209 protein-coding genes and 1 pseudogene (1 of these 210 only partly in view) are annotated in these 218,489 nt (G+C 62.5%); 94 read left to right on the top strand and 116 right to left on the bottom strand.

What is annotated here, in order from left to right; all coding sequences use genetic code 11:
• Positions 1 to 159: 159 nt before the first annotated feature.
• Positions 160 to 492, bottom strand: a complete 333-nt coding sequence (locus AA309_RS06700) for a hypothetical protein (protein ID WP_150117411.1) — start codon at positions 490 to 492, stop codon at positions 160 to 162.
• Between the two features lie 177 nt (positions 493 to 669).
• On the opposite strand from AA309_RS06700, the gene AA309_RS06695 reads away from it, so the two are divergent.
• A complete protein-coding gene (locus AA309_RS06695) occupies positions 670 to 957 on the top strand; it encodes a hypothetical protein (protein WP_047188168.1) in 288 nt (95 codons plus the stop codon).
• On the opposite strand, the gene AA309_RS06690 is transcribed toward AA309_RS06695, so the two are convergent.
• Complete coding sequence (locus tag AA309_RS06690; protein WP_084730905.1) at positions 954 to 1,910, bottom strand: DMT family transporter; 957 nt, start codon at positions 1,908 to 1,910, stop codon at positions 954 to 956. The genes AA309_RS06695 and AA309_RS06690 overlap by 4 nt on opposite strands.
• A 350-nt stretch (positions 1,911 to 2,260) precedes the next feature.
• Between AA309_RS06690 and AA309_RS06685 the strand changes: the two genes are divergently transcribed.
• From AA309_RS06685 to AA309_RS06675, 3 genes are all read left to right on the top strand, one after another.
• Complete coding sequence (locus AA309_RS06685; RefSeq protein ID WP_052954513.1) at positions 2,261 to 2,650, top strand: septal ring lytic transglycosylase RlpA family protein; 390 nt, start codon at positions 2,261 to 2,263, stop codon at positions 2,648 to 2,650.
• Positions 2,651 to 2,751: 101 nt separating this feature from the next.
• Positions 2,752 to 3,558, top strand: a complete 807-nt coding sequence (locus AA309_RS06680; protein ID WP_047188167.1) for a hypothetical protein — start codon at positions 2,752 to 2,754, stop codon at positions 3,556 to 3,558.
• Positions 3,551 to 4,741 (top strand): thermonuclease family protein, encoded by a 1,191-nt coding sequence (locus tag AA309_RS06675; protein ID WP_047188166.1) that lies wholly within the window; start codon positions 3,551 to 3,553, stop codon positions 4,739 to 4,741. Before AA309_RS06680 ends, AA309_RS06675 begins: the two co-directional genes overlap by 8 nt.
• Before the next feature lie 55 nt (positions 4,742 to 4,796).
• Here the strand turns inward: AA309_RS06675 and minE are convergent, their stop codons facing one another.
• From minE to minC, 3 genes are read right to left on the bottom strand one after another with little or no spacing between them, the layout of a single operon-like run.
• On the bottom strand, positions 4,797 to 5,063 hold the full coding sequence (gene minE, locus AA309_RS06670; protein WP_047188165.1) for a cell division topological specificity factor MinE: 267 nt from the start codon (positions 5,061 to 5,063) through the stop codon (positions 4,797 to 4,799).
• A complete protein-coding gene (gene minD / locus AA309_RS06665; RefSeq protein WP_047188164.1) occupies positions 5,060 to 5,875 on the bottom strand; it encodes a septum site-determining protein MinD in 816 nt (271 codons plus the stop codon). The genes minE and minD overlap by 4 nt, the downstream gene beginning before the upstream one ends.
• A 21-nt stretch (positions 5,876 to 5,896) precedes the next feature.
• Positions 5,897 to 6,571, bottom strand: coding sequence for a septum site-determining protein MinC (gene minC, locus AA309_RS06660; protein WP_150117414.1), 675 nt, complete (start codon positions 6,569 to 6,571; stop codon positions 5,897 to 5,899).
• Between the two features lie 435 nt (positions 6,572 to 7,006).
• Between minC and AA309_RS06655 the strand changes: the two genes are divergently transcribed.
• Both AA309_RS06655 and AA309_RS31735 read left to right on the top strand, forming a co-directional pair.
• Entirely contained in the window at positions 7,007 to 8,167 is a 1,161-nt protein-coding gene (locus AA309_RS06655; RefSeq protein ID WP_244470277.1) for a TAXI family TRAP transporter solute-binding subunit, read from the top strand.
• 84 nt (positions 8,168 to 8,251) lie between these two features.
• The gene (locus AA309_RS31735) at positions 8,252 to 9,790 is read left to right on the top strand and encodes a hypothetical protein (protein ID WP_052954512.1); all 1,539 of its coding nucleotides are present in this window, start codon (positions 8,252 to 8,254) and stop codon (positions 9,788 to 9,790) included.
• 55 nt (positions 9,791 to 9,845) lie between these two features.
• Here AA309_RS31735 and AA309_RS06645 read toward each other — a convergent pair whose 3' ends face one another.
• A complete protein-coding gene (locus AA309_RS06645; RefSeq protein WP_047188162.1) occupies positions 9,846 to 10,103 on the bottom strand; it encodes a hypothetical protein in 258 nt (85 codons plus the stop codon).
• 305 nt (positions 10,104 to 10,408) lie between these two features.
• Between AA309_RS06645 and AA309_RS06640 the strand changes: the two genes are divergently transcribed.
• Both AA309_RS06640 and AA309_RS06635 read left to right on the top strand, forming a co-directional pair.
• A complete protein-coding gene (locus tag AA309_RS06640) occupies positions 10,409 to 11,176 on the top strand; it encodes a sulfite exporter TauE/SafE family protein (RefSeq protein WP_047188161.1) in 768 nt (255 codons plus the stop codon).
• Between the two features lie 126 nt (positions 11,177 to 11,302).
• A complete protein-coding gene (locus AA309_RS06635) occupies positions 11,303 to 11,743 on the top strand; it encodes a hypothetical protein (RefSeq protein ID WP_047188160.1) in 441 nt (146 codons plus the stop codon).
• 68 nt (positions 11,744 to 11,811) lie between these two features.
• Here AA309_RS06635 and AA309_RS06630 read toward each other — a convergent pair whose 3' ends face one another.
• The gene (locus AA309_RS06630; protein WP_047188238.1) at positions 11,812 to 12,843 is read right to left on the bottom strand and encodes a cysteine synthase A; all 1,032 of its coding nucleotides are present in this window, start codon (positions 12,841 to 12,843) and stop codon (positions 11,812 to 11,814) included.
• A gap of 196 nt (positions 12,844 to 13,039) precedes the next feature.
• On the opposite strand from AA309_RS06630, the gene AA309_RS06625 reads away from it, so the two are divergent.
• Positions 13,040 to 14,275, top strand: a complete 1,236-nt coding sequence (locus AA309_RS06625; RefSeq protein ID WP_047188159.1) for a YeeE/YedE family protein — start codon at positions 13,040 to 13,042, stop codon at positions 14,273 to 14,275.
• Positions 14,276 to 14,340: 65 nt separating this feature from the next.
• Here the strand turns inward: AA309_RS06625 and AA309_RS06620 are convergent, their stop codons facing one another.
• Together AA309_RS06620 and AA309_RS06615 are read right to left on the bottom strand one after the other, a co-directional pair.
• On the bottom strand, positions 14,341 to 14,973 hold the full coding sequence (locus AA309_RS06620; RefSeq protein ID WP_047188158.1) for a DsbA family oxidoreductase: 633 nt from the start codon (positions 14,971 to 14,973) through the stop codon (positions 14,341 to 14,343).
• A gap of 37 nt (positions 14,974 to 15,010) precedes the next feature.
• On the bottom strand, positions 15,011 to 15,967 hold the full coding sequence (locus tag AA309_RS06615; protein ID WP_342027933.1) for a hydrogen peroxide-inducible genes activator: 957 nt from the start codon (positions 15,965 to 15,967) through the stop codon (positions 15,011 to 15,013).
• Positions 15,968 to 16,037: 70 nt separating this feature from the next.
• On the opposite strand from AA309_RS06615, the gene AA309_RS06610 reads away from it, so the two are divergent.
• Positions 16,038 to 17,504: a catalase gene (locus AA309_RS06610; protein ID WP_047188237.1), complete on the top strand. Its 1,467-nt coding sequence runs from the start codon at positions 16,038 to 16,040 to the stop codon at positions 17,502 to 17,504.
• 60 nt (positions 17,505 to 17,564) lie between these two features.
• On the opposite strand, the gene AA309_RS06605 is transcribed toward AA309_RS06610, so the two are convergent.
• A complete protein-coding gene (locus AA309_RS06605) occupies positions 17,565 to 18,215 on the bottom strand; it encodes an MBL fold metallo-hydrolase (protein ID WP_047188156.1) in 651 nt (216 codons plus the stop codon).
• A 141-nt stretch (positions 18,216 to 18,356) separates the two neighbouring features.
• Between AA309_RS06605 and AA309_RS06600 the strand changes: the two genes are divergently transcribed.
• A complete protein-coding gene (locus AA309_RS06600; RefSeq protein WP_047188155.1) occupies positions 18,357 to 19,469 on the top strand; it encodes an S-(hydroxymethyl)glutathione dehydrogenase/class III alcohol dehydrogenase in 1,113 nt (370 codons plus the stop codon).
• 12 nt (positions 19,470 to 19,481) lie between these two features.
• Positions 19,482 to 20,324, top strand: a complete 843-nt coding sequence (gene fghA / locus AA309_RS06595) for an S-formylglutathione hydrolase (RefSeq protein WP_047188154.1) — start codon at positions 19,482 to 19,484, stop codon at positions 20,322 to 20,324.
• On the opposite strand, the gene AA309_RS06590 is transcribed toward fghA, so the two are convergent.
• Complete coding sequence (locus AA309_RS06590) at positions 20,321 to 20,896, bottom strand: NUDIX domain-containing protein (protein ID WP_052954511.1); 576 nt, start codon at positions 20,894 to 20,896, stop codon at positions 20,321 to 20,323. The genes fghA and AA309_RS06590 overlap by 4 nt on opposite strands.
• Before the next feature lie 100 nt (positions 20,897 to 20,996).
• Here AA309_RS06590 and AA309_RS06585 point away from each other — a divergent pair, with 100 nt between their 5' ends.
• Entirely contained in the window at positions 20,997 to 21,854 is an 858-nt protein-coding gene (locus AA309_RS06585) for an SIR2 family NAD-dependent protein deacylase (RefSeq protein WP_047188152.1), read from the top strand.
• 67 nt (positions 21,855 to 21,921) lie between these two features.
• Positions 21,922 to 23,250 (top strand): AmpG family muropeptide MFS transporter, encoded by a 1,329-nt coding sequence (locus tag AA309_RS06580; RefSeq protein WP_047188151.1) that lies wholly within the window; start codon positions 21,922 to 21,924, stop codon positions 23,248 to 23,250.
• Between the two features lie 63 nt (positions 23,251 to 23,313).
• On the opposite strand, the gene AA309_RS06575 is transcribed toward AA309_RS06580, so the two are convergent.
• From AA309_RS06575 to xylF, 3 genes are all read right to left on the bottom strand, one after another.
• Complete coding sequence (locus AA309_RS06575; protein ID WP_047188150.1) at positions 23,314 to 24,093, bottom strand: ATP-binding cassette domain-containing protein; 780 nt, start codon at positions 24,091 to 24,093, stop codon at positions 23,314 to 23,316.
• Between the two features lie 14 nt (positions 24,094 to 24,107).
• Positions 24,108 to 25,406 (bottom strand): sugar ABC transporter permease, encoded by a 1,299-nt coding sequence (locus tag AA309_RS06570; RefSeq protein WP_047188149.1) that lies wholly within the window; start codon positions 25,404 to 25,406, stop codon positions 24,108 to 24,110.
• An 89-nt stretch (positions 25,407 to 25,495) separates the two neighbouring features.
• Positions 25,496 to 26,542, bottom strand: coding sequence for a D-xylose ABC transporter substrate-binding protein (gene xylF, locus AA309_RS06565; RefSeq protein ID WP_047188148.1), 1,047 nt, complete (start codon positions 26,540 to 26,542; stop codon positions 25,496 to 25,498).
• A gap of 226 nt (positions 26,543 to 26,768) precedes the next feature.
• Between xylF and AA309_RS06560 the strand changes: the two genes are divergently transcribed.
• From AA309_RS06560 to AA309_RS06540, 5 genes are all read left to right on the top strand, one after another.
• Positions 26,769 to 27,977: an ROK family protein gene (locus tag AA309_RS06560; RefSeq protein ID WP_047188147.1), complete on the top strand. Its 1,209-nt coding sequence runs from the start codon at positions 26,769 to 26,771 to the stop codon at positions 27,975 to 27,977.
• Between the two features lie 175 nt (positions 27,978 to 28,152).
• Positions 28,153 to 31,200 carry a DNA polymerase I gene (gene polA, locus AA309_RS06555; RefSeq protein ID WP_047188146.1) on the top strand — a complete coding sequence of 1,016 codons (3,048 nt, stop codon included), beginning with the start codon at positions 28,153 to 28,155 and terminating at the stop codon, positions 31,198 to 31,200.
• Positions 31,201 to 31,948: 748 nt separating this feature from the next.
• Positions 31,949 to 33,928 carry a calcium-binding protein gene (locus AA309_RS31730; protein WP_052954510.1) on the top strand — a complete coding sequence of 660 codons (1,980 nt, stop codon included), beginning with the start codon at positions 31,949 to 31,951 and terminating at the stop codon, positions 33,926 to 33,928.
• A gap of 354 nt (positions 33,929 to 34,282) precedes the next feature.
• Complete coding sequence (locus AA309_RS06545) at positions 34,283 to 34,993, top strand: glutathione S-transferase (RefSeq protein WP_047188145.1); 711 nt, start codon at positions 34,283 to 34,285, stop codon at positions 34,991 to 34,993.
• 196 nt (positions 34,994 to 35,189) lie between these two features.
• Positions 35,190 to 35,477, top strand: coding sequence for a hypothetical protein (locus AA309_RS06540; RefSeq protein WP_047188144.1), 288 nt, complete (start codon positions 35,190 to 35,192; stop codon positions 35,475 to 35,477).
• Between the two features lie 11 nt (positions 35,478 to 35,488).
• Here the strand turns inward: AA309_RS06540 and AA309_RS06535 are convergent, their stop codons facing one another.
• Positions 35,489 to 36,280, bottom strand: coding sequence for a class II glutamine amidotransferase (locus AA309_RS06535; RefSeq protein ID WP_047188143.1), 792 nt, complete (start codon positions 36,278 to 36,280; stop codon positions 35,489 to 35,491).
• 171 nt (positions 36,281 to 36,451) lie between these two features.
• Between AA309_RS06535 and AA309_RS06530 the strand changes: the two genes are divergently transcribed.
• Positions 36,452 to 37,858: a sodium:proton antiporter gene (locus tag AA309_RS06530; RefSeq protein WP_047188142.1), complete on the top strand. Its 1,407-nt coding sequence runs from the start codon at positions 36,452 to 36,454 to the stop codon at positions 37,856 to 37,858.
• Between the two features lie 218 nt (positions 37,859 to 38,076).
• Here AA309_RS06530 and AA309_RS06525 read toward each other — a convergent pair whose 3' ends face one another.
• On the bottom strand, positions 38,077 to 39,171 hold the full coding sequence (locus tag AA309_RS06525; protein WP_047188141.1) for an NAD(P)/FAD-dependent oxidoreductase: 1,095 nt from the start codon (positions 39,169 to 39,171) through the stop codon (positions 38,077 to 38,079).
• Between the two features lie 69 nt (positions 39,172 to 39,240).
• Positions 39,241 to 40,851, bottom strand: coding sequence for a phosphoenolpyruvate carboxykinase (locus AA309_RS06520; RefSeq protein ID WP_047188236.1), 1,611 nt, complete (start codon positions 40,849 to 40,851; stop codon positions 39,241 to 39,243).
• A 520-nt stretch (positions 40,852 to 41,371) separates the two neighbouring features.
• Here AA309_RS06520 and AA309_RS06515 point away from each other — a divergent pair.
• The 12 genes from AA309_RS06515 to trxA all read left to right on the top strand — a co-directional run bounded on the left by AA309_RS06515 (position 41,372) and on the right by trxA (position 59,385).
• A complete protein-coding gene (locus AA309_RS06515) occupies positions 41,372 to 42,070 on the top strand; it encodes a response regulator transcription factor (RefSeq protein WP_047188140.1) in 699 nt (232 codons plus the stop codon).
• A 93-nt stretch (positions 42,071 to 42,163) separates the two neighbouring features.
• Entirely contained in the window at positions 42,164 to 44,029 is a 1,866-nt protein-coding gene (locus AA309_RS06510; protein ID WP_047188139.1) for a sensor histidine kinase, read from the top strand.
• Positions 44,026 to 44,481, top strand: a complete 456-nt coding sequence (locus AA309_RS06505) for an HPr kinase/phosphorylase (protein WP_047188138.1) — start codon at positions 44,026 to 44,028, stop codon at positions 44,479 to 44,481. The genes AA309_RS06510 and AA309_RS06505 overlap by 4 nt, the downstream gene beginning before the upstream one ends.
• 88 nt (positions 44,482 to 44,569) lie before the next feature.
• Positions 44,570 to 44,971 carry a PTS sugar transporter subunit IIA gene (locus AA309_RS06500; protein ID WP_047188137.1) on the top strand — a complete coding sequence of 134 codons (402 nt, stop codon included), beginning with the start codon at positions 44,570 to 44,572 and terminating at the stop codon, positions 44,969 to 44,971.
• Between the two features lie 5 nt (positions 44,972 to 44,976).
• Positions 44,977 to 45,297, top strand: coding sequence for an HPr family phosphocarrier protein (locus AA309_RS06495; RefSeq protein ID WP_047188136.1), 321 nt, complete (start codon positions 44,977 to 44,979; stop codon positions 45,295 to 45,297).
• 332 nt (positions 45,298 to 45,629) lie between these two features.
• Positions 45,630 to 47,030: an adenosylhomocysteinase gene (gene ahcY, locus AA309_RS06490; RefSeq protein ID WP_047188135.1), complete on the top strand. Its 1,401-nt coding sequence runs from the start codon at positions 45,630 to 45,632 to the stop codon at positions 47,028 to 47,030.
• Between the two features lie 369 nt (positions 47,031 to 47,399).
• The gene (locus AA309_RS06485; protein ID WP_047188134.1) at positions 47,400 to 49,967 is read left to right on the top strand and encodes a sensor histidine kinase; all 2,568 of its coding nucleotides are present in this window, start codon (positions 47,400 to 47,402) and stop codon (positions 49,965 to 49,967) included.
• Between the two features lie 30 nt (positions 49,968 to 49,997).
• Entirely contained in the window at positions 49,998 to 51,557 is a 1,560-nt protein-coding gene (gene tsaE, locus AA309_RS06480) for a tRNA (adenosine(37)-N6)-threonylcarbamoyltransferase complex ATPase subunit type 1 TsaE (protein WP_052954509.1), read from the top strand.
• 9 nt (positions 51,558 to 51,566) lie between these two features.
• Positions 51,567 to 52,301 (top strand): nucleotidyltransferase family protein, encoded by a 735-nt coding sequence (locus tag AA309_RS06475; RefSeq protein WP_150117410.1) that lies wholly within the window; start codon positions 51,567 to 51,569, stop codon positions 52,299 to 52,301.
• A gap of 57 nt (positions 52,302 to 52,358) precedes the next feature.
• Complete coding sequence (gene addB / locus AA309_RS06470; protein WP_047188234.1) at positions 52,359 to 55,529, top strand: double-strand break repair protein AddB; 3,171 nt, start codon at positions 52,359 to 52,361, stop codon at positions 55,527 to 55,529.
• Positions 55,526 to 58,960, top strand: coding sequence for a double-strand break repair helicase AddA (gene addA, locus AA309_RS06465; RefSeq protein ID WP_047188132.1), 3,435 nt, complete (start codon positions 55,526 to 55,528; stop codon positions 58,958 to 58,960). The genes addB and addA overlap by 4 nt, the downstream gene beginning before the upstream one ends.
• A gap of 104 nt (positions 58,961 to 59,064) precedes the next feature.
• The gene (trxA, locus tag AA309_RS06460; protein WP_047188131.1) at positions 59,065 to 59,385 is read left to right on the top strand and encodes a thioredoxin; all 321 of its coding nucleotides are present in this window, start codon (positions 59,065 to 59,067) and stop codon (positions 59,383 to 59,385) included.
• 67 nt (positions 59,386 to 59,452) lie between these two features.
• Here trxA and AA309_RS06455 read toward each other — a convergent pair whose 3' ends face one another.
• The 12 genes from AA309_RS06455 to rpsA all read right to left on the bottom strand — a co-directional run bounded on the left by AA309_RS06455 (position 59,453) and on the right by rpsA (position 70,223).
• Positions 59,453 to 59,743 (bottom strand): DUF4242 domain-containing protein, encoded by a 291-nt coding sequence (locus AA309_RS06455; protein WP_244470276.1) that lies wholly within the window; start codon positions 59,741 to 59,743, stop codon positions 59,453 to 59,455.
• Between the two features lie 111 nt (positions 59,744 to 59,854).
• Positions 59,855 to 60,262, bottom strand: a complete 408-nt coding sequence (locus tag AA309_RS06450) for a VOC family protein (RefSeq protein ID WP_047188130.1) — start codon at positions 60,260 to 60,262, stop codon at positions 59,855 to 59,857.
• Positions 60,263 to 60,273: 11 nt separating this feature from the next.
• On the bottom strand, positions 60,274 to 61,599 hold the full coding sequence (locus AA309_RS06445; protein WP_047188129.1) for a bifunctional folylpolyglutamate synthase/dihydrofolate synthase: 1,326 nt from the start codon (positions 61,597 to 61,599) through the stop codon (positions 60,274 to 60,276).
• A 73-nt stretch (positions 61,600 to 61,672) separates the two neighbouring features.
• Positions 61,673 to 62,533 carry an acetyl-CoA carboxylase, carboxyltransferase subunit beta gene (gene accD / locus AA309_RS06440; protein WP_047188232.1) on the bottom strand — a complete coding sequence of 287 codons (861 nt, stop codon included), beginning with the start codon at positions 62,531 to 62,533 and terminating at the stop codon, positions 61,673 to 61,675.
• A gap of 109 nt (positions 62,534 to 62,642) precedes the next feature.
• Positions 62,643 to 63,482 (bottom strand): tryptophan synthase subunit alpha, encoded by an 840-nt coding sequence (trpA, locus tag AA309_RS06435; protein WP_047188231.1) that lies wholly within the window; start codon positions 63,480 to 63,482, stop codon positions 62,643 to 62,645.
• Positions 63,483 to 63,628: 146 nt separating this feature from the next.
• Positions 63,629 to 64,879, bottom strand: a complete 1,251-nt coding sequence (gene trpB / locus AA309_RS06430; protein ID WP_047188128.1) for a tryptophan synthase subunit beta — start codon at positions 64,877 to 64,879, stop codon at positions 63,629 to 63,631.
• Positions 64,880 to 64,901: 22 nt separating this feature from the next.
• Entirely contained in the window at positions 64,902 to 65,564 is a 663-nt protein-coding gene (locus AA309_RS06425) for a phosphoribosylanthranilate isomerase (protein WP_047188127.1), read from the bottom strand.
• Positions 65,565 to 65,573: 9 nt separating this feature from the next.
• Entirely contained in the window at positions 65,574 to 66,536 is a 963-nt protein-coding gene (gene lhpI, locus AA309_RS06420) for a bifunctional Delta(1)-pyrroline-2-carboxylate/Delta(1)-piperideine-2-carboxylate reductase (RefSeq protein ID WP_342027932.1), read from the bottom strand.
• 9 nt (positions 66,537 to 66,545) lie between these two features.
• Positions 66,546 to 66,896, bottom strand: a complete 351-nt coding sequence (locus tag AA309_RS06415) for a lipopolysaccharide assembly protein LapA domain-containing protein (protein ID WP_047188230.1) — start codon at positions 66,894 to 66,896, stop codon at positions 66,546 to 66,548.
• Positions 66,897 to 66,913: 17 nt separating this feature from the next.
• Complete coding sequence (gene ihfB / locus AA309_RS06410; protein ID WP_047188125.1) at positions 66,914 to 67,228, bottom strand: integration host factor subunit beta; 315 nt, start codon at positions 67,226 to 67,228, stop codon at positions 66,914 to 66,916.
• Positions 67,229 to 67,254: 26 nt separating this feature from the next.
• Positions 67,255 to 68,223, bottom strand: a complete 969-nt coding sequence (gene sppA, locus AA309_RS06405; protein ID WP_047188124.1) for a signal peptide peptidase SppA — start codon at positions 68,221 to 68,223, stop codon at positions 67,255 to 67,257.
• Between the two features lie 302 nt (positions 68,224 to 68,525).
• Complete coding sequence (gene rpsA, locus AA309_RS06400) at positions 68,526 to 70,223, bottom strand: 30S ribosomal protein S1 (RefSeq protein WP_047188123.1); 1,698 nt, start codon at positions 70,221 to 70,223, stop codon at positions 68,526 to 68,528.
• Positions 70,224 to 70,738: 515 nt separating this feature from the next.
• Here rpsA and AA309_RS06395 point away from each other — a divergent pair.
• The gene (locus AA309_RS06395) at positions 70,739 to 70,951 is read left to right on the top strand and encodes a DUF1127 domain-containing protein (protein WP_047188122.1); all 213 of its coding nucleotides are present in this window, start codon (positions 70,739 to 70,741) and stop codon (positions 70,949 to 70,951) included.
• 63 nt (positions 70,952 to 71,014) lie between these two features.
• Here the strand turns inward: AA309_RS06395 and AA309_RS06390 are convergent, their stop codons facing one another.
• Together AA309_RS06390 and AA309_RS06385 are read right to left on the bottom strand one after the other, a co-directional pair.
• Positions 71,015 to 72,310: an MFS transporter gene (locus AA309_RS06390; RefSeq protein WP_150117409.1), complete on the bottom strand. Its 1,296-nt coding sequence runs from the start codon at positions 72,308 to 72,310 to the stop codon at positions 71,015 to 71,017.
• A gap of 231 nt (positions 72,311 to 72,541) precedes the next feature.
• Entirely contained in the window at positions 72,542 to 73,171 is a 630-nt protein-coding gene (locus AA309_RS06385; protein ID WP_047188121.1) for a 2-hydroxychromene-2-carboxylate isomerase, read from the bottom strand.
• A 185-nt stretch (positions 73,172 to 73,356) separates the two neighbouring features.
• Between AA309_RS06385 and AA309_RS06380 the strand changes: the two genes are divergently transcribed.
• From AA309_RS06380 to typA, 4 genes are all read left to right on the top strand, one after another.
• On the top strand, positions 73,357 to 74,589 hold the full coding sequence (locus AA309_RS06380; protein ID WP_047188120.1) for an argininosuccinate synthase: 1,233 nt from the start codon (positions 73,357 to 73,359) through the stop codon (positions 74,587 to 74,589).
• A 4-nt stretch (positions 74,590 to 74,593) separates the two neighbouring features.
• On the top strand, positions 74,594 to 75,136 hold the full coding sequence (locus AA309_RS06375) for an MOSC domain-containing protein (RefSeq protein ID WP_047188119.1): 543 nt from the start codon (positions 74,594 to 74,596) through the stop codon (positions 75,134 to 75,136).
• Positions 75,137 to 76,041: 905 nt separating this feature from the next.
• Positions 76,042 to 77,163 carry a site-2 protease family protein gene (locus tag AA309_RS06370; RefSeq protein WP_047188118.1) on the top strand — a complete coding sequence of 374 codons (1,122 nt, stop codon included), beginning with the start codon at positions 76,042 to 76,044 and terminating at the stop codon, positions 77,161 to 77,163.
• A 234-nt stretch (positions 77,164 to 77,397) separates the two neighbouring features.
• Positions 77,398 to 79,227: a translational GTPase TypA gene (gene typA / locus AA309_RS06365; RefSeq protein WP_047188117.1), complete on the top strand. Its 1,830-nt coding sequence runs from the start codon at positions 77,398 to 77,400 to the stop codon at positions 79,225 to 79,227.
• A 177-nt stretch (positions 79,228 to 79,404) separates the two neighbouring features.
• Here the strand turns inward: typA and AA309_RS35760 are convergent, their stop codons facing one another.
• The 10 genes from AA309_RS35760 to ubiE all read right to left on the bottom strand — a co-directional run bounded on the left by AA309_RS35760 (position 79,405) and on the right by ubiE (position 86,183).
• Entirely contained in the window at positions 79,405 to 79,569 is a 165-nt protein-coding gene (locus AA309_RS35760; protein ID WP_200901952.1) for a hypothetical protein, read from the bottom strand.
• Between the two features lie 20 nt (positions 79,570 to 79,589).
• Entirely contained in the window at positions 79,590 to 79,910 is a 321-nt protein-coding gene (locus tag AA309_RS06360; RefSeq protein ID WP_047188116.1) for a hypothetical protein, read from the bottom strand.
• Positions 79,911 to 79,921: 11 nt separating this feature from the next.
• Positions 79,922 to 80,152: a hypothetical protein gene (locus AA309_RS06355; RefSeq protein WP_047188115.1), complete on the bottom strand. Its 231-nt coding sequence runs from the start codon at positions 80,150 to 80,152 to the stop codon at positions 79,922 to 79,924.
• 12 nt (positions 80,153 to 80,164) lie between these two features.
• Positions 80,165 to 80,521 (bottom strand): hypothetical protein, encoded by a 357-nt coding sequence (locus AA309_RS06350; protein ID WP_150117408.1) that lies wholly within the window; start codon positions 80,519 to 80,521, stop codon positions 80,165 to 80,167.
• A 158-nt stretch (positions 80,522 to 80,679) separates the two neighbouring features.
• The gene (cysK, locus tag AA309_RS06345; RefSeq protein ID WP_047188113.1) at positions 80,680 to 81,660 is read right to left on the bottom strand and encodes a cysteine synthase A; all 981 of its coding nucleotides are present in this window, start codon (positions 81,658 to 81,660) and stop codon (positions 80,680 to 80,682) included.
• 73 nt (positions 81,661 to 81,733) lie between these two features.
• On the bottom strand, positions 81,734 to 82,183 hold the full coding sequence (locus AA309_RS06340; RefSeq protein ID WP_047188112.1) for an RrF2 family transcriptional regulator: 450 nt from the start codon (positions 82,181 to 82,183) through the stop codon (positions 81,734 to 81,736).
• A gap of 10 nt (positions 82,184 to 82,193) precedes the next feature.
• Positions 82,194 to 82,649 carry a dUTP diphosphatase gene (gene dut, locus AA309_RS06335; RefSeq protein ID WP_047188111.1) on the bottom strand — a complete coding sequence of 152 codons (456 nt, stop codon included), beginning with the start codon at positions 82,647 to 82,649 and terminating at the stop codon, positions 82,194 to 82,196.
• Positions 82,646 to 83,860, bottom strand: a complete 1,215-nt coding sequence (gene coaBC, locus AA309_RS06330) for a bifunctional phosphopantothenoylcysteine decarboxylase/phosphopantothenate--cysteine ligase CoaBC (RefSeq protein ID WP_047188110.1) — start codon at positions 83,858 to 83,860, stop codon at positions 82,646 to 82,648. The genes dut and coaBC overlap by 4 nt, the downstream gene beginning before the upstream one ends.
• Entirely contained in the window at positions 83,857 to 85,431 is a 1,575-nt protein-coding gene (gene ubiB / locus AA309_RS06325) for a 2-polyprenylphenol 6-hydroxylase (RefSeq protein ID WP_047188109.1), read from the bottom strand. Before ubiB ends, coaBC begins: the two co-directional genes overlap by 4 nt.
• 2 nt (positions 85,432 to 85,433) lie before the next feature.
• The gene (gene ubiE, locus AA309_RS06320; protein WP_047188108.1) at positions 85,434 to 86,183 is read right to left on the bottom strand and encodes a bifunctional demethylmenaquinone methyltransferase/2-methoxy-6-polyprenyl-1,4-benzoquinol methylase UbiE; all 750 of its coding nucleotides are present in this window, start codon (positions 86,181 to 86,183) and stop codon (positions 85,434 to 85,436) included.
• A 96-nt stretch (positions 86,184 to 86,279) separates the two neighbouring features.
• Between ubiE and mutM the strand changes: the two genes are divergently transcribed.
• The 11 genes from mutM to gyrB all read left to right on the top strand — a co-directional run bounded on the left by mutM (position 86,280) and on the right by gyrB (position 99,670).
• Entirely contained in the window at positions 86,280 to 87,176 is an 897-nt protein-coding gene (mutM, locus tag AA309_RS06315; RefSeq protein ID WP_047188107.1) for a bifunctional DNA-formamidopyrimidine glycosylase/DNA-(apurinic or apyrimidinic site) lyase, read from the top strand.
• Between the two features lie 144 nt (positions 87,177 to 87,320).
• Complete coding sequence (locus tag AA309_RS06310; RefSeq protein ID WP_047188106.1) at positions 87,321 to 88,118, top strand: DUF2189 domain-containing protein; 798 nt, start codon at positions 87,321 to 87,323, stop codon at positions 88,116 to 88,118.
• A gap of 227 nt (positions 88,119 to 88,345) precedes the next feature.
• A complete protein-coding gene (locus AA309_RS06305) occupies positions 88,346 to 89,119 on the top strand; it encodes an enoyl-CoA hydratase (protein ID WP_047188105.1) in 774 nt (257 codons plus the stop codon).
• Positions 89,120 to 89,121: 2 nt separating this feature from the next.
• A complete protein-coding gene (locus tag AA309_RS06300; RefSeq protein WP_244470275.1) occupies positions 89,122 to 89,937 on the top strand; it encodes a TSUP family transporter in 816 nt (271 codons plus the stop codon).
• Between the two features lie 168 nt (positions 89,938 to 90,105).
• Positions 90,106 to 90,372 (top strand): 30S ribosomal protein S20, encoded by a 267-nt coding sequence (gene rpsT / locus AA309_RS06295; protein ID WP_047188104.1) that lies wholly within the window; start codon positions 90,106 to 90,108, stop codon positions 90,370 to 90,372.
• Between the two features lie 1,027 nt (positions 90,373 to 91,399).
• The gene (gene dnaA, locus AA309_RS06290; protein ID WP_047188227.1) at positions 91,400 to 92,851 is read left to right on the top strand and encodes a chromosomal replication initiator protein DnaA; all 1,452 of its coding nucleotides are present in this window, start codon (positions 91,400 to 91,402) and stop codon (positions 92,849 to 92,851) included.
• Positions 92,852 to 92,994: 143 nt separating this feature from the next.
• The gene (gene dnaN / locus AA309_RS06285) at positions 92,995 to 94,113 is read left to right on the top strand and encodes a DNA polymerase III subunit beta (RefSeq protein ID WP_047188103.1); all 1,119 of its coding nucleotides are present in this window, start codon (positions 92,995 to 92,997) and stop codon (positions 94,111 to 94,113) included.
• 261 nt (positions 94,114 to 94,374) lie between these two features.
• Positions 94,375 to 95,535, top strand: a complete 1,161-nt coding sequence (gene recF / locus AA309_RS06280; RefSeq protein ID WP_047188102.1) for a DNA replication/repair protein RecF — start codon at positions 94,375 to 94,377, stop codon at positions 95,533 to 95,535.
• On the top strand, positions 95,532 to 96,329 hold the full coding sequence (locus tag AA309_RS06275) for a CPBP family glutamic-type intramembrane protease (RefSeq protein ID WP_047188101.1): 798 nt from the start codon (positions 95,532 to 95,534) through the stop codon (positions 96,327 to 96,329). Before recF ends, AA309_RS06275 begins: the two co-directional genes overlap by 4 nt.
• 100 nt (positions 96,330 to 96,429) lie before the next feature.
• Positions 96,430 to 97,044, top strand: coding sequence for a LysE family translocator (locus tag AA309_RS06270; RefSeq protein WP_047188100.1), 615 nt, complete (start codon positions 96,430 to 96,432; stop codon positions 97,042 to 97,044).
• Between the two features lie 199 nt (positions 97,045 to 97,243).
• Positions 97,244 to 99,670, top strand: coding sequence for a DNA topoisomerase (ATP-hydrolyzing) subunit B (gene gyrB / locus AA309_RS06265; protein WP_047188099.1), 2,427 nt, complete (start codon positions 97,244 to 97,246; stop codon positions 99,668 to 99,670).
• Positions 99,671 to 99,895: 225 nt separating this feature from the next.
• On the opposite strand, the gene AA309_RS06260 is transcribed toward gyrB, so the two are convergent.
• Both AA309_RS06260 and AA309_RS06255 read right to left on the bottom strand, forming a co-directional pair.
• On the bottom strand, positions 99,896 to 101,272 hold the full coding sequence (locus AA309_RS06260; RefSeq protein ID WP_047188098.1) for a methyl-accepting chemotaxis protein: 1,377 nt from the start codon (positions 101,270 to 101,272) through the stop codon (positions 99,896 to 99,898).
• On the bottom strand, positions 101,247 to 101,771 hold the full coding sequence (locus AA309_RS06255; RefSeq protein WP_047188226.1) for a PAS domain-containing protein: 525 nt from the start codon (positions 101,769 to 101,771) through the stop codon (positions 101,247 to 101,249). The genes AA309_RS06260 and AA309_RS06255 overlap by 26 nt, the downstream gene beginning before the upstream one ends.
• A gap of 181 nt (positions 101,772 to 101,952) precedes the next feature.
• On the opposite strand from AA309_RS06255, the gene AA309_RS06250 reads away from it, so the two are divergent.
• Entirely contained in the window at positions 101,953 to 103,107 is a 1,155-nt protein-coding gene (locus tag AA309_RS06250; RefSeq protein ID WP_047188097.1) for a M24 family metallopeptidase, read from the top strand.
• A gap of 4 nt (positions 103,108 to 103,111) precedes the next feature.
• Here the strand turns inward: AA309_RS06250 and lhpI (AA309_RS06245) are convergent, their stop codons facing one another.
• The 10 genes from lhpI (AA309_RS06245) to AA309_RS06200 all read right to left on the bottom strand — a co-directional run bounded on the left by lhpI (AA309_RS06245) (position 103,112) and on the right by AA309_RS06200 (position 113,608).
• Positions 103,112 to 104,854: a cis-3-hydroxy-L-proline dehydratase gene (lhpI, locus tag AA309_RS06245; RefSeq protein WP_047188096.1), complete on the bottom strand. Its 1,743-nt coding sequence runs from the start codon at positions 104,852 to 104,854 to the stop codon at positions 103,112 to 103,114.
• 14 nt (positions 104,855 to 104,868) lie between these two features.
• Positions 104,869 to 105,885, bottom strand: coding sequence for an Ldh family oxidoreductase (locus AA309_RS06240; RefSeq protein ID WP_047188095.1), 1,017 nt, complete (start codon positions 105,883 to 105,885; stop codon positions 104,869 to 104,871).
• 54 nt (positions 105,886 to 105,939) lie between these two features.
• A complete protein-coding gene (locus tag AA309_RS06235) occupies positions 105,940 to 106,968 on the bottom strand; it encodes a trans-3-hydroxy-L-proline dehydratase (RefSeq protein WP_047188094.1) in 1,029 nt (342 codons plus the stop codon).
• Positions 106,969 to 107,032: 64 nt separating this feature from the next.
• A complete protein-coding gene (locus AA309_RS06230; RefSeq protein WP_047188093.1) occupies positions 107,033 to 107,755 on the bottom strand; it encodes an amino acid ABC transporter ATP-binding protein in 723 nt (240 codons plus the stop codon).
• On the bottom strand, positions 107,748 to 108,401 hold the full coding sequence (locus AA309_RS06225; RefSeq protein WP_047188092.1) for an amino acid ABC transporter permease: 654 nt from the start codon (positions 108,399 to 108,401) through the stop codon (positions 107,748 to 107,750). The genes AA309_RS06230 and AA309_RS06225 overlap by 8 nt, the downstream gene beginning before the upstream one ends.
• A gap of 10 nt (positions 108,402 to 108,411) precedes the next feature.
• A complete protein-coding gene (locus tag AA309_RS06220) occupies positions 108,412 to 109,077 on the bottom strand; it encodes an amino acid ABC transporter permease (RefSeq protein WP_047188091.1) in 666 nt (221 codons plus the stop codon).
• Positions 109,078 to 109,156: 79 nt separating this feature from the next.
• Positions 109,157 to 109,963 carry an ABC transporter substrate-binding protein gene (locus AA309_RS06215; protein WP_047188090.1) on the bottom strand — a complete coding sequence of 269 codons (807 nt, stop codon included), beginning with the start codon at positions 109,961 to 109,963 and terminating at the stop codon, positions 109,157 to 109,159.
• A 300-nt stretch (positions 109,964 to 110,263) separates the two neighbouring features.
• The gene (locus AA309_RS06210; RefSeq protein WP_047188089.1) at positions 110,264 to 111,502 is read right to left on the bottom strand and encodes an NAD(P)/FAD-dependent oxidoreductase; all 1,239 of its coding nucleotides are present in this window, start codon (positions 111,500 to 111,502) and stop codon (positions 110,264 to 110,266) included.
• 74 nt (positions 111,503 to 111,576) lie between these two features.
• Positions 111,577 to 112,599 (bottom strand): 4-hydroxyproline epimerase, encoded by a 1,023-nt coding sequence (locus AA309_RS06205; RefSeq protein ID WP_047188225.1) that lies wholly within the window; start codon positions 112,597 to 112,599, stop codon positions 111,577 to 111,579.
• Between the two features lie 79 nt (positions 112,600 to 112,678).
• The gene (locus AA309_RS06200; protein ID WP_047188088.1) at positions 112,679 to 113,608 is read right to left on the bottom strand and encodes a dihydrodipicolinate synthase family protein; all 930 of its coding nucleotides are present in this window, start codon (positions 113,606 to 113,608) and stop codon (positions 112,679 to 112,681) included.
• Between the two features lie 146 nt (positions 113,609 to 113,754).
• Here AA309_RS06200 and AA309_RS06195 point away from each other — a divergent pair, with 146 nt between their 5' ends.
• Positions 113,755 to 114,450, top strand: a complete 696-nt coding sequence (locus AA309_RS06195) for a GntR family transcriptional regulator (protein ID WP_047188087.1) — start codon at positions 113,755 to 113,757, stop codon at positions 114,448 to 114,450.
• A 68-nt stretch (positions 114,451 to 114,518) separates the two neighbouring features.
• On the opposite strand, the gene AA309_RS06190 is transcribed toward AA309_RS06195, so the two are convergent.
• The 4 genes from AA309_RS06190 to AA309_RS06175 are packed head-to-tail and all read right to left on the bottom strand — an operon-like array spanning position 114,519 to position 116,318.
• The gene (locus tag AA309_RS06190) at positions 114,519 to 115,004 is read right to left on the bottom strand and encodes a VOC family protein (RefSeq protein WP_047188086.1); all 486 of its coding nucleotides are present in this window, start codon (positions 115,002 to 115,004) and stop codon (positions 114,519 to 114,521) included.
• Complete coding sequence (locus AA309_RS06185) at positions 115,004 to 115,360, bottom strand: DUF1428 domain-containing protein (protein WP_047188224.1); 357 nt, start codon at positions 115,358 to 115,360, stop codon at positions 115,004 to 115,006. Before AA309_RS06185 ends, AA309_RS06190 begins: the two co-directional genes overlap by 1 nt.
• A 16-nt stretch (positions 115,361 to 115,376) precedes the next feature.
• The gene (locus AA309_RS06180) at positions 115,377 to 115,856 is read right to left on the bottom strand and encodes an SRPBCC family protein (protein ID WP_047188085.1); all 480 of its coding nucleotides are present in this window, start codon (positions 115,854 to 115,856) and stop codon (positions 115,377 to 115,379) included.
• Between the two features lie 30 nt (positions 115,857 to 115,886).
• Positions 115,887 to 116,318 (bottom strand): VOC family protein, encoded by a 432-nt coding sequence (locus tag AA309_RS06175; protein WP_047188084.1) that lies wholly within the window; start codon positions 116,316 to 116,318, stop codon positions 115,887 to 115,889.
• Positions 116,319 to 116,375: 57 nt separating this feature from the next.
• Here AA309_RS06175 and AA309_RS06170 point away from each other — a divergent pair, with 57 nt between their 5' ends.
• Positions 116,376 to 117,077, top strand: coding sequence for a winged helix-turn-helix transcriptional regulator (locus AA309_RS06170; RefSeq protein ID WP_047188083.1), 702 nt, complete (start codon positions 116,376 to 116,378; stop codon positions 117,075 to 117,077).
• Positions 117,078 to 117,142: 65 nt separating this feature from the next.
• Positions 117,143 to 118,228 carry a patatin-like phospholipase family protein gene (locus AA309_RS06165; protein WP_047188082.1) on the top strand — a complete coding sequence of 362 codons (1,086 nt, stop codon included), beginning with the start codon at positions 117,143 to 117,145 and terminating at the stop codon, positions 118,226 to 118,228.
• On the opposite strand, the gene AA309_RS06160 is transcribed toward AA309_RS06165, so the two are convergent.
• Both AA309_RS06160 and AA309_RS06155 read right to left on the bottom strand, forming a co-directional pair.
• The gene (locus AA309_RS06160; RefSeq protein WP_047188081.1) at positions 118,225 to 118,404 is read right to left on the bottom strand and encodes a hypothetical protein; all 180 of its coding nucleotides are present in this window, start codon (positions 118,402 to 118,404) and stop codon (positions 118,225 to 118,227) included. The genes AA309_RS06165 and AA309_RS06160 overlap by 4 nt on opposite strands.
• 68 nt (positions 118,405 to 118,472) lie before the next feature.
• Positions 118,473 to 118,745, bottom strand: a complete 273-nt coding sequence (locus tag AA309_RS06155) for an HNH endonuclease (RefSeq protein WP_047188080.1) — start codon at positions 118,743 to 118,745, stop codon at positions 118,473 to 118,475.
• A gap of 60 nt (positions 118,746 to 118,805) precedes the next feature.
• On the opposite strand from AA309_RS06155, the gene AA309_RS31725 reads away from it, so the two are divergent.
• A complete protein-coding gene (locus AA309_RS31725) occupies positions 118,806 to 119,357 on the top strand; it encodes a BON domain-containing protein (protein WP_052954508.1) in 552 nt (183 codons plus the stop codon).
• A 39-nt stretch (positions 119,358 to 119,396) separates the two neighbouring features.
• Here AA309_RS31725 and AA309_RS34075 read toward each other — a convergent pair whose 3' ends face one another.
• A complete protein-coding gene (locus tag AA309_RS34075; protein WP_200901951.1) occupies positions 119,397 to 119,549 on the bottom strand; it encodes a hypothetical protein in 153 nt (50 codons plus the stop codon).
• Here AA309_RS34075 and AA309_RS06145 point away from each other — a divergent pair.
• From AA309_RS06145 to AA309_RS06135, 3 genes are all read left to right on the top strand, one after another.
• Entirely contained in the window at positions 119,539 to 120,228 is a 690-nt protein-coding gene (locus tag AA309_RS06145; protein WP_244470274.1) for an alpha/beta hydrolase, read from the top strand. The two genes, AA309_RS34075 and AA309_RS06145, sit on opposite strands and share 11 nt — an antisense overlap.
• A 9-nt stretch (positions 120,229 to 120,237) precedes the next feature.
• A complete protein-coding gene (locus AA309_RS06140) occupies positions 120,238 to 121,107 on the top strand; it encodes a Clp1/GlmU family protein (protein ID WP_047188078.1) in 870 nt (289 codons plus the stop codon).
• Between the two features lie 175 nt (positions 121,108 to 121,282).
• Positions 121,283 to 122,134 carry a sulfite exporter TauE/SafE family protein gene (locus tag AA309_RS06135; protein WP_047188222.1) on the top strand — a complete coding sequence of 284 codons (852 nt, stop codon included), beginning with the start codon at positions 121,283 to 121,285 and terminating at the stop codon, positions 122,132 to 122,134.
• On the opposite strand, the gene AA309_RS06130 is transcribed toward AA309_RS06135, so the two are convergent.
• Together AA309_RS06130 and AA309_RS06125 are read right to left on the bottom strand one after the other, a co-directional pair.
• Positions 122,131 to 122,334 carry a hypothetical protein gene (locus AA309_RS06130; protein WP_047188077.1) on the bottom strand — a complete coding sequence of 68 codons (204 nt, stop codon included), beginning with the start codon at positions 122,332 to 122,334 and terminating at the stop codon, positions 122,131 to 122,133. The genes AA309_RS06135 and AA309_RS06130 overlap by 4 nt on opposite strands.
• 233 nt (positions 122,335 to 122,567) lie before the next feature.
• Entirely contained in the window at positions 122,568 to 123,011 is a 444-nt protein-coding gene (locus tag AA309_RS06125) for a host attachment protein (protein WP_244470273.1), read from the bottom strand.
• A gap of 140 nt (positions 123,012 to 123,151) precedes the next feature.
• Here AA309_RS06125 and AA309_RS06120 point away from each other — a divergent pair, with 140 nt between their 5' ends.
• Positions 123,152 to 123,973: a MipA/OmpV family protein gene (locus AA309_RS06120; RefSeq protein WP_047188075.1), complete on the top strand. Its 822-nt coding sequence runs from the start codon at positions 123,152 to 123,154 to the stop codon at positions 123,971 to 123,973.
• A 59-nt stretch (positions 123,974 to 124,032) separates the two neighbouring features.
• Here AA309_RS06120 and AA309_RS06115 read toward each other — a convergent pair whose 3' ends face one another.
• The 3 genes from AA309_RS06115 to AA309_RS06105 are packed head-to-tail and all read right to left on the bottom strand — an operon-like array spanning position 124,033 to position 127,442.
• Complete coding sequence (locus AA309_RS06115) at positions 124,033 to 124,422, bottom strand: 6-carboxytetrahydropterin synthase (protein ID WP_047188074.1); 390 nt, start codon at positions 124,420 to 124,422, stop codon at positions 124,033 to 124,035.
• Positions 124,423 to 124,474: 52 nt separating this feature from the next.
• Positions 124,475 to 126,898 carry a putative bifunctional diguanylate cyclase/phosphodiesterase gene (locus tag AA309_RS06110; RefSeq protein WP_047188073.1) on the bottom strand — a complete coding sequence of 808 codons (2,424 nt, stop codon included), beginning with the start codon at positions 126,896 to 126,898 and terminating at the stop codon, positions 124,475 to 124,477.
• 28 nt (positions 126,899 to 126,926) lie between these two features.
• Positions 126,927 to 127,442, bottom strand: a complete 516-nt coding sequence (locus AA309_RS06105) for a putative pterin-binding protein (RefSeq protein WP_425286853.1) — start codon at positions 127,440 to 127,442, stop codon at positions 126,927 to 126,929.
• A 403-nt stretch (positions 127,443 to 127,845) separates the two neighbouring features.
• Here AA309_RS06105 and AA309_RS06100 point away from each other — a divergent pair, with 403 nt between their 5' ends.
• Positions 127,846 to 128,643: a TylF/MycF/NovP-related O-methyltransferase gene (locus AA309_RS06100; RefSeq protein WP_052954507.1), complete on the top strand. Its 798-nt coding sequence runs from the start codon at positions 127,846 to 127,848 to the stop codon at positions 128,641 to 128,643.
• 66 nt (positions 128,644 to 128,709) lie between these two features.
• On the opposite strand, the gene AA309_RS06095 is transcribed toward AA309_RS06100, so the two are convergent.
• The 4 genes from AA309_RS06095 to AA309_RS06080 all read right to left on the bottom strand — a co-directional run bounded on the left by AA309_RS06095 (position 128,710) and on the right by AA309_RS06080 (position 133,602).
• A complete protein-coding gene (locus AA309_RS06095; protein WP_047188072.1) occupies positions 128,710 to 129,648 on the bottom strand; it encodes a ring-cleaving dioxygenase in 939 nt (312 codons plus the stop codon).
• 142 nt (positions 129,649 to 129,790) lie between these two features.
• Positions 129,791 to 131,227: a M20 family metallopeptidase gene (locus AA309_RS06090; RefSeq protein WP_047188071.1), complete on the bottom strand. Its 1,437-nt coding sequence runs from the start codon at positions 131,225 to 131,227 to the stop codon at positions 129,791 to 129,793.
• 253 nt (positions 131,228 to 131,480) lie between these two features.
• On the bottom strand, positions 131,481 to 131,903 hold the full coding sequence (locus AA309_RS06085; protein WP_047188070.1) for a GFA family protein: 423 nt from the start codon (positions 131,901 to 131,903) through the stop codon (positions 131,481 to 131,483).
• A 148-nt stretch (positions 131,904 to 132,051) separates the two neighbouring features.
• Complete coding sequence (locus tag AA309_RS06080) at positions 132,052 to 133,602, bottom strand: helicase HerA domain-containing protein (protein ID WP_047188069.1); 1,551 nt, start codon at positions 133,600 to 133,602, stop codon at positions 132,052 to 132,054.
• Between the two features lie 200 nt (positions 133,603 to 133,802).
• Between AA309_RS06080 and AA309_RS06075 the strand changes: the two genes are divergently transcribed.
• Complete coding sequence (locus AA309_RS06075) at positions 133,803 to 134,024, top strand: hypothetical protein (protein WP_047188068.1); 222 nt, start codon at positions 133,803 to 133,805, stop codon at positions 134,022 to 134,024.
• A 6-nt stretch (positions 134,025 to 134,030) separates the two neighbouring features.
• On the opposite strand, the gene AA309_RS06070 is transcribed toward AA309_RS06075, so the two are convergent.
• Entirely contained in the window at positions 134,031 to 135,533 is a 1,503-nt protein-coding gene (locus AA309_RS06070) for an MDR family MFS transporter (protein ID WP_047188067.1), read from the bottom strand.
• A gap of 195 nt (positions 135,534 to 135,728) precedes the next feature.
• Between AA309_RS06070 and AA309_RS06065 the strand changes: the two genes are divergently transcribed.
• Genes AA309_RS06065 through AA309_RS06050 form a run of 4 tightly spaced genes read left to right on the top strand, consistent with a single transcriptional unit; the run spans position 135,729 to position 138,792 of the window.
• On the top strand, positions 135,729 to 136,217 hold the full coding sequence (locus tag AA309_RS06065; protein ID WP_047188066.1) for a hypothetical protein: 489 nt from the start codon (positions 135,729 to 135,731) through the stop codon (positions 136,215 to 136,217).
• A gap of 33 nt (positions 136,218 to 136,250) precedes the next feature.
• On the top strand, positions 136,251 to 137,444 hold the full coding sequence (locus tag AA309_RS06060) for a winged helix-turn-helix domain-containing protein (protein WP_047188065.1): 1,194 nt from the start codon (positions 136,251 to 136,253) through the stop codon (positions 137,442 to 137,444).
• Positions 137,445 to 137,494: 50 nt separating this feature from the next.
• Positions 137,495 to 138,247 carry a phosphatase PAP2 family protein gene (locus AA309_RS06055; RefSeq protein WP_047188219.1) on the top strand — a complete coding sequence of 251 codons (753 nt, stop codon included), beginning with the start codon at positions 137,495 to 137,497 and terminating at the stop codon, positions 138,245 to 138,247.
• Positions 138,244 to 138,792, top strand: coding sequence for a regulatory protein RecX (locus AA309_RS06050; RefSeq protein WP_047188064.1), 549 nt, complete (start codon positions 138,244 to 138,246; stop codon positions 138,790 to 138,792). The genes AA309_RS06055 and AA309_RS06050 overlap by 4 nt, the downstream gene beginning before the upstream one ends.
• Positions 138,793 to 138,945: 153 nt before the next feature.
• Here AA309_RS06050 and AA309_RS06045 read toward each other — a convergent pair whose 3' ends face one another.
• Positions 138,946 to 139,494, bottom strand: a complete 549-nt coding sequence (locus AA309_RS06045; RefSeq protein ID WP_047188063.1) for a GNAT family N-acetyltransferase — start codon at positions 139,492 to 139,494, stop codon at positions 138,946 to 138,948.
• A gap of 162 nt (positions 139,495 to 139,656) precedes the next feature.
• A complete protein-coding gene (locus AA309_RS06040) occupies positions 139,657 to 140,295 on the bottom strand; it encodes a DUF1345 domain-containing protein (protein WP_244470272.1) in 639 nt (212 codons plus the stop codon).
• Between the two features lie 123 nt (positions 140,296 to 140,418).
• On the opposite strand from AA309_RS06040, the gene AA309_RS06035 reads away from it, so the two are divergent.
• Together AA309_RS06035 and AA309_RS06030 are read left to right on the top strand one after the other, a co-directional pair.
• Positions 140,419 to 140,841, top strand: a complete 423-nt coding sequence (locus tag AA309_RS06035; RefSeq protein ID WP_047188062.1) for an OsmC family protein — start codon at positions 140,419 to 140,421, stop codon at positions 140,839 to 140,841.
• 181 nt (positions 140,842 to 141,022) lie between these two features.
• A complete protein-coding gene (locus tag AA309_RS06030; protein ID WP_047188061.1) occupies positions 141,023 to 141,613 on the top strand; it encodes a PRC-barrel domain-containing protein in 591 nt (196 codons plus the stop codon).
• Positions 141,614 to 141,688: 75 nt separating this feature from the next.
• Here the strand turns inward: AA309_RS06030 and AA309_RS06025 are convergent, their stop codons facing one another.
• The 3 genes from AA309_RS06025 to AA309_RS06015 are packed head-to-tail and all read right to left on the bottom strand — an operon-like array spanning position 141,689 to position 144,564.
• A complete protein-coding gene (locus AA309_RS06025) occupies positions 141,689 to 142,672 on the bottom strand; it encodes a TRAP transporter substrate-binding protein (RefSeq protein ID WP_047188060.1) in 984 nt (327 codons plus the stop codon).
• Positions 142,673 to 142,704: 32 nt separating this feature from the next.
• Entirely contained in the window at positions 142,705 to 144,012 is a 1,308-nt protein-coding gene (locus tag AA309_RS06020; RefSeq protein WP_047188059.1) for a TRAP transporter large permease, read from the bottom strand.
• A 6-nt stretch (positions 144,013 to 144,018) separates the two neighbouring features.
• A complete protein-coding gene (locus AA309_RS06015) occupies positions 144,019 to 144,564 on the bottom strand; it encodes a TRAP transporter small permease (protein ID WP_047188217.1) in 546 nt (181 codons plus the stop codon).
• A gap of 227 nt (positions 144,565 to 144,791) precedes the next feature.
• On the opposite strand from AA309_RS06015, the gene AA309_RS06010 reads away from it, so the two are divergent.
• On the top strand, positions 144,792 to 146,006 hold the full coding sequence (locus AA309_RS06010; RefSeq protein ID WP_047188058.1) for a putative DNA modification/repair radical SAM protein: 1,215 nt from the start codon (positions 144,792 to 144,794) through the stop codon (positions 146,004 to 146,006).
• Complete coding sequence (locus AA309_RS06005; RefSeq protein WP_047188057.1) at positions 146,003 to 147,445, top strand: UdgX family uracil-DNA binding protein; 1,443 nt, start codon at positions 146,003 to 146,005, stop codon at positions 147,443 to 147,445. The genes AA309_RS06010 and AA309_RS06005 overlap by 4 nt, the downstream gene beginning before the upstream one ends.
• Before the next feature lie 3 nt (positions 147,446 to 147,448).
• On the opposite strand, the gene AA309_RS06000 is transcribed toward AA309_RS06005, so the two are convergent.
• Complete coding sequence (locus tag AA309_RS06000; RefSeq protein WP_047188056.1) at positions 147,449 to 148,690, bottom strand: cation:proton antiporter; 1,242 nt, start codon at positions 148,688 to 148,690, stop codon at positions 147,449 to 147,451.
• A gap of 139 nt (positions 148,691 to 148,829) precedes the next feature.
• On the opposite strand from AA309_RS06000, the gene AA309_RS05995 reads away from it, so the two are divergent.
• Together AA309_RS05995 and AA309_RS37185 are read left to right on the top strand one after the other, a co-directional pair.
• Positions 148,830 to 150,968 carry a transglycosylase domain-containing protein gene (locus tag AA309_RS05995; RefSeq protein WP_047188055.1) on the top strand — a complete coding sequence of 713 codons (2,139 nt, stop codon included), beginning with the start codon at positions 148,830 to 148,832 and terminating at the stop codon, positions 150,966 to 150,968.
• A gap of 269 nt (positions 150,969 to 151,237) precedes the next feature.
• Positions 151,238 to 155,251, top strand: coding sequence for a calcium-binding protein (locus AA309_RS37185; RefSeq protein ID WP_047188054.1), 4,014 nt, complete (start codon positions 151,238 to 151,240; stop codon positions 155,249 to 155,251).
• A gap of 141 nt (positions 155,252 to 155,392) precedes the next feature.
• On the opposite strand, the gene AA309_RS05985 is transcribed toward AA309_RS37185, so the two are convergent.
• From AA309_RS05985 to AA309_RS05975, 3 genes are all read right to left on the bottom strand, one after another.
• On the bottom strand, positions 155,393 to 156,589 hold the full coding sequence (locus AA309_RS05985; protein ID WP_047188053.1) for a multidrug effflux MFS transporter: 1,197 nt from the start codon (positions 156,587 to 156,589) through the stop codon (positions 155,393 to 155,395).
• A 490-nt stretch (positions 156,590 to 157,079) separates the two neighbouring features.
• Positions 157,080 to 157,823: a M48 family metallopeptidase gene (locus AA309_RS05980; RefSeq protein WP_047188216.1), complete on the bottom strand. Its 744-nt coding sequence runs from the start codon at positions 157,821 to 157,823 to the stop codon at positions 157,080 to 157,082.
• Between the two features lie 97 nt (positions 157,824 to 157,920).
• Entirely contained in the window at positions 157,921 to 159,162 is a 1,242-nt protein-coding gene (locus tag AA309_RS05975; RefSeq protein WP_047188052.1) for a polyhydroxyalkanoate depolymerase, read from the bottom strand.
• Positions 159,163 to 159,396: 234 nt separating this feature from the next.
• Here AA309_RS05975 and AA309_RS05970 point away from each other — a divergent pair, with 234 nt between their 5' ends.
• Both AA309_RS05970 and AA309_RS05965 read left to right on the top strand, forming a co-directional pair.
• Positions 159,397 to 160,752, top strand: a complete 1,356-nt coding sequence (locus AA309_RS05970) for an ActS/PrrB/RegB family redox-sensitive histidine kinase (protein ID WP_047188051.1) — start codon at positions 159,397 to 159,399, stop codon at positions 160,750 to 160,752.
• 81 nt (positions 160,753 to 160,833) lie between these two features.
• Positions 160,834 to 161,391: an ActR/PrrA/RegA family redox response regulator transcription factor gene (locus tag AA309_RS05965; protein ID WP_150117406.1), complete on the top strand. Its 558-nt coding sequence runs from the start codon at positions 160,834 to 160,836 to the stop codon at positions 161,389 to 161,391.
• Between the two features lie 3 nt (positions 161,392 to 161,394).
• On the opposite strand, the gene AA309_RS05960 is transcribed toward AA309_RS05965, so the two are convergent.
• Complete coding sequence (locus AA309_RS05960; RefSeq protein WP_150117405.1) at positions 161,395 to 161,892, bottom strand: MmcB family DNA repair protein; 498 nt, start codon at positions 161,890 to 161,892, stop codon at positions 161,395 to 161,397.
• 66 nt (positions 161,893 to 161,958) lie between these two features.
• Positions 161,959 to 162,513 (bottom strand): hypothetical protein, encoded by a 555-nt coding sequence (locus AA309_RS05955; RefSeq protein ID WP_052954504.1) that lies wholly within the window; start codon positions 162,511 to 162,513, stop codon positions 161,959 to 161,961.
• Positions 162,514 to 162,681: 168 nt separating this feature from the next.
• Here AA309_RS05955 and AA309_RS05950 point away from each other — a divergent pair, with 168 nt between their 5' ends.
• From AA309_RS05950 to AA309_RS05930, 5 genes are all read left to right on the top strand, one after another.
• A complete protein-coding gene (locus AA309_RS05950; RefSeq protein WP_047188048.1) occupies positions 162,682 to 165,201 on the top strand; it encodes an ABC transporter ATP-binding protein in 2,520 nt (839 codons plus the stop codon).
• 93 nt (positions 165,202 to 165,294) lie between these two features.
• Positions 165,295 to 166,197 (top strand): MBL fold metallo-hydrolase, encoded by a 903-nt coding sequence (locus AA309_RS05945; protein WP_047188047.1) that lies wholly within the window; start codon positions 165,295 to 165,297, stop codon positions 166,195 to 166,197.
• Between the two features lie 78 nt (positions 166,198 to 166,275).
• Positions 166,276 to 167,283, top strand: a complete 1,008-nt coding sequence (locus tag AA309_RS05940; protein ID WP_047188214.1) for an NAD-dependent epimerase/dehydratase family protein — start codon at positions 166,276 to 166,278, stop codon at positions 167,281 to 167,283.
• A complete protein-coding gene (locus tag AA309_RS05935; protein ID WP_150117404.1) occupies positions 167,273 to 168,370 on the top strand; it encodes an MraY family glycosyltransferase in 1,098 nt (365 codons plus the stop codon). Before AA309_RS05940 ends, AA309_RS05935 begins: the two co-directional genes overlap by 11 nt.
• Complete coding sequence (locus AA309_RS05930) at positions 168,367 to 169,308, top strand: NAD-dependent epimerase/dehydratase family protein (protein WP_047188045.1); 942 nt, start codon at positions 168,367 to 168,369, stop codon at positions 169,306 to 169,308. The genes AA309_RS05935 and AA309_RS05930 overlap by 4 nt, the downstream gene beginning before the upstream one ends.
• On the opposite strand, the gene AA309_RS05925 is transcribed toward AA309_RS05930, so the two are convergent.
• From AA309_RS05925 to AA309_RS05915, 3 genes are all read right to left on the bottom strand, one after another.
• The gene (locus tag AA309_RS05925) at positions 169,241 to 171,205 is read right to left on the bottom strand and encodes a nucleoside-diphosphate sugar epimerase/dehydratase (RefSeq protein WP_047188044.1); all 1,965 of its coding nucleotides are present in this window, start codon (positions 171,203 to 171,205) and stop codon (positions 169,241 to 169,243) included. The two genes, AA309_RS05930 and AA309_RS05925, sit on opposite strands and share 68 nt — an antisense overlap.
• Positions 171,206 to 171,286: 81 nt before the next feature.
• Positions 171,287 to 172,081, bottom strand: a complete 795-nt coding sequence (locus AA309_RS05920; protein ID WP_047188043.1) for an ABC transporter ATP-binding protein — start codon at positions 172,079 to 172,081, stop codon at positions 171,287 to 171,289.
• Entirely contained in the window at positions 172,078 to 173,082 is a 1,005-nt protein-coding gene (locus AA309_RS05915) for a FecCD family ABC transporter permease (RefSeq protein ID WP_047188042.1), read from the bottom strand. The genes AA309_RS05920 and AA309_RS05915 overlap by 4 nt, the downstream gene beginning before the upstream one ends.
• Positions 173,083 to 173,215: 133 nt before the next feature.
• Between AA309_RS05915 and AA309_RS05910 the strand changes: the two genes are divergently transcribed.
• The 3 genes from AA309_RS05910 (at position 173,216) to AA309_RS05900 (ending at position 176,552) form a co-directional block, all read left to right on the top strand.
• Positions 173,216 to 174,370 (top strand): aminotransferase, encoded by a 1,155-nt coding sequence (locus AA309_RS05910; RefSeq protein WP_047188041.1) that lies wholly within the window; start codon positions 173,216 to 173,218, stop codon positions 174,368 to 174,370.
• Between the two features lie 276 nt (positions 174,371 to 174,646).
• The gene (locus AA309_RS05905) at positions 174,647 to 175,732 is read left to right on the top strand and encodes a polyamine ABC transporter substrate-binding protein (RefSeq protein ID WP_047188040.1); all 1,086 of its coding nucleotides are present in this window, start codon (positions 174,647 to 174,649) and stop codon (positions 175,730 to 175,732) included.
• Positions 175,733 to 175,823: 91 nt separating this feature from the next.
• Complete coding sequence (locus AA309_RS05900; protein WP_047188039.1) at positions 175,824 to 176,552, top strand: SIMPL domain-containing protein; 729 nt, start codon at positions 175,824 to 175,826, stop codon at positions 176,550 to 176,552.
• 10 nt (positions 176,553 to 176,562) lie between these two features.
• On the opposite strand, the gene AA309_RS05895 is transcribed toward AA309_RS05900, so the two are convergent.
• From AA309_RS05895 to AA309_RS35755, 9 genes are all read right to left on the bottom strand, one after another.
• On the bottom strand, positions 176,563 to 178,488 hold the full coding sequence (locus AA309_RS05895; protein ID WP_047188038.1) for a methyl-accepting chemotaxis protein: 1,926 nt from the start codon (positions 178,486 to 178,488) through the stop codon (positions 176,563 to 176,565).
• Between the two features lie 154 nt (positions 178,489 to 178,642).
• Complete coding sequence (gene ptsN / locus AA309_RS05890) at positions 178,643 to 179,101, bottom strand: PTS IIA-like nitrogen regulatory protein PtsN (RefSeq protein WP_047188037.1); 459 nt, start codon at positions 179,099 to 179,101, stop codon at positions 178,643 to 178,645.
• An 80-nt stretch (positions 179,102 to 179,181) separates the two neighbouring features.
• The gene (hpf, locus tag AA309_RS05885; RefSeq protein ID WP_047188036.1) at positions 179,182 to 179,757 is read right to left on the bottom strand and encodes a ribosome hibernation-promoting factor, HPF/YfiA family; all 576 of its coding nucleotides are present in this window, start codon (positions 179,755 to 179,757) and stop codon (positions 179,182 to 179,184) included.
• A 93-nt stretch (positions 179,758 to 179,850) separates the two neighbouring features.
• Positions 179,851 to 181,278, bottom strand: a complete 1,428-nt coding sequence (gene rpoN, locus AA309_RS05880) for an RNA polymerase factor sigma-54 (protein WP_200901949.1) — start codon at positions 181,276 to 181,278, stop codon at positions 179,851 to 179,853.
• A gap of 194 nt (positions 181,279 to 181,472) precedes the next feature.
• Positions 181,473 to 182,327, bottom strand: coding sequence for an LPS export ABC transporter ATP-binding protein (gene lptB, locus AA309_RS05875; protein ID WP_047188034.1), 855 nt, complete (start codon positions 182,325 to 182,327; stop codon positions 181,473 to 181,475).
• Positions 182,328 to 182,366: 39 nt separating this feature from the next.
• A complete protein-coding gene (locus tag AA309_RS05870) occupies positions 182,367 to 182,975 on the bottom strand; it encodes an LptA/OstA family protein (RefSeq protein ID WP_244470270.1) in 609 nt (202 codons plus the stop codon).
• Positions 182,972 to 183,709, bottom strand: coding sequence for an LPS export ABC transporter periplasmic protein LptC (lptC, locus tag AA309_RS05865; protein WP_047188212.1), 738 nt, complete (start codon positions 183,707 to 183,709; stop codon positions 182,972 to 182,974). The genes AA309_RS05870 and lptC overlap by 4 nt, the downstream gene beginning before the upstream one ends.
• A gap of 105 nt (positions 183,710 to 183,814) precedes the next feature.
• A complete protein-coding gene (locus AA309_RS05860; protein ID WP_047188033.1) occupies positions 183,815 to 184,429 on the bottom strand; it encodes a ribonuclease D in 615 nt (204 codons plus the stop codon).
• A gap of 118 nt (positions 184,430 to 184,547) precedes the next feature.
• Positions 184,548 to 185,063 carry a hypothetical protein gene (locus AA309_RS35755; RefSeq protein WP_047188032.1) on the bottom strand — a complete coding sequence of 172 codons (516 nt, stop codon included), beginning with the start codon at positions 185,061 to 185,063 and terminating at the stop codon, positions 184,548 to 184,550.
• Positions 185,064 to 185,226: 163 nt separating this feature from the next.
• On the opposite strand from AA309_RS35755, the gene AA309_RS37180 reads away from it, so the two are divergent.
• The gene (locus tag AA309_RS37180) at positions 185,227 to 185,361 is read left to right on the top strand and encodes a hypothetical protein (protein ID WP_280136878.1); all 135 of its coding nucleotides are present in this window, start codon (positions 185,227 to 185,229) and stop codon (positions 185,359 to 185,361) included.
• Between the two features lie 29 nt (positions 185,362 to 185,390).
• Here the strand turns inward: AA309_RS37180 and AA309_RS05850 are convergent, their stop codons facing one another.
• A complete protein-coding gene (locus tag AA309_RS05850; RefSeq protein ID WP_280136879.1) occupies positions 185,391 to 185,789 on the bottom strand; it encodes a response regulator in 399 nt (132 codons plus the stop codon).
• A 408-nt stretch (positions 185,790 to 186,197) separates the two neighbouring features.
• On the opposite strand from AA309_RS05850, the gene AA309_RS05845 reads away from it, so the two are divergent.
• Positions 186,198 to 186,749: a sigma-70 family RNA polymerase sigma factor gene (locus tag AA309_RS05845; protein WP_084730891.1), complete on the top strand. Its 552-nt coding sequence runs from the start codon at positions 186,198 to 186,200 to the stop codon at positions 186,747 to 186,749.
• A 139-nt stretch (positions 186,750 to 186,888) separates the two neighbouring features.
• On the opposite strand, the gene AA309_RS31720 is transcribed toward AA309_RS05845, so the two are convergent.
• The 3 genes from AA309_RS31720 to AA309_RS05830 form a co-directional block, all read right to left on the bottom strand.
• Entirely contained in the window at positions 186,889 to 187,263 is a 375-nt protein-coding gene (locus tag AA309_RS31720; protein WP_150117403.1) for a hypothetical protein, read from the bottom strand.
• A gap of 74 nt (positions 187,264 to 187,337) precedes the next feature.
• Positions 187,338 to 187,883: an Hsp20/alpha crystallin family protein gene (locus AA309_RS05835; RefSeq protein WP_047188031.1), complete on the bottom strand. Its 546-nt coding sequence runs from the start codon at positions 187,881 to 187,883 to the stop codon at positions 187,338 to 187,340.
• A gap of 76 nt (positions 187,884 to 187,959) precedes the next feature.
• Positions 187,960 to 188,424: an Hsp20 family protein gene (locus AA309_RS05830; RefSeq protein WP_047188208.1), complete on the bottom strand. Its 465-nt coding sequence runs from the start codon at positions 188,422 to 188,424 to the stop codon at positions 187,960 to 187,962.
• Positions 188,425 to 188,766: 342 nt separating this feature from the next.
• Here AA309_RS05830 and AA309_RS35075 point away from each other — a divergent pair, with 342 nt between their 5' ends.
• A complete protein-coding gene (locus tag AA309_RS35075; RefSeq protein ID WP_160310409.1) occupies positions 188,767 to 188,931 on the top strand; it encodes a hypothetical protein in 165 nt (54 codons plus the stop codon).
• Here AA309_RS35075 and AA309_RS05825 read toward each other — a convergent pair whose 3' ends face one another.
• From AA309_RS05825 to AA309_RS05805, 5 genes and pseudogenes are all read right to left on the bottom strand, one after another.
• A complete protein-coding gene (locus tag AA309_RS05825; protein WP_084730917.1) occupies positions 188,932 to 189,837 on the bottom strand; it encodes a YihY/virulence factor BrkB family protein in 906 nt (301 codons plus the stop codon).
• 103 nt (positions 189,838 to 189,940) lie between these two features.
• Positions 189,941 to 190,696 carry a HugZ family pyridoxamine 5'-phosphate oxidase gene (locus AA309_RS05820; protein ID WP_047188030.1) on the bottom strand — a complete coding sequence of 252 codons (756 nt, stop codon included), beginning with the start codon at positions 190,694 to 190,696 and terminating at the stop codon, positions 189,941 to 189,943.
• Between the two features lie 204 nt (positions 190,697 to 190,900).
• Positions 190,901 to 191,983, bottom strand: a complete 1,083-nt coding sequence (locus AA309_RS37385; RefSeq protein ID WP_342027931.1) for a sensor histidine kinase — start codon at positions 191,981 to 191,983, stop codon at positions 190,901 to 190,903.
• 88 nt (positions 191,984 to 192,071) lie between these two features.
• Positions 192,072 to 192,758, bottom strand: a pseudogene (locus tag AA309_RS36275) (PAS domain-containing protein); the annotation flags it as partial.
• A 110-nt stretch (positions 192,759 to 192,868) separates the two neighbouring features.
• Positions 192,869 to 193,612, bottom strand: coding sequence for a Crp/Fnr family transcriptional regulator (locus tag AA309_RS05805; protein WP_047188028.1), 744 nt, complete (start codon positions 193,610 to 193,612; stop codon positions 192,869 to 192,871).
• A 137-nt stretch (positions 193,613 to 193,749) separates the two neighbouring features.
• On the opposite strand from AA309_RS05805, the gene AA309_RS05800 reads away from it, so the two are divergent.
• The 11 genes from AA309_RS05800 (at position 193,750) to AA309_RS05750 (ending at position 204,534) form a co-directional block, all read left to right on the top strand.
• Complete coding sequence (locus AA309_RS05800; protein WP_047188027.1) at positions 193,750 to 194,136, top strand: response regulator; 387 nt, start codon at positions 193,750 to 193,752, stop codon at positions 194,134 to 194,136.
• Positions 194,137 to 194,314: 178 nt separating this feature from the next.
• A complete protein-coding gene (locus AA309_RS05795) occupies positions 194,315 to 194,800 on the top strand; it encodes a Spy/CpxP family protein refolding chaperone (RefSeq protein ID WP_047188205.1) in 486 nt (161 codons plus the stop codon).
• Between the two features lie 424 nt (positions 194,801 to 195,224).
• Positions 195,225 to 198,098, top strand: a complete 2,874-nt coding sequence (gene cphA, locus AA309_RS05790; RefSeq protein ID WP_244470269.1) for a cyanophycin synthetase — start codon at positions 195,225 to 195,227, stop codon at positions 198,096 to 198,098.
• A gap of 115 nt (positions 198,099 to 198,213) precedes the next feature.
• On the top strand, positions 198,214 to 199,068 hold the full coding sequence (locus AA309_RS05785; protein WP_047188026.1) for a cyanophycinase: 855 nt from the start codon (positions 198,214 to 198,216) through the stop codon (positions 199,066 to 199,068).
• 148 nt (positions 199,069 to 199,216) lie between these two features.
• Positions 199,217 to 199,507: a hypothetical protein gene (locus AA309_RS05780; RefSeq protein ID WP_047188025.1), complete on the top strand. Its 291-nt coding sequence runs from the start codon at positions 199,217 to 199,219 to the stop codon at positions 199,505 to 199,507.
• A gap of 307 nt (positions 199,508 to 199,814) precedes the next feature.
• A complete protein-coding gene (locus AA309_RS05775; protein ID WP_047188024.1) occupies positions 199,815 to 200,621 on the top strand; it encodes a cytochrome c oxidase subunit II in 807 nt (268 codons plus the stop codon).
• A gap of 61 nt (positions 200,622 to 200,682) precedes the next feature.
• Positions 200,683 to 202,461: a cytochrome c oxidase subunit I gene (locus tag AA309_RS05770; protein WP_047188023.1), complete on the top strand. Its 1,779-nt coding sequence runs from the start codon at positions 200,683 to 200,685 to the stop codon at positions 202,459 to 202,461.
• A complete protein-coding gene (locus tag AA309_RS05765) occupies positions 202,454 to 203,158 on the top strand; it encodes a cytochrome c oxidase subunit 3 (protein ID WP_047188022.1) in 705 nt (234 codons plus the stop codon). The genes AA309_RS05770 and AA309_RS05765 overlap by 8 nt, the downstream gene beginning before the upstream one ends.
• A gap of 14 nt (positions 203,159 to 203,172) precedes the next feature.
• On the top strand, positions 203,173 to 203,895 hold the full coding sequence (locus AA309_RS05760; protein ID WP_047188021.1) for a heme-copper oxidase subunit III family protein: 723 nt from the start codon (positions 203,173 to 203,175) through the stop codon (positions 203,893 to 203,895).
• A gap of 10 nt (positions 203,896 to 203,905) precedes the next feature.
• Positions 203,906 to 204,256, top strand: a complete 351-nt coding sequence (locus AA309_RS05755) for a cytochrome C oxidase subunit IV family protein (RefSeq protein WP_047188020.1) — start codon at positions 203,906 to 203,908, stop codon at positions 204,254 to 204,256.
• 32 nt (positions 204,257 to 204,288) lie between these two features.
• Positions 204,289 to 204,534, top strand: a complete 246-nt coding sequence (locus AA309_RS05750) for a hypothetical protein (protein ID WP_047188019.1) — start codon at positions 204,289 to 204,291, stop codon at positions 204,532 to 204,534.
• A 64-nt stretch (positions 204,535 to 204,598) separates the two neighbouring features.
• On the opposite strand, the gene AA309_RS31715 is transcribed toward AA309_RS05750, so the two are convergent.
• The 13 genes from AA309_RS31715 to AA309_RS05685 all read right to left on the bottom strand — a co-directional run bounded on the left by AA309_RS31715 (position 204,599) and on the right by AA309_RS05685 (position 216,029).
• Complete coding sequence (locus tag AA309_RS31715) at positions 204,599 to 205,147, bottom strand: DUF4142 domain-containing protein (protein ID WP_052954497.1); 549 nt, start codon at positions 205,145 to 205,147, stop codon at positions 204,599 to 204,601.
• Positions 205,148 to 205,151: 4 nt separating this feature from the next.
• A complete protein-coding gene (locus tag AA309_RS05740; protein WP_084730889.1) occupies positions 205,152 to 205,769 on the bottom strand; it encodes a NapC/NirT family cytochrome c in 618 nt (205 codons plus the stop codon).
• Positions 205,769 to 206,242 carry a nitrate reductase cytochrome c-type subunit gene (locus AA309_RS05735; protein WP_047188018.1) on the bottom strand — a complete coding sequence of 158 codons (474 nt, stop codon included), beginning with the start codon at positions 206,240 to 206,242 and terminating at the stop codon, positions 205,769 to 205,771. Before AA309_RS05735 ends, AA309_RS05740 begins: the two co-directional genes overlap by 1 nt.
• Entirely contained in the window at positions 206,239 to 208,761 is a 2,523-nt protein-coding gene (gene napA / locus AA309_RS05730) for a periplasmic nitrate reductase subunit alpha (RefSeq protein ID WP_047188017.1), read from the bottom strand. The genes AA309_RS05735 and napA overlap by 4 nt, the downstream gene beginning before the upstream one ends.
• A gap of 4 nt (positions 208,762 to 208,765) precedes the next feature.
• Positions 208,766 to 209,020 carry a chaperone NapD gene (locus tag AA309_RS05725; RefSeq protein WP_047188016.1) on the bottom strand — a complete coding sequence of 85 codons (255 nt, stop codon included), beginning with the start codon at positions 209,018 to 209,020 and terminating at the stop codon, positions 208,766 to 208,768.
• Entirely contained in the window at positions 209,017 to 209,310 is a 294-nt protein-coding gene (locus AA309_RS05720) for a 4Fe-4S binding protein (RefSeq protein WP_047188015.1), read from the bottom strand. The genes AA309_RS05725 and AA309_RS05720 overlap by 4 nt, the downstream gene beginning before the upstream one ends.
• Before the next feature lie 12 nt (positions 209,311 to 209,322).
• Positions 209,323 to 209,487 (bottom strand): periplasmic nitrate reductase, NapE protein, encoded by a 165-nt coding sequence (locus AA309_RS05715; RefSeq protein ID WP_047188014.1) that lies wholly within the window; start codon positions 209,485 to 209,487, stop codon positions 209,323 to 209,325.
• Between the two features lie 285 nt (positions 209,488 to 209,772).
• Positions 209,773 to 210,756 carry a 2-hydroxyacid dehydrogenase gene (locus tag AA309_RS05710; RefSeq protein ID WP_052954496.1) on the bottom strand — a complete coding sequence of 328 codons (984 nt, stop codon included), beginning with the start codon at positions 210,754 to 210,756 and terminating at the stop codon, positions 209,773 to 209,775.
• 39 nt (positions 210,757 to 210,795) lie between these two features.
• Positions 210,796 to 211,512 (bottom strand): ribonuclease activity regulator RraA, encoded by a 717-nt coding sequence (locus tag AA309_RS05705; RefSeq protein ID WP_047188013.1) that lies wholly within the window; start codon positions 211,510 to 211,512, stop codon positions 210,796 to 210,798.
• A gap of 18 nt (positions 211,513 to 211,530) precedes the next feature.
• The gene (gene araD / locus AA309_RS05700; RefSeq protein WP_047188012.1) at positions 211,531 to 213,267 is read right to left on the bottom strand and encodes an L-arabinonate dehydratase; all 1,737 of its coding nucleotides are present in this window, start codon (positions 213,265 to 213,267) and stop codon (positions 211,531 to 211,533) included.
• A gap of 52 nt (positions 213,268 to 213,319) precedes the next feature.
• Positions 213,320 to 214,183: an ABC transporter permease gene (locus AA309_RS05695; RefSeq protein WP_047188200.1), complete on the bottom strand. Its 864-nt coding sequence runs from the start codon at positions 214,181 to 214,183 to the stop codon at positions 213,320 to 213,322.
• Between the two features lie 11 nt (positions 214,184 to 214,194).
• Positions 214,195 to 214,956 carry an ABC transporter ATP-binding protein gene (locus tag AA309_RS05690; protein WP_047188011.1) on the bottom strand — a complete coding sequence of 254 codons (762 nt, stop codon included), beginning with the start codon at positions 214,954 to 214,956 and terminating at the stop codon, positions 214,195 to 214,197.
• A 65-nt stretch (positions 214,957 to 215,021) separates the two neighbouring features.
• Complete coding sequence (locus AA309_RS05685) at positions 215,022 to 216,029, bottom strand: ABC transporter substrate-binding protein (RefSeq protein ID WP_047188199.1); 1,008 nt, start codon at positions 216,027 to 216,029, stop codon at positions 215,022 to 215,024.
• 154 nt (positions 216,030 to 216,183) lie between these two features.
• Here AA309_RS05685 and AA309_RS05680 point away from each other — a divergent pair, with 154 nt between their 5' ends.
• Positions 216,184 to 216,906, top strand: a complete 723-nt coding sequence (locus AA309_RS05680) for a GntR family transcriptional regulator (RefSeq protein WP_047188010.1) — start codon at positions 216,184 to 216,186, stop codon at positions 216,904 to 216,906.
• A gap of 79 nt (positions 216,907 to 216,985) precedes the next feature.
• Here AA309_RS05680 and AA309_RS05675 read toward each other — a convergent pair whose 3' ends face one another.
• Positions 216,986 to 218,489, bottom strand: partial view of a potassium transporter Kup gene (locus tag AA309_RS05675; protein WP_047188009.1) — the 3' portion only. 413 nt of this gene lie beyond the right edge of the window; only the last 1,504 of its 1,917 coding nucleotides appear in the window; its start codon lies off the right edge, out of view; the stop codon is at positions 216,986 to 216,988.

The raw sequence follows: 218,489 nt of genomic DNA, 5'->3' as shown, positions 1-218,489 counted from the left end.
CCCCAATCAGGCAAATACAAGGCACCCAAGAGAAGTAATTTATTTCGGCCTTCTTCCCTGATTCAGAAAAGCTTGGCCTTGCGGGGAATAACCTTCCGTGAATTCTCGAAAAAACTGAGCGCACAACAAACGTAGCGCCTTGCACAGTTCAGTCTGCAACTAACGACAGGCGATGACGGCGTTGGGGCAAGTGGCCATGTAGGCAGGTGTCGGGCAATAGGTCTGCCTGAAGGTCTCCGTGATGGTGCAGGTGACATGCACCCGGTAACCCCTCTGCGGCACACCGAGTGGTTCATGCAGGACCGAGTATCCGAGACCCTGATCCGCTAGGCGAGCGATTGCGCGCTCGGGGATAACGGGCATTACGCGGGTCACGCGGGTGGTTCGGGTCACGGTCCTATCCGTCATGTCCGCGGCGGACGCCTCCTGAGCCAGAAGGCAGGTCACGAGCACGACACCCATCATCTGTATCTTCACCTTGAGCTCCCTCATCGCTCGGCCGCCAACCGCAAAGCCTACGAAAGAATAAATGCCGTGAGGGGCTTTCGGATCCAGGCCGATCTTGTCCGTGCTATCCACAAGGGGGCCCGCCGTGGGGCACCTTTAAGCAAGCAGTAGGATGTTGTGGGCCATAACCCGGCTGAAATGTCGTGAAGTGAACGGGATCACATGCATCACATCCACCTTGCCGAGGGGTTGCGGCTTCGTTTTCCGGCGCGCAGCGCTGATTTCGACCAGGGCGTCGAGGTCGGAATGCTGGCCGCACTCATGAGCCAGGACGTCTCGGAGTTCAGCCGCCGCATCTCGAAGGCCAACCTCGGACAGGTGCGCGCCGTTGCGGAGCAGTTCGGCTATCGCCTGGTCGAAGGCGAGACGGTTGAAGATTGTGTCGTGCTCACCTTTTACAGCCGCGCCGCGCGCCCGCGCCTGCGCGTCGTGCACTCGGCGGGAGCCTAAGCCTCGGCGCTTGCTCTCCGCTGCAACATGCGCACGCGCTCGCGATAGGCGGTATAGAGGCCACTCGCCGCGATGATGCAGGCGCCCACGATGGTCCAGCCATCCGGCAGAGCGCCGAAGACCAGATAGCCAAGCGCTCCCGCCCAGATCAGCTGCACATAAGAAAAAGGGGCGATCACGGACGCGTTGCCGTGGCGATAGGCCAGCACGACGAACCATTGTCCGATGGCGAAGAACAACCCCATCAGAAGAGCAAAGCCGATCTCGTTTCCCGAGGGCGTCACCCAGCTGAAGGGAAGCGACAGACTCAAGATCAGGCAACCGACGACGGCTGAATAGGCGAGCGTCGTCAAGGGATGATCGCTGCCGCTCATCTTCCGTGTCACCACGGCACCGGCCGCCCAGCTCGTTGCTCCAAGCAGCGGCAGCAGCGCCGTGGTTTGAAAGGCATCAGTGCCCGGACGGATGACGACCAGCACGCCTGTCAGCCCGACAAGAGCCGCAGTCCAGCGTCGCCACCCCACCGACTCTCCGAGGAAGAGGATCGACAGTGCCATGATGAGAATCGGCGAGATGAAGTAGATCGCGGTCGATTCCGCCACCGGCAGATAACGCAGGCCTTGTGTGAAGAACAGGGTGGAACCGATCATGCCGAAGCTCCGCAGGACCTGAAGACCGGGACGCTTGGCACGAAACAACCCCTTGCCGCCCTTGAGCAGGATCACGGGAACGACGATGCAGGAGAAGGTGGCATATCGGATCCAGGCGATCTCGGCTGCTGGAAGCGTGGCCGCGAGATGTTTGGTGATGATATCGCAGACGGAAAAGACGACGGTCGAGGCCACCAGCATCAGAATGCCCCGCGCCGGCGACTGAGCCGCCTGCGCGTGAGAGACCTGCTCAGTGATTTTTGACGGCGCCTCGCTCTCGGCGGCCCTGGAAGCAATGGTCATGAGGGACTCAAAAAAGAGGCCCGCATGCGGGCGCTGCGAGCCTGGAGGCAATTGGTTTGCGCTACTAGAAGTTCATTTCGCGCCAATGAGAAGTGCAAACTCGGCACCCGAACCATGCTCTCGATGAATGGATCCTGTGCTCAGGGACCGGAGCCCCCTCTATCAAGCTTCAGTTTATCCAACCCTCTTCAGGCTATAAGCTACAAACCGTTACAATGTCCAGCGTCTAAGATGAACGCTCTTTCAGTAACGACACTGTTAACCTTGCTAGTTCAACAACAATGAAGGTCTTATTGTTGCCTTATTAGCCTTCATTTTGCACGTCTCTGATAACAACAAGGGAATGCATTGTGGATCAACGCAAGGTAACACTTCACGTCGCGATCTTTATTCTCTCGGCTGCTGCTTTTCTCCCTACCTCTTTTGCACAGGCCCAGCCGCAGGAAACCTCCGGAAGAGTCATTCAGAGCGGCCGCGCCTCCTGGTACGGCCCCGGCTTTCACGGACGCCGGACGGCAAGCGGTGAAACCTTCAACACCAATGAGCTGACTGCAGCCCACCGCACCCTGCCCTTCGGCACGAAGGTGCGTGTCGTGAACAAGCGCACCGGCAAGTCGGTGGTCGTTCGCATCAACGACCGTGGCCCCTATGCGCATGGCCGCGTGATCGACCTCTCGCGCGCCTCCGCCCAAGCTATCGGCATTTCGGGCGTCGGCTCCGTCACCGTCGCGGAGCTCTGAACGGAACCCTTCCGGCACGGTTCCCGATGGAACTCAGAACCCTCCAGCCTGCTTTTCCCCGGTCACCTCTTTCGTTGTGAGAAGGCTGTTCGGGACATCACATGCAGGCTGGTCGGTTACTGGCATCAACAATCTCCATTCTTGCCATTCTTGCGCTGCTCGGCGCAGGCGGTTCCATGGTTCTTGCGCAAAATGCGCAACCGTGGGTGGACCCGCCCGCAGAGAGCGGCGCCGCCTCTCAGGCAGCACCTCCAGCTCAACCGAAACCCGCACCTGCTGCACCTTCTGCGCAATCCCCTCAGCCTCCCAGGCTGCCCGTCATCTCGCCAACGCCGGAATCCCGCCAAGCCGCGCAGCCGACCCAAGCCGCGCAGCCGACCCAAGCCGCGCCACCACCCGTGCAATCGCCGCAACCCGAGCCGCGCACGAAAGCCGCCGAGCCGCAACAACAGCTTCAGAATGAGCGACGCGTGTCGCGGGCCGATACGGCCAAGAACTTTGCCGTCGACTATCTGGCATCATGGTCAGCGCGGAACGACATAGCGCTCGATGCGACGGCCGAGCTTTATGCCCCGCGTGTGCTTTTTCATGGGCGCACGGTCAGCCTGGAGCGGCTGTATAAGGAAAAGCAGCGCTTCATGCGCCGGTGGCCAGAGCGTGAATATCGTCCCCGCCCGGACGCTATTGGCACCGATTGCAATCCCTCCGGCACGGTCTGCAAGGTGCATGCGGTGTTCGATTACACGGCGATCAGTCCAAAGCGGCGGCGCATGTCGCAAGGCTCCGGCGCGCTTCAGCTCGTTTTGGAGTTCATCGGCGAGAAACCCGTGATCGTTGCGGAGCACAGCACACTGCTCACGCAGACGCGCAAGCGCACTCTTGCTTCGGAGGGAACGTCGAATGAGTGATGTCACGTCCGTTCGCGAAACTTCCCATCATCTCGGCAACACGCCCATCGGGCACGCGGTCCAGATGAGGGAGCGCATGCGTGCGCTCATCCATGCCGAGGTCGACAGGATCAATCCGACCGACGATGCGCGCCGGGCTCTCGAACTCATCATCGAGTCCTCCTTGCGTCCGTCCGAGGTCGATGGCGAGATGAAGCTCACCGTGATCGACGCAAACGGTCAAGCGCGCGTGATCGAGAGGAATGGAGAGAAGGTGCCGTTCACCTTGCAGGATCTTCTTGCCGAGCTGCGCACCCTTCACCCCGTTCTCTTCAAATCACCGCCCAAGCCGCAGTCATCTCCAGACGAATTGGCGTCGCCTCCAGCACATCACGAGATTTCACGACCGAAGCAGGAGCTGAAGCGGGACTGGCTGACCCTCGGCTCGAACGAACCGGCACCGGAGAGCGAGCCGGCGCCCTCTCCCGACCCGCACGCGCTGAACCATTGGCATAAGGGCAAGGCCCGCTTTCACGCCTGGTCCAAGAGGATGTCCGAAAGGTTGAAAGCCCCCCCTGCGATCAACAGCAGCGGCAAGATGGCGAATGTTCGAAAGGGATTGGCCAGCTCAATTGCCGATTCCCGGGAGCGCGCTGAAGCCTTCTTCGACAACCTTCAGGAGAAGCCCGTATCCCGCCGCCCCGGCTTCGCCTTGGGCGCTGTGGCGGCCGTTCTGTTGCTTCTGGGCCTCGGCGCCTTCCTTCTCCTTCGTCCCGACGACACCACGCAGGCCAGCACCGATGGTCCATCGGAAACAGGCTCCGTGGCCGGCGGCCACGTTGCCAATGCACCGGCTGCTGCGCCGCGTTCGTCAGGCGGTCGCGCCTTGCGTGGCGTACCGGATGTGATCGATACCGCGACCCTGTCTCTGGAAGGCGAAGTGGTTCGCCTCTTCGGCGTGGAATGGGCGCCCGGTGCCGGCAAGCCGGAGGATCTGACAGCATATCTGCAGGGCCGCGAAGTGACCTGCGAACCCGCAGGCGGCAACGATACCTATCGCTGCCGCGTCAGCGGGCAGGATCTGTCGCGGGTTATTCTCTACAATGGCGGCGGACAGCCTACTGCCGAGGCCACGCCGGAACTGAAGGCTGCCGCGGATAAGGCGCGCGAGGCGAAGATCGGCGTGTGGAGCAAGCAGCCGTAAAGCGAAACGGCCCTCTGCTATGCAGAGGGCCGCTTCACTATCTTAGGAAGGTTGATCAGCGAGCGCCGACCGGGACCGGAGCCGGGATCTCGACCTCGATCTCGAGGGTCGAGATATCCGCATCGCGGTTCATTTTCACTTGGACGTTGTCGTGTTCGACCATCACGTGGCGGCGGACGACGGCGAGGATTTCCTCGCGCAGCTTCGCCACCAGATCGGGTTGCCCGCCGACAATGCCACGCTCATGCGCCAGCAGGATCTGCAGGCGCTCGCGCGCAACAGGCGCCGAGGTGCGGCGGTTGAAGAAACTCATGAGGCTCATGCGGCCCTCCGTCCGAACAGTTTGCCGAACAGACCCTTCTTGTCGCTTGGGATCGTGATCTCGACGGTCTCGCCCTTAAGACGGCGTGCGGCATCGAAATACGCGCGGCCCGGCGCGCTCGACGGGTTGTTGAGGGTCACCGGCGAGCCCATGTTGGAGGCGCGCAGAACCTCTTCGCTCTCGGGGATGATGCCGATGAGCGGGATGGAGAGGATTTCCAGCACGTCATCCACTTTGAGCATCTCGCCACGCTCGGCGCGGGCAGGATCGTAGCGGGTGAGCAGCAGGTGCTTCTCGATGCGGTCGCCCTTCTCCGCCTTCTCGGTCTTGGAATCGAGGAGGCCGATGATGCGGTCGGAGTCTCGAACCGACGACACTTCCGGATTGGTGACGACGACGGCCACATCCGCATGACGCATGGCCATGGTGGCGCCGCGCTCGATGCCGGCCGGGCTGTCGCAGACGATCCAGTCGAACTTCTCGCGCAGCTCGTTGAGCACTTTGGCCACACCCTCTTCTGTCAGCGCGTCCTTGTCGCGGGTCTGCGAGGCGGGAAGCAGCGAGAGGTTCTCAAGGCGCTTATCGCGGATGAGAGCCTGAGAGAGCTTGGCATCGCCCTGCACCACGTTGATGAGATCGAACACCACGCGGCGCTCCGCGCCCATGACGAGATCGAGATTGCGCAGGCCGACGTCAAAGTCGATGACAACGACCTTGTCGCCGCCATGCGCGAGCGCCGCGCCCAGAGCTGCCGAGGACGTGGTCTTGCCAACGCCACCTTTGCCGGATGTTACGACCAAGACTTTGGCCATTGTCGTCTCTCTTTCTCTCTATCAATCCAGGGTTTGCAGGATGATCGAATCGCCATCCAGGTGAACCTGGATGGGTTGACCGTGGAATTTCGTGCCGAGGTCGTCGGCGGTCTTGTAGAGACCGTCGATCGCAATGAGCTCGGCCTCGAACTTTCTGCAGAAGATCCGCGCACGGCCATTGCCCGTGCAGCCCGCAATCGCGCGGCCGCGCAACGCGCCGTAAACATGGATGGAGCCGCCGGCCACGATCTCCGCGCCGGAGGCAACGGAGCCGAGAACCGTGACGTCGCCTTCGGGATGCAGGATCGACTGGCCCGAGCGCACGGAGCCTTCGATCATCAGCGACTTCTCGGCGGAGGGCTGGGGGCTGAATGCGGAGGCGGCAGCAACCGCCGCATCGGCGGTGCCAGCGGCATCCGTCACGTCGATCTCGCCCGCAGGCTTGCCACCGGTAATTTGCGGCGGCATGTCGGGCTCGACGTTCTCGGGAGCAGCACCCTCGAGGCCGATGATGCGGATGTTGCGCATCCTGAAAGCGGCCAAGAGAAACTTCAGCTCGGATTTGGAGGGCTTGAGATTGGAGACATCGGCAATGATCGGGCGACCGGAGAAAAATCCGGGCGAGCGCTCCGACACGGCGTCGAGGTCCTCGAGCCAGTCCCTCAACGGTACTTCAGGCGCGAGGACCAGGGCCATGAAGGACCTGCCACGGAAGCGAAGAGAGGGGCGGGGGCGAACAGCGATGGTCACGGGAGCTCAAATTCCTTTAATACTCCATGATTTCGAACGCTTATGGTTAATGGACCGTTAAAAGAGCCGCTCGGTGCTAAGAATTTTCTTAACGTCACGGATCGAAGCGGCTTCCTGTCTCGGCAAAGCTTGGCAGTCCGCCGATGAGAAATTGGGCTCCCACAAGGAATATAAAGATAAAATATATCTCTTTGTGAGTAGTCTCTATCACTTCTTGCGTAGTATTCAGGCGTCAAAGCTCAATTGACCATGCCCACGAGGAGCATAGGATCGTTCTTCCTTCGTTTTGTTCCTGAATTTCGAAGATCATTTTCTCAAAACAACGCACAGAAACAAAACGATCGACAAGCAGCCGAAAGGCAGGTCCAGGGAGGACGAGGAATGTCGGGTCGAGCTTATGGTTTTCTCGCAGCACGCAAATTTCTGAAACTCTTGTTGCATCAGGCTCCTGTCGTTGCAGCCATTCTCATGTCCGGTCTGGCCGGTGCATCGGCCCAGACTGCGCCGACTTTCAATGCCTCCCGCGTCAATGCTGGTACCGTAGGAGTCATCTCAGGCGGGGCTGACGGAACCTACATCCGTATTGCGGCCGATCTTGCCAATGTGCTCGACGGTGAGGACCTGCGCGTTCTGCCGATGATCGGACGCGGCTCGCTGCAGAACCTGCGGGACATCATGTTCCTGCGCGGCGTCGATATCGGCATCGTGCAGATGGATGCTCGGGAGCAGCTGAAAGCCGAGAACCTTCAGGACAATGCGGCTCGGCGCCTGCGCTTCATTACCCGCCTCTACAACGAGGAAGTCCATATCATCGCAAGCCGGGATATTACGGACATCCGGCAACTCGATGGCAGAAAGGTCAATATCGACAAGGCCGGCAGCGGAACGAACCTGACCTCGCGCCTCATTTTCGAGAAGCTCGGAATCAAGCCCGACGTCACGACCTTCGACCAAGCCTCATCTTACGCGAAGCTCAAGTCCGGAGAAATCCAGGCGGCCGTCTATGTCGCCGGGCGGCCGGTGCGCGCGATTGCGGAATTCCAGACCGATGGACGCTTCCATCTTATCTCCATTCCCTTTGAAGGAGAGATCGCGGAGAGCTACTTCCCAGCCCGCCTCACCAGCGAGGATTACCCGCAGCTCGTGGACAGGAATCAGCCGGCCGAGACCCTGGCCGTCGGCAGCCTGCTTGCCGTATTCAACTGGCCTGAAAACTCTGATCGGTATTCCCGGGTCAAGCGTTTCGTGAACGCGTTCTTCTCCCGCTTCGACGAGTTTCTCCAACCGGGCAGGCACCCGAAATGGAAGGAAGTCAATCTGGCTGCGGACGTGCCCGGCTGGGAACGCGTCAAAGCTGCTCAGGACTGGTTGGACCGCGCTACGGCAGGCAATCCGTCGGCCGAAGTTCAAAGTTTTGAAGGCTTTATGAACAGCAGAGGGATCAACGTCACGGCAGAGCAACGCGAAGCTCTCTTCCGAGATTTCCTCGCATGGCAGAACGACCGGCAGAAAGTGACCCGGCGGAGCACCCGGCAAGACTAATCCGGCAAGACTAATCAAGATCCAACTGGACCGAGGCCAAAGGCTGAGCATCAAGCCTTTGGCGACCAATGAAGGAGGTCCGACATGAATGGACGAGATGCATCGACATCGAAACGTTTAGCGATCGAGTTGCTGGCCGGCACATTGCTCGGCACTTCGCTCCTCAGCCCTGCATTCGCCGGAAGCCGCACGGCCGAGAGCCTTGGCACGGTGGCAGACACCAACGTCACTGACTATTCAGGAGTCTCGAACAACCTTCTGCACCTTCTGCAGGTTCTTTTGACATCCCAAAACAGGATACAGTTTGCTGAAAAGCTCGAAGCCTCCATCCGCAAGGGCGATCTGAGCGGCGCAGAGAACAGCCTCAACACGGCCATCGAGATTGGCACTCTCGCCATTCTCCTCACCGACCACCTGCGCGATCCCGACTTTCTCGCGGTTCTTGAGGCCGCCGGTATTCATGGAGCTTCCGCATCTTCGCCGAATCCGACCGAGGAAACGGCGCTGTCGGCGACCTGCAGCGCACCTGCTTCCTCTGCTGCGTCAAACATAGCCGATCTGCAGAGGGCGCTGGAGCAGGAGCAATCCTACAGCAGCATGATCTCCAAAACGCTGAACGACCTCATGCAGGAGAATAATGCCCTGAAGACACGGCTGGAGATGGAAACGGCCTCCCAGGACGCGAAAGCATCCGAGATGCGGCAAGCCTTGCGCAACGAGCAGGAGCGGGTCGAAGCCGTCATGCGTGAGCTCGCGAGCCTTCAGTCTGCCTACCAGGCTCTGAAGGAGACGAGAGAACAGGATAAACCTGCACCTCCAACAGACAAGGTCGAGCTGGAGGCGCGTCTGCGACAGGAGCGGGAGCAAAGAGACAACGCCGTCCACCAGCTTGCCAGCATGGAGCAGAAGCTGCGCGCATTGCAGCTTTTCAAGGACGAGGCGATCGCGTCCGAATCGGCCCGAGTGGCCGAGTTCAAGAATGCTCTCGCTCAGGAGCGGGATCGGAGAGACACACTCACCAAAGAACTCACCCATGCCCTCGAGCAGCTACGCACTCTCCGGGAGCCCTACCAGCCAAGCGCCATGCCTCTGGTGCTCAGGATTGCAGGCAAAGGGATGGATGCCCCGTTGCCTCAGGCTCAGGAGAACGTTCAGCCTCAGGAGATCTCGTCTCTGCCTCAGATCGAAGCGGCCCCGCAAGACATCACATCTGCCCAGCCCCAGAGGGAGTCTGCCCCCGTCCTGGTCGCATCCTTGCCGGACAGTATTCAACCGCTGCCTGTCGCACCAAAGCCCGTGGATCAGATGAAGGCTTCTCCGCAGACGGAGACCAAGAACAGCCCGCCGGATCCCATGAAGGCAGACGAACGCCTCGTCGCCCGAGCTGAGGAGCTTCTGAGCAAGGGGGACGTGAGCGGAGCCCGTCTCCTTCTCGAGCGCTCCCTGGCAAGCGGCAACGGGCGCGCCGCCTTCCTGATGGCCGAGACGTTCGATCCAAATGTCCTTTCCAAGTTGCGGGTCTTAGGCATCCGGGGTGATGCGGCCAAGGCGCAGGAGTTCTATGCACGGGCTCAGTCCCTCGGAATCGCCCAGGCGGGTGAAAGGATGGAGGCGCTGAAATAGAGGGCCTGTCTGGCGTGACCGGAAGCTGACGCCTTAAGCCCGCGTCACAGGGTTTCTAGAACGGCACCCACTCGCCGTTTTCGGTCAGCGACTCGACGGCCCGTTCCAGGGCGGTTCCGGCGTCCAGAAGATGCTGCGCCGTCTGCTGGATCTGGAGAGAGGGGCCGGACATGGCAGCCACATGCTCGGTCGCTTCCCTCACCCGCTCGATCAGATCGATCAGATCTGCCGCCAGCGCAGCGCGCTCCTCCGCCTCGGAGGCGGCGGATTTGGCCTGCTTCAGGCGCGGGGCGAGAGGGATGACGTTCGACATGTGTTCTAAATTCCGCCTTCGCGGGCTTCAGAGCAATGGACGCCCAAGCTGTGATCCACAGGAAAGCTTAGGATTTTAAGGATCAAGACGCGTTTTTCGCGCTTTCCGCTCCTCTAGAGCCTCGGACGAGAAAAGTGGAATGCGCTTTTGGGCTTGATCCGATGCTCCCTTCGTAGAGCAGCGTTCGAGGCGAACCGAAGGTCCGCACGATGCGCTAGACGTTCGCCCAATGGGCTCTGAAAGCATCGGCGTGCTATTTCCGGCCTTCCCTTCTCGCCTTTTCTCCTCATCAGACTGAACGGATCATGGAACTCACCACTGCGGCTCTTCTTGCGGCTTCGGGTCTTGCGGCAGGTCTCGTCAACGCCATTGCAGGCGGTGGCACCTTCTTCACCTTCTCGGCCCTTGTCGCGGCAGGCCTGCCCCCGGTGGTGGCCAATGCGACCAGCGCAGTCGCGGTGACGCCTGCGAACCTTTCAAGCGCCTGGGCCTACAGACGAGAGCTGGCCGCCAATGCCCGCCGCTTTGCGGCCCTCGGTGTGGTCAGCCTGATCGGTGGTCTGGGCGGTGCTTATATTCTCACCGTCACGAACAACGCGGCCTTCCGCCAGCTCGTGCCATGGCTCTTGCTGTTCGCAACCCTGCTCTTTGCCGCAAGCCCGCGCATCGTGGCGCTCGCCCGCCGCATCGGAAAGAGCGAGGGAAAACACCCGTCGACCCGCGCGTGGGCGGCAGGCCTCGCCTTCCAAACGCTCGTTGCCGTCTATGGCGGCTTCTTCGGCGCGGGCATGGGCATCGTGATGCTCGCGGCCCTCGCCATCACCGAGGGCGATGACTTCCACCTCATCAACTCGGCGAAGCACCTCTGCTCCACGCTCATTCAGCTCGTCGCCGTCATTCTGTTCATCGCAGCAGGGCTCGTGAGCTGGCCCGAGACGCTCATCGTCGGCGCGGCATCCGTGATCGGTGGTTATCTCGGCGTCGTCTTCGGACGTCGTTTGCCGGCGAGCGTGATCCGCTGGCTGGTGATCGCCGTGGGTGCGGTGCTGACACTGTATTTCTTTATTGGTTGAATTCGTTAACCGCGCGCGATCTTTTCGCGCGCGGCCTTCGCTTTCTCACGTGCCTGCCCGATTCACGCCACAACCATCCCTCTTTCTGTCGCGGTTTGATCCAGTTTTTCTCAGAAGGATGATCCCGTGGCTGAAAATCAGAAACTCGCAGAACTCAGCGGCACGCAATCCGTGAGCGCTCTCGGCCTGCGCTGGGCAGCCCTGCGCGGCATGCTGAATTCGCCGTTGATCACCGCCGAGGAGCAACGTGCTCTGCGCGATGAGCTTCTGGTCGAGCTCGCAACCCTCGAGCAGGATTTCAGCACGCTGCCGTCCCGCAACCCGATGGAAATTTCAGCGAAGGTCGACATCGCGAAGTCCGCGTTGCGAGACAAGGTCGATACGAGCGAGCTGTGGATGATCGACCTACTCGACAGCATTCAGGCGGATCTTCAGAACATCATCGCTCCTGCAAGAGCAGCACAGCCGGGACAGACCGCACGTCCGCCGGTCAATCTCTCCCGCACGCATCAGGCGCGCCCGGAGGAGAGCGAGACAACGGAGACGAGCACACCCTCCGCTGCCTAGCGAACTCCATCGCCGAAATCTGACGCTGCGTCCGATCCGCTCGGACGCAGCGTTTGCTTTTCGTGCTCCTACACGAGCCCCGGATCGATGTTGCTCTTGCGCTCCAGCCACTCAGGCACGGGAAGATTCTTCTCGTGCAGGAAGGCCGGGTTGAAAAGCTTGGATTGGTAGCGTGTGCCGTAATCGCAAAGCACCGTCACGATCGTATGACCCGGGCCGAGATGACGGGCAAGACGGATCGCACCTGCCCCGTTGATACCTGATGATCCGCCCAGGCACAGGCCTTCATCCTCCAACAGATCGAAGATGATCGGCAGCGCCTCCTCATCGGAGATCTGGAACGCCACATCGATCGGCGCATCCTCCAGGTTCTTCGTGATGCGTCCCTGACCGATTCCCTCAGTGATGGACGAGCCCGTCGCCTTCAGCTCACCCGTCGTATAGTAGCTGTAAAGCGCAGCGCCCATCGGATCGGCAAGGCCGATCGTGATCTTCGGGTTGCGCTTCTTCAGCGCCATGCCGACCCCAGCCAGCGTCCCGCCTGTGCCCACCGCACAGATGAAGCCGTCGATCTTGCCGCCCGTCTGCTCCCAGATCTCCGGACCCGTCGTTTCGATATGGGCCTGCCGGTTCGCGACGTTGTCGAACTGGTTCGCCCAGATCGCGCCATTCGGCTCGGATGCGGCGAGGCGTTCCGCGAGCCGCCCCGAGACCTTCACGTAGTTGTTGGGGTTAGCATAAGGCACGGCCGGCACTTCGATGAGTTCGGCGCCAGCCAAGCGCAGCATATCCTTCTTCTCCTGGCTCTGTGTCTCGGGGATCACGATCACCGTGCGAAAGCCTAGGGCATTGGCGACGAGGGCAAGGCCGATGCCTGTATTGCCCGCCGTTCCCTCCACGATCACACCGCCCGGCTTCAGCACCCCACGTTGCACCGCATCCTGAATGATGAAGAGGGCCGCCCGATCCTTCACGGACTGCCCGGGATTCATGAACTCGGCCTTGCCGAGGATCGTGCACCCGGTGAGTTCCGAAGCATGGCGAAGCTTGATGAGAGGTGTATTGCCGATGGCAGTGGGGACGTCGGGCTTGATGGACATAGGAGCGATCATTCCTTGAGGGGTGCGGTGGGGGACATCAGGCAGAAAGCCGGCAGGGGCAATCCGTGAGAATTTCACATTATAGGCATGCATATATTTCCTATAATACATCTATTGACGTTCTTTAAAAAGAACCACATGTTCGGACCGCGGGCCAAGAAGGCCTTTATCCCTCCACGCAGCAAGGAAGTTCTTAATGTCCAGCTCTGCAGTGGCTCCGCCGCTTTCCGCTGGAAACCGGGCGAGCTTGACCATCAATGCTCCGGCTTCGCTTGCAGCGGCTGCCGGCATCATCGGCGGCGCGGCCCTTCTCGGCGCCGTCATCAACCCGAAGCAAGCCGCGCTTTATGTGCTCGGCGCGGCGCTCGGTCTCGTGCTCTATCATGCCGCCTTCGGCTTCACCTCCGCTTGGCGCGTATTCATCGCGGATCGGCGCGGCGAGGGCCTGCGGGCACAGATGGTCATGCTGGCTGTCGCCTCGGTCCTGTTCTTCCCCGTCCTCGCCTCCGGCTCCCTCTTCGGCCAACCGGTCGCGGGGCTCGTCTCCCCGGCGGGTATCGGTGTCGTGTTCGGCGCCTTCCTCTTCGGCATCGGCATGCAGCTCGGCGGCGGCTGCGCCTCCGGCACCCTCTATACGGTGGGCGGCGGCTCCACGCGCATGCTGATCACGCTCGCAGGCTTCATCGCAGGTTCGGCCATCGGTGCTGCGCATCTGCATTGGTGGACGGCCCTGCCGAGCCTGCCCAAGATCTCCATTATCGAGCTCTGGGGTCCCTGGACTGCGCTTGCCGTGCAGCTCGCCGTCTTCGCGCTGATCGCTGCCGTCACGGTGGTGTTCGAGAAGCGCCGTCACGGCAAGCTGATCGAAGCCGCCCCCTCCCCGCGCCAAGGCCTTGCCCGCTTCCTCCGTGGTCCCTGGCCGCTGGTTGCGGGTGCGGTAGCACTCGCGCTGTTGAATTTCGTCACGCTCTACCTCGCAGGCCGTCCCTGGGGCGTAACCTCGGCCTTCGCCCTGTGGGGCTCGAAAATCGCGGCCGCCATCGGCTTCGATGTGGCGAGCTGGCCCTATTGGTCCGCACCCGCCCGCCAAGCCGAGCTCAACGGCAGCATCTTCAACGACATCACGACGGTGATGGATTTCGGCATCATCCTCGGCGCCCTATTTGCATCGTCCCTTGCAGGACGCTTCGCGCCGGTGTGGAAGATCCCGCTGCGCTCCGCTGTTGCGGCCATCGTCGGCGGCCTGCTTCTCGGCTACGGTGCGCGCCTCGCCTATGGCTGCAACATCGGCGCCTACTTTTCGGGTATCGCCTCGGGCAGCCTGCATGGCTGGGTGTGGCTCGTGGCGGCTTTTGCCGGCAACGTGGTCGGCACGCGCGTGCGCCCGCTCTTCGGCCTTGAAGTCGAGCGTGTGAAGCTCACGAGCTGCTGACATCTCCAACCGTGACGCTCAAAAAGGCTTCCCGGCTCAGCCCGGGAAGCCTTTTTCATGGGCGGTCAGGTTACAGCCTTCTTCTCACCGGTGGCGTAGGCAATCACGTCCTTCACCGTCTCATAGGGCTGAGCGCCGGAGACGAGATAGGTCTGGTGGCCTGCGCTGACGATCAGGGCGGGAACGCCGGAAATGCCGATTTGCCGTGCCAGGTGTTGATCATCGAGAACTCTCTGTACATAGCGCCCGCTGATAAGGGCCTCGCGCAAGTCGTCACGATCAAGGCCAACGGATTGTCCGATCTCAAGCAGCACATCGGTATCGGCAAGATCCCTCCCATCCTCGAAGAACGTTCTGAAAAGAGCCTTGTTCATGGCATCGAGGCGGCCTGCATCGCGCGCAAACTCGGCCGCCTCATGAGCCTTGCGGCTGCGCGGCTGAACCGGCGGCAGCTTCAAGGTCATGCCCCGCTCCTGAGCCATCGGATAGACGGACTGGCTCCAGACGCGATGGAGATATTCCGCGTTGGGATCGAGCGTCGGCTCCGGCTCCGGACGAAGCTCGAAAGAGCGCCAGTCGATCTGCACGTCATCGCCAAGCTCTTTCTGGATGCGCTCGAGAACAGGCCGCTCCAGATAGCAGAACGGGCAGACATAGTCGCTCCAGACCGCGATCTGGATGGGATTCTCTCTGATCATCGCGGCTCTCCTGATCCAACGCGGTGAAAAATTCATTTTACTGTTCCAACGCGCCAGAGGCTTTCTCTGTGCCTTGGCCGTTCTGTCTGATTATCTTGATGAGATCGCCGAGTGCGGAGAAATCCTTCTTCCGCCCCGATGTGCGTCGCCAGACGAGACCCAGCGTGCGCATGGGCGGATTGTCCGGAAACGGGATGAGCGCAACGCGCCTGCGGTCGACCTCCGTCGCAGCACACAGCTCAGGCAGAAGCGTGATGCCATGGCCTGCCGCAACCATCTGCATGATGGTGGTGAGCGAGGCGGCACCGAGCGCTTTGCGCGCCTGCATGTTGGCGATCTGGCAATAGTGAAGCGCCTGATCGCGCAGGCAGTGCCCTTCTTCCAGCAGAAGCAGGCGCTCCTGTCCGATCCACTCGAGCAAGTCCTTGGATACCCACTGATCGGCGGCTTGGGCCTGCACGGCGACGAGAAAGCGATCATCGAAGAGCGGCATCGATTCCAGCTGCGCATTCTGCACGGGCAGGGCGATCAGCACGGCATCGAGATCGCCGCGTGAGAGTTCGTCCACCAGCATATCGGTCTGCGTCTCGCGGATCTGCAGATCGAGTTGCGGATACTGCCGCTCAACCTCTGTGAGGATCGCAGGCAGGAGATAGGGTGCCACGGACGGAATGATTCCAAGCCGCATGGGGCCCGAGAGCACGCCCTGGTGCTGGCGCGCCAGCTCGGACAATTCGCGCACCTGACCAAGGATCGCTTCGGCCCGCTCGGCAATCTCCTGTCCTGCTCGCGTCAGAACAACGGAATTGCCGCGCCGCTCGACGAGTTCGAGGCCAAGCTCCCGCTCGAGCTCCTTGATCTGCATGGAGAGCGCAGGCTGCGTCACGGCGCATTGGTCGGCGGCCATGCCGAAATGCTGGGTACGCGCCAATGCCCCGAAATATCGTAACTGCCGGAAGGTGATCATGATGGCGATAAGAATATCTGATCGCACTTTGTAATCAATCCAATTGGACCTTATTGCCCATCATCGGCATCTTGCGTTCCACTCAATGGGGACGACCATGACAAAGACAACGACACTGACGACCACGGCCGGTGCGCCGATTGCCGACAACCAGAACAGCCTGTCCGCCGGCGAACGCGGCCCCCTGCTGCTGCAGGATTATCAGCTGATCGAGAAGCTAGCTCACCAGAATCGCGAGCGCGTTCCGGAGCGCGTGGTGCATGCCAAGGGCTCGGCGGCTTACGGCACACTCACCATCACCAACGACATCACCAAGTATTCCAAGGCGAAGGTGTTCTCCGAGATCGGCAAGAAGACGGAGGTCTTCCTGCGCTTCTCCACCGTCGCCGGTGAGCGCGGCGCGGCGGATGCCGAGCGCGACGTGCGCGGCTTCGCCCTGAAGGTCTACACGGAAGAGGGCAACTGGGACATCGTGGGCAATAATACCCCTGTGTTCTTCATCCGCGACCCGCTGAAGTTCCCCGACTTCATCCGCACGCAGAAGCGTCATCCGTCCACCAACCTGCGTTCGCCGAAAGCCATGTGGGATTTCTGGTCGCTGAGCCCCGAGAGCCTGCACCAGGTGACGATCCTGTTCTCGGATCGCGGCCTGCCGCAGGGCTACCGCTTCATGCACGGTTTCGGTTCGCACACCTATTCCTTTATCAACGAGGCGGGTGAGCGCTTCTGGGTGAAGTTCCACTTCAAGTCCATGCAGGGCATCAAGACCTGGACGAACCGCGAAGCGGAACAGGTGGTCGCCAAGGACCGCGAGAGCGCCCAGCGCGATCTTTACGAAGCCATCGAAGGCGGCGACTTCCCACGCTGGAAGTTCTGCGTGCAGATCATGCAGGAGACGGATGCGGAGAAGACCTCCTACAATCCGTTCGACGTCACGAAGGTGTGGCCGCATGCGGATTACCCGCTGATCGAGGTCGGCATTCTCGAACTCAACCGCAATGCCCAGCACTACTTCGCTGAAGTGGAGCAGTCCTCGTTCTCGCCGTCGAACATCGTGCCGGGGATCGGCTTCTCGCCCGACAAGATGCTGCAGGGCCGCATCTTCGCTTATGCGGATGCGCACCGCTATCGCGTCGGAACGCATTACGAGGCTCTGCCGGTGAACCGTCCGCGCTGCCCGGTCCATCACTATCATGCAGATGGCTCGATGCTCTTTGACATCCCGAACCGGGGCGATGCGTATTACGAGCCGAACTCCTTCAACGGCCCGGTCCAGACCACCCGCGCCGCCGAGCCGCCGCTCAAGATCTCAGGGAACGCGGATCGTTACGATCACCGCGCCGGCAACGACGACTACACGCAGCCCGGCAATCTCTTCCGCCTCATGACGCCGGAGGAGCAGAACAGGCTCATGGACAACATCGCGGAAGCCATGCAGGGCGTGCCGGAAGAGATCGTGAAGCGCCAGATCGTGCACTTCTATCTCGCCGACAAGGCCTACGGCCTCGGCGTTGCCGACCGCATGGGTCTGAAGGGCGCCGTGCTGATCCAGGCGGCAGAATAAAACAATAAGCCGTAGGGGCTTACACGAAGAAGCCCGGGATTGCTCCCGGGCTTTTTGTTTTCAGATGAGCCCCTCACCCTGCAGGAACGGATTGGTCTGCCGTTCATGACCGATGGTGCTCATGGGGCCATGGCCACAGATGAAAGCGATGTCGTCGCCGAGCGGCAGCAGCTTGTCCCTGATCGAGCGGATCAGCGCCTTGCCGTCACCACCGGGAAGATCCACGCGGCCGACGGAGCCCTGGAAGATCACATCGCCGACGATGGCGAAGCGTTCCGCCTTCGACACCAGCACGACGCTGCCCGGCGAATGGCCGGGGCAGTGCAGGACGTCGAGAGTGAGATCCCCAACCGTCACCGTATCGCCTTCATTGAGCCAGCGGTCCGGCGTGACCGGGCGCGCAGGGATCCCATAAGCCTGTCCCTGCTCCGCCAACCGCTGAAGCAGGAAGTCATCCGCCTCGTGGGGGCCTTCGATCTTAACCCCAAGCTCCTCGCGCAGCTCTGCCGCACCTGCCGCATGATCGATATGGCCATGGGTGAGAATGATCTTCTCGACGCTCACGCCGCTTTGGGCGATGGCATCCTGGATGCGCTCGATATCGCCGCCAGGATCAATGACGGCCGCCTTTTTGGTCTTCTCGCACCACAATAACGTGCAATTCTGCTGGAACGGCGTGACGGGAATGATGGCGGCGCGAACATTGGGCACAGGCTGATCCTCTCATTGTCCGAGGAACACATATGATCGGCAGGCTTTTCTGGAAAGCCTGGAATATGGAGCGGCCTTCCATTGACCTCGCGTGAAGCCCGTTCACATAGTCCCTCATCGATTCGCATTGGGAGAATGAGCATGGAAACCAGGGCCGCCGTCGCATGGGAGGCTGGCAAGCCGCTCACCATCGAGACCATCCGCATCGAGGGCCCCAAGGCGGGCGAGGTTCTGGTGGAAGTGATGGCGACGGGCGTCTGCCACACGGACGCCTATACGCTGTCGGGCCTCGATTCCGAGGGCAAGTTTCCGGCCATTCTCGGTCATGAGGGTGCGGGCATCGTGCGCGAGGTCGGCCCCGGCGTGACGACGCTGAAGCCTGGCGATCACGTGATCCCGCTCTACACGCCCGAATGCCGCAACTGCAAGTCCTGCCTGTCGCGCCGCACCAATCTCTGCACCGCGATCCGCGCCACGCAGGGCCAGGGCCTGATGCCCGACGGCACGAGCCGCTTCCGCTGTGATGGCGAGACCGTGTTCCACTACATGGGCTGCTCGACATTCGCGAATTTCACGGTGCTGCCGGAAATCGCGCTCGCGAAAGTTCGCGAGGACGCGCCCTTCGACAAGATCTGCTACATCGGCTGCGGCGTCACCACCGGCATCGGCGCAGTGATCTACACGGCGAAGGTGTGGCCCGGCGCGAATGTGGTGGTGTTCGGTCTCGGCGGCATCGGCCTCAACGTGATCCAGGGCGCTCGCATGGTGGGCGCGGACAAGATCATCGGCGTCGACATCAATCCGGCCAAGCGCGCCATGGCCGAGAAGTTCGGCATGACCGACTTCATCAACCCGAAGGAAGTCGGCAACGACAAGGTCGTGCAGGCGATCATCGATCTCACCGGCGGCGGCGCGGATTTCTCGTTCGACGCAACCGGCAACACGGATGTGATGCGCCAGGCGCTCGAATGCTGCCATCGCGGCTGGGGCGAGAGCATCATTATCGGCGTGGCGGAAGCGGGCAAGGAGATCGCGACGCGTCCCTTCCAGCTCGTCACCGGCCGGGTGTGGAAGGGTACGGCCTTCGGTGGCGCGCGCGGACGCACGGACGTGCCGAAGATCGTGGACTGGTACATGGAGGGCAAGATCAACATCGACGATCTGATCACCCACAAAATGCCGCTGGAGGAGATCAACACCGCCTTCGACCTCATGCATGAAGGCAAGTCGATCCGCTCGGTGATCGTCTACTGATCGGTGACACGCATGAGCTTCGAGGTCGTCTCGCAATCGCGCTGCTTTAACGGTACACAGTTCGTCTATCGCCACATCTCGCAGGAGACAGGCACGCCCATGCGCCTTGCAGCCTACATTCCGCCGCAGGCCGCAAAGGGCAAGGTGCCGGTGGTGTGGTTCCTCTCCGGACTCACCTGCACGGAAGAGAACTTCACCGTCAAAGCAGGCGCGCAACGTATCGCCTCGGAGCTCGGCCTCATCCTCATCGCGCCGGATACGAGCCCGCGCGGTGAGGGCGTGCCGGATGATCCGGAGGGTGCCTATGACTTCGGCCTCGGCGCAGGCTTCTATGTTGATGCCACGCAGGAGCCCTGGGCGAAGAATTATCGCATGCGCTCCTATATCGAGCGCGAACTGCCGACGCTGATTGCCGAGAACCTGCCGGCCGACATGGAGCGGCAGGGCATCACCGGCCACTCCATGGGCGGGCATGGCGCGCTCACGATTGCACTCCGCAATCCAGGGCGCTTCAAGGCCGTCTCTGCCTTTGCACCGATCTCTTCCCCCATGCACTGCCCCTGGGGCGAGAAAGCGCTGTCCAACTATATCGGCGCCGACCGGTCCGCCTGGCGCGAATACGATACCGGTGCGCTCATCGAGAGCGGCGCCCGTGTGCCCGATATCCTTGTCGATCAGGGAACCGCAGACAGCTTCCTGGACAGCCAGCTGAAGCCGCAGCTCCTGGAAGAGGCGTGCGTCAAGGCCGGGCAACCCCTCACCCTGCGCCGCCAAGAAGGCTACGATCATTCCTACTTCTTCATCGCCAGCTTCATCGAGGATCACCTGCGCTGGCATGCCCAGCGCCTTGCTTAAAGCCTGCCGAAGACCTGCGGATGCTTCATCTGAAGCGCCTGCACGAGGATCATGGTCTTCATGTCGGCGATGGTGTTGGAGGCCATGAGGCCGGCAAGTTCCTCGAAGCTCACTTCCAGCACCTCGATGTCCTCGTGCTCGTGCGCAAGCCCGCCGCCTTCGCCAACCCGGTCAGCCTCGGTGTAGGGCGCAAGGAAGAGGTGCAGCCGCTCCGTGGTGATCCCGGGTGCCGACCAGAAATGGCCCACGGGCTCCAGGCGATCGACCCGGATGCCCGCCTCCTCCATGGTCTCGCGCCGGGCGCAAATTTCAGGCTCATCCCCGTCGAGCAAGCCCGCTACTGCCTCCAGAAAATCCGGGTGCCCCTCGATATGCATCACAGGCGCGCGGAACTGCCGGACGAGGATCACCTTGCGCCGTTCCAGATCGTAAGGCAGCACGGCAGCGGCATCGCCGCTGTTGAGGACCTCGCGGGTCATGGTCCGCCCGTCCGGCATCTGGACGGTCATTTTGAGAATCTTGCGCCATCCCTCATAGACGGTATCGATCTGCTTGATCCGGTAGGCTGTCACGTCCGGTCCTCTCCTGTTTGCGGGCCCCATCCTGCAGACAACACATGAAACGCTCAAGTTATCCATCGCCTTTTGAGCCCGGCAGCCGAGTTCAAACGTTATGGAGAGGGGTTCGTCACGAGGAGCGTTTCAAGTGCTGGAAGATCTGGTCGGGGCCATCAAAAAGCGTCAGGCCATTCTCTTTGCCGGGGCGGGCGTATCGATGACCGTGGGGCTGCCCTCCTGGAGCACCTTGATCGAGCATATCGCCGAGGAGCTCGACATCGATCTGTCGAAGTTCAACGGAAATGACCTCAACTACCTGACGCTCGCCGAGTTCTACCGGATCAGGCAGGGCAGCATCGGGCCCCTGCGCAGCTGGATGGACCGGCACTGGACGCTGCCGGAAGAGAAGCTGAAGAAATCCAGGGTCCACGAGCTGATCTGCAGGCTCGACTTTCCCATCATCTACACGACGAATTTCGACCGGAACCTGGAAACCGCCTTCGACCTTCAGGACAAGGATTACGTGAAGATCGTCAACGCCAAGGATATCGCCCGCATCCGCGAAGGCGTGCCGCAAATCGTGAAGTACCATGGCGATTTCGACGACGACGATTCCATCGTGATTGCCGAAACCGATTATCTCGATCGCCTGTCCTTCGAATCCCCACTCGACATCAAGTTCCGCTCGGACGCTTTAGGAAAAACCATCCTGTTCATCGGCTACAGCATGACGGATCTCAACATTCGCTTCCTGCTGCACCGGCTCTGGAAGACCTGGGCCGGATCGGGCTACGAGCGCGACCGGCCGCAATCCTTCGTCTTCATGCTGCGCCCAAATCCAGTGGAGCATGCGGTACTGGAGCAATGGGGGCTTCGCGTTCTCATGGAAAAGGACTGCCCGCCCGAGAAAGCGCTCGAGACCTTTCTGGCCAAGCTCTGCAAGGCGGTCGAGCAGGAGGAGGAAGGCGTCTGATTTTGCATCCTCGGCCTCGTGTGCCAATGTGGCGCCTCTTTGGACCACCTGATTTCCAAGCAGATTCATGGCTAGTACGACCAAACGCCGTCTTTCGCTGACCGCTATCCTGACCGACGGGCGCATCGCGCTCATGCTGCCCTTGGGCTTCTCCTCGGGCCTGCCCTTCCTGCTCGTGTTCAGCACGCTTTCCACATGGCTCAGGGAAGCCGGCATCTCGCTCACGATCATCGGCCTCATGAGTTGGGTGGGCCTGGCCTATTCCTTCAAGTTCCTCTGGGCACCCATCGTCGACCGCTATGACGTTCCGGTTCTGGCGCGCGTGCTGGGCCGCCGCCGTGGCTGGATGGCGCTGGCGCAGTTCGGCGTGATGGCAGGCCTCGTCGGTATGGCCGTGACGGGGCCGCAGGTCAGCATACCGCTGACCATCATCTCCGCCGTCATGATCGCCTTCTTCTCGGCAACGCAGGATGTGGTGATCGACGGCTGGCGCATCGATGCCGCTCCCACGGAGCGACAGGGCATGATGGCGGCAAGCCTCCAGCTCGGCTATCGCCTGGCGCTGCTCTGCGCGGGCGCGGGCGCGCTCTACATCGCCGAGCTTGTGAACTGGCCTGCTGCCTATCTTTCCATGGCCGCGCTCATGGGCGTGGGCCTTGTGGGCACGCTGCTCGCGCCGCGCATCGACGAGGTCCGGGTCCGCAAGAATCCTCCCTTCGCCCAGGCCATCATCGAGCCTCTGGCCGATCTCTTCCAGCGCAAGCGGAAGATGCTGATCCCGATCCTGGCGCTGATCGCCTGCTATCGCCTGCCCGACTTCATGGCGGGCATCATGGCCAACCCGCTCTACATCGATCTCGGCTTCTCGAAGGCCGACATCGCCAATATCTCAAAGCTCTATGGCGTGTGGATCGGCATCATCGGCGCCTTCGCCGGCGGTCTCGCGCTCACGCGTCTCGGCCTCTGGTGGAGCCTTTTGATCGGTGCGGCGATCGCGGCCGGATCGAACGTGATGTTCTCCTGGCTCGCGGCCGGCAATGCCACCCTCACGGGACTCACCCTCACCATCAGCATCGACAACTTCGCCCAAGGTTTCGCGGGCGCGGCGCTCGTCGCCTACATGTCGGGCCTCACCTCACCGGGATTCGCAGCCACCCAATACGCGCTTCTGAGTTCACTCTACGCGCTGCCCGGAAAGCTCATCGGCGGCGCCTCCGGCGCCGTGGTGGATGCCTATGGCTATCCGGTTCTTTTCACCGGCACGGCGGCGCTCGGTATCCCGCTCGTGATCCTCTGCCTCATCGTGCGGCGGGATACGCTGGAGACGGTGCGGCAAAAGGAAGAAGCGGAAGCGCAAGAGGCTTCCGCTCCAATGGCTGCGGGATCGCGGGCTTAGCAACGGGCGTCATCCCCGGATCAAGTCCGGGGACGGCCATGACGAGCTGAGTGTCAGGAAGGCTTAGCTCGCGCCCGGCCCCGGCGTTGCACCAAGCGGGCACTTGCCGAGGATGATCATGCCGAGCACTTCGTCCTGCGTGACGTCCTGCACGTTTGCGGAGCCCACGAGCTTGCCGTTCTTCATCACGCTCACGCGGTCGGCGAGGCCGAACACGTCGTGGATGTCGTGGCTGATGAGGAAGATGCCGATGCCTTCCTTCTTCAGCTGCAGCACGAGATCGGCCACCTGCTGCGTCTCGGCGGGTCCGAGAGCCGCGGTGGGCTCGTCCATGATCAGCACGCGCGCATTGAAATAGATCGCGCGCGCAATGGCCACCGACTGACGCTGACCGCCGGAGAGCGCCTTTACGGGTTCCTTGAAGCGGCGGAAATGCGGATTGAGGCGCGCCATCACCTTGCGCGTTTCGGCCTCCATCGTCGCATCGTCGAGAGTGCCGTAAGGCGTGAGCACTTCACGACCGAGGAAGATGTTGCCCGCCGCGTCAATGTTATCGGCGAGCGCCAGCGTCTGGTAGATCGTCTCGATGCCGTAGCGTTTGGCGTCGCGAGGCGTGGAGATGTCGGCATGCTCGCCGTTCACGTAGATCTCGCCCGCATCAGGCTTGTAGGCGCCGGAGAGAATCTTGATGAGCGTCGACTTGCCTGCGCCATTGTGGCCGAGCAGACCCACCACCTCACCGGGACGCAGGTCGATGGACACGTCGTCCACGGCCTTGATGCCGCCGAAGGCGATGGAGATGTTGCGCATTTCGACGAGAGGCGTCGTTTCATTCTGTTGCATGATACGCTCCCCTCTTACTTGATTCGGCGGCGATAGAGGCCGTCGACCCACACCGCCAGCACGAGCACTGCGCCGACGACGATGTTCTGCAGGGGCGTATCGACGCCGAGCAGCACCATGCCCGATTGCAGCGACTGCATGACGAGGGCACCCAGCATCGCACCCGCGATGGTGCCGATGCCACCCGCAAGCGACGTGCCGCCGATCACGGCGGAGGCGATCACGTAAAGCTCATCGAGCGTGCCGGCCGCATTGGTCGCAGCGTTCAAGCGCGCGGTCGAGATGCAGGCCGAGATGCCGCAGAGCAGGCCCATGAGGCCGAACACCTTCATCAGCGTCCAGCGCGTGTTGATGCCTGACAGCTCCGCCGCTTCCGGATTGCCGCCGATGGCGAAGACATAGCGGCCGAAGCGACGGCGCGTGGCGATGAAGGTCATCACGAGTCCGACCACGACGGCGATCAGCACCGGCAGTGCGACGCCATGCGGAATGAACAGGCCGCCTTCAGGCCAGGCGATGCCTTGTGCCTCCGCCCAGCGGCGAGCCGTGCCTGCCGGCAATGGATAGGCATTGGCGATGGCTGCTGCCGCGAGCACCGCGCCGCAGGTGACGGCGGCAATCACTGCGTCCGCCCAGCCGGGACGCACCGGGAATCCGAAGCTCAGACGACGGCGGCGCGAAAGCCCGAGCCCGACAACGATGAGACCGCAGGCGATGGCCGCAATGACCCAGGTGGTCGTCGCACCGAGTGCACCTTCTACGCCACCACCGAAGGCCTTGAAGCGCGTATCCATGGGCGCAATGGTCTGACCCGCGGTGACCCACCAGGCCGCACCACGCCATACGAGAAGACCGCCGAGCGTCACGATGAAGGAGGGAATGCCGAGATAGGCAATGAGCCAGCCCTGGAAGAGACCGATCGCTCCGCCGATGATGATCGCGAGCAACACCACGAGCGGCGCGGTGAGTGGGTGTTCGAGTCCGAGATAGGAGGGCAGCCACTGCACCTGTGCAACGCCGATGATCATGCCGACGACGCCGAGGATGGCCCCGACGGAAAGGTCGATATTGCGCGTGACGATCACGAGCACCATGCCCGTCGCCATGATCGCAACGGAGGCTGTTTGAACCGAGAGATTCCAGAGATTGCGCGGGGTGAGAAAAACGCCACCCGACAAGAGATCGAAACCAATCCAGATCACGGCAAGCGCTGCGAGCATGCCGAGCATGCGGACGTCGATCTCAAGCTTTGACAGAAACGAGCCGGAAGCGGTGCTCGGCGGCGGCGCGGTTGTGGAAACAGGGGCGTTCATGGCGTCACGCGGAAATAAGTTCAACGACAAATACCCTTCCCGGCAGCGAGGCGGCTGCCGGGAAGGGTCATTTCAAGACAAGGCCAATCTTAGTTGCAGGCCTTCACGGAACCTGCCTTCACGCCCTGGCAGACGACTTCCTTGGAGGCCCAGCCTGCGTTGATGACCACGTCGAGGTTGTCCTTCGTGATCGCGACGGGGGTGAGGAAGAGAGCCGTCATGTTCTGCTTCTTCGGGCCCAGGTTCCAGGGCTTCGCCCCCTGGATTTCGGTGAGCTTCTTGCCGCCGGCGAGCTGCATCGCGATTTCGGCGGCGTTGCGGCCGAGCTCGCGGGCATCCTTGAACACGGTCACGGTCTGCGTGCCGAGCGCGACGCGGTTGAGGGCCGCCTTGTCCGCATCCTGACCGGACACCGGCACGGAGCCTGCAAGGCCCTGAGCCGCGAGGGCCGCGATCGCGCCGCCCGCGGTGCCGTCATTGGCGGCGACCACCGCATCGACCTTGTTGTTGTTCTTGGTGAGGAACTGCTCCATGTTCCGCTGCGCATTGGCGGGGAGCCAGCCGTCCGTATAGGCCTCGCCCACGTTCTTGATCTTGCCGGCATCCATGGCGGGTTTGAGTACTTCCATCGCGCCCTGGAACAGGAAGTTGGCGTTCGGATCGGCGCCCGAGCCCTTGATGAACACGTAGTTGCCCTCGGGCTTCACCTTGAACACCTCGCGCGCCTGCAGACGACCCACCTCGACATTGTCGAACGTGAGATAGAAGGCCTGCGGGATTTCGATGAGGCGGTCATAGCCCACCACCGCGATGCCTTCGGCCACGGCCTTCTCGACCGCCGGGCGGACTGCGTCCGCATCCTGGGCCAGCACGATCAGCGCCTTGGCGCCGCGGGCGATGAGGCTTTCGATATCGGTCAGCTGCTTGGCGGGCGAGGACTGAGCATCCGCCGAGACATAGGTGCCGCCAGCCTTCTCGATGGCGGCTTTGATAGCGGCTTCGTCGGTCTTCCAGCGCTCTTCCTGGAAATTCGACCAGCTCACGCCGATGACCGGACCTTTGCCCTGGGCGAAGGCCGCGGTAGCAGACAAGGCCAGGGCGGCAAAGCTGATGAGAGCGTGCTTCTTGAACGACATTGGTTTCCTCCTGGGCCAGGCTTTCCCTCCAAGGCCCTGTGCTCATGGCAGGCTGTCTCTTCCAGCCGGATCGACAGACGTGGCTCACGCTGCCATGCTTTATTTTTCGAGCGGGGAAATAATTACCCTAACTAATCCCACCTTCAAGCGGCAAAGCTCTCAGTATTTGGTTGAATATCCCTTTTATCCGCAGATCATTTATTCGTTACGTGAATAAATAGGTGTCATGACCCTCCTTCCTCTCTCCCCTCGCGAAACGGCCCGGCGGCGCCTTCTGGACGCTTTGCGCCGGGAAGGCCCCATGGCGCGGGTCGAGATCGGCCAGCATCTCGGCATGAGTCCGGCCAGCGTCTCGGAGCTCACGGCAAGCCTGCTGGACGATGGCATTCTGGTGACGGAAGACACGGGGGATCAGAGCTCGGGCCTCATCCGGGGCCGCCCCAAGGTGCGCCTGTTCTTCGCCGATTCGTTGGGCTCCGTGATCGGCGTCTGGACCGGTTTCAACCGCATCGAGCTCAGACTCGTGGACAGTGCCGGCCGCAACCGGGCGAGCCGCCATATCGAGCGGCCACTGCGGAGCCTTGGGGCCGGGGAGCTGATGGATGTTCTGACGGAGACTATCACCACCTTCGCGAAAGATACCGGGGCGGCCGACGTCAAGGCCATTGGCCTTGCCTGCCAGGGCTATGTGGACACGCGGGACGGGATCGTGGCCTGGAGCCCGGTCCTCGGCACTCGCGACCTGCCCCTCGCGGCAGGCTTGAGCGAACGGCTCGGGAAACCCGTCCTTATCGAGAACGATGCCAGCGCCATGGCCTTCGCCATTGCCCAGCGCAATCCCGATTTCCGGTCAGGGCGCACCGCCTGCCTGATGGTCGGTGACGGCGTCGGCATGGGCTTTCTCATCCAGGGCGAGCTTTATCGCGGCGCGCGCTTCGGCGGCAGCGAGTTCGGCCATGTGCGGCTTCGCCGGAGCGGGCCGCAATGCCGCTGCGGCGGGCGCGGCTGCATCGAGGCCTATCTCGCCGATTATGCCCTGCATCGGGATGCTCAGCTCATCGACCACCGCCCCGCCCCGACCCTGCTTCTGCCGGGCGAGGAAGCCATGAACGGTATCGTGGAGCAGGCCCGTGCGGGCGATCCCGCCCTTCTCAACCTCTTCCACGAGGCAGGCGAGGTTCTGGGCGATGCCGTGTCCATCCTGATCCAGACGCTGGAGCCCGACCATATCGTGATCTGCGGCCCCGGCACGCGGGCCATGGATCTCTTGCGCCCCTCCTTCGAGGCAGCCCTCGAATCGCAGACCATCCCGGAATTGAGGGCCCTTGCCGCTGTCCACGTGGTGAAATCCTCCCTCGACCTTCTCACCGAGGGTGTCGTGATGCAGGCCCTGCGGGAGCTCGATCTCGACCTCGCGCGCCTCAAGGCGGCCTAGCACCTCGTGCGGAACCGGAGATTCGCGTCAGCGACCACCCGAAGGGCCGCATCAGCGAAAAGGGAACCCGGTTTTGCGCCTGAAACGATGCGCCCTCTAAACCAGCCGACGGGATAGCCATCGGCCTCTAAAAACACTATCTCTTGCTGGCTGATTTCCTCCACGAACGAGACCCATGGCTTCTTCCCGTCCCGTCCAAGCCGGCGACCACATTTTCCTCGTCGACGGCTCCTCCTTCATCTTCCGGGCCTACTTCCAGTCCATGAACCAGGACCAGAAGTACAATTCCCGCAGCTCGGACGGCATGCCGACGGGGGCTGTGCGCCTGTTCGTGTCCAAGCTCCTGCAGTTCATGCGCGACGGCGCGGCGGGCCTGAAGCCCACGCATCTCGCCATCGTGCTCGACAAGTCCGAGGGCTCGTTCCGCAAGGAACTCTACGAGGATTACAAGGGCCACCGCCCGGATGCGCCGGAGGACCTGAAGGTCCAGATGCCGCTGATGCGCGAAGCGATCCGCGCCTTCGGCCTGGAGCCCGTGGAACTTCAGCGCTACGAGGCGGACGATCTGATTGCCACCTATACGCAGCAGGCCAAGGCGCGCGGCGCGGACGTGCTCATCATCTCCTCCGACAAGGACCTGATGCAGCTCGTCGGTCCCAAGGTGTGCTTCTACGACTTCGAATCCGGCTCCAAGGGCAAGCCCGGCTACCGGCCCGAGCGCAATCTCGACGAAGCCGCGGTCATCGAGAAATGGGAGGGCATTCCGCCGGAAAAGATCGGCGATGTTCTCGCGCTCATGGGCGACACTTCCGACAACGTTCCGGGCGTGCCTGGCATCGGCTTGAAGACGGCGGCACAGCTCATCAAGGAATACGGTGATCTCGAAACGCTGCTGGAGCGCGCGAACGAGATCAAGCAGCCGAAACGCCGCGAGACGCTGATCAACAACGCGGAATCGGCGCGTCTTTCCAAGAAGCTCGTGACGCTCGATTGCGATGCACCGGTGCCCGTATCGCTCGATGACTTGAGCGTACCGGAGCCTGATCCGAAGACGCTCATCGGTTTTTTAAAAGCGATGGAGTTCAACACGCTCACGCGCCGCGTGGCGGAACTCTACGATGCCGATCCCGCCGCCATCGATCCGGACCCGCGCCTGATGCCCGGCGGCGAGGCGATCAAGTGGGAGCGCAACGGAGGATTTGAGGGATCGATGCCTGAGCCTCCGCTCTTCGAGAAGGGCGAAGCAGTCTCAAGCGATGTCGATCCTTTCGCAGGTCTCGACCTGCCGGAGACAGGCGCAGCGCGTAAGCCCATCGAGGGCATCGGCACGCCTTCGCAACTCGCCGGAAAGCGCGCGACGGAGGCGGCGTCGATTCCGTTTGATGTGTCTTCCTATGAGACCGTCACCAGTCTCGACCGATTGAAGGAATGGGTCGCCCAGGCGCAGGCCCAGGGCTATGTCGCGGTCGATACGGAGACGAGCGATCTCGATGCGAACCGCGCCGATCTCGTGGGCTTCTCGCTGGCATTGGAGCCCGGCAAGGCCTGCTATGTGCCGCTACAGCACCGCGACGAATCCGATCTCTTCGGCGGGGGTCTCGTGAAGGGCCAGATCCCGGTCACCGATGCGCTCGATGCCGTTCGGCCGATGCTGGAAGATGCGTCGGTTCTAAAGGTAGGCCAGAACCTGAAATACGACTGGATCGTGTTCAAGCGCCACAACATCGACGTGCGCCCCGTCGACGACACGATGCTGATCTCCTACGTGCTCGATGCCGGAAAAGGCTCGCACGGCATGGACGAATTGGCCCGCCGCCATCTCGGCCATGCACCGATCAGCTTCTCGGACGTGGCGGGCACGGGCCGGAACAAGGTGACCTTCGACAAGGTCGAGATTTCGAAGGCAACGGCCTATGCGGCGGAGGATGCGGATGTCACGCTGCGTCTCTGGCAGATCCTCAAGCCACGGCTCATCGCCGAGCATCGCGCCACCGTCTATGAGACGCTGGAGCGTCCCCTCGTCGATGTGATCGCGCGCATGGAGATGCGCGGCATCCTGGTGGACCGGCAGATTCTGAGCCGCCTGTCCGGCGATTTCTCGCAGACGCTCGCGCGCCTCGAAGACGAGATCCACGAGATGGCGGGCGAGAAATTCGCGCTCGGCTCCCCGAAGCAGATCGGCGACATTCTTTTCGGCAAGATGGGCCTGCCCGGCGCGAAGAAGACGCCATCCGGCCAATGGGCAACGCCCGCGACGCTGCTCGATGAACTGGCGCAGGCCGGTCACGAGCTGCCCGCGAAGATCCTCGAATGGCGTCAGCTCTCGAAGCTGAAATCCACCTACACGGATACGCTGCAGGAGCACATGCACCCCGAGACGAAGCGGGTGCACACCTCGTTCTCGCTGGCTGCGACCACGACGGGACGGCTCTCCTCGTCCGATCCGAACCTGCAGAACATCCCGATCCGCACGGAAGCAGGCCGCAAGATCCGCACGGCCTTCATCGCGCCGCCCGGACACAAGATCATCTCGGCCGACTACAGCCAGATCGAGCTTCGCATCCTCGCGCATATCGCCGACATCCCGCAGCTGCAGGAGGCCTTCGCGAACGGCGTCGACATTCACGCGGCGACGGCCTCCGCCATGTTCGGCGTGCCGCTCGACCGGATGACGCCCGACCTGCGCCGTCAGGCGAAGACCATCAATTTCGGCATCATCTACGGCATCTCGGCCTTCGGTCTTGCCACGCGTCTCGGCATTCCGAACGCGGAAGCCTCGACCTTCATCAAGCAGTATTTCGAGCGTTTCCCCGGCATCCGCACCTATATCGACGAGACGAAGAAGGCCTGTAAGGACAAGGGCTTTGTGACCACGCTCTTCGGGCGCGTGTGCCATTACCCGCAGATCCGCTCGAGCAATCCGTCCGAGCGTGCGGGCGTGGAGCGCCAGGCCATCAACGCACCGATCCAGGGCACCGCCGCCGATATCATCCGGCGCGCCATGATCCGCATGGAGGATGCGCTCAAAGCAGAACGCCTCTCGGCCCGCATGCTGCTGCAGGTGCACGACGAACTGGTGTTCGAAGCCCCCGACGACGAGGTGGAGGCCACGCTGCCGGTGATCTCCCGCGTGATGACGGAAGCCCCCTTCCCCGCCGTATCGCTGAAGGTGCCGCTCGCCGTCGAAGCGCGAGCCGCGCAGAATTGGGACGAGGCGCATTAGCGCCTCGCGCGGAGAACGGGATCCACTTTCGGGTCCGATGCTTGAGAGTGCCTAACGAATACCCTTCATCTTGAGGAGCAGCCCCACGGCTGCTCCTCAGAGGCTGGCCCATGAGGGGCGGCCCCCTTTCTCCTGCCTCGCACGGGGGAGGCAGGCCAAGTCTCACGAGTGAGCGAACCCAAGGATGATGGATCAGGCTCTAAGGATGAGGCTCAGAACGGATTAGTCAGGAGCTCTAAGGCGCATGGGCTTCGTCCCAGCCGAATCGTTTCTGAAGCTTGCCCATGCGCCCGCCGGAATCATCCTCTGCACTGAGCAAACGGCCTGTTCCTTTAGATCATGTGTTCCAGCGCACGGCCCAGCTTCGCCCATTGGCATATTGCTGCATCGTCGCACCAATGGGACTTTTCGATGCCATTGCAAAGGCTTATCCGGACTAGGGCGTTCAGATTGAACGTTAAGGCAACCTTCCCCTACGGTCGTACCTCTCTAAACGGAGAGTTGTGACCCTTTATCCCCGTCTATATAGCCTCGTGCTCAAGTTGCTTCGATGATTTCGCGGCCTCGAATGCTTCATGCGCTGTGATCATTACGGCAACATTCGAAGAAATATATCGAGCATCATTCACCCGTTAAGCAATCCATCGGCGACCATGGCCGCCGAAAGCTTCCGTGCGCCTCGTCCCGAGAGCATCGCTCGATGGTTCAGCCGCGCCGTACACCCCCCTTCCGCTTCCAGGAGAGCCAGATGACATTCAAGATTTGGGGCACAGAGAACTCCGTCCGCCTTGGAAACAGCCTCGACAGAGACGCCATCATCATGCTGCCGAACGGCGGCTATGTGGTGACTTGGCGTGAGAACCAGAAGATCAACTTCCAGCTCTATGACGGCAACGGCGTCAAGTCGGGCGACGTTCACTTCGTAACGTCGGACCTCTCTCAGCAATTCTCGGATGTTTTTGCCTACGATGCGGATGGCGGTTTCGTTATCACCTGGACCGAGACCAATGCTGAGAATCAGCGCGACCTCCGGAGCCAGAAGTTCAACTTCGACGGCTCTGCCAACGGTACGGCTTCGACGCTGAGCACCACGAGCGTGGACGGCGCGCAGATGAGCGCCAACAATCAGGGAGGTTGGGCGACCGCCTATGTCGATAGCGGAGAGGATAGCGGAGGGCTCAAGCTGGTCCAGTATGACTCGAGCGGTACGCCGGGCACCCCGGTCCTCGTCTCTTCTGCCTCCGGTGCGACAAATCCGGATGTGACCTGGCTCGGTGGGACCACGCATGTCGTGTCCTACCGTTCGCAGGCCGCGAACAGCGGCATCTCCTTCAGAATCGTCAACGGCAGCAGCGTCGGAGCTGCGATCGGGATTTCCAACGCCACGGGTGCCGACGTGGTGGCCCTGAAGGATCCCGCCACTGGACTTCCCAACGGGAACTTTGCCGTCATCATCGACAAGGGGACGGTCGGGATCGAAGCTCGCTTCTACAATTCGGCGGGCACTCCTCTTAAGGACACGAACGGCAACGACATCATTACCAGCATCGGCGGAGCTAAGCCGAACTCCGACTTCGACTGCGTCAGCATCACGGCGCTGAAGGGCGGTGGCTTTGCTGTCGCCTATATCGCCGAGGACGGGGGGGACTTTGGCGACGTGTTCGTACGCGTGATCGATGCGAACGGCGTTGCCGGGAACCCCATCAAGGTCAATGCACGGGCCGGTGTTGATAGTTTCGGCTCTCAGAGAGATCCGCATATCTCTGAAATGGCCGACGGCCGTCTCTCCGTGTCCTGGCATGACCCAACTCTGGGGAGTGGTCTGATTTCCGCGACCATCGTCGATCTTCGCACCAGCAAGGTCACGGTCACCGGCACCACGCATAACGACGTCTATGCCGCGTCGGAATTTGAGGGCGACACCTTGGATGGTGGCGACGGCATCGACACGCTGACCTTCAAGGAGAGCACGGACGGTGTTGGTGTAGATCTAGCAGCCGGGAACGGCATCGGTGGCATCGCCACGGGCGACACCTACAAGAACTTCGAGAACATTATCGGTTCCCGGTTTAATGACAGCCTGTCTGGCAATGCTCTGTCCAATACCATTCAAGGCGGGGCCGGCAACGACACTCTGAACGGCGTCGCCGGTGCGGACCGCCTGGAGGGCGGCACCGGCAACGATCTCTACTATGTCCACGATGCCGGTGATCGCGTGGTGGAAACCTCGACTGGTGGCACGATAGACATCGTCCTCACCAGCGTCAGCTACACCCTCGCCAATTACGTGGAGCGTCTCTACGCCTCCGGCTCTGCGGCGATCAATCTGACCGGCAACTCGCTCTCGAACGTGATCAAGGGCAATGCCGGCAGCAACAAGATCTACGGCGGAGCCGGCAATGACGTGCTCTATGGCGGCACCGGCACCGGGCGCGACATCTTCGTGTTCGACAAGACACCGAGCAGCACCTCCAACAGGGACCGGATCGTGGACTGGAACAGGGCCTACGACACGATCCAACTGGAGAACGCCGTGTTCAAGAAGCTGACCAAGACCGGCACGCTCAGCTCGAGCTTCTTCAAGATCAGCAGCAAGGCGCTCGATGCCAACGACTATATCGGCTACGACAAGGCGACCGGTAACCTGTGGTACGATTCCAACGGCAACGCCTCGGGCGGTCAGGTGGTGTTCGCCAATATCGGCGCAAAACAAGGCCATCGCTTATAACGACTTCGTCGTTATCTAATCGAACCGCAGTTTCGATAGCGAGATGGAAGGCGCCCCTTTCGGGGCGCTTTTTTCTTGACGTGTAGTCCATGCAGCCACTCCGCCATGATGCGGATGGATGGAAAGGCACCAGCGCATCGTGCGGACCCGAAGGGCCGCGTCAGCGAAAATTGGACCCGGTTTTTCGCGCGAACGATGCGCTGCTCCAGGAAGGAGCATCGGATCGAATCCCAAAAGTGGAATCCACTTTTCTCGTCCGATGCTCTAGGGCGATTGTCGGAAGAACGCTTTTGACATCGAAAGCTGGAGCGCCATCCTTCTCACACTCTTTGCGGCTGAGAAGCGGAGCTTTCCATGTCCTATGAACTCTACTACTGGCCCACGATCCAGGGACGCGGCGAGTTCGTCAGGCTGGCCCTGGAGGAGGCGGGAGCCGATTACATCGACGTGGCGCGGGAGTCGGAAGGCCTCGCCGTGATGTTAAGGTTGATGGACCACGCCGATCATCCGCCTTTCGCGCCGCCTTTCCTGAAGGACGGCGACACGATCATCGGCCAAACGGCGGCGATCCTTCTTTACCTTGGCGCGAGGCACGATCTTGCGCCGAAGGACCCGGCAGGCGGGCTATGGACGCATCAGATCCAGCTCACCATCACCGATTTCATCGCGGAAGCGCACGACACGCATCATCCGGTCGCAGCAAGCCTCTACTATGAGGACCAGAAGGCGGAGGCCCTCAGGCGATCCGCCGAGTTTCGCAAGAACCGGATTCCGAAATTTCTGGACTGGTTCGAGACGATCCTGGCCCGCAATCCCGCCAGTGATGCGCAGCTCGTCGGCAACAGGCTCACCTATGTGGACCTTTCCCTGTTCCAGATGGTCGAAGGATTGTCCTACGCCTTTCCCAAGGCCATGAAGCGAGTCCTGAAGGACGTGCCGCGCGTCGCGGCCCTGCACGAGGCTGTCGCTCGACGGCCGCGCATGAAGGCTTACCTCGCAAGTCCCCGCCGCATTCCCTTCAACGAGGAGGGAATCTTCCGGCACTATCCGGAACTGGATAGTTAACCGCCATTGGCAACGATCTATTAAGATGCCAATGGCGATGTAGAGTCTTATGCAGGCATGACGGCTGCTGCCGGGACCCATCTGATGAACTCCGCGGGCGCTTTCTGCGCATCGTGAGTTGATGCCGCAGTGAAGACACGGAAGGGTCAAAGCGAGCCGGGCCATGCGCGTATTCGGATGATGCGAGGAGCCGACGATGATTGAGGGAACGGAAACCGTTGCGACCCGCCTCTGGCGTGATCGGGTGCAATTGCGGGAGCAGGAGCGCGATGAGGCTCAGGCCCGTCTGCGGATCGCCGAGGAAAAGGTTTCGATCCTCATGGCCGAGAATGACCGTCTCGCCGCGGAAAACGCCCGCCTGCGCGCCCTTCTCAATCCGGATGCGGACAGCACTCAGACCCAGGCCGAGACGCAGATGCAGATGAAGGCGCTTAAAGACGCCCTGCTGCCGCTGCTGTCGGGCGGAAGCGGATCCCTGAACTGAAGGTCAGGATTTTAAGCCGCGAGCTGCGCCATGGCTTCGTTGAGGCAGTGCACGGCCACATTGCCGCCAGCCCGCGCCACGAGGCTGCAGCCTTTCGGCACCTCGCGCCAGCCCTTGGTCTTGTCGTCGATGGGCTCGGAGACCACGAGCAGGTTGCCCTTTTCCTCGCGGAAATAGAGCGTCGGCGGTTTGGCGTCGCAGGCCCAGCGATAGGCCCAGAGATTCTCGCCATCGGTGAAGGCGGCGGTAAAGCGCAAGGCCTCTTCGATCCCGGCCTCTTCCATGAGGCCTCGAATCTGCTTGAGGGTACGGGCCATGGCGGTCACGGGCTCGTCTGCAAGCCCCTTGGCAAGCGCCACGAGGAAGATCGCCTCCGAATCCGTCGTGCCCTGCCGGCGATCGTAGAGCTCGTCCGGGATCATGGCCTCGATCTTGCGCTTGATGCGCGCATAACCGCCGATCTGACCATTATGCATGAAGAGATAACGGCCGTGGGAGAAGGGATGGCAGTTCGCCCGGGTGGTGGAAGTGCCGGTCGAGGCGCGCACATGGGCGAAGAAGAGGCCGGAGCGCACCTGCTCGCAGAGGCTCCTCAGGTTCTCGTCCGACCAGGCGGGGCGCACCTCGCGATAGATGCCGGGCTCCTTGCGCTCGCCGTACCAGCCGATGCCGAACCCGTCGCCGTTCGTCTCCGTCTTGGCCTCGGTCGCGTGAAGCGACTGGTGGACCAGCGAATGGGCCGGAGCACAGACGAGTTCATCGAGGAAGATCGGCTCTCCCCGGTAGGCAAGAAAGCGGCACATCGACTCCACAACCCCAGGCGCGGCAAAGCTCGTGTAATGATGTTGTAGTCTCTTTTACTTAAGGTGAACAGCCGGTTAACGCTCGCGCCGTTGCGAGGACGAGCCCCTTCCCTTAAACCGTGTCCACAAGATCACAGATGCGCCGGAGCCGGCGAGGGGGGACACAAGACCATGCTTCGCATCTCAAGCGCGGCGCTCGCCGCCACTCTGATTGTGCTGCCGCAAGCCGCCTTCGCTGCCGAGCTCGACGGCGCCACCTTAAGCCCCCTCTGGGCGCTGCCCTTTGCCGGCATCCTGCTCTCCATCGCCCTCTTCCCGCTGCTGGCGCCCCATACGTGGGAGCATCACCAGGGCAAGATCGCGGCTCTCTGGGGCTTGCTGGTGCTCGTGCCCATGGCGGCCATCCTTGGTCCGTCCACGGCGCTCCAGGCGCTCGTCCATACGGCGCTTCTCGAATACATCCCCTTCATCCTGCTGCTGCTCGCGCTGTTCACGGTCGCCGGCGGCGTCCTGGTGCGCGGCAACCTGCATGGCTCGCCGGGCACGAACACAATGCTGCTTGCTATCGGCGCGGCGCTTGCGAGCTTCATCGGCACCACCGGCGCATCCATGGTGATGATCCGCCCGGTGCTGCGCGCCAATGACGACCGAAAGCATAATGTCCATGTGGTCGTCTTCTTCATCTTCCTGGTGTCGAATATCGGCGGCTCGCTCACGCCGCTCGGCGACCCGCCGCTCTTCCTCGGCTTCCTGCGCGGCGTCGACTTCTTCTGGACCACCACGCATCTCCTCCCCGAGACGTTGTTCGTCAGCGCTATCCTGCTCGCCTTGTTCTTCGCGGTCGATACGGTGATCTACAGGAAGGAAGGCCATATCAAGCCTGACCCGACGCCCGACAATCCGGTGCGGGTGACGGGCGGCATCAACTTCCTGCTGATCTTCATCATCATCACGGCGATTCTCATGAGCGCCACCACTGATCTCGGCCGCGTGACGGTGCTGGGCTCGGAGATCGAGCTGGCGAACGCCCTGCGCGATGCCATCATGGTCGGCGTGACAATCATCTCGTTGAAGGCCACGCCGAAGGCGAACCGCGCGGAGAACGGCTTCTCCTGGGGGCCGATCCAGGAAGTGGCGAAGCTCTTTGCCGGCATCTTCATCGCCATTATCCCGGTGCTTGCGATGCTCAAGGCCGGCCCGAACGGTGCATTCGCGCCTCTCGTGGCCCTGGTGACGAACCCGGACGGCACCGCCAACAACGCCGCTTATTTCTGGCTTTCCGGCGGCCTGTCGTCGTTCCTCGACAACGCGCCGACCTACCTCGTGTTCTTCGAGCTCGCCGGCGGCAATCCGCAGGCTCTCATGACCACGGGCGCGCTGACGCTCGCCGCCGTTTCGGCCGGCTCCGTGTTCATGGGCGCGAACTCCTATATCGGGAATGCCCCCAACTTCATGGTCTATGCGATCGCCCGCGAGAAGGGCGTGAAGATGCCGAGCTTCTTCGGCTATCTTCTCTGGTCCGGCGGCATCCTCGTGCCGACCTTCCTGCTGGCGACGCTGCTGTTCTTCAGGGCTTGATTGAACCGTGTCATCCCGGATGCCTGCAAGGCGATCCGGGATCGTTTTCAAAAAACTTGATGTCATCCCCGGCCTTGTGCCGGTGATGACGATCCGAGAGGCAAAGCGCTTTTCCATATCGGGATGGCCGGGACAGATCCCCGGATCAAGTCCGGGGACGGCCATGACCAGGGAGAGCTTGCCCGTCCGCTACGTTCCGTCTGGGATGCCATGTCTCTTCAGGCGCTCAATCGCTCCGCCACATCCTCCGCGATCGACAGGCACGAGGTCAGCCCCGGGCTCTCGATGCCGAAGAGATGAACGAGACCGACAAGCCCATGCTCGCCCGGTCCATCGATCATGAAATCGGCCGCCTTCTCGCCGGGGCCCGTGAGCTTCGGGCGGATGCCTGAATAATCCGGCACAAGCGCACCATCCGGCAGGCCCGGCCAATAGCGGCGGATGGAGGCGTAGAAGCTTTCCGCACGATGGGGATCGACTTCATAGACCTCGTGATCGACCCACTCCACATCGGGACCGAAACGCATGCGCCCGCTAAGGTCGAGCGTCACATGCGTGCCCAAGCCGCCATCCACGGGCGCGGGATAGATCAGGCGCGAGAAGGTGGGCTTGCCGAGGCCGCCGAAGTAATTGCCCTTGGCGAGCACGAGAGGCGGTACGCGCTCTTGGGCATAACCTTCCGTTGCCCGTGCAAGCGCCTGCGCACTTAAGCCTGCCGCATTGATCACCGCATCGACTGCGATTTCAGTTGGCTCCGCGCCGCCGACATGCACGTTCCATCCCGTTCCGTTTTGCACGATCCGTTCGACGGGCGCGTGAAAGGCGATCATGCCGCCTGCGGATTCGAGATCGCCCTGCAGCGCCAGCATCAGCGCGTGGCTGTCAATGATTCCGGTTTCGCGCGAGAGCACCGCACCGGTGCAGAAGAGGTTCGACTCGAGCGCTCTTGCCTCTTCGCCCGTGAGGTAGGAAAGCCCCTCCACGTCATTGGCGATGCCTTGCTCGTAGATGCCTTCGATCTTCGCCTGTTCAAGATCGTTCGTCGCGACAATGAGTTTGCCGCATTTCCTGTGCGGTACGCCGTGGCTCTCGCAGAACGCATAGAGCATGCGGCGCCCATTCACGCAGTGGCGCGCACGAAGAGAATCTGTCGGATAATACATGCCCGCATGGATCACCTCGCTGTTGCGCGAGGATACGCCGTTGCCGATGCCGCCGGTTTTCTCGGCCACGATGACGCTGTGGCCGCGCAAAGCGAAATCACGAGCGATCGCCAATCCAACAACGCCGGCGCCGGTGACGAGAACATCCATGCCTGTATCCCCAACGCGAAGCGGCGGCCCTAAAGCCGCCGCTCCTGTGGTCTCGATGATGGCAGCTTTTTAAGCCGCAATCGACATCTGCGGCGCTGCCGAGCGCACGTCTGAATCGACGTGGCCTTCGAAGCGCTTGAAATTCTCGTTGAACATGGCAATCAGGCGCTTGGCGGTCTCGGCGAACTCCGCCTTATCCTGCCAGGTCTTCACCGGATACAGGATGTGCGGCTCGACGCCGGGCACCGATGTCGGCACCGCGAAGCCGAAGTAAGGATCGCGGCGGAAATCGGCGCGGGAGAGCGAACCGTCGAGTGCAGCGGTGAGCAGGCGGCGCGTGACGCGGATCGGCATGCGACGGCCGACGCCGTATTTGCCGCCGGTCCAACCCGTATTGACGAGCCAGCAATCCACCGAGTGCTTGGCGATGAGATCGCGCAGCAGGTTGCCGTATTCCGAAGGATGGCGCGGCATGAAGGGCGAGCCGAAGCAGGTGGAGAAGGTGGCTTCCGGATCCTTCACGCCCTTTTCCGTGCCCGCCACCTTCGCGGTGTAGCCGGAGAGGAAGTGATACATGGCTTCCGCCGGCGTGAGCTTGGCGATGGGGGGCAGAACGCCGAAGGCATCGCAGGTGAGCATCACGATGTTCTTCGGAATCCCTGCGCGGCCGGTAGCGCTCGCATTCGGAATGAAGTCCAGCGGATAGGCGCAGCGCGTGTTCTCCGTCTTGGACGCATCGTCGAAGTTCGGAACGCGGGTGATGGGGTCGACCACCACGTTCTCCAGAACCGTGCCGAAGCGCTCGGTGGTCGCGAAGATCTCGGGCTCCGCTTCCCGCGAGAGGCGGATGGTCTTGGCGTAGCAGCCGCCCTCGAAGTTGAACACGCCGTTCGGGCCCCAGCCATGCTCGTCGTCGCCGAGCAGGATGCGGTTCGGGTCGGCCGACAGCGTGGTCTTGCCGGTGCCGGAGAGGCCGAAGAATACGGCGACGTCCCCGTCATGGCCCACATTGGCGGAGCAATGCATGGGCATGACCTTCTGCGGGGGCAGAACGTAGTTGAGATAGGTGAAGACCGACTTCTTCATCTCGCCGGCATAAGAGGTGCCGCCGATCAGCACGATCTTGCGGGTGAAGTCGCAGGCGATCACCGTTTCCGTGCGGCAGCCGTGGCGGGCCGGATCGGCCTTGAAGGACGGAAGGTCGATGATGGTGAGGCCGGGCACATAATCCCGCAGCTCGCCCGCCTCGGGGCGGATCAGCAGGTTGCGGATGAACAGGGAGTGCCAGGCGAATTCCGTGAAGACCCGCGCCTTGATCCGATAGGCCGGATCTGCGCCGCCATAGAGATCCTGCGCGAACAGCTCCTTGCCCTCGGCATGGGCGAGGAAATCCTGCAGCAGAGCGTCGAAATGGCCCGGGGTGATGGAGCCGTTGTTGTCCCACCAGACGGTGCTTTCGGTGTTCTCGTCCCGGACCACGAACTTGTCCTTGGGCGAACGGCCCGTGTGAACGCCGGTCTCGGCCAGGAGAGCGCCGCCCTTCACGAGCTTGGTCTCAGCCCTTGTCAGGGAATGCTCATAGAGTGCGGGGGCTTCGAGGTTCCAGTAGACTTTTTTGAGATTGCGAAAGCCGATGGCCTCCGCGCCTTGAGCGCTGTTGAAGACGCCGATGTTATCCACGGAAGACTTCTCCTGGTCGCCGATCGTCGAGCAGCCGGATGTGCCGCCTTTCAGATGGCCGTCACATTGTTGCACTCAAGCGGTGCAGTCCACTCCCGCAAATCCGCTTGAACTAAGGATGTTTAGGTCAGGCGGCTAAGCCGTCAACCGAGGGCATTCCATGGCATTCTATTTTTTGCGGCGCTAGACCCATCCAGGGTAGTTCGCCTGGATTTTCAGCATTTGCCGCAGAGTTCTTTGGAAGGATTGACGGGAGAGGCCTCCATCGTGCAATGCTTCCAGGCTCTGGGCAGCCCTTCTCGTGCGGCAAATCGGGCCGAAAATGGCCTGGGATCATTCATCTCCTGTTGAACGCGCGCTTCCTGGACACCACTATCGCATGGCTTAGCCCTGGTACTTGGGCTGTGTGTAACCATATTTATGCCACGAGTAAGGCGCAGTTGGGCACACTTTAAGGCCTTCTGCGTTGTCGAACGATACGTCACGCGACCATCGTCCGTGTAAGCTTAGGGAAGAGTTCATGCCCACGATCGCTCTTGTCGATGACGATCGCAACATCCTGACTTCCGTGTCGATCGCCCTTGAGGCGGAGGGATATCGCATCCAGACCTATACCGACGGGGCCTCCGCCCTCGACGGCCTGAAGCATGCGCCGCCGGATCTTGCCATCTTCGACATCAAGATGCCGCGCATGGACGGCATGGAGCTGCTGCGGCGCCTGCGCCAGAAGTCTGACCTGCCCGTGATCTTCCTGACCTCCAAGGACGAGGAGATCGACGAATTGTTCGGCCTGAAAATGGGCGCGGACGACTTCATCCGGAAGCCCTTCTCCCAGCGCCTCCTGGTCGAGCGCGTGAAGGCGGTGCTGCGCCGCTTCGCTCCCAAGGACCAGAGCGCCCCCAAAGAGGCCGACCCGAAGGCCCTGGAGCGCGGCCAGCTGAAGATGGACCCGGAGCGCCACGCCTGCACCTGGAAGGGCGAGCCGGTGACGCTCACCGTGACCGAATTCCTGATCCTGCAGGCGCTCGCCACACGCCCCGGCGTGGTGAAAAGCCGCAATGCCCTGATGGATGCTGCCTATGACGATCAGGTCTATGTGGACGACCGCACCATCGACAGCCACATCAAGCGCCTGCGCAAAAAGTTCAAGGTGGTTGACCCAAGTTTCGAAATGATCGAGACCCTTTACGGCGTCGGCTATCGCTTCAAGGAAGCTTAACGCCTGAAGACGCCTGCCTTCGACGGCAGAGGACAACCAGGAAAGACGGGCATGGTCCGAAAAGATCTCTCGGGCCGTGGCTGAATGAGTGGCATGAAGGCTGATCCCATCCACGCCGAGGCGTCGCCCGACGATCCGCCTGCTCCTCGTGGCATCCTGGCGCGGCTGCAGGATTTCGGCCGCATGCTCTACCAGCGCGCCTCGTCGAGCCTGACGCGTCGCATCGTCGTGCTCAATCTCGCGGGCCTCGTGGCCCTACTCGTGGGCTTTCTCTACCTCAACCAGTTCCGCGAAGGCCTCATCGAGGCGCGGGTGCAGAGCCTGCTCACGCAAGGCGAGATCATCGCCGGCGCCATCGCGAGCTCCGCGACGGTGGAAACCAACACCATCACCCTCGATCCTGACCAGCTCCTCCAGATGCAGGCGGGCGAGACCGAGCGCCTGAACGACGAGAGCCTCTCCTCGCTCGAATTCTCCATCAACCCGGAGCGCGTCGCCCCCCTGCTGCGGCGTCTCGTGACCCCCACCCAGACCCGCGCCCGCATCTTCGACCGGGACGGCCTGCTCCTGCTCGATTCCCGCAACTTCTATTCCCGCGGCGACATCCTGCGGATGGACCTGCCGCCGGTCGCCAATGTGGAGGATACGGCAAGCACCATCGAGCGCACCTGGAACAGCGTGCGCAAGATGTTCCGGCGCACCAAGCGCCCGGTGCAGGAGGAGGCGGGCCCCGTCAACGGCAAGTCCCTCTCGGAAGTCCAGCAGGCCTTCTCAGGCCAGCAATCGAGTGTGGTGCGTGTGAACACGCGCGGCGAGACCATCGTCTCCGTCGCAGTGCCGATCCAGCGCTTTCGCACGGTGCAGGGCGTATTGCTGCTCTCGACGCAGGAAGGCGACATCGACGCCATCATCGCCTCCGAACGCTTTGCATTGCTCCAGGTGTTCCTGGTGGCGGCGGTCGTGATGATCGTGCTCTCGCTTTTCCTCGCAGGCGCGATCGCGGGCCCCGTGCGCCGCTTGGCGGAAGCAGCGGAGCGCGTTCGCTGGGGCACCAAGTCCCGCCAGGAGATCCCGGATTTCACCAATCGCTCGGACGAGATCGGCCACCTGTCCGGCGCGCTGCGCGACATGACGAAGGCGCTCTACAATCGCATCGACGCCATCGAGAGCTTTGCGGCGGACGTGGCGCATGAGCTGAAGAACCCGCTCACGTCGCTCCGGAGCGCCGTGGAAACCCTGCCTCTCGCCCGCAGCGACGAATCCCGCGGGCGCCTCATGTCGATCATTCAGCACGACGTGAAGCGCCTCGACCGGCTCATCAGCGACATCTCCGATGCCTCGCGGCTCGATGCGGAACTCGCCCGTGCCGATGCGGAACCGGTGGACATGACGCGTCTGCTCGATGCGGTGGTGTCGGTGGCCAACGAGCGTCGGCAGGAGCACGACCCGCTCGTCGAGCTCAGCATCGAGAGCCATCCGCGCGGCCGCGATGCCTTCCTGGTCCTCGGCCATGACAGCCGTCTTGGCCAGGTGTTCAACAACCTCATCGACAATGCCCGCTCCTTCTCGCCTCCCGATGCACCGGTGCGCGTGACGTTGCGGCGGCGGAAGACCGAGGCCGAGGTCCTGGTGGAGGACAACGGTCCGGGCATCGAGCCCGATGCCCTGGACCGCATCTTCGAGCGCTTTTACACGGACCGGCCCAACCAGGGCTTCGGCCAGAATTCCGGCCTGGGGCTGTCGATCTCCCGGCAGATCATCGAGGCTCATCGCGGCAAGATCCGTGCCGAAAACCGGCTCGGCCCGCCGGACGAGACCGGCGAGCCGAAGCGGCTCGGCGCCCGCTTCATCATCCGCCTGCCCACGGCCGAGAATCCGAAGGGCAAGAAGGAGCAGGCGAAGAAGGAGGCGGCCAGGCGGGAACAGGCTAGAAAGGCTGAAGGAGAGAAGACGCCTTGAGCCAGCCTGAAACCATCCATGCGTCCTGCGTCGTCATCGGCGAAGCCGGTGTTCTGATCCGGGGTCGCTCGGGCTCGGGCAAATCGACCCTGGCGCGAGAGATGGTGCTTCACGCCATCCAGGCAGGCCGGTTCGGCTGCCTTGTCGGCGATGACAGAACCAGTCTCCGCGTCGAGCACGGGCGCCTCCTGGCAAGCCCGGTGGAGCCGCTCGCCGGCCACCTGGAGATCCATGGTCTGGGCATCACCCGTCAGCCCTACGAGCCCGCCGCCGTCATCCGCCTCGTCATCGATCTCAGCGAAGACCCGCCGCGCTTTCCGGAAGCGGAAGACGGAAACATTGTTCTATGCGGCGTCATGGTCCCTCGCATCCGCATGCGGGCCGGGGCAAGTTTTGCGAGCATTGCCCTTGGGCGCCTGAGTGGTGTTTGCGACACGGTGTTGACACTGTGATGAACTTTTCCTCTCAATGCTCTTGCGCTTGGCTTCGCGGTGCACAAAATAGCGGCTCCGCTCTCGGAGCGTTTGGACTCGGAACAATATGATTGGAATGGTGCTCGTCACCCACGGGCAGCTCGCGACGGAATTCAAAGCCGCGCTGGAGCATGTCGTGGGTCCTCAAGAGCAGCTTGAGACGATCACGATTGGCCCTGACGACGACATGGAAACACGGCGCAAGGACATCATGGCCGCCGTGTGCCGGGTCAACTCGGGTCAAGGCGTCGTGGTTCTGACCGACATGTTCGGGGGGACACCCTCGAACCTCGCCCTGTCCTGCATGAACGGCGGCTCCGTCGAGGTGGTGGCCGGCATCAATCTGCCCATGCTCATCAAGCTGGCTTCCGTCCGCGACGAGGAGCCCTTGAACGACGCGGTCTCCCACGCGCAGGAGGCGGGGCGGAAATACATCAACATCGCCTCGCGCGTTCTGTCGGGAAAATAAGAACCATGGATCAGCCCCTCGACCAGGATTGCCCCCCGTCTCCTGTTCCCGACGGGGCCGAGGTCCGGGAGCTCCCGATCATCAATCGCCGGGGCCTGCACGCCCGGGCATCGGCCAAGTTCGTGCAGACCGTCGAGCGCTTCGACGCCGACGTGACCGTGACCCGCTGCGGCGAGACGGTCGGCGGCCGCTCGATCATGGGTCTCCTGACCCTGGCCGCCGCTCAGGGGACCACGATCACCGTTGCCGCGAAGGGCCAGGACGCCCAGGCCTGCCTCCAGGCCATCGACGACCTTCTCGCCAACAAGTTCGGTGAGGAGGAGTGAGCGCCAGTAGCGCACACCCTCTCGCTTTAAGGTTCAAGCCCCGTCATCCCCGGACTTGTTCCGGGGATTCACGTCTTAAAGCTAGGGCGCATGAAAGGCGTGGATGGCCGGGACTGGTCCCCGGATCGAGTCCGGGGACGGCCATGACGAGGAAAATCAGGCACGGGAAGAGCATTCCGGACGCAGCGCGGTTTTGAGATCGTTCAACGGGATAAGCGCGCCTTTGGAAAAACCGAAGCATATAAAGACATCTTTATATCTTGATTGCCTCCCGGGCGGCTCTCTGGTAGAGACAGCGCGAATTGAAACCCCACGGGTGCACGGAGGCCATCATGGCTCAGGACTACATCGTTAAAGACATCGGCCTCGCCGATTTCGGCCGCAAGGAGATCTCGATTGCCGAGACCGAGATGCCGGGCCTCATGGCCGTGCGCGAGGAATACGGCCCCAAGCAGCCGCTGAAGGGCGCCCGCATCGCCGGCTCGCTCCACATGACGATCCAGACCGCGGTGCTGATCGAGACCCTTAAAAGCCTCGGCGCCGACATCCGCTGGGTGTCCTGCAACATCTACTCCACCCAGGACCACGCTGCCGCTGCGATCGCCGCCGCCGGCATCCCGGTCTTCGCCTACAAGGGCGAGACCCTGAAGGAGTACTGGGACTTCACCGCCAAGCTCTTCGACTGGCATGATGGCGGCATGCCGAACATGATCCTCGACGACGGCGGCGACGCCACCATGCTGGTCCACATGGGTCTGCGCGCCGAGCAGGGCGACACCGCCTTCCTCGACAAGCCCGGCTCCGAGGAAGAGGAAGTCTTCTTCGCCCTTCTCAAGCGCCTGCTCTCGGAGAAGCCGAAGGGCTGGTTCGCCGAGCTCGCCGCCTCGATCAAGGGCGTGTCGGAAGAGACCACCACCGGCGTTCACCGCCTCTACATCATGGAGAAGGAGGGCAAGCTCCTCTTCCCCGCGATCAACGTGAACGACTCGGTCACGAAATCGAAGTTCGACAACCTCTATGGCTGCCGCGAGTCGCTGGTCGACGGCATCCGCCGCGGCACGGACGTGATGATGGCCGGCAAGGTCGCCATGGTCGCGGGCTTCGGCGACGTGGGCAAGGGCTCGGCTGCCAGCTTGCGCCAGGCGGGCTGCCGCGTGCTGGTGTCGGAAGTCGATCCGATCTGCGCGCTCCAGGCCGCCATGGAAGGCTATGAGGTCACGACGATGGAGGATGCTGCTCCCCGCGCCGACATCTTCGTCACCGCGACCGGCAACAAGGACGTGATCACCATCGACCACATGCGGGCGATGAAGGACCGCGCCATCGTCTGCAACATCGGCCACTTCGACAACGAGATCCAGGTTGCGGCTCTCAAGAACCTCAAGTGGAACAACGTGAAGCCGCAGGTGGACGAGATCGAGTTCCCCGACGGCCACCGCATCATCCTGCTGTCGGAAGGCCGCCTCGTGAACCTCGGCAACGCCATGGGTCACCCGTCCTTCGTGATGTCGGCCTCCTTCACGAACCAGACGCTCGCTCAGATCGAGCTCTTCGCCAACCAGGGCAAGTACGAGCGCAAGGTCTACACCCTGCCCAAGCACCTTGACGAGAAGGTGGCTGCCCTGCACCTCGAGAAGATCGGCGTGAAGCTCACCAAGCTGCGTCCCGACCAGGCATCCTATATCGGCGTCAAGGAGACCGGCCCGTTCAAGCCGGACCACTACCGCTACTGATCGGCCCTTCCCTTACGAAATGCCTCAAGAAAGCCCGGCTCCATGCCGGGCTTTTTCATAGTTTCCACGATCGAATCGACAGAGTGCCGCAGCGTCATGCGTGTGTCGTAAATGCAATAGCTTTCCACCAATTGCGCACAGCTTCTCCAAAGGAAGATTAAGCCGACGTTAACCCTCTTCCTGGCGGAGTCAGGGGTGGTCTAGAGTGAACGCGATTCGACCGGCGGTACCGCGGTTTTTTGTGAAACCATGCCGGCAGTTCCGTTCATGCGTAGGCGGTATCTCTTCTGGAGCAATAGAAAAAGCTCCGGAGGCGTGAACACACTTGGCCTGTTGAAGGCCGCTTGTATTGGGGGAGGACCGCACGGCATGGCCGGGCTAGGGGAGCATCAAAACGGAAGCCGAGGCGAGGCAGGCATCCTCGCAGGCTTCGTCCGCGTGCCCTTGAGCCTGACGCTTCTCTCCGGAACCTCGCAAGCGGCGCTGGCCGCTGACGAGCCCTTTCGGCTGATGGAAAAGGCCTCCGACGTCCTCGCTTATCTTTACGGTTTCAACCTGCACAGCGCTGCGGCCTTCGGCCTCTTCATGGGCCTCGTGTCGCTCACCACCATCACCTCCCTGTTGCTGATGCAGGAGCGGCGCCGCTCCGCGCGGGTGGAACGCGCCTTGCGAAAGGAGCTCGCGGTTCTACGCGGCTCGGATGATCTCGCAACCCTGCTCATGGGTTCCGAGCGGCAGTTGCTGGTGAGCTGGCAGGGACGGGACAGCGAGCCGCGTTTCCAGGGCGATCCTTCCATCATCGGCGAGGGGGCGCCTGCCCGACGCGCGCTTGCCTTCGGCACCTGGATGCAGCCGAGCGACGCGGCCGCCGCAGAATCATCCCTCGAGCAATTGAGGCAGCGTGGCGAAGCGTTCCGCCAGGTGGCACGCACATTGTCCAACCGCTTCATCGATGTGGAAGGCCGGACCATCGGCGGCCGCGCGATCCTGCGTCTGCGCGACGTGACCGGCGACCGCGCCGATCTGCTGAAGATACGCGCTGATCTTGCCAACGCACGCAGCGATCTGCGCTCCATGACCATGCTGCTCGACGACGTGGCTTATCCGCTCTGGATCCGCGATGCGGACGACAAGCTGCTCTGGGCGAACCAAGCCTACTTACGCGCCGTCGAAGCGCCGAATCTCGACGATGCGATTGCCCGCTCCCTCGAGCTCCTGAGCGAACGTGCGCGCGACGACGCGCGCCGCCAGCGCAAGAGCGATGCGACCTATGCGGCGCGTGTGACGGCCGTCGTTGCAGGCCAGCGCGCCGTTCTCGATGTGATCGAACGCCCCACCGCAGGCGGCAGCGCGGGCATTGCGGTAGACGTATCGGAATTGGAGGCCGTGCGCACCGATCTGCAGCGGCAGATGGATGCGCATGTGCGCACGCTCGATCAGCTCCCGACGGCGGTCGCGATCTTCGATGGATCGCAAACGCTGATCTTCAGCAACGCCGCTTATCAGCGCCTCTGGGGCCTGGATGCAGCCTTCCTCTCCTCGCGTCCCACGGACAGCGAGGTCCTTGATCGTCTGCGCACCGCGCGCAAGCTGCCGGAGCAAGCGGATTTCCGCGCCTGGAAGGCGGATTTCCTCAACGGCTATCACTCGGTCGAGCAGCAGGAAACCTGGTGGCATCTGCCCGACCGCCGCACCTTGCGTGTGGTGATCAATCCCAATCCGCAAGGCGGCGTGACCTATCTGTTCGACGACGTGAGCGAGCGCTTCGAACTCGCATCGCAGGTAAACTCGCTGACCCAAGTGCAGGGTGAGACGCTCAACACGCTCAAAGAGGGCGTGGCGGTGTTTGGCTCGGACGGACGCCTCAAGCTGCACAACCGTGCCTTCGCGGAAATGTGGAACTTGGCCCCCGACATGCTGACGCAGAATCCGCATGTCGAAACGATCATCAAGGCTTGCCGCCTGCTGGCGCCGCAAGAGGAGCCGTGGATCGACATTCGCGGCGCAGTGGTTGGCCTCGCCGACATGCGCATGGGCCTCTCCTGCCGCATCGAGCGGCCTGATGGCTCGGCGCTCGATTGCACGGCGCAACCTCTGCCCGACGGCGCGACGCTGTTGAGCTTCACCGATGTCACCGCGAGCGTGAACGTGGAGCGCGCGCTCACCGAGCGCAACGAAGCGCTGGAGCGTGCCTCGCGGCTTCGCGACGAATTCGTGCACCACGTGTCGTACGAGCTGCGCTCGCCGCTCACCAACATCATCGGCTTCACACAGTTGCTTGGCGACGAGACCGTGGGCGCGCTCAACCCGCGCCAACGCGATTATGCGGATCACATCATGCGCTCCTCGGCGGCGCTGCTCGCGATCCTCAACGACATCCTGGATCTTGCCTCCATCGACACAGGCTCGCTGGAGCTCACGCCGGAGATCGTCGATATCCGCTCCACCATCGAGGCCGCGATGCGCGGGCTCGAGGATCGGCTGGCGGAATCATCGCTCCATCTCGTCATCGATACGCCGGGCGACATCGGCACCTTCGTGGCGGATGGCAAGCGCGTGCGGCAGATCCTGTTCAATCTGCTCTCGAATGCGGTGGGCTTCTCCTCGCCGGGTCAGACCATCACGGTCTCTGCCCGCAAGCGCGGCAGCGAGGTCATCTTCGAGGTGAAGGACCAGGGCCGTGGCATCCCGCCGGAGATCAAGGCGCGCATCTTCGAGCGTTTCGAGAGCCACACATTGGGCACCCGCCACCGGGGCGTGGGCTTGGGGTTGTCCATCGTCCGCTCCTTCGTGGAGCTTCACGGCGGGCGCATCGATCTCACCTCCGCGCCGGGCCAGGGCACCACGGTGACCTGCATCTTCCCCAATGACCGGCAGGAATCTCCCTCCGATGGCCGATCCGGCCCCTCCGCGCTAACTCCTATGGCTGCCGAGTAGGACCCTGTGATGGTGAATGGATTGGCCCTTATGTCCGAGCAGGATGTCTCCCAAGTCGCATGGATCGTGACGCTTCCCGATCACGAGGCCACGGAGAATTTCGCCCGCAAGCTCGCGGAGGAATTAAAGCCCGGCGATCTTGTGACCCTCTCAGGAGGACTTGGCGCCGGCAAGACCACCTTCGCCCGCGCCCTCGTGCGCACCCTTGCGAATGACCCGGAGCTCGAGGTCCCGAGCCCCACCTTCACCCTGATGCAGGTTTACGACAGCCCGGTCTGCCCTATCGTGCATGCGGATTTCTATCGCCTCTCGGGTGGCTATGAGCTGGTGGAGCTGGGCTGGGAGGAATTGACGGAAAACGCCATCGCGCTCGTCGAGTGGCCGGAGCGGGCTGAGGATGGGCTGAACCCCGAGCACCTCGATATTCACCTCGATATGGGGCCTGGAGGCCGTGGCCGCGTCGCCATGCTCACCGGTACCGGCGCCTTCGCCTCGCGCCTGCAGCGCATCAAGGCGTTCCGCAATCTGGTGGATCGCTGCGGCTGGTCGGATGCCACGCGCCTGCCGATGCCGAGCGACGCTTCCGTGATCCGCTCCTACGAGCGATTGGTGAAGCCGAACGGCGAGACCGCGCTTTTGATGATCTCGCCGCCGCGGCCCGTCGGCCCGCCCGTGCGGCGCGGCAAACCCTATACGACCATCGCAAAACTCGCCGAAACCGTTCATGCGTTTGTGGCCATGGACAAGGGCCTGCGCGCGTTGGGCTTCAGCGCGCCCTACATCTACGGCGAGGACCTCGATACGGGACTCCTGCTGATCGAGGACCTTGGTTCCGAACCGGTGGTCGACGAGAACGGCCCGATCCCCGAGCGCTATGCGGAAGCGACGCGCCTTCTCGTGAAACTGCACAGCACAGAGCTGCCGCAGGTGCTGCCGGTCTCCGATGGCATCGAGCATGAGATTCCGCCCTATGATCTCGAAGCGCTGCTCATCGAGGTGGAGCTTCTTGCCGACTGGTATGTGCCGCACATCATCGGCACGCAGCTCTCCGGCTCCGCGCGCGCGGAATTCGTCAATCTCTGGACGGAAGCTTTGGGTGAAATTCTCGCAGGCCCCGTCACCTGGATCCTGCGCGATTATCACTCGCCCAACCTCATCTGGATGCCTGAGCGCGAAGGCCTGCAGCGCGTGGGCCTCATCGACTTCCAGGACGCGGTGCTGGGCTCGCCGGCCTATGATGTCGCCTCTCTCCTGCAGGATGCGCGCGTGACCGTGCCGGCGGATCTGGAGCTGAAGCTCATCGGCCTCTATGCCCGCGAGCGCAAAGCGGCCGATCCCGATTTCGACGTCTCGGGCTTTGCCCGCGCCTATGCGATCATGGCGGCGCAGCGCGCCACGAAGATCCTCGGCATCTTTGCGCGCCTCGACCGGCGCGATGGCAAGCCGCATTATCTGAAGCATCTGCCGCGGATTGAGACCTATCTCACCCGCAACCTCGCGCACCCGGCCTTAGGCAAACTCAAGGTCTGGTATGAGACTTACCTGCCGCGCCTCATTCCGCTCGAGGATGAGACGCCCCCTTCTTCTTGAGCGATTTCAGTGTCCCAGTTGTCCCAACGCAAGCCCCACACCGCCATCGTCCTTGCTGCGGGTCTCGGCAAGCGCATGCTGCCGATTACGGCCTCTATCCCGAAGCCCCTCGTGAAGGTGGCGGGGCAGAGCCTGATCGATTTCGCGCTCGACAAGCTGCACGAAGCCGGCATCGGAAAGGTGATCGTGAACGTGCACCACTTCGCTGACATGCTGGAAGGGCACCTGCGCATGCGCACCTTCCCGCAGATCGTGATTTCCGACGAGCGGTCTGAACTTCTCGAAACCGGCGGCGGCGTGAAGAAGGCGCTGCCGCTGCTGGGAAATGATCCCTTCGTCACCTTCAATTCCGATTCCATGTGGATCGAGGGCGAAAGCCCAAATCTGAAGCGCCTCGTGTCGGCCTGGGAGCCTGAGTGCATGGACATTCTGATGCTCGTCGCCCCGTTATCCACAAGTGTTGGCTATGAGGGACGCGGCGACTTTCACCGCGATGCGGACGGCCGCCTGCATCGTCGTGGAGACGACCCCAGTGCGGATTTCGTCTACGCAGGCGTGGCCATCCTGAAGCCGGAACTGGTCGTCGGGACGCCCGAAGGAGCCTTCTCGGCCAACGCTTTCTACGACCGGGCCATCGCGAAAGGACGCCTCTACGGCTTGCCTCTGACGGGGCAATGGCTGCATGTTGGAGAGCCTCACACGATTGCCGAGGCAGAAAAGTGCCTTGCCGCCAGCACGCGATGAAGTTGCAGAGTGCCGAGCATGATCCGGAAAAGTGGAGACCGGTTTTCCGATCAGATCATGCTTGCTCAAAAAGATTTGCCGCGCGTCTTCTCGATCCCTCCGGGTTGTGCCTTCCTGCCGGCCCTGGTGGACGCGCTGCTTGAAGGCCGCCTCGTCGGCCCGCTCTCCGATGAGCCTGCCGCTCTCGCCGACGTCACCATCTACGTTCCGACGCGCCGCGCCACCCGCGCGTTGATCGCGCTGCTGGCTGAGCGCGGCGCAGGCCGTGCTCAATTGCTGCCGCGCATCGTGCCCCTGGGCGAGACGGATGAAGCCGAATTCGAGCTGACAGGCCTGGAAGGCACGCCCTTTGCGGAAGCCGCGAGCCTGAAGCCGCCCATTCCGCCGCTGGAGCGCCGTCTCATCCTCACGCGCCTCGTGCAGCGCTGGTCGGCGGAAGTGGACCGCGCGCTGCTGCAGCTCGGCCCCGAAGTGCCCTTCATGGTGCCCGCCTCTCCCGCCGATGCGGTGAATCTTGCCGGCGATCTCGAAACGCTCATGGATGCCTTCACGACGGAAGGCATCGACTGGCATGCCCTCGAACTCGCGGTCGATTCCGACTACTCGAAATATTTCGAGATCACGCGCCACTTCGTGCAGATCGCGAGCGAGAACTGGCCGAAGATTTTGGCTGAGCGCCAGGCGAGCGACCCGGCTCAAAGACGCACCGCTTTGATCGAGGCGGAGGCGCGCCGCCTCACCCGCGAACGCCCTGATAATCCCATCATCGTCGCGGGCTCCACCGGCTCCGTGCCTGCGACCGCGCATCTGATGTCGATCATCGCGCGCCTGCCGCGCGGCGCCATCGTGCTTCCCGGCCTTGACACGGATCTCGACGAAGATAGCTGGTCCACCATCGGCGGCGTTGGCAATGACGACACCGATCCGGTTCACGGCCACCCGCAGGCGTCGCTGCGCCGCCTGATGGACAGGCACCTGCGCCTTCCGCGCTCCGCCGTGACCATCCTTGGCGAGCTGCCGGAGGCCGCGCGCGCGCGCAATCACCTGCTCTCGGAAGCGCTCCGCCCCGCCGACACCACGGATCGCTGGGCCCTCATTACGCCGGAAGAGCGTTTGGCGATGAGCCGCAGCGGCTGCGACGGCCTCACCATCATCGAAGCCATGGACGAGCGCGAAGAGGCGTTCGCCATCGCGATCGCCCTGCGCGAGACGCTCGTGCATCCCGACAGGACTGCCGCTCTCGTGACACCTGACCGCGCGCTGGCCGCACGCGTGACGGCGGAACTCGCCCGCTGGGGATTGAGCGTAGAGGATTCAGCGGGCATTCCGCTCGCCGATACGCCCGCAGGACGTCTCGCACGCCTGACGGCGGAAGCTGCAGCCGATGATTTGAGCCCCGTGCGACTGCTCTCGCTGCTTGCGCACCCGCTGGTGCGTCTGGGCTTCCCACGCGCCACCGTCGAACACGCGGCGAGCGTTCTCGAAGTCGGCGTTTTGCGCGGCCCTGCGCCCGCCCCCGGCATCGAAGGCATGCGCGCAGCCCTCGCCACGCGTCGCACGGAAAAGGACCATCGCACGCCACGTCCCCGCGCGCGCCTGAACGATGCGGATTGGGACCTCGCCGACACGCTGCTGCAGCGGTTGGGTTTTGCCTTCCAGACCTTCACACCCGCCGTCTATGGCGAGGAACGTATCGATCTGATGGCTCTGGTGGAGCATCACCGGCGCGCTTTCGAGCGGCTCTGCGCGGCGCCTGAGGATGAAGTGGGAGAAAGTGAGCCTTCGCTCGAACCGCTTGCCGCCCTCTTCGACGATCTCGAGAACTCGGATATCCGCGAAGAGGAAGGCCATCCGCTCGAGGGCCGCTTCGTCGATTATCCCGCCTTCTTCGCCGCGCTCGCCAAGCAGCGCTCCTTGAGCCCCTCGCCGCGCTCCACGCATCGCCGTTTGAAAATCCTTGGTCTCCTCGAAGCACGCCTTCTCTCGGTCGACCGCGTCGTGCTCGGCGGGTTGGATGAAGGCACGTGGCCGCCGCGCACGGTCACGGATGCGTTCCTCAACCGGCCCATGCGCGCCCGCGTCGGCCTGATGCCGCCGGAGCGGCGCATCGGCCAGACCGCGCACGATTTCGTGCAGGCGCTCGGCACCCATGACGTGGTGATCACCCGCGCGCAGAAGCGCGACGGATCGCCCATGGTGCCCTCGCGCTTCCTGCAGCGCCTCAAGGCTTTTACCGGCAAGGAGGTGTGGGAGCGCATGGTGAAAGCGGGCGAGTACTACCGCCGCCTTGCGCGCACGCTCGACACACCGGAGCCCGCCCCGCCACTGCCGCGCCCGCGCCCGAAGCCCGACCCTGCCCTCTTCCCGCGTGCTTTAAGCGTCACGGAAGTCGAGACGCTGGTGCGCGATCCCTATTCCATCTTCGCGCGCCACGTCTTGAAGCTCGATGCGTTGGAAGCGATTGCGGTTGCGCCGAGTGCGGCCGATCGCGGCACGATCATTCACGACGTCGTCGGCCAATTCGCCGAGCGGTTCCCGAAGGATCTGCCCGCTCACGCGCAGGAAATCCTGCTGGGGCTCGGCGAAGTCGCCTTTGCCGACATCGCGGAAGCCTATCCCGAACTTTATGCCGAATGGTGGCCGCGCTTCGAGCGGCTCGCCATCGCCTTCCTCGACTGGGAGCAGCAGCGTCGCCCCGACATCGCGGAAGTTTATGCCGAGCGCTCGGGCCGATTGTCGATCCCGCTCCCCGACGGCTCGATCTTCAACCTTCGCGCGCGCGCCGACCGCATCGAACATCGCCGCGATGGCGGCTTCACCATCATCGACTTCAAGACCGGACAGCCTCCCGGCGTGCGCGAAGTCTATGCCGGCTTCTCGCCGCAGCTGACGCTCGAAGCCATGATGCTGATGAAGGGCGCCTTCAAGGGCTTAGCCGTGGCGAAGGAAACGCCGGACCTCGTCTACGTTCACACCACCGGCGGGCGAAAGCCCATTGATCCCCGCGAGATCAAACCGACTGGGAAAGAAACTCGAACTGTTACCGAGATCGTGGAGGAGCATCGCCGCCGCTTCGAGGGCATGATCGCGCGTTTCGTGAAGGGCGAGGCGGCTTATGTCTCGCGGCCCTTCCCGAAATATGCGCGGCGCTTTTCCGAATACGATCATCTGGCGCGCGTGAAGGAATGGTCGCTGGCGAGCGCCGGCGGGGCTGAGGGCGGCGAATGAGCAACGATCTCGTCATTCCCGACTACACCAAAGAGGCGCAGCGCCGCGCCGCGAACCCGCGCGCCTCCGCATGGGTGTCCGCCAATGCCGGCGCGGGCAAGACGAAGGTGCTCACCGACCGCGTCGTGCGCCTGCTGCTCGCAGGCTCGCTGCCCGGGCGCATCCTATGCCTCACCTTCACCAAGGCGGCCGCCGCCAACATGGCGATCCGCGTGTTCGAGCGGCTGGGACGCTGGGTGACGATGGACGAGGAAAGCCTCGTGGCCGAACTCACGGAGCTCGAAGGCCAGAGGCCCGCGCGCCAACAGGTGAAGCTCGCCCGAACGCTCTTCGCGCGCGCCGTGGAAACGCCGGGCGGCCTGAAGATCGACACGATTCACGCCTTCTGCGAGCGCCTGCTGCACCTCGTGCCCTTCGAGGCCAACGTGCCCGCGCGCTTTGCCGTGCTGGACGAGAGCCAGACCGACGAAATGCTGGCGCAGGCCGTGAAGAACGTGCTAGCGGACGCTTCGAACGGCAACTTCCCTTACTTGAAGGATGCGCTCGACATCATCAGCGTCGATGCGGTGGGCGATGCGCTGACGTCCGCTCTTAACGCGGCGCTCCGCTGCAAGTCCTTCCTGCACGATCCCAAAGGCATCGCGCGCCTGCGCCAGGAGCTTGGTCTCAAAGCCGACGAGACGCTTGAAGGCATTGAACTGACGATGCTGGAGGGCGGGCTCACACCGGAGACTTGGCCCGCCATCGCGCAGGAGCTTTTGAGGGGCAAAAGCACCGATCAGAAGCGGGCCGCGTCTCTGATTGCGGCAGCCGAAGCGATCGATTCCTCCGCCAAACTCGAGCATTACCTTTCCGTCTTCCTCACCGATGGCGGAACGCCCCGTAAGGGATCCGCCTTCCTGACGAAGGACATCGACGACAGCCTGAAAGAGAAACTGCTCGATGAGCAAAGCCGCATCTGGAATCTCATAGACAAGCAAAAGGCCGCCCGCGCCGTGGAGCGCACGCAGGCGCTTTTCCTGCTCGCCGCCGAAATCCACGACCGTGTCGAACAGGCGAAGATGCGGCTCGGCGCGCTCGACTTCCAGGATCTCATCGACAAGACGCTGGCGCTGCTCTCGCGCGGCGACACGGCCTGGGTGCTCTACAAGCTCGATCGCGGCATCGACCATGTGCTGATCGACGAGGCGCAGGACACGAACCCGCAGCAATGGGACATCCTGCGCAGGATCACGGAGGATTTCACCGCAGGTCAGGGCGCCGCCGGCTCGCGCATCCGCACGCTCTTCGCGGTGGGCGATCCCAAGCAGTCGATCTACGGCTTCCAGGGCGCGGCCCCGCAGGAATTCGAAACCACCCGCCGCGACTGGTCGAAGAAGGTGCGCGAAGCGGATCTCCTCTTCGAGGACGTGTCGCTCACCATGTCGTTCCGCTCAGGCAGGGCCGTGCTGTCGGCGGTCGATGCCACCTTCGCGGTTGAAAAGAACTTCAAGGGCCTCTCTTTCGAGGACAAGGTGGTGGGCACCGTGCACGAGAGCGCCCGTCCGCATGCGCCGGGCCTCGTGGAATTGTGGCCCACCGAAACGCCTGCCGACGAGGAGGAGCCGGAGGCCTGGGTTCTTCCCGTCGATGAGCCCGAGCAGCAATCGCCGCCCGTCGTCGTCGCGCGCCGCATCGCGCAGGCCGTGAAGTGCTGGACCACCAAGGGCGACGAGAACGGTCGCGTGTGGACGGCAGGCGACGTGCTCGTTCTCGTGCGCAAGCGTGGTGCGGCCTTCGAGGCGGTGATCCGCGCGCTGAAGGAAGCAGGCGTGCCGGTGGCGGGCGCGGACCGGCTCAACATTGGCGAGCATATCGCCGTGCTCGATCTCGTGGCCGCGGGGCGCGCGGCGCTGCTGCCGGATGACGACCTGAGGCTCGCGACTGCCCTGAAATCGCCGCTCGTCGGCTTCACCGATGATGACCTCATCCGCATTGCCGCCGATCGTGCGGATGACGAGTCGTTGCATGCGGCTTTGCAGCGTCATGCGCAAACAGGTAATGCGAAGGCGAAGCGTGGTTGCGAGGCGCTGCAGGCGTGGCGCGAACTCGCCGCGCAGCACGGCCCCTTCGGCTTCTTCGCCACATTGCTCGGACCTCGTGGTGGACGCTCGCAGCTTGTCGCTCGTCTCGGCAGTGAAGCGGGCGATGCCATCGATGCATTTTTGTGCTTCGCGCATCAGTCGGAAATGACGGAAACGCCTTCGCTCACCGTCTTCCTCAACCGCTTCGAATCCGCCTCGCACACGATCAAGCGCGATCTCGACTCGGTGAACAACGAAGTGCGCGTGATGACGGTGCACGGAGCGAAAGGTCTCGAGGCACCCGTCGTCATTCTCATCGATGGCTGCGAGGTTCTGGGCCGCGATCCGCCGCTGCTGCAATTGCGGACCAAGGCAGGCGAGACGATCCCCGTCTGGTCACCGGGCAAGAGCGGCGATTGCAGCGTGATGGAAGAGGCCCGCGATCTTCTGCATGCGAAAGGCTACGAGGAGCACAACCGTCTGCTCTACGTGGCCATGACCCGCGCCAAGGATCGCCTGGTGATCGCGCCCTATCTCACGGGCCGCAAGGACTCGCCGCAGGAAGCCTGGTGCGAGATGATCCGCCATGGGCTTGTGCAGAAGGCAGGCGGCCTGGAACGCAGCGAAGCGCCTTACGGACCGATCGACCTCTGGCGCGAGGGCTCGGCCTTGGCGCGCACGCTCGCGGCTGAATCGGATATCGCGCCGCTCGAGCCCTTCGAGGTGCCGGATTGGCTGACCCTTCCCGCCAGGCCTGAACCCGAGCCCCTGCCCCCGATCCGCCCCTCGAGCGCCCTGGGAGCCGCCGAGCGCATGACCCGGCCGGGCGACGGCCCCTATGCCCCCGAGGCACGGCTTCGCGGCACCCTGGTCCATGCCTTGCTGGAACGCCTGCCGGCCCTCGGCGCCGAGCATCGGAAAACCATGGCGCGCGCCTATGTGCGGGCCCGAGCGCCGCGTCTTCCTGTGGAGCTTCGCGAATCGGTCGTCGCCCATGCGCTCGACGTCCTGGAGCATGAGGATCTCAAAACCCTCTTCGGGCCGGGCTCCCGCGCCGAGGCTCCCATCGCAGGCAAGGTTCTGACTGCTCAAGGGGAACTCATGGTCTCCGGCCAGATCGACCGCCTGGCTGTTCTGGAGAACGAGGTTCTGGTGGCGGATTTCAAGACGACGGCACGGGCGCCCAGGCCCGGTCAGCCGCCGCTTCAATCCTATGTGGCCCAGCTTGCGCTCTACCGGACGCTTCTCTCCGAGATCTATCCGGACAAGCGTATCCGCACCTTCCTGGTCTGGACCACGGGGCCGGTGATCCACGAGCTGAGGGAACCGGAGCTTGAGTCGGCTCTTACCCTCATCAAAGCAGCGTGAGGGAAAGAGCCCTTGCTTGATTCCCGAAACCGCCGTTCTTACCTTGGCTCTATCGTCGAGCGGCTCGTCTTGAGTCGCTGTATCAAAAATTCAAAGGTGATGTGATGGCGACCTTTAAGGTGACCGACGCGAGCTTCGCGCAGGACGTCCTGCAATCCTCCGAGCCTGTCGTGGTCGATTTCTGGGCCGAGTGGTGCGGCCCCTGCCGCATGATCGGCCCGGCTCTGGAAGAGATCTCCAACGAGATGGCCGGCAAGGTGAAGATCGCGAAGGTGAATGTGGACGAGAATCCGCAGATCGCCTCACAGCTCGGCATCCGCTCGATCCCGGCGCTCATGATGTTCAAGGGCGGTCAGGTCGTGGCCCAGAAGATCGGCGCCGCCCCGAAGGGCGATCTCACCAAGTGGATCCAGGCTTCGGCCTGATCGCTCGCAGAGATCAAGAATGAAAAAGGGGCCTCATGGCCCCTTTTTGCTGTTCCGGGTTATTGATCTACTCGGCCGTCGTGGGATCGATCATGGCGCGAACTTGCGAGATGCGATCTGCCGGAAATCCGCCGCGCCGGGCATGCTCGCGGATGATGTCCTCGTTCGGTGCGCGATAGACGCAGTAGATCTTGTCGTCCGTAACGTAACTATGGACCCATTGGATTTCCGGACCGAGGTCACGCAGGACCCCGCACGAAGTCTGTGAAGCTCCTTTGAGATCGTCGGCGGACGCGTTGCCCACGCCTGGCATGTTTCGCTCGATCACGAATTGCGGCATGATCTTCCCGCCGGACATGCCGGCGCCTCCTGATGGGGCCGGATCGGCTCCAGACGCCGAGGAGGTTCTGCCTAGGCAACCGGATTGGCAAATGCGCAAACGGGCTATCCGAACCGGAGAGCGCAACGATCAGCTCTGTCTCATCCGGCTCGGATCCAAATAGATGATTTCCCAGATGTGCCCGTCGAGGTCGCTGAAGCTGCGCCCGAACATGAAGCCGTGATCTTCCGGCTCGCGCACTTCTCTGCCGCCCTGCGCCAAAGCCTTGTCCACGAGCTGATTGACCCGCGCCCTGCTCTCCACGGAAAGCGAGGTGAGCATCTCGGTCATCCTGGAGGCATCGGCAACGGGCTTGCGGGCGAATTCCCGGAACTTCGCCTCGGTCAGCAGCATGGCGAAAATATTGTCCGCGATCACCATGCAGGCGGCGCTCTCATCAGAGAATTCGGGATTGAGGCCAAAGCCCATGGCCTTGAAAAAGCGCACCGACCGCTGAAGGTCCTTCACCGGCAGGTTGACGTAGATTTTGGTGGCCATGGCCGCTTTTCCTATTCAGGCAGCGTTCCATTGGCTGCCAACACCTCTCCTGCCAGATAGAGCGAGCCGCAGATCAGGACACGGGGCGGGCGATCCCAAACGTAGTTATGGAGCGAGGCGAGCGCGGATTCGACGCTCGGCGCGACGGAAGTGGTCAACCCTACGCTTCCCGCAATCGCCGCCACCTCCTCCGCCGGGCGCGCCGCGATCTGGCCCGAGATCGGCACCGCGATCACCTCGCGCGCAAGGCCCGAAAAATTCTTGAAGAAAGCCTGGCTGTCCTTGGTGCCGAGCATGCCGGTGATCAGGACGAGCGGCGCATCGGAGCGCTCGCTCTGATCGGCCATGGCGGCGGCGAGAACGCGCCCGCCATCGGGATTGTGCCCGCCGTCGAGCCACAGCTCGCAGCCTTCAGGCGCGATCTCTGGCAGACGGCCCTTCGAGAGACGTTGCAAGCGCCCGGGCCATTCCGCGCGGGTGAGGCCTGCTTCGAAAGCGGAGGTCTCGAATTTCTCGAAGCCTGCTGCACGCAAAGCCGCGATAGCCGTACCGGCATTGGTGAACTGATGCCGCCCGACGAGCTTGGGACGCGGCAGATCGAGCAGGCCTTTTTCGTCCTGATAGACGAGGCGGCCGCCCTCTTCATGCACGGAGAAATCCTGCTGGCCGACGAGCACAGGCGAAGCACCGATGCGCTCCGCCTCGCTGAAAAGGGTCTGATCGGCTTCCGCGTAATCCTGCGGCGCGATGATCGCCGGGCATCCGCGCTTGAAGATGCCCGCCTTCTCCTTGGCGATGGCCTGCAAGGTCGTGCCGAGATATTCCGCGTGATCGTGACCGATGGGCGTGACGACGGCGGCCGCAGGCTTGTCGATGACATTCGTGGCGTCGAAGCGTCCACCCAATCCCACTTCGAGCAGCAGCACGTCGGCAGGCTCCTCGGCGAAGATGAGGAGCGCCGCAGCGGTGGTGATCTCGAACACCGTGATCGGTTGGCCCGCATTCACCGCCTCGCAGCGGCGGAAGGCCTCGACGAGACGATCCTCGGTCACGTAATGCCCTCCGCCGAAGCGCCCGAGGCGGATGCGCTCATGGAAGCGCACGAGATGGGGCGAGGTATAGACGTGAACGGCAAGGCCTGCGCTTTCCAGAATCGCCCGCATGAAGGCGATGGTGGAGCCCTTGCCGTTGGTGCCCGCCACGTGAATCACGGGCGGCAAGCGGCGCTCAGGGTTTCCGAGCTGCTTCAAGAGCCGCTGAATGCGCCCGAGCGACAGATCGATGGTCTTCGGGTGCAGGGCGAGAAAGCGCGCGATCAGCGCATCAGAGGAATCCATCGCCCTACTCCAAGCATGATCCGGAAAAGCAGGATCCGGCTATCCGATAAGATCATGCGAAAACAAAAACCCATTACGCAGCGACGGCCGGAGCCTTGGTGAAGAGGCGCGACAGCCGGGCAATCGTCGGTTTCAGGTCATGGCGGTGCACCACCATGTCCACCATGCCGTGCTCCTTCAGATACTCGGAGCGCTGGAAGCCGTCGGGCAGCTTCTCGCGGATGGTCTGCTCGATCACACGCGGACCGGCAAAGCCGATGAGCGCGCCGGGTTCTGCGAGATGCACATCGCCCAGCATCGCGTAAGACGCCGTGACGCCGCCCGTGGTGGGGTTCGTGAGCACGACGATGTAGGGCAGGCGCGCGTCGCGCAGGCGGCGGATCGCCACCGTGGTGCGCGGCATCTGCATGAGGGAGAGAATGCCCTCCTGCATGCGCGCGCCACCGGAACCGGCGAAGAGCACGTAAGGCGTCTTCTTGTCGAGTGCGGTCTCGGCGCCCTTGATGAAGGCCTCACCCGCCGCCATGCCGAGCGAGCCGCCCATGAAGCCGAAATCCTGCACGGCGATGGTCATCGGCAACTCTTCGACGCGGCCGAAGCCCACCTTGAAGGCATCCTGCTGGCCGGTCTTGGCGCGGGCATCCTTCAGGCGGTCGATATACTTCTTCTCGTCGCGGAACTTCAGCGGATCGACAGGCACTTCCGGCAGCGCCACGTCGAGCCAGGTACCGCCATCGAACATGAGAGCCAAGCGCTGCGTGGCGGAAATCCGCATGTGATGATTGGAGCCGGGGATCACCCACTGGTTCGCCTCCACGTCCTTGTGGAACACGACCTGTCCCGTATCCGGGCACTTGATCCAGAGATTGTCCGGCGTCTCGCGCTTGAAGAGCGTCTTGATCTTCGGACGGACGACTTCGGAAATCCAGTTCATCGCTTTAATCCTCTCGTCATGGCCGGGCTTGTCCCGGCCATCCACGTCTTTCCACACGTTTGAAGGCGTGGATGCCCGCACCAAGTGCGGGCATGACGTTTCGTAATCTTCAAGCGGCTGCGCGCTTCGACACCGAGCGCACGCCTTCGCTCAATTCCTTCACCAAGGTGGTGACGGCCTCGACCGTGCGCGAGGTGGCGCGGTCCTGATCGTCCAACGTACCCTTGAGCACGTCGATGAGGGCCGAGCCCACCACCACGCCGTCGGCGCCCTTGGCCACCGCCGCCGCATGAGCGCCGCTCTTCACGCCGAAGCCCACCACGACAGGGAGAGGCGTGTGATGCTTGATGCGCTCCACCGCCGAGGCGACCTTGCCGAAATCCGGGGTCGCAGCGCCGGTGATGCCCGTGATGGAAACGTAGTAAACGAACCCAGCCGTATTGGCGAGCACCGCCGGAAGGCGGTGATCGTCCGTGGTCGGAGTCGCAAGGCGAATGAAGGCAAGGCCCGCCTTCAGGGCCGGCAGGCAGAGCTCGTCGTCCTCCTCGGGCGGAAGATCCACCACGATGAGGCCATCGACGCCGGCGTCCTTTGCGTCGGCGAGGAAGCGGTCGACGCCGTAGACGAAGATCGGGTTGAAATAGCCCATGAGGATCACGGGCGTGTCCTGGTCCTCGGCCCGGAAGCGGCGGATGAGGTCGAGGGTCTTCACCGTGTCCTGACCGACCTTCAGGGCCCTGAGGCCCGCCGCCTGGATCGCCGGACCGTCGGCCATGGGATCGGTGAAGGGCAGGCCGAACTCCACGATATCGGCGCCGGCCCTGGGAAGGCTTTTCAGGATGGCCAGCGAGGTTTCCGGATCCGGGTCGCCGGCCATCACATAGGTGACGAGGGCGGCGCGGCCTTCCGCACGGCATTGTTCAAAACGGGCTTCGATGCGCTTGATCATGGCGGGGTCTTTAGCACGGGAGAGAGGCGGGGTGAAACCGTGATGAAGAGGCGTCATACCCGCGCTTGTCGCGGGTATCCACGTCTTGAACCGGAGCCTTAAGACGTGGATGGCCGGGACAAGCCCGGCCATGACGGGAGAAGATCTCAGGCGATCTTGTTCCCCAGATGCTCGGCGATCTGGAACAGGTCCTTGTCGCCACGGCCGCTGATGTTGACCACCATCAGGTGATCCTTCGGCTTCTTCGGCGCGAGTTCCATGACCTTGGCGAGCGCATGGCTCGGCTCCAGGGCGGGCAGGATGCCTTCGAGACGCGAGCAGAGCTGGAAGGCTTCCAGCGCCTCGTCGTCCGTGGCGGAGATGTATGCCACGCGGCCCATTTCGTGGAGCCACGCGTGCTCCGGGCCGATGCCGGGATAGTCGAGACCGGCGGAGATGGAATGGGCGTCGCTGATCTGCCCATCCTGGTTCATGAGGAGATAGGTCCGGTTGCCGTGGAGCACGCCGGGACGCCCGCCCGTGAGCGACGCCGCATGCAGCTTGTCGAGACCATGGCCTGCCGCCTCGACGCCGTAGATTTCCACGTCCTTGTCGTCGAGGAAGGGGTGGAACAGGCCGATCGCATTCGATCCGCCGCCGATGCAGGCGACGAGCGAATCCGGCAGGCGTCCTTCCATCTCCATCATCTGCTGACGGGTCTCCTCGCCGATCACGCACTGGAAGTCGCGCACCATGGCAGGATAGGGATGCGGGCCTGCGACCGTGCCGATGCAGTAGAAGGTGTCGGCGACATTGGTGACCCAGTCGCGCAGGGCCTCGTTCATGGCGTCTTTCAGCGTCTTCGTGCCGGACTGCACGGGCACGACCTTCGCGCCCAGCATGTTCATGCGGAAGACGTTCGGCTTCTGCCGCTCCACGTCGACAGCGCCCATGTAGACGATGCATTCGAGGCCGAAGCGCGCGCAGAGGGTCGCGGTGGCGACTCCGTGCTGGCCCGCGCCGGTTTCGGCGATGATGCGCTTCTTGCCCATGCGGCGGGCGAGAAGGATCTGGCCCAGCACGTTGTTCACCTTGTGCGCGCCGGTGTGGTTCAGCTCTTCGCGCTTGAAATAGATCTTCGCGCCGCCCGATAGGCCGGAGGCCGTAGAAACCTCACGAAGATGCTCGGTCATGCGCTCCGCGAAATAGAGCGGGCTCGGACGGCCGATATAATGCTTCGAGAAATACTCCATGTCGGCATGGAAGGCCGGGTCGACCTTGGCCTCGTTGTAGGCCTTCTCCAGCTCCAGGATGTTCGGCATCAGGGTCTCGGCGACGAAGCGCCCGCCGAACTGGCCGAAATGCCCGCGCTCGTCGGGACCGATGCGGAAGGAATTGGGTTGAGCTTGAGCTGACACGGGCTGTCCTGCCTTAGTGATTTTAGTGATTTTGGGCAGCGAATGCTGTCCGGGCTGCTTTGATGAAGGCTTCGATCCTTGCCGGGTCCTTCAGGCCGGGCCCGCTTTCCACCCCCGACGACACATCGACGGCTTTCGGCTTCGTCAGCCTGATGGCCTCCGCCACGTTGTCGGGATTGAGGCCCCCTGACAACATGATGGAAAGAGCCGGGTCAAGCCCGTTCAAGAGCCTCCAGTCGAAGGACACGCCGTTGCCGCCCGGCAGGGCATTCGCCATACGGGGCGGCTTGGCATCGAGCAGGATATGCTCGGCTTGGCCAGCGTAAGGAGCAAGGGTCTTCAGGTCGCTCTTTTCGGCGATGCCGAGGGCCTTCATGACGGGGCGGCGGATCATGGCGCGGATTTCGGCAACGCGCTCGGGGCTCTCGCTTCCATGCAGCTGGATCAGGTCAGGATTGATGGCCTCGATGGCCTGCGCGATGTCCTCGTCGCCGGGATCGACCAGCAGCACGACGCGCATGGCGCGGCCCTTCGCCTGCAGCGAGAGGCGATGACCGAGATCGAGTGTGACATGGCGCGGGCTCTTCGGAAAGCGCACGAATCCCACCATGTCCGCGCCGGCATCCAGCGCGGCAGCCAGGGTTTCGGGGGTCGAGAGCCCGCAGATCTTGATCAGGTTATCCATTGTTTCATTTTACGACGGATTGGCCAGCGAGCGCCACACCAGCATTGCCGCAGTCAGATCCTCCAGCGCCGTGCCCACCGATTTGAAGACGGTGATTGCCTTGTCGCTCCGCTGCGGCGGGTTGCGGCAAAGGTCGAACAGCGTGCCACGCACATGGCCTTCCGAGATAGCGCCCTTCTGGATGGAGACGGCCACGTCTCCGCCCTCGGTCTTGGCGGCGTCGGTATCGACGTAAACCTGGCCTCGACGAAGCGCCTCGTCATCCGCCTCACGCATCTTCAGATTGAAGGCGCCCACGAGATCGAGATGCGCACCCTCCTTGAGCCACGCGCCCTTCACGATGGGTGCGGTGGAAAGCGTGGCGCAGGAGACGAGATCGGCCTCGCGCAAAGCCGCTTCCAGCTCCGTCACGGCCGTGACGGGAAGTCCCTCGGCGCGAAGCTCGGCTGCCACGCTTTCAGCCTTCTCGGGCCGGTGGTTCCATAAGCGAACCTCTCGGATGGGCCGCTGGCTCATATGGGCCCGGATGATGAAAGGTGCAAGCGCACCCGCACCCACCATGACCATGCGGCTCGCGTCAGGATGCGCGAGATGCCGCGCGGCCAGCGCCGAGGCGGCAGCCGTGCGCCAGACGGTCAGCCGCGTGCCGTCGAGCACCGCCACGGGCTGACCCGTCTCGCCGTCCATGAGCAGATAGGAGCCCATGACGCTCGGCAGGTTCTTCTTGCCGTTCTCCGGGAACACGGAGACCACCTTCACGCCGACGAAGCCGCCTTTCGTGGCGGGGCCTGTCCAGGACGGCATCAGCAGCAGCGTTCCGTGAGAGCCCGCGCGCTCGATCTCATGGTGATGCCGAACGGGCGTGACCATGTCGCCCCGAAAGGCATCGCTCAGAGCATCGACCAGAGCAGGAAAGGTGAGAGCCCGATCGATCTCAGCGGAGGAAATGACGCGCATGAACAACGGGGACAACGAGTGAGCCTAGAAGCTCGATGATTGCGGGGACGGCAGCGTTGCGGGCAAACCTGCCGCCGCATTCTGGCTGCGCAGGCGCTCGGTCTCATGGCGCAGCTGGTCCGCCTCGCGGCGATAGCGGCGGCGGGCCTTGCGGGCTTTGCCCTGGGCAAGCCAGCTCGCCGTGCCGCCGATCACGACACCCACCATGACGGCGGCGAAGATCACGGCGAAGAGCGGAAGCTGCGTGGCGAATTCAGGTGCTTCTTTCGAGAACGGATCCAGCGACAGGGTCACCGGAGCGCGGTTCGCGACCGCCAGCAGAATCACCAGGATCGCGATCGGCAGCAGAATGAGCGCCTTCAGGAAGCGAATCACGAGCACCTCTTCAATCGTTACTGAGCGGCAGCCGCCTTCATCACCTTGGATGCCGGGGCATTGAGCCGCTGACGCATTTCCTTACCTGTCTTGAAGACAGGAACGACCTTTTCGGAAATCGAAACGGATTCGCCCGTGCGCGGGTTGCGGCCCGTACGGGCATCGCGTTTCTTCACGGAAAACGCGCCGAAGCCACGCAGTTCCACCCGATCGCCGCGAGCCAGCGCATCGGCAATGGTGTCGAGGATCGCATTCACGATCTTCTCCACGTCGCGCTGATACAAATGCGGGTTCTGCTCAGCGATTTTGAGCACGAGTTCTGACTTGATCATAAGAAGGCTATATCTTTGATGGTGCTTTATTTTTCGGAAGGTTGCCAGACGACCAGCAGACCGTCAAGCTGGGCTATCTCAGCGTGAGCCTCCGTCCTGCGCAGGGCTTCGGCCACTCTCTCGAAGCCCAGGAGGTCGACAGCCGTCGCCGCCATGGCGAAAAGGGAGATATCCCGATCCGAACGCGGCTTCCAATCCCGAATCGGCAGGTCCTTCGGAATTTTTCTTTCCTGCTCGAGCCAGGCAACGGCATCACGCTCGCCGCCGACCTTGTCCACGAGCTTCATGGGCAGGCCTTGACGACCATTGAAGACCTGGCCGGTCGAGACCGCTGCAAGCTCGCTCTCGTTCAGGCGGCGACGCTCGCGAACGAGATTCTTGAACCAGTCATAGGTATCGCCCACCACCTGCTGGAGGGCCGCTCGCGCTTCGGGGCTCGTGGGCTTGAAGGGACTGGGCTCCGCCTTCAGCGGCGAGGACTTCACCTCCTCCACTTTCACGCCGACCGTCTGCATCAGCCCTGAGAGATCGGGATACTGGAACAGCACACCGATGGAGCCGACGAGCGAGGTTTCGCGGGCGACGATGTAGTCGGAGGAAATAGCCGTGATGTAGCCGCCCGAGGCCGCCGTGCCATCGACGAAGGTCACGACCGGCTTCCTCTCGGAGAGGCGGCGGATATTCCTGTAGAGCTCCTCGGAGCCGGTCGTCGTGCCGCCGGGGCTGTTGACGGAGATCACGACACCGGAGACGAGATTGGAATCCCCGACCCGCTGCATGAGATCCGCCATGCGCTGCTGATTACCGGTGATCAGGCCGTCGACGGAGATGCGGGCGATCTGCTGCTGCACACCCCCATAGCCCATGCGGTCGGCGGCGGCATAGCCGATGGCGGCGACAGCGGCGATCAACCCGGAGAACCCCGCGATGCGCCAGAAGGACAACTTGCGGCGCAGACGGCGGCGATCGGCAATGGCTTCGGCATCGATGGGCATCGGTTCGTCTCTAACCCGGTTCACTGATGTGCGGAGGCAGCACCCTAGAGCATCGGACCCGAAAGTGGAAACCACTTTTGGGATCGATCCGATGCTCAATTCCTTAAGGAGCGCATCGTCTTGCGCGGACCTCCGGTTCCGCACGATGCGCTGCGAAGGCAGATAGGGCGGCAAGACATGCGACCAACGAAAAACATGCGACCAACAAAAAACCCGCACGATTGCTCGCGCGGGTCCTGAAACAAAAACCCCCGGGCTTTTAGGCCCGGGGATCCGATCAAGCTCTGAAAGTCAGAGCAAGCTTACTTCTTGCCGGCCTTGTTGAGAGCCGCGCCCAGGATGTCGCCGAGCGACGCACCCGAGTCGGTCGAGCCGTACTGAGCCATGGCTTCCTTCTCCTCGGCCACCTCGAGGGCCTTGATGGAGAGGGTGACGCGGCGAGCCTTGCGGTCGAACTGCGTGACGCGGGCGTCGATCTTCTCACCCGGAGCGAAACGCTCGGGACGCTGATCGGCGCGGTCGCGAGCGAGCTCCGAGCGCTTGATGAAGGTGGTGAGGTCGGTATCGACGATCTTCACCTCCAGGCCGCCGTCCTTCACCTCGAGAACCTCGCAGGTGACGACCTGGTTCTTCTTGAACTCGCCAGCCTCGGCGAAGGGATCGCCCGCCAGCTGCTTGATGCCGAGCGAGATGCGCTCCTTCTCGACATCCACGTCGAGAACCTGAGCGCGAACCATGTCGCCCTTCTTGAACTCGTCGATGACCTGCTCGCCCGGACGATTCCAGTCGAGGTCCGAGAGGTGGACCATGCCGTCGACGTCGTTCTCGAGACCGATGAAGAGACCGAACTCGGTCTTGTTCTTCACCTCGCCCTCGACGACGGAGCCGACAGGGTGCTTCTCGGCGAAGGCCTCCCACGGGTTCTGCAGCGTCTGCTTCAGACCCAGCGAGATGCGGCGCTTCACCTGATCGACCTCGAGGATCACGACCTCGACCTCCTGAGAGGTGGAGATGATCTTGCCGGGGTGGACGTTCTTCTTCGTCCAGGACATCTCGGAGACGTGGATCAGGCCTTCGATGCCGGGCTCGAGTTCAACGAACGCACCGTAATCGGTGATGTTCGTGACGCGGCCCTTCAGCTTGGCGCCAACCGGGTAGCGGGCGGCGATGCCTTCCCACGGATCGGCCAGCAGCTGCTTGATGCCGAGCGAGATGCGGTGCGTGTCGTGGTTGATCTTGATGATCTTCACCTTCACCGTCTGGCCGATGGTTACGACCTCGGACGGATGGTTCACGCGGCGCCATGCCATGTCGGTGACGTGCAGGAGGCCGTCAATGCCGCCGAGGTCAACGAACGCACCGTACTCGGTGATGTTCTTGACCACGCCGTCGATGACCTGACCCTCCTCGAGGTTGGCCACGAGCTCGGAGCGCTGCTCGGCGCGGCTCTCCTCGAGAACCGTGCGGCGCGACACGACGATGTTGCCACGGCGACGATCCATCTTGAGGATCTGGAACGGCTGAGCCACGCCCATGAGCGGGGTGACGTCGCGGACCGGGCGGATATCGACCTGGGAGCGGGGCAGGAACGCCACGGCGCCGTCGAGGTCGACCGTGTAGCCGCCCTTCACCTGGTTGAAGATGGTGCCGTTGACGCGCTCGCCGGCCTCGAAGGCCTTCTCGAGCTTCACCCACGACTCTTCGCGGCGAGCCTTGTCACGGGAGATGACGGCCTCGCCCAGCGCATTCTCGATGCGCTCGACATAAACCTCGACCTCGTCGCCGACCTTGATCTCACGGTCGCGGTTGGGGCCGGTGAATTCCTTCAGAGCGACGCGACCTTCGGTCTTCGCGCCGATATCGATGACCGCGACATCCTTCTCGATGGCGACCACCTTGCCCTTCACCACCGAGCCTTCGTTGATCTCGGACGTGCGGAAGGATTCTTCGAGCAGAGCGGCGAAGTCTTCACGGCTCGGCTGCTGGAAAGCTGCAGACATAGGTTCTCCTGAATGGCCCTCGTTTAAGGGGCAACGCCGGCGGCTCGTGTGAACGGGCCGTTTCCCTCCGCCGCTGCCTGAGGACGCCCCCTTGAGGGCCATGTCCAAGGCATGCCGCTTTAAAAAGCGGGCCGGCGTATCACCGGCGGATGGAAACGCATTTATCGTCAAGACCTTAGCGGAACGCCTACAAGGCGCGCATCACGCACCCTCAAGACGCAACACACCGTCAATGTCTGTCTGATGGGCGTTCCTTTATCCCAAATGGCCTTGGATCACAAGGCTTTCGAGGATTTCGGCTTTCAAGGATTTGGCGGCTGTCTCAAGGTCCAGGCCGGGATCGGCGGTCTCGAAGGCGCAAGGCATCGGCCAGCGGAGGACGGCGGCGAGACAGGGTTAATCAGAGCTTAATGGCGAAGTTTTACTTGGGCAAAGCTCAAGAACTTCTCGTTTGAACGACAACCGGAACGGGAGCATCTCTTTGCCCAGAGAACGCGCTCTGGAGGAGACAGGCCATGGCCGCTGCCCTTTCCGTAGAAAATCTTGTGTCCGCCCCCGCCCGTGCCCGGCGCCGGAGCGATTGGCTGCGGCTGCTCATGCGCGTCGAGGCATGGCTCGACGACCGGGCGAGCCGCCGCGCGCTCTATGCGCTGGACGAGGCGGCGCTGGCGGACCTGGCGCTGTCGCAGGCCGATGTGGAGCGGTTCAATCATCCGCTTGCCGGATAAGCCTGTGGCGGGCGCTGTGAAGCAGCACGCCACAGGTCGAAGGGGTCAACAGCTCGGCCAGCCTTAATCCTCGTGGATCTGGCTGTGGTGCCTGGTGTCCTTCATGCGCAGGTACACGATGAGGGACAGGCCGATCATCACGGTCACGTAGACGAAGAAGCCGTATTCGATACCGGCCTGCTTGAACCAGAGCGCCACGTATTCCGCCGTGCCGCCGAACACCGTGTTGGCGATGGCATAGGGCAGAGCAACGCCCAGCGCGCGGATATGGGCCGGGAACATCTCGGCCTTCACCACTGCGTTGATCGAGGTATAGCCGGTCACGATCACGAGGGCTCCCAGCGCGAGGGCAAAGGCCATGAAGGGATCCTTGGTGCCCGCGAGCGTCGAGAAGATCAGGTAGGTGAACAGCACGCCGAGGATGCCGAAGCCCACCATGATCGGCTTACGGCCGATGCGGTCCGACAATGCGCCCGCCACCGGCTGCAGTAGCATGAACACGAACAGGGCCGCCGCCGTGATCTGGCTCGCCGTCTCGCGGCCGAAACCCGAGGTGTTGACTAGAAACTTCTGCAGGTAGGTGGTGTAGGCATAGAAGGCGAGCGTGCCGCCGGCGGTGAGCGCGATGACCGTGAAAGCCTGGCGCGGATATTTGACGAAGAGCGTCATGCCGCTGGAGCGAGGCTCCTTCGAGCTTTGAGCGTTCTTGTAGGATTGTGTTTCGGAAAGGCCCCGGCGGAGATAGAACACGACGACCGCCAGCACGCCGCCGATGGCAAACGGAATGCGCCAGCCCCAGGCCTCGATATCCTGCTCGGGCAGGATCTGCTGGAGGATCAGCAGCACGCCCAGCGCCAGCAACTGGCCGGAAATCAGCGTGACATACTGGAAGCTCGAGAAGAAGCCGCGCCGGTCCTTGCCGGCCATCTCGCTCAAATAGGTGGCGCTGGCGCCGTACTCGCCGCCGACGCTGATGCCCTGCAGGAGACGCGCGAGAACCAGGATGACGGGAGCAAGCGTCCCGATGCTCTCATAGCCCGGGGTCACGGCGATCATGAGCGAACCGAGGCACATGAGCGTGACCGAGAGGGTCAGGCCCGCCTTGCGGCCCTTGCGATCCGCGTAGATGCCCATGATCCAGGCCCCGACGGGGCGCATGACGAAGCCGACGGCGAACACGGCGGCAGCGTTCAGTAGCTGAGCGGTCTGGTCGCCCTTGGGAAAGAAGATGGGCGCGAAATAGAGGGTGAAGGCGGAATAGACGTACCAGTCGTACCACTCGACCATGTTGCCGGCGGAGCCGCCGATGATCGATTTCAGTCGCTGCCTGCGATCCGCAAGCGTGTTCTGCATGAGCATGAGGATTTTTTCTTTCCAAGAATGGGATGCGCTCCACCGCGCCGGAAAGCGCATGGCTGAAGGAGAGGCAGAGGCTTTTTTTGGAAGGGGGAGCAGCAGCGTTGGCGTTCCACTGCGGCCGTTATGGTTGGCGCGGACATACGCCCGACGTGACGATTGGTCAAACGATCGGGCTTAAACGACCTCTTCAAGCCGTCGTTCCAGCCATGACGGCTCGAAGAGGAGCGCCCCTCAAAGGGGAACTTCCGAGCGCTTCGCCTGGGTGACGGCCCAGTCGAGGGCCTGCTCGAGCCTGTCGTTGCCCCAGAACATCTCGCCGTCCTCGGCAAAGAAGGTGGGCGCGCCGAAGATGCCGCGCGATTGCGCCTCGTCGTTCAGGCGGCGCAGGCGGGTCTTGTTGGTTTCGGATTGGGCTTCCGTGATGATCTCCTCCGGGTCGCGGCCAAGGCTTGCCAGGATGCCGGAGAGCACCTCTGTGTCGGAGATGTCCCGCCCCTCTCCGAACTCGGCCGTGTAGACAGCCTTCGTGAAGACCGGCGTCCAGCCCCGGTCGAGGCCGAGCAGGGCGATGCGGGCGGCAAGCAGCCCGTTCTGCGGGAAGGGATTGGGCCTGTAGAAGGGAAGACCGAAGCGCACGGCCTCGCGCTCCATGTCCCGCCACATGTACCGACCCTTGGCCGGATAGACGCTGAAGGGCGAGGTTTCCCACCCCTGCGCCTTGAAGACGGGGCCTAAGAGAAACGGCCGCCAGACGATCTCGACGCCCGCCTCCTCCGCCAATGGCTCGATGCGCATGGCGGCGAGATAGGAATAGGTGGAGGAGAATTCGTACCAGAACTCGAATTGCGGACGACGGAGCATGGGCACCTCTCCTTCCCTTGGGCAAAGAGGAGCTAAGGCATGCCTCGGTTCTTGGACAGCATCCCTTTTGATAGGCAGGAATGCTCCATAAGCATATCGCGCTTAAGCTTTTGCCAGCTTTTGCCGTTGCGCTCAAAAGCCTTCCCGGCTAATTCGCGAGCACCCTTATCACTGGAACATCAACCATGGCTGAGAAGCGCGTGAACAAGGTCGTGCTCGCCTATTCCGGCGGCCTCGACACCTCCATCATCCTCAAGTGGCTGCAGACCACCTATGGCTGCGAGGTGGTGACCTTTACGGCCGATCTCGGCCAGGGCGAGGAGCTGGAGCCGGCCCGAAAGAAGGCCGAACTCCTCGGCATCAAGCCGGAGAACATCTTCATCGAGGATCTGCGTGACGAGTTCGTGCGCGATTACGTGTTCCCGATGTTCCGCGCCAATGCGCAGTACGAGGGCCTCTATCTGCTCGGCACCTCCATCGCCCGCCCGCTGATCGCCAAGAAGCAGATCGAGATCGCCGAAAAGGTCGGTGCCGATGCGGTGGCTCACGGCGCGACGGGCAAGGGCAACGATCAGGTGCGCTTCGAGCTCGGCTATTATGCGCTGAAGCCCGACGTGACGGTGATCGCCCCCTGGCGCGAGTGGGACCTGCGCTCCCGCGAGCAGCTCATCGCGTTCGCCGAGGCCCACCAGATCCCGATCGCCAAGGACAAGCGCGGCGAAGCTCCGTTCTCCGTCGACGCGAACCTCCTGCACGCCTCCTCCGAGGGCAAGGTGCTGGAAGATCCGTCCCTGGAAGTTCCGGACTACGTCTATTCGCGCACCAACGATCCGGAGACGGCTCCCGACAAGCCGACGATCATCACCATCGAGTTCCAGAAAGGCGATCCGGTCGCCATCGACGGCCAGAAGATGGGCCCGGCCGACCTGCTGGCGAAGCTCAACGAGCTGGGGCGCCTCAACGGCATCGGCCGTCTCGATCTCGTCGAGAACCGCTTCGTGGGCATGAAGAGCCGCGGCATGTACGAGACGCCCGGCGGCACGATCCTTCACCTCGCCCATCGCGGCATCGAGTCGATCACGCTCGACCGCGGCGCAGCGCACCTGAAGGACGAGCTGATGCCGAAATATGCCGAGCTCATCTACAACGGCTTCTGGTTCTCGCCGGAGCACGAGATGCTCCAGGCTCTCATCGACAGGTCTCAGGAATTCGTCACCGGCGAAGTGACGCTGAAGCTCTACAAGGGCGGCGTCCACCTCATCGGCCGCCAGAGCCCCTATACTCTCTACGACCAGGACCTCGTAACCTTCGAGGAAGGCGCGGTCGCCTACGATCACCGCGACGCCGCAGGCTTCATCAAGCTCAACGCGCTGCGCCTGCGCACGCTCGCCCAGCGCAAGAAGAAGCTGGGACTGTAAGGCCATGAATGCGTCGGTCGTTGCCGTCAGCCGCAGCCCGACGCATTCCTTTTCCAAGCCGAATGTCGAGAGCATTCGGCTCGTTGCCGGGCTCGGCATCGAAGGAGACGCGCATGCGGGAGAGACGGTCAAGCACCGCTCCCGCGTCGCCATCGATCCCACCCAGCCCAATCTGCGCCAAGTTCATCTCATCCACACGGAACTCTTCGAGGAGCTTGCTGCGAAGGGCTTTTCCGTCGCGCCTGGGCAATTGGGTGAAAACATCACCACGCGTGGCATCGACCTGCTCAACCTTCCCGTCGGCACCAAACTGCATTTCGGCGCGTCCGCCGTGGTTGAATTGACGGGCCTGCGCAATCCCTGCGTTCAGATCGACCGCTTCCAGAAGGGCCTCATGGCTGCCGTGCTCGACCGTGACAGCGAGGGTCGACTCGTTCGCAAGGCGGGCGTCATGGGGATCGTTTTGACGGGAGGCGAGGTTCGCCCCGGCGAGCCGATTGCTGTTATCCTGCCTCCGGAGCCGCATCGTCGACTTGAGCGGGTGTGAGATCGTTTTGTATGCACTCACGTCCATCTCTCATGATGGCCGTCCCTGGACGTGATCCAGGGACAGCCTTGGCGACAGCCTTGGCCCGCTCGGCCCCCTCGTCATGGCCGGGCTTGTCCCGGCCACCCATGTCTTTTTGCTCTGTCCCGTCTCTACCTCGTCGTGGCCGCCCCGGACACGATCTGAGGATCAGGCTCGGCCATCCCCATCTGTTTGCATCGCCGATGAACCCTCCGCGCCGCCCGCACAAGCCCTGGCCGCCCCACCCCGTCATGGCCGTCCCCGGACTTGATCCGGGGATCAGTCCCGGCCATCCACGCCTTGGGAGACGCCGCACCCGCAAGACGGGGATCCCCGGGACAAGCCCGGGCATGACGGCGGAGGATGCTCCTAATCGCGGAGGATCGTTCCCACTTTGTTCTTGACAATGTTCCTAACCTTGGCTATATCCGATGCTGTCCTGACCTGCCGAGGGGCGCGCTCGCGAGGCGTCGCATGTGTGGGGTCGGGAGCGGTCTCGCGGGTGAGGTGACGCAGCCTCACTCGGCGGGAGGCCCAGGCTGCGGCTTGGGCTCACGACGGGCTCAGGGCCGCCTGCTCTCAACGGGCAGGGTCCGCCTTGCGCCGCCGCTGAGCCAGGGCTCGCCTGTCCGCCTAAAAGAACCGTGCGCGAGGGGCCATCCGGTTCCAAGCAAATACCATCAGAGTTCGAGCCGGACCGCTCCGCGCGCCTCCCTCGATCCCTCACCCTCGACAGGCTCTCACGCCCCGAGGCCGCTCCCGCTCGCCCGCAGGCTCTTTGACAATTCCGACCGAGTTTCTGCTCGCCGCCCGTTTTCTCCTGGCTTCCGAAAGAGCAGTCGTCGCCCTACCTTGAGCATCGGAAGGCCTGTTTGGAGATCCTCATGCCCTGGTCCATTCCCGTCGCTCGCATCGCCGGCACTGTGGTGCGCATTCATGTGACCTTCCTGCTGTTCCTGGTCTGGATCGGCGCGGGGCAGTGGCGCTCGGGCGGGCGGGAGGCGGCTGTCGAGGGCGTATTGTTCATCGTGCTGCTCTTTGCCTGCGTGCTGGCCCATGAGTTCGGGCACATCTTCGCGGCCAAGCGCTACGGCATCAACACGCCCGAGGTGACGCTCTGGCCCATCGGCGGCGTGGCGAGCCTCGAACGCATTCCCGACAATCCCCGCGAGGAGCTGGTGGTCGCGATCGCAGGCCCCCTGGTGAACGTGGTGATCGCGGGTTTAATCATTCTCTTTCTCGGATTCAGCCTCGACACCGCTGCGATGACGGAGCTCGACAATCCGCGCGCCGGCCTCATGATGCGGCTCGCCGCCGCCAACATCTTTCTCGTGGTGTTCAACATGATCCCCGCCTTTCCGATGGATGGCGGGCGCGTGCTGCGCGCGGCCCTTGCCATGCGCATGAACTATGCGGATGCCACGAACGTTGCGGCGCGGATCGGCCAGGGCGCGGCCTTCCTGTTCGCGTTCCTCGGGCTGTTCTGGAATCCGATGCTGATCATCATCGCCCTCTTCATCTATCTCGCTGCGTCAGCCGAAGCGCAGGACGTGTCCTTCCGGGGCGCAACGCAGGGGCTGCCCGTGCATGCGGGCATGATCAGCCCAGTCGAGACGCTCTCCACCTCCTCGACACTGGACGATGCGGTCGACCTGATGCTGCGCACCTCGCAGAAGGAGTTTCCGGTGGTGGACGGCTCGGGGATGCCGCGCGGTCTCCTCACCCGCGACGGCCTGATCGTGGCGCTGCGGCAGGGCGGACCCATGACGCCGGTGCTGGACGTGATGGCCCGCGACCTGCCGACGATTCTGGATTGGCAGCCCTTCGACGCCGCCGTCGCCCTGCTCAACAGGACGAGGGCCCCTGCCCTTCTTGTTTTGAACCGGGATCAGCGGCTCATCGGACTCCTGACGCCCGAAAACCTCGGCGAGATGATGATGGTGCGCAGCATACGCCCGGATTGGCGTTTCCGGGGCCGCCAATCTTACGTCCAGGGCGGCTTTTAGGCTTCTCGACCTGCGGCAGGGTCGTGGCGCCGCCGTCGAGAACGAGCTTCCGGCTGCACGAGCCGATGGAGCAGGAGCTTATTTGGCGGCCCGGGGCCGATCTGCCAGGCCGCCCTATTGCCGCCGCAGAGTAATCATTATATTGCAGCGCATCAGATTTCCGCCCGGTTCGAGCCAGGGGCGCGGCAACGCTTGCCGCGAGCCGGGCCGCTTTGCTTTGAAAGACCAACCCTCATGAAGCTGCGCAACATCGCCATCATCGCACACGTCGACCATGGCAAGACCACCCTCGTCGACAAGCTGCTCCAGCAGTCTGGCGCCTTCCGCGAGAACCAGCGCGTGGAGGAGCGCGCGATGGACTCCAACGACCTCGAAAAGGAGCGCGGCATCACCATCCTCGCCAAGGCCACCTCGGTGGTCTGGAAGGATACCCGCATCAACATCGTGGACACCCCCGGCCACGCCGATTTCGGCGGCGAGGTGGAGCGCATCCTGAGCATGGTGGACGGCGCGATCGTTCTCGTGGACGCGGCTGAAGGCCCGATGCCGCAGACCAAGTTCGTCGTGTCCAAGGCCCTCAAGATCGGCCTGCGCCCCATCGTGGCCATCAACAAGATCGACCGTCCCGATGCCCGTCATCAGGAAGTGATCAACGAGGTGTTCGACCTCTTCGCGGCGCTCGACGCCACCGACGAGCAGCTCGACTTCCCGATCCTCTACGGATCCGGCCGCAACGGCTGGATGGCGAAGTCCCCGGAAGGCCCGAGCGATGAAGGCCTCGCGCCGCTCTTCGACCTCGTGCTCGAGCACGTGCCCCCGGCCAAGACCGAGGAGGGCCCGTTCCGCATGCTCGGCACGCTGCTCGAATCCAATCCGTTCCTGGGCCGTATCGTCACGGGCCGCATCGCTTCCGGCACGGTGAAGCCGAACCAGTCGATCAAGGTGATCGACCGAGAGGGCAAGCTGGTCGAGGCCGGCCGCGTGTCCAAGATCCTGGCCTTCCGCGGCCTGGAGCGTCAGCCGATCGAGGCGGGCGAGGCCGGCGACATCGTCTCCATCGCGGGCCTGGAAAAGGGCTCCGTGGCCGACACCTTCTGCGCGCCCGAGAACGACATTCCGATCCAGGCCCAGCCCATCGACCCGCCGACCGTGACCATGTCCTTCATCGTCAACGACTCACCGCTTGCGGGCACCGAGGGCGACAAGGTGACGAGCCGCATGATCCGCGACCGCCTGTTCAAGGAAGCGGAAGGCAACGTGACGCTCAAGATCGAGGAAGCCGCCGACAAGGATAGCTTCTACGTCTCAGGCCGTGGCGAATTGCAGCTCGCGATCCTCATCGAGACCATGCGTCGCGAGGGCTTCGAGCTCGCCGTGTCGCGTCCCCGCGTGGTGTTCGAGAAGGACGAGGCCACCGGCCAGCTCCTCGAGCCCATCGAGGAAGTGGTCATCGACGTGGACGAGGAATTCTCCGGTGTCGTGGTGCAGAAGATGTCCGAGCGTCGCGCCGAGATGGTCGAGATGCGTCCCTCCGGCGGCAATCGCCAGCGTCTCGTGTTCTACGCTCCGACCCGTGGCCTCATCGGCTACCAGAGCGAGCTTTTGACGGATACGCGCGGCACCGCAATCATGAACCGCCTGTTCCATTCGTACGAGCCCTACAAGGGCGAGATCGCCGGCCGCCGCAACGGCGTGCTGATCTCGAACGACTCGGGGGAAGCCGTGGCCTATGCGCTGTGGAACCTGGAAGATCGCGGCCCGATGATGATCGAGCCCGGCTGGAAGGTCTATCAGGGCATGATCGTGGGCGAGCACAACCGCGAGAACGACCTCGAGGTGAACGTGCTGAAGGGCAAGAAGCTCACCAACATCCGCACGACCTCGAAGGACGAAGCGGTGCGCCTGACGCCTCCGATCCGTATGACGCTCGAAAAGTCGCTCGCCTGGATCCAGGACGACGAACTCGTCGAGGTGACGCCGAAGTCGATCCGCATCCGCAAGGCGATCCTCGACCCGAACGATCGCAAGCGCGCCGAGAAGCAGAAGGAAGCGCTGAGCGCGTAAAGGCAGCGCCTTGAGCAAATGTTGAAAGGCCGCCCAATGGGCGGCCTTTTCGTATCCGTTGCTGTCACCCCGAGGCGGCTCAGCAGAACCCGGGACCGTGGGATGAGAAAGGCGCTCTATTCTGAAGGTGATCCTGGATCGATCTTCGCTGCGCTTCGTCCGGGATGACACCTGTCTTCAGCCTTCAGCCTTGTCGCCCTGTCCCTTCTTCGCCCCCTCGCCCATCGGATTGGTGGAATCCTCGCCGGACGCGCTGGGGTTCTCACGGCCCTGCGGCGTCAGGCGCGGGGCGCTGATATCCTTCTCGGTCGCCTGATTGGACTTGTCGTCGGATTGAGCCATCGTTTTCTACCTTGCTGAATTTAAGCTGGACCATTGGTGCCGTCGGTAACGCCGCCACCGGTGTCGGAACCTGCATTGCCTTCATCGCCACGCGAGCCCGAGCCGCTCGGATCAGTGAGGCCGGTCGCACGTCCCCCGGCACCGGTGCCGCTCGACGTGCTGCCCTTCGGACCACCGGGTACGGTGTTGGAGCCGGTGCCGGTCGCGTTGGTTTCATCCGCCGAGCCGCCAAGGTCGAAGCCCGGACGATCCTGAGATCCTGGCCTTGGATTGCGGGCAGCATCTTCGGGATCGGGCCGCTCGGTCGGGACATGCTGTCCGGAATTCTGGTTCTGCGCCATGGCGGGTCCTGTTATGAGCTGGTGGAATCGATGCCTTCGCTATCTCCTGGCTCGGGCAGCGCGCCTGTGCCAGGGGTCGAGTCCGGGTTGGTCAGCGACGGCTTGTCATGCGGACCTGCCGCGGGAAGATTACCGGGCTTGTTCTGGGACGAGCCCATGTGACCCGCCTGCGGATCCGGCCGCTCGGAATCGACGTAGTTCTTCGTATCTTCGGTGTGGTTGCCGTAACCAGCATTGCCCATGGCACTCTCCTGTCAGCCTTGATCCTTGCCGTTGACGGCGGTCGCGCGGTCGATGGCCTCTCCCGTCGCGTCCTTGTCGTCCGGCGAGAGGGTCGCATCGCTTAAGCGCTTCGTGGTCTCCGGCGTCTCGGCGGCGGTGAGCTCGTCATGGCCGTCCATGCCGGCCTTGCTGGTCTGGCCCGTCTGACCCTGACGATAATTGTGGGCCTCGCCACCAGGCTCGCTCCACACGCGGCGCAATGTGGCATTGCCCTCGGGGCCGCCGTCACGGTTCGGATCGATGGGGCTGTCGATGCCGCCGCGCTGCTCGTTGCGGATCTGATCCGCATCTTGGTCTTTCAATGAGTGAGGCGCCTTGCGCTCCGCCATGATGAACTCCATCAAATTCACTTGGAAACATCATTTGAATTCGTGTGCCTCAAGAGAACCCGACCGAGTGGGGTAAGTTCTGGCCACGCTTGGCACGCGCAAACAAAACAAAAAGGCGGCTGTGAGAGCCGCCCTTGCAGGATCGAGATGACGAGATCTCAGAGGCCTTCGAACAGAGCCGTCGAGAGGTAACGCTCGGCGAAGGACGGCGCGACGGTCACGATGCGCTTCCCCTTGAACTCAGGACGCGCCGCGAGTTCCAACGCAGCCGCCACATTGGCGCCGGTGGAGATGCCGCCCGGAATACCCTCCAGCCTCGCGAGCCTGCGCGCGGTATCGAAGGCCGTCTGGTTGCCGATGGTAATCACGCCATCGATGAGCGAGCGGTCGAGCACATCCGGCACGAAGCCGGCGCCGATGCCCTGGATCTTGTGCGGACCGGGCTGACCGCCGGAGAGAACCGGTGAATCTTCGGGCTCCACGGCGAACACCTTCATGTTCGGCAGACGCGGCTTGATGATCTGAGCGACACCCGTGATGGTGCCGCCGGTGCCGACGCCTGCGACGAAAGCATCGAGCTGCCCGTTGGCGTCGTTCCAGATCTCCTCCGCCGTCGTCTTGCGATGGATCTCGGGATTAGCGGGATTCTTGAACTGCTGCGGAATGACCGAGCCCGGGATCTCTTTCAGCAGCTCCTCGGCCCGGGCAATCGCGCCCTTCATGCCCTGTGGACCCGGGGTGAGCTCGAGCTCGGCACCCAAGAAAGCCAGCATCTTGCGGCGCTCGATCGACATCGTTTCGGGCATGACGAGGATCAGGCGGTAGCCGCGCGCGGCTGCGACGAAGGCGAGCGCGATACCGGTATTGCCGGAGGTCGGCTCGATCAACGTCCCGCCGGGCCTGATGTGGCCGGCGGCTTCCATGGCGTCGATCATGTTGACGCCGATACGGTCCTTCACGCTGGAGATCGGGTTGAAGAACTCGAGCTTGAGGAGGATCTCCGCATCGACCCCGTGCTCCTTCGGCAGCCGGTTGAGGCGCACGAGCGGGGTATTGCCGATAGTTTCGGTAATCGAACCGTAGATGCGGCCGCGGCCAGGCTTGGTGTTGGCGCCCGAGGTATTGAGCGTGTCAGCCATAAGATCCTCCATAAAGACGGGAGGATCTTAGTCCTTTGCGCATTCAGTGTCGATAATTGGTTTAATTTACAAATTATATCGTGAAATCGACCGGAGTGGTCTGCTCCACAACAGCCTCGGCCTGAGCGCGATTGCACAGATCCTCCACCGTCACCTTGTCGAGCTCAGCGAGAAAGGCCTCCGTGCCCTTCGCAACGAGAGGCGCGACGACCGCTTCGGCCAAGCGCGATTCCGGCAACGGAGAGCTGCCGTCATCCTCCTGCGCGGCCATGGCGATGCGCACGATATCACCCGCTGTGATCCGCCGCCGCTCGCGGGCAAGCTCATAGCCGCCGCGCGGACCGCGCACGCCCTTCAGAATGCCCTGGCGCACCAGTGCCTGCAGTACCGGCTCCAGATAGCGCGGGGGCAGGTTGTGGCGGGCGGCGAGCGCCTTCGCCGCAACCGGCATGGGGCGTGCGTGGAGCGCGATGTCGGTGACGGCCGCGATGGCGAGAAGCGAACGACGAGAGAGAAAGTTCATCGCATGCCTTTCAATTCAATCCCGTCGATCCGAAGCCGCCGGCGGCACGCGGCGTGTGATTTACGGCAACAACCTCCACCAGCTCGACCATGGTCACGGACGCGACGATCATCTGCGCGATGCGCATGCCGCGCGTGATGATGAAGGGCTCGGTGCTTAAATTGACGAGCAGCACCTGCACCTCGCCGCGATAATCCGCATCAATTGTGCCCGGCGCGTTGAGGACCGTCACGCCATGCTTGAATGCCAAACCGGAGCGAGGCCGCACCTGCGCTTCGAAGCCCTTCTCCAACTGGATGATGAGGCCCGTGGGCACGAGCTTGCGCTCCATGGGTGCGAGCACCACAGGCGCATCCGCCGGATTGGCAGCGATGAGGTCCATGCCTGCAGCCCCTGCCGTTTCGTAGCGCGGCAGCGGCAGATCCGCGCCGTGGGGCAAGCGCTGAACGTGCAGCAAATGCGTCATGGTTTTGCGTCTCCGATCAATGCGCCCACATGCGCGATCAATCTCCCGGCCACCTCCGTTTTCGAAAGCGTCGGCCAAGTCTCGACGCCCGATTTCGTGACGAGATGCACCGTGTTGCTCTCACCGCCCATCACGCCGGTCGCAGGCGACACGTCATTGGCGAGGATGAGATCGCAACCCTTCTTCGCCAGCTTCTGCTTCGCATGCTCGATTACGTTCTCCGTCTCGGCGGCAAAGCCCACCATGAGTGCGGGGCGGTTCTGCGTGAGACGCGAGATGGTGGCGAGAATGTCGGGGTTCTCGGTGAGGGACAGGTTCGGCAAAGCGCCATCCTTCTTCTTGATCTTCTGCTCACCTGCATTCGCCACACGCCAATCGGCGACGGCGGCGGCGAAAACGCCGATATCGGCAGGGAGTGCTTTCTCGACTGCCGTCAGCATCTCGCGCGCGCTTTCAACATGTACGGTAGTGACTCCTTTCGGATCGGGCAGATCGACAGGGCCGGAGATCAGCGTCACGCGGGCGCCTGCCTCGGCTGCCGCTTTCGCGATGGCGTGACCCTGCTTGCCGGACGAGCGGTTGGCGATGTAACGCACCGGATCGATAGGCTCATGCGTCGGGCCGGAGGTCACGATCACATGCTTGCCGGCCAGCAGACCGGAGGGCGCAAGCAGACGCTCGACGGCAGCGGCAATCTCCAGCGGCTCTGCCATACGACCCGGGCCGAATTCGGCTTCGGCCATTGCGCCCTCATTGGGGCCGACCATGTGAACGCCATCGGCTTGTAGCGTCTCCAGATTCCGTCGCGTGGCTGGATGCAGCCACATGCGCGCGTTCATCGCGGGCGCGATCAGAATAGGAAGCGTCGTCGCAAGCAGCACCGTAGAGGCGAGATCATCCGCATGGCCGCCCGCCATTTTCGCCATAAGGTTGGCAGTGGCGGGGGCAACGACAACGAGATCCGCATCGCGCGCCAGCCTGATGTGACCGATATCGGCTTCATCCTCGCGGTCGAAGAGATCGGTATGCGTGCGCTGTCCCGTGAGGGCGGACGCCGCGAGCGGCGTGACGAATGCTTGAGCGCCATTGGTGAGAATGCAGCGCACCGAGGCGCCGCGCTCTCGCAGGCGCCGGATCAGGTCGAGGGACTTGTAGGCCGCAATCCCGCCGCCGATGACGAGCAGAATGCGTTTGCCGGAAAGCGCCGTCATGCGAAACCTCTCAGCAGCATGATCATCAATGATGCGGCGATGATCCACAAGGCCGCCACGCCCCAGCGGTTGCCCCGCGCCTCCGCGCGTCCGATGGCGGCGACGCTCTCCTGATCGAGTGAGACGCCGCGGGCCGTCACCTCTTCCATCTGATTGAGAACCCGCTCGGCACGAAGGGCTAGCTCCGGCAGATCGCCGATCACGCCAGCGAGCGTCCATAAACCGCGTCCGGCCTGCTCGACGCGGCCCAACGGTCCGAGGTTGCGCTCGATCCACTCACGCACAACCGGCTCAGACGTGGTCCACATGTCAAGCTTCGGGTCGAGGTTGCGCGCCACGCCCTCGACCACGACCATGGTCTTCTGGAGCATCACGAGTTCGGTGCGCGTCGCCATGTCAAAAAGCGCGGTGATCTCGAAGAGCAGCGTGAGAAGCTTCGCCATCGAGATCTCGTCCGCGCGCCGGTCATGGATCGGCTCGCCGATGGCACGGATGGCCTGCGCGAAATCCTCCACCGAATGATGCGGCGGAACATAGCCCGCTTCGAAATGCACCTGCGCCACGCGCAGGTAATCGCGGCGGATGAATCCGAGAAGAATCTCGGCGAGGAAGCGGCGCTCCTTCATGCCAAGCCTGCCCATGATGCCAAAATCGACGGCAACGAGGCGGCCTTCCGCATCTACGAACAGGTTGCCGGGATGCATGTCGGCATGGAAATAACCGTCACGGATCGCATGGCGCAGGAAGGACTGGATCACCGTGCTGCCCAGAGCCACACGGTCAAAACCTGCACGCTCGATCGCCTCCAGATCGTTCAAGCGAATGCCATCGATCCAGGTTGTGGTGAGCACATCCCGCGCCGTGAGATCCCATTCCGGCTTCGGTACGCGAAAATCGAGATCACCCTTCGTGTTCTCGGCGAGTTCCGAGACGGCCGCTGCTTCCAAGCGCAGATCCATCTCGACAGCGACGGAGCGCGCGAGCGTCTCCACCACCTCCATCGGCTTCAGGCGCCGCACATCGGGCACCATGCGCTCGAAGAGACGAGCCGCCGCACGCATCGCCTGAAGGTCACGGGCGAAACCCTCACGAACGCCAGGGCGCACCACCTTCACCGCAACCGTCTCTTCACCCTCCGGCGTGCGGATGCGCGCCTTGTGCACCTGCGCGATGGACGCAGCTGCCAGGGGCTCGCTGAATTCGAGGAACGCATCGTCAATGGGGCGACCCAGAGCCGCCTCGATGGTGGCGATGGCCTGAGCGCGCGGAAACGGAGGCAGCCGATCCTGCAGGCGTTCGAGATCACGCGCGGCCGCCACACCCACGATGTCGGGACGCGTGGCGAGGAACTGGCCGAACTTCACGTAAGAGGGACCCAGCCGCGTCAGCGCTTTGGACAGGCGCGCCGCGCCGTCTTCCGTCTGCCGCCGCTCGATGAGGCGCGCCATGCGCAGGGCCAAGCGTGCGGAAGGCGGCAAGGCACTCGGATCGAACAGACCCAAAGCTCCTTCGCGGGCGAGAACGAAGCCGGCGCGCAGGTTTCGGGCGAGATGGACGATGCTGCCGATCACGCTCAGATCTTCCAGCCTGAGTGAATGGCAACCACGCCTGCCGTGAGCTGGCGATAGGTGACGCGCTTGAAGCCCCCCTCCTCGATCATGTGCGCGAAGGCAGCAGGCGGCGGGAATTTACGGATCGATTCCACGAGATACTGATAGGACTCGGCATCCCCCGTCACCATCTGGCCCATGCGCGGAATGACGTTGAAGGAATAGGCATCGTAGACCTTGTCGATGAGCGGCACGTCCACCTTCGAGAATTCGAGGCAAAGGAAGCGCCCACCGGGCTTCAGAACCCGATGCGCCTCGCGCAGCGCCGCATCGATACGCGGCACGTTTCGGATGCCGAAGGCGATGGTGTAGGCGTCATAGGTGTTGGACTCGAGCGGCAGCTCTTCCGCATTCGCCTCGACGAAGTCGATGCGCCCTTCATAACGGTAACCGGCACGTTCGGCGCCGACTTTCAGCATCTCGCCGTTGATGTCGAGGACGGTCACACGGGTCTGCGGTCCGCCTGAATCGAGAATGCGGAAGGCGATATCCCCCGTGCCGCCGGCGACATCGAGGTGGCGGAAGGGCCGGTCCTTGGGTGGACGCAGCGTCGAAATGAGATTGTCCTTCCAGAGCCGGTGAAGGCCTGCGGACATGAGGTCGTTCATGAGATCGTAGCGGCTCGCCACCGAGCGGAAGACCTCGTTCACGCGATCCTGCTTCTCGCCCAGGGGCACGGACTGAAACCCGAAATGGGTGGTCTCGTCGGTCATGCTCTATCACCCTCATGTCGCATCTTAACGGCGATCCATAGCGGAAGCGGGGCCCGATGGCTATGTAAGGAGCCTCAAGAACCGAAGAGATGGTTGATGCCCGAACTGCCCGAAGTCGAAACCGTGCGCCGGGGCCTGGAGCCCGCCATGGTGGGAGCCCGCTTCACCAAGGTGGTGCAGCGCCGCCCGGACCTGCGCTTTCCATTCCCCGAACGGTTCACGGAGCGCCTGGAAGGACAGGAGGTTAGGGCTTTGGGCCGCCGGGCCAAGTATCTCTTGGCCGATCTCTCCTCCGGCGAGGTGTTGATCATGCATCTCGGCATGTCAGGACGCTTCCTGGTCACTCAAGGCGGCGCCACCCGGATGCCGGGGGAGTTCCATCATGAGCACGGAGGCCTGGGGAACCACGACCACGTGGTCTTCCGGCTCTCCAACGGGGCGAGCGTGACCTATAACGATGCCCGCCGCTTCGGCTTCATGGATTTGGTGCCACGTTCCGAGATCGAAACCTGCAAGCATTTCGCCGAGATGGGCATCGAGCCCTTGGGCAACGAACTCTCGGGCGAGACCATCGCCAATCTTTTTGCCGGCAGGCGCACGCCGCTCAAAGCCGCCCTCCTCGACCAGCGCCTCGTCGCAGGACTCGGCAACATCTATGTCTGCGAGGCCCTGTTCCGCACCGGCCTCCATCCGGAGGCTCGGGCAGGGTCGCTCGCCACCAAGGCCGGGAAGCCGACGGAGAAGGCGCACCAGCTCGCCGAGGTGATCCGCGATGTCCTCTCGGAGGCCGTGGAGGCGGGCGGCTCGACCTTGCGGGATCACGCGCAGGTCGATGGCTCGCTCGGCTATTTCCAGCATTCCTTCCGCGTCTATGACCGTGAGGGAGAGCCCTGCGTGGCGCCCGAATGCACCGGCACGGTGGAACGCCTCGTACAATCCGGCCGGTCGACCTTCTATTGCCCTGTCTGCCAGAAGCGGCCCCGCGCTCGATAATCGGATCAGGCGCGCATCAGCCTCTCGCAAAAAAGCCTGAAAAGGCATCCATTCTTCTTGCTCTGCAGGTTGCGACCTTACCGTCGGCATCTTCTGCATGACAGGCTCGCGACCGCTTGAACTCGAGGTTCAGGAGGGACCGCCATGGCCAAACTCGATGTCTTCTCCCATGTCCAAAGAGACCCGGTATCGGAGCACCTGGGCATCCGCCGGATCAGCACCCGTGACCTCATGGACGCGTTGAGGCAGGGCGCCGCGGATTTCTGGGCCGCTCCGACGCACATCTTCTTCATCTGCCTGATGTATCCACTCCTCGGCATCTTCTTCGCGGGCCTTGCCTTCGGCTACAATATGCTGCCGCTCCTCTTCCCCCTCATGTCGGGCTTCGCCCTGGTGGGACCGCTCGCTGCCGTGGGCCTTTACGAGATCAGCCGCGAGCGTGAACGCGGACAGGACGTTTCCGTGAGCAGCGTCTCCAACGTCTTCTACTCGCACTCCATCGGCTCCATCGCGGCGCTTGGCGTCCTGCTGATGGTGATCTTCATCGCCTGGCTCCTGACGGCGCAGGCGCTTTATCAATCCCTCTTCGGCTGGCGCGCCCCTGAATCCATCGGTGCCTTCCTCAGTGAGGTGTTCACCACGCAGAAGGGCTGGACCCTCATCGTCGTGGGCAATGCGCTCGGCTTTATTTTCAGCGCCGCGGTGTTCTGCCTGAGCGTGATCTCGTTCCCGCTCCTGGTCGATCGGGACGTAGGCGCAATTCCGGCGATCATCACGTCGTTCCGGGCGGTCGCCGCCAATCCCGGTTCCATGCTGGTCTGGGCGCTGATCGTCGCCGGGGCGCTCGTCGTCGGCTTCATCCCGCTCTTCGTCGGCTTGGCCGTGGTGCTGCCGATCCTAGGTCACGCCACCTGGCACCTTTATCGCAAGGTGGTCGAGTAAAGCCTCTTCACCCCGCGCCTTGCCGAAAGGTTCAAGGCGCGGCCATTCGCGCATCGTGCGGAAAGGTGGATTCGGTTTTCCGCCTCGAACGATGCGATACTTAAAAAGGGAGCATCGTTCGAGTCCCAAAAGTGGAGCCACTTTTGGGTCCGATGCTCTAGTTTCCGCTTGCCTGACACCCTTGCCCTCGCCTACCGGTGAATCTCCATCGGGGAGGAGATACCGGCATGGCTTATGAGACGATTCTCGTTGAGACGCGCGGCAAGGTGGGGCTCATCACCCTCAACCGGCCCCAGGCCCTGAACGCCCTCAATTCGCAGCTTCTGAACGAGGTGAACCAGGCCCTCGACACCTTCGAGGCCGACGCGAAGATCGGCTGCATCGTGGTCACCGGCTCCGAGAAGGCATTCGCCGCCGGCGCCGACATCAAGGAAATGGCGTCGCTCACCTATCCGCAGATCTATCTCGACAACCTTTTCTCCGGCTGGGAGAAGGTGGCGGGACGGCGCAAGCCCATGATCGCGGCGGTCGCGGGCTTTGCCCTGGGCGGCGGCTGCGAGTTCGCCATGATGTGCGATTTCATCATCGCCGCCGACAACGCCAAGTTCGGCCAGCCCGAGATCAAGCTCGGCGTCATGCCCGGCATGGGCGGCACGCAACGCCTCACCCGCCTCATCGGCAAGGCCAAGGCCATGGAGATGTGCCTCACCGGACGCATGATGGGCGCGGAAGAGGCCGAGCGCTCCGGCCTCGTCGCCCGCGTGGTGCCTCTCGCGGACCTCATGACTGAGACCATGAAGACGGCGGAGACCATCGCTTCCATGTCGCTGCCGATTGCCATGATGACGAAGGAAACCATCAACCGCGCCGACGAGCTGACCCTCACCGAGGGCATCCGCTTCGAGCGCCGCGTGTTCCACGCCATGTTCGCCACCGCCGACCAGAAGGAAGGCATGGCCGCCTTCGTAGAAAAGCGCGCGGCCGAGTTCAAAGACCAGTGATCGTGCCAGAAATCGGTTTCGACATGATCGCGGCCTTAGCCGCGATCTCTTTTTTCGCAGGCTTCGTGGATTCCATCGCAGGCGGCGGCGGGTTGCTGACGGTGCCTGCTCTCCTCCTCGCGGGCTTAAGCCCGGCCGGTGCCATTGCCACAAACAAGGTGCAGGGCGCCTTCGCGGCTGCTTCCGCCACCTACACCTTCGGACGCCGGGGGATGATCGAGTGGCGCAAGGCCTGGGTCTTAACCGGGACGGCCTTCATCAGCGGCGTTGCCGGAGCCCTCTGCGTGCGCTTCCTGCCACGCTCCGTGCTGGAGATGCTGATCCCGGTGCTGTTGATCGCCATCGCCTTCTATTTCGCCCTTTCGCGGAAGGTGAAGGACGAGGATGCCCATGCCCGGATGACGGCGCTTACCTTTGGCTTCACCGCGCCCGTGGCGGTCGGCTTCTATGACGGCATCTTCGGGCCCGGCGCCGGCTCCTTCTATATGCTCGCCTTCGTGACGCTCCTCGGCTACGGGGTGGTGCGGGCCACCGCCCATACCAAGCTCCTGAACCTGGCGAGCAACCTCGGCAGCCTTCTTCTCTATGCGGCGACCGGAGCCGTGGTCTGGCCTTTGGGGCTCGTGATGGCCGCAGCCTCGTTTCTCGGCGCGCAGGTGGGCTCGCGCCTTGCCATGCGGCTGGGGGCCCGGCTCATCCGTCCGCTGCTCGTTCTGGTCTCGGCGGCGATGGCGTTGCGGCTGCTTCTCGACCCCGCCAATCCCTGGCGCCGGATACTGTCGGAGGGCGCTTTGAAAACCGTCGCGGCGCTTTTTTGACGCGCAAAGGCGCGCGGACATTGACGTTCTGAAGGATCACGTCTATAAGCCGCCCCACACGAGCCCGCGCGTCCCGCGGGCTCTTCGGTTTCCATTCAATCAACCGGTCGCTGACGGGGCTCCAAGCCTGGCCTGTCGCGTCGGACTTTTAAAGAACGAGGATTGGCCATGGCCAACACCGTGTCCGCCAAGAAGATGACCCGCAAGATTGCGAAGCGCACCGCGATCAACAAGTCGCGCCGCAGCCGCATGCGGACCTTCGTGCGCAAGGTCGAAGAGGCAATCGCCTCCGGCAACCAGACAGAGGCTTTCGCCGCGCTCCGCGCCGCCGAGCCGGAGATGATGCGTGCTGCCCAGAAGGGCATCGTGCACAAGAACACCGCCTCCCGGAAGGTGTCACGCCTGACGAGCCGCATCAGGGCCCTGAGCGCTTAATTAGCCATCAGGCTAAACGAGATCATCAAACCCGGCCTCGCGGCCGGGTTTTTTGTTGTCTTGAAACAGCCGCCTCTCACCTGACGCATTCACCCGGATTGAGCTTCCCCGCTCGGGAGAGGTTGGGTTTTGCGTCAGTCACACAACTCTCACGCACCCTCACCAGCCTCCTCTCACAGAGCGGGAAAGAGGCACTTCAGCTGCCTTCCGAGAGTCCTTTCCAATTTCTTTCCTGACCACTCGAAGAGGGAGAAAATCGCACCATTCTGGCAGCATTCTTTGCCGCCTTTTTATCCACACGCGAGCTTGACTTTATGGTCAAAAAGCGGGGTGAAAGAACACGCAACAGAGATTCAAGTTGCACATAAAATGCCAAGTTTGTTCAATAGCTTAGCAGGCAAAGGGTCGCGAAGCATCGGAATCACACCTCGACACACCCCGAATCGATCCTGAATCAACGTTTCAGGAAGAAGCTTTTTTTAGACGGTGCAACAGGGTGGGATGAAACAGCGAATCGGTTGAAGAGTCAGGACTTTATCGTCGCACCCCAAAAGCTGTGGACGGGTCTGTGGAGCCGTTTTGGGGATATCGGCAGGATGCCTGTTGACTCGACCGTGTTGCGCGCCCTCACCCACCCTGTATATGGTCGACTTACTTCAACGGCTTGCCGTTAAGTCATCCACTCAAGTCACAAGCTATAGAACACAACCACGGGGTCAGGGCTTTGTTTCATTCTACCAAGAAGCAAACGAAAGCACGTCCCTTACCTAGGGGTAGACTTGATAGAGCTTGAGAAGGTGGACAAGAGGCGACGCTTTCAGATCGCCTCGACTTAAAAACCGTTTGATAATCTTCAGTACAATTGGGGGCGCCACGTTTTGAACAACCTGTGAAGCGGGTCCGCTTTTCTTGTTCAAAACGGGTCATGCGTGGGGATTCTAGCCAAGTTCGGCAGGAATCTCGTGGAGGGAATTTGATGTATCGCAGCGAGGACCACCGAACCTTTGCCGCTGCCAATGAGAGCGGCATGGACTCTTCCGGCCAGCAAACGGCAGCAGATGTCTGGGCGCGGGTGAAGCGCCGCCTTCGCGCCGAGCTGGGCGAGGATATCTTTGCCAGCTGGTTCGGCCGCCTGGAATTGGATTCGGTGGTGGAGGGCTGCGCCTATCTGACAGTGCCCACCCGCTTCCTGAAGAGCTGGATTGAGTCGCACTACGCAGACCGTGTCCTGTCGGTTTATCGCTCCGAGACCAATGACGTGGAGCGCGTGGTGATCGGTGTGCGCAACACCCTTGGTCGCGACGCTGCCCCGCAGCGCCGCCCCAACGAGGCTCCGCGCCCGAGCACGGCCGCTCCCGTGCCAACCGCGGCCCAAGCCAGCGAGCCGAAGGCGCCCTCGCTCACGATTCCGCAGGAAGAGCGGAGTGAAAACTCCGATCTCGGTGGTGCGCCGCTCGACCCGCGCCTGACCTTCGAAAGCTTTATCGTTGGCCGCTCCAATGCGCTGGCGCATGCTGCCGCGGACCGTGTGGCCCATGCGCCGAACGGTCAGGTGATCTACAACCCGCTTTATCTGCATGCGGGTGTGGGCCTCGGCAAAACCCATCTGCTGCACGCCATCGGCCATGAGATGCGCTCGCAAGGCCGCCGCGTCATCTATCTCACCGCCGACCGCTTCATGTACGGCTTCGTCGCATCGCTCAAAGCCCAGACGTCGCTCGCCTTCAAGGAGCGCCTGCGCGGCATCGATCTCCTTATCATCGACGACGTGCAGTTCATCCAGGGCAAGCAGATCCAGCAGGAATTCGGCCACACGCTCAACGCCCTCATCGATGCGGGCCGCCAGATCGTGATCGCGGCCGACCGCCCGCCGGCGGATCTCGAAAATCTCGACGAGCGCGTGCGCTCGCGCTTGGCCGGCGGTCTCGTGGTCGAAGTGACGGCGCTCGACGAAGCGCTCCGTACCTCGATCCTGTCCACCCGCATCGAGGCGCTGAAGACCATTCACCCGACCTTCGAGGTGGGCCCCAGCGTCATCTCCTATGTTGCTCGCTCCATCACGGCGAACGGCCGTGATCTCGAGGGCGCGGTCAACCGCCTGCTGGCGCACGCCACGCTCACTGGTTCGGCCATCACGCTCGAGACCGCCGAGACCGCGATCCGCGACCTCGTGCGCAACCGCGAACCCAAGCGCGTGAAGATCGAGGACATCCAGAAGCTGGTGGCCTCGCGCTACAACGTCTCCCGCTCGGATATCCTCTCCGAGCGCCGAACCGCCGCCGTAGTGCGTCCGCGCCAGATCGCCATGTATCTGTCCAAGGTGCTGACGTTACGCTCCCTGCCGGAGATCGGCCGCCGCTTCGGCGGGCGCGATCACACCACCGTGCTCCATGCGGTGCGCAAGATCGAGAAGGCTCTGGGAGAGGACCATGCGCTCTCGGATGAGGTCGAGCTCCTCAAGCGGATGCTGCAGGAATAATCCCTTACCCGAGGCGGCTTGGGAGCCTATTCGAGACTGCCCAAGGCATGGCTTGCTTTCTCGGGCAACAACAGCCAATCTTGCCGCCTCGCTTGCTCCCCTTTGGGGAGGGCCAAGAATTTTGCCGACAATAGGTGCCGGTTATGAGAGTTACTGTTGAGCGCGCCGCTCTTCTGAAGGCGTTGGGGCATGTGCATCGCGTTGTCGAGCGCCGCAACACCATTCCGATCCTGTCGAACGTGCTGCTGCGCGCGGAAGACGGAACCCTGCGCCTGCGCGCGACCGACCTCGACATCGAGGTGACGGAGACGATCCCCGCCGACATCGCGGAGGCAGGCTCCACCACGGTTCCGGCCTACATGATCTACGACATCGTGCGTAAGCTGCCCGAAGGCGCCCAGGTGTCGCTGGAGATGACGGCCGACATGGGCCAGATGCAGATCCGCTCGGGCCGCTCGCGCTTCATGCTGCAGGCCTTGCCGGAGAGCGACTTCCCGGATCTCGCCGCCGGCGACCTGCCGCACCGCTTCACGCTGGCTGCCGCCGATCTCAAGCGCCTGATCGAGAAGACGCAGTTCGCGATCTCGACGGAAGAGACGCGCTATTATCTCAACGGCATCTATCTCCACACGCTTGATGTGGGCGGTCAGCTCATGATGCGTGCGGTTGCCACCGACGGTCACCGCCTAGCCCGTGTGGAGCTTCCCGCTCCCACCGGCTCGGAAGGCATGCCCGGCGTGATCATTCCGCGTAAAGCGGTGGCCGAGATCGTGAAGCTCGTCGAGGACGGCTCCGAGAACGTCACCATCGAGCTGTCCTCGGCCAAGGTGCGACTGACGTTCGATGGCGTCGTGCTGACCTCGAAGCTCATCGACGGCACATTCCCGGATTACCAACGCGTCATTCCTGCCGGTAACGACAAGATCCTCGTGGTCGAGCGCGGCGATTTCGCCAAGGCCGTGGATCGCGTTTCCACCATCTCCTCCGAGCGTGGCCGCGCGGTGAAGCTCGCCCTTGCCGACGGCCGTCTGACCCTCACCGTCAACAACCCGGATTCGGGCAGCGCGACGGAAGAGATCGAGGTCGATTATGATGCGACTCCGATCGATATCGGCTTCAATGCCCGGTATCTGCTCGACATCACGGCCCAGCTCGACGGTGACACGGCCCTGTTCAAGCTCGCCGATCCCGGCTCCCCCACCGTCATTCAGGACCGCGAGGGCGCAGCAGCGCTCTACGTCCTGATGCCGATGCGCGTGTAAGCATTTTGACAGGCGTCATCCCGGACGGCGTCAGTCGATCCGGGATCGTTTTTCAGAATCAGGCTCCTTGTCATCACCGGCCTCGTGCCGGTGATCTCGTTTCTTAAGAGGCGCGGCGCTTCTCATCATCGGGGTGGCCGGGAAAAGCCCGCCCATAACAAGCCTGACCATGATCAAGGGAGCCCTCGCGACAATCGTAAAATGCGGTTTGGCCGTGCCGACGCTTGATCTTTCGCGCTTGCTCCTGAATGAAGGGAGCGCATGTCCTCCGCTCCTGTCCCCGCGTCCCGAATCGCCCGCCTGATCCTCCAGGATTTTCGTACCTATGCGAGTCTGGACCTCCCCGTGTCGCGCCAACTCGTCGCGCTTGTCGGCGAGAACGGCGCGGGCAAGACCAATGTGCTGGAGGCAATCTCTCTCTTCATGCCCGGACGCGGCTTGCGCCGCGCAGAACTGGGCGATATGGCACGCCAGGGCGGCCCCGGCTCGTTTGCCATTTCACTCACCCTTGACGCACCCTACGGCGAGCATCGCCTCGGCACCGGGATTGAGCCTCAAAGCGAAATCGGCCGATCCTCGCGCATCTGCCGTATCGATGGCACGACCGCATCCTCGCCCACGGCTTTCGCGGAATTCCTCCGTGTGGTCTGGCTCACGCCCGATCTCGATGCGCTGTTTCGCGGGCCCGCTGGCGATCGCCGCCGTTTTCTCGACCGCCTTGTCCTCGCCGTCGATGCCGAGCATGGTGCGCGCGTGAATGCTCTCGAACGGGCGCTGCGCTCCCGCAATCGCGTGCTCGAGGACAATCCCGACGACCGCCTCTGGCTCGATGCGCTGGAGCGCGAGGTGGCGGAGCTTGCCATCGCCGTCGCCGCTGCGCGCCGCGAGACGGTGGAGCGGTTGGCGGCACTCATCCTCGAAACGCGCGAGGAGGATTCCCCCTTCCCCTTCGCCACGATGGGGCTTGAAGGCGAGATCGATACGCTCATCGCCACGCTTCCTGCCGTCGATGCGGAGGATCGCTACCGCGCGATCCTGCGCGACTATCGCGCACGCGATCGCGCGGCCGGGCGCACCCTCGTCGGCCCGCAGGCCTCCGATCTTCTCGTGCGGCACGGACCGAAGGACATTCCTGCCAACACCGCCTCCACCGGCGAGCAGAAGGCGCTGCTCATCGGCCTCGTTCTCGCCCATGCGGGGCTGGTTGCCAGCATGAGCGGCATCGCGCCTTTCGTGCTGCTTGACGAGGTCGCCGCCCATCTCGACCCGCGCCGCCGCGCGGGTCTCTTTGCGGCGCTGGAATCGCTGGGCGGCCAGGTCTGGATGACGGGCGCGGACCCGAGCCTTTTTACAGAACTCGAAGGCCGCGCAGATATGCTGCAGGTCTCGCCCGGGAAAATCGAGGCGCTGTCGACGCCATGACGACTCGACGCTCCTTCCTGAAGCCGTTCCTGGCCATGAGCAGCCTTGGTTTCGTTGGTATCCTGTCCCTGATCCCGGTGACGCAGCGCGCCGCCGAACTGGTGCGTGGACTGCCCGAGGCCTCCGATCTTCCGACATCGGTTCTTGCGGCCCTTCTGCTTGTCCAGCCTACGATCCTTCTCCTGGCAGGTGTTGCCCTAGGCGTTGCGCTGACGGAGAAGGCTGGACTGAGCTCCTTCATCCTCCGCCGACTGCGTGGTGAACCCGCTCAGGCATCCAGAGGGGCCTGGGGCTCGACGCTGCTGCTGACACTTGTTCTCGCCTCCGCGACAATCGCCGCCGATCTCGTTTTCAGGTCGCTTTTCCCAGCAGCTTTCGTGAGCATTACGCGCCTCGATGATGTCACATTGAGCGAGCGCATGCTCGGACTGCTCTATGGCGGCATCACCGAGGAGTTGATGTTCCGTTTCGGGCTCCTGTCCCTCCTGCTCTGGGCAGGATTGCGCCTGACGGCAGGCCGGTTCCGCCCCTTTCTCGTCTGGATTTCCATCGGGGTCTCGGCTCTTGCCTTCGCGGCGGGACATCTGGGTGTGGTCGCGGGAACCTCGCCGGCTGATCAGGGTGTGCTGATCGCCAGGACGTTGAGCCTGAACGGATTGCTGGGCCTTCTCTTCGGCTGGCTCTATGCGAGACGCAGCCTGGAGCACGCCATGCTGGCTCATGCGTTTGTCCACGTCATCTTCTGGACTGTGACGCCGCTTTTCGCGCGTCTTGGGCACAACCTCGCACAGTGAGGCGCGGTGTGATTGAACACATCAAAACTCCTTAATGGTGTAAGACGCTGTTTCGGCCTATGAAGGAGTCGCAACAGCATCTCTTGTGCCGGTCATAGCCATGGAACCCGCAGGCCTCATCCTGTTCTCGTCCGCCCTCTTCATCGCCGCTGCCTCTCCGGGGCCGGGGATTGCCGCCATCGTGGCGCGGGTGCTGGGGCGGGGGCCGAAGGGAGCGGTGGCGCTCAGCGCCGGGATCGTCCTGGGCGATTTGGTGTGGCTCACCTTCGCAGTGCTGGGGCTTGCCGCTTTGGCCCAGACCTTCCACGGGGTCTTCCTGGCCGTCAAATACGCGGGCGCGGTCTATCTGCTCTACCTCGCCTACAAGCTCTGGACGGCGCCAGCCACGGCTCGGGACGTGGTCGCAGAGGGAAAGTCCGAGCATCCGGCGAAGCTCCTGCTGGGCGGGCTGGCGTTGACGCTGGGCAACCCCAAGGCGATCGTGTTCTACCTCGCGCTTCTGCCCACCTTCCTCGATCTGACACGGATCACGGTGCTGGGCTACCTAGAGCTCGCCCTGGCAACCATGGCCGTGCTGTCGGTGGTGTTCGGCGGCTATATCGTGCTCGCCGCCCGGGCCCGTCGGCTCTTCACCAGACCCGGCGCCATCCGCATTCTCAACCGGATCACCGGCACGGTGATGGCGGGCGCAGCGGCGGCCGTGGCGGCCCGTTGAAGCCCTTTTCGGGGTGAGGCAAAGAACCGCCCCCCGGAGGCCCTAAAACGGCACTTTTCCGTGGATTTTTCCGCCCCTTTCCACGCGCGCGTATGCGCGCGGGGGTGAAATTTCAACCAATCGTCACTAAATATCTGATCTGACGAATCAAACCCCTGGCGCGCCTTCATCCTTTCCGCTGCGCCTCGAAGGATCCCAAATGGCCGAACCTGCTATCAACGTGAATGCCGACGCCTATGGCGCGGAATCCATCAAGGTGCTCAAAGGCCTTGATGCGGTGCGCAAGCGGCCGGGCATGTATATCGGCGATACCGATGACGGCTCTGGCCTCCACCACATGGTCTACGAGGTGGTGGACAACGCCATCGACGAAGCTCTGGCCGGTCACGCCACGGAAGTCACGGTTACGCTCAACGCCGACGGTTCGGTGACCGTCACCGACAATGGCCGCGGCATCCCCACCGACATCCACCCGGGCGAAGGCGTCTCGGCGGCCGAGGTCATCATGACCCAGCTGCATGCGGGCGGTAAGTTCGACCAGAATTCCTACAAGGTCTCTGGCGGTCTGCACGGCGTGGGCGTGTCGGTGGTGAACGCGCTCTCGACCTCGCTCAAGCTGCGCATCTACCGCAACGGCAAGGAACACTTCATGGAGTTCCGCCACGGTGATGCCGTGGCACCTCTGGCGGTTGTCGGCGACGCACCGGACAAGCGCGGCACGGAAGTGACCTTCACGCCATCGCCTGAAACCTTCACCATGGTGGAGTTCGACTACACCACCCTCGAGCATCGCTTGCGCGAGCTGGCCTTCCTGAACTCCGGCGTGCGCATCATCCTCACCGACAAGCGCCATGCGGAGCACAAGCGCGAGGAACTGATGTACGAGGGCGGCGTGGAAGCCTTCGTGCGCTATCTCGACCGTGCCAAGACCCCGCTCATCCAGCAGCCGGTCATGATTCGCTCGGAGAAGGACGGCATCGGCGTGGAAGTGGCGCTCTGGTGGAACGACTCGTACCATGAGAACGTGCTGTGCTTCACCAACAACATCCCGCAGCGGGATGGCGGTACGCACCTCGCGGGCTTCCGCGCGGCGCTCACTCGCCAGGTGAACGGCTATGCCGAGTCTTCGGGCATGACGAAGAAGGAAAAGGTTTCTCTCACCGGCGACGATTGCCGCGAGGGCCTGACCGCCGTCGTGTCCGTGAAGGTGCCGGACCCTAAGTTCTCATCGCAGACCAAGGACAAGCTCGTCTCCTCCGAGGTGCGCCCCGCGGTCGAGAACGTGGTCAACGAAGCGCTCAACAACTGGCTTGAAGAGCATCCGACGGAAGCCAGGACGCTTGTCGGCAAGGTGGTGGAGGCCGCTGCCGCGCGTGAAGCCGCTCGCAAGGCGCGCGAACTCACGCGTCGCAAAGGCGCTCTTGATATCGCCTCGCTGCCCGGCAAACTCGCCGACTGCCAGGAGCGCGATCCGTCGAAATGCGAACTCATCCTCGTGGAGGGCGACTCGGCCGGTGGCTCCGCCAAGCAGGGCCGCGACCGCGCCTTCCAGGCAGTCTTGCCCCTGCGCGGCAAGATCCTCAACGTCGAGCGCGCTCGTTTCGACAAGATGCTGTCCAGCCAGGAAATCGGTACGCTGATCACCGCGCTCGGCACAGGCATTGGCCGCGAAGAGTTCAACCTCGACAAGCTGCGCTATCACCGCATCATCATCATGACGGATGCCGACGTGGACGGCTCGCATATTCGCACGCTCTTGCTCACGTTCTTCTTCCGTCAGATGCCGGAGCTGATCGAGCGCGGACACCTCTACATCGCGCAGCCGCCGCTCTATAAAGCGACCCGCGGCAAGTCCTCGATCTATCTCAAGGATGAGCGTGCGCTGGAAGACTTCCTCATCGATGCAGGCATCGAGAGCGCATCGTTGCGCCTCGAGTCTGGCGTGGAATTCCAGGGCGATCAGCTGAAAGGCCTGATCGACGAGGCACGCCTCGTGCGTCAGGTGCTGAGCAATCTGCATACGCGCTACAATCGCAAGGCCGTGGAGCAAGCCGCCATTGCCGGCGCGCTGCGCCCGGACGTGGTGGAAGATCCGCAGCGCGGCCCCGCTGCTGCCGCTTACATCGCGCAACGTCTCGATGCGATTTCGGAAGAGCTCGAGCGCGGTTGGACCGGCGAGGTCAGGGAAGGCGGTTACGTCTTCTCGCGCACCGTGCGTGGCGTGACGCAGAGCGCCACTCTCGACCAAGCGCTGATCGCAAGCCAGGAAGCCAAGAAGCTCGACGAGCGCGCCGCTTCTCTGCAGGACGTTTATGCCAAGCCGGCAACGCTCGTGCGCAAGAACGACGAGATGCAAATCGACGGTCCGCTCTCTCTGTTCGACGCCGTGATCGCCTCCGGTCGCAAGGGCCTGCAGCTGCAGCGCTACAAGGGCCTTGGCGAAATGACCGCGCAGCAGCTTTGGGAGACCACGCTCGACCGTGAGATCCGCTCGCTCCTGCAGGTGAAGGTGAAGGACACCACCGATGCCGACGACCTGTTCGTGAAGCTCATGGGCGACGTGGTGGAACCCCGCCGCGAGTTCATCCAGGAGAACGCGCTCTCCGTGGCGAACCTGGACGTCTAGCGCATCGTGCGGACCCGAAGGGCCGCGTCAGCGAAAAGTGGGCCCGGTTTTTGCTGACGCGGACCTCCGGTTCTGCATCGAACGATGCGCTGCTTTAGGAAATGAGCATCAGACCCAAAAGTGCAGGTCCACTTTTCTTGTCCGATGCTCTAAGGCTTCAGACGCAGTTTCAAACGACAAAAACCCCGCTCTTTTGAGCGGGGTTTTTCATGGCCGGCATCGTCTTTATGCCGCGCGCGGAAGAGCGCGCAGGTGGCGCTCTCCGCCCTTGAAGTCGCTGATCTCGTTCTGTCGGCGGTCCATGGGGCCGCGACGCAGCGCCACGAGGAACTTGCGGACTTGCTCGGCCAGGTGCTCGCCCTGAACCGCGACCTCTCGCGACGTATCGAGCACCAAGCCGGCCAGATGCTTGGTTTCAGCTGTATTCTGGCTCACGCTCTGAATGTTGTCCGTCACGCCCTGCGTTCCCACCGAGGTCTGCTCGACGCTGCGCGCGATCTCGGCGGTGGCAGCGGTTTGGCCTGAAATGCTCTGAGCGATCCGCGAGGTGGCATGATCGATATCCGCCACGATGGTCGAGATCTCGGCCACAGCGGAAACGGCTGCCGTGGAAGCGGAGCGCAATTCCGAGATCTCGTTGGCGATCTCTTCCGTCGCCTTGGCGGTCTGGGTGGCGAGTGCCTTGACCTCCTGAGCCACCACGGCAAATCCGCGCCCGGCTTCGCCCGCACGGGCGGCTTCGATGGTGGCATTGAGAGCGAGAAGATTGGTCTGCTCGGCAATGCTGGTGATCAGGCCCACCACGGTACTGATCCGCTCGACTGCGTTGTTGAGACCGTTGACGATGGCGCCGGTGGATTGCGCTTCCTGCGCCGCCTGCCGGGCCCGCATCGCCGAATGATCGGCCTCGGTGCCGATCTCCTGTGCGGAGGCGGCAAGCTGCGTAACCGCAGCGGCGACGGTCTGGACATTAACTGCCATCTCGGCGGCTGTCGAAGCCACGAGATTGGTGCGGTCATCGGTGAGGGTCGCACCTTCCTGCAGCGCTGATGCCATGGTGCTCATGTTCGACGAGGACTCTGAGAGAGCCTTCACGATCGTATTGATCGCCCCCTCAAATTCCGCAGTCGATTCATTGAAGGCGGCGAGACGTCCCTCGATGATGTGGGAAGCCTCGTTGATGATGGAGGTGCCGTGGAGCATAGCGCCATGAAGCCCATCCGGCAGGATGCGACGGAAGTACTGATTGTTGCGGACGGCATTCATGGCTGCCGAGGACTCGCGGATATAGGCGTCGATCCGATCCGTGGCATCGTTGATCGTGCCATGCAGCTTTCCGAGAGCCCCGCCTTCCTTGCTACCGATGACCCGGGCCTCCAAGTCTCCATGCCCCACACGATCGAGGATTTCTGTGGCCGTTGCGAGCGCACGGTACGTGCGCAGCAGCATCATACCGCCGAAGATGAAGCCGATATCGGCAACGAGCAGGGCAATCGACGGCATCGAGCCGGTGATGAGGGTTGCAATGACCTGTCCCGTGACGGCAAGGGCTGCGACTGCAAACCCGGTGCTCGCCTTAGAGAGAGAAGACAAATTCATCATAACTGACCTTGCTCGCAGCGAGTGTTTTCATAAGGTGCTGTTGGGACGCCGCGAGGCCCTCCTTGGCATTGCGGTAGGAGAATTCGATGCGGCTCAGTTCGGCGTAGAAGGGCGGGATGATCTTTTCCACCGCATCGCGCTTGGGCACGCGACGGCTGGAGTGAAAGCCGCAGACCTGCAGGTTCCTGTCATAAGACGGCGTCACATGGGCGAAGACCCAGTAATAGTCGCCGCTGCGGGCCATGTTCTTGACGTAAGCGAAAACCTCGCGCCCATCCTGTATCGTGTCCCACAGAAGCTTGAACACCGCGCGGGGCATATCCGGATGGCGAATCAGGCTGTGCGGCTGACCGATCAGCTCCTGCTCCGTGTAACCCGCGACCTCGCAGAAGACCCTGTTCGCATAGGTTATCCGGCCTTTCAGGTCCGTCTTCGAGACGATGAAGGAATCGGGATCGAAGAAGATCTCACGTTGAGTGGGGGTGATCGCTTTGGTCATCTGGGATTTGAGAAGGAGCGGCAGCTTGTTGTTGCCTTGGACATCAGGTCTGTTTCTCGCAAAACTTGCTTGCGTGAGCCTGATCACATCAGAAGCAAGATCCTTCGCAGGAGGGTTGATCTCGCGCGAGGGATGCGCGAAGCAAAGGTCAGCTTACGCGACCGCTCTTGAAGGCTCCTCCATGTCAGCATCCTCCTCTTGGCAGCATCCCCTTCCACCGATCTCCGATGTGGAAAGGCTTGGGCGTCTTGCACGATTGCGGCAGGAGATGGAAGCTTCCGGTGTCGCCGGGCTCCTTCTCGGTTCGACGCAGAGCCTCCGTTATTTCACCGGCTTGGTCTGGCACCCGAGCGAGCGGCTCTGCGGCGCGCTCGTGACAGCAGAACGGCTTATCTATGTGGTGCCGGGTTTCGAGCGCTCCCGGGTGGAGACGCTGCCGCGGCTCGAGGCCGAGATCGCCACCTGGGAGGAGGATGAGGACCCGACGGCTCTTGTGGCGGATCTTCTGGGCAACAAGGCCCCCCTGGCGCTCGACAGCCAGCTGCCGCTCTTCCTCTATCACCGACTCGTCAGATCGCTTGGTGCGGAGCGGCTGGTGGATGGCGGGCCTTTGATCGCTGACCTGCGCATGCGCAAATCCGCCGCCGAGATCGCGCTCATTCGATATGCGATGAATCTGACGCTCGACGTGCATCGGGTGGCGCACGCAGCGATGAAACCGGGTGTGCGGGCTTCCGAGATCGTCTCTCTCATCGATGCCGAGCATCGGCGTCGGGGCGCAGACAACGGTTCGTCTTTCTGCATCGTCTCCTTCGGCATTGCGACCTCCCTGCCGCATGGGGCCGAGGGTGACCAGGTGCTGGCAGCGGGTGATCTGATCCTCGTCGATACGGGCTGCCATATCGACGGCTATTGCTCGGATCTGACGCGCACCTACGTTCTGGATGAGCCTTCAGCCGCGATCGCGCGCATCTGGGCCATCGAGCGCGAGGCGCAGCAGGCGGTGTTTGATGCAGCCCACATCGGCGCACCGTGCGAGGCCCTCGATGCCGCGGCACGCGGCGTGATCGAGGCTCATGGCCTCGGGCCGGATTACCGTGTTCCCGGCCTGCCGCACCGTGCGGGCCATGGCTTGGGGCTTGCGATCCATGAGGAGCCTTACATCGTGCGCGGCAATCGGACCGTGCTCGAACCGGGCATGTGCTTCTCCAACGAGCCGATGATCCTCGTGCCCGGTGCCTTCGGCGTGAGGCTCGAAGACCATGTCGTCATGACGGAGAGCGGGCCGCAATGGTTCACGCAGCCCTCGACATCACCGACGCAGCCCTTCGGTTAAGAACTCAGCCCTCTTGGAGCCAAAGGGGCAGATTTCCCCTGGCAAAGCCCGTGCAGGCTGCATCGACGCAGGCGGAAAGGCTTCCGAAATGGAAGTGCCGTCCTGTGAGGCCCGGGCCGTAATGGGCGTATTTGCCGGAATTCGTCATGATCGTTTCAGCCATCGGCGGAATGACCGGCTCGATGATCATGCACCAGCAGGTATCCGTGACGAACTGAACCCCGAAGCGTTCAAGCTCTGACAGGATGCCGGCCTCTCGCGCCCTGTCGTGCGTGTCACGTCCGCAGGTCACGACGACCGTCACGTCCTCATGCTTCGTGCGGCCGCGGCAGAGGGCGGCGAGCTTTTCGCATTCGCTGAAGGAAAAATGCGGATTGCCAAGCGATACGAGATCGACCGATTGTTCCGATGCGCTGTCGAGTTCGCGCCAGCTCTGAAGCAGGTCCTCGATGCGAATGTCGATGGTCGGAATGCTCTCGCCGCCGGTCGCATCTTCCAGTGTCGCTGCCTCGGGCGTCACGCCGAGAATATGGAACATGGGCGCGCTTGAGGTGGTCGCGAACGCAGCCCCGAAGGCCTTCAGGTCATCCTGTGAGGGCGCAGCCCATTCCAGCCCGGTAATGACGGGAATCCGGCTCGTGGCGACGAGGCCCAGGTGATAGCCGAGCAGCGGATAGAACGCGTCGTCGAGATCCTTGAGCCTTGGCAAGTTGATCTGGAGTACGGCCCTCCGGCTGCTCTCGATATGGCATCCCGCCAGCGGTGCGCGGCCCGTGAGCGCGATGCAGATATCGAGAAAATCCGGATATTTCATCGTCCGCGCGCCGAGCACGCTATTGGCATAGACGACCGCATTGGACTCGGCCCAGACGACCTGCTCGCCCTGACTCGGTGCGCTGTCGAGAAGGTAAGGCGCACACGTGAAGGTGGGACGCGCACCCATATCGACATACGCATCACCCAATTGGCTCGCCGGCTCTCCGAAGGCAGGATCGATGCCTTGCATGCGCCAGCGGCGGTGATCGACGGAAATTGAATTGAGTGTGGTCGGCACGGCAACCTTCCCGCCCCAATCCCGCAGTTGCTGCGCGAACTTCAGCGAGCCGTGACCGGTATAGACGCAGCCATCGATATGCGCCTGCGTGACGTCGATCAGCTGATTGGCGCCTTGCAGCTGAGCCATCCGCAGGATGACCTTCATCGCCACCTGTCCGGCCCTGCCGTGCACGCCATCCAGATAAGCCTGATCCACTTCGCTCAGCTCGATATGGGAAGCGTTGCCCTCCGGCCCTTTCTCGGCAAGCGGAAGCTCGCGCAGTGCTTCAGGATGGTCGCCGCATTCAACACGATTGCCGTCGACCCGCGCATAGCGTGCTGCGGCCACCTGCCGAAAGTCTTTCGAATCGAGAGTGACGACAGGAATGGACTTGCCAAAGACTTCTTCCGCGATCACGACCCCGAGAGTGAGGATGTCGTCCTCCCGCTCGACCACCATGGCCGCGGGTCCCTTTCCGGTGAGAAGCAGTTCCAGGATCACGCCGCTCCCCGAGCAGGAACCGCGCCCACCGGGAATGACGAGGATTTTTTCGGTCAGGATCTGACCGCTGAGGGGATGGTGCCGGTCGATGACCTCACTGCTGAAGGGATCGACACCGCCCCAGAAGCTCAGCTCTACATTGCTGGCGATGATTTCTCCAAGAGCCTCGCCATGAACGAAGGCGGTGCCGGAAAAGACAGCTTCGCTCATGTCAGCTCCTTTTATCAACGCGGCAGGAGAGCCTGCAGGTCGTCGTAGAGTGCCCTGGGGATGCGAACGCCGTTCGCCTTGCTGCGCTCACGCGCCTCGTAGCGGCGCTGCGACGGCAGACGCGCACCTTGGCCCACGATGGCGTCGAACATCTTTTCGGCACGGGCCACATGCTGCGCGGCGTCTGCACCGAGAAACACGTTAGGATCGAAGGCGAGGATCAACTCGCCATGGCACGGCGCAGCACCGACGCCTCCATCGAAGGCCATGGATTCCGCACTCGTCATGTCGCCGATGAGCGGGCCCGCCATCAGCTCGATCATGGCAGACAGGGCCGATCCCTTGTGGCCGCCGAAGGTGAGCATCGCGCCAGCCAAAGCGGCCGTCGCATCGTTCGTCGGGTTGCCCTCGCTGTCGATGGCCCAGCCGGTGGGGATGGGCTTGCCTGCGCGCCGGTGCAGCTCGATCTCGCCGCGTGCGATGGCGCTGGTGGCGAAGTCGAACACGAAGGGCGGACCGTCAGGACGCGGCCAGGCGAAAGCGATCGGGTTCGTGCCGAACACGGGCTTCTTGCCGCCGGCCGGCGCGACCCAGCTGTGGCTCGGTGTCATGGCAAGCGCCACCAGCCCATCCGCGCAGATGGCTTCGACCTCCGGCCAGAGGGCCGAGAAGTGATAGCAATTGTTGATCGCCATGGCCGCAAGGCCCGTCCTGCGGGCCTTTTCGACGAGCAGCGGTCTGCCGCGCGCGAATGCCAGGGGCGAGAAGCCGTAATGGGCGTTGACGCGCACGATGGCGGGCGCGTGATCCACCACATCCGGCAGGGCGCTCGGATTGACTTTGCCCTCCTTCACGGAGCGAACGCAGCCAAGCAACCGGTACATGCCATGGGAATGGCATTCGTCCCGCTGTCCGGCATAGATCACACCGGCGATGGCTTCAGCATGCTCCTGAGAGAGACCGCCGGCTTTCAGAACATCGGTGCTGATGCGCCGGACCTCGTCCAGCGAGAGGGAGACTTCTTCGCTCATGCTTATTCGTTGTCCGTTCGGTTGCGATTGGTCGAAAGGCGTGTTCTCTTCGGCTTACATCTGCGGCCAGGTATCCGACAGCTGGTAGCCATCCGGCCACGGATCGTCGGGATCGAGCATGTGCTGGTGGGTGCCCGTGATCCAGGCCCGTCCCGAGATCAACGGGATGATGCCCTTCTTAGCCCCGACCGTCACCTCGTCCTCGATCCGGCAGATGAACTCGGAATCGATGATCGAGCGGCCGATGAAGCTGTCGCCCACCTTCAGGATGCCGCGCGCATGAAGCACGGCCATGCGGGCCGAACAGCCCGTGCCCGTGGGCGAGCGATCGATCTTGCCTGGTCGCACCACGACGGCATTGGAGCCATGCGGAACGCCGTCACGGTCCACGAGAGGCGCTGCGATCTGGCAGAAGGAAATGTGATCCCAGCCGGGCAGCTCGGGATGCCTGAAGCCGATCTGCTCATTGGCCGCGCGGGTGATCTTCACGCCGATCTCGGCCAAATCCTTCGCCTCGTCGGGACGGATCGCAAAACCAAGGGCCTGCGCATCTGCGATCACGAAGCTGTCGCCGCCATAGGCCGTATCGACGGTGAGCGTGCCGACACCCTCGACCTCAAGTTTCACGTCGAGCTTGTCGGCGAAAGAGGGGACGTTGCGAACCCGGATCCGTTCGGCCTTGCCGTTCCTGCATTCCGCCTCCACCTCGACGAGGCCGCCGGGAGGCTCGAGAACCATGCGGGTGATCGGCTCCTGCATCGGGATGATGCCGGTATCGAGCAGCACGGTCGACACGCAGATGGAGTTGGAGCCTGACATGGGCGGCGTGTCGGCGGGCTCCATGATGATCCAGCCCATCTGTGCCCTTGGATTCTTTGGCGGCACCAGAAGGTTCACGTGCCGGAAGACGCCGCCGCGCGGCTCGTTCAGCACGAATTTTCGTAAGGTCTCGTCCTGGGCAATGAAGCGCGACTGCTCCCACACGGTGTCACCCGGGGGCGGCGCAACGCCGCCCACGATCACATCGCCGACCTCCCCTTCCGCGTGGCAGCTGACGACATGAACGACTTTCGACGTACGCATGATGCTCTCCGAGTCAGGACGGGCTTATTGTGAAGAGGCTGGCACGGGGATCAACCCCGCGCCGTCAGAGAACGGACTTCAGGAAGTCGATCGTCTCGGGTTTCTGCGGGTTTCCAATCACCTGCTCGGGCGCACCGATCTCATGGATCAGGCCCTTGTGGAAGAAAGCCACCCGGTCCGACACATCGCGCGCGAAGCGGATTTCGTGCGTGACGAGGATCATGGTCATGCCCTCCTCCGAGAGCATCTTCAGCGTATCCAGCACCTCGCCGACGAGTTGCGGATCGAGCGCCGAAGTCACCTCGTCGAAGAGCATGTAGTCCGGCGACATGGCGAGTGCGCGCGCGATGGCCATGCGCTGCTGCTGGCCGCCCGAGAGCTTGGAGGGATAGACCTTCAGCTTCTCGCCCAGGCCCACATGGGTGAGCTGCTTGACGGCGATCTCCTCGGCTTCCCTCTTGCTCTTGCCCAGCACCTTGCGTGGCGCGAGCATTACGTTTTCGAGGACCGTGAGATGCGGGAATGCATTCCACTGCTGGAACACGATGCCGATCTTCTGACGGAGCTTGTTGAGATCCGTGCCGCGGGCATGGACATCAATGCCATCGACAAGGATCTGACCGCCCTGGATCGGTTCGAGGCCGTTGATGCACATGAGCATCGTGGATTTGCCCGAACCCGAACCACCAATAACCGAAAGCACCTCGCCCTTCTGAACGGTGAGGCTGACGCCCTTCAGCACCTCGAGGCTGCCGAAGGACTTACGAACATCTTTCAACTCAATCATTTTCACGCCACCGCTTTTCGAGCCGTGCCCCGAGCCGTGCAATCGGGAAGCTCATGAGGAAGTAGATCAGGCCTGCAATCGAAAGGATGAAGAGCGGCTCCTGGAGGCGAGTCACGAGGATCTGGGAAGACCGCAGAAGCTCGACGATGCCGATCCAGAGAACGAGCGCCGTATCCTTCATGACGCCGAGCGTGAGGCCGATCCAGCTGGGGAGCGCAACACGCAGCGCAATCGGGAAGACGATGTTGGTCAGGTCCTGAGTGTAGGTCATGCCGAGCGAACGGGCCGCGCGGCGCGTCGTAGGCGGAACGGCCAGGATGCCGCCGCGCACGATCTCCGCGCAATACGCCGCCGTATAGAGTGCCAGCACAACGCAGCCCACCGTGAAGGCCGTCACGTTGAGCTTGAGGATGGATTTGAACGAGTTCGCGAGAACGAACTGGATCAGGAGCGGCACTGAGCGCAGGATGTCCAGCACGAAGCCGATGGGCGCGTTGAGCCACCACGGCGCCGTGGCGCGGGCGAGGCCGAAGAGCATTCCCAGGATGGTGCCGCCGAGCACGGCCCAGAAGGTGATGGTCAGCGTCGTTCCTGCGCCTTGGAGGAGGAAAAGAACGTCGTTCCAGGTGAGACTTGTCTCGAACATCGCCGTCTCCTCAGTACCGGAACAGGCGCCAAGCGAAGAGGCGCGACGAGAGGGTGATGAACTTCGCCAGCAGGTAATAGATGATCGCCGCGATGGCGAAATATTCGAAGGTGCGGAAGGTGCGCACGTTCAGATCCTGCGTGACGCCGGTGAGATCCGTATTGAGGCCGACCGTGACGCCGAGCGATGTCATCAGAAGTGCCCAGACCATCTGATTGGTCATGGGATAGAACACGATCCTGAACATCTGCGGCAGCACGATCAGGCGGAAAGCCTGCGGCGCGCTCATGCCCAGGGAGCGGGCAGCGCGTGTCTGCGTATGCGGAATGGCGCGAAGTCCGCCACGGAACGTTTCGGCGAGATAGCCCGCATTGTTGAAGGCGATGCCAGCGAGCAACGCCACGTAAGAATCGAGCTGGATTCCGAAGGAGCCCAAGCCGAAATACGTCATGTAGACCTGGAACAGGGCGGGCGTGTTGCGTGCCAGCTCCACCCAGCCGGTCGAGAAACCATAGAAAAGCTTGTTGTTCGACTGGCGGCCCAGCGCTAGGAACACGGCGAAGACGACGCCGATCACCATCGACAGCACGGCAATCTGGAGCGAAACCAGAGCGCCTCCCAGCATGTCCGGGAGAGCGTTGAGGGCCGGGCGCCAATGAAATGTGTAATTCAGCATGATGGGGGCGTGCCCAAGAACATAACAGAACCAAAAGAGACCGAGGGTGATTGGATCACCCTCGGCCGATGCATGTCGATTAGTAGTAGACGCCCTTGACGGTCAGGTCCGGAGCCTCACCGCCGACCCACTTCTCGAACAGCTCCTTGTAGCGGCCCGTGCGCACCTGCTGGTTCACGAACAGGTTCAGGTAGTTGAGGAGGCCCTGCTCCTGGCGCAGCCCGATGAGCGAGACATAGTCCGTCACATAGGGAGCATCGCCCTTCACGACGAAACCCTTGTACTTGCCGGACTTCACGACGGCATGCGCCACGGTGTTCGTCACGACCGTCGCATCGATCTGGCCCTGGGAGAGCGCAAGGAAAACGTCAGCCTGGGTCTGATAGGGACGGAACGAGCCCCCACCCCACGCCTTCACGTCTTTCTCAAGGGCAATCGCCTCGAAGGTGCCTGAGGTCGATCCGGTCTTTTTGCCCTTCAGGTTCTCATAGGTATTGATGCCCGTTTCTTCCCTCGTGAGGATGACCATCTTGAAGGCGAAGTAGGGGATCGAGAAGCCGACGGTCTTGGCGCGCTCGAGCGTGTCGGAGGTCGAGGCGACGCCCACATCCGCGCGGTCCGAGACGAGCGCCGGAATGCGATCCGGGAAGGGAGTTTCGACGATCTCGGCCTTCACGCCAAGAGCCTTGGCCAGATCGTTGCAGGTGTCCACGTCGAAACCGACGGGCTGGTTCTTTTCATCGCGCGATCCCATGGGCGGGAAGTCGAGCACCACGGCGCAGCGCAGCACGCCGGAGGCAATGATGTCGTCGAGCTTGTCGGCTTTGGCAGGCATGGCGGCGATCATGCCGAGAAGAAGTGCGGCCGCTGTGGTCCTCAGTTTCATCGTTTGGTCCCCTGGTTGATTCGTGTCCGAGCCCGGCAGTCCTCGCCTGAGATCAGCCGGCGCAGCATCTGCATATTGGATACAATTTTCAATATGAAATTTGTTTCAATTAGCCTAAGGTCTGAGCGACATTGCGTAGCGGTTGCGCAGACGGCTGTCTTTTCGGGCATTCGAGACGCTAAGTCTTTGTTGCCCGTATAAGAAAGCTGCGCGTACAAATGCGCGGGATGCGTCGGCTTGAGCGCCCCCTCCTACTTCAGCTCAGCTTGTGCGTCACATCAAAAGCGTTGACGCGCTCCATCAAAAACGTTGAGCCGAGAACGGCGTCAGATCGAGAGAACCGGGCTTGCCTTCCATCATCTCCGTGATGAGACGGGATGTGATGGCAGCTTGCGTCAGGCCATAATGCCCATGGCCGAACGCGTAGACGATGCGCTTGTCTTTATCAGCCTGGCCGATGACAGGCAGCGAATCCGGAATTGAGGGACGAAAACCCATCCAGCGCTTGGCGGGCTGATTTTCATCGAGGTGTGGCAGGAAGCGCTTGAGGCGCGTGATCATAGCCGAGGTACGCTCGTGGTTGGGCGGAGCCTGCGTTCCGGCGAATTCCACGGCACCGCCGACGCGATCGCCGGTATCGAGATTCGAAGCGACGAAACCTTCGCCCTCGAACATCACCGGACGGTTGAGGCCGAACGCGCCCTTCGCGTAAGTGGCATTGTATCCACGCTCCGTATCCAGTGGAATATTGTCGCCCAGCTGCTTGGCGAGCGCGCGCGACCAGACACCGGAGGAAATCAGAACACGATCAGCTGTGACATCCTTCACCGCACCGTCGGTGCGAATGTGAACGGCATCGTTCGCAGGCTCGACGGCGAGCGCCTTCGCGGAGACAAGCACGGCTCCCCGCTCCAATGCGAGCCTCAGCAGATCGGCAGCCAGGAGCGCAGGATCGGACACATGGCAGCCCTCCGGATAGAGAACCGCCGCTTCAACGCTGTGCAGCGCTGGCTCAATCTGCTTCAGATCCTCCGGCTGGAGAACTTCCAGCGGAATTCCAAAATTCTTCTGGCGGGTGATGATGTCTTCGGCCCGCAGGAAGTGGTTGCGATCTCGCCAGACCGAGAGAATACCTTTCTCACGAAGATGGCCATTCAAGCTCAGGGTGGTTAGAAGTGCTTTCCATGACGGCAGGGCTTCCGCATTGATCGCGCGAAGGGCGGCGATGCTGGATTTGATGCGCGCTGGAGATGAGGCCAGAACGAATCGCAACAGCCATGGAGTCAGAGCGGGAAGATAAGCTGGCCTGATGGTGAGCGGCCCGAGCGGATCCATCATCCAGCGAGGCAGGTTTCTCCAGGCCTTGGGCGACGCCAGCGGCATCACGTCCATATGCGCGATCCAGCCCGCATTGCCGTCGGTCGGGCGCTGCTGATTGTTGCCGGGATCGACAAGAGTGACCTGGTGTCCTTTGTCGAGAAGCGCATGAGCAGCGGCAAGGCCCACGATACCTGCACCAACAATCGCGATCCGCATCATGAAACCTGTTGTGGAAGAGACCTCAAGGACAAGGGCGACTCGGCCTGCGGGTCGCCCAACGCATTCACTCGATCTTACGCAGAGCGGGTTTGATCCACGACCTGGAAGCCGTTCGCAAAGGGATCCCGATCGTCGATGAAGATGGTGTTGAAGCCGGTCACGCGTGCCCAGCCTTCGATGGACGGGATGATGGCATCGCGGCCGCCCACCTTCGCGCGGCCTTCGATGCGGCCCGTAAAGGTCGAGCCGATGATGCTCTCATGCACGAAGGCATCGCCTTCCTTCAGAGCACCGCGCGCGGCGAGATGCGCCATGCGAGCCGACGTTCCCGTGCCGCAGGGCGAACGGTCGATGGCCTTGTCGCCATAGAACACCGCGTTGCGCGCCGTGCCGCCCGGCGTCTGCCCCTTGCCGGTCCACAGAACGTGCGTCAGGCGATTGATGCTCGGGTTCTCCGGATGCGCGATCTGGTAGCGCGCATTGAACGCCTCGCGCAGCTTCGGGCTCCAGCGCAGGATGTCGGATGGATTGACGTCCGCAAGATTAGAATAGAGCTTCTGTGGCTCGACGATGGCATAGAAGTTGCCGCCATAGGCCACGTCGACGGTGAGGTGTCCGAGGCCCTCGACCTCAACTTCATAGCCTGTGTCATAGAGGAACGACGGAATGTTGGTGATGCGCACCCGTTCGATGAACGGACCGTTCTGCTCGTAGCGCGCCTCGACCACACCGGCCGGCGTATCGAGCCGGAGAAGGCCGGGTGTCTTCGGATGGATGAGGCCGTTCTCCAGCGCGATCGTCACCGTGCCGATGGTGCCGTGGCCGCACATGGGCAGGCAGCCGGAGGTTTCGATGAAGAGAATGCCCACATCGCAATCGGGGCGCGTTGGCGGATAGAGAATCGAGCCCGACATCATGTCGTGCCCGCGTGGCTCGAACATGAGGCCCGTGCGAATCCAGTCGTATTCCGCCAGGAAGTGCTGGCGCCGTTCGAACATCGTCTGCCCTTTGAGCTGGGGAATGCTGCCGCCACCCACCACGCGGACGGGATTGCCGCAGGTGTGACCGTCGATGCAGAAAAAGGTGTGACGCGCCATGGCTTCGCTCGCAGATCGATTTTTCTCGTGAATGGAAAGAAAGAGGCGGAGGAGACTTTGCTCCCCCGCCGTCACCTTATCAGGCTGCCGGCTTCAATCCCACCTCGGGGAGCTTCGGCCGGTTCTTCAGCGCCTGGGCCATGACCTCCTCGACGTAGGCACGGTCCTTGCCTTCGAGCGGCAGACGGGGCGGACGGGTGAGTGCCGAGCCGCGGCCCATGATCTCTTCGCAGAGCTTGATGCACTGGACGAGGTCGGGACGGGCGTCGAGGTGCAGCAGCGGCATGAACCAATCGTACAGAGCGCGCGCCTCTTCATAGCGGCCGGCCTTCGCGAGACGGAACAGGGTCTCGCCCTCCTGCGGGAAGGCATTCGACATGCCGGAGATCCAGCCGACGGCGCCGAGCATCACGCTCTCGACCACCACGTCGTCGAGGCCCGCGAAGAGCACGAAGCGGTCACCGACCATGTTGCGCGTGTCGGTGAAACGACGCGTGTCACCCGACGAATCCTTGAAGCAGACGACGGTCTCGCAATCGGCGAGCGAGGCGAGAATGTCAGGCGTCACGTCGTTCTTGTAGATCGGCGGGTTGTTGTAGACCATCACCGGCAGGTCGGTCGCCTTGGCGACGCCGCGAAAGTGAGCGGCCGTCTCGTGAGGCTTCGAGGAATAGACGAGAGCAGGCATCACCATGATGCCGTCGAGACCCACGCGAGCGGCTTCCTTCGCGACTTCCGAGGCAAACTGGGTCGTGAACTCGGCGATGCCGGCGATGACGGGCACGCGACCAGCAGAAACAGCCTTCGCGGTTTCCATGACGGCGACCTTCTCGGACCGGCTGAGCGAGGTGTTCTCGCCGACGGTGCCGCAGACAATGAGGCCGGACACGCCGTCCCGGATCAGGCCGTCCATCACCTTGGCGGTGGCCTCGAGATCCAGCTCGTAGTTCGGCTTGAACTGGGTGGTCACTGCGGGAAAGACGCCTTCCCAGCCGATTTTTTTCGCCATTTTGCTCTTAGCTCCTGCGATGAGGCGTTGAATCCTGTTAATGTAGATTGTATAAAATCGCCGATGTCAAGCCAATCTCTGGACGATCTGCTATAGAGTAATGAAATCCGCTTCCCCGCCTATTGGCAATTGAGATCCGAGCGCCCATGCCGCCTTCCAGACCTGCCCAGAAGTCATTGCAGCACAGGACCATCTCCTCGGCGGTCGCGGAGGAGCTGCGGCGCCGGATCGTCGATGGGGAGTTCAGATCGGGCTTCCAGCTGCGGCAAGATGCGCTCGCCGCCGAATTCGGCGTCAGCCGCATCCCGGTCCGCGAGGCCCTGATGCAGCTGGAGGCGGAAGGCCTCGTCAAAATCCATCCTCACCGGGGCGCGATTGTCTCCGAGCTTTCAACGGAAGAGATCGACGAACTCTTCGAGCTGAGAGCTTGGCTCGAACCGCGCCTGCTCAAGGCCTCGGCCCCGCGCCTGACGGAAGCCGACTACAAGCGGCTGAACGAGATTCTGCAGGAATACAGCTCCGAGCTGCGGGCCATGCACATCAGCCGCTGGGGCGAGCTGAACACCGAGTTCCACATGGTGCTCTACCAACACGCCAAGCAGCCGCGCTCGCTCGCCATCGTTGCCAACCTCCTGCAGGAGAGCGACCGCCACACGCGCCTCCAGCTTTCATTGACGCAAGGCATGGAGCGCGCCGCCAGCGAGCACGCCGAACTTCTGAAGCTCTGCACGGAAGGCAGGATCAGCGCCGCCTGCTCGCTTCTGAAAACGCATATCGAGGGCGCGGGGAAATCGCTGCGCAGCTACTTGGAAGAACATCAGAAGGTGAGCGCGCAGAAGTAACGAGACAGTGCGAACTGTCTCGTTACTTTTCGTGAGGGGCTGCAGGGAGTACGGCGGATCCTCTCAGCTTAGGCCGCCGATTGTCCCCGATAAGCCCTCTCGAGTGTTTCAACGTCGAGCTTGATCATCTTCAACATCGCTTCGGTCACCCGGCGGACTTTTGCGGGGTCCCTGTCCATCATCATACGACCCAGCGCTTCGGGCACAATTTGCCAGGAGACGCCGTAACGATCCGTGATCCAGCCGCATTGCATCGGCGTGCCGCCGACTGACAAGGCGTCCCACAGTCGATCGACCTCCGCTTGATCGGCGCAGTTGACGAAGAGCGAGATGGCGGGCGTGAACTGAAAATACGGTCCACCGTTCAGCGCCATGTAGCGCAGGCCAGCAAGCGTGAACTCGACCGACATCACGTCACCCGGCTTCCCGCCGGGCGTCTCGACCGTGTAAGGCAAAACGGCGTCGATATGCGAATCGGGCAGCAGCGAGACATAGAACTTCGCGGCCTCTTCGGCTTTGCCGTCGAACCATAGGCAGGGTACGATTTTGGACATCACTCCTCCTCGGTATCAAGGAGAATCTGGAAGCCGCCCCAGAACATGCGCTTGGCATCGAACGGCATCTCGGCTCCGGTCAGGCGCGAGTCTGCCATGACCTTTTTGTTGCCTTCGTCACGCGCCTCCTTCGAGGGCCAGACGATCCAGGAGAAAACGACGTTTTCTGTTCCCTCTGCCTTTACTGCTTTCTTGAAGTCAGTGACCTCTCCATCCGGTATGTCATCGCCCCAGCATTCGACGATGCGAAGCGCTCCGTGTTCCTTGAAGATCGGGGCGGCCTGCGCAGCGACCTTGCGATAGGCGTCCCGCTTGCCGGCGGGAACGGGAATGACGAACCCGTCTATGTAGCTCATGACGCTCTCCCTCAGATCAAGCTGCATCCGAAATGGAACGGCCTTCCGCCAAGGCAGCGAGCTGGCCTGCGACGATGCCCCAGCCTTCCTGGAAGCCCATGGCCTCGTGCTGCTTCAGCGTCTCCTCATTCCAATGCAGCACACGGGCAGTGTAGCGAGTGCCTGTCCCTTCAGGATCGAAGGTGACGATCACGACCATGAACGGATCCTGCGGAATCCATCCGCTCTTGAAGACGTTGGTGAACACGATCTTGCGGTTCGGCACGACTTCGAGAAACACCCCTTCTTCGCGCGGCAGGTCAGTTCCGTCGGGAGCTCGCATCGCCATCAGCGCGCGTCCGCCGGGGCGCAGATCCATATGAACCTCCGGCGTGGTGTAGGGGCGCGGTGCCCACCATTCGCCGGTTCGCTCGGTCCAGACGCGGTAGACGGCTTCAGGCGGGGCATCGATCCATCGAGTGACGGATAGTTCGTGAGCGGCAGGCTGGTTCGTCATGATTTTGCTCCCTGCTGATGATGCGCGCTCTCAAGCGTTCGCCATTTGCGCCATGGCGGTCTTCGCCGCTTCCATATCCATCCACATCACTTCCCAGATATGACCGTCCGGGTCTTCGAAACTGCGGCCATACATGAAGCCGTGATCCTGCTTCGGACCGGGATCGGCACGACCGCCTGCGGCGCTCGCCTTCGCGACCATGCTGTCGACCTCCTCGCGGCTGTCGGCGGAGAGGCAAATCAGCACTTCCGTGGTTTCCCTCGCATCGGCGATCTTTCTCGGCGTGAACTGGCGGAACTTGTCATGGGTCAGCAACATCGCATGGATGGTCTCGGAGATGACCATGCAGGTGGCGGTGTGATCACTGAACTGTGGGTTCTTGACGGCCCCAATGGCCTCATAGAACGCATTGGCACGGTCGAGATCGACGACCGGCAGATTGATGAAAACGAGCTTCGGCATGGCTTCCTCCCTGTTTGGTTTTGACATTGATTCCAGAAAAAGTTATTAATAGCAACTATGAAGTTAGAAAAAATAACTACAAAGGAAGAAAGACGGTCCCGCCGTCATTATGACGACGCCTGCGCCACCGCCCATGCCCTCGATCTCGTGGGCGAGCGTTGGGCGCTTCTGGTCATGCGTGAGCTCATGATGGGGCCGAAGCGCTTCAGCGACCTGCGTGAGAGCCTGCCGGGCATCAGCGCGAACGTTCTCACCCAGCGGCTCGAAGGGCTCGAGGCTGTCGGCGTGCTCACCCGCCGCAAGCTGCCGCCGCCTGCTTCTGCTCAGGTCTATGAGCTGACGGAATGGGGCTATGAGAGCGAGCCCATCTTCCAGGCGCTCGGCCGCTGGGCCGCGCGCTCGCGCCTGCATGATCCCACCCTCCCGTTCAGCTCTGCATCCTTCCTTCTGTCGCTGCGCACGATGCTGGACGCGGAGGGCGCCAAGGGCCTCGACGCACGGATCGGCTTTTGCCTGCACGATGAAACCTTTCTCGCTCACCTCGCGGATGGCCGGATCGAGATTGCGCGCGGGCCTGTCGAGGGTGCCGATCTGGTCTTCACCGGAACGCCGCCGATGCTGGCCGGCGCCATCTATGGCGGCCGGCCCCTGGATGCTCTGGAGAGCGCAGGCGTCGTGAAGGTCGAAGGCGACAGGGCACTGGCGGAACGCTTCGTGGGATTGTTCCCGCTGCCGCCGAAGGCGTCGCACCCCGCTTAAGAGCGTTGCCGGAACCATCAAGAGAAGGCACGCGTTCCCCGCCATCTCCCATCAAGGCGGCGACGATGTCTCCCTCGGCCATTCCGGATCGCAACCAGCCCATCGTGCTGGTCCTCGGCGGTGGCAATGCGCTCGGCTCCTATCTCGCCGGTGCTTGCGAGCATTTGCAGCAGCGGACCATCGAACCCCGCTGGATCGTCGGCGCCTCCATCGGCGCGATCACCGGCGCGATCGTTGCCGGCAACGCGCCGGAGGATCGCATGCCTCGCCTCAGAGAGTTCTGGGAGCAGGCGAAGATTCATTCAGGCTTTGCGCTCCATCGCGGCTCGTCGCTCCGGCATGCCTATAACGAGGCCCACACGGCCCTCACTCTCCTGCTCGGGCGTCCAGGCCTCTTCGGGCATCGGTTCCCGGGCCTGCTCTCGATGCTGCCGTGGATGCCGAGCGACATCGCTCTCTACGATCACAAGCCCTTGCGACAGACCCTGGAGCGCCTGATCGACTTCAAGCGATTGAACAAGGGCGGCATTCGCCTAACAGCCGGTTGCGTCGATCTCGAAAGCGGAGAAGAGGTCTTCTTCGACACGGTTCGTGAAGAGATTGCTCCTGATCACCTGCTGGCCTCGACAGCCATCACGCCGGTCTTCCCGCCCGTCGAGATTGGCGGGCGCCTGCTGTGCGATCCAGGCTTCACCAACAACCTGCCGATCGATGTCGCACTGGCCACGCCGCCACAGGAGGATACGCTCTGCATCGCCGTCGAGCTTTTCAGCCTCAGAGCCTCGCGCCCGGCATCGCTCGATGCCAGCGCAGAGAGAGCGAACGATCTGATTCTGGCGAGCTCTTCACGGCGCACCATCGAATCGTTGAAGCGGGAATATGCGTTGCACGAGCGGATCGAGCCCGATGGCTCATCCGTCACGCTGCTGCATCTCGCCTATCAATCGGGAAGCGACGAGCGCGCGGGCAAGACCTTCGATTACTCACCCGCCTCGCTTCAGGATCGGTGGGCATCAGGCTTGCGGGACATGGAGCACGCCCTCGCACAGCTTGAGAGTTCGCGCCTGGAAAAAAGGCGGCTCAACGTGATCAGGCTCGATCCGAATGACGCCACCGTTTCGGCAGAGATGGGCGCTCGCGCGCGAGCTTAAGGTCCGCCGGCCAGCGATCCCACGATGGCCATCGCGAGTTCGTCCAGGTTCACACGACCCTCAATCGTCATCATCTCAGCCGCCCTGGCATCGACCCGCAGGCCTTGTTGTCCTGTTTCCGCCTGACGGCGAAGCTCGGCGATGATGGCCTCGCGCACCTTGTCTTCGAGATTCATGGATTCACTCCTTCACCAGCACATCCCACTGCCTGCCGAACGTCCGGCCAAGAGCGAGCGTTCCACGATCAGGGAAGAGGCATGCGCTGTTTGAGGGCACGGAACTCTTCCGCATCCATGATGCCGCGCTGGTTATTGCAAGCCTGGCAGGCCAGCACGAGATTGGCGGGGTTGAGCGGTCCACCTTGTGAGCGCGGCACCACATGATCGAGAGTGGCAAGAGCAGGGGAGCGGCCGAGGCCCTTGCCCAAGCGGTGCGCTTCCACTCCGCAATAGACGCAGCGCCCGCCATCGCGCGCGAAAATCGTCTCGAACAGCTTGATGCGTTGTGCTGCTTTCATGGGCTGGGAACCACAGGAACATCGGGTTGTTGCTCTTGGCACAGGACAGGAGCTGAAGCCATGGTAGACACCCGCCGCAGGAATCGAAACCCTTACAATGACGACAATGGCTATGGCGACGTGCCGAAGGGTGCCGTCGGCTTTCGTGGCGAGGGCCGGGAATATCCGGGCGGTTACGGCAGCGACGCCAACGAGTTCTATGGCGGCGTAATCGAGGATGGTCGAGGCGGCCCTCCCGATGATGAGGGCTTCGCGCCGGGCTATGCCCGCTACCGTTCGGGCCTCGGGGCGCTGGGCGACCGTGACCCGAACGATCCGGAGCTGCGCGCGGACCGCGACGTCGGGCGTGATATCTCAGGTCCTCATCGCGGCCGCGGCCCGAAAGGGTACAAGCGTTCGGACGAGCGCATCCATGAAGATGTGTGCGAGCGCCTGACGGAAGATCGCTTCATCGATGCCTCGAACGTCGAGGTGACGGTGAAGGACGGCGAAGTAACGCTCTCCGGCACGGTAGCGAGCCGTGGACTCAAGTATCGCGCCGAGGATCTGGCCGAGCTCGCCTCGGGCGTGCGGCACGTGCAGAACAATCTCCGCATCGAGAGCGGCGTCTAGTCGCTGCACGATCTCCGCTGGCGAGAGCCGGCGGAGATCTCACGACGGCGCAAGAGGAGAGCTGTCGTCGTTGTTCAAAAGCTCCTCAGGATCGCCGTAGATCGCGATGCAGCCTGCTTCGCGCAGCGCCCTCTCGGAGAAAACGCCCAGCGCTGGCGCGCATTCCAAAAGGATCTCGAGTATGGCGAGCATGTCCTCAGCCCACGCATCCGGCCGTCTCAGCGCAAGACCTGAGACAATCGCAGCACCGTCCCGCGCGGCACCAGGCCGTCATGCGCTGGAGCTTGGCAGGAAGCGCGATGGGATGGTCTTCATTCCCGCAAGACTCGATCCGGCCCAACCCGCTCCCCTGATCGTCGGCCTGCATGGAGCTGGCGGCATTGCCTCGCAGATGCTGGACCTGCTCGTCCGCTCCGCGGAAGCACAGGGCATGATTCTTCTCGTACCGGAATCGCGCGGTCCCACCTGGGATCTGATCAGGGGTGGCTATGGGCCGGATATTTCCTTTATCGACGAAGCGCTGAAAAAGGTGTTTCAGATGCACACGGTCGACCCTCGGCGGATCGCAGTCTCGGGCTTTTCTGACGGCGCCTCTTACGCACTCTCCGTTGGCGTCATCAATGGCGAGCTGTTCGGCCACATCCTCGCCTTCTCGCCGGGATTCATGGCCCCTACTCAGACGGAAGATGCACCGAAGATCTTCATCTCCCACGGCGTTCACGACGAAGTCCTGCCCATCGGCCCCTGCAGCCGCCGCATCGTGCCGGCACTCGAGAGAGCAGGCTACGATGTCGAGTACCGCGAGTTCGATGGCGGCCACGTTGTCCCATCGGATATGGTGGACCTCGCCGTCGCCCGCTTTCTCGGCTAGCACCACCCCATGAAGTCACCCCCAGATCTGCATGTACCGCGCGAATGGCATGAGGCTGCGCAGCGGCTCGAGCGCGATAACATCCGAACCGTAGGCGTGATCGGCCGGACTGACAGCGGCAAGAGTATGCTGACCGGCTTCCTCTTCACGTCCGCTATACAGACCGGACGTGACGTGGCTCTCATCGATACCGATCTCGGCCAGAAGATGATCGGCCCTCCCGCCTGCGTCACCATGAGCGATGCTCAAGGCCTGGCGCTCGCTTTCGTTGGATCGACGGATCCCGTTCTCGGCTGGAAACCGCTTCTCGAAGGAACGCAACGGCTTTTTTCACGAACGGATGCGACGATCAAAATCATCAACACCAGTGGACTCCTGTCGGGTCCTGGACGAAGGCTGAAGGCGGCAAAGCTCCAGGTTATCCAGCCCGATCTGCTGATCGTTCTTGGAAATGCCCCGGATCTCGAACCGATCATCGGCGAGCGTCCTGACATTCCTGTTCTTCATCTTCCCTCATCCCCCCACGCCAGGCGAAAGACCGACGGGGAGCGGCGGGCTGGCCGAAGGCAGGCTTTCCATCGGTACTTCGAGGATGCTGCCGTGCTTTCCCTCGATCCCGCTCTGCTCTTGGAGACACCGCCTGCCATTTCCCCTGACCGGCGGCTGCTGGTGGGCTTGCGAAACGGGCTGGGAAACGATCTCGGCTTGGGGCTTCTGGGTGGTGCCGGAGACAATGAGGCCATCGAAGTCCTGACGCCTGTCAGGCAGGCGGCAATTCAGGGTATCGTGCCAGGCATGCTTGCCCTGGATGAGGCCTATTCGGAAACCCGCCTCAAAGCCGAAGGCCGGGGCTGGCCAGGGGCAAGATCCCTGCTTTAGCGCATCGTGCGGAAAGGTGGATCCGGTTTTCCGCATGAACGATGCGCTCCTCCACAAATTGAGCATCGGATGAGCCCCAGAAGTGGATTCCACTTTTGAGTCCGAGGCTCTAGCGTGGCAAAGGTTTCATGACGCTGCCATCAGCGTCCGTCATCTGCGTTTCCGGTGTTTCGTCATGTTCGGCATTCCTGTGTTTGATCTCGTCTGGCTCGTGGTGGCGCTTCTTGCGGCCGGGGCGATCACCGGCTTGCTCGCCGGGGTGTTCGGCGTCGGCGGCGGCGCGGTAGCGGTGCCGATCCTCTACGAGCTGTTCCGGATCCTGGCCGTGCCGGACGAGGTGCGCATGCCGCTGTGCGTCGGCACGTCGCTGGCCATCATCGTGCCCACCTCGCTCCGCTCCTTCACCGCGCACCGCGCCAAGGGCGCGGTCGACATGTCGATCCTGAGGGTCTGGGCCGTGCCGGTCGTGCTCGGCGTCGTCACGGGGAGCCTGATTGCCCGCTATGCCCCTGCGGACCTGTTCAAGGCGGTGTTCGTGCTGGTGGCCGGCGTTTCCGCGATCCGCCTGCTCTTCGGCAAGGACACCTGGCGGCTCGGCCTCGATATGCCGGGAAAGCCGATCATGCGGGCCTATGGCGGGCTCATCGGCGTGCTCTCGGCCCTCATGGGCATCGGCGGCGGGCAGCTGTCGAACCTGTTCATGACCTTCTACAGCCGCCCGATCCATCAGGCGGTGGCCACCTCCTCGGGGCTGGGCATCCTGATTTCGATCCCCGGCGCCATCGGCTACATCTATGCCGGATGGCCGCACATGGCGGATTTCCCGGACGTGATCGCCTTCCAGCCGCCGCTGGCGCTCGGCTATGTGTCGCTGCTCGGCCTGCTGCTGTTCATTCCCACCAGCACCTGGATGGCGCCCATCGGCGCGCATCTCGCGCACCGGCTCTCGAAGCGCCGCCTGGAGGTCGCCTTCGGCCTCTTCCTGCTGCTCGTCTGCGCCCGCTTCGCCGCCAGCCTGCTCGCTTAAGGAACCTCGGGCTGCGGCGTCGGATGAATGACCGGCTTGTCCGGCTCCGGCGGCTGCTCAGGCAGGGAGGATGGGATGCTCGGAGGAACAGGGGACACGGGTGTCTCAGCCGGGGTGGGCATGCCGGGCACCGGCTCCGTGGGAGGCGGCTTGGGATAGAATTCGTCGGGCTGCGGGCGGTTGCTGGCGATCAGGGTCAAGAAGGCCTTCTCCTTATCGTTTCATCCATCAACCGTCCGAAGCGACAAAAGGTTCTGCACGGGGCTGTTGCAGGCGCTGGCGCATCGTGCGGACAAGTGGCCCCGGTTTCTTCGCTGACGCGGACCTTCGGTTCGCACAAAAACCATGCACTGCTTGAAAAAGGGAGCATCGGATGGATCCCAAGAAATGCATTCCACTTCTGGGTCCGATGCTTTAGCCCGGGCAAGTCGGGTCAGGCTCGACCCGTCAGATGCTGCTCAATCTCGAAGACTGGGTGCTTCGTCAGGTCCTTGTTGACCTCAGCGAGAATTTTCTGCTTCACCGCATCCGAGAAATGGCTGCGCAGCTGCGCCAGGGTGCGTGGAGGTGCCGCGACCACGATAGCCTTTATGGCTGCCGCTGCACCGACGACGTTGATTTCATCCGCAACCTCGGTGGCGAACTTTCGCTCGGCCAGATCGTGCCAGTCCGTCTGCGCAATCGTATGGCGCTCGCCGCGAATGCCCGGCTTGCCGGTCTCCATGTCGCGCGTCTGCGGATTCTCCCCGGCCGTAAGCACACGTTCGACCTGATAATTCGGGAAAACATCGTCTCCCTGGTTTTTCAGAAAGAGCGCTTTGCGCCCATCGCTGACGAGAACCATGCCGTCATGGGGAAGCTTGAGATCTTTGTTCACGGCCATACTCCTTGTGACGATGATGATTCTTGCCCCTCGAGCGTTCACCTCGCCTTGACCTAAATCATAGCGGCGGCTTGACCTCTCCGGCGTTTGCCGTCAGGACGGATGCGCCGATCACGCTCACCAGGTGACGAACCATGCGCCTCTCGAAATCTTCCGCCATCGCCACATTGTTTCTCGCAGGCTCGGCGTCGGTTTCGGTGCAGGCGGCGGAGCCAACTTTCACCTTGCTACCGTCTGCTCCCTCGGGCTGGATCGTGACGCTCAAGGCAAACCTGCAGCTGCAGCCGTCCTATCCTGGCGCGGACGATCTGAGCTTCGTCGGTTATCCCTCCCTCAGTTTCCGCCGCGCGGGCACAGTGGAACGTTTCAGCGCCCCTGATGACGGCTTGAGCTTCTCGTTCATCGACGATTCCGCCCTGCGCTTCGGCGTGGTCGGTCGCTTCCAGGGCGGGCGCTACCTGGAGGACGACCGGCGGCTGTTCGGCCTGAACAAGATCAATTGGGCGGTGGAACCTGGCCTCTTCGTGGAATACTGGCCCGTGGAGTTCCTGCGCGCCCGCGCCGAGGTCCGACACGGCATCAACGGGCATGACGGCTTCGTGGCCGACCTCGGTCTCGACCTAGTGCAAGCCTTCGGCGCCTTCACCGTGTCGGCGGGTCCGCGCCTGTCGCTCGGCGACGGCGAATTCACCCGCACCTATTTCGGCGTCACGCCTGTCGAAGCGGCGCTCAACGGACAGGTCGAGGCCTATCGCCCGTCCGGCGGCATCACTTCGGTGGGCGCGACCGCCAGCGCGTCCTACATTTGGTCGGAGCAGTGGTCGACGACGGCGTTCGTGTCCTACAAGCGCCTCGTGGGCGATGCTGCGGACAGCCCGATCGTTCAAGAATTCGGTTCGGAGAACCAGGTCGGTCTTGGTCTGACCGTCTCTTATTCCTTCGGCGTGGGCCGATAAAATCTCCCCACTCAATCGAGAAGCGCCTGGAGATCTCGGTGCCTCAGGCGCTTTTGTTTTCAGGCCGCGAGACTGGCGGTCTGCAGCGTCTCGCCGCGATAGATGCAGCCTTCCGACGAGCCCGTCATGCCGCGCTTGAGCTCCACTTCCTCGAGGTTCGGGAAGCGCTCCTTCACCTTGCGCCAGATATAGATCGTGATGTTCTCCAGCGAGGCGAGGCCGATCTCGTTCTGCTTGAGGTCGAGATTGGTGTGATCGAGCCCTGTGCCGTGGTCGCCCTTCAGTTCCTTGATGTAGTTCTCGACATCGTAGAGATTCACCGGCCAGTTATAGACCTCGTCCACCGGACCGCCGAACGTGAGCTTCGCGATGAAGGTGTGCCCATGCAGCCCCGAATAGGGATGCACGGAATGGGCCGCTTCGAACGTGAACTCGCAATAGGTCTTCATCTTTCCTGCTCCAGTCTATGGTGGAATCTATGGTGGAAATGGTCGCTCGGGATTAGGCTACTTCCGCCTTGCGTTTCGTGGCCGCGAGCGTGTGGGTGAGCTCAGAGGCAGGCTTGGGCTGCCCGAAATAGAAGCCCTGCACCTCGGTGCATCCGGCTGCAGTGATCTGGAGGAACTGGTCCTCCGTCTCGACACCCTCGGCCACGGTGGACATGCCGAGGCTCGCGCCGAGACCCGCGATGGACCGTACGATCGCTAGGCAGTCCGCACGGGAGGACAGCTCGCGCACGAAGGTCTGGTCGATCTTGATCTTGTCGAAGGGGAAGCTGCGCAGATAGCTGAGAGAGGAATAGCCGGTGCCGAAATCGTCCATGGCAATGCGCACGCCCATGCGGCGCAGCTGGTGCAATGTCGCAACCGTCAACTCGTTGTCCTGCAGCAGGACGGATTCGGTGACTTCCAGCTCCAGGCGATCCGGCGCCAGACCGGACCGCGCCAGCGCCCGGCTCACGCTCTGCACGAGGGTCTTGTTGCGGAACTGCACGGGAGAGAGATTGACCGCGACCTTGATGCCCTTGGGCCAGGCAGTCGCCGTCATACAGGCCTGCTCCAGCACCCAATCGCCCAAGGATGAGATCAGACCGATATCCTCGGCGATCGGAATGAAATCGCCAGGCGAGACCATACCGCGCTCGGGATGCCTCCAACGCAGCAATGCCTCATAACCGCCGATCTCGTTGGCACGCACATTGACCTGCGGCTGGAAGAAGAGTTCGAATTCGCGGTTGGCGAGCGCCTTGCGCAGATCGATCTCGAGGGAGCGGCGGGCCTGCAGCTCCGCGTCCATCTCCGGCTCGAAGAAGCGGAAGGTGGCGCGCCCATCGGCCTTGGCACGGTAGAGCGCGAGATCCGCCTGTTTGAGCAGCTGATCGGGAGACAGATTGCCCTCGGACCCGATGGTGATGCCGATGCTGGTGCCGATGACGATTTCCTGACCGTCGAGGTCGTAGGGCATGCTGATGGCATCGACGATGCGTTGGGCGAGCGCTGCGCAATCCTGCTGGTCGTCGATGGCAAGCTGCAGGATGGCAAACTCGTCACCGCCGAGACGGGCGACCACATCCTGCTGCCGGATGCAGCTGCGCAGCCGCTCGGAAACGAGTTTGAGAAGGGAATCGCCCGTTTCATGGCCGAGCGAGTCGTTCACGTCCTTGAAGCGGTCGAGGTCGAGGCAAAGCACGGCCATCTTCAGCCGCTGGCGTTCCGTCTCCTCGAGCGCGTGCTCCATCTGCTGACGGAAGAGCACACGGTTGGCGAGATCAGTGAGCGCGTCGTGATGGGCCATATAGGCGATCTGCGACTCGGCCTGCCTGCGCTCCGTGATGTCGTCGTAAGTCGCCACCCAGCCGCCATCCGACATAGGCTGGTGGGAGATGGCAAAGGTCTGGCCATCGGGCTGCTCATGAATGAAGGCGAATTGCTGCCTTTTGCGCATGAGTTCCTGCTGCTCGGCCAGGATTTCTCGCAGCGGCTCCGCACCATCGCAGCCCTGCGCCTCTGCCTGCGCGACCAGGCAACTCAGCGTCACACCGGGCTGAACCGTCGTGTCGATGGCGAAAAGTTCGGCGAAACGGGCGTTGAAGACGATGATGCGCTCCGACCCATCCACCATGCACAGGCCATGGGACATGTTGTTGAGTGCGGCATCGAAACGCTCGTTCTGAGTCCTGAGTTCGTGCTCCTGCGTCTGCAGCGCTTCGTTGCGCAGTTGAAGCTCCTCATAGGCGCTGCTCAGAGCCTTGTTGGTCTTCTCCAATTTTACGGAGATATTCTCGAAATTGTCGGCATAGAGCCTGAGTTCGGCATGGGCCTTTTCCAGAAGCCGGTTGTGCCATCCAAGCAGCACCAGCAGGAACAGGCCGAACACGATCAGGCCCGCCGCCAGACTCGAGAACATCCAGTGCAGGCGGATCAGCTCGTGCTGGTCCTGCTCGGCACGCTGGCCGCCATAATGGAGCGCGGCCGCGGCCAGACCGGCGAGCTTGACATCGAATTGCTCCAACGCTCTCACAATGTCCAAGGCGGCTTCGGGTCTGTCCAAATTGTCGATGGCGGGCTGGATCTCGGCAAGAGTTTTACCCAGTTCCTCGACAACCTCCTGCCATTCGGGGGCAACGCGGAGAAATTCTCTGAAGTCTCCGGAACGCAGAAGGTCGGACCTGCTGACCATAATGTCAAAACGCAGGGAAACCTCATCCTTGTCTACTGTCGGGTCTTGCGCCGCATAGGCGCTGAGGCGCTGCTCCAGACGCACGAATTCATGCATCGCCGCGCTGGCATGCCAAGGCATGTTGTACCGGGCGACGTGCTTGAGGACTTCCTGACGCTCGACAATGAGGATCGAAATATAGGCAGCAGATACGATGAAGCCGGCAATGACGACGGCAAGCACCAGTTTGAGCGTGCGCAGCGACAACCATTTTCTCCGAGCGCTCGGACCTACGTTATTTCACGGCGATCTTGTAGACCTGCCACACCGAGCGGCCGTAATAGGTCTGGTGTTTCAGCTGGGGGTCGCTGTCGAAGGGATAGACAATGAAGAGAGGTCCCTTGTCGCGGACGGACATGTACTGGCCATTCTGCTTCATCGCGAGAATGACATTGTACTTCATGATGTCAGCGAAGGGGATGTCGCTGCTGTAGTCGTTCAGCGCCGTGACCACGATGTGCTCACCCTTGGCGCCGACATGCTGCATGAGCTTAGCCAAAGGCACACCCTCGAACTTCACCGTCTCGGAATACCAGGGCGTTTCCGTCTCGAAGGAAACTGTACCCAAGGCTTCGAGCATGGCGCGGTCAAATATCGCCGTGTTGCCCTTGTTGGTAGCCGAGATATTTCCCGAGATCGTCAGGATCGGCCTTTCCTTGGGCGTGGGCAGCGTCTCCGCTCTCGCAGCCCCGATCCCGGAGAAACCGATGAGTGCAATGATTGCAGCCCGAACAATGTTTCGCATCTTCATTCAAGCAATCCTGCTCTTCTTAATCACCGGTAGTTACTCTCAAAGCATGGGATAGGTAAAATTTTATTTACACACAGGAATAATTATTTTCCTTATGTTACTTTATATTATTACGTAACTCGCTCTTTTACTGTTGGAGAATTGACTGCTGCTCTTTGCCTCGCAGCGTCAGGCAAGACCGAGCAAGAGTCTACTACAGAAATCGTGCCGTCGGCCGAAAGAGCTACCAGAAGGCCTCGATTTGACGATCGTAATATCGTGTCATATAGAATTGTGAACTCGTCTTGTAGAATACCTGTATTGCTCGTTATTTACACTCACGAGCCTTCGCGTTTCTTGTTCTGTCCCCGCAAACCTAGGACACCAGGAGAATGTACGTGCGCAACGCTCAGTGAGAGAAAAGATGGAAAATACAAATAGGCGAAAAGACATAAACCAACAGACGTACAAGCTTCAAAACGGCGAGTTATCGAGCCGAACTGAGCACGATGCCCTGCTGGATACCCGTCTTTTATCGATTTCAAAAGAGTTGCTTCCTCAATATGGAGGAAACTGGAACCTTCACAACTTAGTCACGATCAAGCAAAAGGCGTTAAGCCGCATCATCTACTATCACGAACTTTATCAAAAGATTCTGGACGTGCCAGGTGTGATCTGCGAGTTCGGGGTTCAATGGGGCGCCACCCTAGCACTCTTGCAGAACTTCCGCGGCATGTACGAACCCAACAATGTATCAAGGACAATATTTGGTTTTGACACTTTCGAGGGGTTCTCAACGATTGACAGCAAAGATGGCGGCTTTGCCGAAATCGGCGATTACAGATCGCTGCCAAACTATGAAAACACACTTGAAGAAATATTGAGCATCCATGAGGGCCTGCACGCGATCAACCACATCAAAAAATTTGAGCTCATAAAAGGCGATGCCTCTCAGACCATTGACGTCTGGCTGGAAAAAAACCCGCATGCGATCGTATCGATGGCCATATTCGATATGGATGTATACAAGCCAACCAAAGATGTTCTCGAAAAGATCATCCCGAGACTTGTAAAAGGCTCCCTTCTTGTTTTCGACGAGCTGAACTGCCCGCAACTCCCTGGCGAGACATTAGCTGTTCAAGAAGTGCTGGGGTTGAACAACATAAGGCTCAAGCGGCATCCGCTTCAAAGCTACTGTGCCTGGGGCGTGTTTGGCGAATAAACATGCGTTCCCCAAATGACCCTGAGCCGCCTCGCATATGCCTGCGAGGCGGCTCAGGGTATGGGTTCAAAGCGGCTTCAAACCTGCTTCGATCTCGGCGCGGCGCGGCTCCAGGAAAGGCGGCAGTGCAAGGCGCTCGCCGAGCTTCTCCATCGGCTCGTCGGTGGCAAAGCCAGGACCGTCGGTCGCGATCTCGAACAGGATGCCGTTGGGCTCACGGAAATAGAGGCTGCGGAAATAGTAGCGATCCACCGGGCCACTCGACGGCGCGCGCAGGGACTGCAGGCGCTCCCAGCATTCCTGATAGGTCTGCTCGTTCGGCGTGCGGAAGGCCACGTGATGCACGCCGCCGGCACCCGGCTGTGCCATGGCTAAGTTCGGTTCCACGGCCACATGCAACTCCGCCGCAGGTCCGCCCTCGCCCATCTCGAACACATGCACGGATGTGCCGCCGATGCGGTATTCGCGAGCCGCGCGCATATCCATCGCGTCCGTCAGCACGCGCGCAGTGCGCTCGAGCTTCGGCACGCTGATGGTGATGGGGCCAAGACCCCGGATCTGATACTCCGCCGGCACGGGGCTGCGCTCCCACGGATGGGCCTCGCCCTTCCCGCCGTCGTCGACAAGGCTCAGGCGCTGGCCCTCGAAATCCTCGAAATCGAGAACGGGCCGCCCGTCGCGCTCGGTGATCGGCTGATGTGCGATGTTGAGGGAGGCGAAGCGGTCCTTCCACCATTGCAGAACCCTCTCCCCATTCACGCGCAGGCCCGTCTGCGAGATGCTGTGTGTGCCACGCCGCTCGCGTGCCACGGGCCAGTCGAAGAAGGTGATGTCCGTGCCGGGCGTGGCCTGCCCGTCCGCGTAGAACAGGTGATAGGCGCTGACGTCGTCCTGGTTCACGGTCTTTTTCACGAGCCGCATGCCGAGCGCCTGCGTGTAGAAGGCGTGATTGCCGGATGCATCGGCAGTTACGGCGGTAAGATGATGAATTCCGGTCAGTTGCATGGGGATGCTCCATGGATGTTGACCGGAAGATAGGCCTGTCACGGCAGAAGAACGACCCGGCGACGCGCCAAGAAGACCTTGCCGAAATGCAAGAACCCCGCCTCCAGACGGCAAGATTCTTGCAGCTTTGAAAAGTCAGAGATCAGGCTGCCATCGCCCGCAGATCGTCCGGCGTCACCTCCGGCGGGATCGGGCAAACATAGGCCCGCCCGCCGGTGCGTTCCTTCAGCTCCGCCTTGGCGCGGGCGATGAGATCCGGGTTGCGCAGGCAATCCGCCGCCGTCGAAGCCATGGCTTTGGCTGCCAGCACCATGCCTTTATGGGCTGCAGGCAGATTGCCCTGCGTGACGAGCTGCCAGGTATGGAACGGCGTGCCGATGGCAAAGCAGGCCGCGTGGCACTGCACCGTGGGCACGATCCAGCTCACATCGCCCGCATCAGTCGATCCCATCATCACCTCTTCGCGTGTGGGCAGGGAGAGCACGCCGTCGTGCAGCACCTTGGTCTTGAGGGAGAGATCATATGGCTTGACGCTCGCCACGATGTCCTCCGGCGTGATCGCGGCTTTCTGCAGCTTTTCCGCGAACGCATAATCCTTGTCATCGAAGCCGGGACCGCCGAGACGCTTCATGTTCTCGTACATGGCTTCCTGCAGCGCCCTGTTGAGAAGCACGTTCGAGGTCGCGTCCGTGATCTGCACCGCCACGGTGGTTTCCGTCATCAGCGCCGCGCCTTCGGCAATCTTCTTCACGCGCTCGAAGAGACGCTGCGCATCGGGAAGGAAAGGCGAGCGCACGAGATAGAGCGATTCCGCATAGGCCTGCACCACGTTTGGCGCATCGCCGCCGGAATTGGTGATGGCGTAGTGAACGCGCGCGTCGGAGGGCATATGCTCGCGCATGTAGTTCACGCCCACATTCATCAGCTCCGCCGCATCGAGCGCGCTGCGGCCGACATGCGGCGCAATCGCCGCGTGAGCCGCACGGCCCGTGAAGCGGAAATAGGCTTGGATGCAGGCGAGCGACGACATGCTCTGCACTTCGTTGACGACAGCCGGGTGCCAGCAGAAGGCGGCGTCGAGATCATCGAAGAGACCGGCACGCGCCATGAACGTCTTGCCCGAGCCGCTCTCCTCCGCGGGGCAGCCGTAATAGCGCACGGTGCCTGCAATGCCCTCAGATTCCAGCGCATCCTTCAACGCCACGGCGGCAAGCGCCGAGCCGGAACCGAGCAGGTTGTGACCGCAGCCGTGCCCCGGCGTGCCCTTCGCCGTCGGCTTGTGCTCGGTCACGCCCGAGGCCTGCGCGAGATCGGGCAGCGCATCGAACTCGCCCAAGATTCCGACGATGGGACCGCCGCTGCCGTATTCCGCCACGAACGCGGTCGCCATGCCGCCCGCATTCTTGGTGATGCGAAAACCCTCGCGCTCCAGCATGGTGATCTGCTCCGCCACCGAGCGATGCTCCTCGAAAGCCAGCTCCGGCATCGCCCAGATGCGGTCGCTCAAGGCGGTGTAATCGGCGGCTTTTGCGTCGACGCCACGGACAATTTCATCGAGGCTCAGGCGGTCGTTTTGCATGTTTATCAGCTCATTGCATTTAATGACGGTTGACGTTCTATCCCTTCAAAGGGTGGCATGAAAAGAGTTGAGAGTTCGCCGTATGCCGCGGAGTGAACCGCAGAACTGCGCTGTGGTGATGAAAAGCCCAGGTATCCGAGAGACCACCCATATCTGCAGCAAATAATGGCGGGAGCCCGATCTAGAGGACTTCATATCGGGCAGAACCAAGCATCGGCTGTCGAGTCGCAGTGGCCCTCAAACGAGGCGGCGACTATTCCGGAAGTGTCTCACCGGAGCCCCCCGCCTCAGCCGGGAAGTCCTTCAGCTTCGGCAGTCCATCCCGCATCGGGAGCACTGTCTCGGCATAGTTGAAGTGTACGCTGGGAGCGAAATGGAGGGTAGGAATCGTCGCCGCGAACACATCCACGAGGCTCAAGGTCGGATGATTGTTCATCAGGTGCCCACCGCATTTGGCACAGTATTGCCGCTGACTGAAGGGCGTCTTCTGGAAGGTCGCGATATGCTCGGCCCCTGCCGTGATCCGCACATCGTCCGGTTTCCAGAGGCTGAAGGCATTCACGGGCCCGCCAGACCACGAGCGGCACGATTGGCAGTGGCAGTAGCCCATGAGCTCTGGCGAGCCGGCGACCTCCAGTTGAACGGCGCCGCAGAAGCATTGTCCCAAGTGAGTCATGACTCCCTCCTTGGTTCGTGCGCCGGCCGTCGCGCAGCAAGCGCGAAGAAAGGCTCAACACCTTATTGAACAGCGAATGGGTGCCGTGACAAGAGACCAAACCGGCCCTTATCCCTTTGAGTTCAGACGAAGAGGACGTCGACCGTCATCACCCCGCCGCAAACAAATCCCGATTGTCCGATGATGACACCGGCTCCTCGAACGCGTTCGGATCGCCAGGCCCCGTCTCCCATCCCAGATCAGGAAGCGCGATGATGCGCAGGCCGCGCGGGTCGTTGCGGGTGACGACGATGTTGCGGGTTTCCATATAGGCGATGAGGCGGCGCGCGCGGCCCGGCGAGCGGCTGCCGCAGGCGCGCGCGATCTCGCCGTCGGGCGGGCAGGCTGAGCCTTCCATCGCCGCGCGGGCGAGGAGCAGATAGACGCCCTGGATGTCCTCTTCGAGATCGCCCGCGAAGGCGACCGCGCGATCCCATTCGGTGCCTTCGGCCGTTGCGGTATCGACACCGGCGCGCGCCACCGCGAGGCGGCGGCGGAAGACATTGAGGTTCAAGGGCTCGCCGGTCACGCGGCGAATGCGGCAGCGCACGAGGAAATCCTGATAGAGCACGGCGACCGAGCGGAAAGCGGCTTCCGGATCGTCCAGGATCTCGCGCAGAATCGAATCGAGGGCTGCCTCGCGTTCGGCCTTCGATTCCTCCGTCACCTCGACGGGTTGCGGTTCGGGCGTTGCCGCCGCGCGGGTGCGGGCGAGCTGGGCCAGAAGATCGTTGGTGGAGGGCGCGGGCGGAGGAGGCGGCGCGCGGCGCGGCATGACCGGGCGGGCGACCACTTCGTCCTCGCCGGCCTTGAAGATGAGATCGCGCGCGTCTTCCTTCGGCTGTTCGGGCAGCGGCATGAGCTTGAAGGTGCCGGAACGGGTGGAGGTTTCCACCTCGCCGATGCGGATCGGCAGCGGGCGGCGCGAGAGGGCGGGACCGAGCGCCACGAAATGCCCGCGCTCGAGATCGCGGAACATCTCGGCCTGGCGGCGCTCCATGCCCAGCAGATCGGCGGCGCGGGCCATGTCGATGTCGAGGAAAGTGCGTCCCATGAGGAAGTTCGAGGCTTCCGCCGCCACGTTCTTGGCGAGCTTGGCGAGGCGCTGGGTTGCGATGATGCCCGCAAGCCCGCGCTTACGGCCACGGCACATGAGATTGGTCATCGCGCCGAGCGAGACCTTTCTGGCCTCGTCCGAGACCTCGCCGGCGGCGGCGGGCGCGAAGAGCTGCGCCTCGTCCACCACCACGAGCATGGGATACCAGAAATCGCGATCCGCATCGAAGAGGCCGCCGAGGAAGGCCGCCGCGCAGCGCATCTGCGCTTCGGCATCGAGGCCTTCCAGGCTCAGCACCACGGAGACCCGATGCTGGCGCACACGGGCGGCGATGCGCTGGATGTCGCCCTCGGATCGGGAGGCATCCACCACCACATGGCCGAACTTGTCGGCAAGCGTGACGAAATCGCCCTCGGGATCGATCACGGCCTGCTGCACCAGGGAGGCGCTCTGCTCGAGAAGGCGGCGCAGGAGGTGAGACTTGCCGGAGCCGGAATTGCCCTGGACGAGCAGACGCGTCGCCAGAAGCTCTTCCAGATCGAGCTGAGCCCTCTGTCCTCCGGGGGTGGAGGAAATCGCTCCCATGTCGATGCCGACCTTCATCAGCCTCCCTCGTCAATCTCCAGTTCCGGCTTGGTCCTAACACGGCAAAGCCCAGGTAAGTGCCCGGGTTTACGGCCTCCTCCACAGCCTTGCAATGCTATCCCCAGGCATGACGCCGCAGGTTTGACGGAAACAGGCCACGTTTCCGGCCATGATCAAGACCAGGCTGGTCTCTTCCTCGGAAGCTCTTCGGAGGAACCATGCCGTCGATTCCTTCTGCTCCGGCCTTTCCGAAAGGGGATTCGGACCTGCGGATCATAAGGGTGCTCGGCCAGCGCCCAGCTCTGGCTGAAGGAGCGGAGATGGGCCCTCCTCCGGCCGCCACGGAACGCGCCGAGACAGTCTTCGAGACAATGGGTCTCATTCTGGTGCTTCTGATCGTTCTCGCCGCCGTCTGGATTCTGATCCGAAAGCGGCTTTGACGCTCGTCAATCGGCAATCGCCGCTTCCGCCGCCTTCACGGCGCTGCCGCGCAGGGGCCGCTCCTCCATGGCGATGAGGAAAGCGAGCGCCAGCCCGAAGCCGGCAATGGCGGCGATGAACACGTCAGAAAAGACATCGGCCAGATCGATGCCGCTCTGCGCCGCCGCGGTGCCTAAGGTCTCGAAGCTCGCAGCTCCCGACAGGCCCGAGCCACTCAGCACGATGGCACCGAAGACGGCGACGATGAGCGCGCCGCCAAGAGAACGGAAGAAATTGGCCGTGCCCGTCGCGGTGCCGAGCTCGTGGGGTGCGACTGCATTCTGGATCGCCACCGTCGAGACCGGCAGCAATGTGCCGAGCCCGATGCTGATGACGGCAAGCAGCACCTCGACGAGCGTGATGGACAGATCGCGCGCGAAGGCTGCCAGAACCCCTGTCGCCACCATCGCAACGAGAAGGCCCGCCACCGGTAGGCGCTTGTAATGCTTCACCTTGGCCATGCTGCGCCCGGAGAACGTCGCCCCGCAGACGGTGCCGGCCATGAGCGGAATGAGCGCGAGTCCCGACAGGGAGGCCGAAAGCCCGCGCACCGCCTCGAAGTAGACCGGCAGGTAGATGGTCAGGCCAATGTAGGTGCCCATGCCGAAACAGGCCGAGAGCACGCCCATGCGCACGACCGGATTGTGCAGCACGCCCGGCGGGATCAGCGGCTCCGGTGCCAGACGCATGCGTATGGCGAACAAGACCCACAGAACCAGCGAACCGGCAACAAGACCGATGACCGGCAGCGACACCCAGGGATAACGCAGGCCGCCCCAGCTCAAGGCCAGCAACAGCGACACCGTCGCGGCGACCATCAGCAATGCGCCGAGCAAATCGAGCTTATGCGGCCTGTCATGGCGCGGCAGCTTCTTGAGCGTATGGAAGGTGATGAACAGGGCGATAAGGCCGAGCGGCAGGTTGATCCAGAAAATCACCGACCAGTGCAGATGCTCTGCAAAGAACCCGCCGAGCACCGGACCGAGAAGGCTCGATGCCATGAAGACGCTGGCGAAATAGACCTGATACTTCCCGCGCTCCTTCGGCGGCACGAGATCGGCCACGATGGTCTGTGCCAGCGCAATCAATCCGCCGCCGCCGAGGCCCTGCAAGCCGCGTGCGAGAATGAGAACGAGCATATTCGGCGCGATGGCGCAGGCGATGGAACCGATGATGAAGATCACGATGCCGATGAGCATGGTGATGCGCCGGCCGTGGCTGTCGCTGAATTTTCCGTAGAGCGGCGTCACGGCTGTCGAGGTCAGGAGATAGACCGTCACCACCCAGGGCAGATGCTCGAGATCGCCGAGTTCCCGGCCGATAGTGGGAAGCGCCGTCGCGATGATGGTCTGGTCCAGCGCCGCCAGCAGCATCGCCAGCATGATGCCGATGATGATCGTGCGGATTTCGGCATGGCTGAGGGCAGGATGCGCATGGCCCCTCGCGGCCTGGTGTGCTGGCTGGTCCATCTGTGTCCTTCGCATTTCGGGAGGTCCCATCTAGAGGACCCGAGCCCGCTTTGCCTTATTCATCGGCGCAGAGCAGATATGCATTCAGTTTCCGGCGCAACGAATCGGCCTCTCGGCAGGAGGATCGCGGCCGCGGGAGAGAACGGTTCACGCCATCGAGTGTTTCCCACGGGATTTCGTGAAAGGTTAGGCACGATGCTTCCAATCTGGAGCCTTGCGGCCCTCACCCTGGCGGCGCTGAGCCTCGGCCCCTCCTTCGCTCATGTGCTGGAGGCTCCGCCACGCCTGACCGTCTGGTCGCCGGAACTGTGGCGCGACGCAACGGTATTCAACGGTCAGTTCGCGCTCTTTGCCCTGATCGGCGGCCCTCTCGATCTTGGCGCCATTTTCACCACAGCCGTTCTGGCCTTTCTCCTGCGAGGCAACAAAAGCCGATTTCGGCTCGCCTTGGCAGGGGCCATTCTTTTCGCGCTTGGCCTTGCCGTATGGTTCGGCTGGGTTGCACCGGCCAACAGCGTGCTCGCCACATGGCAGCCCGGCCCTATCCCTGAAAACTTCGTCGTCATCCGCAACCGCTGGGAAACAGGCCATATGGCGGTCGCCGCCCTCAAGCTCCTAGGCCTCATGGCGACGGCGCTTGCCGTCACGCCGAGTGCAAGGCCCTTGCCGGAAGCGTCGTGGTAGCGCTAGCTGAAGATCCCATCCCGTTCTTGAACCATGACCGCCCGCACCAAGCTCTCCCTCGCCCAAGCCCGCCGCATCGCCCTTGCCGCCCAAGGCTTTCACGAGGCGCGGCCGGACGGCGCGCACCTTCGCCATGTGAAGCGCCTGCTGCAGCGCTCCCACCTGCTCCAGATCGATTCGGTGAACGTGCTGGTGCGGGCCCATTACATGCCGCTCTTCTCGCGGCTCGGCGCCTATGATCGGGATCTTCTCGAAAAGGTCGCCTATCACCCGAGGAAGCGCGAGACGTTCGAATACTGGGGCCACGAGGCTTCCCTGATCTCCCTCGACCTCCATCCCCTGTTCCGCTGGCGCATGGCGCGGGCGGCAAAGGGCGAGGGCATCTATGGAGGGCTGGCCCGTTTCGGACGAGAAAAGCGCGCCTTCATCGAGGAGGTGCGGCGCGAGATTGCAACGCGAGGGCCAATGGGCGCGGGTGAACTCTCCATCGGGGGCAAGGGCCAGGGCGCCTGGTGGGGCTGGAGCGATGGCAAGCGCGCGCTCGAATGGCTGTTCTGGGCCGGCGAAGTGACCACTGCCACGCGGCGCGGCTTCGAGCGCATCTACGACCTGCCGGAGCGGGTGCTGCCGTCCGAGGTACTCAACGCACCGACCCCTGTCGAAGAGGAAGCGCAGCGCGAGCTTCTCCGGCGCTCCATCCGCGCACTGGGCATCGCCTCCGAGCGCTGCCTGCGCGACTATTTCCGTCTGGAGACGCAGGACGCGAAGGCACGCATTCCGGAACTCGTCGAAGCGGGCGATCTCATTCCCGTCACCATCGATGGCTGGAACGGTCCCGTCTATCTCGATCCTCAGGCCAAGGTCCCGCGCCGTGTCGAGGCGCAGGCACTCGTCTCGCCCTTCGATCCCATTGTCTGGGAACGGACACGCACGCAGCGCCTGTTCGATTTCCACTATCGCATCGAGATCTACACACCCGCCGAGAAGCGGGAGTTCGGTTATTATTGTCTCCCCTTCCTGCTCGGCGAGAACATCGTCGCGCGTGTGGATTTGAAGGCGGATCGCGCCAGAGGCCATCTCGTCGTCCATTCCATCCATCCGGAAGCATCGGTATCTGCCGAGGAGATCGCGCCCGGGCTCGGCGAGGAGCTTCGCCTGATGGCCGCTTGGCTTGGCCTTGACGACATCAAAGCGCCGAAGGACTGGCGCAAGCGCTTAGGAGTTTGAGACGACACATGCCCTCGCCGGATCGCCCCTTGCTCCTATCTCTTGCGCCCATGAAAAGCTTTCTGTCTCCCATCACCGGCTTGTGGCTTCGCCTGCGGCTGAATGAGGTCGGACCACTTCTCTCCCTGGCCGCCTGCGGTTTCTTTGCCTGGGCCTTCATCGAGCTTGCCGATGAGGTTTTCGAAGGCGAGACCCATGCCTTCGACAGCGAGATCCTGATGGCCCTGCGCAACCCTCAGGATATCGCCAATCCCTTGGGGCCCAGCTGGCTGGAGGAGGCCGCGCGAGATTTCACGGGCCTTGGCGGCTACGCGATCCTCACGCTTCTGACGGCAGCGGCCGTCGTCTATCTGTTGATGGCTGGAAAGCGGGCTGCGGCTCTTCTCGTGCTGATTTCCGTCGTCGGCGGAGCGCTTCTCTCGACGGGCCTCAAGATCGGCTTCGAGCGGCCCCGGCCTGACCTCGTGCCCCATGCCACGCGTGTCTATACCGCGAGCTTTCCGAGTGGCCATGCCATGCTGTCGGCTATCACCTACCTGACGCTCGGCGCTTTGTTGGCCCGCGTCGAGAAGAGCCGGCGCATCAGTGCCTTCATCATGGGGCTCGCCATCGTCATGACCCTGCTCGTGGGTGCAAGCCGCGTGTATCTGGGTGTTCACTGGCCAAGCGACGTTCTCGCCGGCTGGTCGGTGGGTGCTGCCTGGGCTTCGCTGTGCTGGTTCGTAGCCCTGCAATTGCAGCGCCGTGGTCAGGTGGAAAAGCCGGGCGAGACCACCGCTATGCCGGATACGAAACAGGTATGACGGACGTCCCCGAGACACCGGCCCCAAAGCCTCCGCGAAAGATCACGCCCGCTTATCTGCAGCGGGCGGCGCTCGCCTATCTCGAACGCTATGCCTCCTCTGCCGAGAACCTGCGGCGTGTCCTGAAACGCAAGGTGGACAAGCGCTGCCGCCTGCGCGGTGAGGACCCGGCGGAATTTCAGGAGATGATCGACGAAGTTGTGGCCAAAAGCCTGCGCACCGGCCTCATCGACGACACGCGCTATGCGGAAGCCCGCGTCGCTACCCTGCGCCGCCGCGGCGGATCGGCGCGCGCCATACAAGCCAAGCTTTCGGCAAAGGGTGTCGACCGCGCCACGATCGCAGCGGCCCTCGAAGGCGGCGAAGAGGACGATGAGGAAAAGGCGGCCCACGCGCTCGCCCGCCGCCGCAAGCTCGGACCCTACCGTCCCGGCGAGCGTGCGCCCTATCGCGACAAGGATCTCGCGGCGCTCGCCCGCGCCGGCTTTCGCTTCGACGTGGCGCGTCAGGTCATCGATGGAGAGAAGGAAGAAGGCGGGCTCTAGCGCCTCGTGCGGAACCGGAGGTCCGCGTCAGCGACCCGAAGGGCCACGTCGGTAAAAAGTGGATTCGGCTTTCAGCGTAAGACAATGCGCTGCTCCATGAAGGAAGCAGCGGATCGACCCCAAAGTGGAAAATCCACTTTTGGATCCGATGCTCTAAGCCGTTGTCCGATCCCGCACGAGCATGATCGTTGGCTTGTCCTTGTAGGTCGTGTGCAGGAATTCCCGGTATCCGCACTTCTCCGCCACGCGGATCGAGGACCGGTTTTCCGGCGCGATGATGCAGACCGTGCGCGACGCCTCAAAGTGATCGTCACCCCAGCCAATCGCCGCGCGCACGGCCTCCGTCGCATAGCCCTTGCCATGAGCATGAGGTGCCAGCACCCAGCCGATCTCCGGCATACCTTCGAACGATGGTTCGATGTCGCGTTTGACGTCGGCAAAGCCCACCTCGCCGATAAAGCGGCCTGTCGCTTTGTCGGCGACGGCCCAATAGCCGTAGCCCAACAGCACCCAGTGCCCGACATAGCGGATGAGTCGCGCCCAAACCTCCTCTTGCGTGAAGGGCCTTCCGCCAATGAAGCGCGTTACCTCCGGATCGCTCCAGAGGCCGAGACTATCGGCGAAATCGGAAACGCGATGGGCCCGGAGAACGAGGCGCTCCGTTTCGAGCGTCGGGGCGTCGGCGACCGAATGAGGCGGCATTTGCATCGGAGGATTTTGCGTCGATCTCAGGCCCCGTGCAATGGCCGGCCTCTCCGTCACCACATATTCCGCCCTACAGGACAGGCGGTGAGCGCTCCGGCTCACGACGTCGTCAGGCCTCTCTGATCCGGTTCAAACTTCAAAGTTTGTTCGCCGAACTCCTTAGAGCTGCCCCGCTCCCACATTCACGGCAAGGGCCAGGATGGTGGTGTTGAAGAGAAAGGCGAGAATCGTGTGGGCCAACGCGAGGCGGCGCATGCGCTTGGAGACGATCGCCACGTCAGAGGTTTGTCCCGCCGCGCCAAGATTGAACGAGAAGTAGAGGAAATCCCAGTAATCAGGTTTGTCCTTGTGCGGGAAGGCAAGGCCCTGCCGCTCGCCCCGATCACCATAATATTCATGCGCGTAATGGATGGCGTAGATCGTGTGCACGAAGAACCACGAACACAGGATGGTGACGCCCGCGATGGCGAGGCGAAAGACCTGCTCATTGTCCGTATCGTGAAGGCCGTAGAGCTCAACGGCAATGGCGGCGAGGCTCGCCACGGCGGCAGCCAGGGTCAGGATCAGAAAGACCACCGCCGTCTCATCCTCTTCCGCCGCCCGCTGCTGCATCTTCGCGGTGGAGGAGTGCGCTGCCATGATCCAAGCCAGCGCCAAGTAGCAGACGACCCCAATATCCCAAGCCATCAGAAGCCGCGAGTTTGCGGCCCAGGCCTCGGGCAGGAGGGCATAAACGAGGATGGCCAGAAGGGTCGAGCCGAGGAACCGGGGGCGCAGACGGGACTGGAGATGGATCATCGACATGCCTCGTTGGGCCGGCCTCCAAGAAGGCATCACGCAAACCTGTTTTGCACTCTCACGGTCTGGAGCCCGGCCTGCCCTGTCCTACATCACCCTCCGCGACCTTGAAAGGAGATCACGATGAACCGCAAGGCAAGAGCCGTCTGGCAGGGCACAGGTAAGGATGGCACCGGACAGCTGACGTCCGATTCCGGGGTGCTGTCATCCACGCCCTATTCCTTCAAGACGCGCTTCGAGAACGAGAAGGGTACGAACCCGGAAGAGCTGATCGCCGCGGCGCATGCAGGCTGCTTCACCATGGCCCTTGCCTTCCAGCTTCAGAATGCTGGCTTCACGCCGACGGAGCTGGCGACCGAAGCGGTGGTTTCCGTCGAGCAGCAGGGTGGCGGCTTCACGATTACCAGGTCGGCGCTCACGCTCAACGCCAATGTGCCGGGCATCGACCGCGCCAAGTTCGAGGAGCTTGCCCGCGCGGCCGAGAAGAACTGCCCCGTCTCGAAGGTGCTCAACGCTGAAATCACGATGAATTTCACGCTGGAGTGAGATCGACGTGATGGTCCTGTTGCGATGGCCGCGCCCGTCCCGGCCATCTGCTTTTTTCAGGATCCCGAGCACTGCCAAGCCGCCCTCGCTCATGTGAAGCCCGAAGATAGAACCAATTCCCAGCTGGCCCGTTGAGAAGGCAAGCGGTGCTTCGTGCCGCATTCGACCTCAGGAGGAACACATGGTTGCTAAACATCTTGCGATAGCACTTCTCGGCTCGGCTCTGATCGGCGCACCCGCATTGGCGCAGAACCAGCCGGCCGGCTCCGGCACGACCGGCGCTCCGGCAGCGACTTCCCCGACGACGACCACCTCTCCGGCCGCTGGAGGCGCCGGCTCCATGACCCAGATGCAGCCCGGCCAGTGGCGCGCCTCGAAGCTCGAGGGTCTGGACGTCTACAATCAAAACGACGAGAAGATCGGCGACGTCAGCGAAATGCTTGTCGACCAGAGCGGCAAGATCCAGGCCGTCGTGGTCGGCGTCGGCGGCTTCCTCGGCATCGGCGAGCACGACGTGGCCATTCCCTTCGACCAGGTCAAGTTCGTGAACGAGCCGCGCCGCACCGCTGCGACGACCACCACGACCGGTACCGCAGGCACTGGCGCCACAGCCCCGAGCACGACGACCACCGCGCCGAGCACCACGGGTTCCACCGCCGGCACCACGGCGAGCACGGCCGACACTGCGGACCGTTCGATGCCCGATCACGCCATGGTTAACATGACCAAGGATCAGCTCAAGGCGATGCCGGAGTTCAAGTACACCCGCTAAGCTCGATAGAGACTGACATGAGAAAGGGGCCTTACGGGGCCCCTTTCCTTTTCCGTCCCACGTTTTACGAAAGTGCTACATCGCTGCCTTCTTGTAGCTGTCGATGATGGCTTGACCGTCAGCACCCGCTTTCTTCAGCCAATCCTGCGTCAGCTGCTCGCCGATCTTCAGAAGGCCCGCCTTGAGTTCCGGGCTCGGCGGCTGGACCTTCATGCCTTTCGAGGCCATCTGCTCCGTGTACCATTTGGTCTTTTCCTGAGCCGTCTTCCAGCCGCGCTCCTCGGCCGTCTTGGCGGCCTGCAGAACAGCCTCCTGGGTCGGCTTGTCGAGAGCGTCAAAAGCCGCCTTGTTGACGAAGGTGATGTTCTTCGGAATCCAGGCCTGCGTGTCGTAGAAGTGAGTAAGCGACTCCCACACCTTCGAATCGTAACCGGTGGCGCCGGAAGTCATGAAGGTGTTGACCACGCCCGTGGCGAGCGCCTGCGGCAGGTCCGCCGCCTGGACCGTCACCGGCTGCGCGCCGACGAGTTCCGCGATGCGGGCGGTGCCGGGATTGTAGGAGCGCCACTTCACCCCTTTCAGATCCTCGACGGTGTTGATGTCTTTCTTGGCGAAGATGCCCTGCGGCGGCCACGGCACGGCAAAGAGCAGCATCAGGCCCTGGCTTGCCAGCTTCTTCTCGATGGCCGGCCTCTGCACGTCCCAGAGCTTCTTCGACTGATCGAACGAGGTGGCGAGGAACGGCACCACGTCGAGCCCGTAGATCGGATCCTCGTTCTCGTGGAGCGACATCAGCACTTCGCCAGCCTGCGCCTGTCCGGTCTGAACCGCGCGCTTGATCTCGGGCGCCTTGAAGAGCGAGGCGTTGGCATGAACCGTGACCTGCAGCTTGCCGCCGGTCGCATCCGCCACGTCCTTGGCGAAAGCATTGAGGTTTTCCGTGTGGAAGTTGTCCGTTGGATAGGCTGCGGGCAGGTTCCACTTGGTCTGTGCGAGAGCAGGAGCGCTCAGGAGCAGCACTCCTGCCAAACTTAAGGATAGTCGGGTCCAGGATCTCATGGTGGTTCTCCTCTGGTGTTTTGGTTTTGAGCCTATTCGGGAAAGGCCATTTTCGGCAGCACCATCACGATGTCCGGGAACACGGTGATGATGGCAACCGCCGCGACGAGCAGGAAGAAGAAGGGTAGCGAGGCCAGCGCCACCGTGTTCGAATCCTTGCCCGACATGGTCTGAAGCACGAAAAGATTGAAGCCGACGGGCGGCGAGACCTCCGCCATCTCGACCACGAGAATGAGGAAGATGCCGAACCAGATGAGGTCGAAGCCCGCCGTCTTCACCATCGGGATCACCACCGCCGTGGTGAGCACGATCATGGAGATGCCATCGAGCGCCGTGCCGAGCAGGATGTACATGATCGTGAGCGCAGCGATCAGAGCATAGGGCGAGAGGTTCAGGCTATCGACCCAGGACGCGAGCGCCTGCGGAATGCCCGTATAGGCCATCGAGGTCGACATGAAGGATGCGCCTGCGAGGATCAGCATAATCATGCAGGTGATGCGCGTCGTTCCCATCACGCTCGCCCAAAACGATTCCCACGAGAGCGAACCCGACCACCACGCGATGGCGAGCGAACCCAACACGCCCCAGGCGGCGCATTCCGTCGCCGTCGCCCAGCCGAGCAGAAGCGTGAGGAACACGAGGGTGATGAGGAGGCCTACGGGAATGAGGTTGGCGGATTCCTTCAACCTCTCTCGCAAGCTCATCTTGGGCTCGGGCGGCGGTGCCTTGTCCGGATTCAGCAGCGACCACACGGCAATGTAGCCGGAGTAAAGTGCCATCACGAGCAGGCCCGGCAGGAAGCCTGCCAGAAAGATCTGAATGATGGAAACATTCGCGGCGACCGCATAGACCACCATCGTGATCGAGGGCGGAATGAGAATGCCGAGCGTTCCCGCGCCTGCAAGGGAACCTAAGCTCACCATCTCGTTGTAGCCGCGCTTCTTCAGTTCAGGCAGCGCGATCTTCGCCACTGTTGCACAGGTGGCGGCGGAGGAGCCGGAGACAGAGCCGAAGATGCCGCAGGCAAGCACGTTCACATGCATCAGTCGGCCGGGCAGCCAGTTCAACCAGGGTGCCAGACCGCGAAACATCTCCTCCGACAATCGCGTGCGGAAGAGGATTTCGCCCATCCAGATGAAGAGCGGAAGAGCCGCCAGCGTCCAGGAGGCGGAATTGCCCCAGATAGTGGTGGCGAGCACCGATCCTGCCGGAATGCCGCCGCCGACGAACTGCATACCGACCCAGCCACAGGCCATGAGCGCAATGGCAATCCACACGCCGCCGGCGAGCAGCACCGCGAGGAGCAGAAGCAGGAGGCCTGAAATCTCGATGAGTTCCATTGTGCCCTACACTCCGCTCTGGATGGCGCGCTCCACCACCTCTTCGGCAGTGGCCGGCGGCGGCTTCTCATAGCGCGGCTCGCCGCCGCGCAGCACATGAATGAACTCATCGACGAAGGCGATGAAGAGAATGACGAGGCCTGTCGCGTAGCCGATCTGCGGAATCCAGAGCGGGATCGCCAGCACACCTTGGGCCATGTCGTTGAAGCGGTAGCTGTCATAGGTGAGCTGCACCGCGTGCCAAGCGAAGAAACCGACGAAGGAGAGGCCGATCACGAGGGCAAACATTTCCAGCCACCAGCGGGCTCGCCCTTGCACCCGGTCGGTCAGCAGGCCGACGCGGATCATCTCACCCGACCGGAAGGTATGAGCGAGACCCAGAAAGGCCATGGCCGCCATGGACCAGGAGGCGAGATCGTCGCCTGCAGGAATGTTGATCCCCACGCCGCGCCCAAGCGACAGGCCCATCATCAGAAGAAAGATCACGATGAGAAACAAACCGGCCAGATAGCCGGCGAGACGATAAAGGCCGTCGAGAACGGAGCGGATCATCAAGACCATTTCTTTCCGCGCGGAATGCGTGAAATGAGATTACCGTTCGCAAAGCCTAGGACAAGGGTCTTGATGGGCGGAGGTGCCAAAGCTTGCGCCTTTCCCGCTTGAGGTTTGAGCAATCGCCTCTCGGCATGCGACCTCCCGCCCATGTCCCTACCCTCGCCCTGCTGGCTTTTTCGTGCTAGAACAAAACACGAACAATCCAGCGGAAGGCCTTTGATTCCATGGACGAGAAGCTCAGCCGCAAGCTGCGCATCCTGGCGGATGCGGCGAAATACGACGCCTCCTGCTCCTCCTCAGGCGCACCCAAACGCAAGGCCGATATCGACGGCCTGGGTTCCACCACGGGAGCCGGCATCTGCCACGCCTATACGCCGGACGGGCGCTGCGTCTCCCTGCTGAAAATCCTGCTAACGAATTACTGCCTGTTCGACTGCGCCTATTGCGTGAACCGGCGTTCGTCGAACGTGAAGCGCGCAAGGTTTTCCGTCGACGAGGTGGTGACGCTCACCATCGAGTTCTACAAACGCAACTATATCGAGGGTCTGTTCCTCTCGTCAGGCATCGTCCGCTCGCCCGACTACACGATGGAGCAGATGCTTCTGGTGGCGAAGAAGCTGCGCCGCGAGCACGGCTTTCGGGGCTACATCCACCTTAAGACGATCCCCGAGGCGAGCCCCTGGCTCATCGAGGAGGCGGGACTCTGGGCCGACCGCCTCTCCATTAATCTCGAACTGCCGACGGAACAAAGCCTGGAGCGGCTCGCGCCGGAGAAGGACGGCGCCTCCATCGAAGGTGCCATGGCGCAGATGTTCGAGCGCATCGAGGAAGCGCGCGAGGAGCGCCGTCATTTCTCGCCCGCAGGTCAGACGACACAGATGATCGTGGGCGTGGATGACACGACCGACGTGGATGTGCTGCGCAGTTCGGCCAAGCTCTACGGCCATTACGACATGAAGCGCGTGTACTATTCCGCCTTCAGCCCGATCCCTGACTCAAGCGCTATTCTGCCACTGAAGCCGCCGCCGCTCATGCGCGAAAGCAGGCTTTATCAGGCCGATTGGCTGCTGCGGTATTACGGCTTCAATGTCGAGGAGATCGCCGCAAGCAGCGAGAAGGGCATGCTCGATCTCGATGTCGACCCGAAGCTCGCCTGGGCGCTCAAGAACCGCCATGTCTTTCCCGTTGATGTAAACCGTGCCGAGCGCGAGATGCTGCTGCGCGTGCCGGGCCTCGGTGCACGCGCCGTGGACAAGATCGTGGTGGCGCGCAAGCACACGACGTTGCGGCTGGACGATGTGGCCCGTCTCACCTCGGGTCTCAAGCGCGCCAAGCCCTTCCTCATTGCTGCCGATTATCACCCGCACGGCAAACTGGATCGGCAGGAATTGCGCCAGCGTCTGATCGAGAAACCACAACAGCTGAGCTTGTTCGCATGAGCCTGCACTGCATCACCTTGAAAGACGGCGCGGATCTCGACGGCTTTCGCCGGGCCGTGCGCTGGCTGATGGCCGAGGAACTCGCGCCGCAGCACATCGTCTGGTCGCTCGATGGGACACCGGGCCTTTTCGGTGACGATGGCATGAGCAGCGCACCGCCCATTTCGCTGCCGAGAAGCGTAGCACGGCTGATCGAACTCGGCGTGTGCCACAGGGACCCTGAGCGCTATGCCCTGCTCTACCAGCTCGTCTGGCGTGTCTTGAACGGCGAGCGCGACCTTCTGGAGATCGCGAGCGATCCGCTGGTGCACCGCATCGACACGATGGCGCGCGCGGTCAGGCGCGATCTTCACAAGATGTATGCCTTCGTGCGCTTCCGGCGCATGAGAGGCGAGGATCTCGAGCGCTTTGCCGCTTGGTACGAGCCGGAGCATTTCATTCTCGAGACCTCGGCGCCATTCTTCATCGACCGCTTCCGCTCTCTCGACTGGACGATCCTCACACCCATCGGCTCGATGCGCTGGGACCGGCATGAGCTGACCTTCGGCCCGCCCACGCGGCGTGAGGATGCACCCTCGGAGGACAGCTTCGAGGAGGGTTGGCGCGGCTATTACGAGAGCGTGTTCAATCCCGCACGGGTGAACCCCACCGCCATGCGCGCCGAGATGCCGAAGAAGTATTGGCGCAACCTGCCGGAAACCGCCTCCATCCCCGGCCTGATCCAAACCGCCTCCCAACGCGTTGACGCTATGATCGAACAGGAGGCGACCATGCCCGCGAAACGCATGCCGGAACGGGCCATCGAGGCCATGTGGGATCAGGAGCCCAAGACGCTCGAAGAACTCAACGCCATTATTGCCAAGGCAGGTCCGCTGGTGCCCGGCGCCACGCAGGCCGTGTTCGGCGAAGGACCGAAGCGCGCGGATATCGTCTTCGTCGGCGAGCAGCCCGGTGATCAGGAGGACATCCAAGGCCGTCCCTTCGTGGGACCGGCAGGCAAGCTCCTCGACAGGGCCATGAAGGAAGTCGGCATTGATCGCTCCAAGGCCTATCTCACCAATGCGGTGAAGCATTTCAAATTCGAGCAGCGCGGCCATCGCCGCATTCACTCGAAGCCCACCGCAGGCGAGGTGAAGCATTACCGCCCCTGGCTGATGAAGGAGCTGGAGCTGGTGCGTCCCAGACTCGTGGTGGCGCTCGGCGGAACGGCCCTTCTCGCGCTCACCGGTAAGTCGACGCCGATCTCCCGCTCGCGCGGTCGTGCGCAGTTCGGGCCTTATCTCGGCTACATCACCGTGCATCCGAGCTATCTGCTGCGTCTGCCGGATGAAGCGACGAAGCGCGAGGCTTATGAGGCTTTCGTCGACGACCTGCGCCATATCCACGATCTGGCGCAAGCGGATCCGGAGACGGGCGAACTGCCGCTCGCAGCAGAATAAGTCTCACGCCTCTGCCGCGAGCTTTCGCCGGTGGTCGAGGCGGCGCATCACGGGCGTCACCGTGATGCCATGGAGCACGATGGAGACGAGGATGATGAATCCCGCCGTGCTCCAGAGCACATCCGCATTGTCGAATTTTTCGTGGTTCAGGGCATAGGCGAGATAGTAGATCGAGCCGAGGCCGCGAATACCGAAGAAGCTGATCGCCAGTTTCTCACCAAGAGGAGGATGGGTTCCGATCAACCCGACCCATCCGGCGAGCGGACGGATGACGAACAGCGCCAGCAGGCCGAAGATTGCTGCCTCCCAGCTCAGCGCGCGAAACAGCTGCCCGCCTGTCATCGTACCGCCGAGCAGCACGAGCAGCACCATCATGAGAAGGCGTTCCAACTCCTCTGCGAAATCGTGGAGCTTCTCGTGATAGGCATCCTCGCGCTTGGTCGCGCGCAATGCCAAGGCTGCGACGAAGACGGCGAGAAAGCCATAGCCCCTCACCATCTCGGTTATGCCATAGGCCAGGCAGGTGATGCCGAGAGCCACGAAGCCTGAGCCGGTGCGCGAAAGCTTGGCCCGATTCGGCAGGTGGAAGGTCAGCCAGCCGAGAACGCGCCCGATCACGAAGCCCATGGCGACGCCAGCACTGATTTTCCAGATCACCGCATAGATGAACCATTCCGCCACGCTCGTTGTGCTGACCTCATGGGCAAAGGTGACCGCGAGCAGGATGAAGGGAAAGGCGAGTCCATCGTTGAGTCCCGCTTCCGCGGTCAACGTGAAGCGCACCTCATCCTCCTGCCCCCCACCCGGCGGCCCCACCTGCACGTCGCTTGCGAGCACGGGATCGGTCGGTGCAAGCGCCCCCGCGAGAAGAACGGCCGCGGCCAGGCTCAAGCCCAGAAGGCTGTATCCGAGCCAAGCGAGGCCGAGGATTGTCAGGGGCATGGAAATCCCAAGCAACCGCCAGGTGAGCCTCCATCGCTTCCAGCCGAAGGGCCTGTCGATCTTCAGCCCTGCTCCCATGAGCGAGATGATCACCACCAATTCGCTCAACCGCTCGACAAGGCTAAGTTCCTCGGCGGGATGAGGGATGATGCCGGGAACGTCGGGGATGGCGAAGATGAGCGCGCCCAGGCCCACGCAGAAGATCGGCAGGGACAGGGGCAGTTCCTTCAGGACCATGGGAAGCCAGGCGGTCAGCAGGACGACGACCCCGAAACCGGCCAGCACGACGATGTAAGCGCTCATAAGGCAGCGAACGCTGTGCAGACTGGGCAGTTCCAGTGTCTCAAGGGGTTAACCGCCCCTTAAACCGCCACAATTAGGGTGCTCCAGAGCGTAAAAGGCCGGAATCGACCGGCTCAAGGAATGCGGGGTTTTAACAGACGTGGCGAACGGACGTGGCCGGCGGGAGCCGGTTTTCGATGCGCCCGCTACGGAGGCGGGGGAGCTGGATTTCTACCTCTCGCCCGAAGACCGGGCAGGGAGATCCATGGCAAGACGGCGTGCTTCCAGGCAGAATGACGAGGACAAGCCGCCCCGCCGCTCGCGCTCGAAGACATCCAAGCGCAAGGGCCGCTCGTTCCTCGGAAAGCTGATCTATGCCGGTGTCGTGCTGGGCCTCTGGGGCATCATCGCCGTCGGTGGCGTGGTGGCCTATTATGCCTCGCAGCTGCCCCCCATTGACCAGCTCACCGTTCCAAAGCGTCCACCGAACATCGCCATCATGGCCAATGACGGCTCGCTGATCACCAATCGCGGCGAGACAGGCGGGCGCACCGTCACCTTGAAAGAGCTGCCGCCCTATCTGCCGAAGGCGTTTGTCGCCATCGAGGATCGGCGCTTCTATGATCATCTCGGGGTCGACCCGATGGGCATCGCCCGTGCGGCCTATCGCAATCTCACCCGTTCCGGCGGTCTGCAGGGCGGCTCGACACTGACACAGCAGCTGGCGAAGAATCTCTTTCTCACGCAGGAACGCACCGCCTCCCGCAAGATCCAGGAGGCGATCCTCGCGCTCTGGCTGGAGCGCAACTACTCGAAGGACCAGATCCTCGAGCTTTATCTCAACCGCGTCTATTTCGGGGCAGGCGCCTATGGCGTCGAGGCCGCCGCCCAGCGCTATTACGGCAAATCCGCGCGTCATGTATCGCTCTCGGAAGCAGCCGTGCTCGCGGGCCTCGTGCAATCGCCGTCCCGCCTTGCGCCTAACCGGAACCCGAAAGCCGCGCAGGCGCGCGCGGAGCTCGTGATCGCGGCCATGAACGAGCTCGGCTTCATCACCCCGGACATGCGCAAGACCGCGCTCGGGCAGCCTGCCGAGCCCATGCGCCCGAACGGCGCGGGCTCGGCGAATTATGCAGCCGATTACGTAATGGATGTGCTCGACGACTTTGTCGGTACCATCGACACGGACATCGCGGTCTTCACCACCATCGACCCCATGATGCAGTCTGCCGCGGAGCGGGTGCTCGTGGAGGAGCTCAACGCCAAAGGGCAGAAGTTCAACGTCAGCCAGGGTGCCTTCGTCGCCCTGCAGCCGGATGGCGCGGTGCGGGCTCTGGTAGGCGGCAGGAATTACGAAGCGAGCCAGTTCAACCGGGCCACTTCAGCCCGCCGTCAGCCGGGTTCGTCTTTCAAGCCCTTCGTCTATCTGACCGCCATCGAGCGGGGCTATACGCCCGATACGGTTCTCGAGGATGCCCCGGTGAACTACAAGGGCTGGGCTCCCCAGAACTACGACCGCAAGTATCGCGGGCCGATCGCCCTGCGCGATGCCCTGGCGCTCTCGCTCAACACCATCGCCGTCAAGCTCAACATGGAGGTTGGGCCGAAGGCCGTGGCGCAGACGGCGCAGCGGCTCGGCATCACCTCCCCGCTTCAGCCCAACGGCTCGCTCGCGCTGGGCACTTCGGAGGTGACGCCGCTCGAACTGGTCAGCGCCTATGCGGCTTTTGCCAATGGCGGCATCGGCGTGACGCCTTACGTGATCACCGAGGTGAAGACCCTCGACGGCAAGATCGTCTACAAGCGCCCGGCCTCCGCCGGCGGTCTCGGCCGCGTCATCGACCCCGCCGCAGTCGCGATGATGAACGAGATGATGCACAACACCTTCGTCATCGGCACCGCGCAGAAGGCGCAGGTTCCAGGCTGGCCCATGGCCGGCAAGACCGGCACGACGGACGATTACAAGGATGCGTGGTTCGTCGGCTTTACCGGCAATCTCGTCGCTGGCGTCTGGCTCGGCAATGATGACGGGGAGCTGACCAAGCGGGTGACCGGCGGCAATCTGCCGACGGAGGTCTGGCACAACTTCATGAAGATTGCGCTGAAAGACAAGCAGCCCGTGGCTCTGCCGGGCGGCGAGCGCTTCCGGAACGACGTGCCCGTGGCCGATGCCGGCGGTGATCCTCGCTATGCGACTGTCGGCAACGGCGGCGACGCCTGGGCTCAGCCGCAGCCTCGGCCCCAGCGTCGGGCCAGCACGCGCGAGAAGAACTTCTTCGAGAAGCTGTTCGGCCTCTGAGCGGGCCGCCGCTTGCGGCTTTGTCCTGGTTCCTCGAACGGGACACTCCCCAAGCGACACCATCATAGGGTTGAATCACCGGGACCCGGACTCAGCGCAGGTTGATTCATCTTTCATTATTGCAATCTGCAAAGGCATTTTTGACGTCGTTCCCCCTCCGTCCAAGGGGCTGTCTTGGCGAATGATTACGCTACGATCCATCGTTACGTAAACTGGAGGTCGCGTTCTGTGCGCGACCCGACGGGACCTTCGTACGAGAGGAACGGGTCATGACCACATCCATCCGCAAGCTTGGCCAGAGCCGCACTGGCATCCCGATTCCTCCCAAAGCGCCTGGCGCCATGGGACCGGACGAGGCCAGACGGCCCCTGATCGATCCCATCGGAGATGCCCTCGATGAGGCGTCCCCCAGGCATGCGGTGAAGCCTGGAGAGGACCCCTTCCGCGAGCCGGGAACCACGCGGCGCGCGGGACTTGATGTTCCCACTTCGGTACTCGTCTCCGAGACTTCCCTGGCCAAAGCTGGGGTCGACGAAACCAGAATGACGACGCTCACGGCATCGGTCGCTCCGGCGGCCGCTTCGACCATCAATGGCAATGCCGACGACAACGAGCTCGGCAATCCGGACAGCGTCACGCCGCTCATCATTCACGGTGCCGCAGGATACGATACGCTCTGGGGCGGTGCGGCGGCTGATGAGATCTACGGTGAAGTTGATAATGACTCGCTCATCGGTGGGGCTGGAAACGACACCCTCGACGGCGGCGAAGACTGGGACACCGTGTCCTATCAGGAAGAGACCGGCGGGGCAGGCGTCGTGCTCAATCTGAGCGATTCGGCATGGATCTCCGGTGGCACGACCTATGAGTCGCTCACCGGTACCGACACATGGGGCGATCTCGATACCCTTCTGAACCTTGAAGTCGTCTACGGATCGATGTCCGGTGACGTGATTTACGCAGCCGATTCCCTGAATGGCTGGTACATCGACGGCGGCGACGGCGACGACACCCTGACCGGCGGCGGCAACGACGATACGCTGATCGGCGGAGCGGGGAACGATACCCTCGCCAATGGCGCCGTCGTCTATATCGGATTTGAGGCGATCAACGCCAATCTTACCACCGGTCGGGTCAGCGGCCAGGGTGAAGATATCTTGTCGGGAGTGACGTATCTTTACGGCAGCGAGGGCAACGACACCATTCGTGGCGGTCAATTCGCATCCACGATCGACGGCGGTTTCGGCAATGATGTTCTCTACACGGGCAGCTCGACCTATATCGACGCGAGTGTGGGTGCGGACACGGTACACGGCGCCATGGCGGCAGACGTGTTCATTAATCCGACCAACGACAGGATCAAGGCCAACGCAAGCACCGTGCTCACCTACGAGGACCTGACAGGCCCGTCCGTGGGGATCAAGGCCGATCTGGGTAACGGCTGGGTCGACGAATACGCCAATGGCACACGCAACGCGACGGACACATTATTCGGCGGGGTCGTGAATCTCGTCGGATCCGGCGGCAACGACACGATCTGGGGGAGCTTCTTCGGGAATACCCTGATCGGCGGCCAGGGCAATGATGAAATCCTGGGCTTTGAAGGGGCGGACTCCCTCCTCGGCGGAGACGGGAACGACACTCTCGCGGGCGGCTTCGATGGCTATACCGATACGCTGGTCGGCGGCCAGGGCAACGACCATTACGTGCTCGGCGACTTGGGCGATAAGATCGTCGAGGATGCCAATGGCGGGATCGACACGATCGAGACCTATCTCAACTATTCGCTTCAGGCGAATATCGAAAACCTGACCGCCCTGTACTCCGCTTCGAATTCACTGACCGGGAACGGTCTGAACAACGTCCTGACAGGTGGAAGCGGCGACAACACCCTGGATGGCGCTGCCGGCAATGACACGATGATCGGCGGCGACGGAAACGACATCTTCTACATCAACGATCTCGGCGACGTCGCCATCGAACGCAACGGCACGACCGGCGGCATCGACACGGTCTATGTCTCCGTGCGCAACTACGACGGTACCAAGCTCGCCAATATCGAGAACATCGTTCTCGTGGGCGACGGCAGCATCGCGGGGAACAACACGGCGCCCGAAATCGGCGGGCTTGCCACTCCCTTAAGCCTGACGATTGCCGACAACGAGGTCGTGAGTCCCTTCACGTCCATCACGATCACGGATGCCGACAGCGCCAGCGTCACCGCAATCGTCACTATGAACAACGGCTACGGCGAGCTGACGAATCTCGGCATCGGCACTTACGACGCATTGTGGCGGCGCTACACGGTCACCGGGACGGCCGAGCAGGTTCAGAACGCTCTGCGGAGCCTCGTCTATGATCCGAACGACCGGCCTACCGATGCTACCGGCAACACGCTGACGACGGCCTTCACCATCACGCTCACGGATGCGGAAGGCGCCACGGCGTCTCCCAACACGAATGTCTCCGTGACGAGCGTTACCGCCAACCGTGCTCCGTCGATTTCCTTCGTGCCGCAGACCTTCACGATCGCGGATACGGAGAACACGGATCTCGTCTCGCCGTTCACGCTTCTGGCGGTCAACGACCTGAATGCCAACGATGTGCTGACCGTGACCATCCAGCTCGACGCCGCCGAAAAGGGCGCGCTGGTGCCGGTCCAGGGCGGCACCTACGACGCGACCACGGGCATTTTCACCTTCGTCGGCACGCTCCAGCAGGCGCGGGCGGCCGTCGCAGCGCTTCTGTTCAATCCCACGGACCGTCCCATTGCGGAGAGCGGCTCCGTCGAGACAACCACGTTCTCGATCACGATCACGGATGCGAGCGGTGCGACGGCCTCGGCATCCAACATCGCCACGGTGCAGTCGGTGGCGACCGGCTATGTCAACCACGCGCCGACCGCGCCAGTCCTCTCGAATGGCGACATCTCCGACAAAGCGACGGCCGGCATGGTCGTTGGGGCGCTGACTTCCACCGATCCGGACGGCGATGCGCTCACTCTGACCTTCGACTGGGCCATGGTCGGCACGAATGGGCAGGTCAGCGCCGACGGCAAGTTCAAGATCGTCGACGGCACCATTGTGGTGAACGATCCGAGGCTCGTCCAGGTCGATCAGAACACGACCCTCATCTACACGGTGACATCCACGGATGGTCACGGCGGTACGACGTCGAGCACGATCACGATCGATGTGGCGGACGTAAACCACATTCCGACGGCACCGGTTCTCACCGGCAGCGCGATCTCCGAGACATCGGCCGCCCACACCGTCGTCGGAACCCTCTCCGCCACGGACGCCGACAGCGATCCGATCGAGTATACCTTCACGAATCCGCTCGCTGGCACAAACGGGCGTGTCAGCGCCGACGGCCGGTTCGAAATCGTGGACGGCACCATCCAGGTCAGGGATCCGTCCCTGATCCAGGTGAACAGCGACACCACCTTCACCTATGGGGTCTCTGCATCCGACGGCTATGGCGGGAGAGTTCCCAATACCATTTCGATCACCGTGTCGAACGCAAACCAGAGCCCCGTCGACGTTCAGCTTTCCAACACCACGGTCCTTGAACACACAGCTGTTGGCCGGACCATCGGCACTCTGATCGCGACCGATCCGGACCAGGACGCGCTCACCTACACCTTGCTCAACGATGGCGGCGGGCGCGTGGAACTGGTCAACAACCAGCTGCGCGTGAAGAACAACGCGAAAATCGACTACGAACAGCTCACCTCCTTCAAGATCACCGTCGCGGTCACCGACGGCACGACGAGCACGATGAAGGACTTCACGATCAAGATCCAGGATGTGAATCCCGAGAACGTGATTGGGACGGCCGGATCTGATTTGATCCGTGGCGGCAGCGGCAGGGACACGCTTTCCGGCGGAATCGGAAACGACACCCTGAGCGGCGGCGCAGGCAGAGACCTCCTGACCGGAGGCAAGGGAGCCGACGTATTCCTGTTCGACCGCAGCACTCCCACCGCAGCCGGTCCCGACTCTATCCAGGATTTCCGGATCGCGGACTATGATCGCATCTGCCTGTCCCGGAGCACCTTCACGGCCTTCAAGGCCGCCGATGTCGGCAGGCTGAAGGCGGGCGCCTTCGTCCTCGGCACGAAGGCGCTGGCTTCGGACGACCGGATCATCTACGACCAGGCGTCGGGCAAGATCTACTACGATGCCGACGGAACGGGAGGGAGCGCGCAGATCCACATGGCCACTCTCACAAATTCGGGCACCAAGCCGGCATTGACCTACGCCAGCTTCTACATCATCTGACCTATTTCTTCCTGTGCCAGGTCTCCCGGGGCGGTTCGCGAGTGCCGCTCCGGCGACGTTCAGGGGCACGGCATTGCGCGCCGAGCGAATCCGTTCAGGTGTGACAGGCCGTCGAACGAGCCAGTCCGCGCGGAAGTCCCATCAAGCGCGCTTACTCCGTCGCACTCGCCCTGTCGCCGCGAAGACGATCAGCGCCGTCACGCCGGTGCTCGCGATGGCGAGCGGCAACGGCAGCGCCGAGCCGCCGAGATTCCGACCCAACACGATGCCGAGAACGGCGGCAAAACTCATCTGGCAGATGCCAAGCAACGACGAGGCCGCGCCCGCGCGCTCAGGAAACGGCATGAGAGCCGAGGCCATGGCCTGCGGCATGGTGAGGCCCACGCCCAATGCGTAGATCGCCATCGGGCCTGTGATCGCGAGGGATGACGAGACGCCAGAGACGACGAGCGCAACCATCAGCACGCCGCCGATGGCAAGGCTCGTCACGCCAAAACGGATCGTGCCGTCCAGGCCATATCTGCTGACAAGATGCTGCGCGGAAAACGTGCCACCAATGTAGCCTACGACCATGAAGGCGAAGGAGAAGGCGTAAGACAATTCATCCAGATGATAGACGCCCTGCAGCACGAAGGATGAGGCGGAGATGAAAGCGAAGAGACCGCCATAGGCGAGCATCGAAAAGCTCACATAGGTGCGATAGCCCGGATGTTGCAGCAGCGTCCCGAAGCCTCTCAAAATCGAGCCGAAGGAGATCGGCGCATCGGATTTCCTGCGGATGCTCTCAGGCAGGCGCAGCAGAACTGTTGTGGCCAGTGCAATGCCGCAGATGAGCATCACACCAAAAGTGACACGCCATTCATAGAACTGCGCGATCAGCCCGCCAAAAACGGGTGCAAGCGCCGGCACGACACCCATGATCGTGCCCATGCGCGACAATTCCCGCCCCGCACGCGGCCCCTCATAAAAGTCGCGCACGATGGCGCGGCCCAGCACAATGGGACCTGAAGCGCCGAGCGCCTGAACAAAGCGCGCTGCGATCAGAACCTCGATACTGGGCGCCACCGCACAAATCAGGCTGGCCAGCGCAAAGAGCCCGAGTCCGAAGAGCAGCACGGGCTTGCGCCCGACCCGGTCGGAAATCGGCCCATAGAAGAACTGCCCTGCCGCGAAGCCGAAGAGAAAGGCCGACAGCGTGAGCTGCGTCTGTGCCTTGCTCGCCTGAAGACCCGCCGCAATTGCCGGCAATGACGGCAGGTACATGTCCGTCGAGAGAGGACCGAGCGCAGTGAGCAGCGCCAAGACGATTGTGAGGGCCAGGGTATCGGGCTTGAGCATGAAATGATCGTAGCAGAGACAGAGGCGTTCGGACCAAGCCGAAAAGCACCACCTGTCACGAGCTTGAGCCTTTGCGAATCCCTTAGACGAAAGCTCAGCGTCGCGTCCCTACGTGACTTCGGCGACCAGGCGAGAGAGACAGGGACTTTGTCGCGACCCATTTGTTTCAGAGTTCCCGCTATTGGGATGACGGTCTCAGTAGCGGGAACAGGCGTTCAAAGGTAAGCATTTCGATCGCTCAGTGATCCTGCTGTGCGTGCGGTGGTCTCGGGCTTATAGCCTGAGCCGGCCATCATCTCTTCGAGATGATGGCCGGGCCAAGCAACAGCCGTCGCTCGCTGAGCAGTTTGACCGACACGCCGCATGAGCGGATCATACGACCTCTGCGACTTTCTCATTTCCGCCTCGGATTTGCGACGGAACCGAGCTGACTTAGCGCATCGTCTAGAGCGAAAAANNTTTTCGCTCTAGACGATGCGCTGCTCTAGTCCTAACCGATGCGGTGAAGGGCGCTGCCGTAAGTCTTCAGCCAGGCTTCGGCCTCATCGGTGCGCGGGCAGAGCTGGTAGGTGATCTTCCAGAAGCGCTGGGAGTGGTTGAGCTCGCGTAAGTGAGCCACCTCATGGGCGGCGAGGTAATCCAGCACGAAGGGCGGAGCCATGATGAGACGCCAGGAGAAGTTGAGCGCCCCATTGGCCGAGCAGGAACCCCAGCGGCTCTTGGTGTCGCGCACGGTGATGCGCTTGGCGGGGATTCCGAGCTGAGCCGTGTGCTTCTTCACGGCTACCGCGAAATCGCGCTTGGCCTCAGCCTCGAGGAAATCGCGCACCCGGCGCGCGACATGGGCGGCGTCGCCCGCTACCGCAATAATCGGCTCGCCCGCACCGTCGCGGGTCGCCTGGGTGACACCCCGAATCGAGGACCAATGGACGATTCGGTGGGGTACCCCGCGTAAGGGAACGAGCGCCCCCGTCTCGAACAGCACCCGGTCGGGCACCTTGGCGAGGCGGCTTGCGATCCACTCGCTGTGGCTGTCGGCGAACTTTTGCGCCAAGCCCACATCGGTGCGCTCAGGAATGGTGAGGACGACCTCGCCCGTCGCGTGGGAGACGCGAAGCGTGATCCGTTTGGCCGTCGGACGCCGTTTGAGGGCCACTTTGAATGTCTGGCCCTCATGGGAAACTTTTAAATGAGGTGGGTCCGCAGGAACGCGGCGGAACAGAGCGGATTTCATGTCCGCAATCTGCCCGCTCACGTCGATTCTGTCAGCGCAGCCGTTTGCCGCTCCTAAGAACGTATGGAGAACAGACTCAGGCTCTTGACGTGGTCTTTCAGGCTGGTTCTCGGCTGTGATTCTCAACGAATTCAACGATTCGAGGAGCAATTTGAGCCCTGAAACGAGAACCGTTGAAGACGCCATAGTGACCGACCCCGGTTTGCAGGTGATAGAGCTTCTTGTCGGAGGGGAGATTGGGGGTCAAGTCCAGGGTCGCCAGGGTCTGGCCGACGCCTGAAATGTCGTCCTTCTCGCCTTCGATCGCCATGATGGCGCAGCGGCGAATGGCCTTGAGATCCACCGGCTGACCCCGGTGCATCATCTCGCCCTTCGGCAGCTGGTGCTTCACGAACACCGTCTCCACCGTCTGGAGGTAGAACTCGGCGGTCAGGTCCATGACGGCGAGGTATTCGTCATAGAAGTCGCGATGCTTCTCGGCCGAATCACCGTCACCTTCCACGAGGTGGTTGAACATCTCCCAGTGGGCCGTCAGGTGCCGGTCGATGTTCATGGCCATAAAGCCGGAAAGCTGCAGGAAGCCCGGATAGACATCGCGCCAGAAGCCCGGGTGGGTCGGCGGCACCTTCGCGATGCAGTGCTGCTTGAACCACTCGATGCCGCGCTCCTCCGCCAGCCGGTTCACGGCGGTGGGCGAGCGGCGGGTGTCGATAGGGCCGCCCATGAGAATCATGGAGCGCGGAATGCCCGGATCGTTCTCGGCCTCGAGCCGCGAAACGGCAGCCACCACCGGAACCGCCGGCTGGCACACGGCCATCACGTGCAGGTCCGGGCCGAACTCCCGGAACATGGCTTTGAGATAGTCGATATAATCGTCAAGGTCGAAGCGGCCTTCCGAGAGCGGCACCATGCTCGCATCCGCCCAGTCGGTAATCATCACCTGATGGGTGGGCAGGAAGGCTTCTACCGTACCGCGCAACAGCGTGGCGTAGTGGCCCGACATGGGGGCGACGATCAGAAGCTTAGGCTGACTCGCGGCGAGCGCATGGTCACGCTTGAAGGAGATCACGCGGCAGAAGGGACGCTCCCACACGATCTCTTCGGTAACGGCAACCTCCTGGTTGCCAAGAGTGGTGGTGGTGAAGCCGAATTCAGGCTTCGTGTAGCGGCGGGTGGTACGCTCGAAGAGCTCGCAGGCAGCGGAGACGGTGCGGCCGTAGGGCGTGTTGGTGAGCGGATTGCCGGGGTTGTCGAAGAAGAGCTTTGTAATATCAGACGCTGCGCGGGCGGGGCTTAGGAGCCAATGCGCCGTATCGTACCAGTAGTAAGAAAAATTCATCACATGTCCCCAAAGGCCGGGCGCCTGGTTTCTCCCGCACCGCGGGGTAGGCTTTATCCTCAACCGTAATTTTAAGATTAAAGTTCCTTCCGCTTATTGCAACAACATTGTCGGCGTAGCCGAAAACGCTTGTGCTTTACCTCCTTCGAAGCATATCCTCCGGCGACAAGTTAGGACTTCCTGCCTTTATGCTGTTGCTTGGCGAACGGTTTTAAAACCCTATTCTGTTCGTTCATGGTCGCCATCCCAGCCAATAGTCTCAAACCGTCGCCCCGGCAGTTGCGCCTCGACACCTTGGTCAGGCTCCGCTGGCTCGCGATTGTAGGGCAGGCATCAGCCGTCGCAGGCGTGCGCTTCGGTCTTGGATTCCCACTGCCCTTCGAGCTGTGCTTCCTCGTTATCGCTGCCTCCGTCTGGACCAACCTGCTGCTGCGCATCCGATATCCGGCAAGTCACCGGCTCGGCGACAATGCCGCCACGGCTCTGCTCGGCTTCGACATCCTGCAGCTGGCGGCGTTGCTGTATCTCACGGGCGGGTTGGAAAATCCCTTCGCCATGCTCTTCCTCGCGCCTGTGCTGATCTCGGCGACGGCGCTGACTCCGGAGAGAACTCTCGCTCTTGGCCTTCTCGCCGTGGGCTCCGCTACTTTTCTCGTGCTTGCCCACAGGCCGTTGCCGTGGTTTCCGGGGCAAACCTTGAGCCTGCCTTTCCTCTACGTGTCGGGGATCTGGACGGCGATCCTTCTCGGAACGGTGTTTATCGGCATCTATGCTTGGCGTGTCGCGGAGGAGGCCCGCCAGCTCGCGCAGGCGCTGGCCGCCACGGAATTGATTCTCGCCCGTGAACAGCATCTCTCGCAGCTCGACGGTCTCGCCGCCGCCGCAGCCCACGAGCTGGGGACACCACTGGCCACCATCGCGCTCGTCTCCAAGGAGCTTGGCCATGCCCTGCCGAAGGACGGCCCGGTGGCGGACGATCTGAAGCTCCTGCAGGAGCAGGTGGATCGCTGCCGCTCGATCCTCACCAAACTCACCTCCATGGGAGAGGAAGAAGAAGGCTTCCTGGAAACGATTTCCTTAAGCCATCTGGTGGAAGAGATCGTCGAGCCGCAGCGGGCCGTCGGTTTCGATGTACGGGTCCTGGCCCGCGGCGAAGGGCCCGAGCCTGTGGGCCGCCGCAATCCCGGCGTCGTCTATGGCCTGTCCAACATTCTCGACAACGCCACCGACTTTGCCGCCAGCCAAGTCACCATCGAGGCCTCGTGGACACCTCACGAGGTTTTCATCGAGATCCGTGACGACGGGCCGGGCTACGCGCCCGATATCCTGCTGCGGGTGGGAGAGCCCTATGTGACGACCCGCAGCGCGGCGAAACGCACGGAAGCCGACAATGACGAGGGAGGAGGGCTGGGCTTGGGGCTCTTCATTGCCAAGACGCTGATCGAACGCTCCGGCGCCGAATTGACTCTGACCAATGCCGCGCCACCTGCCACAGGAGCGGTCGCACGGATCGTTTGGCCGCGTCACGCGTTTGAAAAGGGTGCGGCAATTTCGCCGCAGGGAGAATCCAAGGGGTCTCTCAAAGAATAGAGGAAGAATTCCCATATTGAGGATGGGCCGGATCGGCCTGTTTCATGAAGGAATTGTTCCGTTATGCAAGGAGAAGTTCTGATGGCCGACGCGCCTGTTGCGTTCGAGGATCGTGCCGACAAGAGCCTCTTGATCGTGGATGACGACCGGCCCTTCTCGACCCGTCTCGCCCGCGCCATGGAAGGCCGCGGCTATCAGGTGCGCGTTGCCGAAAGCGTGGCCGACGGCATCGCCGAGATCGAAACCAGCCCCCCGGCCTTTGCCGTGATCGACATGCGCCTTGGCGACGGCAACGGTCTCGACGTGATCGAGCGGCTGAAAAACCGCCGCCCCGATGCGCGCGGCGTCATTCTCACCGGATACGGCAACATCGCAACCGCCGTGACGGCGGTGAAGATGGGTGCCTTCGACTATCTCGCCAAACCCGCCGATGCGGACGAGATCCATGCGGCTCTCATGGCCCAGCCGGGCGAGCGCGCGCTGCCGCCGGAAAATCCCATGTCCGCGGACCGGGTGCGCTGGGAGCACATTCAGCGGGTTTATGAATTGTGCGGCCGCAACGTCTCGGAAACCGCACGCCGGCTCAATATGCATCGCCGCACGTTGCAGCGCATCCTCGCCAAGCGCGCTCCGCGCTAATTCTTACAGGCGTCCATCCGCAATCCTGTCCGGATCGGCCAACGCATGCAGAGCCGATGCCGCCGCATGTGCAAAGCGTAGCGTCACCGCCTTGCGGCGCGCGCCGGCAAGCGGGTGATGCGCAGACTCGCGCATCACCGCTGCGCCGAAACTGTCTGCAATGATGAGCCCGCGATCTTCCGGCAGAATATCGAAGGGTACCGTTTCCGGCACGGCGAAATAGAACCGATCGCAGAAATCCTCGTAATCCGGCCATTTCCGGTCGGCCCGGAAATCCGCAACGCTCGACTTGATCTCGATGATGGTCAGAATGCCGTCTGGCGCCAGCGCGATGAGATCGGCGCGCCTGCCATTGGCGAGCGTGAATTCCGGCAGGGTCACATGACCGAGCTCGGCAAATAGCCGGCGTACGCCACGCTGAATTCCGGCGGCGACCGGCGATTGCCTTCCATCGGTGGGAAGAATGATGTTGGAAAGACGGGCTGCAGACGAATCGGACATGAAAAGCAGACTAGCCTCTCCGCTCATGTGTGCAACGGCAGGAATGTCGCGCGTGCGCCGATGCTTTTAGTGCAGCATCAGGTTGTGCGGTGAGAGGTTTTCAAGCATATCACGCAGCTCTTCCAGATGTGGATTGATGGAAAGAGCGATCTGGAAAGCCGCGCGGGCTTCGTTGAGATGCCCATGACGCAAGCACACATTGCCGAAGCCGGAAATTGCGCCGAAATGGCGGGGCTCAAGCCTCAAGGTCTGAGCAATATCGAAGAGGCTGTCGGCATCGCGCTTCTCGATATAAGCGAGCGTCGCGCGCTTGTTCCAGGCCTCCGCCCAATCGGGATGCTTGATGACGAGGTGATCGAGAAGCGGCCTGGCCTTCTGCAATTCTCCCGAAGCGATGGCCTCAATTGCCGCTGCCAGGGTTTCTTCCGCCAGCCGATCCTCGTGAGAGCTCCAGAGTGCCCAGATCTGGTCCTCGATCTCCTCGACCGGCCTGACGGGATCGACATCGGCCAGCTCCTTGAAGAGACGCTTCAAACGGCTCGGCAGCGCAGAAGAGGGCGTGCGGCCGGGAGTTTCGAGGATGAGCTGGAAAACCGGATCGACCGGCAGGGACGACGACATAATGGAGCCCGATCACCCTCTCTGGACATGCTGTAGGAAGGGTGAGATAGGCGCAAAGGCGGGAGCGGCGAGGGGCCAATTGCAGAGTTTGGGCTGGTCGGAAGGCATCGGCTTCGCTAGTTTCACCCCGAAAGCTCAACCCATGAGAAAGCTGTCGAGGGAGGTGGCATGGAGCGCGACCCGTTGCGCCTGGCGTGGAAGACCTCTCGGATTCGCCATGTCTTCGGATTTTGTCTTCTGGCGTTGGCCGGCTTCTGCCTGCTCGTCGGGCTCGAACTGATCCGCATCGTCGTGGACCGGGCCGTTGCAGGGGGAGCTTCCGACCCGCCCGCCCTGCTCCGCATCGTCCTCACCCCGCCCGCAAGCCTCTGGCCGGAATCGCTCGTGCTGTTTTCAGGCGTCGCGCTCAGCCCGGAAACCTTCACGCTTGCCTCCGTCGGCGGCATCCTGCTTGTTCCTGTCCTGATTGCGCTGCTGCTGATTCCCGTCGATGGAATCGCGGTCAGCATTGGCTCGCGGGCTCTGGCCAAGCTTCGCGCCTTGGCCCTCGAAGCCATCCTCAAGGCACCGCCTTCGGCTCAAGACGATCTCTCGACGGCGACCGCGCTCGCAGCCCATGGGCTTGCCCGCGAGAACTCGGTGCTGGGCTTGAGCCTGTTCGTTCCGGTCAAGCTCGGCGGCATGATCGGATTGGCGTTTGCCTATGTGCTCGTGATGGACTGGTATCTTGGTGCCAGCCTCGCTGTGACCTTAAGCGTCGGCGCCATCCTGAATGCTCGCCGCGCGTTGCTGCGGTTTGATGCGACGGCTGCACGCCGCAAGGAAGGCGAGAGCGCCGAAAGCATTCTGGCCGATCTCGAACACCGCATCCCGGCCATGCGCGCCCATGGCACGGGGTTTTATGAGCGGGACCGGGTGCACAATCTGCTCATCGAAGGCCATCGCCCCGTCGCGCGGCGCGAATACCGTCTGGCACTCGTCGATTCCACCGCTGCCATCGTGCTGATGCTCGCACCCATCGCGGTGCTGGCGTTTGGTGCATGGTTCGCCGGGTCCCGTCCGTTGACGGCAGGCATGGTGGCGGCCTGCGCTCTCGCCTCCGCGCTTGCGGCTTACGGCGTGCGCGAGCTCGTGCAGTGGCACCGCATGGCTTCGCGGGCTCGCGCTTTGCTCACCGATGTGGCGCGGAGCCTTTCCGCGCTTAAGCCGCGCGATATCAAGAAGGGAAAGGCGTCCCTTCCCGAGAACGGTGCCCTCGTGGCGCAGGGCGTCTCGGCCTATGACCCGGCGAGCGGCGCGCGCATCACTTCCGTCAATCTGAGCCTCGCCTTCCCCTCCCATGTCGCTCTCGTGGGCGATGGCGATTCCGGCCCCCGTCTGCTCGCCGCCCTCGTGAGCGGCCAGATTCACCCTTCCGTCGGCCGCATCGCCTATGGCGGCGTGGATCTGGTTGAGGCCAACCCTTTCGAGCGCAGCCAGCGCATCGCCTTTGCCGGCGAGACGGTGCTGATCGAAGGCAGCCTGAAGGAGAACCTGCTCTATGGCTGCCGGGCTCCGGCAGAAGAGCTCGAGCATCGGCTCTCGGAAGCCATCGCCGTCACGAGCCTCGACCGCCTCACCCATGCGCGCGGCCTGTCCGGCACACTCGATCCTCAAAAAGAACCCGCGATTGCAGCGGCTATCGTGGAGGCCCGCCGCCTCGTACAGGCGGCACTGGCCCGGGAGCAGCTCGACCGTTTCGTCGATCCGTTCGATGCCGCTCGCTACAACCGCTACGCCACGATCGGCGAAAACCTGCTGTTCGGAAAGCCGGTCGGCGACACGTTCCAGGAGGACAGGCTTTCCGCGCATCCTTACGTGCGGGCCGTTCTCGAGGCTAACGACCTCACCAAGATCTTGCGCCAGATCGGCCTGTCCATCGCATCGAGCATGATCGAGATTTTTGCCGATATCCCGGATGGGCATCCTCTCTTCGAGCGCTTCTCGTTCTTCTCGGCTGCCGACCGCGCCTATTTCCAGGATCTCGTGGAGCGCCAAAGCGGTCAGCGCCGTCCCGGACGCGATCAGGAGCGCCTGATTGGCCTCGCGCTCCGCTATAATGAAAGCCGCCACCGCTTGGGGTTCCTCGATGAGGCGCTCGCAGGGCGCATTCTGACCGCGCGGGCGGATTTCGCCCGCATGCTGCCGGTGAGCCTCAAACCTTCCATCGAGTTCTACGATCAGGCGCTCTTCTGCTCGGCCGCGAGCGTGCAGGACAACCTGCTCTTCGGGCGCATTGCCGCCGATCAGGCCGGCGCGGCGGAGGCTGTGCAGGGTGTCATCCGACACGTGCTCACCGAGCGGGGCCTTGATGGTGAAGTCTCCCGCATCGGGCTCGACCTGCCCATCGATCCTCAGGGCGATGATCTCAGCCTCACCGAAATCGCGGCTGTCGATCTGGTGCGCTGCCTCGTGCGCCGGCCGAGCATTCTCGTGGTTCAACGGGCGCTCGACGGCCTGCCGGGTCCGGCCGCGGACAGGCTGGTGGCCGCACTTCGCCGCTCCATGGTCGGGCGTGGGCTCGTCGTCGTCACGCCTTCGGTTTCTCCCGCCATGGATCATCCGCCCTTCGACGCCGTTATCCGTTTCGAGCGGGGCGAACCCGTGATGGTTCCCCGCATGCGACAGCCGGAGGCCTTAAGTGCATGAAAGGCCGCACTTGCCATTCGGCGGCGCCTGGGGTCATCTGATCATGTGCGGTATCGCACAGATATGGGGTTTTCGGTTGGGCATGATCCAGCGATGGTAAGCCGAGTTGCATCTTCTGACGAGCTACAGGTCCGCTTCTGGGGTATCCGCGGCTCCACCTGCGCATCCGGCCCTCAGTTCATGGAATTCGGCGGTCATACGGCCTGTGTCGAGATCCGCTGCGGGAAACGTCTCTTCATCGTAGATGCCGGAACGGGCATTTCGGCGTTGGGCAGCGCACTCGGCGAGGATGTCCCTGACACCATCGACATCCTCTTCAGTCACCTTCACCTCGATCATGTGGGCGGCTTGGCCTTCTTCAAGCCGGCCCTCACCAAAGAGCGCTTGGTGCGCACCTATTGCGGCAATCTCGATGGCGAAAGCGCCATGGTTTCCCTCGACAAGCTGTTCTCGCCCCCGCTCTTTCCGGTGCGCCTCGGCCAGTTCCCGGCCCGGTTCGAGCATGTGGGGTTCAAGGCGGGCGACACCCTGACCTTCGACGACGGCGCCCGCATCGGAACCCATTCCCTGAACCATCCGGGGGGCGCTACGGGCTACCGCTTCCAGCACGGGAATCGCAGCGTCTGCTACATCAGCGACGTGGAGCACAGCGAAGCGTGGCCGGATAAGGCTCTCGCCGATTTCGTGCACGATGCCGATCTCATGATCTATGACGGCATGTTCTCCGAGGCCGAGTATCCGCGCTGCCGGGGCTGGGGCCATTCCACATGGGAGAAGGGCGTGGATCTCGCCAAGGCCGCTGGCGTGAAGGCTCTGGCCATTTTCCATCTCTATCCGGGGCATGACGACGCCTTCATCCGCGCCATGGAAGCCGAGATGAAGGCCGTGATGCCAACAGCCTTCGTGGCCCGCGAGCGGCAATCCATCATCCTGGACGCCTCCGGCCAAGAGGCGGTTGCGGATTGGCCCAAGGCCGCTAAGGTGCCCGCCGTCTAGAGCATTGCCCGGCGAAGTCGAAAACCGGTTCGCCGATAGGTCGATGCTCCAGTAGAGATGTTCAAGCGGGCTTTTTCGATGTCCTCACCCATTCTCGTGACCGGAGCGGCCGGTTTCATTGGCTATCATGTGTCCGAGCGGCTGCTGGGTCTGGGCCATCAGGTGGTGGGCGTCGACAGCTTTACTCCCTATTACGATATCGCCCTCAAAGAGGCCCGTTTCGGCAGGCTCACGTCCCGCAATGGCTTTGTCGCCGAGCGCATCGATCTCTCCGACCCGGAAGTCACGCGCGATCTCTTCGGGCGCCACCGCTTCGAGCGCGTCATCCATCTCGCCGCCCAGCCCGGCGTGCGTTTTGTCGATCCACAGCCCTATGCCTCGTCCAACCTCATGGGCTTCATGAACATGCTGGAGGCTTGCCGCCACGCAGAGATCCAGCACCTCGTCTATGCCTCGTCGAGTTCGGTCTACGGCGCCAACCGCAAGCTGCCGTTCTCCGAACATGACGTCACCGAGCATCCGATCAGCCTCTATGCCGCCACCAAGAAGGCCAACGAGATGATGGCGCATTCCTATGCCTCTCTCTTCGGCCTGCCCTGCACGGGCCTGCGCTTCTTCACCGTCTACGGCCCGTGGGGCCGGCCGGATATGGCGGTCTACAAGTTCACCCATGCCATTGCCCAAGGCCGCGAGATCGAGGTGGCCAATGCCGGCAAGGTCTGGCGCGACTTCACCTATGTCGACGACATCGTGGAAGGCATCGTGCGGCTGGTGGAGAAGGCACCCGCGGGTGACCCGGATTGGAATGCGGAGCATCCGGACCCGGCCACAAGCGCGGCCCCGCACCGGGTCTACAATATCGGCAACGACTCGCCGGAAGAGGTGAATCACCTGATCTCCCTCATCGAGAATGCATTGGGCAAACAAGCCACGCGCGCGGATGTGCCGCTGCCGCCGGGTGATGTTCTGGAGACGCGGGCGGACGTGACGGATCTGCGCCGGGATGTCGGCTTTGCGCCTTCAACATCGCTGGAAGACGGCGTGAAGCACTTCGTCGACTGGTACAAAGATTATCATGCTTGCTGATCACTACCTTCTCGCCATTCCTGTATCGGCGTTGCTCACCTGCGTCCTGATCGTCCTGCTGCGGCCTCTCCTGATCCGCTATGCGCTGGCGCGGCCCAACGCGCGTTCGAGCCACAAGATCCCGACACCGCAGGGCGGCGGCATCGCCATTATGGCGGCGGTGTTGATCGTGATTGTTGCAGGCGCGATCTTCTCGCCATGGGCGCCGGTCTGCGCCTGCCCGGAGAAGGGACTGCGTGGCCTGCTCTCCTTCTATGTGATGCGAGATCCCGTCATCATCGTTTTAGGCGCGGCTGTCCTTCTGGCCGTCGTCGGGGCCTGTGACGACATTCGTCCGCTCCCCGCGATTCCACGACTTGTCCTGCAGTTTTTTGCCGTGTTCCTGGTCATCACGGCCAAAGACGTTCGTTTCTTACCGGACGTGGTGCCGTACTGGCTCGAAACCTCATTTCTGATCATCGGAGGTGTCTGGTTCGTCAACCTCGTCAACTTCATGGACGGGCTCGACTGGATGACGGTTGCCGAAATGGTGCCGATCACTGCCTTTCTCACCTTCCTTGGAATTCATACGTCCGACCCCTTCGCCATCTTCACGCTCGGCGTCGGGCCCTTGCTTGCGAGCGCATTGTACGGCGCGCTTCTGGGATTTGCGGTTTTCAATAAGCCCGTGGCTCGGCTCTTCCTGGGCGATGTCGGTTCATTGCCGATCGGCCTGATGGTCGGATGGCTGCTTCTGATATTGGCCCACAACGGAACGTTTGCAGCCGCAATCCTCCTGCCGCTCTACTACCTGATGGACGCCACGATTACCCTCTTCCGCCGCCTCGCAAAGCGCGAGCGGGTATGGGAGGCGCATCGCAGCCATTTCTATCAGCGCGCCACCGGCAACGGCTTCTCCGTGATGGCGGTCGTGACGCATGTCTTCATGCTCAATCTCGCACTTGCTGCCCTTGCGGCCATGACACTTGTTTGGCCCTCAAGCGTTGTGCAGGTTGCAGCCTTGGCTGCAGGACTTCTTCTCGTCAGCCTAGTTCTCTGGCGCTTTTCCCATCCCCGCGTGACGGCATCTGTGGAGGTTTCCCGATGAATGCACCCTTGATTGCGCTCACCGGCTCAACGGGATTCATCGGCCGCCATCTCCTCACCGAGTTGCCGAAGCGCGGTTACCGGATCCGCGTGCTGCTGCGCCGTCCCTCAGATGTGCCGGAGGGTGCATCGAGCGCCGTCATCGGGGACATCGCCTCTCCGCAGAACATGGCGGCGGCCTTGCGCGATGTGGACATGGTGATCCATTCGGCGGGTCTCGCCCATGCCATGTCGGGCCAGCCGGAGAATGATTATCGTACCATCAACACGGAAGCCACGATCAAGCTCGCTCACGCCGCCGAGCGCGCCGGCGTGAAGCGCTTCGTATTTCTCTCCTCAATCCGCGCGCAGAGCGGACCGGTGGCGGAAGGCATTCTCACCGAAGAGATGGAGCCGAAACCCACCGATGCTTACGGACGCTCGAAGCTCGCGGCGGAAAAGGGCCTGAGGGAGCTCGACATCGACTGGGCGGCGCTTCGCCCGGTTCTCGTTTACGGGCCGGGCGTGAAGGGCAACATGGCGGCGCTCCTGAAGATCGCCCATTCTCCCTGGCCGCTGCCGCTCGGCGGCCTGAAGGGAAAGCGCTCGCTGCTCTCCCTCGACAATCTCACGGCTGCCCTCGACACGCTTCTGAAAGCGCAAGGACCTTTGAGGCGGCCCTTCATCGCGGCGGATCCGGAACCGGTGACGGTGCCTGAGATCATCACGGCTCTTCGCAAGGGTTTTGGACGCGGTCCAGGGCTTATTCCCGTTCCGTCCTTCGCGCTGGGCGCTGCTGCTGCGCTGATGGGGAAGGGAGAAGCCTATGAGCGTCTCTCAGGCTCGCTGGTGGCGAGCCCGGAAGCCTTGAGAAGCCTCGGCTGGCAGCCTGTTACCGAGACGCCAGACGGACTTGCTGAGCTGGCACGGCAGGCTGCGGCGTCTGCTGCCGACGCTTGAATTCGGGAATCGCCTCCTCGAACACCCGCTCCGCCGCCGCGCGGTCTCCAGCGACAACGGCCTTGGCCAGCGTTTTCAGCCACTGATCGACTTTGGCACGATCCGCGAAAATGGGCTTGGCGGCCATGACGCCGTCGATGCCGATCTCGGTGCGGGGCTCTTCACGGGCAAACAGGATTTCGTGCAGGCGCTCGCCGGGACGCGTGCCGGTCACGGAGATCTCGATATCCTCGCCAGGCTCATAGCCGGCGAGGCGGATCATGCGCTCGGCAAGCTCATAGATGCGCACGGGCTGGCCCATCTTCAGCACGTAGACGGAGGCGCGCTCGTCGCTGTTCGAACTCTGCATGCGGATGCGGTCCTCGCCCGCATGAGAGGCAGAGGTGAGCACGAGATCGGCCGCCTCGCGCGTCGTCATGAAATAGCGCACCATGTCGGGATGCGTGACGGTGATCGGTCCGCCGCGGGCAATCTGCGTCTTGAACTTCGGCACGACGGAACCGACGGAACCCAGCACGTTGCCGAAACGCACAGCGATGATGCGTGTCGCACCATTGCCGCCCATGAACTCGGCATCGAGTGCCTGGCCGTACATCTCGGCGAACCGCTTGGTCGCGCCCAGCATCGAGACGGGATCGATAGCCTTGTCGGTCGAGATCATCACGATCTCCGAGACGCCAGCCTCAACCGCCGCGTCGGCCACGTTCACGGAACCGAACACGTTGGTCTTGATGCCTTCGGCCCAGTTCCGCTCGAGATAGGGAACGTGCTTGAGAGCGGCAGCGTGGAAGACCACGTCGGGACGGAAATCGTTCATCACCTCCTGCACCCGCGTACGGTCGCGCACGTCGGCGATGACCCCGTCGACATTGGTGTCGCTGGAGAGAAGAGTGGGATTTTCCAGGATGTGGTGCAGGGACGGCTCGGAGCTCTCCAGGATCATCAGATCGCTCGCGCCGAAAGCCACGACGCGCGTGCAGATTTCCGAGCCGATAGAGCCGCCGCCGCCGGTCACGAGAACACGCTTGCCGCGAATGAAGTTTTCAAGCCGCTGCCGGTCGATCTGCACCGTGGGGCGTAAGAGAAGATCCTCGATCTCAAGCGGTGCCAGCTCCGCATCACGCATGCCTTCACCGAGACTGGTCACGCGGACCAGCGGCAGGCCGAGGCGACGAGCCCGGGCGAGCAGCATGTCCGGATTGGCCTCAGGCACGAGCGCGCTCGGCGTCGCCACGAGGCGGCGGATCGATTCACCCCGCTCATGGAAATCCTGCACCACCTGATCGAGATCGGTGAAGGTGCCCAGCACCGGCACGCCGCGTATCGACTGCCCGAGATCATCGACACGGTAGGACAGGATGCCCTGCGGGCGCATTTTCTTGACCGTGCCCGTCTCGATGGCGCGCAGGATCACCTCGATATCGGTGCCGCGCCCCAGAAGCAGGATCGGCGTGTTCGAGTCGCGGCCGAGGGTGTGGCGCGAGCGGGCATATTTGAAATAGCGGAAGGCCAAGCGCGGGCCGCCCAGCAGAAACATCTGGATCAGCCAGTAGAGGGCGATCGTGATCTTGCCGAAGAAGAACGAGCCGAAGAACTGCGGCGAGAGCACAATATAGTCGGTGATCAGGAGTGCCAGCGCCAGGACGGTCGAGGCCCGGAAAATGTTGAACAGATCGGGCAGGGAAGCGAAGCGCCATTTGGAGCGGTAGAGGTGGAAAATCCAGTAAACGACGCCTGCGAAGACGATGAAAGGTGGCAAAAAGATCGGCAGATGGACCAAGCGTTCCTGGAGAAGTGGTCCCTCAAAGCGCACGATAAAGGTCGCGGGGACGGCCACACCCGTCATCACGAGATCATGCACGATAATAAGAGCTTTCTTAAATTCCTGCCGATTCATTGCCTTGCCAAACGTTAAACCGGGGGTATCGGTCCGGCTCACCCCTTTGTCAATGTAATAATATCACCTGTTTCACGGTCTTCAGCCTCCCTGCCCGGGTTCCGCCAGCGGGCGGTCCGCCACCACGACGAGATGTCCTCCGTCGTGCGAGACATGCGCCTGGATCCCGAAATTGGCGGCAAGCAGCTCCTCCGTCAAAACCGCTTCGGGCGGACCGGAGGCGGCAACAATTCCTTGATTCAGCAGGATGATCTCATCTGCGAAGCGTGCCGCCAAGGTCAGATCGTGCATGATGGCCGCAACCGTCGTGCCGGCTCTGGCCTGCTCTTTGAGGACATCGAGAACGATGAGCTGATGGCGCGGATCGAGCGCGGCGACGGGTTCGTCGGCGAGGAGAACCCGGGCCTGCGTCGCGAGAGCGCGGGCTAGAAGCACACGGGCACGTTCGCCGCCCGATAGTTCCGTGGCCGGCCGATTCTCGAAGCCTTCGAGGTCGGCCGCGTGAATTGCAGCGGCTACCGCCTCCTGGCCCTTCAATGACAGGCTGTCGGGCTTTTCGCCATGAGGAAGACGGCCGAGCGCGATGACATCGGCCACAGGCAGGGGCCAGGCGACGTTCCCGCCCTGTGGCAGATAGGCGATGCAGCGCGACCGCTCTCCGGCGCTCATGCGTGAAACCGGCTGCCCATCGAGTGTCACCTGCCCCGCGGTCGGTTCGAGCAACCCGGCCAGGGTGCGCATCAGCGTGGTCTTGCCCGCGCCGTTGGGCCCCACGATCACGGTGAGACGACCTGAGGGCAGCGTGAGATCGACACGTGAGAGCGCATGGCGTTGGCCAAGATCGACAGCGAGCGAACGGGCGCGAAGCTCGGTCATACGGGCATCTCCGCGAGCTCGGCCTTGCGACGGGCGATGACCCAGAGAAAGAACGGCACGCCGAGAATGGCGGTGAGCACGCCGACCTTGATCTCCGTCTGGGACGGGATGAGGCGCACCGCGCAGTCGGCGGCGAGCAGCAAGGCCGCCCCCGCCAAGCCTGAGGGAACGAGGGTCCGGGCGGGATCGTAGCCTGCGAAGGGACGCACCAGATGAGGTGCGACGAGGCCGACGAAACCGATCGAACCCACGACCGCCACTGAAGCTCCGGTGCCGATGGCAGCCCCTGCCACCAGCAGAAGCCGCAGGCGCATCACGTCGACGCCGAGGCTCCGTGCGGTCTCCTCGCCGAGAGCCAGCGCCCGCAAGCCTGTCGAGGAGGACAGGACAAGGACGGAGGCCGCAAGGATAAACGGCGCTGCGAGCCAGACATGGATGATCGAGCGATCCTCGAAGGAGCCCAGCAACCAGAACACGATCTCGGTGACGGCGAAGGGATTGGGCGAGAGGCTGATGGCCAGCGAAGTGCCTGCCCCCGCAAGACTTCCGACGGCGAGCCCTGATAGAACGAGAACCACCACGGTGGCCCTGCGCCCGGCCACCGTCACCACGAGCGCGACGGAGAGAAGCGCCCCGAGGATCGCCGCAAAGGGCAGCGCCCAGGAGAGCGCGCCCACGAGGCCGGAATAGAGCACCAGCACCGCGCCGAAGGCGGCCGCCTGCGGCGCGCCGAACACCGCCGTGTCGGCGAGCGGATTGCGCAACAATCCTTGAAGGCCCGCTCCCGTGAGACCGAAGATCCAGCCGATCAGGAGAGCGAGCAGCGTCCTGGGCAAGCGGATGTCGCGCACGACGATGCTCGTACTGCCCTGATCCGAGACGAGCGCCGTCAACGCCTTGAAGGGCGTAATCGGGGCAGGCCCGATGACGAGGGAGGCGAGGCTCAAGGCTCCGACGAGGAGGATGAGGCCGAAGATGAGAGGCAGCCGGGACGAGCGCATGAAGGAATCGGTGTTGACGCATCCGCGATAGCAACAGCATCGTCAGGTGTCACCCTATGTTACGGGTTCAACCCTGGCGTTCTTCCGTGGTACGAACGCATCCACGTCATCGCGCATTGCTTGAGGAGCCGGCATGAATCGTTTGTTCGCCAACCTGCCCACCACCGTCTTCGAGGTCATGTCGAGCCTTGCCCGGGAGACCGGCGCCATCAATCTCGGCCAGGGCTTCCCGGACGATCCGGGGCCGGAGGACGTGCGGCGCGCGGCGGCGGATGCGGTGCTCAATGGCTACAATCAGTATCCCTCGATGATGGGCATTCCGGAGCTGCGCTCCGCGATTGCCGCCCACTACAAGCACTGGCAGGGCCTCGATCTCGATGCGAACACCGAAGTGATGGTGACCTCCGGCGCGACGGAGGCGCTCGCCGGCGCGATCCTCGGCATCGTGGAGCCGGGCGACGAGGTGGTGCTGTTCGAGCCCATGTATGACGCCTATCTGCCCCTCGTGCGGCTTGCCGGCGGCATTCCGAAATTCGTCACGCTCCAGCCCCCCCATTTCCGGCTGACGGAAGAAGCTCTGTCGAAGGCCTTCTCGCCGAAGACCAAGGCCGTGGTGTTCAACAACCCGCTCAATCCCACGGCGACCGTGTTCTCGAACGAGGATCTAGGCCTGCTCGCGGAATTCTGCCGCAAGTTCGATGCGATCGCGATCTCGGACGAGGTGTGGGAGCACGTGGTGTTCGACGGCCGCAAGCATCAGCCGGTGCTGGGATTGGAGGGCATGCGCGACCGCTCGGTGAAGATCGGCTCGGCGGGAAAGATTTTCAGCCTCACGGGCTGGAAGGTGGGCTTCGTGGCTGCCGCCCCGCACATCATGAAGGTGCTGGCGAAATCCCACCAGTTCCTCACCTTCACCACTGCCCCGAACCTGCAGGTCGCCGTGGCCTACGGCCTGGCCAAGGACGACAGCTATTTCGAGGACATGCGGAAAAACTTCACCCGCAGCCGCGACCGCTTCACGGAAGGTTTGAGGACGCTCGGCTTCAACGTGATCCCGAGCCAGGGCACCTACTTCCTCAACATCGACATCACGCCTCTGGGCGAGACCGACGATGTCGCCTTCTGCCGCCGCCTCGTCATGGAGCATGGTGTCGCCGCCATTCCGGTCTCCGCCTTCTACGCGGAAGGGGCGGTGAAGAACGTGGTGCGCTTCTGCTTCGCCAAGAAGGATTCCACCCTCGACGCAGGCCTGGAGCGGCTGGCCGACGTGGTGAAGCGGGCGGCCTGAGCGCATCAAGAACGGCCCGTTCCGGAAGCTGCCTTGGACGGAGGCCTGATCAGGCTAACGGCAGGGATGGATCCAAAGCAGCCTTGACGGGCGGATCATTCGGACTTCAATTAAACGCCTAGCACATCGAGCGGAAAACCGGATCCGGTTTTCCGCTCGAACGATGCGCTCGCTATAGAAGAAAGCATCGGATTGAATCCCAAAAGTGGCCTCCACTTTTGGGTCCGATGCTCTAGCCGACCAAGGCTTTTCTCTTTTTCAGGAGTTCCGCCCTCAATGTTCCGCCTTCTCGCCTCCGTTGCCCTCACCTTGGGGCTTGTGACCGGCGCCGCCGCTCAAGAGCGTGTGGTCAATGTCTATAACTGGTCCGATTACGTGGACCCGAAGGCGCTGGACGAGTTCACGAAACAGACTGGCATCAAGGTGGTCTACGACACCTACGACAACAACGAGATCGTCGAGACGAAGCTTCTCGCCGGCAAGTCCGGCTACGATATCGTGGTGCCCTCAGGTCCGTTCGTGCAGCGCCTGATCGGCGCCAAGGTGTTCCAGAAACTCGACAAGTCGAAGCTTACGAACCTGTCGAACCAGTGGCCGGACGTGACGCAGCGCCTCGCCGTGTTCGATCCGGGCAACCAATATGCCGTGAACTACATGTGGGGCACCACCGGCATCGGCCTCAACGTGAAGAAGGTGAAGGAGATCCTGGGCGACGTGCCACTCAACACCTGGGATCTCGTAATGAAGCCGGAGATCGCCTCGAAGCTGAAGGCCTGCGGCATCTACATGCTGGACAGCCCTGAAGATCTCTTCCCCGGTGTGATGGCTTACCTGGGCCTCAACCCCGATTCCAAGCGCAACGAGGATCTGACCAAGGCAGGGGACGCACTCTTCCGCATCCGCGGCAATATTCAGAAGTTCCATTCCTCCGAGTACATCAATGCGCTCGCCAACGGCGATATCTGCGTGGCGGTGGGCTATTCGGGCGACATGATCCAGGCCAAGAAGCGCGCCGAGGAAGCCAAGAACAATGTGGAGATCGCCTATGTGATCCCGCGCGAGGGCGCACTGATGTGGTTCGACAGCTTCGTGATCCCGGCGGATGCCAAGAACGTGGCCGAGGCGCATGAGTTCATCAACTTCATGCTGAAGCCCGAAATCGCCGCCATGAACACGAACTACGTGTCCTATGCCTCGGGCAACCTCGCCGCCAAGCAGCATATCGATCCGGCGATCCTCAACGACCCCGGCATCTATCCGGATGAGGCCACCATGAAGCGCCTCTTCACCAACACAGCTTATGACGAGCGCTCGCAGCGCACCGTCACCCGCCTGTGGACCCGGGTAAAGACGGGCCGTTAATCGCCCGCTCAGGATTCGTCCTGAATGATTGTTGCGCCCATCAAGCTCCGCCTTCGGGTGGAGCTTTTGTTTTCGGAAGGACTTTTCAGCAATGCGCCTCGCCCTTGCAGCGGCTCTTAGCCTTGCCCTCGGCCTTGTCTCCCCGGCTCTCGCCCAAGTCCCCGCTCCACGCCAGCCGGCCATCAGCGTGATGGGGACCGGCGAAGCCGAGCTGAAGCCGGATTTCGCCACCATCTTCTTCAGCGTGGAGACCAAGGGCGATACGGTGGCGCAGGCGACGAACGCCAATCGCGCAGGAACGGAGCGTGTGCTTGCCCGCATCCAAGGCATCGGGATCAAGAAGGAAGATATCCAGACGGCAAATTTCCAGGTCTTCCAGACGCCGCAGCAGATCGGCCCCGACGGCCGGGAGATCAAGCAGCCCAAGTTTTCCGCCAATCACCAGCTGCGAATCAAAACACGCGACATCGATGGGGTCGGCCAGCTCGCGGGCGAGATCCTCGCCAGCGACGACATGACCTTCCAATCCGTCTCCTTCGGGCTCGACCGGCAAGAGGAAGGCGGAGACAAGGCCCGCGAAGCAGCCGTTCGCGATGCCAAGCGTCAGGCGGACGTCTATGCCGCCGCCGCAGGCGTTGAGCTGGGCCGCGTCTTGGAGATCCGGGACGGTTCCGCCCAACCTGTCGAACCGCAGCCTGAGATGATGCGGATGCGGGCCGCCATGGCGAAGGGCGCCGACGCCATCCCGCTCGTGCCCCCGGCCACGATCCGCTACACCGCCAACGTGCAGCTCGTCTGGGAAATCGCCCCGAAGCCTTGATGGGTCAGCGTCAGGCAGCCCTGACGCTGGCGAGGAACTGATGGATCTCACGGCCGAGGCGCTCGGCTTGGCCGTCCAGCGCAGCCGAGAGATTCGCCACGGCGCGGGCCGCATCGAGAGAGCGGACGGCGACCGTCTCGGTAGTCTCGATGGCCGAGGCTCCAGCCTGCGCTTCCGTCGAGACCTGAGCGACCGAGCGGGCGATGTCGGAGACCGCCACCGTCTGCTGGCTCACGGTGCCTGCAACCGCGGAGACCACGCCTGCGAGATCGTCGACGGAGGCCTGCACGGAGCCGAGCGCCACGAGCGTCTCGCGGGAGGCGGCCTGCACCGCCTCGATCTGCCGTGCGATCTCCTCCGTCGCCTTGGATGTCTGGCCCGCCAGATCCTTCACCTCAGATGCGACGACCGCAAAGCCCTTGCCGGCCTCGCCGGCGCGCGCCGCCTCGATGGTGGCGTTGAGCGCCAGCAGGTTGGTCTGGGACGCGATGGTGCGGATGAGATCGGCCACCTGTCCGATATGGGAGGTCGCCTCCGCCAGAACCGTCATGCTGCCGGAAGCGCCGCGTGCCTCCGCCACGGCGCGCTCAGAAGCTCGGGTTGAAGCATTCGTCTGAGCAGCCACTTCGGCCAACGACGCATCGAGCTCTTCCGCCGCGCTCGCCACGGCCGCCATGTTCTGCGACGTGCGCGACGAGGCAGTGCCGGCGACCTGTGCCTGTTGAGTGACCTGATTGGCCGACCCCTCCAGTTCTCCGGAAGCGGCCGTGAGATCGCCGGTAGCGCGGCGGACCTCGCCGAGGATCTGCTCCACGGAGGCATCGAAGCTGGCAATCGCCTCGGCAATGGTCTGGGCGCGCTGCGCCTCGAAGGCAGCCTGCCCTTCGCGCTCCTGCGTCAGCCGCTCGCGCTCGCGGGCATTGTCGCGGAAGACCAGAACCGTGCGCGCCATGGCGCCGATCTCGTCGGACGCAAGCGTCGAGGGAACCTCGACGCTTGCGTCACCATCGGCCAAGCGCTTCATGGCCTGCTGCAGGTGGGAGAGAGGCAAGGAGATGGATCTGCCGACGAGGAAGTTCAGGGCCAGACCCAGCAGCAGCGTGATGCCCATGGCCCAGAGAATCAGGGTGAAAGTGCGCTGCTGCGACGCCGTGAGGGCCTCAGCGGTCCTCTGTGCTTCGGTGTGGACCTTGGCCAGGAGCTGGTCGAGCACGGGCACGAGCAGGTCGAACTGACCTTTCAGGCGCTCGCCCTGGCCTGCAACCTGCTGCTCCAGCTCCGCCCAGGAACTGAAGGCCTTCTGATAGGCGTCGCCGGCTTCCTGGATGGACGCTTTCTCGGCGGCGATCTCCTCGGGAAGCTGCGCCAGGGCGCGGGTGAAGCGGCCCTGATCGACCTCGAAGGCGCCGAGCAGGCTCTCATCCATCACGAGACGGGCGCGGGCCTCCTGCCTGAACAGGCCCAGGGTCGCTGCCCACAAACGCAAGGAGGCCGCCTCACCATTTCCAGCGAGCGGCCTGACCAGTTTCTCAAGGTTCTCTTCTGCGGACAGGAGACTTCCCAGTGCCCCTTCGTCCGCCTTGTAGCCAATGCCTGTGTAGAGCTTGTCGAGGACGGTGCCCTGCTCGATGATGGTCGCCGAGCGACCTCTGAGCTCCTTCACCTCCGCCTCGATCAGGATGGCTCCTGGAGCGGAGCTCATCTCATCGAGCTGGGCAGCAAGAGCCTTGTGCTGGTCGAAAAAGGCTTGTCCGTGATGGCCCTGACGGGTTGCCGTCCATTCCAGGGCCACGGCTTTCAAAGCATCGGCCCGGCCGCGGAACTGATAGGCCTTCTCGGCCAGGGCAAAGTAAGTCTGCTGCGTCTCAAGAGCCGCTTCCACTTCGCTCCGGCCCGTTTGAAACACGGCGCCGATCACCGCGAATCCAACCACCATGACCCCGCTCAGGGCCGCCACACGTATCCTGACAGACGGCCAACGCAAGCCAACAAGAGACATTGTCCCGATTCTCCCCCATTATTGGAGGCACGCTAGCGAGGCTTGCTTGCGTGAAGTTGGCGTCGCGGAATGAATGCCTGACGATAGAGGATCAGGCTGCCTTCGGCAGCTCGGTCATGATCGCGTAGAGCGCAGCCGCATCCTTCGTGGCGCGGACCCGCTCGATGAGACCGGGCTCGCGTAGCACCCGCGCCACCCGGGCGAGGGCCTTCAGGTGGTCCGCTCCCGCTCCCTCGGGCGCGAGGAGCAGGAACAACACATCGACCTGCTGGCCGTCGAGTGCCTCGAAATCGATCGGCTTCTCGAGCCGCGCCACCAGACCGAAAATGCGGGTAAGGCCCGGCAGCTTGCCATGAGGAATGGCGATTCCTTCTCCGATTCCGGTCGAGCCGAGACGCTCGCGCTGGAGAAGGGCCTCATAGATGGCGTTCTCGGGTAAGCTCGTGAGCCTGGCCGCATGGAAGGCCAACTCCTGGAGAGCCTGCTTTTTGCCGCTCACGCGCAGGGCGGGCAGAACGGCCTGAGGGTCTAGAAAATCCAGCAAGGGCATCGATCACGCTGCATTAGGATGAGAAGCCTTATGGCCTCGCACCGTTCCAGGCAAAAATCAGGCCAAGAGGGGTAATCCCATCAAGGCTGAGCGGGCGGCGGGTCGACCCAACCGATCGCCCCATCGCCGCGGCGGTATACGACGTTCACGCGGCCGGTGCTAGCGTGGATGAACACGAGAGCGGCCATTCCCGTCAGATCGAGCTGCATCACCGCGTCGCTGACGGATAAGCGATGAAGCGGTTTCGTGGTTTCCGCAATAACGACAGGATGATAGCCCCCCTCCTCGACAGCCTCGTCGGTCGGCGATTCGAGCACCGAATAGGGTACTTCCAGGCCGCTTTCACGCTCATTGCCGGGATTGGCGTGCTCCTTCAGCCGCTGCTTGTAGCGGCGCAGGCGCTTTTCGATCCGAATCGCAGACTGGTCGAAGCTGGAATAGGCATCCTGGGCCGCACCCGAAGCCTCGATAGTCATGCCCGAGGTCAGATGGAGCACGCAATCGGTACGAAAGCCGGCGCCGTCGCGGGCCACCGTCACATGGCCGGAATAGCCGCCATCGAAATATTTCGACATAGCGTCCGCCACACGCGCCTGAACCTGGGATCGAAGGGCTTCACCGATATCGAGATTCTTGCCCGAAACCCTCAGCGTCATGGCGATCTCCCTTTGAATGTGCCCATTTTAATGGGACTGGCTTGAAGCCATCATGATCTTAACCTAGGGCAAAGCAAGCGCCATTGCTGGATGTCATGATCTTCCAAAACGATGCCGCCTCCGGCGCTCCGCCGACGAGGGGATGCGCAAGGCTTCCCGGTATTTGGCGATGGTCCGGCGGGCGACATCGATCCCCTCAGCTTTCAAGACGTGTGCAAGTGCCTGATCCGAGAGCACCTTGTCCGGAGTCTCGGCTGCGATCAGCTGCCGGATGCGGTGGCGGACGGCCTTGGCCGCATGCTCCCCCTCGCCTGTCGCCGCGTTCAGGAAGAACTTCATGGGATGCGTGACACCACCCGCTCCGATGGCCTTGTTGGCGACGACGCGCGAGATCGTGGATTCGTGCATCCCAATGGCCTCGGCCACGCTTTTCAGGGTCATGGGCCGCAAAGCCGCGATGCCCTTCCGAAAGAAGCCCTCCTGCTGGCGCACGATCTCGGTCGCCACCGTCAGAATGGTCTTGGCCCTCTGGTCGAGGCTGCGGGTCAGCCAGCTTGCCGTCTGCAGGCAGTCGGAGAGAAAGCTCTTGTCCTCGGTCTTGCGCACGGCCTTCGCCACTTCCGCATAATAAGTGCGGTTGAGCAGGACGCGCGGCAGGGTATCGGGGTTGAGCTCCACGATGAAGCTGCCATCGGCGGCCGGGCGGACGAGCACGTCGGGCACGAGCACGTCGATGGGTGCGGCCGTGAAAGCAAGGCCGGGCTTCGGCTCCAGGCGGCGGATCTCGGCGAGCATATCGACGAGGTCGTCGCGATCGACACCACAGAGTTTCTGGAGCGCTGCGAAGTCCTGTTTCGCCACAAGGTCCAGGCGCGAGAGCAGAATCTGCATGGCCGGATCGAGCCGGTCCCGCTCTCGCAGCTGGATTTCAAGGCATTCCGTCAAGTTTCGCGCGCCGATCCCCGAGGGTTCGAGGGCCTGGATCAGTTTCAGCGCATCTTCAGCCTGCTGCAGAGAGACCTCAAGCCGATCAGCCACATCCTGAACAGCCTCGGTGAGGTAGCCGGCCTCGTCCAGGTTATGAATCAGATGACGGCCGATCTCCCGTAAGGTGGAATCAGCGGAGGCGAGGTCGAGCTGCGCTTCAAGGTAATCCGTCAGGCTCTGCGCACCGGCGAGCGTTGCCTCGAGCTCGGGTTCCAGCTCGGAATGAGCGGAAGCCGAAGCTTGAGGCGAAGCTCCGACAACGGCTTCCCCCCGCGCCGGCGGCGGGCCGGGGATCATTCGGCCACCGGCGTCGGCATATCTCTGCTTGGCGCGCAGGAAATCGGCGAGGCTCGGAGGCGGCGCATCCCCATGCGCCTCCGCTTCCTGCAGGAGCGGATTGCGCTCGAGCTCCGCCTCCACATAAGCGACGAGTTCCGCATGGGAGAGCTGCAGCAACTTGATGGATTGAACGAGCTGGGGAGTCATCGTCAGGGACTGGCCCTGGCGCAGCTCAAGCCGTTGCATCGAACTCATCACGGCACCCAACGCATTTCAGGCACGCTTCTTGCATGCCCGATTCTTTTACTGCGATGTCTCCCATGACGTCAAAAGGCAGATCGTCCTGCCATCTGCCTTTCGTTTGATGCTCTTTTTATTGTCGCGCATCGGTTGGAGCGGAAAACCGGGCCCCCTTTTCGCTGACGCGGCCCTCCAGTTCCGCACGATGCCTAGAGGCGGAAGTCCTCGCCGAGATAGAGACGGCGCACGTCCTCGTTGGCAACGATTTCGTCCGGCGCGCCTTCTGTGAGCACACGTCCGGAATGGATGATATAGGCGCGGTCGATGAGGCCCAGCGTCTCGCGCACGTTGTGGTCGGTAATGAGCACGCCGAGGCCGCGGCGGGTGAGGTGCCGCACGAGGTTCTGAATATCGCCCACCGCGATGGGGTCGATGCCCGCGAAGGGCTCGTCGAGGAGCATGAAGGTGGGTTCACCCGCAAGCGCGCGGGCGATTTCGCAGCGACGACGTTCACCGCCCGAAAGCGCGATGGAGGGTGCCTTGCGCAGGCGCGTGATGTTGAACTCGTCGAGCAGCGCGTCGAGCTTGCGCTCTCGCTCCTTGCGGCTCGGCTCCACGATTTCGAGCACGGCACGGATATTGTCCTCCACGCTCAGGCCACGGAAGATCGAGGCCTCCTGCGGCAGGTAGCCGATGCCGAGGCGCGCACGGCGGTACATGGGCAGGCCCGTCACATCGTGGCCGTCCAGACTGATGACGCCGCGATCCGCCGAGACGAGACCCGTGATCATGTAGAAGATCGTGGTCTTGCCCGCGCCGTTAGGACCGAGAAGACCGACCGCTTCGCCAGCGCGCACATTCAGGCCCGCATCCTGCACCACCGTGCGGCCACGGTAGCTCTTCTGCAGCCCCTTCACGGCGAGAATGCCAGGGCCGCCGAAGACGCTCGTATCGTCCACGCGGCCGAACACATGCGGCGCAGGCCCCGCCGAATGGCGGCCTAAGGTCGTCGTGTCCGCCAGGGCGGATTGGGGGCGGTTGAAAAAAGACTTCACGGAATCCATCGCCGAAAAGGAAAGAGAAGGCTGGCTAAGCCCATGAACTTACTGCTTGGGCTTGGCATTGCCGGCGCCCGTCGGAGCCGGTGCGCCATTGCCGGGCACGAACAGCGCCCGCACGCGGCCGCCGGGCTTGGTGTCGATGCTCGCCACACCCGTATTGATGTCATAGACCACGCGCTCGCCCCGGGTCACGTTGGGGCCGTCGCTCAGGGCGGCGTTGCCGGTGAGCAGGATCCTGTTGGCGCCCCGGTCGAAGGTGGCATTGTCGCCGGTGGCCACCTGCGTCTTGGAAACGATGGTCACCGGGCCCTTGCACTCGATCTTCTTGATTGCGCTCTCGCTAGGCCCTTGTGCTGTCGTGGCGGCGGGCGGTGCACCGCCTTCACGGTTCCGCTGCTCGTAAAACACGGTCATGGCCGTGCACTTCATGGTGCTCTCGCCCTGGACGGCCACCACATCGCCGGAAAAGACCGCGCGCCCTTCCTTGTCGAACACGTCGAGCTTGTTGGCGTCGATCTTGATCGGCTCCTTGCTGGATCCGAAATTGCCGAAGCCGACCGCCCGCTCCTTCGAGGTTTGAGCCCAGGCAGCGGATGCCGCTGCGGGAAGGAGAAGCGTGAGAGCGAGCGCGTGACGTGCGAAACTCATCATGGACGAACACTTGTCGGTTGGGCCGCTTTGGCGGCATCAGGAGAAGAAACAGAGGTGGACGGGTCAGAGTCGGCCGCAGGCATGAAGGTGGTGCGCACACGCCCCTTGAAGCTCATGACCTTGCCGTTGTCGATGACCCTGAGGCCTTGAGCCTCGATCTGACCATTGCCGCCGAGGATCACGGTGACAGGCTCGCTGGTCGTCACCAAGCCGGCCTTGAAGTCCACGAAGGCGGACCGCATCTGGACTTCCTGGCCCGCATCGGTCCTGACACGGACGTTCTGGTGCAGGTTCATCTGCTCCTTCTGGGTATCCAGCACGCCGACATTAGCCTCAAGCCTGGCGGCGCTGCCTTTGTCGTCCGTCACGACGCGGGCCCTTAGGTCCTTCAGCTCCACGAAATTCGGCTTGCGCACATCCTGCGTAGCGGCGCTGGCCGTCACCTCATAAGGCCGGTTGTCGTTCTTGAAGCCTGTGAGCTTCGGGGCTTCCATGGTCACGTTGGTGCCATTGACCCCGATGGAGCCGAAGCTCAGGTTCTCGATCTTCTTGAAGGGCTCAAAATAGGCGAAGAAGCCAACGACTCCCATCGACAGGACGGATCCTAGGGGAATTGCGATCTTGGCAAAACGCACCCAGCGGGAATGGCGCCGGGCTTTGTTGAAGGCGCGCGTGCGCGCAACCGGCTTTGATGCCGGGCCACCCTGTATCGTGGTGCCCTGAAGTCCCGCCACGCTCAATCCAATCCCTTCTGTCTCACTGCGGTCTGGCGCCATGCCTATCGGTGATGGCGATGTTATGACGGAGATGGGTTTTATGCGGGAAAGTTTAAGCCTGCGTCAACTATGCGCAAAAATGTCGGTCTCGGGCCAGCCGAGAAGGTCGAGCTGCGCCCGGGTCGGCAGGAACGAAAAGCATTGATGGGCAATGCCGAGGCGGTTTTCCCGCTCCAGCCTCAGGTCCAGCTTTTCCTTCAGGGCATGCAGGTACAGAACGTCCGAGGCTGCATAATCGAGCTGGGCCGGGGTCAGCGTCTCCGCACCCCAGTCGGAGGATTGCTGCTGCTTGGAAATCTCCACCCCGATGAATTCCCGCACGAGATCCTTGAGACCATGCCGATCCGTATAGGTGCGCACCAGTCGTGAGGCCACCTTGGTGCAGTAGACGGGTCTCGGCATCACGGCGAAGGCATGGAAGAGCACGGCGAGGTCGAACCGGGCATAGTGAAAGATCTTGAGCACGCTCTCGTCGGCAAGAACGCGGATCAGGTTTCCCGGCAGGGGGCCGTCCTTCAGGATCTGCACCACATCGGCCGTGCCGTCGCCCTTCGAGATCTGCACCACGCAGAGGCGGTCCCGGTGCGGATTGAGGCCGAGGGTCTCGGTATCGATCGCAATCGCGGAGCCGGGCTGATAATCCGCGGGGAGATCGCCGCGATGAAAGCGCGCTGTCATGGAAGAAAAGCCACCTGAATAAGACGTCATCTTGGCTTAACCCGTCTCGGAACGGGCTTCAACGATCAAGAAAAGCCCCGCCGGGAAGCGGGGCTTTTCCGATGATGGATGGTGCGCCTCAGTAGCAGACCTCAACCCGCCGCCAGACATAACGACCGTAGCGGTTGACCACGCGCCTGCGCTCGATCGCGCATCGGGGCCCGTAATAGGCAGGCCTGTAATAGCCAGGCCCATACCCGTAGTAGGGATTTGCCAGGGCGCCGAGGGTCAGACCTCCGACAAGACCTGCCACGACAGCGCCGCCGCCATAACCGCGACGATAGTAAGGGCGATAGGGATACCGATAATAACCGTAGCGGGGACCGTAATAGCCATACCGGCGAGGGTAATAGGCAGCGCGACGGTAGCCGTAGCGAGGGCCGTAATAAGCGCGGCGATAACCACCGTAATAGCGATTACCGTAATAGCGGCTCCGGTAGTAGCGATTACCGTAATAGGGAGCAGCACGGTAGCGAGGATTTGAAAAGTAATAGTCACGCTCGCCTGTCTGCGCCGAGACCGTGCTCGGCTGGATCGCTGCGGCACCGCCAAAAATCAAGGCCGCAGCCAGTAGGGTTTTGAACGATGCACGCATGGCATCCTCCACGACACGCTTTGCGGGACAACGGCAGAATGTATCCCGATGTTCCCGTTTTGTCTTAAGTCGGTGAAGCAAGAGGTCTTTTGGCGACGAGTCTCCAGCGGGCAGGCGGGCTCATGCGGCGCAGCGTTTCGTCGTGAAGGACGAGTGGTGTCAAATGGAAATCAGAAATATGGAGACCCGCGAGAACGAGGATCAGCGCGGCCACGAGCCGGTGCAGAACAACGAGAACGCGAGGATCGCGGGCATGAAAGCCTCTAGGGGGCGAGGGATCATCTTCCTAGAAGGCTGACCGTCCACCTTAAGGCTTCGCAATGTTCTTCAGAGGCTTTTCGGCTGTTGGCCAGACCGGTTTTCACGTTCCTGTATCGCTGGGCCATGCGGTTTCGTCACGAGATCCTCAAGGACGGCTGCGAGGGTTTCGCGGCTGATCGGTTTCTCGAGCCACGGCACATTCTGCAGCTCGGGAGGGCCACCCTTCTTCGGGGGCAGCCCGGAATAGATCACGAATGGGATGCCCCGGCTCTTCAGCTCGCGGGCGATCTCCACGGATGTGCCATCCCTGATCATGACATCGAGCAGCGCAATGTCAGGCGCATCGCTTTCAAGCCAACTCAAGGCTTGCGCATTGCTCATGAAGGGGCCCTCCACCGCAAACCCAGCCTCTTCAAGAGAGGCCTCAAGCGACATCCCGATCAAAGCTTGGTCTTCGACAATCATGCAGCGCGTTTGAGGCATCGAATCTGCTTTCGTGTCACGTTGCTTTGGACGAAGGGCCTGTATCGAGGGAATGGAAGAGGTCCGTTCAAGGAAAAGCGAATCATTTCGTCTATTCACAAAATAAAATGTGCTTCAACGCGGCCCACATCTCATTCACTCATGTAAATCTGGGCTTTAAGGGGGAATTTAAGTTTTTGGTGACCCTTACTCTCGTAAGGTCAGCATCCCACGTTAGACACGAGGGAAATTTTATTACTATTGTTCATTTGGGCCTTGCCGGACCGGATTCCTGGACACAAATTCCTAATCCGCAATTCCGCTGGGAAAGCGGTCCAGCTTCACATAGGTTAATGCACCGGCCGGCCAAGAGACGTCTGCTCTTGAGTTCAGGATTCGGAAGGGATGCAAATGGCGGCTGAAACAGCCTTGAAAGAGCAGATGCTGACCGCCATCCCTCATCTGCGCGCCTTTGCCATCTCTCTTTGTGGCAATGTAGACCGCGCCGACGACCTGGTCCAGGGCGCTCTTCTGAAGGGCCTTAGCAACCTCGACAAATTTCAGCCCGGCACGAGTATGCAGGCCTGGCTCTTCACCATCCTGCGCAACGACTTTCTCACCCAAGCTCGCCGCGGCAAGCGCGAGGTCGAAGATCCTGAAGGTACCTGGGCCGAGCGCGTGGCCGTGCTGCCCGAGCAGGGATCGCGGCTCGATTTCGATGACATGCTGAAGGCGCTCGGCCAGCTTCCTCTCGACCAGCGCGAGGCGCTCCTTCTCGTGACCGCAGAGGGTCTGACCTACGAGGATGCTGCACGGATCTGCGGCACCAATATCGGCACCATCAAGAGCCGCATCAATCGTGCGCGTCGTCGCTTGGCCGAACTGATGAACTTCGATGCCCACGACGATCTCGGCCCCGACCGTCTCGTCAAGGCCGCTCTCTTCATGCACACATCGGCTTAAGGCGAAACGCTAGAGCATCGTGCGGACCCGAAGAGCCGCGTCAGCGAAAAGTGGATCCGGTTTTCCGCACGATGCGCTTCCTGAGGAAGAGAGCATCGGATGGATCCCAAAAGTGGATTCCACTTTTGGGTCCGATGCTTTAGCCACGACAAGGCGGCCTGCACGCCCGGATCGAGGCGACAGCAGAACGATATTCGGCAGCAGCCTGGGGATCGATTCGCCGAAGAGCGGCAATCACCGCATCGATCTGCGACTTTGGTTTCAGCTCGGGCAAGATTCCGTTGGCCACACGCTCGAGCATGATCTCGTCCCGTGCCCAGGAAATCAGGATCGTGCGCTTCTCTCGCCGCGAGAGCAAGGGATGCGTGACGACCTCGGCCGGATGCTGGAACGCGCTTCGCGGATCGGCCAGGGCATCCGCAAGCGATGGAATGGAAAAACAGGAGGAAGTGGCCGACGGGGAGTGCGTGTTGTGTTGGATATGATCGACATCACGAGCAATCGTCTGATTCATCGGATCTCCTTCTTCCGCGAAGGAAGTGAGCGCCCGGAGAACCGGGCGCCCTGCCATGTGACGTGGTTTGAGATTTAGTGCTTGGTGGTTTCCGCACTGTTGACGGCGATGCGCTTCACGTTCGGCTTGGCTTCGGCCGATTTGGGCATCGTGACGGTGAGCACGCCATTTCTGAAGGAAGCGTCGATCTTGTCTTCCTCCACGTCCCAGGCGAGCGGGATGCGGCGCTCGAAGCGGCCGTAATAGCGCTCGCTGAAGGCGCGGTCCTTGTCCTCGATCTCGGATTTCTTCTCGCCGCGGATAGTAAGGACGCCGTCGCCCATCAGCACCTCGACATCCTTGTCCTCCATGCCCGGCAGTTCGGCCGAGACGCGTACATCCTTGTCGGTTTCGATGACTTCCACATGCGGCCAGCCGCCGATGCGTCCCGTGCCGCTACCCATGCCGCTACCCATGCCGCCGAGCGAGCCGAATGGGGCGACCTCGAAATTGCGGAAGACATCGTCGAAGAGCCGGTTCATCTCGCGATGAAGGGTCATGAAGGGATCGCTCTCCTCGCGGAAGCGGCTCGGGATCGTTTGGTTTTGACGACCCCAGGGGATCAAATCGCGCATGTTCATCGCTCAATCCTCCTTGTCTGCACAGGGGACGGTGCGGCGCCGGTTCCCAGCCGGCGCCGGTTCCATCATTCGGGCCTTAAGCGGCCTTGTCGTGTTCGATCTGCTGCGGTTGAGACCTAGCCGTCGTGATCTCGATCCGGCGCGGTTTCAGGGCCTCGGGCACCTCGCGCTTCAGGCCGATCGTCAGCAGGCCGTTCTCGAGGCCAGCACCAACGACCTTCACGTGGTCGGCAAGGTTGAAGGTCTGCTTGAAGGCGCGGGTCGCGATGCCGCGATGCAGATATTGCTTGCCTTCCTCCGAACCCTTCTTCTGGCCCGAAACGACAAGCTGGTTCTCTTTCTGCGTGATCTCGATCTCATCCGTCGAGAAGCCGGCAATCGCCATGGTGATGACGTACTGGTCCTCGCCCGCCTTCTCGATGTTGTAGGGCGGCCAGTTGGTCATGGAGTCGATCTGCGAGGACTGATCGAGCAGATCGAACAATCGGTCGAATCCGACCGTCGAGCGGTAGAGGGGAGAAAAGTCGAAAGCCGATCTCATAGCTACATCCTCCATAATGAGCAACGTAACCATAAGGGCACCGGACACCTCCCGGCGCCCGTACGACCAAGCCTGAAAGGCCTTGGCGATCATGATGTTAGGTATGGTCTCTTGGATTTTCAAGAGGGCGCGGCAAACGTTTTTTTGATCACGCGATTGCCCTCGAAACGGGCCGGCCACGCTGCTCCTGCACCGCTGGAGCAGCGGACGAGAAAAGTGGACTTGCACTTCTGGGTCCGCTGCTCCTTCTCCGGAGGAGCACATCGTTTTGCGCGGAAAACCGGGTCCACTTTTCCGTATGATGCGCTAGCATCATGAGCATCGAAGAAGGAAGGACAGATCATGCTGCGCGCCATCGCCCTCGCCGTTTTGACGATCCTCTCTGCCCCGTCGCATGCGACGCAGCCATCGGATGAAATCGTCCTTGCCCAACAGCAGCAACAGCCGCCGCAGCAGACCCCGAAGCGCGATTGCGAGAGAAACCGGGACGAGGGCGTCAGCGCCTGATCAGAGCCGGGGCGCGGAAGCAGGTTCCGCCCCAAGTTCCGGCAATACCTGCCCGCCTTTCATCTGCCTGCGCCGGCGCAGAGCGGCGTTGAGTTCGGCGCCGAAGATGAAGATCGCGGAGGAGATCTGCAGGAAGATTAGCGCGGTGAGAATTCCGGCAAGCCCTGCATAGGTGGACTTGATGTGGGCGACATTGGCCAGGAACTCGCCATAGAGCGTCGCCCCTGCAAGCCAGAGAACCAGTGTCGCCACGACGCCGGGAAGAACGTCCCTTGAGTTCGGGCGCGTGTCCGGCAACCAGAGATGCGTGGCCGTCAGCCCAACAACGAGAACGACGGACGCCAGCGCATAGCGCACGAGATCGTAGGTAAGGCGTAACGATTTCAAATCCGTCATGTACGACACCGTCGTGCGCCAGATCGCAGGCCACAGCACCACGAGGACCGACGCCGCCACCAGCGCGCCTGCGCCCATCGCCACGAAGCCGACGCCAATGAGCCGTGCCTGCCACCAGGGCCGGAACCGCGCAACGCCGTAGGCGCGGCAGAGCGCAATTCGCAGGCTCTCGACGCCATTCGTTGCAACGAGCAGCGTGATGACGACAGAGATCGTCAACACATTGCGCTTCGGGATGAGAACCTTGCCGGCCTCGCTCGCCAGCGGACCCGCTACGCCTTCGGGCCAGAAATCGAAGAGCAGGTGGACGATGTGCGTGGAAATGCGCCCTGCGCCGAGAAAGGCCGCCAAAGCCGCCACGCAGATGAGGAATGGAAAGAGCGCGATGACGAGAGAGAGAGCCACATGGCTTGCCATGGCCAAGCCGTCGTTGCGCGCAAAGCTTGCCCCGGCATCGGCAATGGCCGCGAGGATGGAGCGAAGACGGGCAGGAAGGACGGCAAAGGACATCGAGGCAAACGGTGAGATGGATCGGCAGATCGGGCCAGGGGTTTCGCGCGACCCTGATTCCTTGATGCTATTCGAGCTTGTCCATGGCAAGACCTAAGATGCCTCAGGTATCTTTGCTCCGTGCTTCCCGGGCGAGTTCCACGAGCCTGAGGCGCAGCTCCTCAGGGCCTTTCAGCGGCTGCGGGAAGGTGAGGCGCAGCAGTTCATCGCCGAGCGCCAACTGCAATCCTTCCGGATCGATGCCGATCAGCCGCCACGCCCCCTCCCGCGTCCCGCACAGCTTCGTCGCATAGAGCGCCACCGCCTCGGCATGGTCCTCGTTCATGTGCTCGACGGCTCTAGCCTCCTGCTCGGCGAAGCCGGTGAAGGTGGAGAGGTCGGTGAGCAGATCCTCAGCAGCCATGCGGTAGGCGCGGCCGAAACCGCCGTTGAGGCTGCCGGCGGTGACGTTCAGCCGCCAGAACGCGAAATCGGGAAAGTCGACGTACAGAGCAGCCTTGGGATGCTGCAGCAGGTAGCGCCGGCGCACCTGCTGTGCCTTGTTCGAGCCGGGCTCGAGCCGCTCGGCTTCAGCGAGCAGGGTGAGGCGGGGATGGGCGAGAGGATCACCCTTGCCGATGGCGGAAAGCAGCAGCGAGCAGCGCGGGTCGGCGGCGAGCAGGCGGGTGTGGATCGAGAGCTGGGAGGTGAGGATCACAGGTGCGCCGTCAAGGTCGGTGCCGACCGCCACGAGGCTGGCGAAGGGCATGCCGTTCTCCGCCCCGTTCGTCGCCAGCGCCCCCGAGCGGGCGGTGCGCATCAACCTCTTGGCGAGATGCCGCGCCTCGTCATCCACCGGTAAAGTCGGGTCTTTCTCCATAGGCTCACATCCCTTCTTGTCGGGCGGTCAGTCTTACACCCTTCCGGTTCGCTGCGCGAAGAGGGCGGCGCTAGCGCATCGTGCGGAACCGGAGGTCCGCGTCGGCGAAAAAGTGGACCCGGTTTTCCGCGTCACGCGATGCGCTCGCTGAGGGAAGCAAGCATCGGACCCAAAAGTGCAAGTCCACTTTTTTCGTCCGAGGCTCTAGTGCTCTCTGCTGTAGCTTGCAGGCTCCAGCACGAAAGTCTGATGATCCAAGGGAAGGCTGATGGTGCAGCGAAGACCGTCTGGCGTGAAATCCAGCTTGGCCTCACCGCCGAGCTCATAGCTCAAGGTGCGTTCGATCAGCTCGAGGCCAAATCCGCGTCGTCTCGGCTGTTGGGTCGCAAGCGGCACTCCGGTCTCGATCCACTGGAACACGAGCTGCGGCTCGTGCCCTGACCTGTCGATGGCCCAGGTCACCTGAATGCGGCCCTCTGCGGCGGAGAGCGCACCGTATTTCACCGCATTTGTCGCCAGCTCGTGGATGGCGAGCGCCATCGTTTCGGCCGCCTTGGGCTGAAGGCGCACCTCAGGACCGGAAACGCTCTTGACCTGCTCGCCCTCATGGGCTGCGACGGCGCGAAGCTCATCGGCCACGATCATCTCGAGATTGAGGCCTGCAGCCGGATCACGGGTCACAACCGCTTGCACGCGGGCGAAGGAATCGATGCGCCCTTCGAGATGCATGGCGTAATCCTCTGCCGTCTCGCTGGTGGCCGCCGTTCTACGGGCAATGGAGCGGATCACACCCAGGGTGTTCCTGACGCGATGCTGAAGTTCCGCCAGCAGCAGCTTGGCGTGCTTTTCGCTGGCCTTCAGCACCTCGTCTGCGCGCTTGCGCTCGGTCACGTCCTGCCCGATCTTGAGATAGCCCTGGATCTCGCCGCGCACATTGCGCAGCGCTATGGTGCGCCCTTCGATGAAGACGTAGCGGCCGTCCTTGCGCATATGCCAGCGTACGTTGGGCGTGCTTCCTTCCTTGCGCGCAATCTCCACCTTCTTCACGTGCTCGCCTGCCTCACGGTCCTCCGGGGTGAAAAGGATCGCAGCGTCGCGCCCCCGAATTTCGTCCGCTGCATAGCCGTACACCGCTGCGGCCCCCGCATACCAGTCGACGACTTTGTTGTCGGGTGAGGTGGTCAGGATCGCATAGTCGCGCGCGCTCTCCACGATGAGCCGCAGCCGCTCCTCGCTCTCGCGAAGGGCCGCCTCGGTGCGCTTTTGGGCGTCGATGTCGATGTTCATGCCGACCCATTTCTGGATTGAGCCGTCGGCGTTCAGAAGCGGAGTTGCGCGGACATTGGTCCAGCGATAACCGCCCTGGCGCGCGCAGGCGGAACTCGGCATCTACGAGGCGACGTGCTGCAACCGCCTCACGCCATTGCCGCTCCGCATAGGCTCTGTCGTCGGGGTGAATCGCATTCACCCAGCCATAGCCGAGCCATTCGTCCAAACTCTGGCCTGTATACGCGCGCCAAGATGGGCTGTCGGTGACCACGACGCCTGCGGCATTCGTTTCCCAAGTCGCCTGCGCAATTCCTTCCACGAGCATGCGGGCACGCACCTCGCTCTCGCGCAGCGCCTCACGGGCCCGCACAAGGTTGGTCGTTTCTATGACTGTATCAATCATGCCGACGATTGATCCGTCGGCTGCGCGAACGGGGCTATAGGAGAAGGTGAAGTGGGCCTTCTCCGGTTCGCCCGAGCGATCGATGACGAGCGGATAGTCTTCGATGAAAGTCGACTGGCCGGCGAAGGCTCGCTCGACGAGCGGCCCGATTTCCTGCCAAGCCTCGCTCCAGACATCCGCAAAGGAGCGGCCGAGCGCCTCGGGTTTGTTGCCCAGAATGGGGCGGAAGCCATCATTGTAGATGGTAATGAGGTCAGGTCCCCAGACCAAGGCGGCCGGAAAGGCGGTATCGAGCACGAAGGCCGCCGCAGATTTCAATGCGGCAGGCCAAGTCTCTATCGGCCCAAGTGGCGTCCCGGCCCAATCGAACTCGCGGACGCATTCGGCCATCTTGCTGTCGCCGGAGGGCCAGGGCTTTGGCATGCGAGACTTGTCCTGCTGCATGAGACTACCTCTCGCGAGGCAACGACGCAAACCCCACGAAGGTCATGGAGGTTCTGTCACCCCTCATTGGCATCCATCGCGTGACCGTCCCGATCGAGGTGGAGATAGTTGTCGTTGAACATGGCGACGACCTGCAAAGCCTTGAGGTCGGGAATGGTCAAGATCCTTCCTTTCAGGTTCACGAGATTCAAGGCCCTCAGTTCCTGCAGAGTTCGGTTCACATGAACCGTGGACAGGCCCATGGTTTCGCCGAGTTCCGCCTGAGTCACCGGGATCTCGCAGCTATTGCCGTTCGTGAGCCCCACCATGCGAAGCCGGATGAAGAGTTCGCAGAAGAGATGCGCCATACGTTCCGTCGACTCGCGCTGACTGTTGTTGATGATCCATTCCCGCGTGATCGCATCCTCGACGAGCGAATTCCACCAGAAGGCACGACTGAGGCGCGGAAAGGCATCAGTCAGGGCAATGATCGTCTCCTTTGGAATCTCTGCAACGGAGATGGGTGAGACCGCACCGATGGAATGGTCCATCTCCTTCAGGATGAACATGCGCATGTCGCAGATGTCGCCGGGAATGAGATAACCCAGGATCTGGCGCCGCCCGTCCTCGAGCACCTTGTAGCGGCAGGCCCATCCATTCAAAATAAGATGCACCTGTGTGGGCTGGTCCCCCTCGTAGATGATGTCCTCGCGTGGATTGAGCTGGCGCAACTGCAGGGAAGCCGCACGCTCAAGAGATGTCCTCTCCTCATTGGAGAGCTTGGCGAAATGCTCCAGCTTGCGGATCAGGTAGATGGCCATCTGTGCAGCGAACCCATAAAAGCCTTATTCCAAAGAGCCGGGAACGGCGCTCGCTCAACTCATGTTATTCGGAAGGCTATCTGGGGCGCCTATCAGGAAAGCTAAGGCTCCCACGAAACCCGACAAGGAGGACGCGCATGACAACGCATGCCGAGGAAGGAGCACTCGCTCGCTGCCGGGTTCTCGTCGTGGAGGACGAATATTTCATCGCCGACGACATGGCGAAGGCGCTGGAGAAGCTCGGTGCCGAGGTGGTGGGCCCCGTGCCTAAGCGAGAGAAGGCTCTGGCGCTGATCTCCTCGGGTGAAAAGATCGATGCCGCCGTGCTCGACATCAATCTGCGCGGCGAGGAAGTCTTTCCCGTGGCCGATGCCCTTGCCGCGCACGGCATCCCGTTCGTCTTCGCGACCGGCTATGACGCATCCTCGATACCGCCGAGCTATGCCGCGGTTCCACGCTGGGAGAAGCCCTTCAGTCCGGATGCCCTGTCTCGGGCCCTCCCTGCCATTGTGAGAAACGCCTGAGACTGGCTTGAAACGGAAAATGCCTTTGCCGATTTTCCAATCCTAGCGGACCTCATGCACCGAGGAGAGCGCCATGAAGATCTCTGCTTTCACTGCCGCTCTGATGGCTTTCTCTGCTCCAGTGCTGGCCCAGACATCCGCGGCTCAATCAGGATCTCAGATGCCCATGGGCCAGATGATGCAGGCCATGCCTCAGGCCGGCACGGACATGATGCACGATCGCATGATGGGCCGCTTTTCAGCCGAGGACATGAGTGCTTTCGCCGATGCGCATATCGCAGCTCTCCGGGCCGGACTGAGGCTTTCCGCCGAGCAGGAGAAGCTGTGGCCTCCCGTTGAAGATGCATTGAGAAGTCTCGCCCGCCTTCACATGGCTCACATGCAGGTCATGCGCCAGAACCGGGGCATGATGAGAACGGACCCTGTCGGCACGCTTCGCGCCATGGCCGACCATATGAGCCAGGGGGCCAACGCGATGCGAAAGCTCGCCGATGCGGCCGCTCCACTCTATGCAACGTTGGATGAGGCTCAGAAACGACGGCTCCATGTTCTCATCCGCTTCATGCCACGCGCCATGATGGGTCGGGGGATGATGGGGCCCGGCCGCCGAGCCATGATGCGCGACTGGGACGATGACGACGATGATGGTCAGGACAACCGCTGATTCTGAAGGGCCTGATCTCACCATCAGGCATATCTGTGAAACCATTCCTGAACCGTCTTTCGGACAGCGTCATGCTGCCTGTTACTCGCTCTGAGCCGCTCAGGCAGAGATGTCTTTCTGAGGCTCGGACGGGCATCCAATCCATATCCACCTGGAAGCCGCCAGTCGCGTGCTGAATCTCTTCGAAGTCGTTGAAGATAAGCGCAAGATCAAGCTGTCGGTGCCCCGAAATTACTTATGTTAATCGTAGACGAAATAACGTCTGATATTCTTCGTTTCATGTTGGAACAAGAGGCTCTGCTCATGGATTGAGCAGTCCCAAGGTTCATTTTGAACGCTCTTGATCATCTAGAATCCGAAATCACAGCAAAGGTGTGCTGCGTGCGGGCGCAGCCGTCTGCCGCGTTCCATGAGGAGTTCAAGCGTGGGTGAAGATTTTCAGGCGCAGGCCGGATCTGCGGACATCGTATCTCAGCAGATCGATCAAGAACAATCCAACAAAGCCCAAACACCACGCGAGGTCGCAAAGCCCATGCACATTATCGAGCGGGGCGTCTATCGCGGACCTCACCTTTATAGTTCCGCGCCCATGGTCCGGATCAAGCTGGATCTCGGTTCGCTGGAGGACTGGCCCTCCGACCGCCTTCCCGGTTTCACCGAGCGCCTCCTCGCTGTCTTGCCGGGGCTTCATCAACATGGCTGCTGCTTCCATGAGCCTGGCGGTTTCGTGAGGCGGCTTGAGGAAGGAACCTGGCTTGGTCACGTGACTGAGCACGTGGCCATCGAGCTTCAGTCGCTCATTGGCCTTCGCGTGACGCGCGGCAAGACGCGCTCGGTGCGCGGTGAGCCCGGTGTCTACAACGTCATGTACGTCTACGAAGAAGAGGAGACAGGCCTTCTCGCGGGCCGCCTCGCGCTCCAGTTCGTGGACTCGCTTCTCCCGGCCGAGCTGCAGGGCATTCAAGGACTCGACCGCGTCTACAAGGACGAGGAGGAACCTGCACTCCAGGCCGCTTTCGATCTACAGGCCGCACTCGCTGCGCTCAAGAATGTGCATCGCCGCAAGGCGCTTGGGCCGACCACGCTCTCCCTCGTGCAGGAGGCCGAGCGTCGCGGCATTCCGGTCATGCGCCTTGACGATCAAAGCCTCGTGCAGCTCGGAACCGGCCGTTATCAGAAGCGTATCCGCGCCAGCACCACGAGCTTCACCTCCTCCATCGCCACCGATGCTGCGAGCGACAAGGATCTGACGAAGGCGCTCCTTGCCGATTCAGGTCTTCCCGTTCCAAAAGGCGAGGTCGTGCGCAGCCCCGAGGACGCAGTGCGTGCGGCGGAGCGGATCGGCTACCCGGTCGTGGTGAAGCCTCTCGACGGCAATCACGGACGTGGCGTGAGCATCGATCTTTCGACGCCAGAGGAGGTCACACAAGCCTTTGCGGAGGCCGCGCGCCATTCCCGCCGGGTCATCGTCGAGAGCTGCTTCAAGGGGCGCGACCATCGCATTCTCGTGGTGAACGGCGAGGTGGTGGCCGTGGCCGAGCGCGTGCCCGCGCATGTGGTGGGCGACGGGCAGCGCAGCATCGCCGCGCTCGTGGAGGAGGTGAATCGCGATCCGCGTCGCGGCGAGGGCCATGAGAATGTCATGACCCGCATGATCCTCAACGATCATGTGCTTGGCTTTCTGGCGAAAGCAGGCCTGACGCCTGAGAGCGTCCCCGCGGCAGGCCAGGTCATCTATCTCTGCGATACGGCCAATCTCTCGACGGGTGGAACGGCGGTCGACCGCACGGACGACATTCACCCCGACAATGCCCTGATCGCGCGCCGCGCCGCGCAGGCCGTGGGTCTCGATGTCGCCGGCATCGATTTCATCGCTCCCGACATCGCACGCTCGGTGCATGAGACTGGTGGCGGCATCATCGAGGTCAATGCGGCGCCAGGCTTCCGCATGCACCTGCAGCCCTCCGAGGGACGGCCGCGCAACGTGGCTCGGCCGGTGATCGACATGCTTTTCCCGCGTGGCACGCCCACACGCATCCCGATCCTTGCGGTCACGGGCACCAACGGTAAATCCACCACCTGCCGCATGGTGGGTCATATCCTGCGCGCTCACGGGTGGAATGTGGGCCTCACCTCGACAACCGGCATCTACGTGAACAATGACCGGGTGATGGAAACGGATGCCTCTGGGCCGTGGAGCGCCCGCGTGGTGCTGCGCGATCCGACCGTGGACGTGGCGGTTCTGGAAACCGCCCGTGGCGGCATCCTGCGCGAGGGTCTCGGTTTCTCGGAATGCGATGTCGGTCTCGTCACCAACATCCAGCCGGATCACCTGGGCCTCAAGGGCGTCGACACGGTCGAGGACCTCGCCTGGGTCAAGTCGGTTGTGGTCGAGGCCGTTCATCGGAACGGCACGAGCATCCTCAACGCCGACGATCCGCTCACCGTCGGCATGCGCCGTCGCGCCGGCGGGAGGATCGGCTATTTCTCGCTGCGTGGCGGTGCCGACATGCCCGAGTTCCTGCGGGAGCACATCGAGAATGGCGGCTTTGCCGTCGTGCGTGAGCCTGGCCGCTCCCCCGGCGGCCAGATCGTGATCCACGACGATGGCGACAGCATCCATGTGACGCGAGCGGCTGAAATTCCGGCAACCCTCGGTGGTTTGGCGGAATTCAACGTGCAGAACGCCATGGGCGCCGTGGCCATGGCCTATGCGCAGGGCGTGCCGGTCAATGTCATTCGAATGGCTTTGTCCACCTACACCAACTCGTTCGCGCACAGTCCCGGCCGCCTCAACGTGTTCGATGGACACGGCTTCCGGGTGATCCTCGACTATGCACACAACCCGGCAGGTCTCCAGGCCCTGGGCGATCTCATCCTCAAGCTGCGCCAGCACCATCGGCGCGTGATCGGCATGATCAACATCCCCGGCGACCGCCGCGACGACGACATGCGGGTCATGGGTGCGCTGGCGGCGCGCTACTTCGACGAGATCATCTTCCGTGAGGATCCTGCCCGGCGCGGGCGACAGCCGGGCGAGATCGTCACTCTGCTCGCCGAAGGCGCACTGGCCGTCGGATTCCCCGAGGACCGGATCAAACGGATCCTCGAGGAGGACCAGGCTGCGGATATCTGCTTGGGCATGGCGCAGCCGGGCGACCTCGTGGTGCTCACGCCCACGGATGTAGAGGCCATGTGGCAGCAGGTTCTCAACTTCCAGCCTCGTCTCGCCACCCGTTTCGACGTGGAAATCGAAAGAGCGGAGGAGCCGGTGACGTCCTGGCGAAAGAGCGCCTGATCCCCCACCCCCATAAGCAGGGCATGCTGTGCCCTCAAGCTGGGCGGAGCGTCGCTTGCGCTCCATCTATCCGCCCACGCGAAAACATTTCGGGACGAGAAGAGCATCGGGAGCCATGGCGGAACACAGGAAGCGAGGCTCGAAGGGGCCGCTCATTATGATTGGCGGCGGCGAGGACAAGGAAGGCGATCGCACTATCCTCCGCGAGGTGGTCAAGCACCTCGACGGCGGCAGGCTCGTCATCGCCACTGTCGCGTCTCATGAGCCCGAAGGCTACTTTGAGGCTTACGAACGCGCTTTCGCCGAGCTCGGCGTTACCGACCTCGTCGAGCTCTACGTCAAGGACCGGGCCGAGACCCTCGATCCCAAAAAGCTCGGCCTGCTCGATAGCGCTGCCGGCGTGTTCTTCTCCGGCGGCGATCAATTGCGGATTTCGAGCCAGATCGGCGATACGCCCATCGAGCAGCGGGTGCGCGAGATCCACGAACGCGGCGGGCTGCTAGCCGGCACGTCGGCCGGCGCCTCCGTGATGAGCGAGACGATGCTGGTGAAAGGCACGAGCGGCGAATCCTACAAGATCGGCGACCTGCACATGGCGCCTGGCTTGGGGCTTGTCCGCAACATGATCATCGACCAGCATTTTGCGGAGCGGGGGCGCTTCGGACGTCTCTTCGGAGCGGTTGCCCACAACCCGCGCGAGCTCGGGATCGGCATCGACGAGGACACCGCTCTCGTTTTCAAAGACGACTGCTTCGACGTAATCGGCAGCGGCTGCGTCTATGTCGTGGATGGCGCAGGCGTGACGCATTCCAACATTGCCGAGGCAGAGCCGGAACGCGCGCTCTCGATGTTTGATGTGCGCCTCCATGTGCTGAGTGCAGGCGACACCTTCGACGTCAGCAAACGCCGCCCCACGGAAGTGCCGGACGTCACAAAGAGTCACGCCATCGAGACGCAGACGATGGGATGACCACCATCGGAGGATCTGCCGTGCGAGGACAATCACGGGTCAGAGGCCATGTGCGCTGGCGTGCCGCGTTCCGAGCGGCTGCTCCGGGGAACAGCAGGCCACCGGGTTTGTTTTATTGCATCCCTCAAAGCAGATATCGGGAAGCTGTATGAAGGTTTTTCTTGCGTCTATCATGCTTACAGGCCTGTCAACCGGCGCCATGGCGCAATCAGCAGCCACAACCTTGGCGATGACCTGCCAGCAAGCCAGACAGATCGTCGCATCGCGCGGTGCAGTGGTGCTGCGCACCGGCCCCACGACCTATGACCGTTATGTTCGCGATTCCAGCTTCTGCGAGCGCTCCTTGACTGCGGACCCGGCATGGGTCAGGACCGCTGACACAGCAAAATGCCCCGTTGGAGGTGTCTGCCGCTCGATCGAGATCGACAACGGGCGGTAAGCTCTCCGGGCGTCATCAGCGAGGCGACTCCGCCACCAGCAGGCCTGCATCCGGCGCGTCCCGGCTTTGTTATGCTCAGGCTCTCGTTGACCAACTCAGCCGTTAGGTATAGCTTTGAGCGACCTTAACAGGTAATCTTCATCGTATTAGGCCTGTGAAGATTTTTCCTGGGAAGCGCAGTGTTGTGCGCGTCGTCGTGTTGTGTCGACTAAAGCGATTTCGAGTTTTTCTTGAGAGATTGCTTTAGCCGAGAAGTTATCGCCTTCTGTTTCATGCCAGCAGCCTCTTAAGGCAAGGGTGAACGGGGATGGCTGTAGCGCTTATACTGGTTCTGATCACCGTCGGCTCGGTGGTTTTCCATCTTGTGAGCCCCTGGTGGTGGACGCCCATTGCCTCGAACTGGGGCTATATCGACTCCACGATCGTCATCACCTTCTGGATCACGGGCGCGGTCTTCGTCGCGGTCGTTTTCTTCATGGCCTATTGCGTCTACCGCTTCCGGCACCAGCCGGGTCGGCAGGCGCATTACGAGCCAGAAAGCAAACGCCTGGAGCTGTGGCTGACCATCCTCACAGGTGTCGGCGTCGCGGCCATGCTGACGCCGGGCCTGTTCGTCTGGCGGCAATTCATCACGGTCCCCGAGGACGCCACCGACATCGAGGTTCTCGGCCAGCAATGGCAATGGGCCTTCAGGCTGCCGGGCCCGGACGGCAAGCTCGGCATGACCGACACGCGCCTCGTCAGTCCCGACAATCCGTTAGGCATCAGCCGCGAGGATCCGAAGGGGCAGGACGACGTGATCATCGAGGGCGGCGAGTTGCGTCTGCCCGTGGACAAGCCCGTCAAGGCACTGCTGCGCTCCGTCGATGTCATCCATAATTTCTACGTGCCGGAAATGCGGGCCAAGATGGATCTGGTGCCGGGTCAGGTCTCCTACATCTGGTTCACGCCGACGAGAACCGGAACCTTCGAGATCCTGTGCGCGGAACTCTGCGGCGTGGGCCATCCGCAGATGCGGGGAACGGTCGTCGTCCAGGAACAGAAAGACTATCAGGCATGGCTTGAGGGACAGGCGTCGCGGAATTTCGCGCGTCTTGCGCCCGCAGTCCAATAAACGAACCGTCGAACAGCGACGGGCAAAGGGGGCAAGGGAAACGATCAGGGAGAGGATCCTGATGGTTGACGTTCCACTTGGTCACATCGGGCCGGCACATGCGGCCGATGTCGACGATGTCGAGCTGTATCACCCGCATAGCTGGGTCACGAAATACGTCTTCAGTCAGGACGCGAAGATCATCGCCATCCAATATTCTGCCACGGCTCTGACGGTTGGCCTCATCGCACTCGTGCTGTCGTGGCTGATGCGCCTGCAACTCGGCTTCCCGGGCGTCTTCTCCTTCATCGATGCCAACGCCTATTATCAGTTCATCACCATGCACGGCATGATGATGGTGGTCTATGTGCTGACCGCCCTCTTCCTCGGCGGCTTCGGCAATTACCTCATCCCCCTGATGGTCGGCGCGCGCGACATGGTGTTTCCCTATGTCAACATGGTGAGCTTCTGGGTCTATCTGCTGGCCGTGCTGATCCTGGTCGCGAGCTTCTTCGCGCCAGGCGGGCCTACGGGCGCGGGCTGGACGCTCTATCCGCCTCAGGCCATTCTCTCGGGCACGCCGGGAGGACAGGACTGGGGCATCATCCTGATGCTCGTCTCGCTGATCGTCTTTATCATCGGCTTCACGATGGGCGGCTTGAACTATGTGGTGACCGTGCTGCAGGCGCGGGCGCGCGGCATGACGCTGATGCGCATGCCCCTGACCGTCTGGGGGATCTTCACCGCGAGCTTCATGGCGCTCCTCGCCTTCCCGGCTCTCTTCGTCGGCTCCGTGATGATGCTGTTCGACAGGACCCTCGGCACCAGCTTCTTCATGCCGGCCATCGTCGAGATGGGCCAGACCCTGGATCGCAGCGGCGGGAGCCCGATCCTCTTCCAGCACCTCTTCTGGTTCTTCGGCCATCCGGAAGTCTACATCGTCGCGCTTCCCGCCTTCGGCATCGTCTCCGATCTGATCAGCACCCATGCGCGGCGCAATATCTTCGGCTATCGCATGATGGTCTGGGCGCTCCTGGCGATCGGCGCGCTCAGCTTCATCGTCTGGGCGCACCACATGTATGTGAGCGGCATGAATCCTTACTTTGGGTTCTTCTTCGCCACGACCACGCTCATCATCGCGATTCCGACGGCGATCAAGGTCTATAACTGGGTCCTGACGCTCTGGCGCGGGGACATTCACCTGACCGTGCCGATGCTGTTTGCTCTCGCCTTCATCGTCACCTTCGTGAATGGCGGGCTCACGGGCCTCTTCCTCGGCAATGTCGTCGTGGACGTTCCGCTCTCCGACACGATGTTCGTGGTCGCCCACTTCCACATGGTCATGGGCGTCGCGCCGATCCTGGTGATCTTCGGCGCGATCTATCACTGGTATCCGAAGATCACGGGGCGCATGCTGAACGACCCGCTCGGAAAGCTCCATTTCTGGGTCACGTTTCTCGGCGCCTACGCGATCTTCTTCCCCATGCATTATCTCGGCCTCATGGGCGTTCCGCGCCGCTATCATGAGATCGGCGAGATGGCCTTCGTTCCGGCCTCGGCCCATACGCTCAACGCCTTCATCACCATCGTGGCGCTGATCGTCGGCGCGGTTCAGCTCATCTTCGTCTTCAACCTGTTCTGGAGCCTGCGCTACGGAAGACCCTCCGGCGGCAATCCCTGGAGGGCAACGACGCTCGAATGGCAAACGCCCGAAACACCGCCTCCACATGGCAATTGGGGCGCTAAGCTGCCGGTCGTCTATCGCTGGGCCTACGACTACAGTGTGCCGGGCGCGGTCGAGGACTTCCTGCCGCAGAACCAGCCGAGCGCGCAACCAGCGTCAGGAACGATCCATGGGTAGCATCCTCGTTTTCCTGACTGCGCTGCTCATCATTGCCACATGGTGGCTCTCGCGGCAGGGCCTGATGTCGAAGCCGTGGCTCGAACAGGGTGTTGCCGTCGACTGGCTAGCCGCCAGACGCGCACCTTCATCTGCCGCGAAGGTCGGCCTCGGCGTCTTTCTTGCCGTGGTCGGCTCCCTCTTCGCTCTCTTCATCAGCGCCTATGCGATCCGGATGCAGATGCCGGACTGGCGTGCGCTCCCGCTTCCGAAGATCCTGTGGCTGAACACGGGTATGCTGGTCTTGAGCAGCGTCGCATTGCATGGGACACGAAAGGCGGCGCGCCGCGGAGAGGACGAGGAACTGCGGCTCGGTCTTCTCGCGGCCGGCGTGACGGCTCTGGCCTTCCTGTCCGGCCAGCTTCTGGCCTGGCGGCAACTAACGGCCGATGGCTATCTCCTGGCGTCCAACTCAGCCAACGCGTTCTTCTATGTGCTGACGGGAATCCATGGCCTGCATCTCTTAGGCGGCCTGATAGCCTTGGGAAGAACCATCGCAAGGGCGTGGCGAGGCATCGCACCGGAGCGTCTGCAGCTCAGTGTGGAGCTGTGCGCCACCTACTGGCACTTCCTGCTTTTCGTCTGGCTGGTTCTTTTGAGCGTCCTGACCGGTTGGGCCGGGGATGTGATCGATATCTGCCGGCAGCTGCTGGCTTGAGAGGAGCTCTGGTCATGGCGGAGCACACATTTTCCAACTTCGAAACAACCCACACTCACAGCTCCGGCCTGCGCAGCATCGCGACCGATTTTTCCTCCGACAGGAGCGCGTTCAAGAACGTGTCCTGGGGCAAGGCGATGATGTGGATCTTCCTGCTGAGCGACACCTTCGTCTTTAGCAGCTTCCTCATCGCCTACATGACAGCGAGGATGTCCACGACGGTGCCGTGGCCCAATGCCAGCGAGGTCTTTGCGCTCACCATCGGCGGCGCGACGCTGCCGCTGATCCTGATCGCCATCATGACCTTCGTGCTCATCAGCAGCAGCGGGACCATGGCGATGGCGGTGAATTGCGCCTACCGTCGCGACCGCAGGAAGACCGCAGCCCTGATGCTTCTGACGGCGCTCCTGGGCGCCACCTTCGTGGGCATGCAGGCTTTCGAGTGGACCAAGCTGATTCATGAGGGCGTGCGGCCCTGGACCAATCCGTGGGGCGCGGCTCAGTTCGGCTCCACCTTCTTCATGATTACGGGCTTTCACGGCACGCACGTGACCTTCGGCGTGATCTTCCTTCTCATCATCGCCAGAAAGGTCTGGCGTGGCGACTTCGATCACGAGCGAAAGGGCTTCTTCACCAGCCGGAAGGGCAATTACGAGGCCGTCGAGATCATGGGTCTCTACTGGCACTTCGTCGATCTGGTGTGGGTCTTCATCTTCGCCTTTTTCTATCTCTGGTAAGAGGCCGGTCATGGCACAGGCAGCAGCACATTCCTCCACCCACCACGCCCACGGGCAGCAGCATCCGATCAAGCTCTACCTCGTGGTCTGGGTGTGGCTGTTCATCCTGAGCACATGCTCGTACCTGGTCGATTACTTCCAGCTCGAGGGTTTCCTTCGATATTCCCTCATCCTCCTGTTCATGCTGCTCAAAGCGGGGCTCATCGTCGCCGTGTTCATGCACATGGCGTGGGAGCGTCTGTCGCTCGTCTATGCCATCCTGGTGCCAATGAGCGCCGTTCTGGTCTTCGTCGCCATCATGATGCTCGAAGCGGACTACACGCTTTTCTCACGCCTCTCGTTCTTCGCACCCGGTCAGTGAGCCTTGTAGGAGATTAGAGCAGGGAGAATTCCATGGAATCGGGCTTTCTCCTCACCTGGATCGGCGCATTGCTCATCATCGCCGGTGTGCTCTACGGAGCCGCTCAAGCTCTTTGGCGAGGACAATTGAGCGACGCAAAACCAGGCGGGAGGACCGGGGCGAAGGCGAGTCTGGAGCCAAGACAGAGCCCGAAAGCATTCAGCTTCAAGACGCATTGGCCAGCCTTCGCCCTGGTCCTCATCGGCAGCATTCTCATCCTGACGGAGACCGCATTCTGAACATCGGTGCGGGCGCGGGTTGCTTTGTCGACCTGGAGAGCGAAGGTCCAGTCGAGGATGCTCGTCAAGGCCGGATCGTCTCGTACATTTTCTGGGCTCCCGCGCGCTGCTGCTCAAGCTCCGGCAGAGCTTGCGAAGCGAAAGCCTTGATCTCCTGGTTGTTGCTCTGACTCGCAGCCTGATAGATGGTGAGTTCCTGCTGAAGGGCTTGAACCTGCATCTCCGCATAACGTCGGCTCAAGGCCAGATAATCAAGGGGCTCGAGGTTCTCGATGATCACCTGGTGCTCGAACTCCTTGGTCGTGGGAAGCGGCAGGCTGCGCTCGCGGGCAAAGACTTCGATCCGCTGCAGCTGTTGTGTCCGAAAGTCGAGTGCAGCCGTGGCGAAAGCCTTGACCTCGGGCCTCGTCTCACGGGACGCGGCCAATTTGGCGGCCTGAGCCTGCAGGCTCGCAGAACTGTAGGCGAGGCGCAGGAACTCCTCCGGTGCGACGGTGCGGGCCTGGACAGGAGGTGGTGACGTCCCTTGCGCCTGTGCCGGCGGAACCGGGTCGATGCCGAGAAGGGCAATGGCCAGGAGGCCTGCAACCGTCGGCCGTTTCAAGCGATGCATGAGCTCACTCCCAACCCGGTACGCCTGACATGTCGGGCAGGCGGTGTGCGATGCCCTTGTGGCAATCGATGCAGGTTCTCTGTCCCGTAAACAGGAAGCGCTCGTGCGCCGAAGCCGCACGCGGATTCTGCTTTGTCAGATCCATGGATTCATCGCTGTGGCAGTTGCGGCACTCAAGCGAGTCGTTCGCCTTCATGCGCGCCCATTCCCGCTCCGCGAGGTGCTTGCGCAGAGCGAGGAATTTTTCGCGCGTGTCGATGGAGCCGAAGATATGGCCCCAGACTTCTTTCGACGCCTGCATCTTGCGAGCGATCTTGTTGGTCCATTCATGCGGTACGTGGCAATCCGGACAGGTGGCCCGGACGCCCGATCTGTTCGTGAAATGGATCGTGCCCTTCAGCTCTTCGAAGACATTCGCCTCCATCTCGTGACAGCTGGTGCAGAACTGTTCCGTGTTCGTTGCTTCGAGAGCAGTATTGAACGCACCCCAGAAGATCACGCCCGCCACGAAGCCTCCGAGCGTCAGAAAAGCGAGGCTCAAGTAGCCCGGCGGGCTCAGGGCCGTCTTGACCCACCGATTGGCTCGAAACCACCCCCAGGCTCGTGAAATTCCCGCAGCCATCAACGACGCCTCCGTTCAGGCTGGCGCTCCGGCTCGGTGAGAGCGTCCATGTCCGTAAACCTGTTCTCCACGAGGGGAGTGGCCGTCGTCTGCGGCACATGGCAGGACACGCAGACATAGCGGCGCGGTGCCAGGCCGCCGAGCGTATTTCCGGCACGATCCTGATAATGCGTCACGCTGATCATCGGAGCCTGGCTCTGCTCCGTGAACTTGCGGGCGTGGCACGACATGCACTTGTTGGCATTGAGATCGACCGCGTAGCCTTCGATGGAATGCGGGATCACGGGAGGCTGGTCCGGATAGTTTCGCATCACCCGGACGTCATCGGTGACCTGGCGCTGCATGGGCGGTGCCGGAACCTCCTTCGTAAAGGGCTCCGGCCCCCGCAGACGCGGCGCATCCTGGGCAAAAAGCACACCCGCTGTTAGGCAAGGCACGACACTCAGGAGAAAAGCAAAGGCACCGTGCTTCATTGCTGAGTGCTCCCTGCATCCGCCACGTTGGCTGCCACGACCTTGACGGCGCATTTCTTGAAATCGGTCTGCTTCGAGATCGGATCGGTCGCGTCGAGAGTGACCTTGTTGATGAGTTGGCTCGCATCGAAGAACGGCACGAAGACCACGCCGGGAGGCATTCTGTTGCGACCTCGCGTTTCGACGCGTGTGCGGATCTCGCCGCGCCGGGACACGAGACGAACCTCCTGCCCCCGCCGCAAGTTACGCTTGGCGGCGTCGTCAGGATGCATGAACAGGATGGCGCCCGGAAAAGCCCTGTAGAGTTCGGGCACGCGCAGCGTCATGGAGCCTGAATGCCAGTGCTCCAGCACGCGGCCTGTGACGAGCCACAGATCATACTCCCCATCCGGAGCCTCTGCCGGCGGTTCGTAGGGCGCGCCGATGACGTTGGCCTTCTTGTCGGGATTGCCATAGAACTGCAGCCCGCTGCCCTTCTCGACGTAGGGGTCGTGGCCTTCCCGATAGCGCCAGCGCGTTTCCTGCCCGTTTACCACCGGCCAGCGCAGCCCGCGGACCTGGTGATAGGTTTCGAACGGCGCCAGATCGTGCCCATGGCCGCGGCCGAAGCTCGCATATTCCTCGAACAAGCCTTTCTGAACGTAGAAACCGAAGGCCTTCGCCTCCCGGTTCTCATAGGCCGGATCGATTTCGGACAGCGGGAACTTGTTCACCTCACCATTGGCATAGAGCACATCGTAGAGGGTCTTGCCTCTGTAGCCGGGGTCGGCATCGAGGATCTCCTTCGGCCAGACCTCGTCGGTGGTGAAGCGCTTGGAGAACTCCATCAGCTGCCAGAGATCGGAACGGGCGTCTCCCGGCGCGTTGACGAGCTGATGCCAGAAATGCGTGCGCCGCTCCGCATTGCCGTAAGCGCCTTCCTTCTCCACCCACATGGCCGCAGGCAGGATCAGGTCGGCCGCCATGGCGGTCACGGTCGGATAGGCATCCGAGACGACCACGAAGTTCGCCGGGTTCCGATAGCCCGGATAGGTCTCGTTGTTGGTGTTCGGCGCCGTCTGGAGGTTGTTGTTGCACATGATCCAGTAGGCGTTGAGCTTGCCGTCCTTCAGCATGCGGTCCTGCTGCACGGCGTGATAGCCGACTTTCTCCGGCAGTAATCCGTGCGGAAGCTTCCAGATCTCCTCAGCATGCTTGCGGTGCTCGGGATTGTTGACCTGCATGTCGGCCGGCAGGCGGTGGCTGAAAGTGCCGACCTCACGTGCCGTGCCGCAGGCCGAGGGCTGTCCGGTGAGCGAGAAGGGGGAATTGCCGGGCTCCGAGATCTTTCCGGTCAGCAGATGCAGATTGTAGACCATATGGTTGGCCCAGACGCCGCGGACATGCTGGTTGAAGCCCATGGTCCAGAGCGACATCACCTTGGTCTTCGGATCGGCATAGAGGCGCGCCAGGGCCTCCAGCCGCTCCGCCGGCACGCCCGAGAGTTCGGAGGCCTTCTCGACCGTGTACTGGCTCATGAGCTTGGCATAGTCCTCGAAGCTCGCCGCGTGCGACACCTGGGCATCGTTGGCGTGCTGCGCCCGCTGCTCCAGCACGTGATCAGACCGCAATCCGTAGCCGATATCGGTATTCGCCAGCCGGAAGTTGCAGTGCTTCTCCACGAACTCGCGGTTCACCGCATTGTTCTGGATGAGGTAGTTCGCGATGTAGTTCATGATCGCGAGGTCCGAGTTCGGCTTGAAGATCAAAGCCATGTCGGACAGGTCCGTCGTACGGTGCTCGTACGTTGACAGCGTCACAATCTTCACGTGCGGTTGACTCAGGCGGCGGTCGGTCACCCGGGTCCACAGGATCGGGTGCATCTCGGCCATGTTCGGGCCCCAGAGCACGAAGGCGTCGGCGTGCTCGAAATCGTCGTAGCAGCCCATCGGCTCGTCCATGCCGAAAGTGCGGATGAAGGTGACGGCCGCCGAGGCCATGCAGTGGCGGGCGTTCGGATCGAGGTTGTTGGTGCGAAAGCCTGCGCGCATCAGCTTGGAGGCCGCATAGCCTTCCCAGATCGTCCACTGGCCCGAGCCGAACATGCCCACGGCCTCGGGTCCCTTCTCCTTCAGCACGCGCTTGAACTGGCGGGCCATCTCGTCGAAGGCCTGATCCCACGAGACCGGCTGGAACTCGCCGTCTTTGTCGAATTGCCCGTTCTTCATGCGCATGAGCGGCTGCGTGAGCCGGTCGGTGCCGTACATGATCTTGGACAGGAAATAGCCCTTCACGCAATTGAGGCCGCGATTGACCTCCGCCTGCATGTCGCCGTGGGTCGCGACGACGCGGCCATCCTTGACGGCCACCATTACCCCGCAGCCGGTGCCGCAGAAGCGGCAGGGTGCCTTCGACCATTGAAGCTGGATTTCCTCGCCGGTCGGAATGTTCTGAGCGTCCGCGGGCAGGGAAACGCCGGCTGCCGCCGCCGCCGCTGCAGCGGCCTGGGTTTTCAGGAGGGTGCGACGCGTGAGATCCATGGCGTTATTCCCGCTCTTGCACTGGCTCGAAGTGATGAAAGACAAGGGTGGCGGCGAGGACACCGTCGAGAAGCTGGATCGCGTTGAGGCGCTCGACGATCTGCCCTTCCGTCTCGGTCTCAAGGGTGACGATGAGCTTGCCCGCCTCCTGCCCGCCATGAACCTCGGCGCCCTGAATGCGGCCGAGATGCTCGACGATGGCGGGAATCCTGTCGGGGAGGCTGTGGACCACAAGGCTGGAGATATGGCACTCGCTCATGAGGCTGCCTCCAAGGGCGCCAGACGAATGGCCTCTGCCGGGCAGGCCTGGGCACAGACCCCGCAGCCGGTGCAACGATCCGTGTTGATCCGGGGACGGGCCCCACCAAGAGCCAGCGCGAAACGGACGGCTCCCGTCGGACAGACATCGCGGCAGCTCATGCAGGCGACGCCGCGATGAGCAAAACAGGATTGGGTGATGACAGCAACAGGAGGCTCAGCCGGTTGCGACGTCTCCGCGAACCGGCCCAGCAGGAAATGACGGCGCTGAAGATCGGGCACGTCGGTCATCGCCTGCCACCTTCAGACCGGTCCCGGAGGGCCTGTGAACAGGTAATACATCCAGACAATGAAGCCCCAGCCGGCGACGACGCCGACGGCGATGAAGGGCCATATCAGAACGGCAAGGATGAGAAAGGTCAGCGCTTCCCGCTTTCTTTGACCAGTCTCCAGGGTTTCTGGCGGCATTTTGGTCTTCTGGCTAGCAAGACGGCGGAGTTCAACGTCTCGCTCGACCAAACGTTCCTATGTTCCCCGGGGAATTTGTTCTTGGGAGAACGCGGCTAGAGCATCGTGCGGAAGAGTGGATCCGGTTTTCCGCAATCAACGATGCTCTCATCTAAGGAGAAAGCATCGGATCGATCGCAAAAGTGCAAATCCACTTTTTTCGTCCGATGCTGTGGGATCGAATGCCGGAAGATAACGCTCCGTAGAGGATCGTGCCTTTCAACCTGAAGAAAGCACATCGACAATCTATGTGGATCGAAGCACGATCTCGTTCTGTAACGGTCTTCCATCGAAGAAGGCTTCGATGTTGGACAAAACGGAATCCATCTTGCCCACGAACGAGTCCCAGGTTCCTGCCGCGATGTGAGGCGTCAGAACCGTGTTTGGCAGCGTGGCGAGCGGGTGATCGGCCGGCATCGGTTCCATTTCGAATACGTCGACACCGGCGGCGCCGGGTCGGCCCGCCTTCAAGGCCTCCACGAGAGCCGCCTCATTCACGATTCCGCCGCGTGCGGTGTTGATGAGAATGGAGTTCGGCTTCATCAGGGCGAGTTCGTCCCGTCCGATGAGGTTGCGGGTTTCCGAGGTCAGCGGCAGATGAAGGGTGACAATATCGGCCTCGCGCAAGATGCGCTCCAAGGATGCCGGTTCGAGCCCCAGCGCGGCTTCGCGCTCCGGCGGCAGGCGCACATTCGGATCGGAATAGAGCCCTCGGGTCTGGAACCCTCTGAAACGCTCGGCCGCGGCCTGACCGATGCGGCCCATGCCGACATATCCCACCGTTTTGCCGGCAAGCTCGATGGAGACCGGGCGCAGGCTGTTGGCATGCCATTGCCCGCGCCGCAGTTCCGGATCGGCGAATGTCAGCCGCCTTGCCGCCGCAAGGGCAAGCATCACGGCATGCTCGGCAACGCCAATGGTGCCGGCCGTACTGACCGCGAGGCGGACGCCGCGCTCAATCAGTGCCGGCACATCGACCGTGTCGTGATAACCGACGCCTTGGTGCTGGACGAAGCGCAATCGGGGAGCAGCCTCGATGGTTCTGCGCGTCAGCGGCGTTGCGGCCGCAATGATCGCTTCGCAGTCCCGGACCTTGGCGACCCGCTCCTCGTCGTCGTCCTTCTCCAGGAGCACCAGCTCCAGGGACGGGGATTTCAGTCGTTGCATCAACGCGTAGATCTCGGGCGTGCCGAGGCTGTTGTAGAAGACCTTGACGGCTGAAGACGCCATGCTCGCGTGTCCCTGGAATGATGAAGTGAGAGACGCCAATCAGCGCCGGTTGGCTTCGCGCCATGCGGCGAAATCGGTGAGCGTCTGCGGGTCCGTGGCGGGATAGAGGCCGAGGATCGAGCGGCCTTTCAGCACTTCTTCCTGAACGAAATCCTCGAACGCCGTCATCTCGACGGCTTCGTTCGCGATCTCGTCAGCCAGATGCGCCGGGATCACCACCACGCCCTCGCCGTCGCCGACCACCATGTCCCCAGGCCAGACCGGCACGTCGCCGCAGCCGATCGGCACATTGATGTCGAGCGCCTGATGATGCGTGAGATTGGTGGGAGCCGAAGGACGGTTGTGATAGGCCGGGATGTCGAGACGTGCGATCTCCGGCGAGTCACGGAAGCCGCCATCCGTCACGACGCCCGCCACGCCGCGTTTCATGAGACGCGAAACCAGGATGCCGCCGGCGGATGCCGCGCGCGCATCCTTGCGGCTGTCGATCACCATGACCGCGCCGGGAGGGCATTCCTCGACCGCTTTGCGTTGCGGGTGAGCGCGATCCTGAAACACGCTGATCGGGTTCAGATCCTCGCGCGCCGGGATGTAGCGCAGGGTGAAGGCCTCGCCCACCATGTTGCCGAGGCTCGGGTTGAGCGGTCGCACATCCTGGATGAACTGGTTGCGCAGGCCGCGCTTGTAGAGAGCCGTGCAGAGCGTCGCGGTGCTGACGGTTTTGAGCTTCTCGCGGGTTTCGGGGTGAAGTGCCATGATGGTTGTCTCCAATCGTCAGAAGATGGCGGGCTCGCCCACGGGCGCGCCGAAGCTCGTTTCCAGGAAGTCGAAGTCGCAGCCCTCATGGGCCTGCTTGATATGGCGCGTGAACATCCAGCCATAGCCGCGCTCGTAGCGGGGTTCAGGCCTCACCCAGGCAGTGCGGCGGCGCTCCAGTTCCTCGACAGGTACATCGAGATTGATCGTACGCGCGGCGACATCGAGCGAGATCATGTCGCCGTTCCGCACCAGGGCCAAAGGTCCGCCCACATAGGCCTCCGGCGACACATGCAGGATGCACGCGCCATAGCTCGTTCCGCTCATGCGCGCATCCGACAGACGCACCATGTCGCGCACGCCCTGCTTCACGAGCTTCTTGGGGATCGGCAGCATGCCCCATTCCGGCATGCCCGGTCCGCCCTGGGGGCCGGCATTGCGGAGGATGAGGACGTGATCGGCCGTGACGTCCAGATTCTCGTCCTCGATGGCGGCTTTCATGGACGGGTAATCGTCGAACACCAACGCCGGACCCGTATGCTTCAGGAAGCGCGGATCGCAGGCGCTCGGCTTGATCACGCAGCCGTCGGGCGCGAGATTACCTTTCAGCACCGCAAGCGCGCCCTCGGCATAGATCGGGTTGTCGACGGTCCGGATGACATCGTCATTGTAGACCTCTGCCCGCGAGATGTTCTCGCCTAATGTCTGGCCATTCACGGTGAGAACGTCGAGATGGAGGTGATCCCTGATGCGGGTCATCAGTGCGGGCAGGCCACCCGCATAGAAGAAATCCTCCATCAGGTACTTGTCGCCGCTCGGGCGGATATTGGCGATGACGGGGACCTTGCGGCTTGCGGCCTCGAAATCACCGAGCCCGATATCCTGCCCCGCGCGACGCGCCTGCGCGATGAGGTGGATGATGGCATTGGTGGAGCAGCCCATGGCCATCGCAACCGCGATGCCGTTCAAGAACGCTTCACGGGTCTGCACCTTTTCGGGCGTCAGATCCTCCCACACCATTTCGACGATGCGGCGACCGCACTCTGCGCTCATGCGGATATGGTTGGCATCCGCGGCCGGAATGGAGGAAGCGCCCGGCAGCGTCATGCCGATGGCTTCTGCGATCGCCATCATCGTGCTGGCGGTGCCCATGGTCATGCAGGTTCCGTAGCTTCGCGCGATGCCTGCTTCCATGTTGAGCCAGTCGGAATCGGAGATCGTACCGGCGCGACGCTCGTCCCAATATTTCCAGGCATCGGAACCGGAGCCGAGGATCTTGCCCTTCCAATTGCCGCGCAGCATCGGACCGGCAGGCAGATAGATGGCAGGCAGTCCTGCGCTCGTGGCGCCGAGCAGCAGGGCGGGCGTGGTCTTGTCGCAGCCGCCCATGAGCACCACGCCGTCCACGGGATGGGAACGCAGCAGCTCCTCCACATCCATGGCGAGCAGGTTGCGGTAGAGCATGGTGGTCGGCTTCACATATTGCTCTGCCAGAGAGCTGCCGGGCAGCTCGATGGGAAAGCCGCCGGCCTGCAGCACGCCGCGCTTCACGTCATCGACACGCTGCTTGAAATGGGCGTGGCAGGGATTGATGTCGGACCAGGTGTTGAGGATGGCGATGACGGGGCGTCCGGCCCAATCCTCGGGGGCGTAGCCCATCTGCATCATGCGGGAGCGGTGGCCGAAGCCGCGCAGATCGTCGGGCGCGAACCAGCGTGCGCTACGCAGCGCATCAGGTGTCTTCTTGGGCGACATGGATGGATACCTGTTCAATAGATCGCGAGGGGTGACGGAGCCGAGCGATAGCTCAGCTCTGGAGTCCCCATTTCCTGATGGTCTTGCGCTCGATCGTCCTGAAGATCAGGTTCTCGACGACAAGACCGATGATGATGACGGTGAGCAACCCAGCGAAGACGGACGGAATGTCGAGCAGGTTGCGGTTCTCGAAGATGAACCAGCCAAGACCGCCCTGCCCTGATGACACGCCGAAGACGAGCTCCGCTGCAATCAGGGTACGCCAGGCAAAGGCCCAGCCGATCTTCAATCCGGTGAGGATCGACGGGAAGGCCGCCGGCACCAAGATCTTGAACACGTAGGACAGACCTTTCAGTCCGTAGTTGCGCCCCACCATGCGCAAGGTCTGCGACACGCCGAGGAAGCCCGAATGGGTGTTGAGCGCCACGGCCCAGAGAACGGAGTGGATGAGAACGAAGACGAGGCTGCCGTTGCCGAGGCCGAACCAGATCAGCGCGAGCGGCAGAAGCGCGATGGCCGGCAGCGGGTTGAACATTGCCGTCATCGTCTCGAGGAAGTCCGTGCCGATGCGCGTGTTGATGGCAAGGATCGTCAGAACCGACGCGATGGTAACGCCGGAGGCGTAGCCCATCAGCAGAACCTTCAGCGACGTCCAGGCACGCAGCGGAATCGTGCCGTCCGCAACCCGGTCGACCATGGTGGACAGGGTGTCGAGAAGAGTCGGGAAGAGAAGCGGGTTGTCAAGATAGCGTCCGTAGATTTCCCAGACGATCCCGAGAAAAATGATGATCGCCGTCTTGCGGACGAAGCCGTTGCCCCAGGCGAGCTCCAGGGTGCTGAGCTTGCGCTCCACCTCGCTCGTCGAGGCCTGCGCCGGCGTAGTCTCGGCGCGCATCACGATCTGTGCGTTGCTCATGAGCGTCATCCCTAATGTGCGCCTTCTTCCGCGAAGAGGAGTTCGTGGATGTGTTTCTCGAGCTGGCCCGCGCTGCCATCGGTCGGCGAGACGCGGTCCACGTCGTTGACCTCGGCCTTCACGCGGCCGGGATGGGGCGAGAGAAGCAGGATGCGGTTGCCGATCTTGATCGCTTCCGCAATCGAGTGGGTGACGAAGAGCACGGTGAATTTCGTGTCTTCCCACAATTGCAAAAGCTCATCCTGACAGGTGCGGCGGGTGAGGGCGTCGAGCGCCGCGAACGGCTCGTCCATCAGCAGGATGTCCGGCTCCATCGCCATGCCGCGGGCAATCGCCACGCGCTGCTTCATGCCGCCCGAGAGGGTGTGCGGATAGGAGTTGATGGCGCGGGTGAGATTGACTTTCTCGATATAGGCCTTTGCCCTGTCCTCCGCCTCCTTGCGCGGCAGCTTGCGCGCCACGAGAAGCGGGAACATCACGTTCTCCAGCACCGTCTTCCACGGCAGAAGCTGGTCGAATTCCTGAAACACCATCATCCGGTCCGCCCCGGGCTCCGTGACCTCGCGGCCCTTGATGCGGATCTTGCCTTCACTCGGGTGCAAATAGCCGCCGACGGCCTTGAGAAGCGTGGACTTGCCGCAGCCGGAGGGTCCCAGCAGAACGAAGCGGTCCGATTGATTGACCTGGAAGCTGACCCTGTCGGTCGCCGTCACGAGAACGCTGGGCGTTTTGTAGCGCAGCGTCACGCCACTGACATCGAGAAGAGCGGACATGAATGAAGACCTGAAATGAAATGGTGGTGGTGCGCCCCGTGCTGTCTCGGGGCGCACGGGCTCAATCAGTTGCCGTTCAGATCATGCGCGATCGGCAGGTAGAAATCCTTCCAGGACGAGGGCTTCGTCTTGAGCGTGCCGATCTTGTGGAGGTGCTCGGCGAACTTCATCGTGCCCTGCGGCTGAAGATTCCACTCCATCATGCCTGGCTCCTTGAGCCAGGCGAGCAGATCCTCGGGGCTCGTCTTGTCGCCGGTGATCTCCTTGTAGATATCGACGGCTTCCTTGGTGTTTGTGCGGATGAAATCCTGCGCCTCCTTCGACGCGGCGCGAACCGCCTCGATCACTTTCGGATTGGCCTCGGCAAACTTGGTGGTGGTGAAGAACTGGCCCTGGGTCAGCGGCCCGCCGATGATATCGGGCGATTGCAGGATGATGCGCGCATTCGGCACCGTCTTCATCTCGATGTACTGGAAAGGCGGCGCGGCGAAGTGGTTCTTGACCTCGTGCTGCGGGTTCGTCATGGCCACGACGGCATCGGGATGACCGAGCTGCACCGTATTGGCATCGAGCTTCGACCACTGATCCTCACCGAACTCCTTTGCGCTCGCCATCTGCAGCAGAATGGCCTGGGTCGAGACCTTCACGGTCGGCACCGCGATCTTGTCGCCAGGGGCGAAATCCTTGAGCGACTTGATCTTGGGATCGTGCGTCACGAGGGCCAGCGGCTGCGCGGATGTCGCCACGATTCCCTTCACGCCGCCTTTGGTGCGATCCCACAGGAGGAGCAGGTTGCCGACGCCGGTATTCACCATGTCGACGCCGCCGGACAGAAGCGCATCGGTCTGCGCACCACCGCCGCTGAAGGTTACCCATTTGGTCTTGAGTTCCGGCAACCCGAGTTTTGCCGCATGCTTCTCGATCAGCTGCTGCTTTTCAATGATATGCGTCGGCAAATAGAGAATGCCGGGCTGACGGGTGATGGAGATTTCGGTCTTTTGCTGAGCCTGGGCGGTGCCTGCGAGAGCAAGCAATCCAACGGCAGCCGCAATACCGGCGCCAAGGCGCCTCATCTGCTTCTTCATGGTATTTCCTCAGGGTGGCCCCTCTTCATGGGGGCTTCGGGATGATCCGGCACTTCCGTTCCGGCAACTCATACACTAATGCATTAGTGCACGGCTCGCAAGTATGCTATAGAAACTCAACGGACAAGTCGGGTTGTTCAGAATGTCGCTGTCAAAATCAGCATTGAAACATCAAGTTCCTCTCCAAACCCCGGAGCGCCTGGAGCGTGGCCGTCAGGCGGCTCCTCAGGTTTTCGAGCGCTTGAGGGAGGCGATCCTGTCCTTGGAGCTGACGCCGGGCACCACCCTGTCCCGGACGACGCTTGCCGCGCAGTTCGGGGTCAGCTCCACGCCCATTCGCGACGCCCTGATGCGGCTCGAGGAGGAAGGCCTTGTGGACGTCTTTCCGCAACATGCGACAGTGGTCAGCCCCATCGACCTCACGCTCGCTCAGCAGGCCCACTTCCTGCGACGCTCCCTGGAGCTTGAGATCGTCCGCAGCTTGGCCTTGAACCCCGACACAAGGCTGGTCGCGCGGCTCAAGGGTATCGTCGCACAGCAGCAGGCCCTGATGGAGGCCAACGACCTGCAGGCTTTCGAGGCCGCGGATCAGGACTTTCACCGGCACCTTTATGAAGCCGCCCAGATGCATGATCTCTGGCTGCTCGTGCGCAGCCGCAGCGGGCACATCGACCGACTTCGGCGCCTCTACCTGCCGACGCCCGGCAAGATAGAAGGCATCGTGCGGCATCATAAGTTGATCGTGCAGGCCATCGCCGACGGCAAACCCGACGAGGCGCAGCAGCATCTGCGCGACCACCTCTCCGGCACCCTCTCCCATGTGGGCGAGATCAGCGCTCGGTATCCGGGTTACGTGAGGCAGTAGAGCAATTGCGCTCGTCGTGCCGGACTATCAGACCCGTTAAAGAAGATCCCGTCTGTTGCCCCTGAAGATCGCCCTTGGTTCAGACAGAGACCTGCGTTCCAACTTCCACCACGCGCCCTGTTGGAATCTGGAAGAAGTCGGTGGCGTCGCTCGCCGACTTGGCAAGGCTGATGAACAGTTTGTCCTGCCAGTAGGGCATGCCGCCATGGACCGAAGGCCGGATCGAGCGGCGCGAGACAAAGAACGATGTTGTCATAATGTCAAACTTGAACCCCTGTTTCCGAAGCAAGGCTAGGCCTCGCGGAATGTTTGGCGACTCCATGTAGCCAAAGGTCATGCTCGCGCGCCAGAACGAGCCGCCGAGGTGTGCGATTCGCACACGCTCCTCGTCGGAAATGCGTGGCGCATCTTCGGTCCTGACCGTCAGGATCACGTTCTGCTCATGCAGCACCTTGTTGTGCTTGAGATTGTGCAGAAGTGCAGCAGGCGCTGTTTCCGGATCGCTCGTCATGAACACAGCGGTTCCCTTGACCTGATAGGGTTGGCTTTTTTGCAGCATGCCGATGAGTTCAAGCAGAGGAACATCGGCTTTCCGGGTTTTCTCGGACAGAATGCGGGCGCCGCCACGCCACGTCATCATGAGCATGACGAGCAGCCCGCCCACGAACAGAGGCATCCAGCCGCCTTCTGGGATCTTGAGCGCATTGGCCGCCAAGAAGATCGTATCGACCAGCAGAAACGGCGCGGTGACGACGACGGCAAGCCAAAGCGGCCATTTCCAGAATCGCCGGACCACGAAGAAAGCCATGATGGCAGTCACCACCATCGTGCCCGTGACGGCAATGCCGTAAGCGTGCGCCAAGGCGCTGGAACTCTTGAAGGTGATTACCAGGAAGACCACTGCGAGCAGCAGCAGGTAGTTCACCTTGGCCACGTAGATCTGCCCCTTCTCGGTCTCGGATGTCCAGCGGATCTCCATGCGCGGCAAAAGTCCGAGCTGGATCGCCTGTTGCGTAATGGAGAAGGCACCCGTGATGACCGCCTGGCTCGCGATGATGGTGGCAATCGTTGCCATGCCGATCATCGGGAGCAGCGCCCATTCGGGATAAAGCAGGAAGAAGGGGTTCTCGATCTTGGTCGGATCATCGAGAAGCAGCGCGCCCTGGCCGACATAGTTCAAGGCGAGGCATGGCAGAACGAGCCCCATCCACGCCGTCTGGATCGGCCGCCGCCCGAAATGGCCCATATCGGCATAGAGCGCTTCAGCGCCGGTTACGGCGAGAAAGACCGCACCGAGAGCGAACAGGCCTGCCGTACCGTGGGTGGTCAGAAACGCTATGCCATGGGTCGGGCTGATCGCGGCGAGAATGCTCGGATCGTCTGTGATATGAATAAGCCCGCCCAGAGCCATGAGAATGAACCAGACCGCCGTGATCGGTCCGAACCAGGCCGCAACGCGGGCCGTGCCATGGCTCTGCACTGCGAACAGGCCGACCATGATCGCCAGGCTGAGCGGCAGGATGTAATGCTTGAAGGCTGGGCTCGCGACCGTGAGGCCTTCAACGGCGGAGAGCACGGAGATC

This window comes from Microvirga vignae (assembly GCF_001017175.1).
Classification (GTDB): Bacteria; Pseudomonadota; Alphaproteobacteria; order Rhizobiales; family Beijerinckiaceae; genus Microvirga; species Microvirga vignae.
The sequence above is the reverse complement of the archived record's forward strand: the minus strand, read 5'-3'. Positions and strand labels throughout refer to the sequence as shown.

Coding starts and splice junctions, on each gene's coding strand:
- AA309_RS06700 (WP_150117411.1), bottom strand. CDS start 492: ATGAGGGAGCTCAAGGTGAAGATACAGATGATGGGTGTCGTGCTCGTG.
- AA309_RS06695 (WP_047188168.1), top strand. CDS start 670: ATGCATCACATCCACCTTGCCGAGGGGTTGCGGCTTCGTTTTCCGGCG.
- AA309_RS06690 (WP_084730905.1), bottom strand. CDS start 1,910: ATGACCATTGCTTCCAGGGCCGCCGAGAGCGAGGCGCCGTCAAAAATC.
- AA309_RS06680 (WP_047188167.1), top strand. CDS start 2,752: ATGCAGGCTGGTCGGTTACTGGCATCAACAATCTCCATTCTTGCCATT.
- AA309_RS06675 (WP_047188166.1), top strand. CDS start 3,551: ATGAGTGATGTCACGTCCGTTCGCGAAACTTCCCATCATCTCGGCAAC.
- minE (WP_047188165.1), bottom strand. CDS start 5,063: ATGAGCCTCATGAGTTTCTTCAACCGCCGCACCTCGGCGCCTGTTGCG.
- minD (WP_047188164.1), bottom strand. CDS start 5,875: ATGGCCAAAGTCTTGGTCGTAACATCCGGCAAAGGTGGCGTTGGCAAG.
- minC (WP_150117414.1), bottom strand. CDS start 6,571: ATGGCCCTGGTCCTCGCGCCTGAAGTACCGTTGAGGGACTGGCTCGAG.
- AA309_RS06655 (WP_244470277.1), top strand. CDS start 7,007: ATGTCGGGTCGAGCTTATGGTTTTCTCGCAGCACGCAAATTTCTGAAA.
- AA309_RS31735 (WP_052954512.1), top strand. CDS start 8,252: ATGAATGGACGAGATGCATCGACATCGAAACGTTTAGCGATCGAGTTG.
- AA309_RS06645 (WP_047188162.1), bottom strand. CDS start 10,103: ATGTCGAACGTCATCCCTCTCGCCCCGCGCCTGAAGCAGGCCAAATCC.
- AA309_RS06640 (WP_047188161.1), top strand. CDS start 10,409: ATGGAACTCACCACTGCGGCTCTTCTTGCGGCTTCGGGTCTTGCGGCA.
- AA309_RS06630 (WP_047188238.1), bottom strand. CDS start 12,843: ATGTCCATCAAGCCCGACGTCCCCACTGCCATCGGCAATACACCTCTC.
- AA309_RS06625 (WP_047188159.1), top strand. CDS start 13,040: ATGTCCAGCTCTGCAGTGGCTCCGCCGCTTTCCGCTGGAAACCGGGCG.
- AA309_RS06620 (WP_047188158.1), bottom strand. CDS start 14,973: ATGATCAGAGAGAATCCCATCCAGATCGCGGTCTGGAGCGACTATGTC.
- AA309_RS06610 (WP_047188237.1), top strand. CDS start 16,038: ATGACAAAGACAACGACACTGACGACCACGGCCGGTGCGCCGATTGCC.
- AA309_RS06600 (WP_047188155.1), top strand. CDS start 18,357: ATGGAAACCAGGGCCGCCGTCGCATGGGAGGCTGGCAAGCCGCTCACC.
- fghA (WP_047188154.1), top strand. CDS start 19,482: ATGAGCTTCGAGGTCGTCTCGCAATCGCGCTGCTTTAACGGTACACAG.
- AA309_RS06585 (WP_047188152.1), top strand. CDS start 20,997: ATGGAGAGGGGTTCGTCACGAGGAGCGTTTCAAGTGCTGGAAGATCTG.
- AA309_RS06580 (WP_047188151.1), top strand. CDS start 21,922: ATGGCTAGTACGACCAAACGCCGTCTTTCGCTGACCGCTATCCTGACC.
- AA309_RS06575 (WP_047188150.1), bottom strand. CDS start 24,093: ATGCAACAGAATGAAACGACGCCTCTCGTCGAAATGCGCAACATCTCC.
- AA309_RS06570 (WP_047188149.1), bottom strand. CDS start 25,406: ATGAACGCCCCTGTTTCCACAACCGCGCCGCCGCCGAGCACCGCTTCC.
- xylF (WP_047188148.1), bottom strand. CDS start 26,542: ATGTCGTTCAAGAAGCACGCTCTCATCAGCTTTGCCGCCCTGGCCTTG.
- AA309_RS06560 (WP_047188147.1), top strand. CDS start 26,769: ATGACCCTCCTTCCTCTCTCCCCTCGCGAAACGGCCCGGCGGCGCCTT.
- polA (WP_047188146.1), top strand. CDS start 28,153: ATGGCTTCTTCCCGTCCCGTCCAAGCCGGCGACCACATTTTCCTCGTC.
- AA309_RS31730 (WP_052954510.1), top strand. CDS start 31,949: ATGACATTCAAGATTTGGGGCACAGAGAACTCCGTCCGCCTTGGAAAC.
- AA309_RS06545 (WP_047188145.1), top strand. CDS start 34,283: ATGTCCTATGAACTCTACTACTGGCCCACGATCCAGGGACGCGGCGAG.
- AA309_RS06540 (WP_047188144.1), top strand. CDS start 35,190: ATGATTGAGGGAACGGAAACCGTTGCGACCCGCCTCTGGCGTGATCGG.
- AA309_RS06535 (WP_047188143.1), bottom strand. CDS start 36,280: ATGTGCCGCTTTCTTGCCTACCGGGGAGAGCCGATCTTCCTCGATGAA.
- AA309_RS06530 (WP_047188142.1), top strand. CDS start 36,452: ATGCTTCGCATCTCAAGCGCGGCGCTCGCCGCCACTCTGATTGTGCTG.
- AA309_RS06525 (WP_047188141.1), bottom strand. CDS start 39,171: ATGGATGTTCTCGTCACCGGCGCCGGCGTTGTTGGATTGGCGATCGCT.
- AA309_RS06515 (WP_047188140.1), top strand. CDS start 41,372: ATGCCCACGATCGCTCTTGTCGATGACGATCGCAACATCCTGACTTCC.
- AA309_RS06510 (WP_047188139.1), top strand. CDS start 42,164: ATGAAGGCTGATCCCATCCACGCCGAGGCGTCGCCCGACGATCCGCCT.
- AA309_RS06500 (WP_047188137.1), top strand. CDS start 44,570: ATGATTGGAATGGTGCTCGTCACCCACGGGCAGCTCGCGACGGAATTC.
- AA309_RS06495 (WP_047188136.1), top strand. CDS start 44,977: ATGGATCAGCCCCTCGACCAGGATTGCCCCCCGTCTCCTGTTCCCGAC.
- ahcY (WP_047188135.1), top strand. CDS start 45,630: ATGGCTCAGGACTACATCGTTAAAGACATCGGCCTCGCCGATTTCGGC.
- AA309_RS06485 (WP_047188134.1), top strand. CDS start 47,400: ATGGCCGGGCTAGGGGAGCATCAAAACGGAAGCCGAGGCGAGGCAGGC.
- tsaE (WP_052954509.1), top strand. CDS start 49,998: ATGTCCGAGCAGGATGTCTCCCAAGTCGCATGGATCGTGACGCTTCCC.
- addB (WP_047188234.1), top strand. CDS start 52,359: ATGCTTGCTCAAAAAGATTTGCCGCGCGTCTTCTCGATCCCTCCGGGT.
- addA (WP_047188132.1), top strand. CDS start 55,526: ATGAGCAACGATCTCGTCATTCCCGACTACACCAAAGAGGCGCAGCGC.
- trxA (WP_047188131.1), top strand. CDS start 59,065: ATGGCGACCTTTAAGGTGACCGACGCGAGCTTCGCGCAGGACGTCCTG.
- AA309_RS06455 (WP_244470276.1), bottom strand. CDS start 59,743: ATGTCCGGCGGGAAGATCATGCCGCAATTCGTGATCGAGCGAAACATG.
- AA309_RS06450 (WP_047188130.1), bottom strand. CDS start 60,262: ATGGCCACCAAAATCTACGTCAACCTGCCGGTGAAGGACCTTCAGCGG.
- AA309_RS06445 (WP_047188129.1), bottom strand. CDS start 61,599: ATGGATTCCTCTGATGCGCTGATCGCGCGCTTTCTCGCCCTGCACCCG.
- accD (WP_047188232.1), bottom strand. CDS start 62,533: ATGAACTGGATTTCCGAAGTCGTCCGTCCGAAGATCAAGACGCTCTTC.
- trpA (WP_047188231.1), bottom strand. CDS start 63,482: ATGATCAAGCGCATCGAAGCCCGTTTTGAACAATGCCGTGCGGAAGGC.
- AA309_RS06425 (WP_047188127.1), bottom strand. CDS start 65,564: ATGGATAACCTGATCAAGATCTGCGGGCTCTCGACCCCCGAAACCCTG.
- ihfB (WP_047188125.1), bottom strand. CDS start 67,228: ATGATCAAGTCAGAACTCGTGCTCAAAATCGCTGAGCAGAACCCGCAT.
- sppA (WP_047188124.1), bottom strand. CDS start 68,223: ATGCCCATCGATGCCGAAGCCATTGCCGATCGCCGCCGTCTGCGCCGC.
- rpsA (WP_047188123.1), bottom strand. CDS start 70,223: ATGTCTGCAGCTTTCCAGCAGCCGAGCCGTGAAGACTTCGCCGCTCTG.
- AA309_RS06395 (WP_047188122.1), top strand. CDS start 70,739: ATGGCCGCTGCCCTTTCCGTAGAAAATCTTGTGTCCGCCCCCGCCCGT.
- AA309_RS06390 (WP_150117409.1), bottom strand. CDS start 72,310: ATGCTCATGCAGAACACGCTTGCGGATCGCAGGCAGCGACTGAAATCG.
- AA309_RS06385 (WP_047188121.1), bottom strand. CDS start 73,171: ATGCTCCGTCGTCCGCAATTCGAGTTCTGGTACGAATTCTCCTCCACC.
- AA309_RS06380 (WP_047188120.1), top strand. CDS start 73,357: ATGGCTGAGAAGCGCGTGAACAAGGTCGTGCTCGCCTATTCCGGCGGC.
- AA309_RS06375 (WP_047188119.1), top strand. CDS start 74,594: ATGAATGCGTCGGTCGTTGCCGTCAGCCGCAGCCCGACGCATTCCTTT.
- AA309_RS06370 (WP_047188118.1), top strand. CDS start 76,042: ATGCCCTGGTCCATTCCCGTCGCTCGCATCGCCGGCACTGTGGTGCGC.
- typA (WP_047188117.1), top strand. CDS start 77,398: ATGAAGCTGCGCAACATCGCCATCATCGCACACGTCGACCATGGCAAG.
- AA309_RS35760 (WP_200901952.1), bottom strand. CDS start 79,569: ATGGCTCAATCCGACGACAAGTCCAATCAGGCGACCGAGAAGGATATC.
- AA309_RS06360 (WP_047188116.1), bottom strand. CDS start 79,910: ATGGCGCAGAACCAGAATTCCGGACAGCATGTCCCGACCGAGCGGCCC.
- AA309_RS06355 (WP_047188115.1), bottom strand. CDS start 80,152: ATGGGCAATGCTGGTTACGGCAACCACACCGAAGATACGAAGAACTAC.
- AA309_RS06350 (WP_150117408.1), bottom strand. CDS start 80,521: ATGGCGGAGCGCAAGGCGCCTCACTCATTGAAAGACCAAGATGCGGAT.
- cysK (WP_047188113.1), bottom strand. CDS start 81,660: ATGGCTGACACGCTCAATACCTCGGGCGCCAACACCAAGCCTGGCCGC.
- AA309_RS06340 (WP_047188112.1), bottom strand. CDS start 82,183: ATGAACTTTCTCTCTCGTCGTTCGCTTCTCGCCATCGCGGCCGTCACC.
- dut (WP_047188111.1), bottom strand. CDS start 82,649: ATGACGCATTTGCTGCACGTTCAGCGCTTGCCCCACGGCGCGGATCTG.
- coaBC (WP_047188110.1), bottom strand. CDS start 83,860: ATGACGGCGCTTTCCGGCAAACGCATTCTGCTCGTCATCGGCGGCGGG.
- ubiE (WP_047188108.1), bottom strand. CDS start 86,183: ATGACCGACGAGACCACCCATTTCGGGTTTCAGTCCGTGCCCCTGGGC.
- mutM (WP_047188107.1), top strand. CDS start 86,280: ATGCCCGAACTGCCCGAAGTCGAAACCGTGCGCCGGGGCCTGGAGCCC.
- AA309_RS06310 (WP_047188106.1), top strand. CDS start 87,321: ATGGCCAAACTCGATGTCTTCTCCCATGTCCAAAGAGACCCGGTATCG.
- AA309_RS06305 (WP_047188105.1), top strand. CDS start 88,346: ATGGCTTATGAGACGATTCTCGTTGAGACGCGCGGCAAGGTGGGGCTC.
- rpsT (WP_047188104.1), top strand. CDS start 90,106: ATGGCCAACACCGTGTCCGCCAAGAAGATGACCCGCAAGATTGCGAAG.
- dnaA (WP_047188227.1), top strand. CDS start 91,400: ATGGACTCTTCCGGCCAGCAAACGGCAGCAGATGTCTGGGCGCGGGTG.
- dnaN (WP_047188103.1), top strand. CDS start 92,995: ATGAGAGTTACTGTTGAGCGCGCCGCTCTTCTGAAGGCGTTGGGGCAT.
- recF (WP_047188102.1), top strand. CDS start 94,375: ATGTCCTCCGCTCCTGTCCCCGCGTCCCGAATCGCCCGCCTGATCCTC.
- AA309_RS06275 (WP_047188101.1), top strand. CDS start 95,532: ATGACGACTCGACGCTCCTTCCTGAAGCCGTTCCTGGCCATGAGCAGC.
- AA309_RS06270 (WP_047188100.1), top strand. CDS start 96,430: ATGGAACCCGCAGGCCTCATCCTGTTCTCGTCCGCCCTCTTCATCGCC.
- gyrB (WP_047188099.1), top strand. CDS start 97,244: ATGGCCGAACCTGCTATCAACGTGAATGCCGACGCCTATGGCGCGGAA.
- AA309_RS06260 (WP_047188098.1), bottom strand. CDS start 101,272: ATGATGAATTTGTCTTCTCTCTCTAAGGCGAGCACCGGGTTTGCAGTC.
- AA309_RS06255 (WP_047188226.1), bottom strand. CDS start 101,771: ATGACCAAAGCGATCACCCCCACTCAACGTGAGATCTTCTTCGATCCC.
- AA309_RS06250 (WP_047188097.1), top strand. CDS start 101,953: ATGTCAGCATCCTCCTCTTGGCAGCATCCCCTTCCACCGATCTCCGAT.
- lhpI (WP_047188096.1), bottom strand. CDS start 104,854: ATGAGCGAAGCTGTCTTTTCCGGCACCGCCTTCGTTCATGGCGAGGCT.
- AA309_RS06240 (WP_047188095.1), bottom strand. CDS start 105,885: ATGAGCGAAGAAGTCTCCCTCTCGCTGGACGAGGTCCGGCGCATCAGC.
- AA309_RS06235 (WP_047188094.1), bottom strand. CDS start 106,968: ATGCGTACGTCGAAAGTCGTTCATGTCGTCAGCTGCCACGCGGAAGGG.
- AA309_RS06230 (WP_047188093.1), bottom strand. CDS start 107,755: ATGATTGAGTTGAAAGATGTTCGTAAGTCCTTCGGCAGCCTCGAGGTG.
- AA309_RS06225 (WP_047188092.1), bottom strand. CDS start 108,401: ATGTTCGAGACAAGTCTCACCTGGAACGACGTTCTTTTCCTCCTCCAA.
- AA309_RS06220 (WP_047188091.1), bottom strand. CDS start 109,077: ATGCTGAATTACACATTTCATTGGCGCCCGGCCCTCAACGCTCTCCCG.
- AA309_RS06215 (WP_047188090.1), bottom strand. CDS start 109,963: ATGAAACTGAGGACCACAGCGGCCGCACTTCTTCTCGGCATGATCGCC.
- AA309_RS06210 (WP_047188089.1), bottom strand. CDS start 111,502: ATGATGCGGATCGCGATTGTTGGTGCAGGTATCGTGGGCCTTGCCGCT.
- AA309_RS06205 (WP_047188225.1), bottom strand. CDS start 112,599: ATGGCGCGTCACACCTTTTTCTGCATCGACGGTCACACCTGCGGCAAT.
- AA309_RS06200 (WP_047188088.1), bottom strand. CDS start 113,608: ATGGCGAAAAAAATCGGCTGGGAAGGCGTCTTTCCCGCAGTGACCACC.
- AA309_RS06195 (WP_047188087.1), top strand. CDS start 113,755: ATGCCGCCTTCCAGACCTGCCCAGAAGTCATTGCAGCACAGGACCATC.
- AA309_RS06190 (WP_047188086.1), bottom strand. CDS start 115,004: ATGTCCAAAATCGTACCCTGCCTATGGTTCGACGGCAAAGCCGAAGAG.
- AA309_RS06185 (WP_047188224.1), bottom strand. CDS start 115,360: ATGAGCTACATAGACGGGTTCGTCATTCCCGTTCCCGCCGGCAAGCGG.
- AA309_RS06180 (WP_047188085.1), bottom strand. CDS start 115,856: ATGACGAACCAGCCTGCCGCTCACGAACTATCCGTCACTCGATGGATC.
- AA309_RS06175 (WP_047188084.1), bottom strand. CDS start 116,318: ATGCCGAAGCTCGTTTTCATCAATCTGCCGGTCGTCGATCTCGACCGT.
- AA309_RS06170 (WP_047188083.1), top strand. CDS start 116,376: ATGAAGTTAGAAAAAATAACTACAAAGGAAGAAAGACGGTCCCGCCGT.
- AA309_RS06165 (WP_047188082.1), top strand. CDS start 117,143: ATGTCTCCCTCGGCCATTCCGGATCGCAACCAGCCCATCGTGCTGGTC.
- AA309_RS06160 (WP_047188081.1), bottom strand. CDS start 118,404: ATGAATCTCGAAGACAAGGTGCGCGAGGCCATCATCGCCGAGCTTCGC.
- AA309_RS06155 (WP_047188080.1), bottom strand. CDS start 118,745: ATGAAAGCAGCACAACGCATCAAGCTGTTCGAGACGATTTTCGCGCGC.
- AA309_RS31725 (WP_052954508.1), top strand. CDS start 118,806: ATGGTAGACACCCGCCGCAGGAATCGAAACCCTTACAATGACGACAAT.
- AA309_RS06145 (WP_244470274.1), top strand. CDS start 119,539: ATGGCGAGCATGTCCTCAGCCCACGCATCCGGCCGTCTCAGCGCAAGA.
- AA309_RS34075 (WP_200901951.1), bottom strand. CDS start 119,549: ATGCTCGCCATACTCGAGATCCTTTTGGAATGCGCGCCAGCGCTGGGC.
- AA309_RS06140 (WP_047188078.1), top strand. CDS start 120,238: ATGAAGTCACCCCCAGATCTGCATGTACCGCGCGAATGGCATGAGGCT.
- AA309_RS06135 (WP_047188222.1), top strand. CDS start 121,283: ATGTTCGGCATTCCTGTGTTTGATCTCGTCTGGCTCGTGGTGGCGCTT.
- AA309_RS06120 (WP_047188075.1), top strand. CDS start 123,152: ATGCGCCTCTCGAAATCTTCCGCCATCGCCACATTGTTTCTCGCAGGC.
- AA309_RS06115 (WP_047188074.1), bottom strand. CDS start 124,422: ATGAAGACCTATTGCGAGTTCACGTTCGAAGCGGCCCATTCCGTGCAT.
- AA309_RS06105 (WP_425286853.1), bottom strand. CDS start 127,442: ATGAAGATGCGAAACATTGTTCGGGCTGCAATCATTGCACTCATCGGT.
- AA309_RS06100 (WP_052954507.1), top strand. CDS start 127,846: ATGGAAAATACAAATAGGCGAAAAGACATAAACCAACAGACGTACAAG.
- AA309_RS06095 (WP_047188072.1), bottom strand. CDS start 129,648: ATGCAACTGACCGGAATTCATCATCTTACCGCCGTAACTGCCGATGCA.
- AA309_RS06090 (WP_047188071.1), bottom strand. CDS start 131,227: ATGCAAAACGACCGCCTGAGCCTCGATGAAATTGTCCGTGGCGTCGAC.
- AA309_RS06085 (WP_047188070.1), bottom strand. CDS start 131,903: ATGACTCACTTGGGACAATGCTTCTGCGGCGCCGTTCAACTGGAGGTC.
- AA309_RS06080 (WP_047188069.1), bottom strand. CDS start 133,602: ATGAAGGTCGGCATCGACATGGGAGCGATTTCCTCCACCCCCGGAGGA.
- AA309_RS06075 (WP_047188068.1), top strand. CDS start 133,803: ATGCCGTCGATTCCTTCTGCTCCGGCCTTTCCGAAAGGGGATTCGGAC.
- AA309_RS06070 (WP_047188067.1), bottom strand. CDS start 135,533: ATGGACCAGCCAGCACACCAGGCCGCGAGGGGCCATGCGCATCCTGCC.
- AA309_RS06065 (WP_047188066.1), top strand. CDS start 135,729: ATGCTTCCAATCTGGAGCCTTGCGGCCCTCACCCTGGCGGCGCTGAGC.
- AA309_RS06060 (WP_047188065.1), top strand. CDS start 136,251: ATGACCGCCCGCACCAAGCTCTCCCTCGCCCAAGCCCGCCGCATCGCC.
- AA309_RS06055 (WP_047188219.1), top strand. CDS start 137,495: ATGAAAAGCTTTCTGTCTCCCATCACCGGCTTGTGGCTTCGCCTGCGG.
- AA309_RS06050 (WP_047188064.1), top strand. CDS start 138,244: ATGACGGACGTCCCCGAGACACCGGCCCCAAAGCCTCCGCGAAAGATC.
- AA309_RS06045 (WP_047188063.1), bottom strand. CDS start 139,494: ATGCCGCCTCATTCGGTCGCCGACGCCCCGACGCTCGAAACGGAGCGC.
- AA309_RS06040 (WP_244470272.1), bottom strand. CDS start 140,295: ATGATCCATCTCCAGTCCCGTCTGCGCCCCCGGTTCCTCGGCTCGACC.
- AA309_RS06035 (WP_047188062.1), top strand. CDS start 140,419: ATGAACCGCAAGGCAAGAGCCGTCTGGCAGGGCACAGGTAAGGATGGC.
- AA309_RS06030 (WP_047188061.1), top strand. CDS start 141,023: ATGGTTGCTAAACATCTTGCGATAGCACTTCTCGGCTCGGCTCTGATC.
- AA309_RS06025 (WP_047188060.1), bottom strand. CDS start 142,672: ATGAGATCCTGGACCCGACTATCCTTAAGTTTGGCAGGAGTGCTGCTC.
- AA309_RS06020 (WP_047188059.1), bottom strand. CDS start 144,012: ATGGAACTCATCGAGATTTCAGGCCTCCTGCTTCTGCTCCTCGCGGTG.
- AA309_RS06015 (WP_047188217.1), bottom strand. CDS start 144,564: ATGATCCGCTCCGTTCTCGACGGCCTTTATCGTCTCGCCGGCTATCTG.
- AA309_RS06010 (WP_047188058.1), top strand. CDS start 144,792: ATGGACGAGAAGCTCAGCCGCAAGCTGCGCATCCTGGCGGATGCGGCG.
- AA309_RS06005 (WP_047188057.1), top strand. CDS start 146,003: ATGAGCCTGCACTGCATCACCTTGAAAGACGGCGCGGATCTCGACGGC.
- AA309_RS06000 (WP_047188056.1), bottom strand. CDS start 148,690: ATGAGCGCTTACATCGTCGTGCTGGCCGGTTTCGGGGTCGTCGTCCTG.
- AA309_RS37185 (WP_047188054.1), top strand. CDS start 151,238: ATGACCACATCCATCCGCAAGCTTGGCCAGAGCCGCACTGGCATCCCG.
- AA309_RS05985 (WP_047188053.1), bottom strand. CDS start 156,589: ATGCTCAAGCCCGATACCCTGGCCCTCACAATCGTCTTGGCGCTGCTC.
- AA309_RS05980 (WP_047188216.1), bottom strand. CDS start 157,823: ATGAAATCCGCTCTGTTCCGCCGCGTTCCTGCGGACCCACCTCATTTA.
- AA309_RS05975 (WP_047188052.1), bottom strand. CDS start 159,162: ATGAATTTTTCTTACTACTGGTACGATACGGCGCATTGGCTCCTAAGC.
- AA309_RS05970 (WP_047188051.1), top strand. CDS start 159,397: ATGGTCGCCATCCCAGCCAATAGTCTCAAACCGTCGCCCCGGCAGTTG.
- AA309_RS05965 (WP_150117406.1), top strand. CDS start 160,834: ATGGCCGACGCGCCTGTTGCGTTCGAGGATCGTGCCGACAAGAGCCTC.
- AA309_RS05960 (WP_150117405.1), bottom strand. CDS start 161,892: ATGTCCGATTCGTCTGCAGCCCGTCTTTCCAACATCATTCTTCCCACC.
- AA309_RS05955 (WP_052954504.1), bottom strand. CDS start 162,513: ATGTCGTCGTCCCTGCCGGTCGATCCGGTTTTCCAGCTCATCCTCGAA.
- AA309_RS05950 (WP_047188048.1), top strand. CDS start 162,682: ATGGAGCGCGACCCGTTGCGCCTGGCGTGGAAGACCTCTCGGATTCGC.
- AA309_RS05945 (WP_047188047.1), top strand. CDS start 165,295: ATGGTAAGCCGAGTTGCATCTTCTGACGAGCTACAGGTCCGCTTCTGG.
- AA309_RS05940 (WP_047188214.1), top strand. CDS start 166,276: ATGTCCTCACCCATTCTCGTGACCGGAGCGGCCGGTTTCATTGGCTAT.
- AA309_RS05935 (WP_150117404.1), top strand. CDS start 167,273: ATGCTTGCTGATCACTACCTTCTCGCCATTCCTGTATCGGCGTTGCTC.
- AA309_RS05930 (WP_047188045.1), top strand. CDS start 168,367: ATGAATGCACCCTTGATTGCGCTCACCGGCTCAACGGGATTCATCGGC.
- AA309_RS05925 (WP_047188044.1), bottom strand. CDS start 171,205: ATGAATCGGCAGGAATTTAAGAAAGCTCTTATTATCGTGCATGATCTC.
- AA309_RS05920 (WP_047188043.1), bottom strand. CDS start 172,081: ATGACCGAGCTTCGCGCCCGTTCGCTCGCTGTCGATCTTGGCCAACGC.
- AA309_RS05915 (WP_047188042.1), bottom strand. CDS start 173,082: ATGCGCTCGTCCCGGCTGCCTCTCATCTTCGGCCTCATCCTCCTCGTC.
- AA309_RS05910 (WP_047188041.1), top strand. CDS start 173,216: ATGAATCGTTTGTTCGCCAACCTGCCCACCACCGTCTTCGAGGTCATG.
- AA309_RS05905 (WP_047188040.1), top strand. CDS start 174,647: ATGTTCCGCCTTCTCGCCTCCGTTGCCCTCACCTTGGGGCTTGTGACC.
- AA309_RS05900 (WP_047188039.1), top strand. CDS start 175,824: ATGCGCCTCGCCCTTGCAGCGGCTCTTAGCCTTGCCCTCGGCCTTGTC.
- AA309_RS05895 (WP_047188038.1), bottom strand. CDS start 178,488: ATGGTGGTTGGATTCGCGGTGATCGGCGCCGTGTTTCAAACGGGCCGG.
- ptsN (WP_047188037.1), bottom strand. CDS start 179,101: ATGCCCTTGCTGGATTTTCTAGACCCTCAGGCCGTTCTGCCCGCCCTG.
- hpf (WP_047188036.1), bottom strand. CDS start 179,757: ATGACGCTGAGGGTTTCGGGCAAGAATCTCGATATCGGTGAAGCCCTT.
- rpoN (WP_200901949.1), bottom strand. CDS start 181,278: ATGAGTTCGATGCAACGGCTTGAGCTGCGCCAGGGCCAGTCCCTGACG.
- lptB (WP_047188034.1), bottom strand. CDS start 182,327: ATGGATTCCGTGAAGTCTTTTTTCAACCGCCCCCAATCCGCCCTGGCG.
- AA309_RS05870 (WP_244470270.1), bottom strand. CDS start 182,975: ATGATGAGTTTCGCACGTCACGCGCTCGCTCTCACGCTTCTCCTTCCC.
- AA309_RS05860 (WP_047188033.1), bottom strand. CDS start 184,429: ATGACAGCGCGCTTTCATCGCGGCGATCTCCCCGCGGATTATCAGCCC.
- AA309_RS35755 (WP_047188032.1), bottom strand. CDS start 185,063: ATGCGTGCATCGTTCAAAACCCTACTGGCTGCGGCCTTGATTTTTGGC.
- AA309_RS37180 (WP_280136878.1), top strand. CDS start 185,227: ATGGAAATCAGAAATATGGAGACCCGCGAGAACGAGGATCAGCGCGGC.
- AA309_RS05850 (WP_280136879.1), bottom strand. CDS start 185,789: ATGATTGTCGAAGACCAAGCTTTGATCGGGATGTCGCTTGAGGCCTCT.
- AA309_RS05845 (WP_084730891.1), top strand. CDS start 186,198: ATGGCGGCTGAAACAGCCTTGAAAGAGCAGATGCTGACCGCCATCCCT.
- AA309_RS31720 (WP_150117403.1), bottom strand. CDS start 187,263: ATGAATCAGACGATTGCTCGTGATGTCGATCATATCCAACACAACACG.
- AA309_RS05835 (WP_047188031.1), bottom strand. CDS start 187,883: ATGAACATGCGCGATTTGATCCCCTGGGGTCGTCAAAACCAAACGATC.
- AA309_RS05830 (WP_047188208.1), bottom strand. CDS start 188,424: ATGAGATCGGCTTTCGACTTTTCTCCCCTCTACCGCTCGACGGTCGGA.
- AA309_RS35075 (WP_160310409.1), top strand. CDS start 188,767: ATGCTGCGCGCCATCGCCCTCGCCGTTTTGACGATCCTCTCTGCCCCG.
- AA309_RS05825 (WP_084730917.1), bottom strand. CDS start 189,837: ATGTCCTTTGCCGTCCTTCCTGCCCGTCTTCGCTCCATCCTCGCGGCC.
- AA309_RS05820 (WP_047188030.1), bottom strand. CDS start 190,696: ATGGAGAAAGACCCGACTTTACCGGTGGATGACGAGGCGCGGCATCTC.
- AA309_RS37385 (WP_342027931.1), bottom strand. CDS start 191,983: ATGAACATCGACATCGACGCCCAAAAGCGCACCGAGGCGGCCCTTCGC.
- AA309_RS05805 (WP_047188028.1), bottom strand. CDS start 193,612: ATGGCCATCTACCTGATCCGCAAGCTGGAGCATTTCGCCAAGCTCTCC.
- AA309_RS05800 (WP_047188027.1), top strand. CDS start 193,750: ATGACAACGCATGCCGAGGAAGGAGCACTCGCTCGCTGCCGGGTTCTC.
- AA309_RS05795 (WP_047188205.1), top strand. CDS start 194,315: ATGCAGGCCATGCCTCAGGCCGGCACGGACATGATGCACGATCGCATG.
- AA309_RS05785 (WP_047188026.1), top strand. CDS start 198,214: ATGGCGGAACACAGGAAGCGAGGCTCGAAGGGGCCGCTCATTATGATT.
- AA309_RS05780 (WP_047188025.1), top strand. CDS start 199,217: ATGAAGGTTTTTCTTGCGTCTATCATGCTTACAGGCCTGTCAACCGGC.
- AA309_RS05775 (WP_047188024.1), top strand. CDS start 199,815: ATGGCTGTAGCGCTTATACTGGTTCTGATCACCGTCGGCTCGGTGGTT.
- AA309_RS05770 (WP_047188023.1), top strand. CDS start 200,683: ATGGTTGACGTTCCACTTGGTCACATCGGGCCGGCACATGCGGCCGAT.
- AA309_RS05765 (WP_047188022.1), top strand. CDS start 202,454: ATGGGTAGCATCCTCGTTTTCCTGACTGCGCTGCTCATCATTGCCACA.
- AA309_RS05760 (WP_047188021.1), top strand. CDS start 203,173: ATGGCGGAGCACACATTTTCCAACTTCGAAACAACCCACACTCACAGC.
- AA309_RS05755 (WP_047188020.1), top strand. CDS start 203,906: ATGGCACAGGCAGCAGCACATTCCTCCACCCACCACGCCCACGGGCAG.
- AA309_RS05750 (WP_047188019.1), top strand. CDS start 204,289: ATGGAATCGGGCTTTCTCCTCACCTGGATCGGCGCATTGCTCATCATC.
- AA309_RS31715 (WP_052954497.1), bottom strand. CDS start 205,147: ATGCATCGCTTGAAACGGCCGACGGTTGCAGGCCTCCTGGCCATTGCC.
- AA309_RS05740 (WP_084730889.1), bottom strand. CDS start 205,769: ATGGCTGCGGGAATTTCACGAGCCTGGGGGTGGTTTCGAGCCAATCGG.
- AA309_RS05735 (WP_047188018.1), bottom strand. CDS start 206,242: ATGAAGCACGGTGCCTTTGCTTTTCTCCTGAGTGTCGTGCCTTGCCTA.
- napA (WP_047188017.1), bottom strand. CDS start 208,761: ATGGATCTCACGCGTCGCACCCTCCTGAAAACCCAGGCCGCTGCAGCG.
- AA309_RS05725 (WP_047188016.1), bottom strand. CDS start 209,020: ATGAGCGAGTGCCATATCTCCAGCCTTGTGGTCCACAGCCTCCCCGAC.
- AA309_RS05720 (WP_047188015.1), bottom strand. CDS start 209,310: ATGACCGACGTGCCCGATCTTCAGCGCCGTCATTTCCTGCTGGGCCGG.
- AA309_RS05715 (WP_047188014.1), bottom strand. CDS start 209,487: ATGCCGCCAGAAACCCTGGAGACTGGTCAAAGAAAGCGGGAAGCGCTG.
- AA309_RS05710 (WP_052954496.1), bottom strand. CDS start 210,756: ATGGCGTCTTCAGCCGTCAAGGTCTTCTACAACAGCCTCGGCACGCCC.
- AA309_RS05705 (WP_047188013.1), bottom strand. CDS start 211,512: ATGGCACTTCACCCCGAAACCCGCGAGAAGCTCAAAACCGTCAGCACC.
- araD (WP_047188012.1), bottom strand. CDS start 213,267: ATGTCGCCCAAGAAGACACCTGATGCGCTGCGTAGCGCACGCTGGTTC.
- AA309_RS05695 (WP_047188200.1), bottom strand. CDS start 214,183: ATGAGCAACGCACAGATCGTGATGCGCGCCGAGACTACGCCGGCGCAG.
- AA309_RS05690 (WP_047188011.1), bottom strand. CDS start 214,956: ATGTCCGCTCTTCTCGATGTCAGTGGCGTGACGCTGCGCTACAAAACG.
- AA309_RS05685 (WP_047188199.1), bottom strand. CDS start 216,029: ATGAGGCGCCTTGGCGCCGGTATTGCGGCTGCCGTTGGATTGCTTGCT.
- AA309_RS05680 (WP_047188010.1), top strand. CDS start 216,184: ATGTCGCTGTCAAAATCAGCATTGAAACATCAAGTTCCTCTCCAAACC.